At 59.1% G+C, this 227630-nt stretch carries 207 protein-coding genes, 1 tRNA gene, 1 other RNA gene and 3 pseudogenes (1 of these 212 only partly in view); 81 read left to right on the forward strand and 131 right to left on the reverse strand.

The window, feature by feature from the left end; all coding sequences use genetic code 11:
• Positions 1-143 precede the first annotated feature (143 nt).
• Both MWU38_RS09520 and MWU38_RS09525 read left to right on the forward strand, forming a co-directional pair.
• Complete coding sequence (locus MWU38_RS09520) at positions 144-1613, forward strand: adenylate/guanylate cyclase domain-containing protein (RefSeq protein ID WP_247271592.1); 1470 nt, start codon at positions 144-146, stop codon at positions 1611-1613.
• A gap of 736 nt (positions 1614-2349) precedes the next feature.
• Positions 2350-3285 (forward strand): TIR domain-containing protein, encoded by a 936-nt coding sequence (locus MWU38_RS09525; RefSeq protein ID WP_247271593.1) that lies wholly within the window; start codon positions 2350-2352, stop codon positions 3283-3285.
• Positions 3286-3395: 110 nt separating this feature from the next.
• On the opposite strand, the gene mobF is transcribed toward MWU38_RS09525, so the two are convergent.
• The 7 genes from mobF to MWU38_RS09555 form a co-directional block, all read right to left on the reverse strand.
• Complete coding sequence (gene mobF, locus MWU38_RS09530) at positions 3396-6305, reverse strand: MobF family relaxase (RefSeq protein WP_247271594.1); 2910 nt, start codon at positions 6303-6305, stop codon at positions 3396-3398.
• A 46-nt stretch (positions 6306-6351) separates the two neighbouring features.
• On the reverse strand, positions 6352-8676 hold the full coding sequence (locus MWU38_RS09535; RefSeq protein WP_034953466.1) for a type IV secretion system DNA-binding domain-containing protein: 2325 nt from the start codon (positions 8674-8676) through the stop codon (positions 6352-6354).
• Complete coding sequence (locus MWU38_RS09540; protein ID WP_034954649.1) at positions 8666-8995, reverse strand: hypothetical protein; 330 nt, start codon at positions 8993-8995, stop codon at positions 8666-8668. The genes MWU38_RS09535 and MWU38_RS09540 overlap by 11 nt, the downstream gene beginning before the upstream one ends.
• Positions 8996-9724: 729 nt before the next feature.
• A complete protein-coding gene (locus MWU38_RS09545) occupies positions 9725-9946 on the reverse strand; it encodes a hypothetical protein (RefSeq protein ID WP_247271595.1) in 222 nt (73 codons plus the stop codon).
• Positions 9947-10254: 308 nt separating this feature from the next.
• The gene (locus MWU38_RS09550; protein WP_247271596.1) at positions 10255-10653 is read right to left on the reverse strand and encodes a single-stranded DNA-binding protein; all 399 of its coding nucleotides are present in this window, start codon (positions 10651-10653) and stop codon (positions 10255-10257) included.
• 268 nt (positions 10654-10921) lie between these two features.
• A complete protein-coding gene (locus MWU38_RS14935) occupies positions 10922-11044 on the reverse strand; it encodes a hypothetical protein (protein WP_281494666.1) in 123 nt (40 codons plus the stop codon).
• Positions 11045-11145: 101 nt separating this feature from the next.
• On the reverse strand, positions 11146-12060 hold the full coding sequence (locus tag MWU38_RS09555) for a hypothetical protein (RefSeq protein WP_247271597.1): 915 nt from the start codon (positions 12058-12060) through the stop codon (positions 11146-11148).
• A gap of 123 nt (positions 12061-12183) precedes the next feature.
• Here MWU38_RS09555 and MWU38_RS09560 point away from each other — a divergent pair, with 123 nt between their 5' ends.
• A complete protein-coding gene (locus MWU38_RS09560) occupies positions 12184-13341 on the forward strand; it encodes a DNA cytosine methyltransferase (protein WP_247271598.1) in 1158 nt (385 codons plus the stop codon).
• A complete protein-coding gene (locus tag MWU38_RS09565) occupies positions 13338-14198 on the forward strand; it encodes a hypothetical protein (protein WP_247271599.1) in 861 nt (286 codons plus the stop codon). The genes MWU38_RS09560 and MWU38_RS09565 overlap by 4 nt, the downstream gene beginning before the upstream one ends.
• Positions 14199-14578: 380 nt before the next feature.
• Here the strand turns inward: MWU38_RS09565 and MWU38_RS09570 are convergent, their stop codons facing one another.
• On the reverse strand, positions 14579-15052 hold the full coding sequence (locus MWU38_RS09570) for a MarR family transcriptional regulator (protein WP_247271600.1): 474 nt from the start codon (positions 15050-15052) through the stop codon (positions 14579-14581).
• 77 nt (positions 15053-15129) lie between these two features.
• On the opposite strand from MWU38_RS09570, the gene MWU38_RS09575 reads away from it, so the two are divergent.
• The 4 genes from MWU38_RS09575 to MWU38_RS09590 are packed head-to-tail and all read left to right on the forward strand — an operon-like array spanning position 15130 to position 20618.
• Entirely contained in the window at positions 15130-16017 is an 888-nt protein-coding gene (locus MWU38_RS09575; protein ID WP_007163783.1) for an alpha/beta hydrolase, read from the forward strand.
• Positions 16014-16427, forward strand: coding sequence for a hotdog fold thioesterase (locus tag MWU38_RS09580; RefSeq protein WP_173214048.1), 414 nt, complete (start codon positions 16014-16016; stop codon positions 16425-16427). Before MWU38_RS09575 ends, MWU38_RS09580 begins: the two co-directional genes overlap by 4 nt.
• Before the next feature lie 53 nt (positions 16428-16480).
• The gene (locus MWU38_RS09585) at positions 16481-17524 is read left to right on the forward strand and encodes an efflux RND transporter periplasmic adaptor subunit (RefSeq protein WP_247271601.1); all 1044 of its coding nucleotides are present in this window, start codon (positions 16481-16483) and stop codon (positions 17522-17524) included.
• The gene (locus MWU38_RS09590) at positions 17514-20618 is read left to right on the forward strand and encodes an efflux RND transporter permease subunit (protein ID WP_247271602.1); all 3105 of its coding nucleotides are present in this window, start codon (positions 17514-17516) and stop codon (positions 20616-20618) included. Before MWU38_RS09585 ends, MWU38_RS09590 begins: the two co-directional genes overlap by 11 nt.
• A 119-nt stretch (positions 20619-20737) precedes the next feature.
• Here the strand turns inward: MWU38_RS09590 and MWU38_RS09595 are convergent.
• From MWU38_RS09595 to MWU38_RS09610, 4 genes and pseudogenes are all read right to left on the reverse strand, one after another.
• A pseudogene (locus MWU38_RS09595) lies at positions 20738-21370 on the reverse strand (tyrosine-type recombinase/integrase).
• Between the two features lie 104 nt (positions 21371-21474).
• On the reverse strand, positions 21475-22701 hold the full coding sequence (locus tag MWU38_RS09600) for a site-specific integrase (protein ID WP_247271603.1): 1227 nt from the start codon (positions 22699-22701) through the stop codon (positions 21475-21477).
• Complete coding sequence (locus MWU38_RS09605) at positions 22698-23690, reverse strand: site-specific integrase (RefSeq protein ID WP_247271604.1); 993 nt, start codon at positions 23688-23690, stop codon at positions 22698-22700. The genes MWU38_RS09600 and MWU38_RS09605 overlap by 4 nt, the downstream gene beginning before the upstream one ends.
• Before the next feature lie 704 nt (positions 23691-24394).
• Entirely contained in the window at positions 24395-24616 is a 222-nt protein-coding gene (locus MWU38_RS09610; RefSeq protein WP_034953463.1) for a hypothetical protein, read from the reverse strand.
• A gap of 343 nt (positions 24617-24959) precedes the next feature.
• On the opposite strand from MWU38_RS09610, the gene MWU38_RS09615 reads away from it, so the two are divergent.
• Positions 24960-25223 (forward strand): DUF6437 family protein, encoded by a 264-nt coding sequence (locus tag MWU38_RS09615; RefSeq protein WP_034953461.1) that lies wholly within the window; start codon positions 24960-24962, stop codon positions 25221-25223.
• A 65-nt stretch (positions 25224-25288) separates the two neighbouring features.
• Here the strand turns inward: MWU38_RS09615 and MWU38_RS09620 are convergent, their stop codons facing one another.
• The 11 genes from MWU38_RS09620 to MWU38_RS09670 form a co-directional block, all read right to left on the reverse strand.
• Positions 25289-25687 carry a single-stranded DNA-binding protein gene (locus tag MWU38_RS09620; protein WP_152434318.1) on the reverse strand — a complete coding sequence of 133 codons (399 nt, stop codon included), beginning with the start codon at positions 25685-25687 and terminating at the stop codon, positions 25289-25291.
• A 272-nt stretch (positions 25688-25959) separates the two neighbouring features.
• A complete protein-coding gene (locus MWU38_RS09625) occupies positions 25960-26229 on the reverse strand; it encodes a hypothetical protein (RefSeq protein WP_152434317.1) in 270 nt (89 codons plus the stop codon).
• 333 nt (positions 26230-26562) lie between these two features.
• Positions 26563-27495, reverse strand: a complete 933-nt coding sequence (locus tag MWU38_RS09630; RefSeq protein ID WP_247271605.1) for a DUF2493 domain-containing protein — start codon at positions 27493-27495, stop codon at positions 26563-26565.
• 271 nt (positions 27496-27766) lie between these two features.
• Positions 27767-28495 (reverse strand): RES family NAD+ phosphorylase, encoded by a 729-nt coding sequence (locus MWU38_RS09635; protein ID WP_247271606.1) that lies wholly within the window; start codon positions 28493-28495, stop codon positions 27767-27769.
• Entirely contained in the window at positions 28467-28844 is a 378-nt protein-coding gene (locus MWU38_RS09640; protein ID WP_152434314.1) for an MbcA/ParS/Xre antitoxin family protein, read from the reverse strand. Before MWU38_RS09640 ends, MWU38_RS09635 begins: the two co-directional genes overlap by 29 nt.
• 39 nt (positions 28845-28883) lie before the next feature.
• Positions 28884-29312 (reverse strand): hypothetical protein, encoded by a 429-nt coding sequence (locus MWU38_RS09645; RefSeq protein ID WP_152434313.1) that lies wholly within the window; start codon positions 29310-29312, stop codon positions 28884-28886.
• A gap of 11 nt (positions 29313-29323) precedes the next feature.
• The gene (locus tag MWU38_RS09650; protein WP_034953448.1) at positions 29324-30253 is read right to left on the reverse strand and encodes a zincin-like metallopeptidase domain-containing protein; all 930 of its coding nucleotides are present in this window, start codon (positions 30251-30253) and stop codon (positions 29324-29326) included.
• A 227-nt stretch (positions 30254-30480) separates the two neighbouring features.
• The gene (locus MWU38_RS09655; protein WP_247271607.1) at positions 30481-31848 is read right to left on the reverse strand and encodes an efflux transporter outer membrane subunit; all 1368 of its coding nucleotides are present in this window, start codon (positions 31846-31848) and stop codon (positions 30481-30483) included.
• Between the two features lie 2 nt (positions 31849-31850).
• Positions 31851-32966, reverse strand: coding sequence for an HlyD family secretion protein (locus MWU38_RS09660; RefSeq protein WP_247271608.1), 1116 nt, complete (start codon positions 32964-32966; stop codon positions 31851-31853).
• Positions 32963-34648, reverse strand: coding sequence for an MFS transporter (locus tag MWU38_RS09665; RefSeq protein ID WP_247271609.1), 1686 nt, complete (start codon positions 34646-34648; stop codon positions 32963-32965). The genes MWU38_RS09660 and MWU38_RS09665 overlap by 4 nt, the downstream gene beginning before the upstream one ends.
• Positions 34645-35274 (reverse strand): TetR family transcriptional regulator, encoded by a 630-nt coding sequence (locus MWU38_RS09670; protein WP_247271610.1) that lies wholly within the window; start codon positions 35272-35274, stop codon positions 34645-34647. The genes MWU38_RS09665 and MWU38_RS09670 overlap by 4 nt, the downstream gene beginning before the upstream one ends.
• Positions 35275-35523: 249 nt before the next feature.
• Between MWU38_RS09670 and MWU38_RS09675 the strand changes: the two are divergent.
• Positions 35524-36209: pseudogene (locus MWU38_RS09675) on the forward strand (type 1 glutamine amidotransferase domain-containing protein).
• 355 nt (positions 36210-36564) lie between these two features.
• Here the strand turns inward: MWU38_RS09675 and MWU38_RS09680 are convergent.
• From MWU38_RS09680 to MWU38_RS09695, 4 genes and pseudogenes are all read right to left on the reverse strand, one after another.
• Positions 36565-36735 (reverse strand): annotated as a pseudogene (locus MWU38_RS09680) (translation initiation factor IF-1); the annotation flags it as partial.
• A 238-nt stretch (positions 36736-36973) separates the two neighbouring features.
• Positions 36974-37183, reverse strand: coding sequence for a hypothetical protein (locus MWU38_RS09685; protein WP_247271612.1), 210 nt, complete (start codon positions 37181-37183; stop codon positions 36974-36976).
• Positions 37184-37199: 16 nt separating this feature from the next.
• Positions 37200-37382, reverse strand: a complete 183-nt coding sequence (locus MWU38_RS09690; RefSeq protein WP_247271613.1) for a hypothetical protein — start codon at positions 37380-37382, stop codon at positions 37200-37202.
• A 72-nt stretch (positions 37383-37454) separates the two neighbouring features.
• On the reverse strand, positions 37455-37703 hold the full coding sequence (locus tag MWU38_RS09695; RefSeq protein WP_247271614.1) for a cold-shock protein: 249 nt from the start codon (positions 37701-37703) through the stop codon (positions 37455-37457).
• 155 nt (positions 37704-37858) lie between these two features.
• Here MWU38_RS09695 and MWU38_RS09700 point away from each other — a divergent pair, with 155 nt between their 5' ends.
• Both MWU38_RS09700 and MWU38_RS09705 read left to right on the forward strand, forming a co-directional pair.
• The gene (locus MWU38_RS09700) at positions 37859-38026 is read left to right on the forward strand and encodes a hypothetical protein (protein WP_247271615.1); all 168 of its coding nucleotides are present in this window, start codon (positions 37859-37861) and stop codon (positions 38024-38026) included.
• 149 nt (positions 38027-38175) lie between these two features.
• Entirely contained in the window at positions 38176-38442 is a 267-nt protein-coding gene (locus MWU38_RS09705; RefSeq protein WP_247271616.1) for a hypothetical protein, read from the forward strand.
• A gap of 159 nt (positions 38443-38601) precedes the next feature.
• Here the strand turns inward: MWU38_RS09705 and MWU38_RS09710 are convergent, their stop codons facing one another.
• Positions 38602-39513 (reverse strand): LysR family transcriptional regulator, encoded by a 912-nt coding sequence (locus tag MWU38_RS09710; protein ID WP_247271617.1) that lies wholly within the window; start codon positions 39511-39513, stop codon positions 38602-38604.
• A 93-nt stretch (positions 39514-39606) separates the two neighbouring features.
• On the opposite strand from MWU38_RS09710, the gene MWU38_RS09715 reads away from it, so the two are divergent.
• Together MWU38_RS09715 and MWU38_RS09720 are read left to right on the forward strand one after the other, a co-directional pair.
• Positions 39607-40257 (forward strand): NAD(P)H-dependent oxidoreductase, encoded by a 651-nt coding sequence (locus tag MWU38_RS09715; protein ID WP_247271618.1) that lies wholly within the window; start codon positions 39607-39609, stop codon positions 40255-40257.
• Complete coding sequence (locus MWU38_RS09720) at positions 40257-41027, forward strand: SDR family oxidoreductase (RefSeq protein ID WP_247271619.1); 771 nt, start codon at positions 40257-40259, stop codon at positions 41025-41027. Before MWU38_RS09715 ends, MWU38_RS09720 begins: the two co-directional genes overlap by 1 nt.
• A gap of 218 nt (positions 41028-41245) precedes the next feature.
• Here the strand turns inward: MWU38_RS09720 and MWU38_RS09725 are convergent, their stop codons facing one another.
• The 3 genes from MWU38_RS09725 to MWU38_RS09735 all read right to left on the reverse strand — a co-directional run bounded on the left by MWU38_RS09725 (position 41246) and on the right by MWU38_RS09735 (position 48556).
• Positions 41246-43216 carry a ParB/RepB/Spo0J family partition protein gene (locus tag MWU38_RS09725; RefSeq protein ID WP_247271620.1) on the reverse strand — a complete coding sequence of 657 codons (1971 nt, stop codon included), beginning with the start codon at positions 43214-43216 and terminating at the stop codon, positions 41246-41248.
• Between the two features lie 99 nt (positions 43217-43315).
• Complete coding sequence (locus tag MWU38_RS09730; protein WP_247271621.1) at positions 43316-47563, reverse strand: strawberry notch family protein; 4248 nt, start codon at positions 47561-47563, stop codon at positions 43316-43318.
• Between the two features lie 78 nt (positions 47564-47641).
• Positions 47642-48556, reverse strand: coding sequence for a toprim domain-containing protein (locus MWU38_RS09735; RefSeq protein ID WP_152434301.1), 915 nt, complete (start codon positions 48554-48556; stop codon positions 47642-47644).
• 134 nt (positions 48557-48690) lie between these two features.
• Between MWU38_RS09735 and MWU38_RS09740 the strand changes: the two genes are divergently transcribed.
• Both MWU38_RS09740 and MWU38_RS09745 read left to right on the forward strand, forming a co-directional pair.
• On the forward strand, positions 48691-49281 hold the full coding sequence (locus MWU38_RS09740; RefSeq protein ID WP_083776325.1) for a lytic transglycosylase domain-containing protein: 591 nt from the start codon (positions 48691-48693) through the stop codon (positions 49279-49281).
• Positions 49278-49481: a DUF5818 domain-containing protein gene (locus MWU38_RS09745; RefSeq protein ID WP_007163740.1), complete on the forward strand. Its 204-nt coding sequence runs from the start codon at positions 49278-49280 to the stop codon at positions 49479-49481. The genes MWU38_RS09740 and MWU38_RS09745 overlap by 4 nt, the downstream gene beginning before the upstream one ends.
• Before the next feature lie 9 nt (positions 49482-49490).
• On the opposite strand, the gene MWU38_RS09750 is transcribed toward MWU38_RS09745, so the two are convergent.
• The 7 genes from MWU38_RS09750 to MWU38_RS09780 all read right to left on the reverse strand — a co-directional run bounded on the left by MWU38_RS09750 (position 49491) and on the right by MWU38_RS09780 (position 55085).
• Positions 49491-50744: an integrase arm-type DNA-binding domain-containing protein gene (locus tag MWU38_RS09750; protein ID WP_007163739.1), complete on the reverse strand. Its 1254-nt coding sequence runs from the start codon at positions 50742-50744 to the stop codon at positions 49491-49493.
• Between the two features lie 178 nt (positions 50745-50922).
• A tRNA-Met gene (locus MWU38_RS09755) sits at positions 50923-50999 on the reverse strand.
• Positions 51000-51096: 97 nt separating this feature from the next.
• Complete coding sequence (locus MWU38_RS09760; RefSeq protein WP_247271623.1) at positions 51097-51765, reverse strand: cyclic nucleotide-binding domain-containing protein; 669 nt, start codon at positions 51763-51765, stop codon at positions 51097-51099.
• A 48-nt stretch (positions 51766-51813) separates the two neighbouring features.
• Positions 51814-52335 (reverse strand): 2'-5' RNA ligase family protein, encoded by a 522-nt coding sequence (locus MWU38_RS09765; protein WP_247271624.1) that lies wholly within the window; start codon positions 52333-52335, stop codon positions 51814-51816.
• A 101-nt stretch (positions 52336-52436) separates the two neighbouring features.
• Entirely contained in the window at positions 52437-53408 is a 972-nt protein-coding gene (mltG, locus tag MWU38_RS09770) for an endolytic transglycosylase MltG (RefSeq protein ID WP_247271625.1), read from the reverse strand.
• Positions 53409-53412: 4 nt separating this feature from the next.
• Positions 53413-54672, reverse strand: a complete 1260-nt coding sequence (gene fabF, locus MWU38_RS09775; protein WP_247271626.1) for a beta-ketoacyl-ACP synthase II — start codon at positions 54670-54672, stop codon at positions 53413-53415.
• A gap of 176 nt (positions 54673-54848) precedes the next feature.
• Positions 54849-55085 (reverse strand): acyl carrier protein, encoded by a 237-nt coding sequence (locus MWU38_RS09780; protein WP_247271627.1) that lies wholly within the window; start codon positions 55083-55085, stop codon positions 54849-54851.
• A 197-nt stretch (positions 55086-55282) separates the two neighbouring features.
• Here MWU38_RS09780 and MWU38_RS09785 point away from each other — a divergent pair, with 197 nt between their 5' ends.
• Positions 55283-56293 (forward strand): histone deacetylase family protein, encoded by a 1011-nt coding sequence (locus MWU38_RS09785; protein WP_247271628.1) that lies wholly within the window; start codon positions 55283-55285, stop codon positions 56291-56293.
• Between the two features lie 142 nt (positions 56294-56435).
• Entirely contained in the window at positions 56436-56870 is a 435-nt protein-coding gene (locus MWU38_RS09790; RefSeq protein ID WP_247271629.1) for a PA2169 family four-helix-bundle protein, read from the forward strand.
• 264 nt (positions 56871-57134) lie between these two features.
• On the opposite strand, the gene aspS is transcribed toward MWU38_RS09790, so the two are convergent.
• Complete coding sequence (aspS, locus tag MWU38_RS09795; RefSeq protein ID WP_247271630.1) at positions 57135-58919, reverse strand: aspartate--tRNA ligase; 1785 nt, start codon at positions 58917-58919, stop codon at positions 57135-57137.
• Positions 58920-59112: 193 nt separating this feature from the next.
• Here aspS and rnd point away from each other — a divergent pair, with 193 nt between their 5' ends.
• Positions 59113-60327: a ribonuclease D gene (rnd, locus tag MWU38_RS09800; protein ID WP_247271631.1), complete on the forward strand. Its 1215-nt coding sequence runs from the start codon at positions 59113-59115 to the stop codon at positions 60325-60327.
• Positions 60324-61220 carry a hydrogen peroxide-inducible genes activator gene (locus MWU38_RS09805; protein WP_247271632.1) on the forward strand — a complete coding sequence of 299 codons (897 nt, stop codon included), beginning with the start codon at positions 60324-60326 and terminating at the stop codon, positions 61218-61220. The genes rnd and MWU38_RS09805 overlap by 4 nt, the downstream gene beginning before the upstream one ends.
• Here the strand turns inward: MWU38_RS09805 and queF are convergent.
• Positions 61217-61684: a preQ(1) synthase gene (gene queF, locus MWU38_RS09810; RefSeq protein ID WP_247271633.1), complete on the reverse strand. Its 468-nt coding sequence runs from the start codon at positions 61682-61684 to the stop codon at positions 61217-61219. The two genes, MWU38_RS09805 and queF, sit on opposite strands and share 4 nt — an antisense overlap.
• Positions 61685-61832: 148 nt before the next feature.
• Between queF and MWU38_RS09815 the strand changes: the two genes are divergently transcribed.
• The 9 genes from MWU38_RS09815 to MWU38_RS09855 all read left to right on the forward strand — a co-directional run bounded on the left by MWU38_RS09815 (position 61833) and on the right by MWU38_RS09855 (position 70419).
• Entirely contained in the window at positions 61833-63143 is a 1311-nt protein-coding gene (locus MWU38_RS09815; protein ID WP_247271634.1) for a hypothetical protein, read from the forward strand.
• Between the two features lie 79 nt (positions 63144-63222).
• Positions 63223-64077 (forward strand): sulfurtransferase, encoded by an 855-nt coding sequence (locus MWU38_RS09820; RefSeq protein WP_247271635.1) that lies wholly within the window; start codon positions 63223-63225, stop codon positions 64075-64077.
• The gene (metC, locus tag MWU38_RS09825) at positions 64074-65276 is read left to right on the forward strand and encodes a cystathionine beta-lyase (protein WP_247271636.1); all 1203 of its coding nucleotides are present in this window, start codon (positions 64074-64076) and stop codon (positions 65274-65276) included. Before MWU38_RS09820 ends, metC begins: the two co-directional genes overlap by 4 nt.
• Positions 65273-66391, forward strand: a complete 1119-nt coding sequence (locus MWU38_RS09830) for a mechanosensitive ion channel domain-containing protein (RefSeq protein ID WP_247271637.1) — start codon at positions 65273-65275, stop codon at positions 66389-66391. The genes metC and MWU38_RS09830 overlap by 4 nt, the downstream gene beginning before the upstream one ends.
• A 91-nt stretch (positions 66392-66482) precedes the next feature.
• On the forward strand, positions 66483-67238 hold the full coding sequence (gene cobA / locus MWU38_RS09835) for a uroporphyrinogen-III C-methyltransferase (RefSeq protein ID WP_247271638.1): 756 nt from the start codon (positions 66483-66485) through the stop codon (positions 67236-67238).
• Positions 67235-67534, forward strand: a complete 300-nt coding sequence (locus tag MWU38_RS09840) for a DUF2849 domain-containing protein (RefSeq protein ID WP_247271639.1) — start codon at positions 67235-67237, stop codon at positions 67532-67534. Before cobA ends, MWU38_RS09840 begins: the two co-directional genes overlap by 4 nt.
• A complete protein-coding gene (locus MWU38_RS09845) occupies positions 67534-69165 on the forward strand; it encodes a nitrite/sulfite reductase (protein WP_247271640.1) in 1632 nt (543 codons plus the stop codon). The genes MWU38_RS09840 and MWU38_RS09845 overlap by 1 nt, the downstream gene beginning before the upstream one ends.
• Entirely contained in the window at positions 69158-69631 is a 474-nt protein-coding gene (locus MWU38_RS09850) for a DUF934 domain-containing protein (RefSeq protein ID WP_247271641.1), read from the forward strand. The genes MWU38_RS09845 and MWU38_RS09850 overlap by 8 nt, the downstream gene beginning before the upstream one ends.
• A complete protein-coding gene (locus MWU38_RS09855; RefSeq protein WP_247271642.1) occupies positions 69628-70419 on the forward strand; it encodes a phosphoadenylyl-sulfate reductase in 792 nt (263 codons plus the stop codon). Before MWU38_RS09850 ends, MWU38_RS09855 begins: the two co-directional genes overlap by 4 nt.
• Positions 70420-70431: 12 nt before the next feature.
• On the opposite strand, the gene MWU38_RS09860 is transcribed toward MWU38_RS09855, so the two are convergent.
• The 27 genes from MWU38_RS09860 to MWU38_RS09990 all read right to left on the reverse strand — a co-directional run bounded on the left by MWU38_RS09860 (position 70432) and on the right by MWU38_RS09990 (position 100442).
• A complete protein-coding gene (locus tag MWU38_RS09860; protein ID WP_247271643.1) occupies positions 70432-71346 on the reverse strand; it encodes an NAD(P)H-binding protein in 915 nt (304 codons plus the stop codon).
• Positions 71347-72468 carry a glutamate 5-kinase gene (gene proB / locus MWU38_RS09865; RefSeq protein ID WP_247271644.1) on the reverse strand — a complete coding sequence of 374 codons (1122 nt, stop codon included), beginning with the start codon at positions 72466-72468 and terminating at the stop codon, positions 71347-71349.
• Between the two features lie 4 nt (positions 72469-72472).
• Positions 72473-73531 (reverse strand): GTPase ObgE, encoded by a 1059-nt coding sequence (gene obgE / locus MWU38_RS09870; RefSeq protein WP_247271645.1) that lies wholly within the window; start codon positions 73529-73531, stop codon positions 72473-72475.
• 122 nt (positions 73532-73653) lie between these two features.
• Positions 73654-74589, reverse strand: a complete 936-nt coding sequence (locus MWU38_RS09875; protein WP_247271646.1) for a hypothetical protein — start codon at positions 74587-74589, stop codon at positions 73654-73656.
• Between the two features lie 210 nt (positions 74590-74799).
• On the reverse strand, positions 74800-75531 hold the full coding sequence (locus tag MWU38_RS09880; protein ID WP_247271647.1) for a Bax inhibitor-1/YccA family protein: 732 nt from the start codon (positions 75529-75531) through the stop codon (positions 74800-74802).
• Positions 75532-75678: 147 nt separating this feature from the next.
• Positions 75679-76479, reverse strand: a complete 801-nt coding sequence (gene proC / locus MWU38_RS09885) for a pyrroline-5-carboxylate reductase (RefSeq protein WP_247271648.1) — start codon at positions 76477-76479, stop codon at positions 75679-75681.
• A 15-nt stretch (positions 76480-76494) separates the two neighbouring features.
• Complete coding sequence (locus tag MWU38_RS09890) at positions 76495-77001, reverse strand: YbjN domain-containing protein (protein WP_247271649.1); 507 nt, start codon at positions 76999-77001, stop codon at positions 76495-76497.
• 193 nt (positions 77002-77194) lie between these two features.
• Complete coding sequence (locus MWU38_RS09895; protein ID WP_247271967.1) at positions 77195-78673, reverse strand: tetratricopeptide repeat protein; 1479 nt, start codon at positions 78671-78673, stop codon at positions 77195-77197.
• Positions 78674-78793: 120 nt separating this feature from the next.
• On the reverse strand, positions 78794-80521 hold the full coding sequence (ftsZ, locus tag MWU38_RS09900; protein WP_247271650.1) for a cell division protein FtsZ: 1728 nt from the start codon (positions 80519-80521) through the stop codon (positions 78794-78796).
• Positions 80522-80716: 195 nt separating this feature from the next.
• Complete coding sequence (gene ftsA / locus MWU38_RS09905) at positions 80717-82054, reverse strand: cell division protein FtsA (protein ID WP_247271651.1); 1338 nt, start codon at positions 82052-82054, stop codon at positions 80717-80719.
• Positions 82054-82956, reverse strand: coding sequence for an FtsQ-type POTRA domain-containing protein (locus MWU38_RS09910; RefSeq protein ID WP_247271652.1), 903 nt, complete (start codon positions 82954-82956; stop codon positions 82054-82056). Before MWU38_RS09910 ends, ftsA begins: the two co-directional genes overlap by 1 nt.
• Positions 82949-83935, reverse strand: coding sequence for a D-alanine--D-alanine ligase (locus tag MWU38_RS09915; protein ID WP_348646877.1), 987 nt, complete (start codon positions 83933-83935; stop codon positions 82949-82951). Before MWU38_RS09915 ends, MWU38_RS09910 begins: the two co-directional genes overlap by 8 nt.
• Entirely contained in the window at positions 83932-84837 is a 906-nt protein-coding gene (gene murB / locus MWU38_RS09920; RefSeq protein WP_247271653.1) for a UDP-N-acetylmuramate dehydrogenase, read from the reverse strand. The genes MWU38_RS09915 and murB overlap by 4 nt, the downstream gene beginning before the upstream one ends.
• Positions 84834-86261 carry a UDP-N-acetylmuramate--L-alanine ligase gene (murC, locus tag MWU38_RS09925; protein WP_247271654.1) on the reverse strand — a complete coding sequence of 476 codons (1428 nt, stop codon included), beginning with the start codon at positions 86259-86261 and terminating at the stop codon, positions 84834-84836. Before murC ends, murB begins: the two co-directional genes overlap by 4 nt.
• Entirely contained in the window at positions 86258-87481 is a 1224-nt protein-coding gene (gene murG, locus MWU38_RS09930) for an undecaprenyldiphospho-muramoylpentapeptide beta-N-acetylglucosaminyltransferase (protein WP_247271655.1), read from the reverse strand. Before murG ends, murC begins: the two co-directional genes overlap by 4 nt.
• Entirely contained in the window at positions 87478-88719 is a 1242-nt protein-coding gene (locus tag MWU38_RS09935) for a putative peptidoglycan glycosyltransferase FtsW (RefSeq protein WP_247271656.1), read from the reverse strand. The genes murG and MWU38_RS09935 overlap by 4 nt, the downstream gene beginning before the upstream one ends.
• A complete protein-coding gene (gene murD, locus MWU38_RS09940) occupies positions 88716-90152 on the reverse strand; it encodes a UDP-N-acetylmuramoyl-L-alanine--D-glutamate ligase (RefSeq protein WP_247271969.1) in 1437 nt (478 codons plus the stop codon). Before murD ends, MWU38_RS09935 begins: the two co-directional genes overlap by 4 nt.
• A 39-nt stretch (positions 90153-90191) precedes the next feature.
• Entirely contained in the window at positions 90192-91262 is a 1071-nt protein-coding gene (gene mraY / locus MWU38_RS09945) for a phospho-N-acetylmuramoyl-pentapeptide-transferase (RefSeq protein WP_247271657.1), read from the reverse strand.
• Between the two features lie 20 nt (positions 91263-91282).
• Positions 91283-92755: a UDP-N-acetylmuramoyl-tripeptide--D-alanyl-D-alanine ligase gene (gene murF, locus MWU38_RS09950; protein ID WP_247271658.1), complete on the reverse strand. Its 1473-nt coding sequence runs from the start codon at positions 92753-92755 to the stop codon at positions 91283-91285.
• Entirely contained in the window at positions 92752-94239 is a 1488-nt protein-coding gene (locus tag MWU38_RS09955; protein ID WP_247271659.1) for a UDP-N-acetylmuramoyl-L-alanyl-D-glutamate--2,6-diaminopimelate ligase, read from the reverse strand. The genes murF and MWU38_RS09955 overlap by 4 nt, the downstream gene beginning before the upstream one ends.
• Positions 94236-96038 carry a penicillin-binding protein 2 gene (locus MWU38_RS09960; RefSeq protein ID WP_247271660.1) on the reverse strand — a complete coding sequence of 601 codons (1803 nt, stop codon included), beginning with the start codon at positions 96036-96038 and terminating at the stop codon, positions 94236-94238. Before MWU38_RS09960 ends, MWU38_RS09955 begins: the two co-directional genes overlap by 4 nt.
• Positions 96035-96601 (reverse strand): hypothetical protein, encoded by a 567-nt coding sequence (locus MWU38_RS09965; RefSeq protein ID WP_247271661.1) that lies wholly within the window; start codon positions 96599-96601, stop codon positions 96035-96037. Before MWU38_RS09965 ends, MWU38_RS09960 begins: the two co-directional genes overlap by 4 nt.
• Positions 96598-97539, reverse strand: coding sequence for a 16S rRNA (cytosine(1402)-N(4))-methyltransferase RsmH (gene rsmH, locus MWU38_RS09970; RefSeq protein ID WP_247271662.1), 942 nt, complete (start codon positions 97537-97539; stop codon positions 96598-96600). Before rsmH ends, MWU38_RS09965 begins: the two co-directional genes overlap by 4 nt.
• Complete coding sequence (locus MWU38_RS09975) at positions 97536-98051, reverse strand: MraZ N-terminal domain-containing protein (RefSeq protein WP_247271663.1); 516 nt, start codon at positions 98049-98051, stop codon at positions 97536-97538. Before MWU38_RS09975 ends, rsmH begins: the two co-directional genes overlap by 4 nt.
• 520 nt (positions 98052-98571) lie before the next feature.
• Positions 98572-98979, reverse strand: coding sequence for a hypothetical protein (locus MWU38_RS09980; protein ID WP_247271664.1), 408 nt, complete (start codon positions 98977-98979; stop codon positions 98572-98574).
• A gap of 89 nt (positions 98980-99068) precedes the next feature.
• Positions 99069-100091: a cysteine synthase A gene (locus MWU38_RS09985; RefSeq protein WP_247271665.1), complete on the reverse strand. Its 1023-nt coding sequence runs from the start codon at positions 100089-100091 to the stop codon at positions 99069-99071.
• Positions 100092-100133: 42 nt separating this feature from the next.
• The gene (locus tag MWU38_RS09990) at positions 100134-100442 is read right to left on the reverse strand and encodes a 2Fe-2S iron-sulfur cluster-binding protein (RefSeq protein ID WP_247271666.1); all 309 of its coding nucleotides are present in this window, start codon (positions 100440-100442) and stop codon (positions 100134-100136) included.
• Positions 100443-100550: 108 nt separating this feature from the next.
• Here MWU38_RS09990 and MWU38_RS09995 point away from each other — a divergent pair, with 108 nt between their 5' ends.
• The 4 genes from MWU38_RS09995 to MWU38_RS10010 all read left to right on the forward strand — a co-directional run bounded on the left by MWU38_RS09995 (position 100551) and on the right by MWU38_RS10010 (position 104808).
• Positions 100551-101168, forward strand: coding sequence for a DNA-3-methyladenine glycosylase 2 family protein (locus MWU38_RS09995; protein ID WP_247271667.1), 618 nt, complete (start codon positions 100551-100553; stop codon positions 101166-101168).
• 14 nt (positions 101169-101182) lie between these two features.
• A complete protein-coding gene (locus MWU38_RS10000) occupies positions 101183-101650 on the forward strand; it encodes a TonB family protein (protein WP_247271668.1) in 468 nt (155 codons plus the stop codon).
• A 117-nt stretch (positions 101651-101767) separates the two neighbouring features.
• Positions 101768-103852 carry a S9 family peptidase gene (locus MWU38_RS10005; RefSeq protein WP_348646878.1) on the forward strand — a complete coding sequence of 695 codons (2085 nt, stop codon included), beginning with the start codon at positions 101768-101770 and terminating at the stop codon, positions 103850-103852.
• A gap of 98 nt (positions 103853-103950) precedes the next feature.
• Positions 103951-104808 (forward strand): SDR family oxidoreductase, encoded by an 858-nt coding sequence (locus MWU38_RS10010; RefSeq protein WP_247271669.1) that lies wholly within the window; start codon positions 103951-103953, stop codon positions 104806-104808.
• 43 nt (positions 104809-104851) lie between these two features.
• Here the strand turns inward: MWU38_RS10010 and MWU38_RS10015 are convergent, their stop codons facing one another.
• Positions 104852-105157 carry a 4a-hydroxytetrahydrobiopterin dehydratase gene (locus tag MWU38_RS10015; protein WP_247271670.1) on the reverse strand — a complete coding sequence of 102 codons (306 nt, stop codon included), beginning with the start codon at positions 105155-105157 and terminating at the stop codon, positions 104852-104854.
• Between the two features lie 98 nt (positions 105158-105255).
• On the opposite strand from MWU38_RS10015, the gene ccmA reads away from it, so the two are divergent.
• Together ccmA and MWU38_RS10025 are read left to right on the forward strand one after the other, a co-directional pair.
• Positions 105256-105885, forward strand: a complete 630-nt coding sequence (gene ccmA / locus MWU38_RS10020; RefSeq protein ID WP_247271671.1) for a heme ABC exporter ATP-binding protein CcmA — start codon at positions 105256-105258, stop codon at positions 105883-105885.
• A complete protein-coding gene (locus MWU38_RS10025; RefSeq protein WP_247271672.1) occupies positions 105882-106532 on the forward strand; it encodes a heme exporter protein CcmB in 651 nt (216 codons plus the stop codon). Before ccmA ends, MWU38_RS10025 begins: the two co-directional genes overlap by 4 nt.
• Here the strand turns inward: MWU38_RS10025 and map are convergent.
• Together map and MWU38_RS10035 are read right to left on the reverse strand one after the other, a co-directional pair.
• Positions 106529-107353: a type I methionyl aminopeptidase gene (gene map, locus MWU38_RS10030; RefSeq protein ID WP_247271673.1), complete on the reverse strand. Its 825-nt coding sequence runs from the start codon at positions 107351-107353 to the stop codon at positions 106529-106531. The genes MWU38_RS10025 and map overlap by 4 nt on opposite strands.
• 66 nt (positions 107354-107419) lie before the next feature.
• Positions 107420-108193, reverse strand: coding sequence for a DUF4163 domain-containing protein (locus MWU38_RS10035; RefSeq protein ID WP_247271674.1), 774 nt, complete (start codon positions 108191-108193; stop codon positions 107420-107422).
• A gap of 78 nt (positions 108194-108271) precedes the next feature.
• On the opposite strand from MWU38_RS10035, the gene MWU38_RS10040 reads away from it, so the two are divergent.
• The 5 genes from MWU38_RS10040 (at position 108272) to glnA (ending at position 113172) form a co-directional block, all read left to right on the forward strand.
• Entirely contained in the window at positions 108272-109657 is a 1386-nt protein-coding gene (locus MWU38_RS10040; protein ID WP_247271675.1) for a leucyl aminopeptidase family protein, read from the forward strand.
• A gap of 94 nt (positions 109658-109751) precedes the next feature.
• Positions 109752-110108, forward strand: a complete 357-nt coding sequence (locus MWU38_RS10045) for a hypothetical protein (protein ID WP_247271676.1) — start codon at positions 109752-109754, stop codon at positions 110106-110108.
• Between the two features lie 51 nt (positions 110109-110159).
• Entirely contained in the window at positions 110160-111095 is a 936-nt protein-coding gene (gene argC / locus MWU38_RS10050) for an N-acetyl-gamma-glutamyl-phosphate reductase (protein ID WP_247271677.1), read from the forward strand.
• Positions 111096-111338: 243 nt separating this feature from the next.
• Positions 111339-111677 carry a P-II family nitrogen regulator gene (locus MWU38_RS10055; protein WP_247271971.1) on the forward strand — a complete coding sequence of 113 codons (339 nt, stop codon included), beginning with the start codon at positions 111339-111341 and terminating at the stop codon, positions 111675-111677.
• Positions 111678-111762: 85 nt separating this feature from the next.
• Complete coding sequence (gene glnA, locus MWU38_RS10060) at positions 111763-113172, forward strand: type I glutamate--ammonia ligase (protein ID WP_247271678.1); 1410 nt, start codon at positions 111763-111765, stop codon at positions 113170-113172.
• A gap of 77 nt (positions 113173-113249) precedes the next feature.
• Here glnA and MWU38_RS10065 read toward each other — a convergent pair whose 3' ends face one another.
• Positions 113250-115241: an EAL domain-containing protein gene (locus MWU38_RS10065; RefSeq protein WP_247271679.1), complete on the reverse strand. Its 1992-nt coding sequence runs from the start codon at positions 115239-115241 to the stop codon at positions 113250-113252.
• Positions 115242-115465: 224 nt separating this feature from the next.
• Between MWU38_RS10065 and MWU38_RS10070 the strand changes: the two genes are divergently transcribed.
• Entirely contained in the window at positions 115466-116179 is a 714-nt protein-coding gene (locus MWU38_RS10070; protein ID WP_247271680.1) for a lysozyme, read from the forward strand.
• A 6-nt stretch (positions 116180-116185) separates the two neighbouring features.
• Here MWU38_RS10070 and MWU38_RS10075 read toward each other — a convergent pair whose 3' ends face one another.
• The 4 genes from MWU38_RS10075 to MWU38_RS10090 form a co-directional block, all read right to left on the reverse strand.
• Positions 116186-120385: a translocation/assembly module TamB domain-containing protein gene (locus MWU38_RS10075; protein ID WP_247271681.1), complete on the reverse strand. Its 4200-nt coding sequence runs from the start codon at positions 120383-120385 to the stop codon at positions 116186-116188.
• The gene (locus MWU38_RS10080) at positions 120385-122583 is read right to left on the reverse strand and encodes a BamA/TamA family outer membrane protein (protein ID WP_247271682.1); all 2199 of its coding nucleotides are present in this window, start codon (positions 122581-122583) and stop codon (positions 120385-120387) included. Before MWU38_RS10080 ends, MWU38_RS10075 begins: the two co-directional genes overlap by 1 nt.
• Before the next feature lie 6 nt (positions 122584-122589).
• Positions 122590-123435 carry an arginyltransferase gene (locus MWU38_RS10085; protein ID WP_247271683.1) on the reverse strand — a complete coding sequence of 282 codons (846 nt, stop codon included), beginning with the start codon at positions 123433-123435 and terminating at the stop codon, positions 122590-122592.
• 263 nt (positions 123436-123698) lie between these two features.
• The gene (locus MWU38_RS10090) at positions 123699-124952 is read right to left on the reverse strand and encodes a threonine ammonia-lyase (protein ID WP_247271684.1); all 1254 of its coding nucleotides are present in this window, start codon (positions 124950-124952) and stop codon (positions 123699-123701) included.
• Between the two features lie 88 nt (positions 124953-125040).
• On the opposite strand from MWU38_RS10090, the gene MWU38_RS10095 reads away from it, so the two are divergent.
• The gene (locus tag MWU38_RS10095; protein ID WP_247271685.1) at positions 125041-125937 is read left to right on the forward strand and encodes an NAD(P)-dependent oxidoreductase; all 897 of its coding nucleotides are present in this window, start codon (positions 125041-125043) and stop codon (positions 125935-125937) included.
• 3 nt (positions 125938-125940) lie between these two features.
• The gene (locus MWU38_RS10100; RefSeq protein ID WP_247271686.1) at positions 125941-127611 is read left to right on the forward strand and encodes an amidohydrolase; all 1671 of its coding nucleotides are present in this window, start codon (positions 125941-125943) and stop codon (positions 127609-127611) included.
• A 6-nt stretch (positions 127612-127617) separates the two neighbouring features.
• Here the strand turns inward: MWU38_RS10100 and tatC are convergent, their stop codons facing one another.
• From tatC to MWU38_RS10145, 9 genes are all read right to left on the reverse strand, one after another.
• On the reverse strand, positions 127618-128454 hold the full coding sequence (gene tatC, locus MWU38_RS10105) for a twin-arginine translocase subunit TatC (RefSeq protein WP_247271687.1): 837 nt from the start codon (positions 128452-128454) through the stop codon (positions 127618-127620).
• A 9-nt stretch (positions 128455-128463) separates the two neighbouring features.
• Entirely contained in the window at positions 128464-128871 is a 408-nt protein-coding gene (gene tatB / locus MWU38_RS10110) for a Sec-independent protein translocase protein TatB (RefSeq protein ID WP_247271688.1), read from the reverse strand.
• 54 nt (positions 128872-128925) lie between these two features.
• On the reverse strand, positions 128926-129162 hold the full coding sequence (gene tatA / locus MWU38_RS10115; RefSeq protein ID WP_247271689.1) for a twin-arginine translocase TatA/TatE family subunit: 237 nt from the start codon (positions 129160-129162) through the stop codon (positions 128926-128928).
• Between the two features lie 102 nt (positions 129163-129264).
• Positions 129265-129987 (reverse strand): SMC-Scp complex subunit ScpB, encoded by a 723-nt coding sequence (gene scpB / locus MWU38_RS10120; protein WP_247271690.1) that lies wholly within the window; start codon positions 129985-129987, stop codon positions 129265-129267.
• Complete coding sequence (locus MWU38_RS10125) at positions 129987-130772, reverse strand: ScpA family protein (protein WP_247271972.1); 786 nt, start codon at positions 130770-130772, stop codon at positions 129987-129989. Before MWU38_RS10125 ends, scpB begins: the two co-directional genes overlap by 1 nt.
• 68 nt (positions 130773-130840) lie before the next feature.
• The gene (gene nagZ / locus MWU38_RS10130; protein ID WP_247271973.1) at positions 130841-131863 is read right to left on the reverse strand and encodes a beta-N-acetylhexosaminidase; all 1023 of its coding nucleotides are present in this window, start codon (positions 131861-131863) and stop codon (positions 130841-130843) included.
• 127 nt (positions 131864-131990) lie between these two features.
• Positions 131991-132704: an SPOR domain-containing protein gene (locus tag MWU38_RS10135; protein WP_247271691.1), complete on the reverse strand. Its 714-nt coding sequence runs from the start codon at positions 132702-132704 to the stop codon at positions 131991-131993.
• A 45-nt stretch (positions 132705-132749) separates the two neighbouring features.
• On the reverse strand, positions 132750-134501 hold the full coding sequence (gene argS, locus MWU38_RS10140; protein WP_247271692.1) for an arginine--tRNA ligase: 1752 nt from the start codon (positions 134499-134501) through the stop codon (positions 132750-132752).
• A 194-nt stretch (positions 134502-134695) separates the two neighbouring features.
• The gene (locus tag MWU38_RS10145; protein WP_247271693.1) at positions 134696-135361 is read right to left on the reverse strand and encodes a hypothetical protein; all 666 of its coding nucleotides are present in this window, start codon (positions 135359-135361) and stop codon (positions 134696-134698) included.
• 110 nt (positions 135362-135471) lie between these two features.
• Between MWU38_RS10145 and ispH the strand changes: the two genes are divergently transcribed.
• Genes ispH through rnhA form a run of 3 tightly spaced genes read left to right on the forward strand, consistent with a single transcriptional unit; the run spans position 135472 to position 137918 of the window.
• Complete coding sequence (gene ispH / locus MWU38_RS10150; RefSeq protein WP_247271694.1) at positions 135472-136446, forward strand: 4-hydroxy-3-methylbut-2-enyl diphosphate reductase; 975 nt, start codon at positions 135472-135474, stop codon at positions 136444-136446.
• 10 nt (positions 136447-136456) lie between these two features.
• On the forward strand, positions 136457-137425 hold the full coding sequence (locus MWU38_RS10155) for a homoserine kinase (RefSeq protein ID WP_247271695.1): 969 nt from the start codon (positions 136457-136459) through the stop codon (positions 137423-137425).
• Between the two features lie 43 nt (positions 137426-137468).
• Complete coding sequence (gene rnhA, locus MWU38_RS10160; protein ID WP_247271974.1) at positions 137469-137918, forward strand: ribonuclease HI; 450 nt, start codon at positions 137469-137471, stop codon at positions 137916-137918.
• A 135-nt stretch (positions 137919-138053) separates the two neighbouring features.
• On the opposite strand, the gene MWU38_RS10165 is transcribed toward rnhA, so the two are convergent.
• From MWU38_RS10165 to MWU38_RS10175, 3 genes are all read right to left on the reverse strand, one after another.
• Positions 138054-138230, reverse strand: coding sequence for a YegP family protein (locus MWU38_RS10165; RefSeq protein WP_247271696.1), 177 nt, complete (start codon positions 138228-138230; stop codon positions 138054-138056).
• A gap of 64 nt (positions 138231-138294) precedes the next feature.
• Entirely contained in the window at positions 138295-139419 is a 1125-nt protein-coding gene (locus MWU38_RS10170; protein ID WP_247271697.1) for an FAD-dependent oxidoreductase, read from the reverse strand.
• The gene (locus MWU38_RS10175) at positions 139416-140444 is read right to left on the reverse strand and encodes an alpha/beta hydrolase (protein WP_247271698.1); all 1029 of its coding nucleotides are present in this window, start codon (positions 140442-140444) and stop codon (positions 139416-139418) included. The genes MWU38_RS10170 and MWU38_RS10175 overlap by 4 nt, the downstream gene beginning before the upstream one ends.
• Positions 140445-140584: 140 nt before the next feature.
• Here MWU38_RS10175 and MWU38_RS10180 point away from each other — a divergent pair, with 140 nt between their 5' ends.
• From MWU38_RS10180 to MWU38_RS10210, 7 genes are all read left to right on the forward strand, one after another.
• Positions 140585-141061 (forward strand): prepilin peptidase, encoded by a 477-nt coding sequence (locus tag MWU38_RS10180; RefSeq protein ID WP_247271699.1) that lies wholly within the window; start codon positions 140585-140587, stop codon positions 141059-141061.
• A gap of 109 nt (positions 141062-141170) precedes the next feature.
• Entirely contained in the window at positions 141171-142298 is a 1128-nt protein-coding gene (gene cpaB, locus MWU38_RS10185; RefSeq protein WP_247271700.1) for a Flp pilus assembly protein CpaB, read from the forward strand.
• A gap of 105 nt (positions 142299-142403) precedes the next feature.
• Positions 142404-144059 carry a type II and III secretion system protein family protein gene (locus tag MWU38_RS10190; RefSeq protein ID WP_247271701.1) on the forward strand — a complete coding sequence of 552 codons (1656 nt, stop codon included), beginning with the start codon at positions 142404-142406 and terminating at the stop codon, positions 144057-144059.
• Positions 144060-144083: 24 nt separating this feature from the next.
• Positions 144084-144743 (forward strand): CpaD family pilus assembly protein, encoded by a 660-nt coding sequence (locus tag MWU38_RS10195; protein WP_348646880.1) that lies wholly within the window; start codon positions 144084-144086, stop codon positions 144741-144743.
• Positions 144744-144746: 3 nt separating this feature from the next.
• Positions 144747-146033, forward strand: coding sequence for a pilus assembly protein CpaE (locus MWU38_RS10200; RefSeq protein WP_247271702.1), 1287 nt, complete (start codon positions 144747-144749; stop codon positions 146031-146033).
• A 106-nt stretch (positions 146034-146139) separates the two neighbouring features.
• Positions 146140-147111 (forward strand): type II secretion system F family protein, encoded by a 972-nt coding sequence (locus MWU38_RS10205; RefSeq protein WP_247271703.1) that lies wholly within the window; start codon positions 146140-146142, stop codon positions 147109-147111.
• A gap of 18 nt (positions 147112-147129) precedes the next feature.
• Positions 147130-148137: a type II secretion system F family protein gene (locus MWU38_RS10210; RefSeq protein ID WP_247271704.1), complete on the forward strand. Its 1008-nt coding sequence runs from the start codon at positions 147130-147132 to the stop codon at positions 148135-148137.
• Positions 148138-148199: 62 nt separating this feature from the next.
• Here the strand turns inward: MWU38_RS10210 and MWU38_RS10215 are convergent, their stop codons facing one another.
• The 3 genes from MWU38_RS10215 to MWU38_RS10225 form a co-directional block, all read right to left on the reverse strand.
• A complete protein-coding gene (locus MWU38_RS10215; protein WP_247271705.1) occupies positions 148200-148691 on the reverse strand; it encodes a MarR family winged helix-turn-helix transcriptional regulator in 492 nt (163 codons plus the stop codon).
• 75 nt (positions 148692-148766) lie between these two features.
• Positions 148767-149639, reverse strand: coding sequence for a crotonase/enoyl-CoA hydratase family protein (locus MWU38_RS10220; RefSeq protein WP_247271706.1), 873 nt, complete (start codon positions 149637-149639; stop codon positions 148767-148769).
• A 171-nt stretch (positions 149640-149810) separates the two neighbouring features.
• Positions 149811-152156, reverse strand: a complete 2346-nt coding sequence (locus tag MWU38_RS10225; protein ID WP_247271707.1) for a TonB-dependent receptor — start codon at positions 152154-152156, stop codon at positions 149811-149813.
• A gap of 117 nt (positions 152157-152273) precedes the next feature.
• Here MWU38_RS10225 and MWU38_RS10230 point away from each other — a divergent pair, with 117 nt between their 5' ends.
• Positions 152274-152924, forward strand: a complete 651-nt coding sequence (locus tag MWU38_RS10230) for a TetR/AcrR family transcriptional regulator (protein WP_247271708.1) — start codon at positions 152274-152276, stop codon at positions 152922-152924.
• 65 nt (positions 152925-152989) lie between these two features.
• Here MWU38_RS10230 and MWU38_RS10235 read toward each other — a convergent pair whose 3' ends face one another.
• The gene (locus MWU38_RS10235; RefSeq protein WP_247271709.1) at positions 152990-155206 is read right to left on the reverse strand and encodes a M3 family metallopeptidase; all 2217 of its coding nucleotides are present in this window, start codon (positions 155204-155206) and stop codon (positions 152990-152992) included.
• 221 nt (positions 155207-155427) lie between these two features.
• Complete coding sequence (locus MWU38_RS10240; RefSeq protein WP_247271710.1) at positions 155428-155823, reverse strand: hypothetical protein; 396 nt, start codon at positions 155821-155823, stop codon at positions 155428-155430.
• Between the two features lie 200 nt (positions 155824-156023).
• On the opposite strand from MWU38_RS10240, the gene MWU38_RS10245 reads away from it, so the two are divergent.
• Positions 156024-156212, forward strand: a complete 189-nt coding sequence (locus MWU38_RS10245) for a class IIb bacteriocin, lactobin A/cerein 7B family (RefSeq protein WP_247271711.1) — start codon at positions 156024-156026, stop codon at positions 156210-156212.
• Between the two features lie 126 nt (positions 156213-156338).
• A complete protein-coding gene (locus tag MWU38_RS10250; RefSeq protein ID WP_247271712.1) occupies positions 156339-156518 on the forward strand; it encodes a hypothetical protein in 180 nt (59 codons plus the stop codon).
• A gap of 70 nt (positions 156519-156588) precedes the next feature.
• Here the strand turns inward: MWU38_RS10250 and MWU38_RS10255 are convergent, their stop codons facing one another.
• From MWU38_RS10255 to MWU38_RS10270, 4 genes are all read right to left on the reverse strand, one after another.
• Entirely contained in the window at positions 156589-157473 is an 885-nt protein-coding gene (locus MWU38_RS10255; protein WP_247271713.1) for a TonB family protein, read from the reverse strand.
• A gap of 70 nt (positions 157474-157543) precedes the next feature.
• The gene (locus tag MWU38_RS10260; RefSeq protein ID WP_247271714.1) at positions 157544-158089 is read right to left on the reverse strand and encodes a hypothetical protein; all 546 of its coding nucleotides are present in this window, start codon (positions 158087-158089) and stop codon (positions 157544-157546) included.
• Between the two features lie 79 nt (positions 158090-158168).
• The gene (locus MWU38_RS10265) at positions 158169-158954 is read right to left on the reverse strand and encodes an SDR family NAD(P)-dependent oxidoreductase (protein ID WP_247271715.1); all 786 of its coding nucleotides are present in this window, start codon (positions 158952-158954) and stop codon (positions 158169-158171) included.
• A 105-nt stretch (positions 158955-159059) separates the two neighbouring features.
• Entirely contained in the window at positions 159060-160232 is a 1173-nt protein-coding gene (locus MWU38_RS10270; RefSeq protein WP_247271716.1) for an acetyl-CoA C-acetyltransferase, read from the reverse strand.
• Positions 160233-160586: 354 nt separating this feature from the next.
• On the opposite strand from MWU38_RS10270, the gene MWU38_RS10275 reads away from it, so the two are divergent.
• Together MWU38_RS10275 and MWU38_RS10280 are read left to right on the forward strand one after the other, a co-directional pair.
• Positions 160587-163607: a TonB-dependent receptor gene (locus tag MWU38_RS10275; protein WP_247271717.1), complete on the forward strand. Its 3021-nt coding sequence runs from the start codon at positions 160587-160589 to the stop codon at positions 163605-163607.
• A gap of 204 nt (positions 163608-163811) precedes the next feature.
• On the forward strand, positions 163812-164105 hold the full coding sequence (locus MWU38_RS10280; RefSeq protein ID WP_247271718.1) for a hypothetical protein: 294 nt from the start codon (positions 163812-163814) through the stop codon (positions 164103-164105).
• A 100-nt stretch (positions 164106-164205) separates the two neighbouring features.
• Here the strand turns inward: MWU38_RS10280 and MWU38_RS10285 are convergent, their stop codons facing one another.
• The gene (locus tag MWU38_RS10285; RefSeq protein WP_247271719.1) at positions 164206-164733 is read right to left on the reverse strand and encodes a hypothetical protein; all 528 of its coding nucleotides are present in this window, start codon (positions 164731-164733) and stop codon (positions 164206-164208) included.
• A 42-nt stretch (positions 164734-164775) separates the two neighbouring features.
• Positions 164776-167352 carry an ATP-dependent chaperone ClpB gene (clpB, locus tag MWU38_RS10290; RefSeq protein WP_247271720.1) on the reverse strand — a complete coding sequence of 859 codons (2577 nt, stop codon included), beginning with the start codon at positions 167350-167352 and terminating at the stop codon, positions 164776-164778.
• A 214-nt stretch (positions 167353-167566) separates the two neighbouring features.
• On the opposite strand from clpB, the gene MWU38_RS10295 reads away from it, so the two are divergent.
• From MWU38_RS10295 to MWU38_RS10305, 3 genes are all read left to right on the forward strand, one after another.
• Positions 167567-169825, forward strand: a complete 2259-nt coding sequence (locus MWU38_RS10295) for an acylase (protein WP_247271721.1) — start codon at positions 167567-167569, stop codon at positions 169823-169825.
• Positions 169826-169909: 84 nt separating this feature from the next.
• A complete protein-coding gene (locus MWU38_RS10300) occupies positions 169910-172777 on the forward strand; it encodes a pitrilysin family protein (RefSeq protein ID WP_247271722.1) in 2868 nt (955 codons plus the stop codon).
• Between the two features lie 197 nt (positions 172778-172974).
• Entirely contained in the window at positions 172975-173274 is a 300-nt protein-coding gene (locus MWU38_RS10305) for a hypothetical protein (RefSeq protein ID WP_247271723.1), read from the forward strand.
• 113 nt (positions 173275-173387) lie between these two features.
• Here MWU38_RS10305 and MWU38_RS10310 read toward each other — a convergent pair whose 3' ends face one another.
• From MWU38_RS10310 to rpsU, 12 genes are all read right to left on the reverse strand, one after another.
• Positions 173388-173981, reverse strand: a complete 594-nt coding sequence (locus MWU38_RS10310; RefSeq protein ID WP_247271724.1) for a hypothetical protein — start codon at positions 173979-173981, stop codon at positions 173388-173390.
• An 8-nt stretch (positions 173982-173989) separates the two neighbouring features.
• Positions 173990-175186 (reverse strand): M48 family metallopeptidase, encoded by a 1197-nt coding sequence (locus MWU38_RS10315; protein WP_247271725.1) that lies wholly within the window; start codon positions 175184-175186, stop codon positions 173990-173992.
• Positions 175183-175920, reverse strand: coding sequence for a hypothetical protein (locus tag MWU38_RS10320; RefSeq protein WP_247271726.1), 738 nt, complete (start codon positions 175918-175920; stop codon positions 175183-175185). Before MWU38_RS10320 ends, MWU38_RS10315 begins: the two co-directional genes overlap by 4 nt.
• 127 nt (positions 175921-176047) lie before the next feature.
• The gene (locus MWU38_RS10325) at positions 176048-177031 is read right to left on the reverse strand and encodes an esterase-like activity of phytase family protein (protein WP_247271727.1); all 984 of its coding nucleotides are present in this window, start codon (positions 177029-177031) and stop codon (positions 176048-176050) included.
• Positions 177031-178527, reverse strand: coding sequence for an Asp-tRNA(Asn)/Glu-tRNA(Gln) amidotransferase subunit GatB (gatB, locus tag MWU38_RS10330; RefSeq protein ID WP_247271728.1), 1497 nt, complete (start codon positions 178525-178527; stop codon positions 177031-177033). The genes MWU38_RS10325 and gatB overlap by 1 nt, the downstream gene beginning before the upstream one ends.
• A gap of 170 nt (positions 178528-178697) precedes the next feature.
• Positions 178698-178856 carry a hypothetical protein gene (locus MWU38_RS10335; protein ID WP_247271729.1) on the reverse strand — a complete coding sequence of 53 codons (159 nt, stop codon included), beginning with the start codon at positions 178854-178856 and terminating at the stop codon, positions 178698-178700.
• Positions 178853-179227, reverse strand: a complete 375-nt coding sequence (locus tag MWU38_RS10340; RefSeq protein WP_247271730.1) for a hypothetical protein — start codon at positions 179225-179227, stop codon at positions 178853-178855. The genes MWU38_RS10335 and MWU38_RS10340 overlap by 4 nt, the downstream gene beginning before the upstream one ends.
• Positions 179224-180708, reverse strand: coding sequence for an Asp-tRNA(Asn)/Glu-tRNA(Gln) amidotransferase subunit GatA (gene gatA / locus MWU38_RS10345; protein WP_247271731.1), 1485 nt, complete (start codon positions 180706-180708; stop codon positions 179224-179226). The genes MWU38_RS10340 and gatA overlap by 4 nt, the downstream gene beginning before the upstream one ends.
• Before the next feature lie 83 nt (positions 180709-180791).
• Positions 180792-181094, reverse strand: coding sequence for an Asp-tRNA(Asn)/Glu-tRNA(Gln) amidotransferase subunit GatC (gene gatC / locus MWU38_RS10350; RefSeq protein ID WP_247271732.1), 303 nt, complete (start codon positions 181092-181094; stop codon positions 180792-180794).
• 81 nt (positions 181095-181175) lie between these two features.
• Positions 181176-182885, reverse strand: coding sequence for a DUF4153 domain-containing protein (locus MWU38_RS10355; protein ID WP_247271733.1), 1710 nt, complete (start codon positions 182883-182885; stop codon positions 181176-181178).
• 67 nt (positions 182886-182952) lie between these two features.
• A complete protein-coding gene (locus tag MWU38_RS10360) occupies positions 182953-183537 on the reverse strand; it encodes an FKBP-type peptidyl-prolyl cis-trans isomerase (RefSeq protein WP_247271734.1) in 585 nt (194 codons plus the stop codon).
• A 152-nt stretch (positions 183538-183689) separates the two neighbouring features.
• Entirely contained in the window at positions 183690-183896 is a 207-nt protein-coding gene (rpsU, locus tag MWU38_RS10365; RefSeq protein WP_006834591.1) for a 30S ribosomal protein S21, read from the reverse strand.
• Positions 183897-184125: 229 nt separating this feature from the next.
• Here rpsU and crcB point away from each other — a divergent pair, with 229 nt between their 5' ends.
• From crcB to MWU38_RS10390, 5 genes are read left to right on the forward strand one after another with little or no spacing between them, the layout of a single operon-like run.
• Positions 184126-184545 carry a fluoride efflux transporter CrcB gene (crcB, locus tag MWU38_RS10370; RefSeq protein WP_247271735.1) on the forward strand — a complete coding sequence of 140 codons (420 nt, stop codon included), beginning with the start codon at positions 184126-184128 and terminating at the stop codon, positions 184543-184545.
• A complete protein-coding gene (locus tag MWU38_RS10375) occupies positions 184542-185810 on the forward strand; it encodes an RluA family pseudouridine synthase (protein WP_247271736.1) in 1269 nt (422 codons plus the stop codon). Before crcB ends, MWU38_RS10375 begins: the two co-directional genes overlap by 4 nt.
• Complete coding sequence (locus tag MWU38_RS10380) at positions 185810-186466, forward strand: HAD-IA family hydrolase (protein ID WP_247271737.1); 657 nt, start codon at positions 185810-185812, stop codon at positions 186464-186466. Before MWU38_RS10375 ends, MWU38_RS10380 begins: the two co-directional genes overlap by 1 nt.
• Positions 186463-186699, forward strand: a complete 237-nt coding sequence (locus MWU38_RS10385; protein ID WP_247271738.1) for a hypothetical protein — start codon at positions 186463-186465, stop codon at positions 186697-186699. The genes MWU38_RS10380 and MWU38_RS10385 overlap by 4 nt, the downstream gene beginning before the upstream one ends.
• Positions 186696-187391, forward strand: coding sequence for an ATP12 family protein (locus MWU38_RS10390; RefSeq protein WP_247271739.1), 696 nt, complete (start codon positions 186696-186698; stop codon positions 187389-187391). Before MWU38_RS10385 ends, MWU38_RS10390 begins: the two co-directional genes overlap by 4 nt.
• A gap of 24 nt (positions 187392-187415) precedes the next feature.
• Here MWU38_RS10390 and MWU38_RS10395 read toward each other — a convergent pair whose 3' ends face one another.
• Genes MWU38_RS10395 through MWU38_RS10410 form a run of 4 tightly spaced genes read right to left on the reverse strand, consistent with a single transcriptional unit; the run spans position 187416 to position 190973 of the window.
• Positions 187416-188048, reverse strand: coding sequence for an ABC-type transport auxiliary lipoprotein family protein (locus MWU38_RS10395; RefSeq protein WP_247271740.1), 633 nt, complete (start codon positions 188046-188048; stop codon positions 187416-187418).
• Positions 188045-188992 carry an MlaD family protein gene (locus tag MWU38_RS10400; protein WP_247271741.1) on the reverse strand — a complete coding sequence of 316 codons (948 nt, stop codon included), beginning with the start codon at positions 188990-188992 and terminating at the stop codon, positions 188045-188047. The genes MWU38_RS10395 and MWU38_RS10400 overlap by 4 nt, the downstream gene beginning before the upstream one ends.
• A 44-nt stretch (positions 188993-189036) precedes the next feature.
• Positions 189037-189861, reverse strand: coding sequence for an ATP-binding cassette domain-containing protein (locus MWU38_RS10405; RefSeq protein ID WP_247271742.1), 825 nt, complete (start codon positions 189859-189861; stop codon positions 189037-189039).
• The gene (locus tag MWU38_RS10410) at positions 189861-190973 is read right to left on the reverse strand and encodes an ABC transporter permease (RefSeq protein WP_247271743.1); all 1113 of its coding nucleotides are present in this window, start codon (positions 190971-190973) and stop codon (positions 189861-189863) included. Before MWU38_RS10410 ends, MWU38_RS10405 begins: the two co-directional genes overlap by 1 nt.
• Before the next feature lie 236 nt (positions 190974-191209).
• On the opposite strand from MWU38_RS10410, the gene MWU38_RS10415 reads away from it, so the two are divergent.
• From MWU38_RS10415 to MWU38_RS10430, 4 genes are all read left to right on the forward strand, one after another.
• Positions 191210-193942 carry a valine--tRNA ligase gene (locus tag MWU38_RS10415; RefSeq protein ID WP_247271744.1) on the forward strand — a complete coding sequence of 911 codons (2733 nt, stop codon included), beginning with the start codon at positions 191210-191212 and terminating at the stop codon, positions 193940-193942.
• Between the two features lie 48 nt (positions 193943-193990).
• On the forward strand, positions 193991-194806 hold the full coding sequence (locus MWU38_RS10420; protein WP_247271745.1) for a M90 family metallopeptidase: 816 nt from the start codon (positions 193991-193993) through the stop codon (positions 194804-194806).
• Between the two features lie 187 nt (positions 194807-194993).
• Positions 194994-195731 (forward strand): 7-carboxy-7-deazaguanine synthase QueE, encoded by a 738-nt coding sequence (locus tag MWU38_RS10425; protein ID WP_247271746.1) that lies wholly within the window; start codon positions 194994-194996, stop codon positions 195729-195731.
• 25 nt (positions 195732-195756) lie between these two features.
• A complete protein-coding gene (locus tag MWU38_RS10430) occupies positions 195757-197532 on the forward strand; it encodes a toll/interleukin-1 receptor domain-containing protein (protein ID WP_281494649.1) in 1776 nt (591 codons plus the stop codon).
• 24 nt (positions 197533-197556) lie between these two features.
• Here MWU38_RS10430 and MWU38_RS10435 read toward each other — a convergent pair whose 3' ends face one another.
• The 5 genes from MWU38_RS10435 to MWU38_RS10455 all read right to left on the reverse strand — a co-directional run bounded on the left by MWU38_RS10435 (position 197557) and on the right by MWU38_RS10455 (position 203905).
• Positions 197557-199227: an ATP-binding protein gene (locus MWU38_RS10435; protein WP_247271976.1), complete on the reverse strand. Its 1671-nt coding sequence runs from the start codon at positions 199225-199227 to the stop codon at positions 197557-197559.
• Between the two features lie 174 nt (positions 199228-199401).
• On the reverse strand, positions 199402-200115 hold the full coding sequence (locus MWU38_RS10440; RefSeq protein ID WP_247271748.1) for a TIGR02186 family protein: 714 nt from the start codon (positions 200113-200115) through the stop codon (positions 199402-199404).
• A gap of 59 nt (positions 200116-200174) precedes the next feature.
• The gene (locus MWU38_RS10445; RefSeq protein ID WP_247271749.1) at positions 200175-201089 is read right to left on the reverse strand and encodes a sulfite exporter TauE/SafE family protein; all 915 of its coding nucleotides are present in this window, start codon (positions 201087-201089) and stop codon (positions 200175-200177) included.
• 66 nt (positions 201090-201155) lie between these two features.
• Positions 201156-202421 (reverse strand): hypothetical protein, encoded by a 1266-nt coding sequence (locus tag MWU38_RS10450; RefSeq protein ID WP_247271750.1) that lies wholly within the window; start codon positions 202419-202421, stop codon positions 201156-201158.
• Positions 202422-202447: 26 nt separating this feature from the next.
• Positions 202448-203905, reverse strand: a complete 1458-nt coding sequence (locus MWU38_RS10455; RefSeq protein ID WP_247271751.1) for a glycosyl transferase family protein — start codon at positions 203903-203905, stop codon at positions 202448-202450.
• Positions 203906-204005: 100 nt separating this feature from the next.
• Between MWU38_RS10455 and nhaA the strand changes: the two genes are divergently transcribed.
• Positions 204006-205241 (forward strand): Na+/H+ antiporter NhaA, encoded by a 1236-nt coding sequence (gene nhaA / locus MWU38_RS10460; protein WP_247271752.1) that lies wholly within the window; start codon positions 204006-204008, stop codon positions 205239-205241.
• A gap of 46 nt (positions 205242-205287) precedes the next feature.
• Here the strand turns inward: nhaA and MWU38_RS10465 are convergent, their stop codons facing one another.
• Entirely contained in the window at positions 205288-205725 is a 438-nt protein-coding gene (locus MWU38_RS10465; RefSeq protein ID WP_247271753.1) for a VOC family protein, read from the reverse strand.
• Between the two features lie 178 nt (positions 205726-205903).
• Positions 205904-206743, reverse strand: a complete 840-nt coding sequence (locus MWU38_RS10470) for a TorF family putative porin (protein ID WP_247271754.1) — start codon at positions 206741-206743, stop codon at positions 205904-205906.
• Between the two features lie 343 nt (positions 206744-207086).
• Between MWU38_RS10470 and MWU38_RS10475 the strand changes: the two genes are divergently transcribed.
• The 3 genes from MWU38_RS10475 (at position 207087) to MWU38_RS10485 (ending at position 213012) form a co-directional block, all read left to right on the forward strand.
• Positions 207087-207890 (forward strand): metallophosphoesterase family protein, encoded by an 804-nt coding sequence (locus MWU38_RS10475; protein WP_247271755.1) that lies wholly within the window; start codon positions 207087-207089, stop codon positions 207888-207890.
• Between the two features lie 91 nt (positions 207891-207981).
• Complete coding sequence (locus tag MWU38_RS10480) at positions 207982-209292, forward strand: UDP-glucose/GDP-mannose dehydrogenase family protein (protein ID WP_247271756.1); 1311 nt, start codon at positions 207982-207984, stop codon at positions 209290-209292.
• 231 nt (positions 209293-209523) lie between these two features.
• A complete protein-coding gene (locus MWU38_RS10485) occupies positions 209524-213012 on the forward strand; it encodes an autotransporter outer membrane beta-barrel domain-containing protein (RefSeq protein ID WP_247271757.1) in 3489 nt (1162 codons plus the stop codon).
• 143 nt (positions 213013-213155) lie between these two features.
• On the opposite strand, the gene rnpB is transcribed toward MWU38_RS10485, so the two are convergent.
• The 4 genes from rnpB to MWU38_RS10505 form a co-directional block, all read right to left on the reverse strand.
• Positions 213156-213569: RNase P RNA component class A (gene rnpB / locus MWU38_RS10490), an RNA gene on the reverse strand.
• Positions 213570-213670: 101 nt separating this feature from the next.
• Entirely contained in the window at positions 213671-214390 is a 720-nt protein-coding gene (locus MWU38_RS10495; protein ID WP_247271977.1) for an N-acetylmuramoyl-L-alanine amidase, read from the reverse strand.
• A gap of 44 nt (positions 214391-214434) precedes the next feature.
• Positions 214435-215088 carry a histidine phosphotransferase family protein gene (locus MWU38_RS10500; protein WP_247271758.1) on the reverse strand — a complete coding sequence of 218 codons (654 nt, stop codon included), beginning with the start codon at positions 215086-215088 and terminating at the stop codon, positions 214435-214437.
• Between the two features lie 151 nt (positions 215089-215239).
• A complete protein-coding gene (locus MWU38_RS10505) occupies positions 215240-215635 on the reverse strand; it encodes a M67 family metallopeptidase (RefSeq protein WP_247271759.1) in 396 nt (131 codons plus the stop codon).
• A gap of 17 nt (positions 215636-215652) precedes the next feature.
• Here MWU38_RS10505 and MWU38_RS10510 point away from each other — a divergent pair, with 17 nt between their 5' ends.
• Both MWU38_RS10510 and rpoH read left to right on the forward strand, forming a co-directional pair.
• Positions 215653-216606 (forward strand): RluA family pseudouridine synthase, encoded by a 954-nt coding sequence (locus tag MWU38_RS10510; RefSeq protein WP_247271760.1) that lies wholly within the window; start codon positions 215653-215655, stop codon positions 216604-216606.
• A 114-nt stretch (positions 216607-216720) separates the two neighbouring features.
• Complete coding sequence (rpoH, locus tag MWU38_RS10515; RefSeq protein WP_247271761.1) at positions 216721-217620, forward strand: RNA polymerase sigma factor RpoH; 900 nt, start codon at positions 216721-216723, stop codon at positions 217618-217620.
• Positions 217621-217680: 60 nt separating this feature from the next.
• On the opposite strand, the gene MWU38_RS10520 is transcribed toward rpoH, so the two are convergent.
• Entirely contained in the window at positions 217681-218403 is a 723-nt protein-coding gene (locus tag MWU38_RS10520) for a hypothetical protein (protein ID WP_247271762.1), read from the reverse strand.
• Positions 218404-218459: 56 nt separating this feature from the next.
• A complete protein-coding gene (locus tag MWU38_RS10525; RefSeq protein WP_247271763.1) occupies positions 218460-219809 on the reverse strand; it encodes an amidohydrolase in 1350 nt (449 codons plus the stop codon).
• Between the two features lie 108 nt (positions 219810-219917).
• Between MWU38_RS10525 and mtgA the strand changes: the two genes are divergently transcribed.
• The 4 genes from mtgA (at position 219918) to MWU38_RS10545 (ending at position 222879) form a co-directional block, all read left to right on the forward strand.
• On the forward strand, positions 219918-220598 hold the full coding sequence (gene mtgA / locus MWU38_RS10530; protein WP_247271764.1) for a monofunctional biosynthetic peptidoglycan transglycosylase: 681 nt from the start codon (positions 219918-219920) through the stop codon (positions 220596-220598).
• A 181-nt stretch (positions 220599-220779) separates the two neighbouring features.
• Complete coding sequence (locus tag MWU38_RS10535) at positions 220780-221370, forward strand: sigma-70 family RNA polymerase sigma factor (protein ID WP_247271765.1); 591 nt, start codon at positions 220780-220782, stop codon at positions 221368-221370.
• The gene (locus MWU38_RS10540; protein ID WP_247271766.1) at positions 221367-222155 is read left to right on the forward strand and encodes an anti-sigma factor; all 789 of its coding nucleotides are present in this window, start codon (positions 221367-221369) and stop codon (positions 222153-222155) included. The genes MWU38_RS10535 and MWU38_RS10540 overlap by 4 nt, the downstream gene beginning before the upstream one ends.
• A 151-nt stretch (positions 222156-222306) precedes the next feature.
• Complete coding sequence (locus MWU38_RS10545; protein ID WP_247271767.1) at positions 222307-222879, forward strand: fasciclin domain-containing protein; 573 nt, start codon at positions 222307-222309, stop codon at positions 222877-222879.
• Positions 222880-223093: 214 nt separating this feature from the next.
• Here the strand turns inward: MWU38_RS10545 and MWU38_RS10550 are convergent, their stop codons facing one another.
• The 4 genes from MWU38_RS10550 to MWU38_RS10565 form a co-directional block, all read right to left on the reverse strand.
• Positions 223094-223783, reverse strand: a complete 690-nt coding sequence (locus MWU38_RS10550; protein ID WP_247271768.1) for an aspartate/glutamate racemase family protein — start codon at positions 223781-223783, stop codon at positions 223094-223096.
• Positions 223780-224175, reverse strand: coding sequence for a hypothetical protein (locus MWU38_RS10555; protein ID WP_247271769.1), 396 nt, complete (start codon positions 224173-224175; stop codon positions 223780-223782). The genes MWU38_RS10550 and MWU38_RS10555 overlap by 4 nt, the downstream gene beginning before the upstream one ends.
• On the reverse strand, positions 224175-225437 hold the full coding sequence (gene clpX, locus MWU38_RS10560) for an ATP-dependent Clp protease ATP-binding subunit ClpX (protein ID WP_247271770.1): 1263 nt from the start codon (positions 225435-225437) through the stop codon (positions 224175-224177). Before clpX ends, MWU38_RS10555 begins: the two co-directional genes overlap by 1 nt.
• Before the next feature lie 211 nt (positions 225438-225648).
• The gene (locus MWU38_RS10565) at positions 225649-226374 is read right to left on the reverse strand and encodes an ATP-dependent Clp protease proteolytic subunit (protein ID WP_247271771.1); all 726 of its coding nucleotides are present in this window, start codon (positions 226372-226374) and stop codon (positions 225649-225651) included.
• Positions 226375-226501: 127 nt separating this feature from the next.
• Between MWU38_RS10565 and MWU38_RS10570 the strand changes: the two genes are divergently transcribed.
• Positions 226502-227630, forward strand: the 5' portion of a protein-coding gene (locus tag MWU38_RS10570) for an amidase (RefSeq protein WP_247271772.1). It continues 455 nt past the right edge of the window; only the first 1129 of its 1584 coding nucleotides appear in the window; the start codon lies at positions 226502-226504; its stop codon lies beyond the right edge, outside the window.

The following is a 227630-nucleotide window of genomic DNA, read 5'->3' on the forward strand; positions in this document are numbered from 1 at the left end:
GCGGGCGGAGGCGCAAGACACAAGGGGGCGGTATGGCCTGGAACAAAGAGCGCGCTATCAAGCGCATTGAGAATTTCATCAAGGATGTGCCGGAAGGCTCAATCGCCGTCGAGCAATTCAGTCAATACGCGCTGCGGCGTAAGATGGAAAAGGCGGCGGGAATTCTGCAAGAAGAGCGGGCGGGCCAGATCGTCATTCCTCGCAATCGCGCAATCCAAACACATGGGGTGCATGTTTACGCGAACCTAATGGACTTCAACTCGGTGCTCGAAGAGATTGGCATTGAGACGGTCGCTAGCCATCGTCGCGCACTCGAATTCCTGAACGCACACTATAGTGCTTGCGACGTGTTGACCGAGGAGTTCGGGCTTCAGCGCGTAGACTTTCATGGGCCGCGGCTCCACGCAGTGGTTCTAGCCCCAGAAGGGATTGAGAATGAAGCTGAGCGGATTCGCATTGCCATCGCGTTCTCCGCCGCTTTCCGGGAACTTGTAGCTGAGCTGAGTCAGAAACATCCGGAGTTTGAAACCCGCGTGCGGATCGGGATCGATAGCGGGCCCGCGGTCGCGATAAATGATGGCACGAGGTCCGACGCGGAGCCTCTTTTCATAGGAAGTCCGGCCAATAAAGCCGCTAAGCTAGCCGAAGGCGATGATCCGGGTATTTACTTTTCGGATCGTGCGGAAAGCGCGCGAGCTGGCGGTTCTCTCCTCAACGTAGGGCCACTGAGTTCGATCACGGAAGCGGAAGTCTTAGCCAAGCATTACCGACCAAGCGAAGACAAAGAGGGGACCGGCACGCTCCTGCGTGACGCTTATGATCAAGTCGAAGCGCGGCTTATTAAATCGGACAATAAGACTTTCGGTTCTGAGCCCTCATTTTCTTTCCACTACAAAGAACCCCCGCTTTCGACGATCAAGTTCAAGGACCATCCGCCAAGCAATGCGATCCGCATGGAGCTATGCTCGATCTTTGCGGACATCGACGGGTTCACCGCCTATATTGATGCGGCGATCATCTCAGGGACAGTCGCGCAGGCGGTCGCCAACCTGTTCGTTATCCGCCGGGAGCTCGCAGCTGTGCTGCAAGAAGATTTCCGAGGGCGGAAGGTGCGGTACATTGGCGATTGCCTCCATGGCGTTCTAGCTGAAGGTGACGCCCGCCAGACAGACACCAAGAAAACTATAAATCAATCGGTGCTGACCCTTGGTGCGCTGCGCTCGTCATTCGAACTTTGTCAATCCAAGCTGGCAGGGCTGCAGGACCTAGGAATCGCAATCGGAACTGACGTCGGCGAAACACCTATCTGCCGAGTTGGACTTCGCGGCGAGGCGAGTGTGCGGATCGCTGCAAGCCGTGCGACCTGCCACTCCGAAAACGAACAACGACGCTGCGACGGATCGCAATCTGCGATCGGCCAAAAGGCCTATGCCGAAGCATCGGTCGCTGTGCGACGACAATTCGGTGGCAACCGGATCATCGACAATCTCGACTATCCGTCCGCTCAGATGATGCTTGGCTTCGTGCCTGACGCTGAGCAGAACCTGGCTCTTGCTGAACCCAACCGTTCGCATGGAGAATCAAGCTTGCCACAACGTTCATACAGCCGGTGATACTTGAACGCGGCGCTGTGGCTTGCTCGAAGTTGCCCGAGATGGTTTGCAATCTCGGGATCGGGCAACTCGTACGTCAAAGGGACTGCCCACGTCGACTCAGCGCCTTGGGACAATCCTCTTGAGCTAACTGTCATGGGGCGATCGCAACCGATCGTTTCGGAAAGTAAGCCAGGCACCCTCTTTCCGGCGCGCTGTCCAGAACGACATATTGAGACCGGCGGGAGCTTCTGTCTTGGCCTCGACCGACCTGCAGTGGACGACGAGCAAACTGCTACTGAATGGTGGGAAGCACTGCGACACCATCTCATGTGCCAGAGAATGGCTCACAGAACAGGGATATGGCCCGAAGCTTTCGCTCTCGATCATGGTGACGCAGGCATTTGGCACAAGAAGGCTTTAGAACTAGCTGAGTCGCTCGAACTTGAGGAAGAATACGCTGCAGCGCACGCAGAAGAAGCCTCTTGGATTACCGGCGCGCAGTTCAAACTCGTGCACAATGACGGTCGGCCAATAAATGGCCGAGCGCCCTGCCATCTTGGGTGCACATGGAGAAAACGAGGCAGAATGGTTCCACGTCTCAGGGTCGAGTGCGACCGCCGCGAGCAAATTCTAGAGCTCGTCGCCATTGAAAAGAAGCGACGAGAAGAACTGGCTGAGTATTGGCGTTCAGTTCGGCGGGCTGGAACGACGTGTTGCGGAACCATGAGAAATTGCGAATTAGGAAAGGACCGAAATGATGACCCACCCGATTGATCGTTTTGTAGGTGAGGACAATATCTCGCGGCTCCTCAAGACAGTACTGAACCAAGAGATTGCTGGCGGCGACGAGGCTCTGGCCCAACGTCTAATTCAAGACGGGGACCTAAGGAAGATTGATGCGGGTGATGTTCTGATCCGGCAAGACGACTGGGATGCCACAGTATTTCTGATCTTAGCAGGTTCATTCGAAGTAGAGGTGAACGGCAGACATGTCGGAACTCGCGAAGCAGGCGTCCATGTAGGTGAAATAGCTGACCTAGGCACCAGCTTGAAGCGAACGGCCACCATTACTGCCCAAGAGGACGGTGCTGTTCTTGCAATCGGCGACAACGCTATGGACAAGATACGCGATGAGTACCCCCAAATATGGGAAGCGATTGCGAAGGTTCAGACCGAACGCCTCAATGCGCGAAACTCAATGATCGGCTATGTCAACGACATTCCGAAAGTCTTTGTCATTTCGTCAGGCGAGCAGCTGCCTGCAGCGAGACAAGTAGAACAGAAACTGGACTGCGCGGAAGTGGACGTAACGGTGTGGGACCAAGGGGTATTTGCTTTGTCCGATTACCCGATCAGTTCGCTTACCGACGTGATTGGCCGACATGATTTCACGATCGCCATCGTTGGCGCAGACGACCAGCTAGTCAGTCGTGGCGAAGCCAAGCATGTGCCTCGCGACAATGTGCAGCTGGAGTACGGAATTTCGGTGGGGATGTTGGGGCGCGGGCGTTCCATCTTGCTCGTTGATACTGACGAAGACATAAAATTGGCCAGCGATCAGGCCGGCCTAACAACCCTCCGGTTCAAGGGGTCCGACCCCGAGCGAACTATTCATAAAGCCTGTATCGCGGCTCGAAAGCACATCACCGACCTTGGCCCCCTTCAAGATCGGCCGCGGACTGCTCCTTAGGAATTCGACAGACGAAGAGACGAGAAGACTCTCGGAATTAACGGTGACGGCAGCTTTTGGGTGATCGTAGTATTCACGCAGATGACCGATATTGGGGCGCAAAACCGACGTCAAATCCCGATATCGAGGGTCTTGCTCTTCGTTCGAGCAAGTTCCTTCTCGACTTTCGGCTGACCGGGTTTGGCCTCCTCAATGGAATTGCCCTTAGCCGCTGCAATTCGAAGCCTCTCGGTCACTTCAAGGGCCGATGCTTTCTCACCTCTGTTTCGAGACACCGCTGCGCCGAGCTTTCGTGTATTGTCGATCACGAGGGTGAGGTGATCGCGAAGCCTGGTCACCGTTACTAGGAACGTCTTTTGATTCGAGAGATTGCGCTCACGGCTATCCATCACCGCAATCCCGCGGTCGGATGTTAGACCCTGCGCCATATGGGCGTTGAGAGCATAGGCAAGATCGATCCGTTTCAGCATTGGATCGCCCTTGGCCAGCGTCAGTTGCTCCCCGCTCGAGGTTTCGACGGTGACCTTTCCACGATTAATCGCCACCACTTTGGCCCGGTCAGCATTGAAAAGGCCGCGCTTGTGATCGTTTCGTGTCCAGCGGATTTTGTCTCCCTCATGGACCTCGAGCTTCCTCTCTTCGAACAGAGAGAGGCTGTCATTCGCTTGGGCCGCCTTGAGCCGGGAAGGATCAAAGCTGATTCGCCTGCCGCGCTTGTTCACCACGGTCACATTCTTGGTATCGCTTCGGCCATCCAAAATCCGATATTCTCCCGGCATAAGGCCGAGCGACTTTTCTCGCCGCAAGACCTCCAGAACGCGGCCTTCTAGATAGGAGGCCCGATATCGCAGCTCTTCGCGCGTGGTGTTTACGCGGTCGAGAACGCGCAGCGCCATCTTGCCTGGTCCGATTTCGCGATTGGCGAGGAGGCCGGTCTGGACGGCCTCGTTGACGGCAGAACGAATTTTGCGTCCCGATGCATAAATCGCTGTCCGATCACGCTCGGACTCGGGTAGAGAAAGCCACTGTTCGGCAGCTACAATGGCGCCATCACCCTTTGCCTCGATCGTGTAATCCCTCAGCCGCACCAGTGCATTTTTGACATCGCCCTTCTGGGCAGCAGCCTGAGCTTCGCGGACGACAGGATCTCGGGCGCGCAAATTGGTGTTCATGTCTGCCCGAGCAATCCCTGCCTTTTGGAGCAGGGCAAAGGGCTTGCCCGCATCGACCGCACCCAACTGCTTTCGATCACCCATCAGGACGAGCCTATGCACACCGGCAAGGTTAGCCAGTCGGACCAGCTTTTCCTTGTCCTCGTTCGAGACCATCGAAGCCTCGTCGAGCACCAGAACACTATCCTTGAGAGCCGATTGCGCTTCGGAGCGGTGCACGAGGTTTGCGGGCTCATCGAGTAGCTTCTTCCAGCCGCCGAGGAAGCGCGCCAGCGTTTGCGAGCCGATACCGGTGTCGCGCTCGAGCATCTGGACCAGAGTGTTCTGGATCGCGAGCCCGACGACCTGCCGACCCTCCTCGCGCAGGACTTGTGCAACAGGGGCCAAAACGCTGCTCTTGCCCGCTCCGGCAATGCCCTGGATTGCGACAGTTCGGTCCTGTGAAGTCAGGATCAGTCGGGCAGCCGACAGCTGGCCGTCATTGAGACGAAATCCGTGACCAATCTCGGCCGATGCCTGTACCCGATCCTCTGCCTGTTTCGGTGAGAGGGCGACTTCAACTTCCCCTTTTCCAGCCTCGACCTCGGCAATGATGCGCTGCTCAGTTTCAATGGCATCGCGGGATGCAAGCCAACCTTTGTGATTGCCCTTCCCGGCAACAAGGTGGCCTGTGCGCACGAGCGCGCGGGTGCGCTTTTCGACATCTGCAATGGTGGTCGGCAATCCGAAATCCAGCGCCGTCTTGTAGAGCGCTTCGCGTTCGAACGCCGCTTCGCGCTGCGACAGATGGCGCACGGCCGAAGCGACCGCCTGCGCGGCGGCGATGGTCTGCTTGTCCTGCCTAAGCACCGAAACCGGAACAAGCGGGTCTGCGGGGGGACTGCGCACGTGCGCTGCAAATTGCCTGAGAAGCGCACGGCCACGTTCGACCAGGGAGGTAAAGGCGCTTCCCGGCATACCGGCTTGCGTAGCGCGTCCCTGCGCGCGCTCGATGATTGGAGAGAGGTCAAGTCCGATCGACCTTGCGGTCTCATCCCAGACTTTGCCGAGCGTGTCCCGGTCCTCGATTACCTTCTTGGCAGCGCGCGTATCGAGCGCGGCGATCCGGCCTGCTTCAAGCCCCAGACCGCGCCGCGCTTCGAGCACCTCCTTTCGTCTCGAAGAGAACGCCATGACTTGGTCGCGGGAGACCCCTTGCGCTTCGAAATTACCGTGCTTGAGCGTCGGCCCCGGTTCGTAACCAAGCTTCTCGACCGCCACCCGAAAGCGCGCCATCGCGATCGAATTGAGGGTAGTGTTGAGCTGCCAAAGCCGATCGTTCTTAAGGGTTCGCCACTTGCCATCCTTGCCCTGCGTCACATTGGCGATGACCGCGTGAAAGTGGAGGTTGGGCTCCTGGTTGCGGTTGGTGTCGTGCTGGAACAAGCCGATCGCTAGGTTGCTAGTCGGTTGGGTAAGAACATTGCCATCCTTCACAATGCGGGTTTCGGAGGCGTTCTTCTCGGCCCATTGCAACGCTTCGACGACAGCCTCGCGGTAGGCAGTGATAATCCGTTCGTCCTTGCCGACAAGCGCGAGCAGCGACCAGCTCTTGGGCACGGAGAAAGTAAGATCGGTGCCCGGTCGATGCGCTTGTCCGGAATTGCCAACGCTCGTTCCATCGGGCAGCTCACCTCGCAATAGAGCGTCGAAGGCCTTGGCATCGACCCTCCCTTCCAGCCCAAGCCTCTTGGCGCCCTCACCGAGCCATTGCCCCGAACGGTCGGCATCCGCCTTGGCGTAGTAATTGTCGGACGCGAAGTAATTGGCCGCCGCTGAGGAGGAGCGGACATTGGCAACAGAAAGCATAGGTCAGCCTTCGCTCAAGACCCCTCGCTATCCCCGGTGCGAGCGATCAAATCTCCGCGTCGACGTCACCCAAATCGTGATCGTATTTGTCATGGGCCGCTCCGCCGAGAAGCGAACGCTGCTGTTCTTCCTGAAGCTTTCGGTCGACCTTTCCACGCTGATCATCGTCGCGCTGCCAAGCATCAGGATCGGGTAGATCGCTTCGCGGTGATCCTTCGCGTTCTTTTGCAACGTCCTGCGCCGTGTCGTCCCCGCCTGGCTTTTCATGAATCGGAAGCTCGCCTTGGCGTCGATCCTCCGGCGGGCGGTGCCCGACCTTTGGTTGGGTCTCATCGACCGCATTCGTGCGAGCCTGTTCTGCCTGCCTGGTCGAAGGCTTCTCTGTCTGATCCCGAACCTTCGGCTCGCTCTTCGAGTTGATATTGGCTGAGCGCGAGGGATGTCGTTTCGGTTCCTTCCTGTCCTTCATCTTGCGCGGATCACCCTCGTCGCTGTTGCTGGAAGCGCCGTCATCCGCACTCCCATCTATCGTCTCGGCGGTAGCATTCGCCGGACCACCTGTCGGTGTTGTGGTGGCAGCGCGCGCAATGAACCCTTCGGCTCGCCTAGGCCAATCGCGCGGGGACAAGGTGACGGGCGCTGCCGGAAAACCATCGGGAAATTTGATAAAACCTTCGAGGCTCCTGAGGCCCATAAATTCATCGGGCAGAAGCAGCGGCACAACCTGCCGGCGGGGTGTCAGGCTGACCGCATCGCGGGCGTTGTTGTAGCCATAACTGTACCCCTCCTCCATCTCGCGAACTTCCCGGTGACCGATAATGTCCGAGCACCATGTGGCGGTCTCACGATCGGCAGTAGCCAAAATCAACTTGGTCCTTGCAAGCGACGACAAAGTCATCGCCATGTTCTCGCCATAGACCTCCTTGAGCTTGGCAAAGGTGTGGACGCCCGTGACGATCGCGCCCCCGAAGTTGCGCGCAGTCTGCAGACCCTTTTCAAGCGAGGGCAATCGATGGAGCGCGCCCAGTTCGTCGATCAGGAACCACAGCTTCAAGTCGCGCGTACGCCGACCAGTCATGAGCGTGTTTATCGCTGTGTCGAGCCACAGTGTGAGCAACTGCGAGAGAACTGTCATGTCGACATAGCGCGCTGACAGGAACAGCAGCGATCCTTCCTTGCACTCACCTGCGACCCATTGACGGACCGAGAACGGCTCTCCTTTGTCGGGCAGCATCTGCATCGCCTTGGCGTTGACGTTGAACACCGCACGCACCGATTCCGCCATTCTGGCAGCGCTGGGCGTGCTGATCGGGCCGGCCATCGTGTCTCCGACAAGGCGATGCAGATCGGAGAGATCGGCATTCATCAACTCGTTAGCGAGCGCGGCATTGGTTCCGCGTCCTGCCTCCTTCAACTTTATGCATGTCTCGACGAACAAGGTGCGAGCGGCGAGCACCCAGAACTGTTCAGAACCGCCGCCATCATGAGGCACAAGCGACTCTGCAGCCGCATGGAATTCAGCACGCGAAGTGCAGTCGTCGAATACGCTCCACGCAGGACAACGCTGATCGAGAGGGTTGAGGATGATGTCGCGCTCGGGCTCATAGAAGGTCTCGACAAAAGCGCCGGTGAGGTCGAAAATTACCGCGCGCTCTCCCCTCTTCCTGATCTCTGAAACGAGTTCCGTGAGGGCGACCGTCTTGCCTGTACCGGTGGTGCCAACGAGCATGGTGTGGCTTTGTTCGCGGCGCCAAGGCCAGCTTACACCAGCAACATGAGCGGGCGAATAGAGGCCCGCCGATTGCAAAGCACTTGCTCCGGCAAACCGCCATTTCCAGCCGAGAGAATTGCCATATTCGCGGGCGCGTTCGACCCGGTTGTGCTGCCCGATTTCCTTTTCGAGTTCGGGCAGCGTCGAGAGCGACGCGCCGCGGACATGCTTCCTTTGTTTGGATCGTTCCCCGAAATGTTCAGCCACCCACCAGAAGAGGATAAACAGCGGCGCAAGAACAAGGGCTGAGGTGACAAGCGCGTCCTTCACCGATTCCTGAAAAAGGGCCATGGCCTCCCGCATTGGTGGGTACTCGGTGATCACCGAAATGGGGAAAGCGACCATGCTTCCATCGGCCAGTTGCAGGTTCACAAGCTTCTCAGGGTCGAACTCCATGAAGCCGTATCCCGAGGCATAGATGTGCATCCAGAGTAGGTAGGTCTGATGGTCACTCAGCCTTCCTGTCACCTCCCAGTAGATGAGACCCAGAACGACGAGCAATGTGACAATCAATGGTCCTTTCAGGCCTGCTGCAAACATGAAACCGAAGTGCCCGAGAAGCTGGCTTCCGCGGGTAAAATTGACCAGATTATGCTTCATCGCTGCCTCCAGCAGGACGAGGAGCAACGAGCCCGAGACGTTCAAGCCTGCGCTGGTACGCGGCGACGGTTCGATCGCGAAGATCGGTTTCAGGATGGTGCGTAAGCAGGGCGTCGAGTGCGACCGTTATGAAGATATTCTGGCGCACCGGATCAGTCGCGGGTGTCCGCAAATCCGCCTCGGTGGCGCGGTTCCAGGCATCGAAGATACAGTCTCCGATGACTATGCTTGAACTGACATTGCGCTCGCGCGCCTGGTCCCTGATCCAGTCAGCGATCAGGGGTGTGACATAAGCCACAAATCGTTTGTCTCTAGGCATAAACCCAAGCTCCTTGTGTCTCAAAGAACCTGGCTCACCCTTCGAAAGGCAAGTGCCATTCTATGCCAGTAGCCAAGGTGTAGGAAATCGAAAACTTTCTTCTGAAATTCCGCGACTTACATCAATTTGGACCAGTTCGGCACAGTCAGGATTGCAGCTGGACCGAGCCTGGCACAGAAGCGGACACCTCCCGTTTGCGCCGGAATTGCGCCAGTTTTCAGGCGGCATCGCTGCGTCCGGTGTGCCTGTCAAGTTCCCAATTGCGCGAACGTCTCCAGTAGCTCGCCAGTCTCGTTCAATAGATTGAATTTACATCCTTATTTTCGGAGCGAGAGCAAATGGGCCTTTGTGAGACAACGCGAGAATTTTGGCGAAAATTGTCCTGGGCTACAAGCTGGCCTTGGTTTGACGGAAATTGCGGACTTTGAACCGTGACCTGCCGGACTCTTCAACCAGCTCGAAACGCAAGATAAAATGCCATTTCTAGACGCCCAGGCACTTGTAGTCCGATGGCCGCTTCCAAAGCTCAACGGGTACGATTGCTCACGCTGCCGGCATCGCGGTGGGGACCAGATGGCCACCGAGAGACGCGACGCTTTCGGATGCTCGATGCATTCCCAATCGCGCCGCAACTTCAAGACTTCTCTCTGCGAATTAGTCACCCAACTCGCCCCCGCGAACATGAAAAAAGGGCAAGAACCGCCGCCGGTCCCTGCCCCGTCTCCGTGGTCAGAACTCGTCTGACATCGCCCCGTGGATGGTGTGTACCACGCGCGCTGCAAGGTGCGCCGGAAGTGCATTGTAATCACCCTCGTCCAGGGCAAAGTACCCAAGGCGTTTGTCATCGATAATATGCTGATCAAAGAAGCTGTGCAGTGCTCGACGCTCTGCCACAGCCAGCGCGGCAAAGTAGCGATCCGAAGTCGAAGTGCGTTGAAATTGCGTAGCCATAATAACCTCCTGATGACTGCCGTTGACGGCAGGAGCAGGACGGATGGCCGTGCGGCCGGTGGGTCAGGGATCGCCCGCATGGGCGACCGCGAAGCGGCGGTAGGGGTAACGATTTTGTCGGACCGCAGCGGAGCGAAGGGGAGGCAAAATGGTGGGCCCCTGCCGTCCTTGACGCGCCGGTTGCACGCCCATCATAATGGGACAACCGTGAGCCAGGCCCCTCCCCTTTAGGTCTGATAGAGCAACAGAAGAGGGGCGCTGTCCGGTCTGAACAGCGCCCCTCTGATGGGCATCGATGATGGAAGATGTCAGTCGATCTCGGGAGCGTCGGTGTTGTCGTTGTCGTCACCCGAGCCGTTGCCCCGGCTGAGGAAGTCGACCTTGTCGGCGAGGATCTCGGTGCCGTAGCGCGTGACCCCGTCCTTGTCCTCCCACTGGGTGTAGTGGATGCGGCCCTGGACGCTGACCAGCTGGCCCTTGGTGCAGTACTGCCGGACGGTCTTGGCGAGGCCGTTGAAGCAGGTCACCCGGTGGAACTCGCTTTCCTTGGCAGTGTAGCCGTTCTCGTCTTTGTAGGTCTTGCCATCCTTGTCGCGTGCGGGGCGATCGGTGACGACGGTGATCCCGGTGATATTGGTGCCGCCCTTCGTCTCGCGGGATTCCGGATCGCGGGCGATGCGGCCGGTGAGGATTGCGATATTGGTCATGGTTGTATTCCTTCAGTTCCTCAAACCGGAGACCATCTCCGGCTTGAGAACATCCAGAAGAAGCAGGGCATGGGAGGGCTGCACCGCAGGAGCGAAGCTCCAAGGGAAACCTGTTCATGACGGGTGGTGCGGGCAGGCGCGCGAAGCGCGACAACACGGCCGGAAAGGAACGGGTTGCTGTCCTCAGCTGACCTGATTCAGGACTGTTCGCGAAGAAAGCCGGATGAGTATCGGGTGCGGGCCTGAAGGTGCCAAGACCCTGTTGCAATCAGCCTGCTCCATCGCCTTCCGATGCCGCCAGGAGATCCATCAAGTTGCGGGCTGCTTCCCGGTCTTCCTCGTTCTCGAACGCCACGTCGAGGTCGGGGGCAGAATGTGCAGGAACGACCACAGTGCAAAGCGCTTGCCCCGGTCGTTTTCGAGCATTGCGGAAGGTCAGCTACGCGCCCCCAAACGCGCAAACGCGGATGGCGCGACATCTCGCCGTTCACTCTAAGACTCCGGCTTCGGCAATGGTTTGCCATGACCTTTTTCCAGTAGGCTGATATTTATCGCTGTAAGGAGTTGGTCGAAGAACGCCTCTACGAGCATTAGGTGCTCGGTATAGATTACGAGCTGCTCACCGGCCTTCAGATCAAGCCCAAGCTGAGGCTGTTCTGCACAAAGCCGACCTAATTCCTCAGAGACAAGGTCTTCTCCATGGGTAACGTGATGGCGAATAAGACCGACGGTTTCTATAGCTTTCGCCCACGATCCGATGTCACTCTGCGTGTACCAACTGGGCCGCTTCAAACCGGCTTTCTTGAAATATGCAGCGAACACTTTGTGAAGACCGTCGTAAGCGCGTTTCCTGCGCCAGCTGTCTAAGCGCTCGCTCCATGCCTCTTGATGCTTTGTCGCTGCTTCGGGGCTCGTTTCTCGGTCGCGATAGAGTTTGCGAAGGCGCTTGAAATCATCCCCCTTCATCAACTCTTGAGGATGGGCGTCGAGATAGATTTCGTACAATTCGAATACGACCTCTTCCAGCGCACCATACATATCCTGAACGCCATAGCCGCCCATGAGAGGTATGCAGGCCTCGTAATTTCTTGACGCTTCTTGGCCATGCCAAAGTGCCAGTTCGACGCGTTCAGGACCATCGGCGCTCGCTCTCACCGTATCAACGCGAAGACCGAGGTTTGGATGTGATTGATAGCGGTCGCGCGCGACGAAGAGCGAATTGATGGTAATCGCCCAGCGCATATAGACGCTTCGAAAGACCGACCTGAAATCGCCTATCATCTCAGTGGACTTCTCAATCCACTTTTTTTCCTCATCGTCTGTCCGATAGATTATGTTTTGGATCGGAGGCGGTTCGGCGAGCGCAGGATCATCAGCTTCAAAAATGTTCTGCTTAAGGAATTGCACTCGGTTTCTGAAACTTGGTCGCATAAAATGCCCTTAGGTTGTCCAATTAGACGTGCACAGGATAGCGCTGATTGCGATCCCCCCTTGTTCTGCCCTTGTTCTCTATGTAGCGTCCCCAGCGACATGGCCAAGCAATCATCTGATTTCAGCTTCTATGAGTTCTTCGCAGGCGGCGGCATGGCGCGCGCTGGGCTTGGTGCCAATTGGACGTGCTTGTTCGCAAACGACTTCGATAAGAAGAAGGGTGCGACATATGCTCGCAACTGGGGCGTCGGTGATATTGTCGTGGATGACATTCGGAACGTGGATCCGCTGACATTGCCGGAAGAACCAGACATGGTTTGGGGCTCGTTTCCATGCCAAGATCTGTCACTAGCGGGCGGGGGAGCAGGCCTTAAAGGCGACCGGTCCGGAACATTTTGGCCGTTCATCGCAATCATCGATGAGCTTGCCCGCGATGGACGCGCACCAAAAATCATAGCGCTCGAAAATGTCGTCGGTACGCTGACGTCTCACAAAGGCAAAGACTTCGTGGCCATCTGCGATGCGTTACACGGTCTGGGATATCGGTTCGGTGCCGTTGTGATCGATGCGTCGCTTTTCGTGCCACAATCCCGTCCGCGTCTGTTCGTCATCGGTGTACGCCACGATTTGGCTGCGACCAATACGGAGAGCGAGCCTCAAAGCCCATGGCATACTCCCGCTATCAAGCGCGCGTATGATTTATTGCCTCAGCTTCTTAAGGAAAGCTGGCTTTGGTGGAGCATGCCGAAGCCGCCGGAGCGAAAGCAAGATTTCCGGGATTTGATCGAGGACAATCCTAAGAGCGTCAAATGGCACACGGCCCGCGAAACGCGCGATCTTCTGTCAATGATGAGCGATGTGAACCTGGCCAAGGTTGAGACGGCAAAGCTGGCCGGTGTGCGCATGGTTGGCGGCGTCTACAAGCGCACCCGCTTCCACCACGGAATTAAGGTTCAACGCGCGGAGGTTCGGTTCGACAATATCGCCGGGTGCTTGCGAACGCCTGCAGGTGGTTCGTCGCGTCAATTGATCTTAGTCGTGGAGGGCGAGAAAATAAGGTCTCGCCTGATCTCTTCGAGGGAGACAGCCCGACTAATGGGTCTCCCAGACAGCTACAAGCTGCCCGACGGCTACAATGAAGCATATCATCTGACAGGGGATGGAGTGGCAGTTCCTGTGGTTAGACACTTGGCGAAACATCTATTTGAGCCGATAATCGCTCATGCAATGGCCAAAGAGGACGTCAGCGCCGCATGAATGACCCAATTCCGTGCCGAAAAGATCCTGATCTGAAGCGTCAAATCGAAGAGTTTTCAGAAACCCTCAAAACGAGGTCGCATGAGCTGAATACATTCGGCTTAAGCGAGAAGGACTTTTACGAAAGTGGTATCTTCGAAGGCTCTATTCAGCGCGTCAGAGGTCAAATTTCCGCCTCAATGGCAGAAAAGAAAGCGTTCGTTGCTCATATCCTCAATCACATGGAGGATGCAGGCTACATAAAGAATTGGATTGAGGCGGGCAATGCCAATCGCCACGACTATTCCGTCACACTCAATGACGACAAGATCGCAGCTATCGAGCTCAAAGGCTGCCTAGACGGTAATAACACGAATATCTCAGCTCGCCCGCCACATGCTAATGAGTTCATTGTATGGAGTGTATGCCAAAACAAAGGAGCTGATCCACGCCACAATGTTTGGTCTGGTATTCATGTCCGTTTCTCGGCCGATGTGATCTCGGAGAAGAAGCAGGTTGACGGATTAATCGTTTGGGATTGGCTTTGCGGAACGGCCGCTAGAACCTGCCCCAAGATTGACGACGCGCCAGAACGAGTAAACGAGGTCGGCCCCTATCGTCTACCACCACCTTGTATTTATCTTTTTCCAGCCACTATCCCGAGTCCTCGCAACAACCCGAAACCACCTCCACGGCCTTTAGAGGAGGTTGGCTTTCTTAAGGCAATGCAAAGCTGCTTCGGCGGGTTCGATACCGAGTTAAACTCCGTGACCTTTGAAGCTGGGATAGACGGAGTAGATATAGTTCGTGCCACAACGATCGAACGAGATGGCTGTGTGCGTAAGCAATCGAAGGCGACGGCCATCCGCCGAGCTTGATCGATCCATTGGGTCGACAGTTTGCCCGCCGCTGGTTCCACACTGATTGGCTCATAAATGCGGTTTGGAGTGACCAATCGCGACAGACAACTGAACGACTTCGACTGGTTAGCAGTATGACCGCATTTCGATGAACTCTGCCGAAGCCGGACGGACCGGTTTCGGCCCACATTCGGTTTTTCGTTGATCGCAACATGACCGCCCGCAATTGGGCCGTTAGTTGACGGTCGGCTTTCGGCGCTGGTTTCGCAAAAAGCGGACCTTCCGCCTCCGACCCAATTGCGGATATAGATGGGTAATTGGAATTACCGCCATTCTTCGGCGTTGGCGTCGACTACAGCTGGTAAAGTTACCTTCTCTCGCGGCGACCGCTGGGCCCTTTAGGCATCGCCCAAATTGCGCTGCATTGCGGCCAAAGTAGACTTGAATGCCTCCAAGTCCTCGTCCTTTATTCCTGTGAGCAGGCGCGCATAGACCTGATCCGCTTCGACTCGCATTTTCGGAAGCAAGTCGATTGCAGCGGATCGCAGGTGCACCTGCCACACACGGCGGTCGTTTTTGGCGCTGCGCCGTTCGACCAAGCCCAACTCTTCTAGCCGGTCGATCGCTTGCCCGATGCTTGCCCGCTCCAGCTCCAATTGACCGGCCAATTCGGTCTGGGTCATGCCGGGTGTCCGGTAGAGATAGGCTAACGCACGCCACTGGGTGCGGGTGAGTCCAAACTGCTCGAGTGAGGAATCGAAGGAACGGCGCAATCGTCGCGTGAGCTCTTCCAACAGAAAAACCAACCGGTCTTGATCGGTCAGGAATGGTGCCGCTTTTTCATCGGGATCGTGGTCGAGCTTTGTTGCCATGCAAGGCACCTTAACACAGCATCGACTTAGATAAAGTCATTTACTGTAAATCAATTTACAATATAGTGGCTTGCGATATGGAGATTTTGACCACCAAAATTCATGGAGCGGGAGGACTCTCCCTTGCCGCAGAAGTGATTGGTGGCGACAACGCCATGCCCGTCCTGCTCGCACATGGCGGCGGGCAGACGCGCCGTGCGTGGAAGCGCGTAACAGGTGATTTGGCCGAAGCTGGCTACCGCACAATTGCGATTGATATGCGCGGTCATGGCGAGAGCGATTGGGCTGCGAGCGGAGCATACGATATTCGCGACTTCGCTTCCGATCTTGTAGCGATTGCATCAGGCATGGAATGCAAACCAGCACTCGTTGGTGCTTCGCTGGGGGGACTGGCCGGGATCATCGCCGAGGGTTATCTCGCGCCAGACACTTTCGCTTCCCTGACCCTTGTAGACATTGCCCCGCGCATGGAGCCGGGCGGCGTGATGCGTGTGGTCGGTTTCATGGAACAGCATGTCGATACCGGCTTTTCTTCACCTGAAGAAGCGGCGGGAATCATCGCGAGGTACATGCCGCATCGCCGCAAGCGCGGGGCTGGAGAGGGACTGCGGCGCTACCTGCGCAAAAAGGATGATGGCCGCTACTACTGGCACTGGGACCCGGCCTTTATCCGTAACATCATGACCACGAAGCGAAGCGATCCGGCTCATCAGGATCGGCAATTCGATGCGCTGAGCGATGCGGCCAGTCGGCTTTCGTTACCAGTGCATCTCATTCGCGGCGGATCGAGCGATCTGGTTTCCGAAGAGGCGGTGGCGCATTTGCGCGACCTGGTCCCGAACACCGAATATTCCGACATCGCAGATGCCACGCATATGGTGGTGGGAGACGCCAACGACGCCTTTTCGGAAGCGATCCTCGATTTTCTGACCCGCCATCACTCTCCCCAAGGAACTACAGCATGAGCAAGGAGCACGGTCCAATCGATTGCGAACGTCTTGATGAGCTGTTGCGGATTGCTCCGTTTCATCAATGGCTCGGTCTGACGGTAAAATCGTATTCTAGCGAGCAGATTGAGCTCGAAATGCCGTGGCGCGAAGAGATTATCTCGAACCCGATGATCGGTTCAGCTCATGGCGGCGTGCTGGCATCGCTGATTGACCTCACAGGGCTCTACACATTGCTGTCGCAAGGTGTGACAGCGAAGGTGACAGCCGACCTGCGCGTTGATTATCATCGCCCGGCGACTTCTGGGCCCCTCATTGTGACGGGTCAGGTGGTCAAGGTCGGAAGGCAAATCTCGGTTGCCGAAAGCCGGATAGTTGGACCGGACGGCAAACTGATCGCCAGCGGCAGGGGCGCCTACATATGTTAGCGCGCGCCACCCTAACGGCTTTCTGTTTGGCTCTTGCTGCATGCTCAGGTGGCGTGGACGGAAGCGAGGCGGGGCAAGACGCGCAGTCAGGTCCGCGCAAAGTTCAGACAATGGTCGTCGAACCCGAATTGCTCGCAGAACCAGTAAAAGCATTCGGCACCATTGCAGCCAAGCAAAGCAGTTCGATCGGAGCGCTCGCAGAGGGGCCGGTTGAGCGCATTTTCGTAAAGGTCGGCGACAGGGTATCGCGGGGCCAACCACTCTTTCGTATCCGTCAGGCTGATTACCAGCGGCGCGTCGCCGAAGCGCAGGCCGCCGTCGATCTAGCTAGCGCCCGAGCGATCGAGGCAGAACGGCGCTACGAGCGCGTTATTGCGCTTGCACCTAAGGGTTTTGTATCAAACGCGCAGGTCGATGCGGTCGAAACGGAACTTGCCGTTGCACGAGCGCAAAAAACGCAGGCTCAGGCAGTGTTCGGCACCGCGCAGCAAGCGTTATCTGATACCATCACGCGAGCGCCTTACGATGGCGTTGTTACCGCTCGGTTGGTCGATGAAGGGGTCTACCTCAACAACCGCTTTTCGATGGGCGGTCAATCAGCAGCGCTCCAATTGCAGGAGCTCGGAACGGTCGCCGCCATCGTGAACGCGCCACAGGAATATGTTGACGCCTTTCGGCGAAATATGCCCGCTCGCGTCTACATCGAAGGGTTCGACGAGCCGATTGATAGCATAGTCTATATTATCAACGACCGGGTCGACCCTGAGAGCCGGATGGTCGAATTGCGGCTGCCGATTGCCAATCCAAATTATCGCATCAGCTCAGGTTTGGGGGCTCGCGCTGAAATCAACGTCCCACCCGTTTCGGCGATAATCCTCCCTCGAACCGCAATCCGTGGCGATAGTGCTGCCGCGCACGTTTTCATTGTTGAAAACGGGAAGGCACATGGGCGCGAAGTTACTTTCGAGAGCATCGATCTTGATCGGGTGCGCATTCTTTCAGGCTTGGCCGCAGGGGATGAATTGGTCCTCGATCCGCCTTCGACTTTGCGTGACGGTGAAACAGTAGAGTCCCGCCAAATGAGCGATGCAGACTGATATGTGGCTCGCTGACGTATCGATCCGGCGCCCCGTCTTCGCTACGATGCTGATCGCCTCGCTCGTGGTGCTGGGACTTGTTTCGTTCAATCGGCTCGGCGTCGACCTTTTCCCAAAGGTGGAGTTTCCATACGTTTCAGTAACGACGGCGCTTCCTGGCGCCTCGCCCGCATCCGTGGAGACCGAAGTTACCGACATTGTCGAGGAACAGCTCAATACCATTGCGGGATTGCGTCAGATGCGGTCGACCAGTGCGGAGGGTGTGAGCATCGTCAATCTCGAATTCGAACTCGAGGAAGATGCCGATGTGAAAGCGCAGGAGGTGCGCGACAAAATGTCGCGGCTTGGAGCCGATCTGCCTGCCGATTCCGAATCACCGGTCATCGAAAAGGTCGATCCCGATGCCGCGCCTATTCTCTCGGTTCTCATGTCGGGGGACATGCCCGCTCGTGACTTGACCGCTTTCGCAGACGAGGAGGTCAAGGAGCGTTTACAGCGCGTCCCCGGCGTCGGTTCAGTCGAGCTGGTCGGCGGACGCAAGCGGGAAATGCGTATCTGGCTCGATGCAGCCGCGATGCGCGCTCGCGGAGTGACTGCGGACGACGTACTCGGCGCAATTCAGCGCGAGAACTCCGAACTGCCGGGTGGTCGGTTGGTCACCGAGGGGCGCGCGCGCCAATTCGGTGTCCGCATACTCGCCGAAGCGGAGAGCGCGGCAGAATTCGCGGCCATACCCATCGCCTATCGACCCAATGGCCAAACCGTTCGGATCGGCGACGTCGGGCGGGTAGAAGACTCGATTGAAGACGAGGCCAGTTATGCTCAGCTCGACGGTGAACCAGGCGTTGTTCTTGAAGTCCGCAAGCAAAGCGGTGAGAACACAGTCGCCGTCGCCGAACACATCCGCGCCGACATTGAGGAGCTGCGAGCTTCGGCACCAGAAGGCGTCACCTTCGTCATCGCGCGCGACACTTCTCGCTTCATCGAACAGGCCATCGGAGACGTGCTGTTCGACCTGTTAATTGCCGTGGTTCTGGTGGTCGCGGTGACATTCCTTTTCCTTCTCAGTTGGCGCGCTACGATCATAGTATTGCTGGCGATCCCCACTTCGATAGTCGCAAGCTTCATTGCCTTTGCGGCGTTCGATTTCACGATCAACATGGTCACTTTGTTAGCGCTGACGGTCGCTATCGGCCTGCTGGTCGATGACGCGATCGTCGTCGTCGAAGCAGTTCAAAATGATGTCGATGAAGGTGCTGACGCAACTGGAGCGGCTCACGCAGCCACTAAGCGGGTTGCGTTGGCTGTTCTGGCTGGAACTTTTGCGACTTTGGCAGTGTTCGTGCCAATCGCGTTTATGGAAGGAATAGTTGGCCGCTTTTTCTTTCAATACGGTCTTGCAATCGTCTTCTCCGTCAGCGTCTCGATGCTGGTTGCCTTCACGCTCACACCCGCGCTTTCGGCCCGGTTGCTGCGTCCCGAAGGAAAGGAGAGCGGCTGGTTCGCACGCATAGAGCGATTCCATGTCGGGATGCGACAACGCTACGAAAGGCTCGTATCTTGGGCGATCCGCCGCCGCTACGTCGTACTAGGCGGCGCCCTTGCCAGCGTATTCGTGGGGGGGGTTTTTGCGGCGCTCGTGCCCAGCACATTCATGTCCACTACGGACCGCTCGGAATTTCTCGTCACGATCAAGCTACCGCTCGGCACAGGGATAGCCGGGGCAAAGGATGCAGCGCAGCAGGTGGATGCCGCTCTGCGCGAAAATCCCGAAGTCGAACTCGTTTTTGTCAGTGCGGGCAGCGGGACCAATCCAAAGATCAACGAGCTCGATATCTATGTCGGCCTTTCGCACAAACGGTCACGCGACGTGACGCAAGACGATATAATGACCTTCGCACGCCAGGCAGCACTCGACGGAGTCCCGAAGGCACGCCAAGTCACGGTGGAGGAAGTCCCGTGGGTTTCCGGTGCCGGGGTCGGACAGACCGCGATAGAGCTGATCATCACAGGGCCGGATACCGCCACAATCAATCGCTACGCGCAATGGCTCGAAAGCGAGCTGTCCGCGCGATCTGATTTCGTAGACGTGCGCTCCACATACGAGGGTGGCAGACCTGAGTTGCAGATCGCGCTCGACCGTGATCGGGCGGCGGATCTCGGTATTTCTGCGCGCGACCTTGCGGCAGCTTCGCGGACACTCGTAGGCGGGAGCGATGCCGGGACGTTCGAGACGGGTGGACGCCGCTACGACGTTCGGGTCCGGTTGGAGGAAAGCGAGCGACAGCGATTGAGCGACATAGAGGCGCTGCCCCTCAGGACAGCGCAGGGCAGTCTGGTCGATTTGGCAGCAATTGCCGACATTGATGTCACGCTGAACGCCGCAGAAATCGAACGCATTGATCGATCGCGCCAGATTTCGGTGCTCGCCAATACCGCGCCGGGTGTTCCGTTGAGCGTGGCCGTCTCGGATTTAGAGGGCTTGCTTGCCGCCAACCCGCCGCCAGCTGGACTGTCTACCCAAATGGAAGGCACAGCGCGCCGCCTCGCTGAAACGAGCGAGGCCATTATCTTTGCCTTCATCTTAGCGATTGTCGCACTCTACATTGTCCTCGCAAGCCAGTTTAACAGCTTCGGGCAACCGATCATCATCATGCTCACCGCGCCGCTGTCCTTCTCGGGCGCGTATTTTCTCATGTGGGCAGCAGGTCAGGAAATGAGCTTGTTTGCGCAAATCGGCATGATTGCGCTTATGGGTATCGTGATGAAAAACGGCATCCTGCTTGTCGATCGCGCCAACCAGTTCCGCGATGCTGGCAAAGATGCTGCTGCGGCCATGCGCGATGCCGCGCCGGAACGGCTGCGACCAGTCCTCATGACCGCGCTGGCTGCCGTTTTCGGAATGATGCCCGTCGCATTGGCACAGTCAGACGCTGCGGAATGGAGAAACCCCATGGGATTCATCATTATCGGCGGTCTCACGACATCTACCTTCCTGACATTGTTGGTGATACCCGCAGCTTATGCGGCAGCCTCGGATTTGCGGAAGCTCGTGAGCAACTTTCGATCCTCGCTCTTGCATGGACCGTCCTAGGTCGAAGCGTTGGCTCAACCGTTACCGGTTTTGTGATCGGCGCAGGGTAGAACAAGCATTGTCCGCATTCACCTCCAGAAGCGGACGCTGGGCCATTTGAGATCAACGCCCAACTCCAGTCAGATCTCAGTTTTCTCAGCGAGAGTAAGAGCATCTTCAATGTCGACACCAAGATACCGCACGGTGTTCTCGATCTTGGAATGACCGAGCAGTATCTGGATTGCACGTATGTTGCCTGTGGCTTTGTAGATGATTGAAGCTTTGGTCCGGCGCAGTGAGTGGGTGCCGTATTCCTCAGGACGCAAGCCAATAGCCGTCACCCACTCATCAACAAGCCGCGCGTACTGTCGCGTGCTCAAGTGGCGTGTTTGATCAACTCTGCTCGGGAAGACGAAGTCCTCCACGTCACCACATCTGAGCTCGAGTCACGCAAACAGGCTTGCACGCGCATCTGATGCGATCTCAAACTGAACAGGTCGACCTGTTTTGCGCTGCGTGATTGTTGCTCGCGTCCGGATTTCCGGGCCGCTGACTAGGTCGCCGATTTTGAGCTCGACGAGATCACAGCCTCGCAGTTTGCTATCGATCGCCAAGTCAAACAGAGCGCGGTCTCTTATGCGCTCCTCGCGATCAAGAAAGAAACGGATCGCCCAAATCTGCTTTTGATTGAATGGACGCTTGGGACCGATCTTAGCACCGAAGTTCCAAGGCACTCGGTTTTGAGAAGCAGGATCAAATTGTGAATAGGTCATTGTCATTCTCCTTGGCCGGAATGGCCGCAGAGAATGTCCGCTTTCGGGAGCTAAGATCTCGGATGGCTACGTCCGACATGAGGGCGCCTCGCAGCCATAAGACCCTATGGCGCGATCGAGGAAGAACAAGCCGAATCTGTCTTTCCGGACCGTTCCGACTTGCATTGCCAGCTCATTGGCAGATGACGCGAAATGCTCTCGCCGATCAAAGCTGCAGCCTCGAACAAAACGCCGTCGTCCAAGTGAGCGTACCGAGCAGTTGTTGAGACGTGTCGGTGCCCCAAGAGATTGCCGATCATCGGCAGCGTTTCGGAGGAACGCGCCGCCAGGCTGGCGTAGTTGTGCCTGAGGTCATGCAGCCTGACATCGTCAAGTCCGGCTTCGGTCCGCAATTTCCGCCAAAACCAATCCAAAGCCGATCTCGGCAGAACGTCGAATTTGAAAACGCGCTGATCCTTCTTTCCGCGCGTGAATGCGTCGAGCAATGCCCTCGCCTCCTGACCAAGCCAGACAATGCGCGGACCAGTCTTGGAATCAGTAAGTTTCAGCTTTCGGCCCTGAACCTCGCCCCAAGTGAGATTCAGGATCTCGCCTCGCCGACAGCCAGTAAGCGCGAGCAGCGAGATCACCGCGACCTCGAGAGGATTCTCGGCGCGGTGGGTAGCCAACGCGCGGCCGAGCCGGGCCATCTCGTGTCCACTCAGGAAACGCTCGATCTTGCGTCCCCTGTTGCGCTTCACACCGCGAAATGGATTTGAATGCTCAGGCAAGTAGCCCCAGGCCTCGGCCTTGCCGAACATGGCTCTCAGGATTTCCATTGCACGATTGGCTGCACCGGGACCTGCTGAGCGTGTGAGCTCGGCATGCCACCGAACCGCATTGGCATGGCTGATTTCGTCGATGAACTTTCCCGAAAACGCATGATCGAGATGGGTCCGCCGGTAGATGTTCTGGATCTCGCGGGTGGATGGCTTCCAAGTCGGCGCGGCGACTTCCCAGTATGATTGCAGAAACGCTGCATAGGTCGGCGTCTTGCGCCCCCGCTGCTTCTTGTCGGCAGGGTTCTCACCAAGCTCGATGCGCAGGATAAGACGTCGTGCGACGTCCTTGGCAATACGCTCTGTCAGGATTGCCGCATCGCCAATAGTGATCAGACGTTGCTTGCCGCCCATGGTGCGCTGCAGCACATAGCTCTTGCGGCCCGATGGATGGATCCGCTCACCAAAGCCGGGGAGCACATAGTCAAATCTCGAGCGACGCTTGCCTGCCTCGCCAGGTATGACGCGTGCCAGTTCCTCTGCAATGATCTGCCTGAGATCGTACTGGGTCATGCAGCGATCCCCATTGCACTGGCGAGGTTGGAACAGATGCGATCGGCGCTTTCGGCAATCACTTCGTCCGCCAGATGAGCGTACCGCGCAGTTGTCTCAGGAAGCGCGTGGCCGAGAAGCTTGCCGATTGTTGCCAGTGGAATGTGTTGAGCGATGGCAACCGAGGCAAAGCTGTGGCGCAGATCGTGGAGCCGCACGTCGGGGAGCGCAGCCTTGCGCCTGATGCGATCCCAGTACTGACCGAGATTGATTGGAGCCTCGCGACGCATGGTAGGAAAGACCAGCAACTCTTCGCCGCGACGTTCCAGTCCATCAAGCACAGCGATGGCCTGCGGGTTGAGATAGATCGTCTTCGGGCCGGTCTTGCTGTCTGGCAATTGCAGCCGTGGAGGCTGGACATATCGCCAGCGCAAGGTCGCGATCTCGGATACCCGAGCACCAGTGTAGATGAGCATGAGCAGCGCCGGAATGACAAATGGATTGACCCCATCGTGTTCGGCCAAAACGCGCCCCAGTCTGCGGTATTCATCGGCGGAAAGGTAGCGCTCGGGAAGGTCGCGTTTGAAACGCGAGACACCGCGACACGGGTTGGTATTCTTCGCTCGGTAGCCGAGCTTTTCGGCATACTGCATCATCACCGACATGATGGGGATGGCCCGGTTGAAGGTACCTCCCCGCTCAGCCATGCTGTCTCGCCAGCGGTTGATATCTCCGCGTTCAATCATGTCGACCGGCAGGTCACCGAACCTAGGGACGAGCAACTGATCGATGCGCGAACGCGACGATCGCTGGGTCGCTGGCTTCCAATGCGGCGAATAATCCTGCCAGAACTCTTCGGCATAATCAGCGAACAGTGGCACTCGCCTCTTCGCGGGCGCGGTCGGAAGGTCGGCAAGCGTAGCCTTAATGAGCAAACTGCGCGCGGCAGCGCGCGCGGCGGGCGCGCTCAGCGCACCTGCCGCCACACCCGCGCATCCAAGCGTCACCATGCGCTGCACACCCCGCGGGCTATGCTTGACTATCCAAGTAAGGTGTCCCGACTTCCGTTTGCGAAGTCCGAAGCCGGGAAGTTCTGAGTCCCACGTGATACCGATGGCAAGCGACTTGCGACGAGCGATGTGGCCAGTCAGTTTCAGCCTGAAAGACGGCCTGCGAGGGGCTATGACTGAGCCTTGGTTACTAACAGACTGCTCGATTGCGGCTGAAATACAACTATTTGTTTTACCGTACTTTTCTTCCATTCATGCAGCATACGCTGCGTCCGGTGTGCCATCCCTCTACAATTGCGCGGGCCGACCCAGAAATGATTGCGGCTCTCTGATCGTGGGGCTTGGCAATCCTTGCCAAAGGAGCGTGAGCAACCTTTCGCACGAACCGGTGCCTGCGAGCGGTCATGTCGAAGCTACACCCTCAACAAGAGGCAGCACCTGCGCAAGAGGGACCGGCAAAGGACCAAGTGTGAAGCGGCGGGAACGGGACCTGTCGGTCCTGCCGCGCGCGCTGGTCCGACCCGGTCGCGGTGCGCAAGTGCGTGCGGGGCCCGGAACAAAGACACCGCGCCCGCAGGAGCACCGCCGCAGGTGGTGCGGGACCGAGCGCGTCACCAGCCCCGCTCCACATCCCGCCCTCCTCTTCCACCAGCGAACACGAAAAAAGGGCAGGAACCGTCACCGGCTCCCGCCCTATTGGACGCTCAGAACTCGTCGAGCATTGCGCCATGCACCGTGTGCACCACACGGCTGGCCAGATGTGCTGGCAAGGCGTTGTAGTCACCTTCGTCGAGAGCGAAGTATCCAAGGTCGTCATCCTCGACGACGTGCTGGTCGAAGAAACTGTGCAAGGCCCGCTGTTCGGCAGTGGCGAGTGCTTCAAAGTAGCTGTTCGAATTCGATTCAATATTGCCAAGTGTAGTCATGATTTCCTCCTGATGTCTGTCGGTGAGACGACAGGAGGAAGGCGGATGGGCACGGTGCCGGCGGGTCAGGGATCGCCCATAGGGGCGACCGCGAAGCGGCGGTGGGGGCAACGATTTTGTTGGACCGCAGCGCAAGCGAAGGGAAGTCAAAATGGTGGGGCCCCGCCGTCCTTGACGCGTCGGTGCCAGGCCCGTCATCCTTGAAAGTCCGTGAGCCAGGCCCCTCCCCCGCCCGATAAAAGCGCCCGTGCCAGTCATCTGCAAAAGGACTTTCCTACAGGGTCTGGCCTGTTCCATTGGAGCCCGTGGGAGGAACGCGAAAGGGGAGTAAGGACGGACTCCAATGCCATCGAAACGAAGCGCTGTAGCCGCACTCCAGAAGCTGGAGGCTGACCGGCTGGCACTCGACCAGCGTCAGAAAGAACTCGAACAACAGGCGGCTCTTGAACTGGGCCATGTGATCCTCGGAACGGGCCTCGAAACGTTCTCGAAGAAAGGCCTGGCTAAAGCGGCCGTGGAGCTCGCAAAGCTGGGGGAGGATGAGGCGTTGAAGCGGCTGGGTGCTTCTATATCTTCTCCTCGCTCTCAACAAACGCCTGTGAAGTAGAACGATGAAAGGGGTCCTGTCCGGCTTGGACAGGACCCCTTCGGGAGAGAGATCGACGAGAGAGTTCAGTCGATCTCGGGAGCATCCTTGTTGTCGTCGTTCTCGCCGGAGCCGTTGCCGCGCGAGAGGAAGTCGACCTTGTCGGCGAGGATCTCGGTGCCGTAGCGCGTGACCCCGTCCTTGTCTTCCCACTGGGTGTAGTGGATGCGGCCCTGGACGCTGACCAGCTGGCCCTTGGTGCAGTACTGCCCGACGGTCTTGGCGAGGCCGTTGAAGCAGGTCACCCGGTGGAACTCGCTTTCCTTGGCGGTGTAGCCATTCTCGTCCTTGTAGGTCTTGCCGTCTTTGTCCCGTGCAGGGCGATCGGTGACGACGGTGATCCCGGTGACATTGGTGCCGCCCTTGGTCTCGCGAGTTTCCGGATCGCGGGCGATGCGGCCGGTGAGGATTGCGATATTGGTCATGGTTGTATTCCTTCAGTTCCTCAAACCGGAGACCATCTCCGGCTTGCGAACATCTGAAAGAAGCAGGGCATGGGAGGACTGCACCGCAGGCCTGAAAGGCCGAAGGGAAACCTGTTCATGACGGGTGGTGCGGGCAGGCGCGCGAAGCGCGACAACACGGCCGTCAAAGGAACGGGTTGCGGCTCCTCAGCTGACTTGGTTCAGGACTGTTCGCGAAGAAAGCCGGATGGGTATCGGGTGCGGGTCTGAAGGGTCATATGATCCCGCTGCAATCAGCTTTCGCCGTCCCTTTCCGATGCCGCCAGGATATCCATGAAGTTGCGGGCTGCTTCCCGGTCTTCCTCGTTCTCGAACGCCACATCGAGGTCGGGGGCGGACCCGAACATGTGCAGGAACGACCACAGTGCAAAGCGCTTGCCCCTGTCCTCTTCGAGGCCGAGGTCGACCCGGCAATGCTCAATCCCGGCTGCTAAAGTGTCGGGTGATATCTCAGCTATATTGGTCGAGGCAAAGTAGCGAAGGAGAAGATCATCGAGTTGCATTGGCATTCTTGTAGCTTGGTAAATCAGATGCGGGAACGATAAGTGCCGCACCGCTGCAATAAACAAGCGTATCCATCCACAAGGGGGTGGCTTCAGAGACGCTCAGCTATCCCGCGATGAGCAACGAAGTTGTTCCAAAGCGTACCTATGCGGGCCTGTCGTAACCCTACAATCGACTCAGAGACATCAAGTGCTTTGAAAGCTTCGCGACCCGAAGGGCTCGGAGCAGCAATGCAATGAGTTCTCTCCTTGTGGGCGGCCTCGAGATGGGCCGCCCTTTTTTCTGTTGAACGGGAGTTCATTGGCGAGAACGGCCAGAGAACTCCCGCGCGTTCACCCAGGACAGCTACCCAACGGCCCGCGACGATCAACAACCGTGATGCGCTGCTTCTTGGCCTCGATCACCAAGCGTTCGGTCACGCCATTGCCCGGAAATGCCACCACGTAGCGAGGGTTAAGACCGAGCATTTGCTCGTTGCGCTTGAATCCTGCGCAAGCCCCGAGACGGCGTTCAAGCCCGAATGTCAGCTGCTGCACTTCGTTACGCTCGGCCCAGGATGCAGCCAGTCTGTCGGCTCCCTTACCGTCGCCTCCGTGTACGAGAAAGAGATCTGGAACGACCTCGCGCACCTTGTCTAGCGTAGCCCAGATGTTGGCCGCGTAAGTCTTGGCGTCGGCCTCGCTTTCGAAGCGGTTGCGACCACCGGCAAACACGACCGGAGTACCCTCGGGTGCAAGTGCAGCCTGACGACGTTCCTTGCGCACGCGCAGGAAATCGCGGGCATCGATCACAGCCGAAGTCATGTTCTTCAAATGGCGCGCACGCGATCCCGATACGGGCTTCCACGAGGAACCGGTTTCGTCGCGATAGAGACCAGCTGCAACCTCACGCATCTGCTCGAACGCAAACATGCTGGCTTCAGCCGACTGGGCGCGCAGGGTCTGCTCTTCGAGGTTCGACGAATGCACTTCGGAGCCGTCGGCGGATGCCAGAAGGGCGCGGATTTCATCCGAGGCCCGGTCCACCTGGGCCAACTTGCGGCTGGCGGCGCGGTGGAAGAGATTGACAAAGCCCCAGGCGAGATCCTCAGCGTCAGCTTCGAGCGCGGTGTCGGCAAACAATGCGAAGAGATCGGACCAAACCGCTCCGAGCGTGTGAGACATGGCGTCCTCGCAAGGGAAGTCGGCCTCGTTGAAAGGGGCAGGCGTGATCGAGAAGCCGGATAGATCGAGACCGGCAAGCTGGCTGGCGAAACTGTCATACATCTGAGTAGTCCTCCTGAGACCGGCGAATGCCGGCAGAGGAATTTCCGCGCGGGCCTGTTCGCCGTGCCCGACAAGGACCGGGACAAGGGAACGCCGCACCGCGGCAGCGGGAAACCCCGCAAGGCAAGGCTGGCGCGGGCCACACGGGCCGCAGCCTTGCGCGGGTTGCGGTGGGACCTGACCGGTCCAGGGCACAAGGACCAGCGAACAGGCTCGCGCGGGATAGTGTCGGAGTGGCGCTGGAGTTGTTTGGGAGGAATCCCGGATCGGTTCAGGAGCGCTCCAGAAGACCGAATTGTCCCGGCGTAAACGCAAGCACTTCTGCATGGGGGAACGCTGCGATCACGGTCAGCCGATCACCTTCGTGGCGCAAGTGCCAGCCCCGCCCGTGATCGGGTTCCGATTTCGCGAAACCGGCCGGATCGAGCAGTGCGAGATTAATACCGTCCGGGTCCCGCGCGGAGCGCGCGCGGATGGCCTGACCGTCCGCCTCGCGCACCGACGCAGCAAGGTCCTGGCAATGCGAGTAATCGTCCGGGTCAAGCCATCGCTTGGCATTGGCCTCGAGCGGCGGTCTGGTCGTATCGGTCAACCGCGTGACCGATACGGCTACGCAAAAGCTCAGATGCTCGATGGTCCGATTGCCGGGAACGAACCCCGGCGAGCGGCTGTAGAACTTGAGCCGCCAGTAGGCGGTCTCGGTGATAGCGGTGCCTTCGGCTTCGCTTGCGTAGAAGATCCCGGGTCGCTCGTTTGCGCGGCGAAAACGGCTGGCAACCGTGTGGCCATAGCGAAAGGGTGAAGCAAGGAGATAGTGCAACCCGTGCGCGGACTTCGGCAAGTCCGGCTTGGCGCTATCTGCCAGTTCTTCAAGCCGCTGTTGCTCGCCAAGGTCGGAGGTCAATCGATTGGTCGAGATGCGATGCTGTGCTTCGACTACCCGCCATACCGTCCGGCGGTAGCGGCGGAACTCAGACGCGAGCGCGGTGGGCGTCCACATAGTCGCAAACGGTGATGAGACCCTTGAAGCTGTCGACGAGATCGATCGGACGCGCATCGAGATCGAGATTGGCGGTCGTCAGCCACGCGCGCGCAGACATGTCGTCGCTCCCGAGCAGAGCGTCGAGCGAGCGGAACAGTCGCAGGAGGAACTGAGCAGCTTCGAAAGACTTCGATTGAGGGTCGAGCTGGGCCTTGCCCGAGCGCAGGCGTGAGGCGGTCGATTCCGATACACCGAGGATTGCACCAAGCTTGGGATTGGTGAGGCCCCAGAACTCGGCGATGCGCGCGATAGCAGAGGTGAGGACCTTGCCATCGTCGGGCTGCAATTCGAGTGGCTTCGTCGCCATAGCCTGTCCTTTCATGTGCAAGATATACACAATTGTCCCTCAAATGCAAGATTTCTGGCGTTCGAAGATCGCCTCTCCGTTCGAGAAACGCCCGACCATTTTGAGTTCGCCGAACATTCGTTCGAAACGCGGCGCCACTTGGGCGATCCAGTGGCGCGCACGGGCCGCGCGCGGGTGAGAGAAGTCAGCTTCCCAAAAGCGAGCATCATCGCGAGGGGCGAGCCAGATCGCGGCAAGCCCGCAATAGGTCGATATCCCGCAATCGGCGAAGGCGTTGCGCAGAAGGATACGGTCCTCGCGACCGCGCCATCCATCGAAGGTCTCGAAGGATGGAAAGGCTGCCTTTGTGGTATCGATGATCTCGTCGACGAGGCACTCATAGACCCAGTCCGCATCGTCGTCTTCGCCGTCATCGAGCAGGCGAAAGGCTACCAATGAGCCGGTCGGATAGCTGACGGAACGTCCCATCTCACCGCTCCTTAGGCTGCACTAGCCAAATCGACGTCGGTCTCGCCTTCAGTTGATTGGAATTCACCCAGTTCGAGCAGCAAGGTGGCTGCCTCCTCGGCCTTTGCTGCCGCGGTCAGGATCGCGCGCTCGTCCGATTTGAGGATCTTGAGCCAAGACGCGATATAGCTCGCATGATGGTCGAGGTGGGTGACCGGAAGGCCCAGTTCAGCGCCAAGAATGGCAGACGATAGCTCGGCGATCAGTTCTTCAGCGGCATAGGCATCGCTACCGAAGCGGTTCTTGAGATCGCGATCGAGCCGCGAGGAATGCCCCGTCCAGTGCGACAGCTCATGCGCGAGTGTCGCATAGTAGTGGTCATAGGCTTCGAAGAGTTCAACAGGCGGCATGGTGACGCGGTCGCGCAGCGGCTCGTAGTATGCTTGCGCGCCGTGATGCCGCAGGTTTGCCTCGATCCGGGCGAAGAAGGCATCGAGCCGCTCTTCGCGGCCTTCGGGCTCAAGCGCGGCAACCAGAGGCTTGGGATGGTAGAATTCGGAAAGGCCATCGCACTGGTCGGCGTTGAATACCGAATAGGCCTTCAGCACGCGACGGTTCTCCGTGTCCTGCCCGCCGTCAGCGGTTTCAACTTCCTTTGTGTAGCTCTTGTAGAAGATCGCGATGGTCGACTTCTCGCCTTTGCGGACCTGACCACCGAGCTTCTGACTCTGGCGGTATGTCATCCAGTAGGGAGAGGTGTATCCGCAGGCATCGGCCACCATACACAACCAAAAGGTGTTCATGCCGCGATAGGGCGTCCCGCAGCAACGCAAGGGGCGCGAAACCGGCAAGCCACGCCACGGCTTGACCCAGGGCTTGGTGCCCTCTTCGAGCTTTTCAATGATGGCGGCAGTGATGCGTCCGGCTGGAGAAACTGAAGCGGTGCGGCGGGACTTGGTCATCGATCGTCTCCTGATCACCGGAACGGACGTGTCCGGGTTCAGGAATCAGGAAGCTCACTCTCCTCTTAGCTTCGATGTCGGCTTTGCGCCCCAAATTCGGACATTGGGACTTTCCTCGAGTTCGCGTGAAAGCGGACCTTCAGCAGCGCTCCGGCAATGAGTTCCTCTGACCGATCATGGCAGGAAAGCAGCTTATCTCAGTCGCAAGCCCGAAGGTCATGGTTCATTTATTCTGGCGCCCCGCCCACAGCCTGATAGAGCCCGACCAGCGCGGTCAGTTCATCGGCCCTGGTCTGCACTAGCGACAGCTCAACGCCCAGCAAAGCACGCTGTGCATCGACCTGCTCGATGTAGGGTGTGTAGCCGGCACGATAGCGGTTGCGCGCATGGCGCAATGCATCGGCCACGGCCACCTGCTGGGCCTCGAGTGCAGTTTCCTGCTCTTTCAGATTTGCCAGCACCGCCATGCGATCCTCTACTTCGCGAAAAGCGTTGAGGACGGCTGAGCGGTAGGCCCAGGCCGCCTGGTCCCGTTGCGCTGTCGCACCATCGAGCTGTGCCTGGAGCTTCCCGCCCTGGAAGATCGGAGCAAGGATGCTGCCGCCCAGCGACCAGACGCTGACGGGATCGGCAAGCAGGTCGGAAAGCGCCACACCAGCCGCTGCCCCGAGGTCGATGGAGGGCATGAAATCGGCGCGGGCCACGCGCATTTGCGCATCTGCCGCCGCAATGCGGTACTCCGCTGCAGCGACATCCGGACGGCGGCGCAGCAGCTCTGATGGAAGGATCGCAGGTGCGGGCGGCTGGCGCAGGTCCGCCAGCGTCCCGCCCCGCTCGATGGTGCCCGGCAACTCGCCGGTCAGTACTGAGAGAGCGTTTTCCTGCCGCGCGATCTGCGCTTTGAGTTGCGGGACGAGCTGTGCGGTGGCCTGATACTCGGCTTCGGCCTGCCTGAGGGGTAGCTGGGAGGTGTAGCCGACTTCGGCCCGGTCGCGGGCGAACTTCACCGCCTCCCGCCGTGCAGCCAGCGTTTCCTCGAGCACGGAGAGCCGCTTGTCTAGCGCCAGCAGGGTGATGTAGCCGCTGGCGGTTGCCGCGCTTACCGATAGCCGCGCCGCTTCCGCGCCTGCAGCGCTTGCGGCAACGCCAGCCTCGGCCGCATCGACGCGGGCGGCATTCTTGCCGAAGAGATCGAGTTCGTAGGAAGCACGGAATGCAGGCTGTGCGGCAACGGAGGTCTGCGGCTGGCCGAAAGGCGAAACCTCGCGCCGGACGCCGCCCTCGACGCCTGCGCCAACTGCGGGAAGCAGGAAGCCGCGCGAGGCCAGCTCGGTCGCGCGCGCCTCTTCGACCCGAGCCGCGGCAATCTGCACGTCGGGATTGTTGGCTCGTGCCTGTTCGACGAGGCGCGAAAGCTGCGGGTCGCCGAAAGCGTCCCACCAGTCCCTTTCGACCGGAGCGGTGACATCAAGACTGGTTCGCCATTCGGTCGGTGGAGCAACCGCGGCGCCAAGCGGAGCCTCCTGCAAAGCAGGAGCACAGGCGGAGAGAGCAAGGGCGCTAGTAGCCAGAACGGCCAGTGGTCTGCTCATCATGATCATTCTTCCGTATGTACAGTGGCGACGACCGACATGCCCGGACCGAGCCGCTTTGCCGCCTCCTGTCCCTTGTCGAGCACGATGCGCACGGCGATACGTTGCGGCACCTTCACGAAATTTCCTGCGCCCGTGTCCGGCTTGACGAGGCTGAACTCGCTGCTGGCCGCAGGCGCTATGCTCTGCACCCGGCCTGTGAGTTCGATGCCGCCCAAAGCATCGATCTCCAGCGTGGCGCGCTGGCCAACGGCCATGTTCGCGGTCTGCGTTTCCTTGAAGTTGGCGACGACCCACAAGTCGTCGGGGACGATGTACATGAGCTGGGTCCCGGCACTGACCAGCTGGCCGACGCGCGCGCTGACCTCGCTAAGCCGTCCTGCCCGCGGTGCGCGGATCTCGGTGCGCGACAGCTCGAACTCGGCAAGGCCTTTTGCAGCATCGGCGCCAGCCACCTGCGCTTCGAGCGCACGGCGACCCACGGACACCGAGCGCACGTTTTCCGCCGCAATGGCGCGTTGCGCTTGCGCCTGCCTGACGCCCGCCTGAGCCTGCTGCAAAGCTGCGCGGGCCTGATCGCGTTCGCGCAGGGATACCGAACCTTCGTCGACCAGCTCGGCGATGCGGTTCATGTCGGCCTGCGCTTTTTGCAGACCGGCGCGTGCAGCAGCGACGGCGGCATCCTGTAATTCGAGCTGAGCCTGTGCCGAGCGCAGGCTTTGCGCGCTGTTGGCCAGCGTCGCTTGCTGTGCTGCGGTGTTGGCCGCGCCTTGCTGCAGCTTTTGCTGATAGGGTGCATCGTCGATCCGGGCGAGCAGCTCGCCTTTTTCAACCCGCTGGAAGTCATCCACCGGCACTTCGACAAGGTAGCCGGCAACCTGCGGACTGACGACCGTGGTGCGCCCGCGGACATAGGCGTTGTTGGTCGTTTCGTCGCCGCCTTCGAAAGGCGGCAGTTCCCAGGCGAATAGCGCCACGAGCACGCCGATCAGGATCGCCCCGACGGCCACCACGATCCGTCGGCGGGAAGGATTGGGCGACCACCCCTTTTCCTGCTCGGGAGCGGGCGCGTCCGCGGTCATGGTTTCGGCATCGGTTTCGGCCGGAGTCGAATCGGTCATTGTCTGGTCCTTGCGAGTATGGCCTCCATGAAGGCCAATTCTTTAGCGAGCGGGTTACGCCCGCGGATCTTGTTGAGGAGCCACGGCACGAAGACGAGGGTGAAGGTCACCGCCGAGAGCGTGCCGATGAGGAAGAAAACATCGTTGAAGGCGAGCACTGCGGCTTCGCGGCCCACCTCTGCCGAAATACTCGACGCCGCCGCCTGTTGTTGCAGCGCGGGATCGCTCTGCGTCGGCGCTGCGCGCTGTGCGGCACTGCCGAGCGCCTGCGCCAATCGCTGGTTTGCGAGCGTAAGCGTGCTGCCAGCGTCGATGAGGTGCGTCTTCAAACGCACAGTGTGGAAGGCGGACAGCAGCGAGATACCCGCCAGGCCGCCGATCGATTGCGACAGCGAAAATATCGCGATGAAGCTGATGACGTAGCTCTGGCCCGCCGCAAGCGCGCGCAGCATGCCCTCCATCATGATCGGTCCCATGGCGAAGACCGCCGCGAAGGCGATCGCGGCCTGCGTGAGGTAGAGGTCCTGCGGCCGCGTCATCACCCCGGTGCGCGTATCGGCGAAGGCAGCGATGCAGATCACGAGGATCGCGAAGAGCACGGGCCGGGTGAGGTCCTTGGGGTCGAGCCGCACCACCGACAGCGCCATGCCCCCGAAGGTCGCCCCGGCAAGCACCCAGAAATAGCTGGTCAGCTGCTCGTTGCCGTAGCCCAGCGCGGTGAACATCCCGCTCGCCCCGAACCCCTGTTCGGCAACGAGGATGCGCACGGTCGCCCCGATCAGCGCGAGCGCGAGGATCGAGCGGCTCGACAGCCAACTGAGATCGAGCATGGGGCTCTTGCGGTTGGCCTCGATCAGGAAGCACCCGCCCAGCGCGAGGATGCTGGCGGCCAGCGCGTAACCGAGCCATGGCGTGTCCCACCACTGGATGCGGCCCTGGATCAGGAAAGCGCAAAATGCTGCAATCCCGATGATGAAGAGCGCAATGCTTGGGATGTCGAGCTTCTCGAAGGTCTGCTTGCGGATACCCGGCGGGAGCCGCAGCAGGATCACCATGCCTAGGCCCAGTAGCGACAGGGCGAACTGGAACTGGAAGACATTTGTCATGTCGCCATCGACTAGCAGAGCCGGCGACACTGCCCGAGCAAGCGGGAATGACACCTGTATCAGACCCAGCGAGATAACCAGTCCGCCCACGCGCATCGCGGCCGGAAGACCCTGCATAAGGTAGTAGATCGCCAGCGCCGACAGCCCGCTGGCGGTGATGCCCGCAACCGCGCGCGCGGCAAGTTCGGGATAGTATCCGGGGCCGATCATCTGGACGAAATTGGCGGCGACCAGCCCAGCCATGGCCCAGCGCACGAACGGCTGAATGCCGAATTCCTGCCGCACGCGGAACAGCAGCATGCTCATCGTGGCGTAGGTCGAATAGAACGCCACCGTCAGCCAACCTGCCTCGACCGGCGTCAGGGCGAATTCGGCCTGGAGGAACGGTGCGTTGGCGAGCAGGAAACCGTTCTGCGCGCCGCCCACCAGCGCCATGAAGACACCGATGGCGAGATAGGCCGCGCGGCGCGCCGGAGGGTGGTCGGGATTGGCGGGAGAGCCGGGGAGGATCGGCATCTCGTGCTGCTTGAACCGATAGCCGTCCACAGTGTCGATGAGGGTACCGCGTTCGGTCACGGCATCAGCGCTCCCGCGACGAGCACCTCTTCGAGCGCGGCTGCAAACTGCGCATCGTCTTCCATGTCGCCGACAAGTTTGGCAAGGCGTTCGCGCCGGGCGACGGTGCTGGCGGCGGAATAGATGAAATTCGCTACCCGGAACTCGAGGTGCGCCGGAGTCTTATCACGCTCCTCCGCTGCGGCTTGCGCCAATTCGATGAAATGGCGGTGCAGCGGCAGCGAGAGCGTCTCGAGCAGCCATTTCGAGCGATCGCTATCGATCGTTATGTCACGCAGCAGCAGGCGCGGGACCTCTGGTCGATCGAGAAGATAAGTGAGGAAGGCATGTGCCGAATGCTCCAGCCGTTTTTGCGCGCCCGTTGCCTCGCTATCGCCCAGGGCTCGTTCGAGCGCCTCGCGCAAGGCCGCACCCGCCTGCCAAACGATATCCTTCCACAAGCCCTGCTTGCCGCCGAATCGATAGGAAATCAGCGCGACGTCGACCCCGGCATCGCCGGCGATCTCCCGCAGCGAGGTGGCGTCGAAACCCTGCGCGGCAAAACGCTGCAGCGCGGCGCGCGAAATTGCCGCACTGGTGTCGCTATCGTTTTCTCTGGGGCGTCCACGCCCGCGTCGTTCGGTCATTCACCGCTCCTTGTGCGCTGCAACATAAAGCACCGTGTTTCGGTATTCAATGGCCGTTGAATAAATCGACTGGACTGGCTGGCGACCGCGTGGAGCGACCCGTTATCGATGGCTAAGCCCTGTCTCGCGAACGGTTTTGTCGGAGCGCGAAAATTGCAGTTTTAAATCGAACCGCTGCTGGCGTCTTCCTATCACAAAGTCCGGGCAGATTGCGACGGGCGCTATTCTCTCGGCAGAAGGACTAGGCACATGAACGTCCTCATGGTTCTCATCAGCCACGACGAACTGGGAGATATCGGTAAGAAAACAGGCTTCCAGCTAGAGGAATGCAGCGCCCTGTAATGTGCTTAAGGATGCCGGCCACGACATTGCGCCGGCGAGCCAGGCTGGCGGGCAGCCCCCGCTGGACCCCAAGTCCGACGACCCCGATGCGAAGACCGATAAGACCAAGCGGTTCAAGGGCGACGAAGGGGCACAGGCGCACCTCGCCTCGACCCACAAATCGGTCGATGGTGACATTTCGAAATTCGGCAGCGTGCCCTATCCCGGAGGCCACGGCCCGTTGTGGGACCTGGCGCAAGGTGCGGATTCTAGGGCGGCCAGCGAAGGTGCGCTCTCTGCGGGAAAGCCGGTAGCGCTCATCAGCCATGCGCCTGCCGTGCTTGTGAACGCGATGTCGCCGACAGGCGCTCCGATCGTGAAGGGCCGCAAGGTCACCAGCTTCACGAACGAGGAAGAGAAAGCGGTCGGCCTGACCGATGTCGTGCCATTCCTGCTCGAAGACGTACTGAAGGAACAGGGCGGCGACTTTTCCGAGGGCGGCGTGTTCGAACCGCATGTAGTGCAGGACGGATTACTGATCACCGGCCAGCCCCCCCCCGTCGAGCGAAGCGGCCGCCGAAAAGCTGCTCGAAGCTCTCGCCGGCGCGGAATGATCTACCCGGCTATGGGCGGCTGTGAATTCGACGTTTGCCAAACGTCTGTTTCGACGGCCCACAGCCTCAGAAGCGGACGGTCCGCTACCGGCCCAGTTCCAGACGTATCCGCACGCTTACTTTGAATGACCGATTATGGGCCGAAGGCGGTCTGACTGCTCTTTATGAGTGGGACCACGAAAGCGGCCGTTCCGTTATATGGAGTTGTGGCCGTCCTAAAGGGATCAGCTGAATTCCCACAGATGCAAGTGCGAGCCGACGATCAAGGATCCGTTCAGACATGTTGGACCCAGCACGTCGACCAGAAGCGCCTGTCTACCGTCTGCGATAAAGATAGACCACGATGTCGTCGCCCCAATTCGACATGTACGCGGTCTCCAACGACCGATTTGATACGGTAGCGACGCATCTTGCCTGCAGTGTAGCAGATCAGACGATGCTCATTATCGAGTGTGACGCCAAAGCGACCATCGGGCAGAATCTCGTTGATCTCGCCCTCCATCGTAATGAGCTCTTCCTTCGCCAAAAACCAACCTTGCGTACGAAAAATCATCCGCGCGGACGAATTCCACTACGGAGCCAGGTAGGATGAAATGGAAGTGGTGCCGATCTCGCGCTTGAGCGCTCATTGCGGCAATCAAAATCCGTCGCAAACGACGTTAGGCAACATCTATTTAGCAGCGTGCAAAAAAATTACAATGGGTGCGGTCGAAAACTATAGAACTTTCTTCATGCAGAGAGGTCGTGCCGCAACCTTTGTTCGATCAGTGGTTCTTGTTCTGACGTCTGTGCTCGGCGAGCGCATCATCCAGGCTCGTGTATGTGTAAGAGCCGACCCGGTATTGCGTAATGGTTGAGGCAGTGACGCCGTCAGGCAATGCCGATGGTGCAGCGGGTTTCATTGAGCCACGTTCACTTTCCCATTGACGGGTTGCGGGTGTTTCAGGGTTGGGCTCTGCACGGCTATGGTCCATGGTCTTGGTTCTTTCCTTAAGAGGGCTCATCAGGCGACCAATCGGCCACATGCCTGCCATCCCCGTTCTTCGCCTCTCTGATCCGTTTCGCGTAATAGCCGACAAGATCGAAATAGGTTTCGCGCTCTTCCGCCGAGGTGGAGCGTGCAGCATTGGCCTTCGCCAGCTCGTGGTTTCGGATTAACTGCTCGAGGGTCATGACAGGGCGGCTCCTCTGGGTCTGGAGAGCGAGAGGGTCGGCGTCAATCGAACGCCGACCATCGTTAAGGCTCTAACCCTGCTGGGCGCGTGCCTGTTCACGCTGCGGGTCACCCTGCTGTTGCTGGAGGTTCACAGCGCGCATGTCCTGGCCATCGACCTGGTTGGTCTCGTAGCCATAGCGATCTCCGACCTTGGGAACCTGAGATTCTTGTTGCAGATCCGACTTGCCGAATGGGAGCACGTTGCCACCCTTTTCCGGACTGATCGTGCCCGCACCCCTGCCACTGTCGTAGCTCTTGATCTTGCCAAAATGTGTCATGTCATGTCCTTCAGTGTGAATGCAGCGCGCCAGAATTTGCCGGCTGCGACTAAGAGGCGGAACTGAAGGAGATGGCTTCTCGAAGCTGGAAACCTAAGACCGTCGATTGCGACTGGTAGCTGGCTGTAACATAGGGACGATAACGCCTGAAACAAGTGGCCGCTATCAACGGTCGACGCTGGCAGATTGAAAAGGAGTTATGGGAAGCGCCGATGAGCATTGCCATGATCATTCGCCATGCGGCCGGCCCTATTCGTATCGTCGGCAAGCCGTACCTGGTGGATTTCATCGCGAGAGGACGGCGAGAATTTCATCCCGGGTGAACCGTGCATGATCCGAGCGCTTGCTAATCCAGGGCCTCTCGTAATTCTGACCATTCAGTCCCACTTAAAAGAAATCGCATCTAAACACCGGTAGGCTTTTGCGACTGAGAGACCTTGTTCTCCCGCTTACGAGACGAGGACAAGAGATCATGCCGCAAGATACATTTCTTCCGCGCTGCCATCCACATATGCTTGGCGAAGACGGGCACGTTGATCTCGCCAGATGCGAGGAACTGGCCGCAGATATGGCCGACCTCAAAGAGCTCGGCATCATACTCACACTGGTTGGAAGTTATGCGGTCGGAGCCAACCGCTATTCCAATCTTAGTGATGCGCTGGCTCAGGCTCGGGCCAAGCGTTCAGAGGGAAGTGACGCGGACACGAGAGCCAGAGGCCGCCTGCTAAATGGTCATTAATCGTCACTCGCTTCATAAAATCGTCCATCTGTTTACGGCTCGAAAAGTAAAGGCAGCCCGCTTTGTTGCATTGGTCAAAAGCCGACAGTCGGCAATCGGCCCAGCTTAAGCCTTCTGCTCATTACTGAAACTGAGTGGCGAGACCGGACTCAATAGATCTTACCGCGCGCCAGCCTTGTCCTTGAGGTAGTCGATTAAGACCCGCAGTTTGAGCGGCACATAATCACGTGAAGGAAAGAGCAACCAAGCCGCAGTGTCGAATTCTGCCGCGCTTGCCTCCCACTCCGGGTACAAATCGACAAGGGTCCCGTCTTCGAGCTCGTTCTCCAACATCCATGAAGCGAGAAGCCCGGGGCCTAAGCCGGAAAGCACCGCGGCCTTTACGCCGGTAGGGCTGCTGAGCGTAAGGCGGCCGTGTACGGGAATCTCAACCAAGCTGCCGGGACAGCGAAAGGTCCAGCTCGAACGATAGGCGGGCAACGACAAGAGCACGCATTGCCGTAAACCGAGATCTCCAGGTTCAGGTGGCACTCCATTTTGCGCCAGATAGTCGGGGGTCGCCACGACATAATAGCGTGTGTCCATCAGCTTTGTACCGACGAATGAGCCGCTGGGCCGCGGACCCAACCGGATGGCTAGATCGATCCGCTCTTCAGCAATGTCTACGTGGCTGTCGCTGAGTACGGCCTCGACAGAGATTTCAGGATAAAGCTCCATGAAGCCGCGCAACCTTGGGACCAGCCATTGAGAACCAAATGCGGTGGATGAGGTCACGCGCAACGTCCCACTGGGCTTGGATATGAGGTCAAGCGCCTGGTCTCTTGCATCGGCGAGTTCATCAACGAGAGCGCTCACGCGGGACAAGTAGGCCGCTCCGGCCTCGGTGAGGTTGAGCCGCCGCGTGGTGCGCTCGAAAAGAGTGAAGCCTAGCGCTGCCTCGAGGTTCGCTATGCTGCGCGAGACAAGCGAGGGATCGATACCTTGATCCCGAGCCGCGGCAGCAAAGGACCCGCGATGGGCCACCTCGCGAAAGGTTCGCAGGGCCTGTATCTGGATCGCATCGGCACTCATTCATGCAAACATAGCATTACATATGTGCTTGAACAGATATTTCCGACAGAATTAACATGAGTATCTGGAGTGGGTCACTAAAGGAGATGACCCATGACCCACATGCTACGCATCGATGCATCATCGCGTCCCGGACCGGATGCTGCCACTTCGGAAGCCTCGTTCAGCAGGGGACTTGCCGATCAAGTCCAGAGGCATCTTGAAAGAACTCTTGGGCAGGTAACGCTCACAGAGCGTGATCTCGTCGAGGCCCCGATCCCGCACATCGACAATCAGACGATCGCGGGGTTTTACACTCCGGCCGATCAAATGACCACCGAGCTGCAGTCCGCAACGGCCCTGTCAGATGCGCTTATCGATGAAGTCGAGCAGGCTGACATCCTGCTAATCTCGTGCCCGATCTACAATTTCGGCGTGCCTTCCGCGATGAAGGCATGGATCGATCACGTCGTGAGAATTGGCCGCACTTTCGCTTACGAAAATGGCGAGTTTCGCGGCCTGTTGGAGAACAAGCGCGCAATCGTCGCCTACTCCTATGGAGCGCCCGGCTACAGCGATGACGGCCCGCTGAGTTCCTACGATTTCATGCGCCCCTACCTCACGATGATCCTGAACTTCATCGGGATTTCGGACGTTCAAGGCTTCGTGCTCGAAGGCACTACTGGCGATCCCCAGGATGTCGCCGCCGCACAGGCAGGCGCCAAGAAACAGATCGAAGAGTACTTTGCTGGGGGGGCATCGTGATGTTGAACGAACACATCGATCTCACCGGAAAGATCGCCATCATCACCGGCGCGAGCCGGGGGATTGGCGAAGCCGCTGCTCGACGTCTCGCCAAAGCCAATGCCACTGTGGTCTTGCTCGCTCGTTCGAGCGCCGACATCGAACACATCGCAAGCGAGCTGGGGGACAATGCCCGAGCCATCGCCTGCGACGTTGCCGATTGGCACGCAGTGGCCGCGGCCGTTGATCGGGTCTTCACCGAGTTTGGCAAGGTCGACATTCTGGTCAACAATGCCGGTGTCATTGACCCAATTCACCGCATTGAAGACGCCGATGTCGAGGGGTGGTCGCGCACGGTTGATATCAACCTCAAAGGTGCCTTTCACTGCATCCGAGCGGTGCTTCCGATCATGAAAGCCAATGGGGCTGGTACGATCATCAACATCTCGTCCGGAGCCGCAACAAGCGCGCTCGAGGGCTGGTCGCATTACTGCTCAACCAAGGCGGCGGTCCTGATGCTCACTCGCTGCGTGGCCAAGGAAGAAGCCGGGAACGGCATCCGTTGTGTGGGCTTGTCGCCTGGCACGGTTGCTACCGAGTTTCAGCGACGGATCAAGGCTGCGGGCATCAATCCCGTCTCCAAACTGGGGTGGGAGCAGCACATCCCTCCCGAATGGGCGGCGGAGGCGATCGCTTGGCTAACGACGGAGCAGAGCCGCATCCACGATGGCGGTGACTTTTCGATCAAGACTAACGAGGGTCGAGAGTTCGTCGGGCTACCCGCTTTGTGAGGAACTATACTCCCCAGCACACCTATGCGCTGGGGAGTATTGAAAGCAGATCGATTCATAACTCTTCGCACTTGTGTCGGGAGCCCAAGGTCCGCTTGGTCATAGCCTGTAGCTGCAAGCCGACAGTCCGTTAACGGCCCAGACCTGGACATGAAAAAGGCGGCCCGTCCCGAGAGGGACGGACCGCCCGCCGAGTAACCTGGACCTGTCAGGAGGGGTCAGGCAGCCGGCTCGGCAATTTCGTTCGCGGTCTCGTCCTCGGCCGGGTCCACTGTTTCATCCTCGACCGGCTCCTCAGGCGGACCGAAGCGCATGATCTCGGGCACCCACGCTCCCGCTCGCGTTTTCACATCCGCCTCGCCGATGAAATTGCCGGAGAAGATGCGCTCGGCTGCGCTCGCCAACTCTGCTTTCTTCGAACCTGCATAGCGACCGACGAGTTCGGGGCCGCCTGCTGCATCGAGCGCTTCGAGTGTACGCGCCTTGGCCACACGATCGAATAAGTTCGCCGCCGTCGGCCGCCACCAGTGCGCGGTCTCGATCTCGAGCAGCGACCCGAGGATTTCATGCAGCGGCGCCGAGCGATCGCCTTCACACGCAAGGCTCGCGACCAGCGTGCGGGATACGACATGACCGAGCCAGGCCGAACGTGCTTCATCGCTCAATGCGCGGAAGCGTTCGAACCGTTCGACATCGGTCTCGCCGGCGCGCCAGCTTTCGTCGAGCGAAGCGACAAATTCGGCGAGCGCAGCGCTTGCTGGGGCGTCCTTCGCCTCGAAGCCGACCACCGGTCCCGATGCTACCGAGCCGACCAGCGTCGATGCCTTCTTCGCGCGCCAGTCATGCCCATCGGCATCGGCGAGCGTGAAGACCATGAAGTCGAGCGCAAGCGCAGGATCATTGGCCAAGTGGATCGCCAGGATATCGCGGCGCTGCATCGCGAGCTCGTCGAGCAGTCGCTGCGAAAGCGCACCGCTCTTGCGCTTGGTATCAGCGCCAGCATCCACCGGTTCGACTGCTCCGTCGTCAGCGTTGACGACTTCAACTTCGGTGTAGAATTGCGGCACCAATGCCGGTTCGCCATTGCGAGAGAGCACGAGGAACGCTCCAGCCTCCGACTTCAGCTCGTCGGCAAGCACCGGCGGACGATCGTTGAGATCGCGCATCGCGCGGTCGATCGAGACCAGTTCCTCTTCCGCCTTGGCGATCTCGCTTTCGTCGCTGTCCTCATCCTCAAGGATGGCGGCCGTCCGATCGTAGTCGGCTTCAAGGTCGCTGAGCTCACGAGCCTCGTCTTCGGTTAGCGGAGCCGGTTCGCATGGGAGCCGATTGAGGCCCTCGATGAGATCGTGGCTGACATAGTTGCCAAGCGTGGGTCGCACCCAGGCAAGACCGTGTTCTTCCGCGACCTTCTTCGCAGCATCATCCATCGCTTTCTGGGCAAGGTCTTCGAGAAGCGCGACATCGATCCAGCTCTCGCTGGCTTCGTCGTCGAACAGTTCGCGTTCGATCCGGCCGCCTGCAGCAAGGTAGGCATCGCGCCCGACCAGAACCGCGCGCGGATCGGAGCCACGAACAGTGGCATCAAGCACCATGCGCCGGATTGTGTCTGGCGTGACCTGGTACCAGGCATCCTTCAGTTCGGCAAAGACGTGCGCCTGACGATCGATGTCTGAGATTGCCCCATAGGCCTTGGCCATGTCGAGCGTGATTGCGCCTTCGGCGAGCGCTTCAAAGACACAAGGTGCGAGGCCTGCCAGACGCAGACGACCCTCGACAAAGCGGGCCGTGAGACCGAACCGGCGGGCAACGTCTTCGGTACTGGCTCCCGCCTCGATGATCGCAGCAAAAGCCTGTGCCTCGTCGGCCGGGTTCATTGCGAGGCGCTGGAAGTTCTCGGCGAGGCTTGCTTCGCGTACTTCGCTTTCCTCGCCTTCGATGACGAGACAAGTGACTTCGTGATTCTTGGGAAGAGAGCCCTCCTCGGCCAGCGCCTGGAGCTGAGCCAGACGGCGACCACCGGCCTCGACTTCGAACTTGCCGCGCTTTGCTTTTCGCACGACGAGGTTCTGCAAGAGTCCGCGGGCGGCAATGTCCGCCCGCAGCTGCAGGTCGGCAAGTACGTCGCTCGACTTGCGAACATTCCGCGGGCTTGGGACGAGCTTTTTCAAAGGAATAGACTGGATCATGGATTGTCTCCTGATGGATTGAAAAGCCACGCGACGGTGCATGGCCCGACAAGCCACCGGCTCCCTCCCCTCTCTCACGCTTGGTCATGGATTTGCCCTTCAGGCCGCAATGGCTGGGAGAACAGAGGATGCCTTCGACACGGGGACGAAAAGGCGCGTGCGGTAGCGGATGATCTCGGTGAAACAGCCCTTGGTCTTATACCAGTCGAGGCGCTCAGGCGCATACCCAGTGAGCTCAAGTCGTTGCTCGCCGCCGACCAAAGAGCGCTTAACGGTCAGTGCATCATGACTGGCAAGCGGCTGGGGCGTTCCGCTCGAGAGGACAAGTTTCCCGAGTTCGGCTGGAGCCGGGCCGGACACACCCTTCAAGCCGAACGTCTCGGCAATCTTGGCCAAGTCGATATCGAGGACTTCGCGCCCGATGATCGATCTGCCATCCTCGGCGACAAGTCGCGTCACCCGGACATGCTCGCCAGGCAGCCGCTTCCAGACCGGGAGTAATAGCCCCGTCGCCAGATGCGCTCGTTCGGTCACCGGCGAGGCCGCTGCGGCGCTTTCTTCTTGTGTCCAGAGCTTGGAGAACTCGGTTACGCCGACCTCTTCCCACAGGCTTTCACCGAGCGCGTCGAGCGTCCAGTTGGCGGATTTAAGCGGTCGGAGAAGGCGACGGCGTTCGATCACCGCGCCGTCATCGGCAATGAGGCGCCGCGCCGGAACTGACAGGGCCACCTTGCCCGAGCGCGCATTGCGCAGGGGAATGGCCTGGGGGGATCCGATCTCGTGCATCCTGACGAGACGTTTGAAGCGCAGCGGGCGCAATTGGCGTTTCACTTCGAGCGAAACCAGGCGGGTTTCGGCGCCCGAAACAGGATCTGTGCGGAGAACTTCATCAGACAGCACCATAAAGCTGTCGGCGCGGACCGTCTCCAAACCCAGATCGAGCGTGCCAGCCTCGCGTGCGGCCTCGATGCGCGCTTCCACAAGTCCGAGATATTCCTCGAAGATGGCGTTCTGCAGTGCGATCGGGAGCGCAAGTATGCGATTGAGCCAGCGTTGGATCGTGGGAAGGTTATCGCTCAGGCCGCCATCGGGGTTCTCGAGCTTGAGGCCTGTTAGCTCGACGAAGTCCCCGAAACCAACCGCCTCGAGTTTTCCATCGTAAAGCAGGTGAAACCAGCGCGAGAGCGCGTCCTTCGCATAATCGCTTTCGAGATTGTCGGCAGGGTCGAACAGGTTCTGTCCCCCTGTCTGACGCTGGCCGCGTGTGAGAGCGCCCAATGCGTCGAGCCTTCGCGCGATTGTCGAGATGAAGCGGCGTTCGCCCTTCACATCGGTCGTGACCGGGCGGAACAGCGGCGCAGAAGCCTGGTTAGTACGGTTTGTCCGGCCAAGACCCTGGATTGCATTGTCCGCGCGCCAGCCCGGTTCGAGGAGAAAATGGACGCGGCGCTGCTGGTTCTGCGCATCGAGATCGGCGTGATAGGATCGGCCCGTACCCCCCGCGTCCGAGAAAATCAGAATACGCTTCGTCCCGTCCATGAAGCACTGTGCTTCAGCGACGTTGGCGCTTGCGCTTCGACGTTCAAGCCGCTGCTGACCGTCGCGTCCCAAGACCAACCTGCGCGTGCGGCCTGTGACCTCGGCCACAGCCTCGGTCCCGAAGTGCTCGATGATGGCATCGAGTGCAGTGGCGATTGGCGGAAGGGCGCAAAGCTGTTCGATCAGCGCGTCGCGCGCAGCGATGGCACGCGAGCAGAGAACGGGATTGCCGTGATCGTCGCTCATCGCTTCGGATCGCAAATTGCCTTCCTCGTCAGTGAAGACCTGCATCAGGCGCACCGGGAAGCTCTTCGCGAGATAGTCGATGACATATTCGCGCGGAGAGAGATCGATATCGAGCGCTTCTCGCTCCTCGTCCGAGAGATCGGCCAGGCGTCGGTCAAGCATGGCCTCAGCGGTCGAGACCAGCTGCACCACCACCGAATGATCATCGCCGAGCGCCTCTTCCATTGCCGGGATCAGGCTCGGCAGTTTCATCGAGAGCAGAAGCTGCCCAAAGAAGCGCTGCTTGGTGCCTTCGAATATCGAGAGCGCCGCTGCCTTGGCGTTGCGATTGAGCGTATCGCCGCTGTCCTCATCGACCACCCTTGTGGCTTCGAGTGCTTGGTCGAGATTGCGGTGGATGATCGCCCAGGCATCGGCGTAGGCATCGTAGATCCGCACCTGCGCCTGCGTGAGCTGATGTTCGAGGATCTCGTATTCGACCCCGGCAAAGGACAACGCACGGGCAAGGTAGAGCCCCTGTGCCTTGAGATCGCGGGCGACGAGTTCCATCGCCGCGACGCCGCCGGCGCGGATCTCGGTCATGAATGCCTGATGCGTTGGGAACGCGGTTTCTGGCCCCCACAGTCCAAGGCGGGCTGTGTAGCCGAGGTTGGCAATGTCAGACGCGCCGGTAGCGGAAGCGTACAGAACACGTGCTCGCGGCAGATGGTTCTGAAGCCTGAGACCTGCCATCCCTTGCTCCGATCCTTTGACATTGCCGCGGGTCGAGGAAGAGCCGAGCGCATTAGCCATGGAATGCGCTTCGTCGAAGGCAATCACGCCCTCGAATTGCTCGGCGGCCCAGTCGAGGATCTGATCGAGCCTTGTGTCCTCGGCGCGTCCCGAGCGAAGCGTTGGATAGGTTACAAACAGGATACCCTCCGCCATTGTCACAGGACTTCCGAGATTCCATCGGGAGAGCGGCTGGATGTCGAGCGGGAGCCCGCCAAGCGCCTCCCAGTCGCGGCGCGCGTCTTCGAGCAGTGCCTCGTTCTTGGTGATCCAGATGTGACGGCGTTGGCCCGAGAGCCAGCGATCCATCATGACGCCCGCGATTTGGCGACCCTTGCCTGCGCCCGTACCATCACCGAGGAAAAAGCCTTGCCGGTAGGAGTGACCGTCCTCCGCGAGTTCGACCGTCGTTCCTTTTTGGCTTGGACGGAATTGCCCGGGAAGGTCGCGGGTGAATGCCTCGCAAGCGTAGATCAGTGTTTCGCACTGTGCGGCCGAGAGCAGTTTGCCCTCCTGCCAGTTCACGGGAAGCAAAGGGCGCGCTTTCGCTACCGGTGCCGCGACCGAGCCCATCGCGACCGATTCTACGAGCGGCGTCGGGTGAACAGGTGCATCGTCCATGATGACGCGGCTCGGTCGGTAAGGCAGGTAGATGCCCGCCTGCTCGGGAACGGGTGCAGGCTCTGCCAGGGCTTCATAGTTGAGCGCGACTGCCGCGCTTTTCTGGGCGGCTGCAGTCAGGAAAGGAGCAACCGGCTTGCGCGAAGCAGCGCCGCTTACCGAGGTCGCAACCGAGCGTACCGGAAGGCGATGAACGTTGGCCTGCAAAGGCGCACGATCAGGCAAATGCGCTAGGCAGGAATTCAGTTCGGTGAGGTCGGCGAACTCCCCCGTGATCGTGGAAGCGTCCTGAAGAGGCTCCTTGTCGATGACGACCATTCTGACCGCGATCCCGGTTCCGCTTCGCGAGAATGCGCCCGACAGCCGGACGTCGAGCAGCAGCGACGCCTGTTCCTGGTCTTCGACAAAGGTCGCGGCGTCAAAGCTGTCCGGGAGAATGGCCACGAGGCGACCTCCTACCGCGCAAATCCGAAGCGCGCTGCGCAAGTGGCGCATTGCCGTGCGGCCATCGACGCCCCGCTCGCGGCTTCGAGCAAAGGGAGGATTCATCAGGATGACGCTGGGGTTGAGGCTGGAACTATGGCCATCGGTCAGTTCTGCAACCAACTCGCCATCATGTGCGGATAGCCGGGCATCTGGGAAGATATGCGCCAGCGCATCGCCGCGCGCGCGATCGATCTCGTTCAGCGTCAGCGAGCACCCTCGAACGTCGCCCCAAAGCGCAAGAGCGCCATTCCCGGCTGACGGTTCGAGAACGCGATCGCGCGGGGCGAGGCAAGCGGCTTTGGCCATCAGCCATCCAAGGATCGGCGGCGTCGAAAACTGCTGTAGCTCGACTTGGCAGTCGCTGCGCACGTGGCGAGGCGGTAAGGCTGCATCGAGCCAATCGAACCGTGCTGCAGCCTCGTGGAAACCTGTATCGAGGTCGATGCGTGAGAACTCGCGGAGCCAGAGCAAGGCGCCAATCTCGACCGCGTTGTTGTAGTCGTCGATGGTCCACGCACTGCCCCAGTCCTGCACGTCGGTTTGAGCGGCGAAAAACTCGGAAATGTCAGGTCGGGTGAGATGGCATCCATCCGCAAGTCGCCGGGAAATTCGTTCACCGATTGCGAAAGCGAGCGGAATTGTGCTCGATGTCTCGCGGTCTGGAAAAAAGTCTGACTGAAACATGGCTTGTCGTCCTCCTGGTTGAGGCATCGGGACATGCGCCCTCTGCCGGGTCAGGAATTCGAGAAGCTCTCTCTCCTCTTAGCGACACGCCTTTCGGCGCAGCCATGACTGGAGCTCGTCGTTCCAGTCGGTACCGCGCAACTTAGGCCGTCGAACTTGGATTTGCCGCCCTTCACGGAGATAGGCACCTAGCCCGCGCTCGGCTGCAAGGTCGCCGCCAGAATCGTGATCCACGAAGAGATGAAGGTCGCTCACGCTCTCCGGAATGGCAACCAGCCCGAAGCGTCCATTGCCCAGCGTTGCCCACGTCGGGATACCAGTGAGCGCATAGGCCGACATCGCGCTTTCAATGCCTTCGGCGAGACCGAGCCTTCCCTCGGCAGGTTCGAACAGACGTACCGCCGCCTCGCCGAGAGACCCCAGTGCGCGTTTCGGCTTCGCAAACAATGCCTGCGTATTGCCGCATTGCGACAGGAAAGTCCGGTGAACGGCAATCGGCCCCTCGTCGAGGCTGACCGCAGCGATCATCGCTGGCAGGAAGCGTGCGCGACCCTTCGGTCCAAGCGGCGTGCGCGGATGAAATTTCAGCGCATGGGACGTGGCGAGGATGCCGCGCCCTTCGAGGTAGGCCTTGGCAGGACTTCGGTGCAACGGTCGAGCATCGCGCCAGATGCGGAGTGCTGCAGCCGATGGCTGGCTGGAATAGCGCGGCTGGATCGGAAACTCGTCGGAGGAGCCTGAGAATAGCGCAGAGGTCTCGATCCCTTCTCGAGCGAGGGCAGCGAGCACGCTCGCCTGATCGCATCCGGCGAAACAATGCAGTAGGATAGCCCTCCGGCCAAGCGTAACGCCGAGCGAAGGGTTGCGGTCACCATGCGCGGGACAACGGGCCATGCCCTTGGTGCCTGACCACTTGCCGCCGCGGCTCTCGCAGAGCTTGCGAGCGGTGTCCTCTAGCGAGGGGCGGGATAGGGTTGAGTTCGAAACGGACATACTGGCTCCATCGCCGCACAATTGCCCCTGCAGACTGCCCCCTTTCCTCTTACCGGACGCGTATGGCGCTTTCCTACACCCTTATGTTCCATTTATGTTCTGCCACCTGTCCAGGCAAGACAAGAGAGAACGCAATGAGACGAAAATGGGTAACTGGCGTGTGTTGCGGGCTCGCAATTGCGATCCCCGCCATCGCTCAGGCGCAGGAGTTCCGGGTCTTTGATCATCGACTGAGCAGGGTCGAAAAGCCGGTAGACAATGAAGTTATGTACGATCCTTCTCTGGCGGTCATTGGGACCGAAGGAGGGTACCCATCGGCCGCCAACCGAAGTTTCAAGGAGACGCTCTACGAACCCCTCATCCGCCAAGCTGAAGCAAGGTATCGATTGCCGCCTCGCTTGCTCCAAGCATTGGTCTGGCAAGAATCCCGGTTTAATCCAATGGCGATCAGTCCGGCTGGTGCTGCCGGACTTGCGCAACTTATGCCTGCAACCGCACGAGAACTCGGCGTAACCAATCGGCACGACCCAGCTCAGAATATCGACGGTGGCGCGCGATATCTAAGGCAGATGCTCGACCGGTTTGGTGCGATCCATCTCGCATTGGCGGCCTACAATGCGGGACCCGGCGCGGTATCCCGTGCTGGTGGAATTCCAAGAAATCGGGAAACGCCGGGATATGTGAGGAGCGTTATCCAAAGATGGATGGCATACGGAGCACTATGAACACGAATCGGAAAAGGATCAGCGGACGGCTCGAGCATCTCCCGCGTGGGGCAGCTATCGTGACAGATGCAGGCGACCACTGGGTTCTGGAAGGCTACGAACCATCGAACGATGACTTCGGTTTCGAGGTCACCGCCGAGGGTGTCGTTGTGGGCTTTGACCGCCTTCGAGTTGAGTGGCTGGGCCAAGTCCCGGCATAGCACGCTAAATCACGCAGCTCTCAAGATCGCAACATTGCCTGTTTTTCCGCGCATCGCATCGAGGAAGTTCGCCCAATCTTGAAGCATCGCGCGACGGGGCGCCAGATACTCTGCGGCATTATAGGCCCCGCGAACTTCGTTCTCCTCGCTATGAGCCAGTTGAAGCTCGACCCAGTCTTCATGGTACTTTCGGATCCACATTGGCGGTTGGCCGACTTCGACAAGCTGTTCATTGGCCCATGTGCTCGCAAGACCTCTGAAGCCATGAACAGTCTGCCGACCGTGATAGCCCAGACGATACAAACCATAGATCATGGTGTTTTCGGATAGCGGCACTCCACGCTTCTGGCCGGGAAAGACATAGTCACTTTGAGAACATGCGATCATGTCCTTGGCGAGCGAAGCGGCTTGCATTGACAATGGTACGATATGCTCACGGTGCATCTTCATTCGATCAGGCCCGATGCGCCAAAGCGGAGAGTTTCCTTCTAGATCCTCGAACTCGTGCTTCTTGGCAAAACGAAGTTCCTTCGTTCTGACCCATGTCAGAAGCGCGAAGGTGAGCGCTGCGCGAGTAATCTCGGAGCGTCGCTCCCCTTCTTCATTGTATTGATCCAGCTTGTTTATGAGCTCTGGCAACAGAGCGAGCGGCAGTTTGGCCATATGCTTTACGCGAGGTCGCGGCTTCAGAGCGCCGCGAAGATGAGCCGTGGGGTCCGCATCGCAAAGCCCACTCGCGATGGCGAACTGGAAAACTTGGCCAATGCTCTGCTTCGCACGCCGACTGATATCCAGAGCCCCCCGTTCTTCAATATTGCGGATCACGCCTAAAACTTCAGGGGGGGTGATCTCGTGCATCATCCTTTCGCCCAATACCGGAAACACGTCCCGTTCCATCCGAGACCAGACACGCTTCGCATGAGCTGGATCAAGGCTGCTCTTTCGATTCTTGTGCCACATCTCAGCAACAGCCTTGAAGGTTTTCTCTGGCTCGAAATCTCGACCAGGCTTGTGGACCATCGGATCCTTGCCTTCGGCCAAGGCAGCCCTTGCAAGCGTCTTCAACTCACGCGCAGCCGCTATTCCGACGTCAGGATAAGCACCAAAGGAAAGCAGCTTCTCCTTTCCGCGATAGCGGTATTTCATGCGCCAGAGCTTCGAACCGTTCGCTTTTACGAGGAGGAATAGCCCTTCACCGTCGGCAAGCTTGTAGGGTCGTTCTGCCGCCTTCGCATTCTTGATCTGAATCTCACTCAAAGCCATTGGGGGTATCGCTCCTTTTCGGTACCCCCCGAAAGTACCCCCAAAATACCCCCACTCCAAATCCGGCTTCAAGCGCATGCAAGCGAACGCAAGCGGACGCGAATCAGCGACATGGTTTTGATTTCATTGTTTTTTTCGGATTTATACGGAAGAATGCGAACCCATGCGGATTCGAGAATGGTAGCGGAGGAGGGACTTGAACCCCCGACACGCGGATTATGATTCCGCTGCTCTAACCACCTGAGCTACTCCGCCCCAAGGGCAACTGACAATGAAAACGCATCATCAGATTCGCGAGGCTTAATGCCTCAAGCGAGGGCGCGCTTTAGGGCGCTGCTGAGGGCTGGTCAACCTAGTTTTGCGCTTCTTCGATCGCCTCGTTCATTCGCACCACTTTGACAGCCAATGAACGGTTGAATGCGTTGTCCACCGCGCGGCCAATTTCGGGCAGGCTCTGCGACAATTGCGCAAGCGCATCCCGGTCAATTCTGGCATAGCGTAGAGGGTGCACCACCGTCACCGTCGCGGTTGCCCCGTCGCCTGAAATGTGGCTGATCTCCCCGACAAATTCACCGTGTCCACACTCGCTGACCAACTGGCCATCGCGCTTGATCGAAACACGGCCCGTGGCGATGTAGATCAGGGGTGGGTCGATCTGATGCTGCTCCATCAAGACCTCGCCCAGCTTGCCATCGCGCCATTGCATGAGGTCGCGCAGACGGTTTTGCTTGGACGGGTCCTCAATCTGCATCACATGATCGAACAATTCGCGCTCTTCGCTGGTCATGGAGCCCGATCTGGCGCGATGCCAAAGCTGGTACAGTCTGGCCGCATTCACCACTGTGAACAGAGCCGCAAGTGCAAGCTCAAGCCCGATATTGCCCGCAAAGGCGAAATACAAAACGGCGAAAACCCCGCCGACAAGCAGCAGCAGACGCATCAGTCGCACTTGATGCGGCGCCATTGCTGCCAAAAGGGCGATCCCTGCTATCCACCCAGAAGCCGTGCTTAAATCGGACATGTTTCCCCTTGCACCTAACCCCGATCAAGGTGTCTCCTTGATAGCCCCTTATACTAGCTCTTCTTTCCCGCGAAAGGCACTAGTCTTGATCTTCTCCCATGGACCATCCTTGTAAAGGTGCAAATCGAGGGCCGGAAAGGCAAAGTTTCGCGGTTCGATTGTGGGAATGAGCTCAGCCTGAAGCGCGCGGGCTTCGCTTTTGGTCACCTTGTTCTGGATGGTGATGTGTGGGCGCGGCTCATGAAGGTCCTGCGCGGTCAGGCTGCCGTGAAAATGCTCTGCGATCAGCGCGCGAAGCGCAAGGAGAGGTTCGCTTTGAAGCGCGATGGCCGTTCCTTTGCCAAGATCCATAACGCCAGTGACCAGGGCCTTCGGGGGCGCAAATTCGCGCGTCACTTGCGGTAGAAAGTCCTTGAGCTCCTCGAACAGTGATGGCGCAAAGGAGTGAAACATGGTCACATGGGCATGAAGATGGTTGCGCTCCGGCGGGTAATGCTCACGGCGAAGCCGGTCTGCCCAACCTTGTATGTCGGGCGGGAGGACGGCAGTAACAATGAACGGACGCGACATTACGATTTGCGCGCCGAGGACCGTTGGACAGCATGACGGCGGCGGACCTTATTCACTCCCGGCGCGCCATTAGGCAAAGGGAACTCTCCTGGCGCGGGCCATTACTCCATTTCCCCGCGCTCGCGGCGCAGTTGGAACCAGCGTCCAACCGCCTCATTATGCGCATCGAGTGTCTCGTTGAACTCATGACCGCCAGTGCCATCGGCGACCATGAAAAGGTAATCGTGGTCCTCCGGGTTAAGCACAGCGGCGATGCTCTCGCGCCCCGGATTGGTGATCGGCCCATCGGGAAGGCCCAGCATTGTGTAGGTATTGTAGCCATTGACCGCCGCAATTTCGGATTGACGAATGCGGCGCCCCAGAGGCTTGCCCTTGGTGATCGGATAGATAATCGTCGGATCGGCTTGCAGCATCATGCCTGTGCGAAGACGATTGGAATACAGCCCCGCGACAGTCCTGCGCTCGCTCGGAGTACCGGTTTCCTTCTCCACGATACTGGCAAGGGTCACAGCCTCGCGCATGGTAGAGACAACGGTCCTGTCACTGCGCTCTGCCCAGGCTTCGGAAACGTAAAGGTCCATCGCCTCCTGCATCTGGTCGATAAGGCTCTGGCGAGATTGTCCGCGTTCGTAGGAATAGGTGTCAGGCATGACCGAGCCTTCGAGCGGCACGTCCGCTTCGCCGGTCAGCAATTCTTCAGCCATGAGCCGCTCCCACACCAGCACACTCGGCATGCCTTCCGGTATGGTGATGAAGCGGCGGATGACGTCGCCCGACTGGAACATCGTGAGGATGTCGCCCTGGCTCATCCCGGGCTCAAGCTCAAACTCGCCCGCCTGGATCGGATCGGATGATCCGAACACGCGCGCGTACAGGAGAAAGCCGTCCGCTGACGAGATATGACCAGCTGTCTCGAGGTCGCGCGCCACCGTGGTGAGCGACGATCCGGCAGGGATCAGGAAAGGCGTTTGCGCATCGACCGTCGCTTCGCCCATCACTCTCGTGCCGAGCAGGAGAAGCCCTGCGACAAAGATCGCAAGGCCAAGCCCGACGGTCCAGCCGAGCTTTTTCATTTCCCTAGTCTACTTTCTGCATAACGAGCGAGGCATTGGTGCCGCCAAAGCCGAAGCTGTTGTTGAGCACAGCGCGCACTTCGCGCTTCTTCGCTGTGTGAGGCACAAGGTCGATGCCCTCGGTGCCCTCGTCGGGGGTATCGAGGTTCAGCGTTGGCGGCACGATCTGATCGCGCAATGCCAGAACGCAGAACACCGCTTCCACAGCGCCTGCACCGCCCAGAAGGTGGCCGATGGCGCTCTTGGTCGAACTCATCGAAGCACCCGAAAGCCCTTCGCCCAGCACGCGCTTCACCGCGGCAAGCTCGATCGTGTCGGCCATGGTCGATGTGCCATGCGCATTCACATAGTCGATGTCGCCTGCACCAAGACCCGCCTTCTTGAGTGCCATTTTCATCGCAAGCTCAGCGCCCTTGCCCTCTGGATGCGGGGCGGTCACGTGATAGGCATCGCCCGAAAGGCCATAGCCGGTGACTTCGGCGTAAATCTTTGCGCCGCGTGCTTTGGCGTGTTCGTATTCTTCGAGCACGAGCATGCCTGCGCCCTCGCCCATGACGAAACCTTCGCGGTCCTTGTCGTAGGGACGGCTAGCCTCTTTGGGACGGTCGTTGAAGCTGGTGTTGAGAGCACGTGCCTGCGCGAACCCAGCGATCCCCAGCGGGTTCACCGTGCTTTCCGCGCCGCCAGCGACCATGATATCGGCATCATCCATCGCGATCATGCGCGCCGCGTCCCCGATGGAGTGCGCGCCGGTGGAGCACGCCGTCACCACAGAGTGGTTTGGCCCCATGAAGCCGTATTTGATTTGCACCTGCCCCGTAATGAGGTTGATGAGGCGCCCGTGCACAAAGTGCGGGGAAACCCGTCCGGGTCCACGCTCGTGCAGGTTGATGCTTTCTTTCTCAATCCCGGGAAGCCCGCCGATGCCAGAACCGATAGAGCAGCCAACGCGCTCTTTTTCTTCGTCGGAAAGGTCGGTGAGACCTGCATCTTCCAGAGCTTGTCCCGCCGCATCAATGCCAAGGACGATGAACGGATCGACCTGACGCTGGATTTTGCTGTCGACGCGCTTGTCGGGGTCAAAGCCCCACGGGTGGTCCTTGCCCTTCACTTCGCAGGCGATGGTGCATTTCTGCCCCTCGGTATCGAAGCGGGTGATCGGCCCGGCGCCACTTTCGCCGGCAATGAGGTTTTTCCACGAGGTCTCCACGTCCCCGCCAAGCGGAGTGACAAGACCAAGTCCGGTTACAACAACGCGGCGCATGCAATTCTCCCACGGCCATTGATCAAATCAGATCGCGAGGCCCAACTTTGAATAATCCCAAATACACTACAGGCCCGGCAGCCCCATGATAAGGGCCCGGGCCTGTCGGTCAGATGCCCGTTTGCAACGGGCAAGCTGAAGGCGTTTGAGCCCCTAGGGCTTAACCCCAAAGAAACTCAGCTTTGTGTTTCTTCGATGAACTTGGTCGCATCGCCGACGGTTGCGATCTTTTCAGCCGCATCATCGGGGATTTCCACGCCAAACTCTTCTTCAAAAGCCATCACCAGCTCGACGATGTCGAGGCTGTCAGCGCCCAGATCATCGATGAAGCTTGCTTCTTGCGTAACTTTGTCTGCTTCGACGCCGAGATGTTCGACGACAATTTTCTGCACGCGGGTTGCAGTATCGCTCATGTTTATCCCTCTTGAACTTCGGGTTTTAAAACTTGGACCCTCGCCCTAGAGGTGGGTTCGATGGAGTGCAAGTCAAGATGCACGAAAGCGAGGGAAATCGCGAAAAGAGCTGAAGCCCCCTTCGCGGGCTTGGTTGGCCATTGAAAAGGTGTGGTCCCTTTTTGGGGATCAGGACCATTGTTGGTAACAGGGCGCCTATGAAACGTTTTTTCTCCGAATTTCAGACGCTCCACGCCCCGTTGCGCGAGCTAAACAATGGCGAATGGATGGAATTTGCCGAAAGCCCTGCGCGTGTCGCTTCCATGCTGGATGCCCTTGGTCCAGTCGAAACACCAACCGATCACGGGTTGGAATCGATCCATGCTGTTCACGATACCGATTACGTGGAATTTCTTGAAAGCGCCCATGCCGATTGGCTTGAAGCCGGTCGCGAGGGTGACGCGATTGGCTACGCCTTCCCGGCTGTTCACCGCCGTAAACTCGACCTTGCGCGAATCGATGGGAGGCTGGGCGCCTACGGGTTTGACGCAGCGACACCCATTGCAAGCGGCACGTGGAAAGCCGCCTATTGGGGCGCACAGACCGCGCTAAGCGCCTTTGATGAGGTTGCGAACGGTGACACCATGGCCTTTGCCCTGTGCCGTCCGCCCGGGCACCACTCAGGCCGCGATTACTTCGGCGGATACTGCTTTTTGAACAATGCAGCGATCGTCGCTCAGGCTGCGGCGACGCGCGGCCTTGGCCCCGTCGCAATCCTTGATGTCGATTATCACCACGGGAACGGCACACAGGACATTTTCTACGAGCGAGGCGATGTGTTCTTCGCCTCTATCCACGCCGATCCAGCGATGGATTATCCCTATTTCTGGGGCCATGCCGATGAGGTGGGGGCAGTCGAGGGAGAAGGCGCAACCTTCAACCAGCCCTTGCCGCGGGGCACCACATGGGAAGGTTATGCACCGGCCCTCGACCGCGCTCTGGACCGCATCGCCAGATTTGGCGCAAAATTCCTCGTGATAAGCTACGGCGCGGACACGTTCGAAGCAGACCCGATCTCGCACCTGAAGCTCACGACACAGGATATGGGCCGTATCGGCGAACGTATTGCGACGCTCGCATTGCCAAGCGTTACCGTGATGGAGGGCGGCTACAATATAGAGGCGCTTGGCCGGAATGTGGATGCCTTCATAAACGGCCTGACGCGCTGACCTGCGATATCACGGGCTATCGCGGCTCACCCACGGTCCAGCGGCAATATGGAACGATCGCCCGCCCCAACCCGTAGAAGGAGTGGAAGCACGGCACATGAGGTGCCTAAGCGAGACCAATACAACCCCATCAAGGAGACCCATGAACAATATTAACACAATTCAATCGCTTACACAGACAACATTTGATTCGGTCGAAGGCTATAAGGTAGCCATGCAAAAGGCCGAAAGTCCGGCACTAACAAGTGCACTGGATCGCCACCTGAATTCGCGTCAGGAAACCCTCGCAAGGTTGAATACCGCGCTTGAGCGTCAGGGCGAAAACCGGATTACCTCGAAAAGCATGAGCGCAGATGCGCACCAGATGTTCACCAGCATCAGTGACGCGTTTTCAGACGGCGACGAAGCCGCAGCCAAGCGTGTCGAGGAAGGCGAAGACTATATCGCCGGCAAGTTCAAGGATGCGCTGGAAGACAAAGAGCTCGACATGGAGTCGCGTAACCTGCTCCAAGGCGCCTATCAGGAAATTGCCCAGGGCGAACGCTTCAGCGACATGCTCGAGAAGCAATACTCATAACGCCTGAAAAACACTGGCCTGAAAACACTGGCCTGAAAAAGCTGGGACGATATCGCAAGCGGGTACTTGCGGACCGGGCGTTGAGCGTGCTCCCCGATGGGGCACAGTCACTTCGGGTTGAGCGACGCTCCGCTCCTTCTCAGAAAAACTATAAATTGCCCGATCAAACTGCCGCCCGGCCCCTGCTATTGAGGGTCCGGGCGTTTTTTTGTGCCAGCGAGGCCGCCTTGCGCGCTCCAGAAGGGCGCGCGTGGCGAGCTTTTGTCAGCCTTCCTTCTTGGGCTGCTCGACAAGGCGCAGCGCCAGTTCGCGAAGCTGCGCAGGGGTTGCCTTTGATGGCGCGCCCATCATCAGGTCTTCGCCTTTCTGGTTCATCGGGAAAGCGATAACCTCACGGATCGCTTCTTCGCCAGCGAGAAGCATCACGATGCGGTCAATGCCGGGGGCCGAACCACCGTGCGGAGGCGCGCCCAGCTTGAACGCTTCGATCATGCCGCCGAACTCCTTGTCGACAGTGGAGTTGTCATAGCCTGCAATTTCGAAGGCCTTGTACATGATCTCCGGCTTGTGGTTCCGGATTGCGCCCGAGGAAAGCTCATAGCCGTTGCACACGATGTCGTATTGCCACGCCTTGATGTCGAGCGGGTCCATCGTTTCCAAGGCTTCCATCTCGCCCTGCGGCATGGAGAACGGATTGTGCGAAAAGTCGATTTTCTTCGCTTCTTCGTCGTACTCGAACATCGGGAAGTCGACGATCCAGCAGAACTTGAAGCAGCCTTGCTCGATAAGCTCCAATTGCTCACCCACTTGGGTGCGGGCAGCGCCTGCAAGTTTGGCAGCGTCTTTCTCCTTGCCCGCAGCAAAGAAGAGGCCATCGTCCGGACCAAGGCCGAGCTCGTTGTAAAGCTCTTCCATGCGCTCTGGCCCGTGGTTCTTGGCGATTGGACCGCCGAACTCACCGCCCTTGCGGGTAACATAGCCAAGGCCAGCAAACCCTTCAGAACGCGCCCAATTGTTCATGTCGTCGAAGAACTTGCGGCTCTTGTCGGCTGTGTTTGGCGCAGGCACAACGCGCACAACGCCGCCGCCACCGACGATCTTTTCAAACAGGCCGAAACCCGACTGTTCAAAGTGGCTGGTGACGTCAGAGATGATCAGCGGGTTGCGAAGGTCAGGCTTGTCGGTGCCGTATTTCATTATCGCTTCGGCATATGGAATGCGGGGGAACTCGCCTGAAGGCGTCACGTCAAAGCCGCCTGAAAATTCCTCGAACGTGCCAGCAAGCACAGGCTCGAGAGCCTGGAACACGTCTTCCTGCGTGACGAAGCTCATTTCAAAGTCGAGCTGATAGAATTCAAGGCTGCGGTCAGCGCGCAGGTCTTCGTCGCGGAAACATGGTGCGATCTGGAAATAGCGGTCAAAGCCCGACACCATCAGCATCTGCTTGAACATCTGCGGCGCTTGCGGAAGCGCGTAGAAATTATTGGGGTGCATCCGTGATGGCACGAGGAAGTCGCGAGCGCCTTCTGGCGAGGACGCGGTCAGGATTGGCGTCTGGAATTCGGTAAAGCCTTGCTCCGTCATGCGCTTGCGAAGCGATGTGATCACCTGGCTGCGCAGCATGATGTTGCGGTGCATCGTTTCACGGCGAAGGTCGAGGAAGCGGTATTTGAGGCGAATATGCTCTGGATATTCCAATTCGTCGGCCACCGGCAAGGGCAGCTCTTCAGCAGCCGATTGCACAGTGATTGCGCGGGCGAAAACCTCGATCTCCCCGGTGGCAAGCTTGGGGTTAACCGTTTCCGCACTGCGCGCTTTCACCTCCCCATCAATCGTTACCACCGATTCAGCGCGAAGCTTGTCGAGGACCGCGAGCGCTGGCGAATCTTCGTCGGCCACGATTTGAGTGATGCCAAAGTGATCGCGCAAATCGACGAACAAAACGCCGCCAAAGTCGCGTTTGCGGTGGACCCAGCCCGACAGACGGACGGTTTCGCCGACATTTTGAGCAGAAAGCTGTGCGCAATTGTGGGAACGATAGGCGTGCATCTAAATTCTTGTCCTGTTTGTATGTATGGCGCTAAGGGCGCATCCAGATAATTCAGCGCATCATAGCAGCTGGGATATTGGCGCGCTAACAGGGCAAGGCATACACTTTGTCAAGTCGCGTGGCTCTAATGAATTTTGGCTCGACAAGGAGCCGAGGGCGGCACTCCGCTCAAAAGACGAGAAAAGACGTTATATGAAGATACACGATCTTATCACCACATCGGACGCTCTGGCGGACCTGTGTGAACGCCTCTCCCAATCAGAATTCGTCGCGGTCGACACCGAATTCATGCGGGAAAACACCTATTGGCCCGAGCTTTGCCTCGTGCAAATCGCCAACACCGAAGAAGCCGCGGCGATTGATCCGCTTGCCAATGGCATCGACCTCAAACCGCTGCTCGACCTTCTGACCGACAATGACGAAGTGCTCAAAGTCTTCCATGCCGGTGGTCAGGATGTCGAGATCATCGTCAATATGACCGGGAAAACGCCGCAGCCGGTGTTTGACACGCAAATCGCCATGATGGCGATCAGCCAGTCGGAACAGATCGGCTATGCCAACCTTGTCGACCATTGGCTGGGCATCCAGATCGACAAGGGCGCGCGCTTCACCGACTGGAGCCGTCGCCCGCTGACCGATCGCCAGATCGAATATGCGATTGGCGATGTGACCCATTTGTCGAAGATCTTTCCCAAGATTCTGAAAAAGCTTATCAAAACGGATCGCGGAAATTGGCTTGATGCCGAAATGGAGAAGCTTGCCGACGCTTCGAACTACATCACCGATCCCAGCCAATCGTGGAAGAAAATCCGCCAACCGGGCCGCAATCCGCAGATTCTCGGGCGGCTCAAGGACCTGGCAGCGTGGCGCGAGGGCGAGGCGCAGCACAAAGATATTCCGCGCGGGCGCATCATGCGCGATGAAACCCTTGCTGACATCGCATCGCATCCTCCCAAGAAGCAGCAGGACCTCGCCAAGGTGCGCGGGCTTTCCGGGGCATGGCGCGACAATGATATCGGCAAGCGTTTGATGAAGGTAATCGCAGATGCAGAGCCTTTGCCCATGTCAGAAATGCCAGAGAAGATGAAGCGTGGCGCTCCGCTTGGCAAAGAAGGCGCACTGGTTGCTGACCTTTTGAAATTGCTCCTGAAAATTCGTGCACGCGAAATTGATGTGGCCGCCCGCCTGCTCACCCGCGCCGACGAAATGGAAGCGCTCGCAGCCGGTGTGCGCGACCTCAAGGTGCTTCAAGGCTGGCGCTATGACATCTTTGGCAAGGACGCGCTCGAACTGGTCGAAGGACGGCTGGCGTTCGCGGTCAAGAGCGGCAAGCTGGTCATGACCCATATCGACGACATGCAGGCGAGCATGGAGGAAGCACAAGAGGTGGATGAGGCGGCTTCATGAGCACCTACCTTCCCACCATCAAGCAGCTGCAATATCTCGTCGCACTGCATGAGCATGGTCACTTTGGCCGCGCGGCAGATGCAAGCTTCGTGTCGCAATCGACCCTTTCTGCAGGCATTCGCGAACTTGAATCGCTCCTGGGCGTTACGCTGGTAGAGCGTTCGCGCCGGGTGGTGCGGTTTACCTCCCTGGGTGAGCAGGTGGTGGAGAAAGCGGGCAAACTTCTGCGCCAGGCCGAGGAACTCTCCGACCTCGTTCAGGCGGCAGGCAAACCGCTTTCAGGGCAGCTGCGCATGGCGGTGATCCCGACAATCGCGCCGTTCATGATCCCGCGCATCCTGCCGCGCCTTAGAAAAGAGCGCCCTGATCTTCGGCTTATGTTGCGCGAAGAAGTGAGCCAGGATGCGATTGAATCGCTCCAGCATGGCCGCGTCGATTGTGTTCTGCTCGCCCTGCCGTTTGACACGGGCGAGGTCGAGACAGCGAAAATCTCCGATGATCGCCTGTTCGTTGCCTTTCCCAAGGACGATCCGCGTATGCCACCTGAAAGCGTGGACCCGGACCTGCTCGATTATGGCAGCCTGCTCCTGCTCGAAGACGGGCATTGCCTTCGCGATCATGCGCTCGCTGCGTGCAACCGCTCAGAGCTTCGCGCGAGCGCAGGGATGATCGGCACGAGCCTGCACACGCTGGTTCAGATGGTGGATAATGATCTGGGGCTGACGCTGCTGCCGGAAATGGCTCTGGACGCAGGGATCTTGTCGGGCACCGATGTTGTCGCGCGGCCCATGGAAAGCGGAACGGCGAAGCGGGAAATTGCGCTTGTCTGGCGCAAGAACTCTCCGCGAGAGGCCGATTTCAAGCTGCTCGCCGAAGAACTTAAGGCTGGTTAGCCGCGCCCGCGATAGGGCGCGACGCCTTGATCGGGAAGCCAAAGCCCTTCTGGCGGGGTTCCTGTCTGCCAGAACACATCAATCGGGATGCCGCCGCGCGGATACCAATATCCGCCAATGCGCAGCCATTTGGGCTTCATCTCTTCGGCCAGCCGCTGTCCGATACCGACGGTCACATCCTCGTGAAAACCGTTGTGATTGCGAAAAGAGCCAAGGAACAGCTTGAGGCTTTTGGATTCAACGATCGTTTCGCCCGGGGCATAGTCGATGACGAGATGCGCAAAGTCGGGCTGATCTGTCACTGGACACAATGACGTAAATTCAGGTGATACGAACCGGATGCAATAGAGCGTGTCCTTGCGCGGATTGGGCACGTAATCGAGCACCGCCTCATCGGGCGATTGCGGCAGGCTGGTCTGCTTTCCCAGAAATGCGGGGGCTTGTCGGTCGTTTTCGCGTTCCATGCCGCGCCCTTGCCGCGATTGGCCCTGCGTTGCAAGCGTCAAGCTGAAGCTTGCGATTTTCGAACCAATGTTACAATTGAGTCGGGTCTTGCCGTGTTTAGACGCTCAAGATCAGCAAGTTTTAAGGCGGCGAAGCGGGGGTTTTTAGGTGACGCGCAGCCAATTTATACAAATTGGTTCGTCCTTTCCCGGCAGGGGCGGCTTCGACGCAGCCGTGCCAGTCATATTGCGTATCGCCCTTGCGTTTTTTCTTGCCCTGCTCGCTTGGACATACGCTTCACCTGCCTATTCTCAGCAAGAGCGATCCGATCCGGCCACTTCATCCGCCGGTGCCGAAGAAGCAAGGCCGGGTTTTGAAGCGCTTCTAGAGGAAACCGAGAACCTTCCGGAGCGGTCTGAAGATGGCTGGTATAATCTGGAAGACTCTGAAACCGGAGCCGATCGGGGCCCTGCGCCGAACACCGAGGTTGAGGCCACGCCTGCCCGGTCTGAATGGGCGATCCTTGAAAGGCTGCAAGATCAAAGAGGCGCAGTGATCGCGCTGTTGGTGCTTCTCACGCTGCTGATCGCCCTCGTCCTTTGGCGATTGCTTCGCAAAAGGCGCGCGGAACGCGAAATCTTCGAGCAGACCACCCCGGTTCTCACCACCGCTGTCCGCGCATCAATGGGCGATGGCGCAGAGCCTCATGCTGATCCTATATCGGATGAGGGGCTGCTCGCAGACGATGACGATGATCACAACGATCACGACGATCACGAGGATGACCGCGAAGCCGAGATAGAGCTCTCCGAACACACTGAGCCTGAACCTGAACCTGAGCCTGAGTCTGAGCCCGAGCCTGAGCCCGAGCCTGAGCCTGAGCCTGAGCCTGAGCCTGAGCCTAAGCCTGAGCAAGCAACCTCACTGGCGGCTGCGTCAAGTCAAGCCATCGCAGCAAGCACAGAAACCAGACATAGCCCTGTCAGGAGGCCGCTCAATGTCGACCTGTCTCTCGACATCATCGGTGCCTCACGCAGCGTTATGCAATTGATGGTCGAATTCAGCCTCGAAATCTTCAACCGATCAGATACGCCAATCCTTGGTCTGAACATTGCAGCTGAACTCGCCTGCGTCAGTCAGGGAGCCGCCGCCCCCGCGCCGGTCGACAAGACCCAGCCTGTCGGAACGATTGACCGCATCGCATCCAAGCAAAGCCGCAGGATCAAGGGCTATCTCGAACTTGGTACAAACGAATTGAGCGCAATCATCCATAGCGCCGCTCCCGAAGGTGAGCGTCACGTTTACATCCCGCTTGTTCATTTCCGTATCGCAGAACACAATCAGCCCGCGATCAAGCGCACTTTCGTTCTCGGCGTGCCAAGCGCATCGAGTATCACCCGCGTCCACCCGCTACCTCTTGATGCACCGCCCGGGCGCCTGCCGCTGCTTCGCGCGCAATTGATCAAGCAGCCCGATTGAAGAGCCAAGGCCGGGTTGATCGCAGCGAGGCAATAGCACGGTCTTGATCGCTTGGCCTGCGCGGCCTAGCACCTCGGCTATGAACGAACCTTTCCAAAGCCTTGTTTCAACGCAATGGTTGGCCGGTCACCTCGGGCAGGCGGACCTGGTCATCCTTGATGCCTCGCGCCATTTGCCAGCGGCCAACCGCGACGCGAGGGCAGAATTTGAGGGCGGCCATATTCCGGGCGCGCGCTTCCTCGACTTGGCCGCGCTTACCGACACACGGTCCGACGTTCCCGCAGCATTGCCAAGGCCGGATCAGATCTCCGAAGCGCTTGCGAAGTTGGGCGTTCAAAAAGGCGCTCGCATTGTCATTTACGACGACAGCGCGGTGAAGACTTGCGCGAGGGCGTGGTTCTCGCTCGTGCGGTGCGGGATCACGAATGTCGCCGTGCTGGACGGAGGCCTTGGCAAATGGCGCGCAGAAAATCGTCCTTTGGAAACTGGCGCGGTGATCGCCGAGCCTGCCGAGCCATTTGCGCTTAGCGCCGGCACACGCGCCGCGACCAAGGCACAAATGCTCGAAAATCTTGAAAACCGCGAAAGTCAGGTGCTCGATGCACGGGCCCGCGACCGTGTTTTCGGCAGCGGCATCGACCCGGTGCACGGCGGGCAAAACGGGCGCATTCCCGGCTCGCTCAACCTGCCCTTCGGAGAGGTCTTGAATGCCGACGGCACCTTCAAGTCACCCGAAGAATTGCGCGAGGTTTTCGAGGCGGCCGGCGTTGACTTCTCTCGCCCGGTGATCACAACCTGCGGCAGCGGCGTGACCGCAAGCGTGCTCCTGTTTGCAGCGCATCTGGCTGGCAAAAACGACGTGTGCCTTTACGACGGCAGTTGGCAGGAATGGGAGGCTGATCCCGCAACACCCAAGGAGCAAGGGCCACAATGAGCGGATCGGACGATCAAATCGGAAAAGCCACACGCATCGCCCATGCCGGGCGGCGACGCGAATGGACCGGCCGCGTGGTCAACACGCCTGTATGGCGTGCCTCCACCCACCTTTACGAAAGCGAAGCCGAACGAAAGGCCGCTGGCGGCGCGCAAAAGGACGGCGAGTTTTTCTACGGCAGGCGCGGGGCGCCGACGCAGTGGTCGCTTGCCGAAGCACTGACCGAAATCGAGCCGGGCGCTGCTGGCACCGTTCTTTACCCCAGCGGCGTTGCCGCGATTGCGGGGTGTATGTTGGCGGTGCTGCGACCCGGCGACCATTTGTTCGTGACCGACAATGCCTACGATCCCTCGCGCAGCATGGCGACAGGGCTGCTCAAGCGGCTTGGCGTCACGCACAGCTTTTTCGATCCGCTCAATATTTCGGCCTTTGAGGCTTTGGTGACAGAGAAAAGCCCACGCGCGGTCTGGTTGGAAAGCCCGGGGAGCCTCACCATGGAGGTGTGCGACGTGCCCGCCCTTGCGAAAATCGCGAAGGACGCGGGCGCTGTCACCATGATCGACAACACCTGGGCCAGCGCGCTTGGCTTTGCCGCTCTTGAGCATGGCTGTGACATCACGATGCAAAGCCTTTCAAAGCATGTGGGCGGGCACTCGGACCTGATGATGGGTTCGGCGAGTGCAGGCGAACGTTGGTACAAAGCACTGCGCCGCACCAGTCACGAGCTTGGCCAAGTGGTGTCTCCCGATGACGCGGCGCTCGCCTCGCGCGGGCTTCGCACCATGAAGGTTCGGCTCGAACAATCGAGTGCAAGCGCCCTTAAGATCGCGCAGTGGCTTTCCCAGCAATCACACGTCGAAAGCGTCCTTTGCCCCATGCTTCCCGGCAGCCCCGGACATGAGCTTTGGAAGCGCGATTTTTCGGGCGGATGCGGTCTGTTCAGTTTCGTTCTGGCGAGCAACGACCCGCAGGCAAGCGGCAAAGTGGTCGACGCGCTTCAACACTTCGGCATCGGCTATAGCTGGGGCGGGTTTGAAAGCCTCGCTCTCCCGACCTATCCCGATACCCACAGGTCGGTAATGCACGCGGCTGGCAAGGCTGGTGAAAAGCCTGCCATTCGCCTATCCATTGGACTTGAAGACGCCGAGGACTTGATAGCGGACCTCGCGAGTGCTCTTTCCCGATTGGATGACAAATGACTGCGACCGCGCCTGATATTGCTGATGTAACCGACGCCGTTCAGGATGGGACCGCTGGAGACGAGCCAGCGAACGCCGATGCACAAGGCGGCGATGCTTCAGGCGAGGAAGGCGCGTCATCTGGCGCCGAGGCAGCGGATGCAGCGCAAGAAGAAGTCGTTAAGGTCGCCGAGGGAGCCAAGGAAGAACTGGCCGCGACGAGCGACACCTTGGGATCGGTGATCGACACTCTCGACAGCTGGGCCATCGTCCTTGGCGATGTTCGCATATCGGTTTTTGACGTTGTATTTCTGCTTGCAACAATCGGGCTTGTTATCACCGCTGCGTGGTTCATCACCAAGCTTGCGCGCAATCTTATCGGGCGGGTCACAGCCTTTGACGGAAGCCAGCAATTGCTTGCTGAAAAGCTTGCGACCATTGCAATCTGGACGGTAGCCTTCTTCGTTGCGATTGATCTGGTCGGGATCGACCTGACCGCGCTTGCGATTTTCGGCGGTGCGTTTGGTCTGGCAATCGGTTTTGGCCTGCAAAAGACGTTTGGTAACCTTATCTCGGGGATTCTCCTGCTGCTCGACAAGTCGATCAAGCCGGGCGATGTTATCTCCGTGACGGACCAGGCAGGTCAGGAGGCGGTTGGTCAAATCCGCAAGATCGGCATTCGCGCGATCTCCGTCATCACCCGCGATCAGACAGAATATCTCATTCCCAACGAGCTTTTGATGACTAACCAGGTGGTCAATTGGTCCTACTCTTCCAAAGACGTCAGGGTAAAAGCGCCCGTCGGTGTTTCCTATGACAGCGACCTCGATCTGGTGACCAAGCTGCTCTATCAGGCGGTGGACGAGACGGATCGCATTATGGCCTACCCGAAGCCTCGAGTGAACCTTATGGGCTTCGGCGATAGCTCGGTGGATTTTGAAATCCGTTTCTGGATACAGGATCCCGAAGGCGGCCTTGCCAACATTCGCAGCGATGTTTTCATGCGCATCTGGCAATTGTTCAAAGAGAACGACATCGAAATCCCCTTCCCGCAGCGCGATCTGCACCTTCGGCCTTCAAAGCAGTTGGATCACCTTATCGCTCTTTCAGGGCGCGAGGATGCCGGGGACGCTTGAAGCCTGGCTAAAGGCGCGCAATAGCTTTCCTTCGCTTGCCCCAATCCATTCTCACTGGAACCTTTGGCCTCTCGCGGCCATTTGGGCGGACATGGATTATGGCACAATTTTTCTGGTGGGCGCTGGCCCCGGTGATCCCGACCTTCTGACGCTGCGCGCTGCACGTTTGATCGAAAGCGCAAAGGTCATTGTTCACGATGGTCTGGTGAGCCCTGAAATCATGGCGATGGCGCGTCATGATGCCTGCCTCGTTTCAGTCGCGAAAAAGCGCGCTCGCCACACCTTGCCCCAAGACGACATCAACCTTCTGCTCGTGCGCGAAGCCAAGAAGGGCCACGATGTTGTGCGCCTGAAGGGCGGCGATCCGCTGATCTTTGGACGCGGCGGCGAAGAAGCCGAACTTGCCAAGGCGCACGGCGTCAAGGTCGAGATTGTGCCGGGCATTTCGGCTGCCAATGGCATGGCGGCCGCCACGCAAATTCCCCTCACCCACCGCGACGCGGCCAGCATCGTCAGCTTCGTCGCTGGCCAGTGCAAGGGCCTTTCGGATCAGGACTGGTCCGGTCTTGCCGGCAAGGGTCGCACTCTGGTGATCTACATGGGCGTCAAAACCGCGCCCCAGATTGCTGAAAAGCTTATGGCTGACGGACTCACCCCCGATGTCCCCGTCGCCGTGGTCGAGAACGCTGCGCGTGCTGATATGCGCATCGTGCGCGGGCCCTTGGCGGGGCTTCCTGACCTCGTCACCAGTCACAAAATCAAATCCCCTGCCCTCATCGTCATCGGCGATGTGACAGCGCGCGAAGACGCGCATTTGGCACAAATTGCTGTGGAGGCACACCAGTGAGAGTTCTTACCGGAAATGACCTGAAAACGGGCGATGTTATCTGGTGGACCGGCGAAGGCTGGTCGCGCCATGTCGATGATGCCGTCGATGCAGGTGAGCAGGCAGAACAGACCCTCGCCGCCGAGGAAGCTGCGCTGCGCGTCAATGTGCCCTACGTGATCGACGCAAGCCGCGAAGAGGATGGAAGCGTGCGCCCTGCACATATCAAGGACCGCATCCGCGCCCTTGGGCCGACGGTGCGTCCTGACCTTACCCTCAAACCCAAAGACCCCGAAGCGATTGACTGGGTAATCTGATGTATAAATACGACCAATATGACCAAGCGATGGTGGACGCGCGCGTCGCAGAATTTCGCGACCAGGCTCGCCGCCGGCTCGAAGGCTCGCTCTCGGAGGACGAGTTCAAGCCGCTGCGCTTGATGAATGGGCTCTACCTGCAACTGCACGCCTACATGCTGCGCGTTGCCATTCCCTATGGCACACTCAACAGCGAGCAGATGCACGCGCTGGGCGATATCGCGGACAAATATGACCGCGGGTATGGCCACTTCACCACGCGCCAGAACCTGCAATACAACTGGATCAAGCTGGAAGATGCAGCCGACATCCTTGCCGACCTTTCCAAGGTCGAGATGCACGCGATCCAGACCAGCGGGAATTGCATCCGCAATATCTCGAGCGATCACTTTGCTGGCGCGAGCGCTGACGAGCTTGTCGATCCGCGTCCCTATGCCGAACTGATGCGCCAATGGTCGAGCTTCCACCCGGAGTTCACCTACCTTCCGCGCAAGTTCAAGATCTGCGTCATCGCGTCCGAAAAAGACCGCGCAGCGATGCGTCTCCACGATATCGGCGTGCAGATCGTAAAGAACGATGAAGGCGAGATTGGCGCGCGCTTTTACGCAGGTGGCGGTATGGGCCGCACCCCGATGATCGCGCCGATGATCCGCGACTTTGTGCCGCTGGACCAGCTGATCACCTATGCCGAAGCGTGTTTGCGCGTGTACAACCGCTATGGCCGCCGCGACAACAAGTACAAGGCGCGCATCAAGATCCTCGTTCACGAACTTGGCCGCGACGAATACGTGCGTCAGGTCGAGGAAGAATTTGCGCATATGCTCGATCAAGGCGTCGAACCGCCACGCGAAGAGCTTGAGCGGATCAAGCCGTTTTTTGCCGATCCAGACTTCGAGGACGGGCCAAAGCACGTTGATCGCTCCGACCCTGACTTTGCCCTTTGGGTCGACCGCAACACCAACCGCCACAAGCACGATGCTTATGTCAGCGCCGTCATTTCGCTAAAGCCCGTTGGCGGCATTCCCGGCGATGCGACGGGCGACCAGATGCGTCTGATGGCGAAGCTTGCAAAGCAATACAGCTTTGACGAACTGCGCATCATGCACACGCAGAACGTGGTTCTGCCGCACGTTAAAATCGCCGATCTCCACGCCTTGTGGACGCAGCTTGAGGCTGCTGGCCTTGGCGCGCCCAACATGGACTCTATCGAGGACATGATCGCCTGCCCCGGCCTTGACTATTGCTCTCTTGCCAACGCTCGCTCGATCCCTCTGGCACAGCGCATTTCCGAGCGTTTCGATGCTTCCGGCAAGACCGAGAAACTGGGCGAATTGAAGCTGAAGATTTCTGGCTGCATCAACGCTTGCGGCCACCACCACGCAGGACACATCGGGATCCTTGGCGTCGATAAGAAGGGACTGGAGAACTACCAGCTTTCCCTCGGCGGCTCGGAAGCCGAAGACACGTCGCTCGCCAAGATCACCGGTCCCGGCTTTACCGAAGACGGCGTTATCGAGGCGATCGATACCGTCACTGACGTCTATCTTCAAAGCCGCGAGGATGGCGAGCGTTTCCTCGATACCTACCGCCGCATCGGCATGACCCCGTTCAAGGAGGCGCTTTATGGATAATGTGCTCGGAACGTCCCCTGACGACGTGCAATTCCGCTTTCGCGACGACGAAGTGGTCGACCACGCGGCCGTAACTGTTGATTCCTGCTGTGATCAGACGAATGCGACCGCCGTACGGATCGAACCGGGCGATGATGCGCGCGTGCTTCTCCCCTTTCTCGACCGCCTCGCTTTGATCGAAGTGAACTTCCCCAGCTTTGGCGACGGGCGCGGCTATTCATCGGCCCGTATCCTGCGCGAAGCAGGTTTCACGGGCGAACTGCGCGCAGTAGGCGATGTTGGCATTGACCAGCTTTCGCACATGCGCCGCTGCGGTTTCGATGCCTTTGCGCCCGACAAACCCCTTAATGAAGAGGACGCGACCCGCGCGTTCGCAACGTGGGAAAACGTTTATCAGGCGAGCGTCGATAACAGGCGCACAATCCCGCAAATCCGGCATGGCGTGAACCCGAAAGCCCGCTCATGAACAAGCCCCAAGCCCCCTTCACCACCGAAGAAGCCCGCGAGCGCGCGGTTGACCGGCTCGATGTGTCCCCTCGCTTTACCGAGCATGAGGCGCTGCGCCTCAACAATATGTTCCGCGGGTCCTCGACGCACGAAATGCTCAAGGCGGTGTTTGAAGGCTCGCTTGCGGGTGATGTTGCGACCGTCTCCAGCTTTGGCGCGGAAAGCGTGGTGCTTTTGCACCTGCTGGCCGAGGTCAATCCCGATGTGCCCGTCCTCTTCCTCGACACGGGCAAACATTTTGCCGAAACGATTGCTTACCGTGATGAAGTGGTGGAGCGTTTGGGCCTCACAAACCTGCAAATTCTCAACCCCGATGAGGCGGAAGTCATCGCCAAGGACGAAAGCGGCCTTCGCTGGTCATATGACCCGGATGGCTGCTGCGAAATCCGCAAGGTGAAGCCACTTGAAGAGGCGCTTGATCGCTTTGATGCGAGCTTCACCGGCCGCAAGGCGTTTCAGTCATCGACGCGCGCGAACCTTCCGCGCTTTGAAATTGATACATCCGACGCGGCGGGCCGCCTGAAGATCAACCCGCTGATCGATTGGAGCGCCGAGGATATCGCGGCTTACATGGAAGAACATGACCTGCCGCGTCACCCGCTGGTTGCGCGAGGGTTTCCCAGCATCGGATGCGAACCTTGCACGCACAAGGTTGCGCCGGGCGAAGACCCGCGTTCGGGCCGCTGGAAAGGCTGGGACAAAACCGAATGCGGCATCCACAAGCCGGGCGAGGAACCGTTCCTTTAAAGCGCGCGGGCGTTAGAGCCAGCCCTGTTCCTTGTACCACTGCGCGGTCATTTTCATGCCGGCCTCGCCGTCCCAGACCGCCTGCCAGATCGAGATCGGCGGCGCTTTGCGCAAGTCGCAGACCCAGTCCTTGTGGAGCATATAGCCCACGCGGTCTTCGGTCAGCTTCGCCTTGCCGCCGCGCAGGAACCCATCAAGCTTTGCACCCAATTGCATGACAGCAGGCGGCAGCGGGGCGGCCACGACATTGTCGTTACCGACCGCCTCACCAATGAGCTTGGCCAAATCCTTATGCGTGTAGCCATAGGCATTGTCGTCCCATGGCTCGTAAGTTTGGCCCTTTGTCTTGGAATTGACGGGCACTAAAGCCACCAGAAGACGCGCAAGATCTTCTACATGGATAAGCGAGCTTGCCCCTTCCGGGGGAACAGGGACCACGCCCAATTTCGCCGCTTTGAAAAGGTCGAGGTAATCCTTGTCGCCAGGGCCATAAACGCCCGGTGGCCGCACGATGGTCCAGTTAAGGCCGCTGTCTTGAACCAGCGCCTCTGCCCGCGCTTTGGATGCGCCATATTCGGAAAGGCTCGGTTCACGCGCGGCGAGCGAGGAGACAAAGACAAAGCGCGGCACCCCCGCCTGTTTTGCCGCAGCGATCAAATTGGCCGTGCCGGTTACATTGGCCGCCTCGAACCGCCCGACATTGGGTGTATTGGTAAGACCGGCGATGTGGATCACCGCCTCGCATCCCTGAAGGAGTTCTTCCAAAGAGCCCTTGTTATCGAGCGCGCCAGAAATCCATTCGACCCGGTCGCGAGGGGCGGCAGGGCGGCGGGTGAGCGCACGCACTTTCATCGCTTTGTGCAAAGCCACATCGAGCGTCGCCTGACCGACAAAGCCCGTGGCACCGGTGATCGCAATTTTGCTCATCTATTCATACACCATATGATCGCGATGGACGACGGCTGCGCGCGGGGCATAGCCCAGCTTTGCTTCCTGTTCCGTGCCCTGAAGCCCGAGGATCGCGCGGCATTCCTCGCTCGAATACTCGACGAGGCCCTGTCCTAACCGTTCCCCCTTGGGGCCATGCAGGCTGACAAGAGCACCGCGAGTAAATTCGCCCTCCACCTCGGTCAGGCCAGCGGCGAGAAGACTTGCACCGCCCTGAAGCGCGGTAACACAGCCTGCATCCACCGTCAGCACGCCTTCGGGTGCCAGCCGACCGCCAAGCCACCCTTTGCGGGCGCTATCGCTACGCACCGGCAGGAACACCGTGGCCCGGCTCTCTTCGGCGGCGGTCTTGATCGGGTGCGGTTTCGTCCCGTTGATGATCGCAAGCGCGATCCCTGCGCGTTCCGCAATGCGCGCGGCCTGAAGCTTTGACAGCATCCCGCCAGAACCCATTCCAGAGGAACTTTCTGCGCTGGCCATTGCTATGACCTCGGGGCTGACGCCTTCGACCCGTTCGATCAGCGTCGCACCTTCCTGTGATGGCGGGCGGTCATAAAGGCCGTCGACATCCGACAAAAGCAGCACCGCATCGGCATTGCCCGCCTGCGCCACGCGGGCAGCGAGGCGGTCATTGTCGCCGAAACGGATTTCCTCGGTTGCGACACTGTCGTTCTCGTTGACCACTGGCACCGCGCCATTTGCAAGCAAGCAGTCAAGGGTCGCAGAAGCGTTGAGATAACGCCTGCGATCTTCAAGATCGCCCAATGTCACAAGCATTTGCGCGGCAACCATGTCGTGTTTGCCCAGCGCCTTCGCCCAAAGCTGCGCCAACGCTACTTGCCCAACGCTCGCGGAGGCTTGCGCATCGGCAAGACTTGCACGGCCGCCCTTGCCAAGGCCAAGCCGAGCCGCGCCAAGGGCAATCGCGCCCGAGCTGACCACGATGATTTCAGCGCCATTGGCCCGCAGGTCAGCCAAATCCTGCGCTAGCGATTGGATCAACGGCGCGTTCGGCTCACCATCGCAGACCAGCAGGGCGCTGCCGACCTTGACGACGATACGCTTGGACCGGATTAAATCTGCAATAGAAGTGATTGCCATAACGTCAGATAGGCGACCATTCGTCGTCGTCTTCGTCTGCGACTTCCACCTCAACCGTCTTGCTTTCGGTCGCAGTGCGATCGGGAAGATAACTCAACACCGCATCAAGCAACTCGTCAATGCCTTCGCCAGTGGCGCCTGAAACAGTGAAAACCTTGTCTGCGCCCGCTTCGATCAATTCTTGTGAGAAAGCCTCGCCCAGTTCCGCGTCAGCAAGGTCAAGCTTGTTGAGCGCCACCAGCTGCGGCTTGTCCTCCAAGCCAGCACCATAGGCCGCAAGCTCCTCGCGCACGATGCGCATCGCCTCGGTGGGGTCATCACCCGCAATGTCGATAAGGTGGATGAGCACGCGGCACCGTTCGATGTGGCCAAGGAACCGGTCGCCGATGCCGGCGCCATCCGCCGCGCCTTCGATAAGACCGGGGATATCCGCCAGCACAAATTCGCGCTGCCTGTGACGCACCACGCCAAGCTTTGGGATCAGCGTGGTGAAAGCGTAATGTCCAACCTTCGCACCTGCATTGGAAACCGCGTTAATAAAGGTCGATTTCCCCGCATTGGGAAGCCCCAAAAGACCTACATCGGCAAGCAGCTTCAATCGCAGCCACACCCACATTTCTTCCGATGGCTGGCCCGGTTGATGCTGGCGCGGTGCGCGGTTTGTCGAGCTTTTATAAGAAGCATTGCCGCGACCGCCCATGCCCCCTTCAAGGAACACCTCGCGCTGACCCACTTCGGTAAAGTCGGCCAGAACCTCTTCCTTGTCCTCTGAAAGAACCTGCGTCCCCACGGGCACTTTAATCACCAGATCAGGCGCGCTTGCCCCTGTCTTGTCCTTGCCCTGGCCATGGTTGCCGCGCTTGGCCTTGAAATGCTGCGAATAGCGAAAGTCGATGAGCGTGTTTAACCCCGCGACCGCTTCGAACACAACGTCGCCGCCCTTGCCGCCATTGCCGCCGTCGGGGCCACCATACTCAATGTATTTCTCGCGCCGAAAGGAAACCGCGCCCGGTCCGCCCGCGCCCGATTGCAAATAGATTTTCGCCTGATCAAGAAAGTGCATTGGTATTATAGCCTCGGAAGCTGCGCCGAAATGAGGCGACGCAGCACAATTGCCCGAGCCCTAAAGCGCGAAGAGCCTTGCGGCAAGCACTGTCACTATTCCCGGCGATACGGTCACAGCGCCTAATTGGAGCCAGCGCCGGTCTCTTCACTGGCCACAGGCTGCGTCACGGGCTGTGAGATCACATTTTCCTGCACCGGGATCACAGGCACTTCTGCCCCCGTCTCGGCATCGGGCATTTCAGCAGCAATATAGCTTGGCTGAGCCAGAGTGGTCGCAGGGCTGGCCTCCGCACTCGGCACAATCACCCCGTTGCGCCGCGCCTCCTGAACGGCGACCCAACCAGGCTGCGATGGACCATAAAGTTCGCCATACTGGCTGTCCCACTGCGCAGAGACGCGCTGATATTGTTCATAGTCGGTGAAAAACACCTCAAACGGCGCTTCAAGCAGGGGGAAGTTGACCATGGCAAAATCGACCGGACCATCAGGCGGGGTCGCCAGATAGCGGTTCGATATATCCAGGGCGGCCCGACAGAACCCTGCGCGCACGGGCGGCAGCGCAAAGAAGTTGTAGACCCCAGTCATGTGCTCTTCACGCGCCAATATGCCAGCGCGCCGCCCGCCGTTTTCACGGCGATAATCGGCCTCGATCCGGTCATTGACCCGCTTGAGGCTTCTTGCATGATCGCTGATGTAGCCGGAGTAAGCGGTGAGGATCGGCTGATATTGCGCGGCCGTGCAATTCAAGGCCGCGACGTTCCAGGCTGAACGGAAATGCCAAACGCTCTCATCGTCCGAAATTCCGGTATTGATGGTGCGTCGTACGCCGCTGGTGTCCCGGGCTGGAATTTGCATCACATAAGAAGCGCCGCCGGGGGGAAGCGGACGATAAGGAGTACGCTCAGCCGCAGGTGGTGGCGGAGGAGGCGGCGGCGGTGGAGGAGGTGGAGGGGGCGTGCAAGCACCGATCAGCGCCGCAGCGAGCACCACGCCGGTGATCTTTAGCGGAGCGCCTTTTTGCTGCGCGTTGGCGGCAGTGGACGATTGATCTTTCATACTTTCTTCCCCGAGCCCTCTCATAGGCAACAGCGCGCACCATGCCGATTGAAAGCTTGCTGCGCAATGAAGGTTACAACCGGTTAGCTGACTATGTGCCCCGGTTTGTCGCGAGGCTATGCCAAAGAAAATGCCCGGAGCCTATGGCAGGCATCCGGGCATTCACTTGTTTCAACACTTTCGTTGAGGCGCCTGGCCTCGAAAGGGCACCTATTCGCGGCTGCCGAGGAAGTTCAGCAGGAACATGAACATGTTCACGAAGTCGAGATAGAGGCTCGTTGCGCCCATGATCACGGCTTTGCCCATGAACTCGGTCCCGCGAAGGTACTGGTAGTCGTTCTTGAGACGCTGCGTATCGTAGGCGGTGAGGCCAGCGAAAATCAGAACACCGAGGCCGCTGATCACGAAGGCCATGGTTTCAGACTGGAGGAACCAGTTGACGACCATCGCCACGATCAGGCCGATCACGCCCATGATGAGGAACGAACCAAAGCCCGACAGGTCTTTCTTCGTGGTGTAACCCCACAGCGAAAGCCCGGCAAAAGCGGCGGCTGTTGCGAAGAAGGTCACGGCGATGGATTCGCCTGTAAACACGAGGAAGATCGTCGACAGCGACAGACCCATTACGGTCGCAAATGCCCAAAATACGACTTGCAGCGTGCCATAGCTCATCTTGTGCAGGCCAAAGCTCATCGCGAGAATGAAGCCGAGCGGTGCGAGCGAAACGATCCACATCAGTGGGCCGCTGGCAAAAGCATATGCAAGACCGGTTGCCGCAGCGCCCGCTGCAACGATGCCGGTCAGCAGCACAGCCGAAGCCATGTAGTTGTAAATCGAAAGCATATAGGAGCGCAGACCTTCATCATAGGTCTCGCGTCCTGCAACATCCCCGCCTGCGCGAGGCACAGAACCGAATTGTTGCGTTTCTTTCCAATCAGACATTTTGGATCCCTTTGTCTCCAAGTTGAGCGCGAGGATACGCGCTTTATGCAAGCGATATTGGCATTTCCCCCGCGATTTTCAAGCAAAACCGGATGAGGTTCGACGAATGTCGTTCATATTTGGGTTGAATATGATTAACGAATTCTATCAATCGACGCCGGCGGAAAGCTCCGATCCGCGCTTTGCGGTCGCTTCAAGCGTATCGGTGAGCAAGTGCACCAATGCCTTGTCGGCATCGAGCACGTTCATGCCCTCGCGCGTCATCCCGCCCGGGCTCGCCACCTGATCTGCAAGTTTGCCCGGTGAGACCTCGGCCCCGGACGCGAGGGAGGAGGCGCCATCGACGGTCGCGATAGCGAGGCGGGTCGCCTGATCCTGGTCGATACCAAGGTCAACGGCTGCCTCAGCAAGCGCGTCAATAAAGCGATAGACAAAACCCGGACCCGAGCCAGCAAGCGCAGTAACAATGTCGAATTTCGCTTCATCCTCCAGCCATGTCGCCATGCCGAGATGGTCGAAGAAGGCGAATACGCTCTCGCGCGCGTCTTCATTCAGGCCGGATTGCGCCAGGATAATCGGCGATTTGCCGATCCGCGCGGCCAAATTGGGCATCACCCGCACATGCGCATCAGCGCCCGGAAACGCGTTCTTCAACTGAGCCAGTGTGATCCCGGCGAGCAGCGATGTCAGCACCACGCCTTTACCGGTAAGCTGTTGAAGTCCCGGACCAAGCGCGCCCAGTTGTTGCGGTTTGAACCCGAGCATCACCGCATCGTGTCCGGCGTCCTTTGCCGCCTCCACATCTCGGTAAATCGTCACGCCATCAGGCGCGCTTTCCAACGCCGGGTCAAGAATGGAGAAACGCGAAGGTTCCAAGCCCGCTGCGAGCCAACCGGCCAGCATCGCGCCGCCCATATTGCCGCAACCAATAATCAAAAGATGTTTCATAATCTAAGGCAGCTATTAAGCCTCACCCGCCGCGTCAACCATAGCCGCATCAAGCGCGGCGCGTGGCGATTTGTCGCCCCACAGCACAAATTGGAACGCGGGGTAGAAACGGTCGCATTCATCAATCGCATTCTCGACCAGCGCCTGCGCCTGAGTGATGGAGAGCATGCCATCATCACCAAGCAGCGCACCGTGACGATAGATCAGCACATCGCCTTGTGACCAGATGTCGAAATGGCCCAGCCACACCTGCTCGTTCACGAGACTGAGAAGCTCGTATGCGCTGTGCTTTTTCTCTGTCGTTACGCGAATGTCGGGCAAGCACAGGAACTGCAGGACATTATCCGCCGCCCGCCAGATTGCGCGCAGTTGATATTTGGTCCAGCTGCCTTGAACCTCGCCGACTATCTCATCGTCTGAGACAACTTCACTATCCCAACCGCGCGCGTCGAAGAGCGCGGCCAGCATGTCAATCGGTGCAGCATCATCGTCTGACGAGAATTCAATTTCGCGCGGTCTCATCGGACACCTCGCAGGTGAGGAAGAGAGCTTGAGGCGGGATAGGAGGGTTTGCTTTGCATCGACCAAACAAATGCAGGCGCATGCCCCTACTTGGCAATCCGCCGACCATCCAACACTTGGGGAGAAGTCGCCTCGCTTGTTCAAACCCTGTGCACAGAAAGCCGGGGAAGAATGTAAAATTGACGCAAAAACGCTATTTTAACTCTGTGATTTCAGTGCCTTCGGGGCTTGTATAGGTAAAGGCATCAAGGCCTTTCTCAGCCAGGTCATTGACCAGGCGGCGCGCTGCATCGGCATTTTCAAGCGGTCCTGCGAGCAATCGGTTGGCCTGACCCCATGGCGTCACGTGAGGTTCAAATTTGCCAAGAAGGTCTGGCGCGCTCCGACTGAACCGCCGCCAGTCAAATCCAAGCGCCTCCACATCGCGCCCGGTCGCAAGCTGGACCCAGATACGGCGTGGATGTTCGGGCGTTACCGGTTCAGGTTCGGGAGGCGCTTCGCGCGGGACGTCGATCGCAGTAATATCAACCGCGTCGGCCGATCTCCTGCCCGCCGGCAGACCGGCTTCACCCAAATCGGCAAAGGCATCCGCAACGCTTGCAGGCGGCGTGACCGGCTGGGGTTGAGGCGCGGTTTGAGGCTGGGGTTGAGGCACGGGGACTGGCGCGCGCGGCTGCGGCTGCACAGGCGGAGCAGGAGGACCGATCTCGCGCGTCGCTACCTGTGGAAGGCTGCTTCTGCCCTGCGCTTCGCGACTCACGGCGGTAGGTTCGCCCTCTGGTGCAGGTGTGGTGGTCGGCGCGCCGAGAGGCTCGCCAGCAGGCTCGAGTTTCGCATCTGACGTTGCTGCTTGCGCAAAGCGAGCGATGCGCGGGTCCTCGCGACCTATATCCGCTGCGCGCGGAAAAATACCCAAATTGGCCGCCGCTGCCTGCTGAGCAGGGGTAAGGCGCGGCATGAAGGCGAGGTATGGGTTGATGCGCGCGGCAATGTCGGGAGGCATCACGCTGTTCACGATGCCTTCGGCGCGCTCTTGCTCACCCAATATGGCAAGACCGAAAGCGCGTGCACGGAATGCGGCAATATCGCGCCCTTCGATCAGCGGGCTCAAAGTTGCCTGAAAGCTGTCCTTGTCTCCCGAAATCGCCTGGCTGATGCCCAGCCGTCGCCGCGCTTCGTCGTTTTGCGGGGTGAGCGCGATCGCTTTGGCGTAGGTATCTTGTGCCGCCGCCTGATCTCCGAGCAAATCGTAGGCCAAAGCCTGCTCGCCCAGAACATCGCGTGCAGGCGCACCCGCGCGCTCGGCCTCTTGCAGAAGCGGCATTGCTTCCACCGGCCTGCCCGATTTCAGATACACCCGCGCAAGGCCAAGCTTGATGCGCGCATCCGACGGATCGACCTCGGCTGCCCTCTGGTAAAAACCGATAGCTGCATCAAGATCGCCAACGTCGAGCGACGCATCGCCTGCCTCAAGCATGGCGGGAACACTTGTGGGCTGGCGCGCAAGTTCAAGGAGCGCGCGGTTAAGGCGCTGGACCTGTGTCGAAGGCAAAGGCTGGACCACCTCGCGCGAGGTCGCCTGCTGCGCGTGAGCGCCAGATGCCGCAAAAACGGTCAGCGTGAATACGAAGGCAACACCAAGAGCGGCGCGCGAGGCTGTCGAAAAGCGCATGGTCACGGACCAATCGTTAACAGGGAAAAGAGCGCTTCGAAAAGCCCTCTGATCCCGATCAAGACCAACGGCACTCCTCAACCGACAGGCTGAGTGGGAAAGCCGTCAAGACAAGCGTGCTTACTGGTTGTTCTGACGCCCGAGGAAGCGCGGGATCGAGAGCGCAGGTGCATCATCATCGCCGTCTTCATCGTCATCGTCTTCATCCGAAGATCCGGAGGAGCGCGAGAGATTGGCCATCCGCTCGAACAGGGTTCCGCCACCAACGCCCGCGCCGCCAGCGCCTGAACCACCGGCACTGCTGCCGCTGGAGCTCTTGCCGCCGGATGCGGCGCCATCGCCGGCATCATCGCCCGAACCGCCACTAGGGGCGACAGGTTCGTTGCGCTCTACGAGACGGTCGGCATCACCCAGAAGATCATCACCGCCTTCTTGCGACGCGGCCCAATCGACCGATGTGCCCTCATCTGTTGCCGCCTCCTGATAACCGACATCAAGATCGAGAGTCTCGTCATCAGAACCTGCGATGAGATCATCATCTTCGGCGCCGCGAAGACCGGCGAGCGGATCAATGATTTCATCGACGTCATCGCCTGAATCGCCCATGTCATCGCCCGCCTGCATACCCGAAAGGTCGAACGGCTCTTTTGTATCTTCGCCCTCGCCCTCTTCGCTCGACTCATCCAAAGTCAGCTCATCATCGACGGGAGAGCTTGGGACCGACGGAATATTTGGTTCCTTGACGGGTTCCGGGGCTTCACTACCGAAGGATGTAGCCTCCCCGCTCGCTTCGCTTTCGCCGGAAAGGTCGAGCACAGGGCGCTTTGGAGGCCGCGCCGTGGTAAAGGCGGCCGGCGCAGCGCGCGGCGCATCGGCACTCGCCAGCGCCTCTATGCCGGTAGCGACAACCGAAATGCGGATCTTGTTATCAAGGTCAGGATTGAACGCGCTGCCCCAGATGATGTTGGCATCTTCGTCCACAAGATCGCGGATGTAATTTGCCGCTTCGTCCAGTTCCATCAGCGTCATGTCTTCGCCGCCGATGATCGAGATGATCACGCCGCGCGCGCCTTGCATGGAAACCCCGTCGAGCAGAGGGTTTGCTATCGCCTGTTCCGCAGCGTTAAGAGCGCGGTTTTCACCCTCGCCCTCGCCCGTGCCCATCATCGCCTTGCCCATTTCGCTCATCACGGCGCGAATGTCGGCAAAGTCGAGATTGATAAGGCCCGGATTGACGATCAGATCGGTGATCGAACGAACGCCTTGCTGAAGCACTTCGTCGGCAAGCTGGAACGCCTGTTTGAAGGTCGTTTCAGGCTTCGCCACCAGGAACAGGTTCTGGTTCGGAATCACGATCAGCGTATCGACGTGCTCCTGAAGCTCGGCGATGCCAGCTTCGGCCGCGCGCATGCGGCGCGTGCCTTCGAACAGGAACGGTTTGGTCACAACGCCAACGGTCAAAACGCCCTTGCGGCGCGCCGCTTCTGCGATGACAGGAGCAGCACCGGTGCCGGTGCCACCGCCCATACCAGCGGCGATGAAGACCATGTTGACGCCTTCGAGCGCCTCTTCGATCTGCGAGACAGTTTCTTCAGCCGCAGCTTTGCCAACTTCTGGCCGCGCGCCAGCGCCAAGGCCGCCGGTGATGTCCGGGCCAAGTTGTATGCGCGTTTCAGCGGGCGAAGAGGCAAGCGCCTGCGCGTCCGTGTTTGCAACGATGAAATCGACGCCTTCGATCTCGGACTCGATCATATTGGTGATCGCGTTACCGCCAGCGCCGCCAATTCCGACCACTGTGATGCGTGGGCGAAGATCGTCTGTTGCGGCTGGTCCGATATTGATGCTCATGGCCTTAATCCTCCAGACCTTGCAGCCCCAAATGTGCACTTCTGGCGCAAGGTTAGACTTCTGTGACACATTCGTGATGTGTAGGTTATACTTAACGCTTCCTTATCCACAGTGGGCATTGCGGAAGTCTACTTATTCAAGTCGTTCATTTGGCGATCGGCGCTCTGAAAGCAAACGCCAATGGCCAAAACTCTCTTAAAAATTCTCTTTCAACGCCCGCCATAGCCGCGAAAGACCTGCGAACAGGTTTACCGAACCGCCGAAATCATGAACCTCGCCATAGCGGGCTCCGACGGCTCTGATGTCGACCGGATCGGCGGCTGCGTAGAGACATAGTCCCGCAAGTCCGGAAAATCCGGGTGTGGCGTGCGCCTCGGGTAAACCCGTAAGCGCGGAAGCGCGTCCGATGCGAACGGGCATCGCAAGCGCGCTTTGCGCGAATTCTGCGAGCCCTGCAAGCTCTGCCCCGCCACCGGTGAGGACCACTTGCCCACCGCGAACGCCTGCAAAGCCAAGCTCTTTGAGCGCCTTGCCGATCTCGCCCATCAGCTGTGACTGGCTCCCGGTGATAACCGAAATCAATTCAGCGCGCGCAATCCGGTTCTTGTCATCGGCACCGCGCGCATTCGATGTGCTGGGCGCGCCGGGCTCGGCTTCATTGGGGCCGTGCACCGGGATCATTTCGCGGTGATCGCTTGGCGAAGCGATGGCCGAACCCGAAACGCACTTCAGACGCTCGGCCTGAAAACGACGGATACCAAATGCGCTCGCCACCGCGTCGGTGATATCGCCAGAGCCGAGCGCAATGGCGCGAAGGCCGACCAGCATGCCCCCTGCGAAAACGGAAACATTGGTGACGTCCGAACCGATCTCTACCAATGCAACGCCCAGATCGCGCTCCTCTTCGGTGAGGCAGGCATAACCCGATGCGAGCGGTGCGGCCACGACGGCTTCGACATCAAGGTGCGCGCTCTGCACCGCCTCCATCAGGTTTCTGACGGGCGCACCATCAGCGAGCATGACGTGAATATCGACGCCCAATTGCTCTGCGTGAAGCCCAAGCGGGTTCGCCACCCCGTGCGCGCCGTCAAGAGTGTAGTGCGCCGGAATTGCGTGAAGGACGCTGTGCCCGTTGGGGTCAATCATCCCTTGCGCATCGAACAGTAGTTGTTCGATATCTTCTTCTTCGATGCGGCGACCGCCGATGTCGATTTCGACCTTGGTGATGTCGCTTTTGAGCCCGGCGCCCGCACATGCGATCCACACACTCTGGATGCTGGTCCCTGCGTTCTTTTCCGCGCGCTCAACCGCATCACGGATGGCATAGGTCGCCGCCTTCATATCGGTGATATAGCCGCGCTTGACCCCGTTGCTGGCCCGGTGGCCGGAGCCCAGCACCACAAGCTCGCCCGTTTCGGTTTCACCCATGATCATGGCCGAGATGCGGAATGAGCCGACGTTGACCGCGCCAAAAACCTTAGTCAGGCGCGCCTTATTGGCGGTGAATTTGGGAGTGGATTTGGTTTTAGTCATTATGGACTCCCCATTTCAACAGCATCGGCACGGCCCGGCACTCGCATGTATACGCGTGGAGGGCTGCGCATGTCGAAGGTTGCAACCTGACCGCCAATCAAACGGTTCTGACCATCCATGCGCGCAAATTTGACGAGCGCGGTGGCCGATGGCTCTGCGCCTTCTGGCAAGGCAAGCTTCTGCCCGCTCTTGAATTCAAGGTTCCAGCGGCGATTGCCAACCCATTCGGCTGACTCGATTTGCGGCCCAAGCGCAGGAGCCACCGCAAGCAGGGTTTCAAGCGGCGCGACCTGCTTGGCAGCGCCCGGCCCCTTGATGCGCATTTTACCCGCTGCCTTATCCTCGGCCACCGGTCCAAGCTCGACCCCCTCTGCATCAATCAGCATCAGGCGATCAGGCTTCTCAAGCACAGCGTGAGATTCACGCTCGACAATGTCGATCGCAAGCGTCGAGGGTAGCTGGATCGAGACGCGCGCGTCTTTCACCCAGGGCAACGAGCGCAGGTCCTCGCGCAGGGCCTCAAGCTCGACGGTGGGCATCGGGCGGTTCTGCTGCGCCAGCGCACGGGCATACACTTCGCGTTCGTCCATGCGGCTGGTGCCGGTGACACGCACGTGCTTGACCTCGAAGCCTGCATCCGATGCGATCAATGCCACTTGCGTTTTTGCCATCGCCGGAACGCCAGCCAGGTTGGCAATCACAAACGCAAGGCCGACAGCGCCGCCGATGATCAGGGTGAGCCAGATTGTGCTCCACTGCTCCTCGGTGAAGGGGAGCCAGCCCATAACGGTATCAAGGATGCCGCCGGTCTTCGCCTTTGCGCGGCGCGCGGTGGCCGCGCGGCTTTGTGACTTCGCAGCGCGGCGCACGCCTTTGCTTGATGAACGCGTAATCTTAGCCACGCGCGTCCTCCAATCGCTTGAATTTGCCTTTGTGCACGCGGAGCGCTTCCATCACGATAAGTTCGACGAGTTCGGCATATCCGATATCGGCATGGCGCGCCTGCTCTGGCACCAGGCTTAGCGGGGTCATGCCGGGCTGCGTGTTGGTTTCGAGGACGAATAGGCCCTCTTCGCCTTGCTCCTCGTCCCAGCGATAATCGGTTCGGCTGGTCCCGTGGCAGCCGAGCACCGTGTGCGCTTTCACCGCATATTCTTCGCACAGCGCGGCGATCTCTTGCGGGATCTTTGCCGGACATACATGCTGGGTGCGCCCCTCGGTGTATTTGTTCTCGTAATCGTAGAAGCCGTTTTCGACGATGAGTTCTGTAACACCCAGAGCCCTGGGACCTGATGCCCCGTCAATCACGGCGGTCGTCAGCTCGCGCCCCTTGATGAAGGGCTCGGCGAGAAGCTCGTCAAATTCCTGCCACGGCCCTTTGGCATCGCGGGCAATCGGATTGCCGACATTGGAATCTTCAGTGACAATCGCGACGCCCACCGAAGAGCCTTCGTTGACGGGCTTGAGCACGTAAGGGCGCGGCAGCGGATCACGTTCGTAAAGTTCTTCACAACGCACAATCCGGCCACCGGGCATCGGGATACCATGCGGGGTGAGCGCCTGTTTGGTGAGCTGTTTGTCGATGGCGATGACCGAGGTCGCAAGACCAGAGTGCGTGTAGGCGATACCCATCAGGTCGAGCATGCCTTGAACGCTGCCATCCTCGCCCGGAACACCGTGGAGCGCATTGAAGACGACATCGGGCTTGGCCGCTGCAATCTTGGCCGCCACATCGCGATCCAAGTCTATTTGCGTGACGCGGTGGCCATTCATTTCAAGCGCATCGGCAACGCCTGCTCCCGACATGAGCGACACCTCACGCTCATTGGCCCAGCCGCCCATCAGGACGACGACGTGCAGAGGATCCTTTGGCGGGTTCACGACCGCCCTACCCGGCGGATTTCCCACTCCAGTTGAATGCCTGAATTCCCTTTTACCTTCTCGCGCACCAGCTCGCCCAATTCCTCGATCTCGGTTGAGGTCGCATTGCCTGTGTTGATCAGAAAGTTGCAGTGCTTGTCGCTGACCTGTGCCCCGCCGTGGGTGAAACCGCGTAAGCCGGCATCGTCGATCAGCTTCCAGCTCGAATGGCCTTCAGGGTTCTTGAAAGTCGAGCCACCCGTCATCGAACCGATGGGCTGGCTTTCCTTGCGCTGGCTGGAGATGCGCGCCATGTCTGCCTTGATCTCTTCCGGATCGCCGGGGAAGCCTTCAAAACGCACGGCAACCACCACCGCGCCTTCGGGCAAAGCCGAATGGCGGTAGGAATATTCAAGGTCGGCATTGGTGAGCGTTTTGAACTCGCCGCCAGGCAGAATAACGTCGCAATCGACCAGCACATCGCAGGTTTCGCGGCCATAGCATCCGCCATTCATTTTGGTCACACCGCCGACCGAGCCGGGAATGCCGATGAAGAAACGCAGTCCATCAATCCCGGCCTTCGCTGCACGCCTTGCCAGAACACTGACAGGGGCAAAAGCGCCCGCCTGGATCGTGGTGTCGCCGGTGACTTTGACCTCGGCGAAGGGTGCGCCCAGCTTGATCACCACACCCGGCACGCCGCCATCGCGGATAATCATGTTCGAGCCGACGCCCAGTGGCATGACCGGCACGCTGGGATCGAGTGCTTCAAGGAAGGTCTTGAGGTCGTCGAGATCGGCCGGTTCAAACAACCAATCCGCCTTGCCGCCGCTTTTGAACCAAACGTGTTTGGCAAGCGGTGCATCGGCGGTGAGTTTGCCGCGCACGGTATTGGCGAGCTCAGCGGGGGATGAATGTGTCATTGCGCCCCCTTCTGCACACTAATTGCCTCGCCAAGAGTAGCTGCCCATTTGGTGATATCCCCAGCCCCAAGGCATACGATGATATCTCCGGGTAAAATTTCGTCAGCAAGCGTCGCTGCAAGTTCGCTATGGCTGGCTGTGGTGTGGGCAGAACGGTGTCCGCGCGATTTCAGGCCCGCTGCAAGCGCCTGCGCGTCGATGCCCTCGATCGGATCTTCGCCCGCTTCATAGACCGGAGTGACAAAGACGATATCTGCCTCGTTGAAGCAACTTTGGAAGTCATCCATCAGATCGCGAAGGCGCGTATAGCGGTGGGGCTGTGCAACCGCGATCACGCGGCCATCAGGGACAGCTTCGCGTGCCGCGCCGAGCACCGCGCGGATTTCCACCGGGTGGTGGGCATAGTCGTCGATCACAGCAACCGAGCCGCCTTCAAGCTCCACTTCGCCGACCTTGGTGAAGCGGCGGCGCACCCCGCTAAAACTGCCAAAGCCATCGCGAATAACGTCATCGGGACAGCCCATTTCCACCGCAACAGCAATCGCAGCGAGCGCGTTCTGGACATTGTGGCGACCGGGCATCGGCAGGTGGACGCCTTCGATCCGGCGATCTTCTTCACCGCGCTGGCGCACAATGACATCGAACGTGTTGCCACCTTCATTCGGGCGCACGTTTACGCCGCAGATGTCCGCCTGAAGCGAGAAGCCATAGGTCACAACCTTGCGGTCGCGCACTTCTCCGATGACGGCCTGAACCTCCGGGTGGTCCACACACAAGATCGCTGCGCCATAGAAGGGCACGTTGTGAATGAACTCCACGAACGCGCGCTTAACCCCGTCGAAATCGCCGTAGTGGTCGAGGTGTTCGGGGTCGATATTGGTGACGACTGCGATCGTCCCATCGAGGCGCAGGAAGCTTCCGTCGCTTTCGTCCGCTTCGACCACCATCCAATCGCTATCACCCAGACGCGCGTTCGAGCCATATTGCTCGATGATGCCGCCATTGATGACCGTGGGGTCGATCTTGCCCTGATCGAGAAGGCTCGCGATCATGCTGGTCGTTGTCGTCTTGCCGTGCGTCCCCGCCACTGCAACGGTGGATTTGAGCCGCATGAGTTCGGCAAGCATTTCGGCGCGGCGCACAACGGGTATGCGCTGTTCAAGAGCGCAGGCGACTTCGGGATTTGTCCGGCGAACGGCGGTCGATGTAACCACAACCGCCGAACCTTCGACATTTTCCCTGGCGTGCCCGATGTGGACAGTGATCCCGCGATTTCTAAGTCGCTCTACGCTCGGCCCCTCGGCAAGGTCGCTACCTTGGACGGAATATCCCAGATTGTGCATCACCTCTGCGATGCCGGACATACCAATCCCGCCGATACCGACGAAATGGATGGTTCCTATGTCTGTGCCAACGCCCTTCATGCTGCGGCGTCCTCATTGCTTTCGCAGTTGGCAGGCTGCGCCTTGGTTGCAACCGCGGCAGCTTTAGGGGCGCCCTCGCCCACGCGGATAACATCCATCAAATCGATACCACCCATGCTCTCGACAAGGTCCGCCAGGTCTTTTGCGGCCTTGGGACGGCCACAGTTCCACGCGCCATGCGCTGCATTGGCAAGGCTGCCGGGATTTTGCGCAAGAGCCTGTATCTGTTTGGCCAGTTCCTTGGGCGTGAACTTCTCCTGCCGGATCATCCGCGCCCCGCCTGCCTTCACGATTTCAGCGGTGTTCGCTGCCTGATGGTCGTCTGTCGCTATCGGCAGCGGGATGAGGATCGCCGGGCGACCAACAGCGGTCAGCTCGGCAATGGTCGAAGCGCCCGCCCGCCCGATGAACAGGTGCGTATCCGCCAGCCGCTCGTGCATATCCTCAAAATACGTGCCCAGTTCAGCGGGAATATCGTGATTGGCGTATCGTTCGCGCACCTTGTCGAGGTCTTCGGGACGGCATTGCTGCGTCACCTGAAGCCGGGAGCGCAGCACCGGTGGAAGCATGGCAAGGCCGTCGGGAACCACTTCGGAAAGAACGCTCGCCCCTTGTGAGCCGCCGGTTATGAGGACGCGCAAGAGCCCTTCTTCGGTGAGCACGGGGAAATCTTCGTCGCGCAGCGCGAGCACTTCTTCGCGCACCGGATTGCCGACCAGATGGACCTTGTTGGCATATTTGGGCTTCAATCGCTGAACATCGGGATAGGAAGTAGCGATGGCTTCAACCCCGCCGGCAAGCAGGCGATTGACCCGCCCCAGAACCGCGTTCTGTTCATGCACAACGCTCAGCAGATTGGCAGAGCGCGCCGCGAGCAAGGCCGGAAATGCGGGATAGCCGCCAAAACCGATGATTGCAGTAGGGTCGACTGCATCGAACAGACGAAGCGCCATATTGCGCCCTTCGCGCACCGCCTTGAAACCTGCAAACCACTTCAGCGGGTTCTTGCCAAAGCGCCCGGCGGGCAGAACGTGCGTGGTCAGAAACTCGGGCTTGCCCGGAATATTCGCGCCGCGTTCATCGGTGATCAACGCCACATGATGCCCGCGCGCGTGCAGTTCCTCAGCGAGCGCGAAGGCCGGGATCAAGTGTCCTCCGGTTCCTCCTGCGGCGAGGACAAAATGGCGGCTAGCTCCTGCGGGTGTTGACTGGGTGCTCATAGGAAAGCTTTGGGCCTTGCTCTTTTCCCTGAGCGCCCGAGCAGATCCTTAAGGCCCGGCCGGTCACGCTCGAGGAATGGGTTACGACGGGTAATCGCTAAAAGCAGCCCGCAGGTAAGGCAAATCGCGAGCGTCGATGATCCCCCATAACTTACCAGCGGCAAGGTCATGCCCTTGGACGGGAACAGTTGCAGGTTCACCGCCATATTGATGAATGCCTGTCCACCGAGAAGCGCCGCAAGCCCTGCGCCAGCGAGCAGCGCAAAGAGATTTTCCTCGTTCACCAGCCGCACCAATGCGCGCCCGATGATGGCGACATAGAGAATGAGGATCGCGGCGCATGCAAGAAGACCGAACTCCTCCCCGATGACCGAGAAGATGTAGTCGGTGTGCGCTTCGGGCAGGTTCATCTTGCGCGTGCCGAGCCACAGCCCGCTACCTGTCCAGCCCCCAGCGGTTAGCGTGCGTTCAGCGAGATAAACCTGGTCATAGGCCGTGCCCCCGCCAAGGAAGCTGTCGATGCGATAGCGCGCATTGTCATAGAGAAAATAGGCAGCAGTCATCATAGCCACGCCGCCTGCCACCAGAGCGCCCATGCGCAACAGCGACACGCCCGACAACAGCACGAGCACAAACCAGACCCCTGCAAAAAGGATAGTCGCGCCAAGATTGGGTTGCAGCATCAAGAGCGCTGCGACGAGCACCATGGCAAGCGTCGCATAGCCCAGCACGGGCAAGCTCTCATCGCGCATCCGCCACGAAAGCATCCACGCAAGCAGGATCGCAAAGCCGGGTTTCAAAAATTCGGACGGCTGCAATGACATGCCGACATTGAGCCAGCGTTTCGCCCCGTTCCTTTCAAACCCGAAGATCGGCACCAGCAGAAGCAGGAACAACATTACCACGGCGAGCACAATACCCAGTCTTCGCGCGTCCTCGCGGCTGACGAAGGAGACGCCAAGCATGATCGCCAGGCCCATAAGCTGAAAGGCGATGTGGCGCTGGAAAAAGGCGAAATCGTCGATCCCGTATTGCTTCCCACCCGCAGGAGATGCCGAGGCCACAGCAATCGTGCCGATCACCATCAGGAATAGCACCATGCCAAGCAGCCATTTGTCGATTTCTCGCCACCAAATAAGAACGCGGTCACCAAAGCCGCGGCGCACCGCTACAGGAGCATGAAAGCGCGCATCGCCCCGCACGGAATTCAGACCCGGAGGCCGTCCTGAAATGCTCATGCGATATCCCCCTTGATGTAATCGTCGTCGGTGTTGGGGCACGCGGCAGGTTCGCAGTCGCCTGCTTCCGCGATCACGCCCACCAGCTTGCGGAAATGGTCACCCCGGTTTTCGTAGTCGCGAAACTGGTCGAAACTCGCGCAGGCCGGTGAGAACAGGATCACATCACCCGGCTGTGCCGCCTCGCGCGCGCGGCGCACCGCTTCGCACACCAGTTCGCAATCGTGGACCTGTGCAACTTTACCCCGCAGCAATTCGCCAAAGCGTGGGCCGGCCTCACCAATCGTGTAAGCCGCCGCGACATTCGAGAGTTGCGCCTCGCATTCGCCAAGGCCGTCTTCTTTGGCGAGCCCGCCCACGATCCAGTGGACACGCGGTGCGGCATAGCGGATCTGCATCTGGGGCGGATAGGCGGCGAGCGCCGGAGCGGTTGAGGCGGTGTTGGTCGCCTTGCTGTCATTGATAAAGACGACGCCATGCTCCTCGCACACCAGTTCCATCCGGTGCGGCAGGCTGCGAAAACGCGGGAGCGCGTGTTGCCATTGGGCGCTGGTCACCCCGAGTTCTTCGACGATAGCGACAGCAACCGCGACATTTTCAAGATTGTGCGGGCCTTGCAGCGATGGCCATTGAGACTGGAGAGCTTTCAATGCTTCCCAATCGACTGCAAGCGCGCGGCCCTGTTTGCGGCCCTGATCGCGGCTGGCGACTTGGCGTTCGTAGATTGCGCGCGCGGGCTCTTCGAGCGAACCGAAAACGGCGAGGTGTTCAGCCGATTGCATCGCGAACAACCGCTCTTTCGACGCGGCATAGGCGGCAAAGCCATCATAGCGGTCAAGGTGATCGGGCGTGATATTGGTAAGCGCCGCCGCCTCGCAATCGAGGCTTGCGGTGAGGTCAATCTGATAGCTTGAAAGCTCAAGCACATAGACGCCCCTATTATCTTTGAGGGCAGCCGCTTCATTGGGGTGAAGCGGCTCTTGCGCCATGATCGGTTCGCCAATGTTGCCGCCGAGCACTGAGGGAAGCCCCGCCATCGTCAGGATATGGTGGATGAGCGCCACTGTGGTCGATTTGCCATTCGTGCCCGTCACGCCAACAACGCGATGGGGAGGAAGGTCGGGCCGGGCAAGTGCGAACAGTTCGATATCGCCGATGATCGGCACGCCGAATTTGGCCGCGTGCTGCGTGATCGGATGGGTGTTGAGCGGCACTCCGGGCGAAACCACGAGGCCATCGAAGCCGGTCAAATCCATTTGAAGCGGATCGGCAATGTCGCAGCGCCCCTCGAACGGTGCGCGGGCCACGTCCTGGCGATCCCAAACAGTGACTTTCGCGCCGCTTTCCAACAGGGCTTCAGCCGCAGCCGCGCCCGAGCGCGCGAGGCCGAGCACGCTGTAGGATTTGTTGGAAAAGGCGTTTTTCGAAATGATCACTTACGCAGGTGTTTCATCAACTAAAGGGTTGCAGGGTTATCTCAATTTGAGGGTCGAAAGTCCGATCAGAGCAAGCACGATGGCGATGATCCAGAAACGGATCACGACCTTGCTTTCTGACCAGCCGAGTTGCTCGAAATGGTGGTGGATCGGCGCCATGCGGAATACCCGCTTACCCGTGCGCTTGAACCAGAAGACTTGAACGATGACTGAAACCGCCTCGAGGACGAAGAGACCGCCGACGATGGCGAGCACGACTTCGTGGTGGGATGCGACCGCAATCGCGCCCAAAGCGCCGCCAAGCGCGAGGCTTCCCGTGTCGCCCATGAATACCGCTGCAGGCGGCGCGTTGAACCACAGGAAGGCGAGACCCCCGCCCATAATCGCTGCACAAAAGACGACCAGTTCCCCGGCCCCTGCGACATGGGGGATACCGAGATATTCCGAGAAGTCGGGACGCCCGACGAGATAGGCGATGATGGCAAAGGTGCCGCTTGCGATGATGACAGGCATGATGGCAAGCCCATCGAGGCCGTCGGTAAGGTTCACAGCGTTCCCTGCGCCCACCATCACGAAAGCAGCAAAAACGTAATAGAACGGCCCCAGCGGGATCTCGACGAAGGAGAAGAAGGGGATGTAGAGATTGGTGTTGATCTGACCGACGATAATGTAGCTCGCAAGGCCCGCAACGGCGAATTCCAGCAAAAGCCGGACACGCCCGGAAAGGCCTGCGTGGCTGTTCTTGGTGACCTTGTCGTAATCATCGATGAAGCCAATGATCCCAAAGCCCAAAGTGACCGCAAGACATGCCCACACGAAGGGGTTGGTCAAATCCATCCAGATCAGGAGCGATACCACCAGGCTCACGAGAATCAGCAAACCACCCATTGTCGGTGTACCGCGCTTGGCAAGGTGGCTTTGCGGCCCGTCTTCGCGAATTGGCTGCCCCTTACCTTGGCGCACACGCAGCATGTTGATCATGCGAGGTCCGATAATCAGGCCAAGGAAGAGCGCCGTCATCAACGCCGCGCCAAAGCGAAACGTTTGATAACGCACCAAATTGAGTGCGCCCTCAAATCCCAAAATGTCTGCGATCCAATAGAGCATCCAGATCCCTCTTGCGGCCCCTAACCGGGCGACCTCGTATAGTGTGAGACAAGCCTGCCGAGCCCAACGGAGTTGGAGCCTTTGACCAGCACAGTGTCGCCATGCGTCAGGCCAAATGCTTCCAGCGCCTCAATCGCTTCGGCGGGGGTGTCGCATTGGTCGAAAGTGGGCTTGAAGCCAAGCGAATTTGCAGCAGAGCGGGCGAGTTCTCCAGCGAGCGCCCGCATCTCCTCACCTACGAGGATCGCATGGTCGATACCCTCTTGGGCCAGCGGCTGCGCCAGTTGGCGATGGAAATCGGGCCCGAAATCACCCAACTCCTTCATCGAACCAAGCACTGCGACGCGCCTGAGCGCAGGGGTCGCGCCAAGCGCCTTCAAGGTCGCGCGCATCGAAGCGGGATTGGCGTTGTAGCTTTCATCAATGAGCAGAGCCGTGCCTCCGGGGACATCGATGTTGTGTCTTGCGCCGCGCCCCTTGAGCCCGCCCATCTCGGCGAGGGCCAAGCCTGCTGCGCCAAGATCACCGCCCGCCGCGCGCACCGCTGCGATCACGCCTAGTGAGTTGGCGATCCAGTGTTCGCCGGGTTCTGCGACGGTGAAGCACACCCTTGCGCTACCCTCACCTGAGCCAAGCTGCGCTGTGACCATTGAGCCGCCATTGTCGCTTGGTATTGCGTCGAGCAGTCGTACATCGGCATCTTCGCGGCGACCGAAGGTTACAATCTTAACGCCCATGGCTTGCGCGTTGGCAATCATGCGCGGGGCTAGATCACTGTCCGCCGGAATGATTGCCGTGCCACCGGGCATCAGCCCTGTAAAAATCTGGCTCTTTTCATCGGCAATGGCTTCCAACGAACCCAAATTCTCGATGTGAGCGGGCGCAATCGTGGTGATTAGCGCGACGTGCGGCCGCACATGAGCCGACAGAGGCGCGATTTCGCCCTCATGGTTCATGCCCATCTCGAACACGCCATACTTTGCACGTGCAGGCAGCCGGGCGAGGCTCAAAGGCACGCCGACATGATTGTTGTAGCTGCGCACTGAACGGTGCGCCGCGCCGCGGCTGGAACGGTCAAGCGAGGCAAAGATAGCCTCTTTAACACCGGTTTTGCCAACCGACCCCGTCACACCGATACGCACGGCATTGCCGCGATCACGCGCAGCGCGGGCCAGCGCGTGTAGCGCGTTGGTGGTGTCTTCAACGAGCACATGCGGGAAATCCACCGGCCGATCGACAATCGCCGCGACAGCGCCTTTAGCAAAGGCTGCGGGCAAGAATTTGTGCCCGTCCATAGCCTCGCCCTTGAGCGCCACGAACACATCGCCCGGGCGACAATCGCGGCTGTCCATTTCGATGCCCGACGCCTGGAACTGGTGCGTGGCTTTGCCGCCTGTCGCCGCCTCGATTGCGGCTGCGTCCCAAAGCGCAAGTGGCAGAGCATCGCGCGGTTCAGCGGGCCATTGGCGTAAAAGTGCATGGGGTGTGCTCATTGGGCAACCTCGTGCGCCGCGCACTCGCGCGCCACTTCCACGTCGTCAAACGGCAGTATCTGCATTTTGTCTCCAGACCCGATTATCTGTCCTTGCTCATGACCTTTTCCGGCGATGAGAATGATGTCGTTTGCCCCTGCTTCGCGGATGGCGGCGAGGATGGCTTCGCGCCGACCTGCTACCTCACGCACATGGGCCTGTTGGCCAGCGCCCTCAAGCACCGCGCGGCGGATATCCGCAGGCTCTTCGCCGCGTGGGTTGTCATCAGTGACAATCACCACATCGGCAGATTTTGCCGCCACCTCGCCCATAGGGCCGCGCTTGCCCGTATCCCGGTCCCCACCAGCGCCGAATACCACGATCAGGCGCCCGTCTGCCCCCACATGAGGGCGCAAAGCCGCAATGGCTGCTTCAAGTGCGTCGGGCGTATGCGCGTAGTCGATGTAAGCTGGCGCACCGGTTGCGGTGATGCACGCGCGCTCCAAGCGGCCGCGCACCGGTTGAAGGCGTGATACCGCGTCAAAAACCTGCGAAACCTTCGCCCCGCTCACGATGGCGAGGCCGGCCGAAACAAGCGCATTGGCGACCTGATACGCGCCGATCAGCGGGAGTTTGAATGTGCGGACTTCGCCACTGTGCTCGACCTTGAGAACTTGGCCAAGCTGGGTCGCCTCGCGCGATAGAAGGCGGGTGTGCTCGCCCTTATCGCCTACCGTAAAGACTTTCAGACCACGTTTTTTCGCGATCTGCGTTGCGTTTTGGGTCCACTCGCTGTCGTCCGCACCGTGCCAGATTACCGCATGGCCGTCCTCTTCGACGACTTCGGTGAAAAGCCGCATCTTGGCGGCAAAATACTCTTCCATCGTGCCGTGATAGTCGAGATGATCGCGGCTGAGATTGGTGAAGGCCCCTGCTTTTACGCGCAATCCTTCATTACGAAACTGCCAGAGGCCATGGCTGGATGCTTCGTAAGCGACATGCGTCACGCCTTCGCGTGCGAGGCCGCTCATATTGCTCAGAAAAGTGACGATATCGGGCGTGGTGAGCCCGGTGGAGACGCTGCCATCGGGCGTCGTCACGCCAAGCGTTCCGATGCTTGCCGCGCGCTCGCCGCACATGCGCCAGATCTGGCGCGTCATTTCCGAGACGCTGGTCTTCCCGTTGGTGCCGGTGACCGCGACCACCGTTTCAGGGATAGGCGTGAAGAATGTCGCGGCGGCGTGGGCGAAGGTTTGGCGCGGCTCATCGCTGACAATATGAATTGCGCCTTCCACCGCTGCTTCGCCCGATGCGATCACCGCGATGGCACCCGCCTCGATTGCAGCAGGGATAAAGTCCTCGGCATTGAACTTCGCGCCGCGAAACGCGCCGAACACAGTGCCAGGAGCCACTTTGCGATGGTCAATTGCAAAACCAGTGACGGCGGCATCTTCGATGCCGCCAGTCTCGCGTCCCAATTGTTCCAGGAGTTGCTTGAGCTTCACCGGCGGCCCTCCACCAGATAGCGCAGGTCTGAAATATCGACGTCGCGGTTGGCATCGGGTCTGACGCCCAGCATCGGGCCGATCCGCGGCACCAGCTCCTTGACGATAGGGGCTGCGTTAAACGCAGCGGTACGCTGTGCACTCGCAGCCATTGTGCCGCGTGGTTCATCAAGAAGCGTCACCACCACAAAGCGCGGGCGGTCCATCGGAAAAGCGGCCGCGAAGGTCGTGATGAGCGACGTCTGGCGATAGCCTCCGCGCCCTGCTTTTTCCGCAGATCCTGTCTTCCCGCCTACTCGGTAACCCGGTGCATCGGCACTGCGGCCTGTCCCGTAGAGCGCGATCATCCGCAAAAGCTGACGCATACGCGATGACGTGGAGGCCTTGAACACACGCTTACCCTTGGGGGCAGCGCCCGGCTCAATCTTGCGCAAGGTGGCAGGGCGCCAGATTCCGCCATTGACCATCGCAGCATAGGCGTTGGCAAGGTGCAACGGCGTCACCGCGATCCCGTGGCCATAACTCACCGTCATATTGGTGATGCGTGACCATTTGCCATTCGGCAATTCCTCGGGCCAAAGCGGCATGGAACGCTCTTGCAGATCAATTGTCGGGCGCCCGTCCATCTGGAGGTCCTTCATAACCTGCCGCAACTTTTCTTCGCCCAACTCATCCGCAACCCGCGCCGTCACGGTATTTGACGAGACCACGAGGCTTTTCGGCACATTGAGCGACGTGCCATACGGCTTCAGATCACGGATCTTGCGCCCGGCAATCTCGACATCAGTGGCATTCCACTGCTTGCCCATATTGCGCACAACGCCAGCATCAATGGCAGCAGCGACGGTGATTGGCTTGAAGGTGGAGCCGAGTTCATAAACGCGGTTGCTCACACGGTTCGCAATATTGGCCGAGGCGTGGGCATCGGAAAGATTGGGGTCAAACGCTGGCAACGATGCCATCGCCAGGACTTCGCCCGTATCAACGTCAAGCACGATGCCCGCTGCGCCCTTCGCATCGGTTGCGAGCATGCCCTTGCCAAGCTCATCCTCGAGCGCGCCCTGAACGCGCAGGTCAATCGAAAGCGGGACCGGCTCACCGCGTAGTTCGCGGCTGGCAAGCTGTTCGTCGAGGACCTGCTCCATGCCGAAGGCGCCCTCGTTTCGACCTTCTTCGTTTTCGCGAACATAGCCGAGCACGTGCGCCCCCAGCGCGCCTTGCGGATAGTGGCGGTCAAATTCGCGCGGCACTTCCAAGGCGATTTCGCCAAGCCCAAGCACCTTGTTGGCATCTTCTGGCAGGATGCGGCGAAGGAGATATCCGCCGCGCTCTGATTTGAGAATGCGCATGGTGCGAGCAGCATCCATGTCAGGGAAGATCGTCTTCAATTGCGCAGTGACCGATGCAGGGTCCTGCACCAGCGGCGCTCCATCATCGCCCATTGCCTTGGGATTGAACCAGAGCGCGTAGGCAGGAAAATTGCGCGCGAGCGGCGTGCCGTTGCGGTCGGTGATTTCACCGCGCGGAGGCAAAAGCGCTTCGCTCAGGCTCGGCTGGCTGGGGGCGGACCCGACAAATCCGAGATAGCCAACCCGCACGAGCGCGATCACCGCGACAAGCGCAAAGCAGCCCAGCAAAAGGAGGAGGCGCGAACGGGCGGTAACCAGATATTCTGCGCGTTGACGAGCCGACTGAACGCGGCCCGCAGGCTTTGCAGTTTGCGGCTCGACGAGCGGCTGCGTTTCAACGCCTGTTCCCGTGAGGCTGCCGAGCCCTCCTTGAAGGGCCAGCGTGTTCATTGTCCAGCCCCGGCAAATGCGACGGCCGGCGCGGACGAAGCGGAGCCTTCGGGATTTTGCGCGTTGGCAGGCCGAATGGGCGATGCGTCGGTCAGGAACTCACCAAAGGCATCGGCAAACAAGGCGCCTGCATCCTCGCTCGCTCCAACTGAGGCCAGCGTGACCGGCGCGCCGGTGATGGGCGAGACCATATCGTTGGCACTCATATCTGCCGCCGACAATTCGGCGCGTGCGACGCGAATGGGGCTTGGCGCGTTGGGCCCTTCTGACTGGCCGAGCGAGGCAAGCTGGCGATTGCTATCGAGGTACTGGTCAGCGCGCGGCGCTTTATAGCCGAGCTCAATCGTATTCCATTCCGCCAACTGGCGTTGGCTCGCGCGTGTCTGGAACTCGGTCTCAAGCATCAGAACCTGCCGCTCGAGCGAGACGATCTCGCGCTCTGCAAGCAGCACTTCGCTCTTCACGGTCTGAACCTGGAAGCTCAGGATCGCGAACAGCGCAACACACGCGAGAAGCACCGCCACCCAGCCGATCTGGCGAACTCGTGAACCATTAGGGATCATAGGGCTGCTCCTTCGTGTGAGGGGGCTGAGGTGCGGATGGCGTGTCGGAGTGTGGAGGAGCGGGCGCGGGGGTTGCGCTCTATCTCGGCTGCGCTGGGGCGGATGGCTTTGGACACCCCTGCGAAAGTAGGCGGGGGTCCGGGGATTTCGCCGGGGAGATGGCGCGAGACGGCCTTGCCTGCGCCGCTCGCCTCCTTGAAGAAACGTTTGACCACGCGATCCTCAAGGCTGTGAAAGCTCACCACCGCGAGCACTCCACCCTCTTTAAGAAGCATTTCGGCGGCTTTGAGCCCCGCGCGAAGCTCGCCAAGTTCATCGTTCACATGAATGCGCACCGCCTGGAAGGAGCGGGTGGCGGGATCTTTCTTGTCGTGCGGCTTGTGGCCCAGAGCGCGGCGCACCACGCGGGCAAAATCGCCTGTCGTCTCAAGCGGACGCGCCGCCACGATCGCGCGCGCGACCCGGCGCGACTGGCGCTCTTCGCCGTAATGGTAAAGCACATCGGCAATCGCGCCTTCGTCGGCGGTGTTCAGGAAGTCGGCAGCGCTTTCGCCGGTCTGGCTCATGCGCATGTCGAGCGGGCCGTCCGACTGGAATGAGAAGCCACGCCCCTCCTGATCGAGTTGCATCGAGGAAACGCCGATATCCATGACGACCGCGTCCACTTGCGGCACACCGATACGCTCCATCTCCTCACGCATTTGTGAAAAGCGTTGCTGATGCAGCGAAAGCTCGCCCGCAAATTCGGCCACCATCGCCTGTCCGTCACGGATGGCGTTGGGATCGCGATCAAAGCCGAAGACGCGCGCTCCCTTTTTCAGGAGCGCCCGCGAATAGCCGCCCGCACCGAAGGTTGCGTCGATGATGGTCATGCCAGGCACAGGGTTCAGACCGGCGACCACCTCATCAAGGAGGACGGGGATATGCGGCGCGTTCATTTCTTGGACGCCTTCGCTTCAGCCTTAGCCATCTGCGATTTGCACGAGGCCTTGGCTGCGCGGAAATCATTGCCCATCTGCTCGAGCTCTTCCGGCTTCCACACCATGAAAAACTTACCGCTTCCGTGGAAATAGAGGCCATCGCCCGCCAGATCGAGATCGCGGAAGGTTTCGGGCATCACAAAGCGGCCACTGTCGTCAAAAGGCACCTGCTCGAAACCATAAAGCTGGGCTGCGCGCGCGTCGGGATCAAAATCCTCGCCACGGCGGATTGCGCGCTCTTCCTCTTTCTCGATCTGATCGTCGAAACCGTCAGTGTGAGAAAGGCCAAATCCGATGAGACAGTTGTAGCGGTCGTGGACGGCAAGACACAGGGTCTTCGATCCGCCCGAGCTTTCTTTCACGACCTTGCGGAAAGCAGGCGGCAGGACATAGCGGCCCTTATCGCCCGAAAGCGAATAGGCTTGACCATTATATCTGTGTGCCCCTGACACGCCCAATACCCACTCCATAAAACGTGAAGAGGACCACCCAGCCTCCTTCACGCATCCCGTCACGCCTGCTGTCACGCAGCGCCACACAAACGAGCCAATCAGTCACGACTTGTCCGTCACCACCCTCGCAGCCAAGCGGGGGCAGCGTGTCGACTGAGATCAGCGACACGGGACAATTCGGCTTGTTTGATGGAACCTAGACATATCGGGGATGCCCCGAAGTTTCTAGGGTTTTGTAGGGATTTCACGGGATTATATGGTAAACTACTGTTTAATAGCTATTTTTATCGCTCCAAAACCGTTCAATATCAAACCCAAGTAGGGGTGTTTCCCGTGGTTTCCCCGGAAAAAGGCGGGAGATTCGGCGCGACTCCCGCCAATTCCCCAATGGATTCCCGATGGGAGGGTCAACCAGCGCCGCATTTCCCGTAATATCCCCACAAAGCGGATCGAGCCAGCCAGCTTGTAAAATTTCAGAAGGTTCAAGAGGCTAGCGACACTGCTTGGCCCGCTTTCGAAGGTGCCGCGAAGGTCCGGCTTAAGGGTTGGGTGTGTTCTCAGGCGCGGATGCCCCTGCCCCATCCATCGCACTATCCGGCAAATCTTCAACCACGCTGGCCCCTTGCGCCTCATCCGGAGCTTCGACCGGCAGGGGAACGATCCCTGCATCGGCCAACGGGTCGCGCTGTGTGGCGGCCTCGGTCGGCTCGGTAGTAGGCGCGGCTTGGGGAACGGAGCTTTCCTGCGTCAGATCGGCCTGATTGCCGATGATCGTCGCAAGCCCAATGAGCAACACCATCGAGCCAAGCCCGAACAGACCGATTTGCAGGCGCTGGTTGCTTTCGGCCTTGGTTCCGCCAGCAAGCGGCTGCCCGATGCGCAGCGCACTTCTGCCCACGGCACGAGATGCCTCATCGACCTTTTTCTGAAATCGTCCGCTAGCCATGAGGCAAGAGTAGCGTGCGGGCCACCGTGTGTCGATTGCCCTTATGAGCGATCAGACGCGACCATGGCACACACGGACCAATCTTTTCTTCAGGCCGCAGTGGATTGTTCAAGCCAATCAAACACCGGCAAGCCTTTTTGCTTGAGCCAATCTGCGTTGTAGAGCGTCGAAAGATAGCGAAAGCCCGTGTCGCACAAGATGGTGGCCACCTGCGGATTTGCCTGCCCCTCGGCCACCAATTGCTTGCCCAGCGCTATGGCGCCCGCAACATTGATGCCCGACGAAAGCCCGAGGCACAGCCCCTCTTCGCGAAGGAGTTGCTCGACCCACTTCAGCCCCTCTTCGTCAGAGATGCGAAACTGCGTGTCGATCGGCGCGCCTTCAAGGTTGGCGGTGATCCGCCCTTGCCCGATCCCCTCGGCAACGCTTGACCCTTCCGACTTGAGCTCTCCCGTCGCGAAATAGCTGTAAAGCGCCGCGCCATGCGGATCGGTCAGCGCGATGCGGATGTCCGGATTTCTTTCTTTCAGCCCCATGCCGACGCCCGCAATCGTCCCGCCTGTGCCCGCTGCGCAGGTGAAGCCCGTGATTGCGCCGCCCGTCTGCTCCCACAGCTCAGGCGCAGTGCCTTCGATATGGGCGCGGCGGTTGGCGACATTATCGAACTGCCCCGCCCAGATCGCGCCGTCAGTTTCTTCTGCCATGCGGCGCGATACGTGCTGGAAATGGTTCGGGTCAGCGTACTTGGTCGGTGGGACAAGGACAAGTTGCGCGCCCAAGGCCCGCAGCGTGTCCATTTTTTCCTTCGACTGATTATCCGGCATGACGATAACCGTCTTGTAGCCCAGCGCATTGGCAACAAGCGCAATGCCGATCCCAGTATTGCCAGCCGTCCCTTCGATCACCGTGCCGCCGGGTTTCAAATCTCCGCGCGCCTCGGCATCGCGGATCATGAAAAGCGCGGCGCGATCTTTGACCGATGAGCCAGGGTTGGCAAATTCGCACTTGCCCCAAATATCGCAGCCCGCCTCCTTGCTGGCGCCTTCAAGGCGAACGAGAGGCGTGTTGCCAATCAGGGCGAGCGTGTCGCCGAAAGGTTTGGTTATGTTCATGGCGCCTGAAATAGTCGCTTGGCCCCTCGGCCTCAACCAACCTTAATCTTCAGGCGCAATAGTAACTTTAAGCCCGTCAAGCTCGCCGGTGACCGGGATCTGACACGAAAGACGCGAATTTTCCTTCCGGTGATCCGAGCTTTCCAGAAGGTCGTCTTCGTCTTCACTCATCTCGGGCAGGTCGCCGCCTTCGATATAGCAGTGGCAGGTCGCACACGAACAACAACCACCGCACAGCGCCAGAAGTTCATCAAAACCGTTGTCACGCACCGCTTCCATTACGGTGATGCCTTCGTCGACAGTGATTTCGCTGGTTTCGCCGTCGCGGCTGGTGACGATAAGCTTGGGCATGGGCTGGTTGTCCTCGTTATGACTTTGAGCGCAAGAGAGCACTCTTGGGTTTTGCGCGCAATCAGCTAGGTGTTTCGGCCAAGGTTGGCAAGACGGAGGTGGCCTCGCGTGGGTTTAACGGCGGAAATTTTGCAGATGGATCTGGATGCCGTGGCGCAGCGTGACGCGCGCGTTGGCGAAGAATTGGCACGCATCGGCTATCCCGAACCACGTATCCGCGACCGCGGCTATAAAACCATGCTGCGCACCATCGTTGGCCAGCAAGTGTCCGTCGCGGCAGCGGCATCGATGTGGAGCAAGCTTGAGGCGGAACTCGGAGACGACTTCACCACCTCCTGTTTGTTGAAGCGCGATTTCGATACCCTGCGCGCCTGCGGATTGTCGCGCCAGAAACAGGGATATGCGCGCAGCCTTTGCGAGTTGGTCGAAGCGGGCGAAGTGGACTTCGACGCACTTCCGGAAGGCGATGAAGAGGCGATTGCCGAGCTTACTCAGATCAAAGGGATCGGGCGCTGGTCGGCAGAGATCTATCTGATGTTCGCAGAAGGGCGGCGTGATATCTGGCCTGCGGGCGATCTGGCCGTGCAAGAGGGCGTGAAGCGGCTTTTGGACCTCAACGAGCGGCCCAAGGAAAAGGAATGCCGGGAGTTAGGCGACCAATGGTCTCCTCAACGTTCGAGCCTCGCGCTCTTTACATGGCACTATTATGCCAACCCGGCGCTTTGATCTTGGATGCAGTTATGAACGTGAAATACAAAACCGTCCTCACCGCGGCGGCGGCACTCGCCCTTATAGGCGCGGCACCACCACCCTCGTACGATCCTTCACCTGGGCCGGACACACCGTCCGTTCCTGAGCTTTCCTTCTTCGAGCGCGCAGAACTGCCTCAAGCCGAGATGCTGAATGAGGACGAGTATGGCGAGAAGCTTATTGATAGTTATCCGATGGAAACCATTCATCTGGACGTTGAGTGTGAGATCACAATCAGCGTGCTGGTCACGCCCGAAGGCCGCGCAACGGCGTGCCAGATAAGGCGCTCCAGCGGCAATTTTGTGCTGGATCAATGGGCCTGTCGCGGCGCCGAACGCTATGCCCGGTTTGCTCATGCTCAAGACAAACGCGGTAAGCCGGTATGGCGCCAATGGACCGACAAAGTCGCTGTCTCGACAAGCAGCGCAGACGCTGCTCCGGTCAAAGAAGACAATTGACGCCGACAAACCGCGTTCGCGCCCCGATCAATCACCCTTGCGGCCTGCTGTCACAAGTGTAGTAATAGCACAATACACCTATTGCCTATGCGCTTGAAACAGAGAGGAGTGCCAACCATGTCTGCATTCACAAACAACGCCTCAAAAGCCTTAGGGCTGCTCGCCACAACGGCGGCGGCTGCCCTGCTCACTATTCCGGCGCTTGCAACCGCCGATAATCACGCCTCACACGGAGCCCACATGACGACAACCGCTGAAGCTTTTCCTCTGATCCCGCGCGATGCCCTGTTTGGCAATCCAACCCGCGCCGGCGGCCAGATCAGCCCCGATGGCTCGATGCTCAGCTGGCTTGCTCCCAAAGATGGCGTGCTGAACGTTTGGGTGGCGCCACGTGACAATCCGGACGCGGGCAAGGTCATCACAAGTTCAACCGACCGCCCGATCCGCCAGTATTTCTGGGCGCCCGACGGCAAAAGCATCATGTACGTGCAGGACAAGGGCGGGGACGAGAATTTCCTGCTCTACCAAATCGATCTGGACACCCTCGAAGAGAAGACCCTCACCCCGTTTGAAAACACCCGTATTCAGGTCGTAGGCACATCTGAAACGATCAAGGACAAGGTCCTCGTCGGCGTCAACAACCGCAACCCTCAATTCCATGATGTCCATTTGCTCGATTTCACTACGGGCGAACTGACACTGGTTTATGAAAACAACGGCTATGCGGGCTTCATGGCCGATGACACGCTGACGCTGCGAATGGCGATGCGCCAGAATGCGGAAGGCGGCACCGACTATTTCAGCATTACAGACAATGTGGTCGCCGATGAGCCGTTCGAGACGACGGCAATGGAAGATTCGCTGACCACCAATCCGGCCGGCTACACGACCGATGGCTCGATCCTTTACTGGCTCGACAGTCGTGGCCGCAACACCGCCGCGCTTTATGCCCAAGATACCGCGACCGGTGAAAAAACCCTGATTGCCCAAGACGACAAAGCCGACCTTGGCGGCACAATCCGCGATCCCAAGACCGGCGTGGTTGAGGCTTATTCGGTGAACTATCTGCGCAATGAATGGACCGCGCTTGACGAAGAATTGGGTGCATCGCTCGAATGGCTCGATGAAAAGCTCGAAGGCGACTTTGGCATCTCCAGCCGCACCGATGATGATCGCACCTGGATCGTGTGGAACGATCCCATGACCGCATCGACCGCGACATACATCTATGACCGCGATGCTGAGACGCTCACCCCGTTCTACACCACAAGGCCAGAGCTTGAAGGGATGCCCTTGCAACCGATGCACCCGGTTGAAATCACCAGCCGCGACGGGCTCACCCTGCCTTCTTACCTGACGCTCCCGGCAGGTTCGGACAGCGATAACGATGGACGGCCCGATGAAGCTGTGCCGATGGTCCTCCTCGTTCATGGCGGCCCTTGGGCGCGCGATACTTACGGGTTCAACCCCTACCACCAAATGCTCGCCAACCGCGGCTATGCGGTGCTGTCTGTGAACTTCCGCGGTTCAACCGGCTTTGGCAAAGACTTCCTCAACGCAGGCAATCTTGAGTGGGGTCTGAAGATGCACGATGACCTGATCGACGCGGTTGATTGGGCCATCGGCGAAGGTATCGCGCTTGAAGACAAGACGGCGATCATGGGCGGTTCATATGGCGGCTATGCGACGCTGGCTGGCCTGACCTTTACGCCCGACAAATTTGCATGCGGTGTCGATATTGTTGGCCCGTCGAACCTCGAAACGCTGCTTGAAACCATCCCTCCTTACTGGGCGCCGGTGGTCAAATTGTTCCACTCCCGTATGGGCGACCCGAACACCGAAGAGGGTCTCGCGCTGCTCAAGGCGGCAAGCCCGCTGTACAAAGCCGACAGCATCATCAAGCCGCTGCTCATCGCACAGGGTGCAAACGATCCGCGCGTTAAGCAAGCCGAAAGCGACCAGATCGTCGGAGCGATGAAAGAGGCGGGAATTCCTGTCACCTATGTTCTTTACCCCGATGAAGGCCACGGCTTTGCCAAGCCTACAAATTCGATTTCATTTGTCGGCATTACCGAGAATTTCCTCTCCGAATGTATCGGCGGACGCTCTGAGGAACTGGGCGATGTGCTCGCCCCATCGACCGCCGAAATCGTCGAAGGCGCAAGCCACGTAAACGGCCTTGAAGAGGCAATTGGCGAGTAAGCTTGCGCCGCAAAGAACCTCACCCATCAACAATGGGCTGACAAACCAATCGCCCGGGGCTACGTCTCGGGCGATTTTCGTTGGGAGAGAGAAACACAATGACTTCGGGATCAACAGCGGGATCAGCAGCGGGATCAACAGCGGGATCACACCAGCGCCGCCACATCTTCATTACCGGCGGCGCATCCGGGATTGGCCGCGCCGTGGCGCAATATTTCGGTGATCGCGGATGGTTCGTCAGCATCGCCGACGTAAACGATCAGGGTATGGAAGACACGCTCGGTCTGATCGAAGGGGGCTTTAAATACAGCCACAAGCTCGACGTGCGCGACCGCGATGCGTGGGACGTCGCCCTCCAATCCGCTGCGACCGCTGCCGGGGGCCGGATTGACGTCATGTTCAACAATGCCGGAATTGGCACCGGCGGCGCTCTGGCTGATCTTGAGAAGGAAGAGATTGACGCCTGCCTCGACATCAATTTGCGCGGCGTACTCTACGGGGCACAGGCTGCCTATCCCTATCTGAAAGCGTCTGCCCCCGGCTCTGCTCTCGTCAATACGGCGAGCGCTGCTGGCATCACCGGTGGCTCTGGGATGAGCGTTTATTCCGCGACCAAATTCGCCGTGCGCAGCATTGCGGAAAGTCTGGACGCAGAATGGGCCGCTGACGGGATCAAGGTTTCCTCAATCTGCCCCAGCTTTATCGAAACACCGCTTTTGGATGGCACCGGTCACAGGGGTGAGAACGAGCAAATCCGTGCCCGCGTGGTTGAAGCGGGTCTTGAGATTACGCCCGTTGCCGAAGTCGCAAAGACCGTGTGGGACGCGGTGCACGGCGATGAGGTGCATTATCTGGTCGGCAAGACCGCCAAGCGGATCAATTTCGTCAAGCGCTGGATGCCTGGTCTGGTGCGCAAGCAACAGCGCAAGGCTGGCGGCCTGATGGGTCGGAATTAAGGCGCGATTTCAGAACAAAACCGCTTGGAGCCGCCTGAAGCTCTTAAATAAGCGCATCAATGGCTCGAGCCATTTTAACATCGCGGATGGAAAGTCCACCGCCGTTCGTGCCCGCATCGTGGGTGGTCAGCGTAATTTCGACCTTGGCATAGACGTTGAACCATTCGGGATGATGGTCGTGGCCGTCGGCAAGCAGCGCCACGCGGCTCATGAAACCCCACGCCTCGCTGAAGTCGGCATGCTGGAAAGTGCGCGTGATCGCTTTGCCCTCGCGCGCCAACTCCCATTCCGGATGGTCGGCCAAAAGCTGTTTGGTTTCTTCTTCGGTGAGTTCGGGGACTTGCGCCATGGTGAGGAGACCCTTTTGTGATAAGCGGTAGGTAGTAGTGCGCGTGATCGTGTCACGGAAGTTGTGAGTGGCAACGCTTTTGCCTAACGAGTGTTCCGATGCAAGCGCAACAACCCTCGTCCACGGCCCGTTCCTTGGCAGCCTCCTCGCTAGCCTGCCGCCGCGGCGACAGGCTCCTGTTCCGCAAGCTGAGTTTCACTGTCAAAGCGGGCGAGGCACTGCATATCACTGGCGCGAATGGGACCGGAAAGACGACCTTGATGCGCACGCTGGCTGGCCTGACGACGCCCTACGCAGGCGAGGTTCAGCGGGAGGGCGAGCTAGGCCTTCTGGATGAGCGCCCTGCCCTCGACCTCGACCAACCGCTTGGCAAGGCGCTCGGATTCTGGGCGAGGATTGACGCTTGTGCTGACCCGTCTGGGGCATTCAGTGCACTAGGTCTGCGAGGGCTCCTGGAAGTGCCTGTGCGCTATCTCTCAACCGGGCAGAGAAAGCGCGCTGGCCTTGCTGCCCTGCTCTCCCGCAACGTGCCCATCTGGCTTTTGGATGAGCCGTTGTCGGGCCTCGATGTGGCAGCGATCGAAACGGTGACGCGGTTGATTGAATTGCACGTGCAGGAGGGCGGCATTGCCCTCATCGCCTCGCACCAGCGGCTCGATATCGAAGGCTTGCAGACTTTGGAACTGGGCGACTTCGCCCCTGCGGCTCAAGAGGAAGAGGCGTTTTGATCACCGCACTCCTGAAGCGCGACTTGGCGAAATTCTTTCCCTTCGCAGGCGGAGGAGCGAGCCTGCCTGTCATGTTCTTTATCGCGGTCGCCATGCTCTACCCATTCGCGGTGGGGCCGGACGTCAATATCCTGTCGCGCACCGGCGGCGGTGTTGTGTGGATTGCGGCGCTGCTCGCCGCGATCTTGCCGCTGGAGAAACTCGTCGCGCAGGACATTGAGCTTGGCTTCTTCGACCAACTGCGCCTTCGCGGGCTGACCGAAGAGGTGATGATGGCGGTGCGTTTGGTGGCGCACTGGCTGAGTTTTGGCCCGCCTTTGATTTTGGCGACTTTCCCTGCGGCGGCTCTGCTCTCCATCGACGGGCCAACGCTACACCTGCTGCTGCTCGGACTCCTAGCAGGCACACCGGGATTGGCAGCCATAGGCCTAATGATAGCTGCCCTCACCGCCAGTTTGCGCGCAGGCGCGGCACTTTCCGGGTTGCTGTTGGTGCCTCTCGCCCTGCCGATCCTAATCTTCGGCGCAGGCGCACTGGCAAGGCAGGATGGAGCGAGCCTCGGCTTTGTTGCGGCAATTAGTCTGGGACTGGTTGCAATGGCCCCATTCGCCGCAGGTGCTGCAATCAAGGCCTCGCGGGAGGTTTAGTAAGGCGGCTTGTCGCGACCCGTCGGGCTCTTCGTGAAGATCTCGTTCCCGTCTTCGGTAATCGCAATCGAGTGCTCGAACTGCGCTGACAAAGAACGGTCGCGGGTAACGGCTGTCCAGCCATCGCCTAGCACCTTCGCCCAAGGCTTACCGAGGTTGATCATCGGCTCAATGGTAAAGAACATACCCGGCTTCAACTCAGGCCCAGTACCCGCTTTTGCCGCGTGGATGACCTCTGGCGCATCATGGAACAGGCGGCCAAGTCCGTGGCCGCAGAACTCGCGCACCACGCCGTAGCGGAACTGTTTCGCGTGCGCCTCAATCGCTGCGCCAATATCGCCAAGGCGCGCGCCGGGCTGTGCCGCTTCGATGCCGAGCATCAGGCATTCATAGGTCACATCGACCAGCCGCTTGGCCTTCACATTGGGCTCGCCAGCAAAGAACATGCGGCTCGTGTCGCCGTGCCAGCCATCGAGAAGCGGGGTCACATCGACGTTGAGAATATCGCCGTCTTTAAGAACCTTGTCCCCTGGAATACCGTGACAGATCACATGGTTGATCGAAATGCAGCATGAGTGCGCATAGCCGCGATAGCCCAGCGTTGCGGGAACCGCGCCTGCATCCAAAGTCATCTCGCGCACGCGGTCATCGATGCTCGCGGTCGTAATGCCCGGCTCGACCATTGTGGCCACTTCGTCGAGGATGGTGGCAGCAAGGCGCCCTGCCTTGCGCATGCCCTCAAAGCCTTCCTCGGTATGGAGCTTGATCGTGCCGTCACGCGTGACGCTCTCGCGCCCGTCGATGATTTGATATTCAGTCATGGCCCGCAACATAGCGACGGGTCATTCAAATTGCGAGAGGCTTGCGAGGCCGATATGCCGCTTGGCCTAATCGGCGGGCTGATTTCCCAAAGCGAAATGGTCCGCAAATTCCTGCCTCACCACGTCAAGCACCGCCTCGGTTACCGGGATTTCAAAGGAATAAGAGCCTTCGGCATAAGAGCCCGCCACATAGGGCGCGGCCAAGAATCGCAGTCGGTCGAACTGCTCGCCATCGCTCGACAGCGGGATCACCACCAGTTCGGTTACACTGGGGCAGCCGTCGAACGGGTTCATATCGGCAGTGTCGAGCTCCAATCGTTCGACCTTTTGTTCGAGCAGCGCCGCGCAATAGTCGCCAAATGCCGTGTTTTCGAGTGCCGTTTCATTTACGAACATATCGACCGGACGAAATGCAGCGCCCTCCCCTGCCTCACCGCCTTCATGATCCCAGCCAAGCGCCGAGAAAAATGAATTGCCGTGCGCCCCGCCCGTGTAAGTCCACCGCTCGGATTGGAGAATAAGAAAGCGCTTGGTTGTCGCCGCCACTTCCCAGGTGTTGGTGTAGAGCTGCGCAACGCAGGTGATGCAGCCGATATCGCCAAATTCTTCCACCGCTTCATTCCATTGCGCTTTCTGCTTGGCGAGCGCGGCTTCTTCCTGGGCGCGGATGACCGCAGCAAGGATCGGGTGAGCCGCCACTTGTGGGCCATAGGAATAGCTAAAGCTGCGCTCTGCGACCCCGTTCGTCTCGTTATCTTCGAATGTATGCCCCTCTGCTTCGTGGGCGAAAACAGGGACAGAAAGGCACGCAAATGCCAGTCCGAATTGCAGAAATTTCATGGTGGCTTCCCCCTCAAAACAACCCGTCGGGTCCAATTTGCACGTGACAAGGTCTAACGGAGCACTAATTACCCTTGCATGACTGATATCAAAGATCTGATCCAGCCCGACCGCGGGCAGGACGCAATTGCCATCCGCCTTACAACAACGGCAGAATTTGAAAGCCTCGCAAAATCGCTTAGCTCTGGACAGCGCGCGAGCCTCAAAGGCCAGCGATTTGAGGGAACACCGGGCACCGTCGGCATTGTGCCAGAGGGCGATGGTTTCTTTGCTGTTGGCGGCGTGGCCGACCCTGAAAACCTTGGCGCCTATTGCTTGGCGGCGTTGGCGGAAAAACTGCCCGAGGGAACATACCGTCTCGCCGATAGGGAGCCGGGGGCGGCCGTTTTCGGATGGCTCACCGCGCATTACCGCTTCACCCGATACAAAGACGACGAGGCCGCGCAGGGACCGCGCGTTTTGCTGACAAGCCAGGTAGGCCGTCTGCCGGGTTACATCGCAGAGGCCGAGGCCGAAATGCTGGTGCGCGATCTCGTCAATACGCCGGCCGAAGACATGGGGCCAGCCGCACTTGAGGCACAATTTGAACGGCTTGTAAAAGAGCATGGCGGCGAGCTTAAAGTGACCCGCGGGGACGAACTTGAGCAAGGCTATCCCATGGTTCACGCCGTGGGCCGCGCGGCTGATCGCAAACATGCCCCTCGCATCATGCATCTTGAATGGGGCGAGAAGGACGCACCTGTGCTGGCAATTGTCGGCAAGGGCGTATGCTTCGATTCAGGCGGACTCGACGTCAAGCCGGGCGCTGGCATGCGGTTGATGAAAAAGGACATGGGCGGCGCGGCGCACGCAATTGCGCTTGCTGGCCTTGTGATGGGCGCAGGGCTGAAAGTGCGGCTGCATCTGTTGGTTCCAGCGGTTGAGAATGCGATTTCCGGCGACGCATTTCGTCCCGGCGATGTGCTGTCGAGCCGCAAAGGGCTCTCTGTGGAAATCCACAATACCGATGCTGAAGGACGACTCATTCTGGGCGACGCCTTGACCCGCGCCTCGGAAGAGAAGCCGGAGCTTATTATCGACTTTGCAACGCTCACCGGCGCTGCTCGGGTGGCGCTTGGCCCCGATTATGCTGCGATGATGGCGCGCCGCGATGGAACGGCATATGCTTTGATCGAAGCTGGCCGAAAGGTGGAAGACGAACCGTGGCGATTGCCGCTGCCTGACGCGTACCGCGAATATCTGAAATCGGACATCGCCGATCTCGTCAACGCGCATTCCAACCCCTATGCGGGCGCAAGCGTTGCAGGGCTTTTCCTTGATCGCTTTGTCGAGGAGGGCGTCGATTGGGTTCACTTCGACACCTTTGCCTGGCGCCCGTTCCCCAAGCCGGGGCGCACAAAAGGGGGCACGGCCTATGGCCTAAGAGCCTCATGGCAGATGCTTAAGGAACGCTTTGGTAGTTAGTTGATTGGGGGCTGAGCCTCCCGCCAACTTGCCCCATCGCTCCAGTGTGTCTAAGCGCGAAGAGAAACAGGGTTTCGAGAAAGAACGATTTGGAATGAGCGGCCAAACCCGCCAAGACCGCAGCTATACAGTGCCTTCGGGTGATCTGGGCCTTAAAGGTCCGGTGGCAAAGCCTGCGCCCGGCACCTTGCCCTTGCGCGGTGATTTGGCGCACATCGCGCTCGCTGGCATACATCTGGCCGCGCATTACGTTATCCCTCAGGTCTGGACCGTCGGTTCAAATGGCGTTGATGTGATGGAAACCATCCGCGACGACAGCCCGGTTGTGACCCGCTTCGATGCCGGCACCAAGGTTGAGGTCATCGACGTCTCCGGCGATTGGATCTGGGGCTGCCTTGGACCAGAGGGGCCCAGCGGCTACATGAAGGCGAGCGCGCTCAGCGCCGGCTAACCGAACTGCCCATTGCCTCCTGCGGCCAAGAGGCCTAGGCGCGCTTTCGCTATGACACACCGCATCTTTATCGATGGAGCCGCCGGCACCACCGGCCTTGAAATTCGCGACCGGCTTGCAGGCCGCGATGAGTTTGAGCTGATCGTTCTGGACGATGAGCGCCGCAAGGATATGTCGGCGCGCCGCGATGCCCTGCACGAGGCGGATGTGGCGATCCTGTGCCTGCCCGATGAGGCGGCTCGCGAGGCGGTGACGCTGGCGGATGGATCGGACACACGGATCATTGATGCGTCGAGCGCGCACCGGGTGGCGGATGGCTGGACCTATGGCTTCCCCGAATTGATCGGTCGCGACAAGATCGCTGAAGCTCAATTCGTCAGCAATCCGGGTTGTTACCCGACAGGTTTTCTGGCCCTCGTCGCGCCGCTGGTGAAGGCCGAGATTATCGAGCCGGACTGGCCTTATACCGTCAACGCCGTGAGCGGCTATTCGGGCGGCGGAAACGCGCTGATCGACAGGTTTGCTGACGATCAGTCCATCGCCTTTCGCGCATACGGGTTGGGGCTTAATCACAAGCACCTGCCGGAGATGCAGGCCTATGCCCAGCTTGGGCTGGCGCCGGTGTTCTCTCCCGCTGTTGTCCCGGCCCACCGCGGGATGATTGTGGACGTTCCCCTTTCGCTCGACGTCATGATGGATGAGAAATTCGAAGAGCCTGCTCTGCCAATCCTGCTGAACGCATTGCAAAAGCACTATGGCGAAAGCGAAGTTGTCAAAGTCAAAACCGACACAGCCGACATATCCGAGTTGTTGCTGCGCGCCGATGCTGAACCTTGGGACGGGATGGAACTGTTCGTGTTCGAAGGGGATTATCAGGCGCGCCTGATCGCCCGCTTGGACAACCTTGGCAAAGGTGCATCAGGCGCCGCGATCCAGAATCTCAACATCATGTGCGGACTTCCTGAAACCACTGGCCTGCGCCTCTGAGCCTTGGGCGGCTCGGGTGCGCCTGCTTAGTTTTTAAGCAGTATCGCTTATCCCTTAAGCACGCCGCCGCATTGTTGATAAGATGCTGCGCTCAATGAGCCTCTACGGAATGATCCTTGCGCTAAGAGCCAGATCAGCTACCCAAGTGTAACCAAGCCTTGGCACGATTCTTGATACGTACGTGATCAACAATAAGCGCCAAGATCAATGAGTAGCCACGGCGCATGCGGGAACACAGATAAAGTGAAAAAGATCGAAGCGATCATCAAACCTTTCAAACTCGATGAAGTGAAGGAGTCGCTGCATGAGATCGGCGTCTCGGGAATCACAGTTACCGAGGCACGCGGTTTTGGGCGCCAGAAAGGTCACACGGAGCTTTATCGCGGCGCTGAATATGTCGTCGATTTCCTGCCCAAGGTGAAGCTTGAAGTTGTCATTCCCGATGACCAGGCCGAACGAGTGGTCGAAGCAATCGCTGCCGCTGCACAGACAGGCCGGATCGGAGATGGCAAAATCTTTGTATCTGCCATCGAAAGCGCTCTGCGGATTCGCACCGGCGAAACCAATGATGACGCGATCTAGGGCACATTAATCACCCGCGCGTCGCTCGCGGATTGCGGCGGAGCGCACCTTTCCGAATAACGAAACCAAGCTGGAGTATACGACAATGGCGAGCGCAAAAGATATCGTGCAACGTATCAAGGACGAAGAGATCGAGTGGGTCGACCTTCGCTTCACCGATCCGAAGGGCAAGTGGCAACACCTTTCCATGTCGGCGGTCGTCATGGACGAAGATGCGCTTGAAGATGGCCTCATGTTCGATGGCTCTTCCATCGCTGGCTGGAAAGACATCAACGAAAGCGACATGATCCTGAAGCCGGATCTCGACGCGGTGTATATCGATCCGTTTAGCGCAACTCCGATGGTCAGCATCTTCTGCAACATCATCGAGCCTTCCGATGGTCAGCTCTACGGCCGCGATCCGCGCTCGACCGCGACCCGCGCCGAAGCTTACCTGAAATCGACAGGCATCGGCGACACCATCTACGTGGGTCCAGAGCCTGAATTCTTCATGTTCGACGATGTGCGTTTCGAAGACGGTTATGCAGGGTCAGGCTTTGCCATCGACGATATCGAACTGCCAACCAACACCGGCAAAGAATACGAAATGGGCAACATGGGCCACCGCCCGCGCGCAACCGGCGGTTACTTCCCGGTGGCTCCCGTCGACAGCGCTATGGACATCCGTGCTGAAATGGTTTCGACCATGCAGGAAATTGGCCTCTCCATGGACAAGCACCACCACGAAGTGGCCGCCGCGCAGCACGAGCTTGGTATTACATACCAGACCCTGACTGAATCCGCTGACCACGTGCAGATCTACAAGTATGTGGTGCAGCAAGTCGCACACGCTTACGGCAAAACCGCGACCTTCATGCCAAAACCGATCAAGGACGATAACGGTTCAGGCATGCACAGCCACATGTCGATCTGGAAAGACGGCAAGCCAACTTTCGCTGGCGATGAATATGCGGGTCTTTCGGAAAACTGCCTTTATTACATCGGCGGTGTGATCAAGCACGCGAAGGCTCTCAACGCTTTCACCAACCCCACCACCAACAGCTACAAGCGTCTGGTCCCGGGTTTTGAGGCTCCTGTGCTCCTCGCCTACTCGGCGCGCAACCGTTCTGCTTCGTGCCGTATTCCTTATGGTGCAGGCGAGAAAGCCAAGCGTGTCGAGTTCCGCTTCCCTGATGCCCTCGCCAACCCATACCTTGCCTTCTCGGCACTGCTGATGGCTGGCCTCGACGGGATCGAGAACAAGATCCACCCGGGCGATGCGATGGACAAGAACCTCTACGACTTGCCGCCAGCCGAGCTTGCACAAGTGCCAACCGTTTGCGGTTCGCTTCGTGAGGCGCTTGAGGCTTTGGAAGCCGACCATGACTTCCTTCTCAAAGGCGACGTCTTCTCGAAAGACCAGATCGAAGCTTACACCGAGCTCAAGTGGGAAGAAGTTATGCGCATGGAAACCACACCATGCCCGGTCGAGTTCGACATGTACTACAGCTCGTAAGGCCAAGAACGTCTTACAAGAAAAAGGCCGCCCGGACGTCACGTCCGGGCGGCCTATTCTTTTGTAACAATCACCATCTACGCGGGAGGGCTAACGCTAGTCTTGTCCAACGCGACCGGACGAAGTTCTGGCCTGAAAGGCGCTAAGGTTGATATGTTTTCAATCAGCGGTGTTCCCATTTCGAGTGCTTTGCGAAGCTCGCCCGCGTCCATCGGTTGTGAAAAGAGATAACCCTGCACATGCTCGGCGCCTGCGCGCTTTGCCATGAGCAGTGACAACTCGTCCTCCACCCCTTCAACGAGGCAATTCACACCCAGCACGCGGGCCATCCCGACGAGCGATGACAACACCTTTTCTGCGGTCGGATCGCTTGGGTCATCGACAAACGAGCGGTCCACCTTAAGCCGGGTGATCGGAAGCGAGCGCAGATAGCTGAAGTTTGAATAACCGGAACCAAAATCATCAAGCGCAATCGAGAACCCGGCCTCAGACAGGCGCATGAGGTTCGCCGTCGCCTTCTGGATATCGCCCATCATGGCGGTTTCGGTCACTTCGAATTCAATCATCGAGGGCGAGGCATTGGATTGCGCGATCAGGGCGATGACCTGCTCGATCACGGGGTCTGAAACAAGGTCATGCGCGGACAGATTGATCGAAATCGGCAGCTTCGCATTCCATCCACGCAGCTCTGCCAGAGCTTTCTCGACCACCACCAGAGTGATGTTGGTCACAAGGCCGCTTTCCTCGGCAATCTTGATGAAGCGATCAGGCGGGATGGTACCGACGGCCGGACTGGTCCAGCGGGCGAGCACTTCCGCGCCAACCACTTCATTATCGCCAAGCCTTACTTGCGGCTGAAACACGATAGAAAGCTCATCTGCGAGATTGGCCCCGCGAAGCGCAGTTTCGATTTCGAGCCGTATCTTCGCCTCGGCTTCATGCTCGCGGTCGAAAATAACGGTCTGGTTCTTGCCCTGCTTCTTCGCAACCATGAGCGCATAGTCAGCGTTGCTGATCTGCGCCTCGGACGGTTTTGACGGGTCAAAGTGCACACATCCGGCAGAACACGATACGCGCACCTGGCGACCTTCGATGAAGTAGGGCGCGGCCAATTGGGCGAGAAGCGCGCTGCACCGGTCATACAACTCTCGCTCACCTGAAACGCCGGTGACGATCATGTTGAACTCATCACCGCCCATCCGGCTTATATGCACGCCCACCTTGGCAAATTCTCGCAATCGCTCTGCAATAGCTTGCAAAAGCAAATCGCCTGCCTTGTGTCCGTGTACGTCATTCACTGCCTTGAACCCATCAAGGTCAAGCAGGACCAGCCAAGTCTGACCCGCCTCGTTCGCCTGGGGTTGCTCATTGACTACGGTCCCGAGCGCTTCGAAAAAGGCGCGCCGGTTCGGCAGTTTGGTGAGGCTGTCGGACAGGGATTGCTCGCGCATTTCGGCGCTCAGTTCCATTGCGTCCGACAATTCGGAACGCGCCTGATTATTGGCGTATGAGATGCGCTTGATCGCCTTTCGCAGGTAGTAGGCGATCGCAAGCGAAGACATGGCCGCCGCCAGGCTGAGAAACCCAAACGCGGATAAGGTCGCAATGTCGAGCTTGACGGCAAAGCTCAGCAACGCGCCTAGCGCGAGAGTTATGGCAACAAGGGATTGCCTGAAACTCGGGCTTGCCAGCGCGAACAGCATCGACATGATGATGAAATATGTGAGCTTTTGCGGGAGGAACTCGATCGACAATGCGATCCACACATTGCCAATCACCAAGAGGTTCATCACCAAAATCAATGCTTCGGTGGTCAGGTCAGGCTGCAGCTTTCGCATCTGCCAAGCCCCGGCAATCCCGAACAGTGTTGCCAGAAGCGTGGCGGATTGCAGCATCAGGAAATCGCGACCGATCTCCATGGTGAGCCCGTTCAGCACGAGCATGACGCCATAATAAACGGCATAGACGACAAAGTAAGCGCGCAAGATCGGACGATAAATTTCGCCCAAGGTCGACTGAGCCAGATCGGCTCCCACACCCGGGCCGGACGATGATTGCAGCGGTGCCATAAGTAGGCGCGGTAAGTGCTAGCTGTTAATTAAAAGTATCCCCCCGCCTTTCCCAATCATCGTGCACGCAGATATCGGGGAAGCGAACAATTTTTTACAGGTGTATGGAGCAGAAAAAGCGGGATCGGATCCGCCGCTATGCTGTGTCGGTTTTCCTACATCGCTCTTCTATGCCTAATCCGTTGGCCTCGTTTTTTCATCGAATCGCTTACGAGGTTGCCCGAATGTCAGATTACTCCCCCCTCACCGGCGCGAAAGCGCGCACCCGCAAACCCATCTTTGACCTTGTCCGAAAGTTCATGGGACGCCGTTTCCGTCAATCGGAGGTGGATGCACTCGATGACGCGCTCGATGGTTCTCAAAAGGTGCGAAACGGTTCTTCACCCTTGGACAGTGTCTCAAGTGTCTCAAACTCCATTCTCCGCGCTGACAGTCAGCGCGCAAAGAGCGGCGCCCCCAACGAAATCGGTCCTGATGGGACCGCGCTTATCAAACGCTTTGAAGGCTGCGCGCGGCTCAGGCGCGATGGCTTGATTGAAGCTTATCCCGATCCGGCAACCGGCGGTGAGCCGTGGACCATCGGTTGGGGTGCGACCGGCAAAGGCCTTGCACAAGGCGAGCGAATTGGACCCGACTCTGTGTGGACGCAAAAAGATTGCGATTTGCGATTTGCCAGCGATCTCAAGACCTATGCCGCAGAGGTTGCTCACGCCATTGGGGATACGCCCACCACGCAAAGCCAGTTTGATGCTCTGGTCAGCTTTCACTACAACACCGGCGCAATTGCCCGCGCTACACTCACGCGCAAACATAATGCGGGCGATTATAAAGGCGCAGCAGCCGAGTTTAAACGCTGGAACAAGGCAGGCGGGCGCGTGCTCAAGGGGCTCGTCAATCGCAGGCGTGAGGAAGCCGCGCTTTACGCACGCGATGCGTGAGCGCGGCTAATAATCGCGGCTGATTTCGGCCAGAACACTGTCGCGGCCAACGGTGGTCACGCTCGCGAGGAGTGCAAGCCAACTGGTGATGCGATATTCAACCTGAGTGGCTGAATACCCTTGTCCGTCGGTGACAAGCTCAACATAGGCGCGCCTCCCGAGGTTCTTGCCAAGCGCAACCCCGGTCCCGCGCCCGAGCGCAGGGTCTGCGCTGACGATACGAAGCTGGTCGAGCCCGATTGAGCGCCGCAATGCGCCAATCGGGTCAAGCCCGCCTCCTCCGCCCTGTAGCGACGCGAGCGCAGCCCCCAGCTGGAGCGCATCGGTCGCTGAAAGCGAGGTGACAGACCCGCCATAAAGGAGGCGTGCGAGGATTTCTTCCTCCGGCAATGCAGGCGTTGAGGAGAACGCAATCTGAGGCCTTTGCGCATTGCCGGTGATGTCGATGGTAACGTCGGTGCCATCCGCGCTCGCCCGCGCCTCGATGTCGAGCCGCGGATCGATCGGCAGATTTGCGTCGAACTCGATCACACCGTCGGTCAGCTCGAACCGCGTGTTGGCAAAACGGTAGTCTCCGCGCACCAACCTTGCCTCACCGCCAATGCGAGGGTCGGAGACGGTGCCGCGCAGGCTAATGTCGATGCCCCATTCGCTATCGAGCCCGAGCCCATCGACCGCGATGCGCGACGGAGCTTTCGCATCAATGAGATAGCGCCAGTCGCTGCTTGAAGAGGTGCTGGTGAAAGAGCGCGCTGTATCGCCGCCAACCTGCCGTGTGGGAATGTTGGGCAGGCTCATATCGTCCGCCGCCGTGCCGAGCGCCCACGAAGCGCGATCAACCTGAACCCGGCCCGCAATGGTGCCGCCGACGCCAGAGGAAACCATTCGCAATGGCCCTGAGATGGTCGCAGAAAGGCCGCTTGCATTGAGGATACGCGCATCCTTTGCCGCGAGGCGAATGTCGATACCCGGACCCCGCGCGCCGCTGATATTAGCGAGGTCGATGGTGCCGCTGCCGCTGACCGATCCGCCGCCTGGCGTAGTGCCCGAAAGCCGCGTGAGGAAAAGCTTCGAGTCCTCAAATCGTCCCCGCGCCGAAACGTCGCGGACATCGGTGCCCGAAGCCGCGCTCTGAAGACGCAAGGCATCGCTTGCAATGTCGCCCGTGATACGCGGATTGCCGAGCGTGCCTACAGCTCTTGCATCAACCTGTAAGGGGCCGGTGAGGTCGAAAGCTTCTAGTGCGAGCAGACGCCAGACCGCTTCGGCCGCCCCATCATAGCCGAGCCTTGCATCGAGGCGGCCTTGCATGATCCGGCGCATGAGGGACGTGCCGGAGCCGGAACGCGCAATGCCGCTCACCCTTGCATCCACCCGGCCCAGCGACTCGCCGTCTTCGGCAAGTCTTGCACCAAACGCCAGTTCACTTGGCGAAAGGTTGGCGACGGCAAAGACATCAATGGGCTGGGAAGAAAGGACGAGGCCAGAGCGGGTGAAACCGTCAATCTTCAACCGCGCGTTGCCCGTTGGGGCGCCCCCACCGCTTTGTTCATAACGGGCTGTGCCGGAAAGAAGTCCGCCAAGGCCAAGGTCTGCGCCGGCCAGATCGGCAAGCCGCAATGGCATGCGGGCGAATTTGGCGTCGAGGACATTTGTCTCACCGCCAATTCGCCCCTCAAGGAGGGTAAAACCGCGGGCGAACCCGATTTGCGTTGGCGCCAAGGCGTAGCCGCCTGCATCCAACGCGGTGAGCACGGCGCGACGAGGCATAGTGATAGGCCGCCCGCCATATTCGCCGCTGGCGATGAGAGCGATGCGGCTTGGCGCGAAGTCACCGTCGAGTTTCAGCTGAAAACGGTCAGCACGGCGCCCGGCAATCGAGGCTTGAAGGCTGCCCCTGCCGTCGACAATCCGAGAACGAGCATCGAAAGCGTGAAGCCTGAGAGCCCCATACTCCAGCCCCCGTCCGGCGATGGTGGCATCGATCTGGCTCGCATCGCTGCCAAAAGTGCCCTCGGCTTCGATATCAGCGAATGCGACCGCCGCTATTACATCGCCGCCAAACTGCAAAGAGCGTGCTTTAAGGTCGAGATCGAATTGCTGGGCCCCACTACTGGTTGGCGCGAGCGACACTGTGCCATCGAGACCGCCTCCTGCCAAGGCGAGGTTCCCGCGTAGCGCGTCGTCTCCAAGAACCACAGCGCCAGTCACATTGGTGCGGAAAATTCGCAAGGTCTCGATGTCGACCCTTGCCGCCCCGCCCTCTGGCAGCTGCAAGGCCAACGCACCATCAAATGGGCCAAGCATGGATTCGCCTTCAAGGTCGATGGCGAAACCCTCGCTCTGCGGCGCTATACCAAGCTGAACATCCTTGAGCCCGGCGGGCGGATAGGGATTGGCAAGCACAAGGTTTGCGCGCGGCCCCTCTTCGGAAAGCTCGGCGTCGAAAGCAAAGTCGCCATATTGCGCCTGCGATCCGGCGCCCGATAAAATGGTGCGGCCGTTCGCCGTGCGGGTGTCGAGCTGCGCGTCGAGCTTGTCACTTGTCAGCACCACGTCGCGCAGCACGAGCGGGCTGGCTGCCCCCACACCAAGCGCGCCTTTAAACCGGAGCTGCTCGCCGGCAATGGTCGTGATCGTATTGTTCGTAAATTGTCCGGCCACGCCGGCAAGATTGGCGCGCACCGACCAAGGAACGCCATTGCCAAACTTGGCAAGAAGCTTGGCATCTGCGGTCACTTGACCAACCCCGTCCACCGGTAGGCCGCGCGCCCTGATCGGTCCGGCAAGCGCATAGGCGCCATTTGTAAGGTCCCCTCTCAAGGACAGTTCGCCGGTCAGATCGGGGAAGGTAAGGCGGGTGTTGTCGGCAGCAAGGCTGCTGCCGGAAAGGGTCAGAAGACCATCGAGCGAGCCGTCCACAAGACGCGCGTCAATCGCTGCGTTCCCCGTATTGACCGCTTCCACGCGCACGTTGATTGGCACACGCAAGGTTCCGCTCTCGACGCTTGCTTGGCCGGAATTGGCAAGTTGCAATGCGGTCACACTGCCTGCGACGAGCCGATCAAGGGTCAGCTCGTGGTCGATGGTAAGGTCCCTGAACAATCCATCGAAGTTCGCTGTGAACCGCGCGCCTTCGAGCCGGGCAGTTGGAGCGAGCAAATCCGGATCGCGCAGAAATGCAGTAAGATCAAAGTCGTCAGCGCGGTTGCGTGCAAGGTCAACCTCTCCCCGCCCGCGAATATCCAGAGCGTCGCTGACCCCGATGATAGCGCCATCAAACAGGCTGTTCTCGAGCGTGCCGGATAAGTTGAGCGCAAGACCGCCTGCAAAGCTGCGATCGAGAATGGACCCGTTTTCCAAGCTTGGCGTGATCTTCCCAAGAAGACCATAACGCCCGCTCCTGTTCGTGAGCCTGAAGGCCGCCACACGCGCAGTCGTTTCTTCACCCTTCTGCCGCGTGACAAGGCCATGCCCTGTCCAACTCGTCCAGGTTCCATCTCCCGAAACGCGCGCTTCATAGGCAGCGTTAAGGCCCGTCAATTGCGCAATCGGCCCGTCTGCCGCCGCGTTGTAATCAAGCTCGAGATCAAATCGGTCACCATCGGGCTCCGCATCGACAAGCAGCGCCAAAGTGTCGCTTGCCCCGAACGTACCATCCGCCTCTATCAGCGCGCGGCCCTCGCGAATATCGACGGCAGAGAGCAAATCGACCCGTTGTTCAGCATCACCCGCAAGCCCTTCGGCAAGCTTCAGATTGTCGATCTCAAACCTGTCGATGCGAATGTCGAAATCGGGCAGGATCGGCGCATCAGGATCGCCCGGGAGCAATTCCGGCATACGCTGTAAACGTCCACGCCGCGCGGTCAGCTCGCGGATGTCGATGCCCGACCATATCCACGCAAGCGGCCGCCAATTGAGCTCGACTTCGGGAATGGTCAGAAATTCGCCTTTGGGGTCTTTGAGCACCACATCATGCAAGACGGCATCGGAATAGATATCGCCTTCAATCCGGCCCACTTCGAACCGCAGACCCGACGCCGGGGAAACGCTCGCAATCTGATCTGCGATGAAACGCTTTCCGATAGGCGTTGACAAGAACAGTGCAGCAAGCGCCAAAGGCGTGAGCACAATTGCCAAGGCCCAGCCCAATCGCTTGGCCCAGATGCGTCGCGTCGAAGGGGGGACGGTATCAGCGTCGGCCATCAGAATGCTTGCCCCAAGCTGACATAAACCACCACCGGCGCGTCAAATTCACCCGGATTGACCGGAACACCAACATCGACGCGAATTGGGCCAAAGCTTGTCTTGTACCTTGCCCCAATCCCTGCACCGACGCGGAAAACCTCAAAGTCAGGGCGCGCTCTTCGCGAGATCGTACCAGCATCGACGAATGGGACGACTTCCACCGCGCCGTCCAACAGGCCTGTCTGGATGCGGGCTTCGATCGCTCCTTCGACCAAGGAACCGCCACCAAGTGCTTCGCCGAATTCGTTGCGCGGGCCGATGGCCTGAAAACCGTATCCCCGCACCGAACCGCCGCCGCCTGAATAAAGCCTGCGAGAAGGAGCAATCTCAAATGCGTCTGCACCAAGAATGCTCGCAGCTGCGACGCGCCCGGCAATCACGGTGCTGCCGACAGACTTGTAGAAGCTGCCATCGACCCTTGCGCGAAGGTAATACGCTTCTTGTCCAAGGGATCTTGAAACCTCCGGCGCTGCAAACCCCGTGACGCGAAAACCTTCTGTCGGATCGAGCAAGTCATCACTTGCATCGATTGTTGCGCTGCCAAAGATCGAGCCGATAAGATACTCCTGACGCGGCGAGAAAACGTCGCGATTGCCCGTCCTAGTGCGTTCATCGGAATAAAGGACCTCGGCCCCGATTTGCCAGCTCAACGGCTTTTGGAACAGCAGGTTGGAAACACGCTCGAAAGCGCCGCGCAAGGCCACCGTGCGGGCATCGACGGCCTCGGTCTCGATGTCGCTGGCAAAGGCGTCCACGGTCAGGACCTGGTCCCTCCCGCGAAAGTTGTTGCGCCGGAAAGTGACACTCGCAAGCTGTTCGCGCGTCCCCACGATCCCGCGCAGGCGCAAGGCGCCTTCTGGCGGGAACAGATTGCGATGTTCCCACGCCGCTTCGACCTTGAAGCCATCCTCTGTGCCGTAGCCAAGAGCGCCGGAGATAGTGCGCAAAGGCGCCCGCTCAATGCCCACATCAAGCGCGACACGGCCCGGCTCGCCGTTTTCGGGAGCGGTCACTTCGCGCGGTGTGATCACGACCGAGGACACCAGTCCCGTTGCCAGAATAGCGCGCCGCAGGTCTGCCTGGAGGCTGGTCTGGTAACGATCACCGGGATCGAATCTGGCGATCCGGCTCAAGTGACGCCCCGACAGGAAATTCGGGTCGTCGCTGATGACCTCACCAAAGGCAAACTTGCCGCCTGGTTGAACCCCAAGGGTAAGATCACCCTCTTGGCGTGTGTGATCAATCAATAGCCGTGGCTCGCCAACCTCGGCAAACGGGTATCCATTCTCGCCCAAAGCCAGGCGAAGGGCGCCTTCCCCGTCAACAATCTCATCGGCGTAAAGCGGGTCGCCAGAGCTGATGCCGAACGCATCGAGCAGCGGCGCCTGCTCATCGCCGGGTAGACTTTGCAGCTCTCCTAAATCGAGCGCACCAAAGCGGTATTGGTCACCGGGCAGAACATCAAAGCGCACTGTGGGCGTAGGGTCGTCCTGTTCCCCTGCCTCTTGCCCCCCTTCGTCGGCAAAACCACGGCGACCACCAGCAAGCTGGCGGATCACTTCGCCATCGTAGTAACCGTAATTGCGCAAGACATCACCAAGCAGCTCCTCGTCCGAGCGAGCTCTCGCGGCAAGCTGTGGCACTGTCGTCTCGCCGCTATCGAGCGTTTCAATCGCCGAGAGCGCGCGGAAACGCTCGATGAATTCAGATTGTTCGGGGAAAATGTCGGGGTCGGCAGGAAATGCAAGGGTTAGCTGATCGCTGACTTCGACTTCGGTAAGGTCAGGCAGATCGACCAGTGTGGGCGCATCAATCTCTGCAAAAGAGGGTCGGTCGGGATCCTCGGCAAGCTGCTCTGGCTCAGGCAAATCGCTGTCTTCAAGAGCCTGCGAAATGTCGAAGCCGCCTTCCGGTTCCAGCGGTTGAAAAGCTTCAGGCGCGATCGGGTCTGTGACCTCATCTTCGGGCACAGATGCGCCATCATCAGTCGCCCAGTCTTCCGGATTATCGAGCGCGCTTTGAGGTATCAATTCCTCAAGAGAACTGGGAGGCTGCGTCTCAGGCATGGTTTGCTGACCCACAGCAAGAGAGCTGTTGGCGATCAGCGCCGCCAGAACCAGTGGTCTGGTGGCCAGTTTCAGTTTTGCATTAGACAAAAAACGTCAGCTCGCAGCGAATTTAACAGGCTGTCCGTCTTTACCCCTAGCGCCGGTCATTTCACCAGCTTTTTCGCTGCGCGGTGCCGTGGCGGCGGCAATCAGCTTGCTTTGTTCCTCGTCGCTCATCTGACGCCACCCATCGCGCGTCAGCTGTTCAAGTGGGCGATAGCGCACCTTGTATTGCATACGCGGGGAGCCATCGACCCAATATCCAAGGTATACGTAAGGAAGCCCGCTTTCGGCCGCGCGCTTGATGTGATCGAGGATTATGTAATTGCCAAGACCTGCGCGGCCCTCGTGCTCGGGATCGTAAAACGAGTAGATCATCGAAAGACCATCGCCCTGGCGATCAGTCAGACACGCACCGACAAGTTTGCCTGGCTCACCGGTTTCGGTGGGCTCGCGGTATTCGACCAGATAGCTCGTGACGGGGGTATGCTCGACCATGTCGGCATAATCCATCTCGTCCATCGTCGACATGCCGCCATCGGGGTGACGCACGCTCAGATATTTGGTGAGCAGCTCGAACTGTTCTTCGGTCGCCCAAGGGCGGCACTCGGTCACGATCAAATCGCGGTTGCGCTTGATATCGCGCTTTTGCGTGGAAGAAGGCTTAAACGCCTGCGCCACGACACGGACCGAAACACACGCCTGACAATCAAGACAGCTGGGGCGATAGGCCACCGTCTGGCTGCGCCTGAACCCGATCCGGCCAAGCGCCTCGTTGAGTTGATCCGAGTGCGCTCCCTTCAGTTCGGTGAACACCTTGCGCTCGCTTCGGCCCGGAAGATAGGGGCAAGGCGCAGGGCTGGTCACGAAAAAGCGAGGGAAGCGAATAGGGGCCGTCACGGGTCTTGCGTCGTCCTCTTGGCGAGAGAGTGGAATCAGCGGTTGCTGCGTTAAGACAATCTTATGCCTTTTTGCGCCCCTCGGTAAAAGACCCTTAACCACAAATCGTGGTTAAATTTGTCTGAGTTTGCACACCAATCGGCTCAGAAATACACCGCTTTGGAGCAATGCTTCATTGTCTCAGAGGCAATCGTCGCTTTGTGGGACACTGGGCCCAAGGCTCGTTTCAAACCCCCGCGAAACGAAAGCCGCAGGCCCTTCGATCAGTTCAATTCGACCACATCGACGTGATAGCGCGCCTCGCGCAGTGCCCGCACCAATTGCTCCACCTGATCAGCGTCGCGCGCCTCGCATTCGATATCGGTGATAAGCCCCTTGGCGGGCAGCGTTGTGAAAATGCGCTGGTGGTAGATTTCGATGATGTTGACATTGTGCGCATCGAACAGGCGCATCACCTTGAACAGCGCGCCGGGCCGATCCTGAAGCGTGACACGCAGGCGGGCCAGCCGTCCCTGACGTGCCAGATCGCGCAAAAGCACATTGGCAAGCAGGCGCGTATCAATGTTGCCGCCGCACAGAACAAGGCCGACTTTCTTTCCCTTGAACCGCTCCGGATTGGCGAGCACCGCAGCAAGCCCCGCAGCGCCAGCGCCTTCGACAACGGTCTTCTCGATCTGGAGCAGAAGCGCCACCGCCTTTTCAAGCGCGGGCTCATCGACCAGCATGATATCATCCACCCGCTCTTCGATCACCTGGCTGGTAAAGACGCCGGGGTGCTTGACCGCGATCCCTTCGGCAAGCGTATCGCCGCCGCAATCGCGCTCCTCGCCCTTGATCTTGGAAAACATGCTGGGAAACAGGCCTGCTTGCACGCCGACCACTTCCAGATCGGGCGACAATTCGCGCGAAACTGTCGCCATGCCGGAGATCAGGCCACCGCCCCCGATCGGCACCACGAGACAGTCGAGGTCGGGCGTGACCTCCAGCATCTCCAGCGCAACCGTCCCCTGCCCTGCGGCCACGTGTGGATGATCGAAGGGGTGCACGAATGTAAGCCCGCGCTCTACTTCAAGCTCGCGCGCATGGGCGTTGGCATCGTCAAAAGTCTCACCGTGGAGAACCACATTGCCGCCCACACTCTCGGTCTGCATGACCTTCACCGTGGGCGTGGTCTTGGGCATGACGATGGTGACAGGCACGCCAAGGCGCGTTCCGTGATAGGACAGCCCCTGGCTGTGATTGCCTGCCGATGCTGCAATCACACCGCGGCTTCTTTGCTCTTCGCTAAGCTGCAAAAGCGCATTCAGAGCGCCGCGTTCCTTATAAGCAGCGGTGAACTGAAGGTTTTCAAACTTCAGCCAAACCTCAGCGCCGATAATCTCTGAAAGCGTAATCGAATGCATCATCGGCGTCTTGACGACGGAGCCTTCGATACGGGTCGCTGCGGCCCGCACGTCGTCGATGGTCAGGTCGGCGGGTGTGTGCGCCGGGGTTAGACTTGGCGTTGGTGCATTCATAATGGCTGGGGCGATAAGCCTTCACTTGTCCAAGAGCAACCGCGAACGGCTTGGCAAATGGGTAGCAAAGCTATTAGGCAGCAAGCCCATGAGCACTAACACCAAGATCGCCTTCATCGGGCTTGGCGTAATGGGCGGTCCGATGACCGGCCATCTCGCCCGCGCCGGGTTTGATGTATCCGCTTACAACCGCTCGCCCGGGCGCGCCGCGAAGTGGCGCAAAGCCTGGGATGACGAAGGGTTGAGCGTTCGATTTGCAGAGACGCCCGCTCGGGCTGCTGAAGGCGCAGATGTGGTGTGCACCTGCGTTGGCAATGACGAAGATCTATCGAGCGTCACAACGGCGGAAAATGGCGTTCTCGAAGCGATGGGTGAAGGCGCGCTACTGATCGACCACACCACCACATCCGCCGATATGGCGCGCAGCCTTGCCGAGGCGTGCGAAGCGAAGGGTGTCATTTTCGTCGATGCACCCGTGAGCGGCGGTCAGGCGGGTGCCGAGAACGGGCAGCTTGCGATCATGTGCGGCGGTTCGGACACAGCGATGGAGCGTGCGAGGCCCGTGATGGAGCCTTACGCCAAGGCTATCGTCCATGTGGGACCAGTGGGAGCTGGTCAGACGGCCAAGATGGCAAACCAGATGTGCATTGCCGGTATCCTTGGCGGCCTTTCCGAAGCGATCCGGCTGGCACAGGGCGCGGGGCTCGATCTCGACAAGACATACGAAGCAATCTCGGGCGGCGCTGCACAAAGCTGGCAGATGGATAACCGCTGGCAGACGATGACCACGGACGAGTTCGACTTCGGCTTTGCCATCGACTGGATGCGCAAGGATCTGGGCTACGCGCTCGACGAGGCAAAGCGTCTGGGCCTCTCATCTCCGATCACCGCAATGGTCGATCAATTCTACGCCGAGGTGCAAGCCAAAGGCGGCAATCGCTATGACACAAGCGGGCTGATCACCCGCCTTCCAAAGGCAGTTTAGTTCATGAAACACCTCCCAGCAGCCCGGTTGTCAACTTTGGCCGTTCTGGCCGCAAGTGTGGCCTTCAGCGCCACCCCAGCATTAGCTAACACATTGATATATAACGTGAATGGTATCACCATTGACGAAGAGGGCGAAGCCAGACGCTTCACGCAGCTGGTTTACGATGATGAGGGCATCATCACCCACGTTCTGGAACGCGGACAGGATCGCCCCGAAGGCATCGACTTTGCCATGGATGGAGAGGGTCAGGTCCTTCTTCCCGGCATGATTGATGGCCATGTCCATGTGATGGATATCGGCTTTGCCGCGCTCACACTCGACCTTTCCGACACCAACAGCCTCGACGAAGCGCTCGCCAAGATCGCAACCTTTGCGCAAGAGAACCCGGGCCGCCCATGGATCCTGGGACGCGGCTGGAACCAGGAGAAATGGGGCCTTGGCCGTTTCCCGACCGCAGCGGAACTGGACGCGGTGGTGTCGGACCGCCCCGTATGGCTGGAGCGCGCAGACAACCACGCAAACTGGGCCAATTCGCTCGCGATGGAACGCGCAGGGGTCAATGCGGACAGCAAGAGCCCCGAGGGCGGGCGTATCATCCGCGATGAAAGCGGCAATCCAAGCGGCATCTTCATCGATGCGGCAAGCAGCCTTGTCGGTGACAGCGTCCCTCCCCCGCGCGCAGAAGACCGCGACCTTGCCTTCGCGCTTGCCCAATCGCGCCTCCTTGAAAACGGGATTACCGCGGTTGCCGATATGGGAACGCCGGTGGTCGACTGGATGACCTTCCGGCGCGCGGCCGACCGGGGTGCGCTTAACATTCGCATCATGTCTTATGCCGACAGCCCCGAGGCGATGGAGCTTATCGGAGGGCCCGGCCCCACCCCCTGGCTCTATGACGACAAATTGCGGCTCAACGGCCTCAAACTTTACGTCGATGGCGCTTTGGGCTCGCGCGGCGCGACGCTTAAGGAACCCTATCACGACGAACCGACAACGCGCGGCATCGCGATCACCAGCCCAGCGCAACTCCGCAACCGGATGAGCCGCGCTGCGATGGACGGTTTCCAGACGGCTGTTCACGCGATTGGCGATGCGGCCAATGAAGATGTGCTGATGGCCATTGCCGAGCTTTCGACAAGCTACGATGGCGACCGGCGTTGGCGCATCGAGCACGCGCAGATCGTCGATCCGGCTGACCTTCCGCTGTTCGGTGAATATGGCACCATCGCCTCGATGCAGCCGCTCCACCAGACAAGCGATATGTTCATGGCCGAAGCGCGCCTTGGCGAAGACCGACTGGGCGGCGCCTATGCGTGGCGCTCAATCATAGAAATTGGCGGGCGCATCGCTTTTGGATCGGACGCGCCGGTGGAGCCTGCCGACGCCTTTGCCGGGATCGCCGTTGCCATCAGCCGCACGGACGAAAATGGCCGCCCCTTTGGCGGGTGGCGCGCGCATGAGGCGGTGAGCCGCGAACAGGCGCTGGCCGCCTTCACCGCCGATGCAGCTTTCGCCGGCTTTGCCGATGGCAAGTTCGGGCGATTGATCCCCGGAGAGCGCGCCGATTTCATCCTTGTCGACCGCGATCCCCTGCTCGCCTCGCCCGGAGAAATCCGTGAAACGAAGGTGAACGGCGTGTGGATTGGCGGCGTGCAGGTTTTCGCACGCTAATGCGCGCTATTCGGCGGGCTGATCGCTCGCCTCTATCTTTTTGGGCGGCTCGTCCGAAGTATCGTCTTCAATCTCGGCATTATTCTTCTTCATCGCGCGTTCCTGAATGCGCATGATGATGAGCGAGCCTTCGAACAAGATCAGAAGCGGCACTGCGAGGATAACCTGCGTGCCGGGATCAGGCGGCGTCACAATCGCAGCGATTGCCACAATGCCAACGATCACATAGCGGCGCGCCGCCACCAGTTGATCGCGGGTGACAATGCCAGCGCGGTGCAGCAGCAGGAGCAGCACAGGCAAAAGGAAGGTGAGGCCGAACGCCATGATGAACTGCATCACAAGGCCAAGGTAATCGCCCGCCGAAGGAAGCGCCTGTATCTGAAGTCCGCCGGTTTCGCCGCCGAACCCCAGGAAAAACAGGAAGGCGAGCGGCATCACCACATAGTATGCCAGCGCCGCGCCCCCGATGAACAATACCGGGGTCATGATCAGAAACGGCAGGAATGCGCGCTTTTCATTGGCGTACAGGCCGGGTGCGACAAAGGCCCACAACTGGTTGGCAATGATCGGAAAGCTCACCATGAACCCGCCGAACAGGCCGACCTTGAGCTCGACGAAGAAAATTTCGGGAAGCTTGGTGAAGATCAGTTGCCCCTCCCCTTCGGGAAAGGCGTCTTTCAAAGGCTGGACCAGAAAGCCAAGGATAAAGTCGGCGAAATAAAAGCAGATGCCAAAGCCGATAAGCAATGCAAAGATCGAGCGCATCAACCGGCTGCGAAGCTCGATCAGATGGTCGAGCAGCGGAGCGCGCGTTTCGTCGATGTCCTTGATTTCAAAAGCCATGTGCGCCGCCTATCCTTGCGGCTTGGCCGGGCTTTCCGGCTCTGACGGTTTGGAGGGCGACGGCGCTGGCTCGGCGGGCTTTGCCTTTTGAGCTGCGCTTTCCGCATTCGCAGCCTTGGGCGTTTCCGAAACCGGAGGGGGGCCAGTCATCACCGGCTCGCCCTTTTCCTCTTCCACGGCCTTGGCGGACTGCTTCATGATGGCCTCGTTCTGGGCCTTCCACTTCTTTTCCATGTCCTCAAGCTCGGCCTCGCGCACCATGGCATCAAGGCCGGTGCGAAAGTGCGAGGACACGCGCCGAACCTTGCCGATCCAGCGGCCCGCATGGCGCATCGCCAAGGGCATATCATTCGGCCCGATCACAAGGACCGCGACGATGATAATGACCAGTATTTCTGCGGCGCCAAGATCAAACATGGGGCTTGGGGTCTCTTAATCGAGGGTAAGGCGAAAGCTTTGCAAAACAGCCGGTTAGCTTGATGTTTCGCTCTTTTCAGCCGTTTTGGCGTCGCCGGTTTCCTTGGCAGGCGCTTCGATCTCGCCCTTGGGCTTGTCCTCGCTGCCAGCCTCTTCGTTCATGCCTTTTTTGAAACTGTTGATGCCTTTGCCAAAGTCACCCATCATCTCTGAAATTTTGCCGCGACCGAAGAGCACGAGAATGACAATCGCAAGGATGAGGACTTGCCAGATACCGATTTGGCCGAACATAGGATTTCTCTCTTAATTGCCCTTGGAAGGGGGGTGTTACGCACCCGATATAGGCGCTTCGCCGCGATCATGCCAGTGAGACTAGCGTTTGTTCGCGCGAATTCACTCAGGTGAGGGGGCTGGCTCACACGATTGGGGCTCGCCCGATTGGGGCTCGCCCGATCGCGAAGCTTCGGCCTCATCCTCTTCGCTCTCTTCGCCGTCGCTCTCTTCGTCGTCGCTCTCTTCGCCGTCGTGCTCTTCGTTGTCGGGGGACATCGCCTCTTCGAAGGCTTCGTCGACCGGATCGAGCAGGCCCGAGGCACGCAGTTCGTCGATGCCGGGAAGATCGCGGCGCGAAGACAGGCCAAAGTGGTCGAGAAAATCAGGCGTCGTCGCGTAAATCACCGGACGTCCGGGCACTTCGCGCCTACCGGCAAGCTTGATCCAGCCTGCCTCCATCAGCACATCGAGCGTGCCCGAACTGGTTTGCACACCCCTGATCGATTCGATTTCGGCGCGGCTGACCGGCTCGTGATAGGCGATAATGGCAAGCACTTCGGTGGCCGCGCGGCTGAGGCGGCGGACCTGCTCTTTTTCGCGGCGTAGAAGGTGCGCCATGTCGGGCGCTGTCTCGAAATGCCAGCGTTTGCCGCGCTCGACCAAGTGCACGCCGCGGTTCGCATAATGCGCTTCGAGGGACTTGAGCGCGTCTCGGATGATGCTCTTTTCGCAGTCGCCAAGGTGCGCACAAAGCTGGTCCACGCTCAAGGGTTCTTCGGCGGCAAAGAGAGTGGCTTCGAGGCCTCGGGTGATTTCATCGGGCGCCGGGTCGTGGTCCGACATCAGCTCAGCGCCTTTTCTTTCAGGCGCCGGATGCGCAGCGGCTCGAACGCGCCGTCCTGCTCGATTTCGGCCTTGCCCAAACGCGCGAGTTCAAGCGCTGCGACAAAGCTTGAAGCGAGCGCCGAACGGCGCAGCGCGGGCTCTGCGTGTTTGGGAAGGAAGTCGCGCAAATCCATCCAGTCGAGCGTCACGCCAATCATCGCAGACACCCGGTCAAGCGCGCTGTCCAAAGTCATCACCGGGCGGTCTGACACGTGATAGATGCGCGGCGCGGTGCGTGCTTTGACCTGACCATAGGCCTGGATCAGCGAATAGGCATCGCACTTCCAAAGCGTCTTGCGATCGGTGCGTAATCCCTCTGGTCGCCCGCGCAGGAATATGTCGCGCCCGATCCGGTCGCGCGCCATGAGCCGCGCGCCCGCCTCGCGCATCGCGCCGAGGCGTTGGAGGCGGAGTTGCAGACGCAGAGCGAGCTCTTCGGGACTTGGATCTTCCTGTTCGTCCTTGGGCAGGAGCATGGCGGATTTGAGGAAGGCAAGCCAGGCGGCCATCACCAGATAATCCGCCGCCAGTTCCAGCCGCAAATCCTGTGCCTGCTCGATATAGTCGAGGTATTGGTCAACCAGCGCGAGGATGGAAATCTGTTTGAGATCAACCTTTTGCCGCCGCGCCAGATCGAGGAGAAGGTCAAGCGGCCCCTCCCAGCCATCAAGCTCGAGATAGAGCGCCTCTTCGCCGGCCTTCGCGCCCTGTTTTGCGGGATCATCGTCCCACCCATCGGGCATGATCGCGCCGGGTTCGGGCGCGTTCATCGCACCGCCCGTCAGCATGAAGCCCTCTTCCTGGCTTGCGCTCATGCAGCTTCCCCCGCAATCGCCAGAAGCGCGTCGCGTTTCGCCAGAAGTTCGCCCGCATCATCGGACAATCCGTCTGCAACCTGCGTCCCTTCAAGGGCTTTGGCAAGCCGCTCAGCCGTGCGCGACGACATCGTGGGCACGGCCTCGCAAATGCCGACCATATCATCCATCCTGGCCCAGCAATTGAGCACGATGTCGCATCCTGCCGCAATCGCTTTGCCGGAGCGTTCCGGCACACTGCCGTCGAGTGCTTCCATGTCGATATCATCGGTCAAAAGCAGGCCGTCAAAGCCGATTTCGCCGCGGATGATCTCTTTGATGATCGTTTCAGAAAGCGTCGCGGGAAGCGCCTCGTCCCATACGGGAAACTTGAGATGGCCGGTCATGCCGATAAGCGCGCCGTTGAGCTTGCGGAACGGCTCCAGATCCGCAGCCAGTTCCCCGGCGCTCGCATGGACCGTGGGCATTTCCTTGTGGCTGTCGCACAGGGCGCGGCCATGCCCCGGCATATGCTTGATGCAGCCTGTCACCCCGCCTGCGGCCAATCCATCCAGTATCGCTCGGCCAATCGCGGCCACTTGCATCGGGTCATGGCCCAAAGAGCGGTCACCGATTACATCGTGCGCCCCCTCCTGCCGAAGGTCGAGCGGCGGATGGTAGTCCACCGTAATGCCCATTGCCGACAGCTCCAGCCCCATCGCCTTTGCGCCCACGCGCGCGGCTTCGATCGCGCTTGCCGGAGCCAATTGGTAAAGCCGGTCGAATGCCTCGCCCGAAGGGTATGCAGCCCAATGCGGCGGGCGCAGACGCGCGACACGCCCGCCCTCCTGATCAATCGAGATCAACAGGTGATCGCGACCGTGAAGCTCGCGCAGTTCATCGGTGAGAGCGCGCAGCTGCCTTGCGTCTTCGCAATTGCGGCCAAACAGGATGTAGCCCGCCGGATCAGCGTCACGAAAAAACGCGCGCTCGTCCGCTGTCAGCTTTGTGCCAGAACATCCGAATATCGCAGGAACCATCGTCATATGACAGCACCCAAGCCGCAAACACGCAAGCGCAGTAACCATCCATTGCAGCTATTTTACGGGGAAAATGCGCCCGTAAGCGGCGCAATCTTGCGAAAACGCCGCCGGATCACCCTTTCGCTCAGCCTTTGACCTGGCAATCAATGCCATCCGACTTGAGTTCGGCGCAAAGGCGATCAGCCGCCGCGCGGTCGCCTGCGACGGCCTGCAGGCGGTAAACCGTGCCGATATCGACCACGCCTTCCTCGATGCGATAGCGCAGGCCCGAGAGCGCATCGGTGCGGCGGGAAAGTTCGCGCCAGCCCTGTTCTGCGCGTGAGCGGCTCGAATAGGCGGCAAGCTGGACGCCCACGCCCGATGCCGATGCCCCCGTTGCAGCGCCGGTATCTCCGCTGCCGGACGAACCGTCGCCCGAAGCGCCAGCCGCGCCCTCATCAGCGTTATCGCCGCCAGCATTGGCGTTGCCATCGGTGTTCATGACACCTTCGGGCGTGCCGCCTTCGGCCACCACGGGGGCAACTGCGCCGGTCCCTGCAAATTCCTTGCCACCGGGGTCTTCGGGGCGTTCCTTGATCGGGCCATCGGGCGCTTCGATTACGCTGCCATCGGCGGCAGCCATCGCATCGTCTGCCTTGCTTCCGAAGAACCAGACCGTGCCGACACCGGCGACCAGAACGCCGAAAAGGATAAGGCCAAGGATTATGAGATGGGTGTTGTCATTGCCGCCATCATCGTCTTCCTCTTCGGCCTCAAGCCACGGAAGACTGTCCTCCGCTGACAGGTCCAGTTCGGCATCGCCGCCTTCGACCTCTTCATATTCAGCATCGATAATCAAGGCACTTCACCCTTCCCTTGCACCGCGTTTTCGAAACGCTCGCGGCTACATCCTGTCGACGGCCTCCACGCCAAGCACGCCAAGACCATTGCGGATAACTTGCCCGATTGCTTCCCCGAGGAAAAGCCGCGCCTGCGATATTCCGCGTGCCTGTTTCACAATGAAGCGTTTTTGGGTGTCAGTGTTACCCAAGGAATAGAAGGCGTTAAGGTCGGTTGCCAGATCATAGAGATAGAACGCGATGCGGTGCGCCTCGCGCGCTTTGGCGGCGGCTTCGACCTCGCGCGGGAATTGCGCGGCGCGTTTGATAAGCGCGCGCTCCTCTTTGCCAAGCTCTGCGATAGCGTCGGCGGAAGGCGTAAACCCTTCATCTTCCAATGCTTTACGCAAAGTCGACTGGATGCGTGCGTGGGCATATTGGACATACCACACGGGGTTGTCCTTGCTGGCCTCGACGACCTTGGCAAAGTCGAATTCCATCTGCGCTTCGGGTTTGCGTGTCAGCATGGTGAAACGCACGACGTCGCGGCCGACCTCTTCGATCATGTCCGCAATCGTGATGAAATTGCCCGAACGCTTCGACATTTTCACAGGTTCGCCGCCGCGCATAAGCTGAACCATCTGGACGAGTTTCACGTCAAATGGCGTGGGCTCGCCTTTCCCTTCGGAAAGCGCGGCAACAGCCGCCTTGATCCGTTTGACGGTCCCGGCATGGTCCGCGCCCCAGATGTCGATCAGCTCATCGGCTTCTTCCGCCTTCTGCATGTGATAGGCAAGGTCGGCGCCGAAATAGGTCCATTTGCCGTCCGATTTCTTGATCGGGCGGTCCTGATCATCGCCAAATTTGGTTGAACGGAACAGCGGAAGCTCCACTGGCTCCCAATCCTCTGGCGGGGCCTTGCCCTTGGGCGCTTCGAGGACGCCGTCATAGACCAGATCGTGCTCGCGCAGCCAAGCTTCGGCAGCATCGGGCTTGCCCGCCGCATGAAGCGCCGCTTCGGAGGCAAAGACGTCATGATGGATACCAAGGAGCGCAAGATCGCCCTTGATGAGGTCCATCATCTTCTCGACCGCTTCGGCGCGGAAATAGGCAAGCCATTCCTCTTCCGGAGCGTCCTTGTACTTGTCGCCCAATTCTTGTGCGAGATATTCGCCGATGGGTTTCAGATACTCGCCGGGGTAATAGCCTTCGGGGATTTCCCCGATATCCTCGCCCAGCGCCTCGCGGTAGCGCAGGTGCGCAGAGCGGGCGAGCGTATCGACCTGACCGCCGGCATCGTTGATGTAATATTCGCGCGTGACGTCATGGCCGGCGAATTCGAGCAGGCTGGAGAGCGCATCGCCCACAACCGCGCCGCGGCAGTGGCCCATGTGCATCGGGCCGGTGGGATTGGCGCTGACATATTCGACGTTCACACGCGTCCCTGCGCCCATTTTCGAACGGCCATATTCACGACCGAGCGTGGCGATCGCCTGCAGTTCATCGAGCCAAACCTGCGGGTCAAGGCGCAGGTTGATGAAGCCCGGCCCTGCGATCTCGGCGCTGGCGATACCGGGAGCGGCTTCGAGTTTGCTCGCGAGGATTTCCGCCAAAGCGCGCGGGTTCGTCTTGGCAGGCTTTGCCAGAACCATCGCGGCGTTGGTTGCAAGGTCGCCATGCGAAGGATCGCGCGGCGGTTCGAGCGTCACGTTTTTGAACGAGGTTCCTTCCGGCAGAGCGCCGTCAATCACCATCGCATTGAGCGCGGTTTCGATCGTGCCGCCAAAGGCGGTGTAGAGGGTTTGCATATCAGTCATCTCACTTGCGCCGTTAGCGCAAAGGGCAAAAAGGGAAAAGCGAAAGGGCGCGCCATACAACAAGACCCCAGACGACGCGCCAAGCGTCGCAAGGCCGCCTGAGACTCTGGGCGCCCACCCGCAGCGGGTCCGCAAAGAGCGTAGCGAACGAAGGGCGTCTAGCGAAGGGTTCGCCCGGATGGGCGAACACAAACCTACCGCGTCGCGTTATACGCCAGTTGCGATTCGCTCAGTTGGAAGCCCACCAGCATTTCGAAACGGGTGCGCTGGATCGCGGCTTTCACTTCGGGATCGGCAAGCGGGTCAAGCGCCGCATCAGGATCGCCGGCACGCCGTTTGCGGGTGATTCGCTCGCGGATGTCTTCGGGCAGGGTTGCCGCCGAACGCTCGACATAAGAGCCCGCTTTGGCGCTTGCGGTGGCGCGCTCCTCGCCATCGGCGAAGGACAAGGTGACCTCGCCCACACGCTTGGTCACGACCGCGCTTGATCCGCGCAGCACGGTCACGAAGTATGGCAAGGTAACGGTGCGTGCGCCGCGAACGTCGGTGCGGCGTGCGCGAACGTCAAAGCTTGCTTCGGAATACACCTGATCGCCGGTGTCGTTGCAGGTAGAACGAAGGTTAGTGATCGCGGCGCTCACATCGAGATTGCCCTGCGTCTGGTCGCCAGCGGTGCGGAACGTCGTCACATCGCCGGTGTAGTCGGGAATGCCGACATCAGGGCAGGTGGAAAGCACGGCTGTGATCCCGACGCCCTGATTGACCACAAGGTCCCCCTCGCCTGCACAACCGGCGAGCGCTCCCGCCAGAACAAGCGCGGTCAGAGCGGATTTGCCCCGTGTCATGCGAAAATGCGTCATGAGAATGCGTGGTCCCTCGTAAGTCTGGTTGCCGTCAGATGCGGCGTAATATGTCCAATGCGTGGCTTACGCCCTAGCGAGCCGCGCAGCAAAGCGCTAGAGGGCGATGTATGAACGCGCCTATAACTGAAAAGACCGCTCCGGCTTCGGCTGAGCCTTTGAACCTTTTGATCGCCGCCCCGCGCGGTTTTTGCGCAGGCGTCGATCGCGCGATCGAGATCGTTGAAAAGGCGCTCGAGCGGTATGGCGCGCCGGTTTATGTCCGCCACGAAATCGTCCACAACAGATACGTTGTCGAAGGATTGAAGGCCAAGGGCGCGATTTTCGTCAAGGAACTGGACGAAGTGCCCACCGATGCGCCGGTCGTGTTTTCCGCGCATGGCGTGCCCAAATCGGTCCCCGCCGAGGCGGAACGGCGCAATATGATCTACGTCGATGCGACATGCCCGCTGGTGTCGAAAGTCCACCGTCAGGCAGAGCGCCAGCTTGAAAAAGGGCGGCATATCATTTTCGTGGGCCACGAAGGCCATCCCGAGGTGATCGGCACCATGGGTCAGGTCGAACCCGGCCAAATGACCTTGGTCGAGAATATCGAGGACGTCGACAAGCTCCCGTTCGAGACGGATGAACCGCTTGCCTACCTCACGCAAACGACCCTTTCGGTCGATGACACGCGCGAAGTGATCGAGGCGCTCGAATGGCGTTACCCCAATATCAAGGGGCCCAAGGCCGAGGACATCTGCTACGCCACCTCCAACCGCCAGGCAGCGGTGAAGGAACTGGCACAGGATTGCGATCTGGTGCTGGTTGTGGGTGCGCCCAATTCTTCCAATTCGCTGCGCCTTGTCGAAGTGGCCGAGCGTTTGGGCACGCCGGGCAAATTGATCCAGCGCGCCGACGAGATTGATCCTGCATGGCTCGATGGTGTCGAGACAATCGGCCTCACCGCTGGCGCCTCTGCTCCCGAAGTGCTGGTGCGCGAAGTGGTTGATGCGCTTGGCCAGCTGCGCCCTCTCAACGAACGTGTGATCAAGCACACCGAAGAAAAGATGGTGTTCAAGCTCCCGCGTCAACTCACCGAATAGGGCGAGGCAAATGGCGGTTTACACCCATCTTGGCGCCGAAGAGCTGGCCGCGCTTATCGCGCATTATCCGGTGGGCGAACTCGTTTCTGCCAAGGGGATTGCCGAAGGGGTTTCCAATTCCAACTGGCTGATCGAAACCGCCGGGTCTGATGGTGCAGGAACGCGCTTTATTCTTACCATGTATGAACGGCGCATCGAGCTTGAGGATTTGCCGTATTTCTTAGGGCTTCTCGACCACCTTTCGGCCAAAGGCTGCCCGGTGCCGCGCACCATTCACGACAATGATGGCGCGAGCTTCCGGATGCTTGACGGAAAAGCGGTCGCGCTGATCGAATTTCTGCCCGGTGTCTCACCCGCCCAGCCAGACGCCGCGCAAGCGTTCGCAGTGGGAGAGACGCTGGCACGCATTCATGCAGCAAGCGCGGATTTCCCGTTGTCGCGCGCCAATACGATGGGTTTTGCCGACAATCTGGCCTGTCTGGAAAAATGCGGGAGCGATGCGCTTGCGTCCATCAACGCTGACCTTCCGGCAATGCTTGGCCCTGCCCGCGAGGCGGCGGCGATTGACTTGGCCGCCCTCCCCCAAGCGCAAATTCACGCCGATCTGTTTTGCGACAATGTGCTTATGCTGGGCAGCGAAGTCACCGGGCTTATTGATTTCTACTTCGCGTGCTCGGGCGCGATGGCGCTTGATCTTGCGGTGACCCATGCGGCGTGGTGTTTCGATGATGCGGGGAATTATCGTGCGCCTCTCGGCGGTGCGCTTGTCGAAGGGTATGAAAGCGTGCGCAAGCTGACATCGCGCGAACGCGAACTGCTCCCGCAAATCGCCAAGGGGGCGTGCATCCGCTTTATCGCAAGCCGCGCGGAAGACTGGCTCGACACGCCCGATGATGCGCTGGTCACGCGCAAGGACCCCATGCAATTCGTCGCACGCTGGCGTTTTTACGACGCGCAAGGGGCCGATGTGTTTGCGTGATTTGCGCGAATAGGGCACAAGCTGCGTGATGGTGGGCAAGCCTATGAAACAAGTGCAGATCTTTACCGATGGTGCGTGCAAGGGAAATCCGGGTCCTGGCGGCTGGGGCGTCTTGCTGCGCATGGGGCCTCATGAAAAAGAGCTTTCGGGCGGCGACGCGGACACCACCAACAACCGCATGGAAATGACCGCTGTGATCGAGGGGCTCAATGCCCTGATCGAGCCGTGCGCGGTCGAGGTTTATTCCGACAGCAAATATGTGATCGACGGGATCACCAAATGGGTCCACGGCTGGAAAAAGCGCGGCTGGGTCAATGCCAGCAAGAAACCGGTGCGCAACGCCGATCTTTGGCACGATCTGATCGAGGCGGTCGATCGCCACGACGTGTCGTGGAACTGGGTCAAGGGCCATTCGGGCCACGCCGAAAACGAACGTGTGGATCAACTCGCCAGCGATGCCGCAGAGGCGATCGCGGCGGGCGAAGACGCCTAGGCTGTGCCTGCGCCCACTGCTTTCGACCACACCGCGCCAATAACCGACACCGCGCCAATAACCGATACCGCAACGCAAAACGGGCGCGCCGTCATCCGGCACGCCCGTTTTTAAACCTCGCTTGGACCAAAGCGTTCAGGTGTTGTCTTCGGTTGGCGCGTCCGGGCCGTTTTTCTTGATCGAAGCAATCGCGTTTTCAGCCGAAGACTTGCTCGAATAGCCCTGGGTCGAGAACATCACTTCGCTGTTGTAGCTGAAGCGCACGCGAAATTCGCCGGCTTTATCTTTGTAGATTTCGAACTTGTGAGCCATCTTTCTGGTCCCTCTCGTAAGCGTTGAACTTGGGGCCGCAGCATACAGATATGACCGGCTCTGACTACCCCGCAGCCGCCGCTTTCTCGGAATAAAAACGCTGCGGATTGTAAACATTTGCATCAATCGCACCGGTCAGCTCATCCCGCTCCAGCCCGAGCATGATCTGCGATGCCAGACGCGCAGCGGCGGGCGCTGTCTGGATCCCGAAACCACCCTGCCCTGCGAACCACAGGAAACCGGCCCGCTCGGGGTCGGGGCCGTAAATCGGCGTGCGATCCGGGGCAAAGCTGCGCAAGCCTGCCCAGCGCCGCTCCACCGCCTCGATCTGCCAATCGGTTGCGTTTTCAAACGCGTCGATGGCGCGCGCGACGTCCAGTTCCTCGGGCGCTGCATCGCAAGGGGCCGTGGGCGTTTCGTCATGCGGGCTGAGCCAGATGCGCCCATTGTCCGATTTGAAATAGAAATTGCCCGAAATATCGAGCACCAGCGGCAAATCGGCGCGAACGCCGGGTTCAACGCGCAATTGGGCAACCGTGCGGCGATAGGGTTGAATGCCGAGGGGCCGCGCTCCGGCAAGCTGCGCCAGCGGATCGGCCCATGCGCCCGCCGCATTGACCACGCGTTCTGCCCGAAATGTCTCGCCGCCTTGGGTTCTGATGTCCCATCCGCCTGCGCCTTGCGAAAGCCCCACGACACGCGCGCGGCACACCAGTTTCACTCCGGCCACTTTCAGAGCCTTGAGATAGTGTTGGTGAAGGCCGGCCACATCGATATCGGCGCACGCCTCTTCATAAAGGCCATCACACCAGTCATCGCGCAGCATCGGGGCATGGCGGCGCAAGGTTTCGTTGGCAACGCGCTCTATCGTGACGCCTGTTCCGGCAAAGCGCCGCTCGAAATCATCGAGCGCGCCGCCATCTTGGCTGCGCCCGATATAAAGCGCACCGCGTTGCCGCAAAAATCCATTCTCGCGAAGATAGTGACCCGAAGGAAGCGTGAGCGGGACGATCTGCGGGCCGCCATAACATTCTTCCCAGAAAGCAGCCGAGCGCCCGGTCGAATGGTACCCCGGTGTATCCTCCGCCTCGAGGACAAGAACCTTTGCGTGAGGGCCAAGTTCCGCGGCAAGGCTTGCGCCGGCCATCCCTGCGCCGACGATCGCAAAATCGTAGAGTGTATCGCTCATTGAGCCACGGTTGCCCGAGGCGGTGCGACCTCGTCAAGGAAAGCGGCAATCGCGTCCATCACGCGCCCACGCACCGCATCGGTTTCGCGCAGGACCTCGTGGTGGGCTTCTTCGCCCAGTTCAAACAACCGGCCATTGGGCAAACGCCTGGCCGCACGCACATTGGCCTCGTGACTGACAAGCTTGTCGTTGCTGGTCGATACGATCAGTACAGGGCACGTCACCCGTTCGAGCGCGCCGGCACTTTCGAGCACCCGCGAGGAGGCAAACCCCTGCTCGACCCAGCGCCAGCTTGCCGGGCCCATCACAAGTTCGGGCCTTGTGTCGCGCCAATATTGCTCATCGGCGTAGCGTTCGGCATCATGGGTCAAAAGGTTCACACGCCCCGCCGGAAGCTCGCCGGGCTTCTCGCTCCATTTCCATGCCTGGCGCGTGGGATCCCCTATCCATGTCATAAGCTTTGCCACAAAGTGCTGCACGATAAGCGGTACAGGCGGGCCTTGCATGCCGAGCATCGGCGCGCTCAGAAAACAGGCGGTGGGGGGCGTCTCGCCGTCGAGCTTTCCATCGACAAGCGCGCGCATGATCAAATGCCCGCCCATTGAATGCCCTGCGATAATATGCGGACCCGGCACCTCGCGCGTCCAACGCTTCCACAGGTGCGAAAGGTCATCGGTCCATGTCGAAAAATCGTCGATATGTCCGGTGTAAGCGTCCTTGCCCAGCCGTCCTGACCCTGCCTGTCCGCGCCAGTCGGAGGCGGTGACACGCCATCCGTCGCGGTGCCATTCGTCGAGGCTTTCCAGATATTTTTCGTAAGCATCGCCGCGACCGGGCAGAAACAGGATCGATCCGCGCGGTGCGGCGCTTTCGCCCGTGATCCCGGGCCAATCGATCCGGCGCACGGCATGGCCATCAGCAAGGTTCCACCTGCTCTCAACCGCGAGCGGCGGGATCGAGCGGCGATCAATCGAACCTGCATCCGGCACGGCCTGCGCGGCGCTTTTCATCGTCTCGTTGTTCATACTGAGCCTTGTTGGCAGCCGATCTTCAGCCTTCGAAAGTTTGGTTACTATTTGGTAAGCATACGCCTGTAGCACCCTCGAAATGAGACGGAACGCGATAGCCGATTGGAGCTCGCGAGACACCTTTCAGGGGCACTACAATGATGATGACCATCCAATACGGACTGCTGATTGCCTTGGCAATTGCGCTCCTTTACGCCGCGTTCACAGACATTCGCTCGCGCACGATATCCAACGGGCTGAACATCGCGATTGCGGCAGGGGCGCCGGTTTTCTGGTGGGCAAGCGGTCTTGCCTTCTGGCCCGATATTATCATCCAGTTCGGTGTCGCAATTGCCGCCTTTGCCGTTTTCGCAGGGCTTTTCGCAGTCGGCATGATGGGCGGCGGGGACGTGAAACTCCTTACCGTTCTTGCGCTGTGGATCGAGCCGTCGGGTTTTCTCCAACTGCTGATCGTCATGTCGATCGCGGGCGGCATCCTGACCCTGCTTATGGCGATGGTTCACCTCATGCGCAGGCGCAAGGACAAGCTCGCCATTCCTTATGGCGTTGCCATTGCCATCGGCGCTTTCTCCATCCTGGGGCCGCGTCTGATCGAAATGCCCCCGCTTGCATAAAATCATCAATCAAAAAGCGGCGTGAACCCGATTTTAACTACTTCGGTCATACTCATCTCAAGCATACCTGCCCGTAATGTCACGGGCCCACGAAGGGGGCTAATTAGCCATGGATAGGAAGAAACTGGTTCTTTTGCTTGGTGCACTCGTTGTCGCGATCGGCAGCGCATTTCTTGCACGCAGCATGTTTTCGAGCGAGCCAGCGCCGGTTGCGGCGGCTCAGGAGGCGCCAACCGGACCAAAGGTTCTGGTTGCCAACCGCGCATTGCCAGTAGGCACGATCATTACAGCCGATGCAATGGGTTATCAGCAATGGCCCGAAGAGCTCGTGCAGGATGCCTACTTCATCGAAGGCAATTCCGACATGAGCCAGCTTCTTGGCACGGTTGTTCGCTTCCCTATCACGGCTGGTGAGCCTGTGACCCATGGTTCGCTTGTCAGCCCTGGCGACCGCGGCTTTCTCGCTGCGGCGCTTGGCCCGGGCATGCGCGCCGTAACGGTCGCCGTCTCCTCGGCTCAAAGCGCTGTTGCCGGCTTTATCTTCCCGGGCGACCGCGTTGACATGGTGCTCACCCAGCAAGTTCAGGGCGAAGGTCGTCCATTGAGCACCGCCGAAACCGTTCTTCGCAATCTGCGTGTGCTGGCAACCGACCAGGCAACCGAAAGCGTGACCGATGAAAGCGGTCAGACGGTTGTTCGCGCCTATCGCACGGTTACGATCGAAGTGACCCCGCAAATCGCGGAGAAGGTGGCGGTTGCGCAAACCATCGGCGACCTCACCCTCGTGCTGCGCTCCATCTCGGACAATCAGGCAGAGCTTGAGCGTGCGATTGCCTCTGGCGATATCAAAGTGCCCGACAATGCGACCCCTGAAGAGGAGGAGCGCATCCTTCGCGCAGCGATGAGCAAGCCAACCCAAGGCAAGTCCACTTACCAGACCGGCGGCGATGTCTCGCGCTTCCAGCGCCGGTCCATCCCACCACAAAACGACGGTCGTCCTGGCGCAGCCGCTGCTCCCAAGCGCGGCGATACCTTCCAGGCCACATCAGGCAGAACAGGCGCCATGCCACCTGTGCGCCGTGGCCCGACGGTTCGTGTGATCCGCGGCAAGGTCGAATCCGAAGTGCCAGTGAGCGGCGGGATCGCTTCTGCCACCGGTCAACTCAACAACAACCTTGCAAACGGTGTCGGCCAAGCTGGCAAAACCGCTCCGGTTGGCCTGAGCACACTGCGGTAAGGAACACAGAAGATGTCAGCCGTCACAAACATCAATGCCCAAATGGCCACGCAGACTTTGTCTGTGGCCAAAGGGAAATCAGGGAAATCCAAAGGGGGCCCTAAGATGAAAGCCAAGTTTCTGAGCCGAGCCTTGCTCGCCGGGATTGCAGCTCTGCCGATGGCAGCGATGCCAACCACGACTGCAACAGCGCAACAGGTGGTAAGCCCCAACAAGGAGATCGTTCTGTCGATCGGACGCGGCGAGCTTATCGCTGTGCCGGGCGCAATGGCCGATGTCTTTATCGCGAACGACCAGGTTGCCGATGTGCAAATCAAGTCGCAGCGCCAGCTTTATGTCTTTGGCAAAGCCGGCGGTGAGACAACGATCTACGCCAGCAACGCTCGCGGTGACGTAATCTTCTCTGCGAACATCCGCGTGGGCAACAATATCGGCAGCATCGACCAGATGCTCGCTCTCGCGATGCCGGAATCCAAGGTTAATGTCGCTACAATGGGGACCAACACTGTGCTGCTTACCGGCACGGTTAAAGCGCCCGAAGATGCCGCCGAAGCGCAGCGTCTTGTTCAAGCATTCCTTGGTACAGATGCAAATGTCATCACCCGCCTGAAAACGGCAACCCCGCTTCAGGTCAATCTTCAGGTCAAGTTTGCCGAAGTCAGCCGCAGCCTCGTTCGCGAGATCGGCGGCAACGTGCAGACAATCGACGGCGCACAAGGCGGTTTCCGCGGCGGTGTCGGCACGGGCCGCGCCCTGCCCGGTTCGGGCGGGTTCAACACCGGCGGCCCCTTGAGCGTGGGTCCGGGCGCTGACGCAGTCAACGGCGCGCGATTTGTCCGCGATATCAACGGCAACATCGTGGTCGATGAGAACAATATCCCTCAGCTCGAGGAGGTGCTGGGCACCGGCATCGGCACCAATGCAGGGACCGGCACGACCATTGGCGGCCTTACCCAGCTGTTTGGCCTCAACGTGCTTGGCGCACTCGACCTGTCCGAGCGCCTCGGCCTTGTCACCACCATTTCACAGCCAAACCTGACCGCTTTGTCGGGCGAAACTGCAACGTTCCTTGCAGGCGGCGAATTCCCGATCCCTGTGTCTCAGGGTCTGGGCAATGTCGCGATCGAATATCGCGATTTCGGGGTAAGCTTGTCTTACACGCCGACCGTGCTGGCCAATGGCCGGATTTCGATCCGTGTTCGCCCCGAGGTGTCCGAGCTTTCAACGCAAGGCGCGGTGACGCTGAACGGTTTCCAGGTCCCTGCCCTCACCATCCGCCGCACTGAAACGACGGTTGAGCTTGGCTCTGGCGAAAGCTTCATGATTGCGGGGCTCCTGAGCAACAACGCCCAAAACTCGCTCGATAAGGCGCCGGGTCTTGGCGATGTGCCGATCCTTGGCAACCTGTTCCGTTCGCGCTCTTTCCGTCGCGGCGAAACCGAGCTGGTGATCGTTGTGACGCCGTATCTGGTCAACCCGGTGAACGAGCGTGACATCGTCTATCCAACCGACGGTTTCCGCGCAGCCAGCGAGCTTGAACAGCTGCTGCTCTACAAGGAGACATCGAGCAAGCCGGGCGAAACGCGTCCGATGCCTTCGGCAGCCGAGCCTGATGCGCCAGAGCCATCAGTGGGCAACATCGATCCCAACGCCATCGTGCCAGCACGCCCGAGCAAGAAGGATCGCCGCGCCGACAGCAATCGTGGCAACCGCAAACGGGATGGCAATGGTGATGCACCTGCCCCCGGTTTCAGCCTCTAAGCCCCCTCAGCGAAAAGGATTATCATGATGAAAATTCTCAACAAAAACAAGCTGACGGGTGTGATTGCTCTCGCGTTGAGCGTTGGCCTTGCAGGCTGCGCAGGCAGCTCGCTTTCCGATGTTAACCCGTCGCTCAATTCGGTTCATCAACCCGTGGTCGAGCGCAGCAATTTTGCGCTTGATGTGGACACGAGCCGCTCCGGCCTCTCGATCACCGAACAGCAGCGCCTCAATGGTTGGTTTGAAACAATGGACCTTCGGTATGGCGATCGCATCACCATCGAAGACCCTTCTGCCAATCCAGCGGTAGCGGAGGCAGTGAACGATCTGGCTGGCCGTTATGGCTTGATCGTTGACGGTGTCGCGCCGGCAACGCCGGGTCTTTTGAACCCGGGTCAGGCCCGCGTTGTCATCACCCGTTCGACCGCATCGGTTCCGGGTTGCCCGAACTGGTCCGGACAGTCGGACAGCAACTTCAAAAACGAAACCAGCAAGAACTATGGCTGTGCTGTAAACAGCAATCTGGCAGCCATGGTCGCCAACCCTGAAGACCTTCTCGAAGGTCAATCCGGTTCAGGCGAAACCACTATCCTAACCAGCACGAAGGCCATCGAGACCTTCCGCGAGGCGACACCGACAGGTGCACAAGGCCTCATGGAAGCGACCCAAGGCGGAGGGAACTGATCAATGAACGCTCCATGGAAATCAGGACTGCCTGGCAATCGCGATCCGTTTGCCGCCTATATCTGCGACGATGCAGCGCTTGATGTGCTGCGCCCCGTGGTCATCGAAATGGGCTGGCCACCGGAAAAGTGCAACAAAGGCGGTCTTCGCAACGCTGTTCAATCGCTTTCGGTAAGCGCAAGCCCCGCGATCCTCGTGGTGGATCTGTCGGAAAGCGGCGATCCGCTTAACGACATCAACGCTTTGGCCGAAGTTTGCGAGCCGGGCACGGTTGTGATCGCCATTGGCCAAGTCAATGACGTGCGCCTTTACCGCGATCTTCTCGCAAGCGGCATTCACGACTATCTGCTCAAGCCCTTGAGCGCACAGGCAGTGCACGATGCGCTGAACGGGGCTCTGGCGGTGTTCACCGCTCCCAAGGGCGGCGAGAGCGAAGGCGTCAAGCGCCACATCTCGACCGCGGTTGTGGGCACACGTGGCGGTGTAGGCGCGTCGACCATCGCGACGTCGCTCGCTTGGTTGTTCAGCGACGAGCACAAGTCGCCAACCGCCCTGCTCGACCTCGACGTGCACTTTGGAACGGGCGCACTTGCGCTTGATCTGGAGCCGGGCCGTGGCCTGACCGATGCAATCGACAACCCCAGCCGGATCGACGGCCTGTTCATTGAACGCGCAATGATCCGCGCCAATGACAACCTCTCGATCCTGTCTGCCGAAGCTCCGATCAGCCAGCCGCTGATGACCGATGGCGCCGCCTTCGTTCAGCTTGAGGAAGAATTCCGTCAGGCTTTCGAAATGACGGTCATCGATCTGCCGCGCAATATGCTGATCAACTTCCCGCATCTGCTGGCCGATGTGAACCTGGTGCTGCTCACCTGTGAGCTGACGCTGGCATCGGCACGCGACACGATCCGGGTGCTCTCCTGGCTCAAGACCCATGCAGCGCACGCTCACCCGATGATCGTGGTCAACAAGTTCCAGCCCGGTGTTGCAGAGATCAGCAAGTCCGATTTCGAAGCCTCGATCGAGCGCAAAATCGACTTTGCCATTCCTTACGACATCAAGGCGGCATCCAATGCTGCCAAGCTTGGTCAGGTGTTCACCGAGGCCAACAAGAACGCAAAATCCTCTGCCACGATCAAGCAAATCGCCGAGCGCATCATGGGCGCAAGCGAGGAAGATCTGGCCGCGATCACCGAAGAGAAAAAGTCGCTTCTGGGCGGGTTCGATCTCAAATCGCTGCTCGCGAAGAAGGATAAGAACAAGGCGCCTGCAGAGGCCGCCGAGTAATGTCTCAACCAGCTTGCCCGGCACATTTCCTTAATGGTCCGGGCGTAGCTGGTCGAGAGAAACGCCGCGAAAGCAGCGCAAGACAAACGGGCAGGACGAGACCGAGATGGATATAGTGCAAACCCTGCTGATCACGACGGTGATCTTCCTGGTGATTGTTGGCGCCTATGTGCTGCTTACCGGGCCAAACATGGGCAAGTCGCAGAAACGGCGGCTCGAAGCGGTGCGGTTCCGGTATTCGGACAGCGCCGATGCGAAGATGGAATCGCAGCTCAAGAAAGCGATTGCAGCGCGCAAACCCAAAACCCACAAGGTCGCCGGTTCCGCCTCGCGCGTCGAAGCGCTCGAGATGCGGCTAGATCGCACCGGCAAGGGCTGGTCGGTCTCGGGCTATGTTTACGCATCGCTCGGCCTTTTTCTTGCCATCGGGGTGCTGGTATTCCTGCAAAGCCGTTCGCTGCCCATGTCGCTTGGCGTTGGCCTCGTGATCGGGCTTGGCCTGCCGCACATGGTCGTTGGCTATTTCATCAAAAAGCGCACCAACGAATTTGTCTCCAAATTCCCCGACGGCATCGAGCTGCTCGTGCGCGGTCTTCGCTCCGGTCTTCCGGTGGCTGAAACGCTGCAGGTGGTGGCCGAGGAAATTCCGGGGCCCGTTGGCCTTGAATTCAAAGGCATCGTTGAACGCATCAAGATCGGTAAGACGATGGAAGATTCGCTTCAGGAGGCCGGCGACAAGCTTGGTATTCCGGAGTTCAACTTCTTCACCATCACCCTTGCCATCCAGCGCGAGACCGGTGGTAACCTTGCCGAGACTTTGTCGAACCTTGCCGACGTGCTTCGCAAGCGTTCGCAGATGAAGCTCAAGATCAAGGCGATGAGTTCTGAATCGAAGGCATCGGCCTACATCGTGGGTTCGCTTCCCTTCATCGTCTTCGGCCTCATCTACTGGATCAGCCCCGATTATCTGGGTCAGTTCTTTGTCGATGACCGCCTGATTGTAGCCGGCCTTGGCGGCCTTGTTTGGATGAGCATCGGGGCCTTTATCATGGCCAAGATGGTCAGCTTCGAAATCTGATCCGGGGGAGCCAAGACTATGCTTGATCAACAAACCGGACCAACGCTTCTGGGCTTTGACGTCATCCTCGTCGGGAGCATTCTCGCAGGATTGGCAGCCTTTGCGGTCATCATGGCAATCTATGCCGCGGTGACCATCAAGGACCCGATGGCAAAACGCGTTAAATCGCTCGAAGATCGCCGCGACGAGCTTAAAGCCGGCATCGTCACAGGCGGCTCTCGCAAGCGCGCCAGCCTTGTTCGCAGGTCCGACACCACCGACAAGGTGAAAGACAGCCTGGGCAAGATGAACGTGCTCGAGCAGAGCCAGATCGAAATGGTGCAGCAAAAGCTCGCCCACGCTGGCATCCGCAACAAAGAGCTTGCTGTTATCATCATCGGTCTGCGTGCCGTCCTGCCGATCGTGTTCGGTGCGCTGGGCTTCGTCCTGTTCTACTGGGTCGATGCGCTTAATCTTGGCGATGCGCCGTTCAAGAAGCTGTTCGGTTTCTCGGCGCTTGTCGGCCTTGGTTACAAGGGGCCTGAGCTGTACCTTTCAAACCTTGCGAGCAAGCGCACGCTCGAAATCCAGAAAGGTCTGCCTGACGCGCTCGATCTCCTCGTGATCTGCGCCGAAGCCGGTCTTACCGTTGACGCTGCGTTCAACCGCGTCGCAAAAGAGCTGGGCCGCGCTTATCCGGAACTGGGCGACGAGTTTGCGCTGACCGCGATTGAATTGTCGTTCCTGACCGAGCGGAAGATGGCGTTTAACAATCTTGCCTACCGCGTCGATCTGGAGGCGGTGAAAGGCGTTGTGACCACCATGGTTCAAACAGAACGCTACGGTACGCCGCTTGCCTCTGCCCTGCGCGTGCTCTCTGCCGAATTCCGTAACGAACGTATGATGCGCGCCGAAGAGAAAGCAGCGCGTCTGCCGGCGATCATGACCATCCCGCTGATCATGTTCATTCTGCCCGTGCTCTTCATCGTGATCCTTGGCCCGGCGGCCTGTTCGATCTCCGATGCTCTGGTGTCACCGCAAGAGTAAAAAGCGGCACAATCACACGAAAAGGGGCCGGTGCGTTCAAAAGCGCGCCGGCCCTTTTTGCATCAGCCGTTGAGCGAACCCGCCAAGTCCCCCGCCCGCGCGCGCAATTTGGCAAGCATGGAGCGAAGCGTTGCTTCCTCCGCATCATCAAGGCCTTCGAGAATGTCGCGCTCGGTCGCCTTGGCAAGCGGCATGACCTCGCGGTGGATGCCCTCGCCTTCCTCGGTCAGGGCAAGCAAATGCGAGCGGCCATCGTTTTCATTGTCCACCCGCGTCAAAAGACCGCGCTCTTCGAGCACTTTACACGCCCGGTTGACCGCAACCTTGTCCATCAAAGTCGCCTCGGTAAGATTGCGTTGCGTCAGCCGCGCGCCCCTCTCCTGCGCATCCCCCAGAACAGCAATCACCCGCCATTCGGTGACCTTCAGGCCAAAGCGCGAGCGATACCGCTGCGCGATGAGATCGCTCACCGCGTTGGATGTAATCGAAAGCTGATAGGGAAGAAATCCTGCGAGCTGATAGTCGCCGTTTCCGGAAGAAGTGTCCTTTGTCATCGGATATTGTTTCCCATGAAACCACTCCCGAGACAAGACGACCCGGTTTTGCGAAGCGCGCTATTCGTATGCGCGCTATTCGTAAGTGCGTGTCTCCCACCACGGGTAGAAATCAGGCATATCCTCGCTCACCTTGCCCGGATATTGGGGGTCGCGCTTTTCAAGGAAGCTTGCAATGCCCTCTTTCGCGTCGGCCCCGCGCGACAGGCGATAGATCGCGCGGCTGTCGATCTTGTGCGCTTCCATCGGGTGATCGGTGTTCATCAAGCGCCACATCATCGCCCGCGTCATCGAAACGGAAACAGCAGACGTGTTGGCCGCAATTTCGCGCGCGATACTGCGCGCTTCAAGCATGAGATCTTCGGGCGCGTGGACGGATCGCACAAGACCGCCCGCTTTCGCTTCTTCCGCATCGAAAACGCGGCCCGAATAACACCATTCCAATGCCTGGGAGATGCCGACAAGGCGCGGCAGGAACCAGCTCGACGCGGCTTCAGGCACAATCCCGCGGCGCGCAAAAACAAAACCATAACGCGCGTGGCTGGCGGCAAGCCGGATGTCCATTGCCAGTTGCATGGTCGAGCCAACGCCCACCGCCACGCCGTTGCAGGCCGAGATCAGCGGCTTCTTGCTTTCAAACAGGCGCAGCGTGAGAAGTCCCCCGCCATCGCGCACGCGTTCATCGGAAAGATCATCGACTTGCGTGGGGTCAGAAAAAACGTGCCCCCCGCCTTCCGGCGTCAGGTCGGCGCCTGCGCAAAACGCACGTTCGCCCGCGCCTGTAAAGATAACCGCACGCACATCGTCATCTGCGTCGATATCGTCCATCGCCGCCATGATCTCCTCACCCATCGTGCGGGTGTAGGCGTTCATTTTCTCCGGGCGATTGAGTGTGATCGTTGCGATGCCGTCGGTCTTGTCGACCAGGATCTGCGTGTAATCGGTCATTTGGTGTCCTCTCTCGTTTCTCGCACCGCGCGCCATTGCCAATGGCGACAAAAAACCCGCCTTGTGCGCCCCGGTGCCCCAAGTGATAATCTCAGGGCCCAATTGAACGCAAAAGGCGGGTTTTGGCTATCCCCTTTCGCTCTTTGATCAGGGGATTAGCGGGAAGAAAGCTTAGAAGTTAAATTCACCCGTGATGTAGAAACGGCGTGGATCGCCGTAAAATCCGGTAAGCGTCCCTTCGAGGCCGAGCGTCGGCACAAACGGCGTGCCCGGAGGCGTACCGCCAGCAACGAAGTTGTAGCCTGCGACGATGTATTCCTTGTCAAAGATGTTCTTCACATGCGCGCCGATGGAAAAACGGTCATCGTCGTCGGAATAGACGATGCTCGCATCGGCCAGCACAAAGCCATCCTGGTCAAGGAACGGGTTGGGCGTTTCAAACTGGCTCGCATCGGAACGCAGCGACAGAACGCCGAAGAAATCGACCATGCCGCTGGCTGCCGGAATACCAAGGTTAAAGCCCATGTGACCGGTGATGTCGGGCGTGTTCTGGAACACGCGTTGATCAGCCACATCAACGCCGAACGCATCGATGAACTCGTTGAAGCTGGCATCGATTACACCCAGCGACCAATTGACGCTGAAGCGTGAACCGTCGCCTGCGAAGTCCTCACCGACAAGCGCATTACCCTCGAACTCGATGCCGTTGATGTCAGCGGACGCCGCGTTCGATGTGATGCCGATAAAGCTGTCGTTGATGCCGTCATTGTTGCTGTCAACGCCAACGGAGCCGGGAATTTGCACATCGTCATACTGGCTTACAAAACCGGCGATGGAGAAGTTCAAACGGTTGTCGAGAAGCGAGGCTTTATAGCCGAGTTCGAAGCTGTCCACCGTCTCTGGCGCAAAGCGCAGGAACTGGAACTGATCGTCGAAATCAATGTCGCCGTCGCCATCAAGGTCGGGCGCAGCGGTGGTTTGCCCGCGCGGGTCAAAACCGCCGCCCTTGAAGCCTTGGGAATAGGTGAAATAGAGGTTGTGATCTGCGTTCGGCTGCCAGCTGATCGAGGCGCGCGGGTTGAAATCGGTGAAAGTTTCGCTGCCCAGAAAATCACTGGTCGTGGCAATCGCAATCGCCGGACTGTCCGGAATGAACAGATCGGAGAAACCGCCGATAAAGGTCGTGCGCAGCACGCGGCTGGTCCGTTTGTCATTGGTGTAACGGCCACCCACGCTGACGCTGATGGTGTCGGTCAGGTCATAGGTGAAGTCGCCAAAAACGCTCCACGTTTCGGTGTCGACATCGCCCAAAGTCTGGGCATTGAGACCCGGCAGGCTGATAAGCGCGCCTGTGTTTTCAAGCAGAACGTCGAACGCGGTGAAGGCGCTTGCATCGAGGTAATATGCGCCGATCACACCGGAGAGCCGGTCGCCTTCATAAAGGATCTGAAGCTCCTGGCTGAATTGATCGTTTTCGTAGATCGCGGGCACATCAAGGTCGCCCGATGGGAGCGAGTCAAAGTCGATGGGAGTGGTGGATTTATCCTCACGGTAGCCCGTGATCGATTTGAGCGTGATCGTATCGGACAGCTCGATCGCGACATTAAGCGCGCCGCCGTAAGCCTCTACCTCCTGGTCCACGACATTAAGCCCCGCGCGCGTGTCGAATACATCGTCGAGCACCGGTGCGCCTGTCAAAAGGCCCGGGATAAGACGCGAGCCCTGACGCGCTTCGCTGTTGTCTTTGACATAGTCACCCGAGAGGCGAACGAAGACAGGGCCGCTGTCATATTCGATCGTGCCGCGCCCTGCCCAGACGTCCTTGTTGTAGTTTTCCGTGCCCAGAGTGAGATTGTCGCCAAATCCGCCACGCGACAGACGCGCACCGCTGGCGCCAATTTTCAGACTATCGGAAATCGGCGTGGAGGCTGTGACGATAAGGTCCGCCTGATCGTAATTGCCAAGAGCGCCGCGCACGCTGACGCTTGTTTCATCGGGCAGACGCGCGGTCACATATTTGATCGCGCCGCCGATGGTATTGCGGCCGTAAAGCGTGCCTTGCGGACCACGCAGCACCTCGATGCGTTCAACGTCATAGACATCAAGAACGGCGGCCTGCGGGCGGTTCAGGTAAACATCGTCCACGTAAACGCCAACGCCTGCCTCGAACCCTGCGACCGGGTCTTGTTGACCAACGCCGCGGATAAAGGCGGTAAGGGTCGTATTGGTGCCGCGGCTTACCTCAAGAGTGATGTTGGGAACCTGCTGTGCGACTTGCGTAAGTTCAAGCACGCCTTGCTGTTCAAGCTGTTCGCCCGTCACCGCAGAAATCGAAATCGGCACATCGATCAGACGCTCTTCGCGGCGGCGTGCGGTGACGATGATGGTGTTGCTACCCTCATCCTCGCCCGCTTGTTCAGCGGCCGAATTTTGCGCCATCGCAGGACTGGCCAGCCCCACGACAAACGCGCCGCTCACCATAAGCAATGCACGGCTCGAAAGCACAGATTTCAACATAGACTCTCTCCCAATTGTCTCTTTTTTGATGCCGTATTGAAAGTTGAACCAACTTTCAAGTTAGAACTTGTGCAGCGGATTTTTTGTCCCTAGGCGTGTGGCTGAGGAGAGACGCGGATGAGCGATAATGCGGCTGCGCCAGCTGATGCGGCACCCATCCCGAATGAGGCAAAGACACCGCGCACGGAACGCGGTCGAAAGACGCTGCGCAAGCTGCTGGATGCCTCGGCGACCGAGTTTGGCGAGAAGGGTTTTCACGAAGCATCGGTAAGCTCGATCACCCGGCGCGCTGGTGTCGCCCTGGGCACGTTCTACACCTATTTCGACAGCAAGGATGAGCTGTTCCGCGCGCTCGTCAACGATATGAGCGCGAACGTCATGTCGAGCGCGCGCGGCGCGATTGATGACGGGATGAGCGCGCTGGAAACCGAGGCTGCGGCCCTTGCCGCCTTCCTTGGCTTCGCGCGCGAGCACAAGGAAGTCTACCGCATCATCGACGAGGCCGAGTTCGTCGATCCGGCCAGCTATCGCCAGCACTATGAAACCATCGCCAAGCGCATCGAAGGGCGGCTTGCGGCGGGCGTGAAAGATGGCGAATTTCGCGACGATCTGGGCGAGCTGGAGGCATGGGCGGTCATGGGGATGAACGTCTTCATCGGCCTTCGCTATGCCATATGGGACAATGTCGGCCCGCGCCCCTCCCCCGAAGATACTGCCGCACGGGTCAATCGCATACTGAGCGGCGGGATTACCAAACCCGCCGACTGATTGGCACAAAAAACCCCGCCGGGCACGAAGCGCGGCGGGGCTTTTGTTTGCCAGGCGTTGAAGGCTTATTCAGCCCCACCCTCTTGTTCAGAAGTCAGGCCAAGATAGGCCAGCATATACTTCACATCAGGCTCACGACCGGCAAAATTCCGATACATTTCGAAATAGTCCATCGTGCCACCACGGCTCAAAACGGTTTCGCGATAATGCTGACCCGCTTCGCGTGAAAGACCGCCGTTTTCGACAAACCAGTTGCGGCTGTCATGGTCGAGCATTTGCGTCCACAGATAGCTGTAATAGCCCGCTGAATACCCCGATGGTGAAGAGAATACGTGGTTGAAATAGGTGCTGCGATAACGCGGCGGCACCAGGTCAATTTCAAGGCCAAGCTCTTCCAGGGAATTGCGTTCGAACGCGGACACTTTCTCAGGCGTATCGAGGGCCGCTGCCTCTTCCTTGGTGAGAGCCGACCATTTCATATCGAGCAGCGCGGCCTCAACCACTTCACCAAAGTCATAACCCTGGTTGAATTTCGAGGCCGCTTCGATCTTCTCGATCATTTCAGCGGGGATGGGTTCACCCGTCTCATAGTGGAAAGCGTAATTCTCGAGCACTTCGGGCCATGTCATCCACATCTCGTGGACCTGGCTTGGATACTCCACAAAATCGCGCGCGGTCGCCGTGCCCGACAGGCTTTCATACTTCTGATCCGCGAAAAAGCCGTGCAGCGCGTGGCCGAATTCGTGGAACGTCGTGTTCACCCAATCGAAGCTGACCAGTTGCGGTTCACCCTCGGGCGCTTTGGGAATGTTGAGCACGTTGTAAATGACCGGCTTGTTATCCCACATATAGCTTTGATCGACGAAATTGCTCATCCATGCACCGCCGCGCTTTGACGGGCGCTGGAACGGGTCGAAATAGAACAGGCCGAGTTCAGAGCCGTCTTCTTCGAACACGGTATAGACCCACACATCCTCGTGATAGACAGGCAGATCGGTGCGGCGTTCAAAGGTCAAACCGTAAAGCTTTTCAGCCATGAAGAACACGCCGTCCTCGAGCACCTTGTCGAGCACGAAATATTCCATCACCGCGTCTTCATCGAGGTCGTATTTATCCGCCTTGATTGCATTGGCATAACGATACCAATCCCACGGCTTCACCTCGTAATCACCGCCGTTTTCGGCGATGGCCTCGTTGAGCATTTCCGCCTCGCGCCGCTGCGTTGCGGCGAGCGCTGGAACCATTTGCTCCATGAAACCAAGCGCGGTTTCAGGCTTTTCGGCCATGCGGTCCCACATGGTGTAGCTGGCCCAGTCGGGCTTTCCGAAAATTGCCGCTTTTTCTGCGCGCAATTCAGCGATGCGCGCGATCAGCAGGCGGGTGTCGATTTCGGTCGTGCCATCGGCACGGTGATAGCTTGCCTCGAACAGCTTTTGACGGCTGTCGCGGTTTGTCATCGCCGGGATGAGCGGTTGCTGCGTCGTGTTTTGCAGGGCGATCGCATATTTGCCCTCGTGCCCAAGGCTTGCGGCGAAATCGGCGGCGGCGCGGATGTCGCCATCCGATAGGCCATCGAGCTCTTCGACGGTGTCAAAGATAACGGGTTGATCGGCCATGGCATTGCGCGCCAGCTGGCCAAATTCGGTCGTCAGCTTGGAAAGTTGCGAATTGATCGTCTTGACCTGCTCAACCTCGGCCTCGCTCAACAGCGCGCCAGCCTGAACCATGCTGTCATATGTGCCTTCGAGCAGCTTTGCATCTTCGCGCGTCATCGCCATCGCAGCGCGATTGTCATAAACCGCTTTTACCCGCGCAAACAGTTCGGGGCTCAAGGTGATGCTGTCGCCATGCGCGGTAAGCTTGGGGCTGACCTCCTTGCGGATTGCATCGAGATTGTCATTCGTGTGCGTGCCGGTCAGCTGGAAGAAAACGCGGCTGACCCGGCCCAGCATCCGGCCCGATTTTTCAAGCGCAACGATGGTGTTATCAAAGGTCGGTGCTTCTGGATTATTCAGGATCGCCTGAACTTCGGCCTGCTGGATTGCCATGCCTTGCTCAAACGCTGGCAGGTAATCGTCTTCGCTGATTTTGGTGAAATCAGGCGCGTGGAATGGCAGCGTGCTCTCGCTTGCGAAATAGCCTGTGCCTTCGGGGATCGCGGGTGCAGCGGTGTCAGATGCGATCGCTGATTGCGGTTCAGCGGATGGCGACATGGTCGTGCAAGCCGTGGTTAGCGCAAGGGCGGATACGGAAAAGGCCAATGGAGCCAGTTTGAAAGTCATGGATTGTGCAAACCCTCTGTTATGTGTGTTGCCCGGCGGCAAGCGCGCGAGGCCTTTCGGCGCGCGCGGCGAGCGCAGGCGTAATGGATTGTGTGGTAAGCCGATTGCTTAGCACGCGCAACTTGAATGGCAGATGGACGACGTGTGGGCTCGACGAACGACGATGATCCTGGCGAACAGGAGGCCGGTGTCAGAGCCAGCAGTCCATTCAGCGCCCTTGCCTAACGGGCTGCGCCGCCAAAGACGCTAAAAGTGTTGGTTTCGCGCCAACCCTCCTGCGCGGGCCAGATCCCTCGCCCCGACCACCGTGCCTCATACCGTTTGTGCGGCAAAACCGCCTCTCCATCCAGTTCGAGGCGGCATTGAACCGCCATCATCGTGGCGATCAATTGCACTGTGAGCTCGGTGTCTCCTGCGCTGGTCAGCCACGGCTCACTCAGCGATCGGCGAAAGCCAAACCATTGCTGTGTTGAGAGAACGACCTCGTCATTGATGGTGACACGCTCCTGCGACCACCCGAGCCAAGTGAACGCATTATCGACGTCAATCTGCGTGTTTTCGAGCTGAAACCGCCACCTCTGCCCGTGCACTGCCATCGCGTATCCTACCCTCGCCATTCCACGCAAACATATCTTCTACGAAACGATTTTCGATAGGCCGCCTGCACTATTACCCGGCGACAATAAGGGGGTCGATACGCCCATAAGTATTAGTCGTCATGCATTATAATTCATGCGTACTATTTGAAATGAAACGAGAATTTCTATCCATTTAAGGAGGCAGCAATCGTTCTGCCTTTTACATCTGGAGAAGAAAAATGATCCACACGCATGATTTCGACAATGGCACTTCGGCTATTGTTGACCTCAACCTTGCCGAGCTTGAGCAGATTGATGGCGGCGTCGCGCCCCTCATCGCCGTTGCTTACATCGGCATCGGGATGAGCTCAGCCGTTCTTGCAGGCGGAATCGGTTTCCGCCTCGGGCTGCGGTTGTCTCAACACTGATACCCCCCCCATGACAATCGCTCGCACGATCCTGGCACTGGCGGCCATGCTCTTGCCGATCTTTGCGATCGGGCTGTGGCTTGGCCTGGCTTACGGTCAGGCAATCTCTCAATAAGGACACTAATCATGAAACTTCACGACCAAACGAACACTTCGGCCATTCAAACCCTGAATATCGATGAAATCGACGAAATCGCAGGCGGCGTGCCGCTCGTTTTCATCGGGATCGGGATCGGCCTTGTCGGTGCGTTCGGAGGCGGTATGGCCTTTGGATACTCCGTGGGCCGCAATTTGCAGGCACACTGATTTCGACGGTGGCGCGCGCATGTTCCTCGACGCGAAGAACATGCGCGCGCCCCATCAATCAATCGCGAAACTAATTGACGCGGTAGGTAATCGAAGTCGTGAAGAATGAACGCACGGGTTGGCCAACGACATTGACCGCGGGTTCAAACTCGGCCCCTTGCATTTGCTCACAAGCGGGCGATTCTAACGTTTCGGTCTGCGTCACCTCGTTGATAACGCAGTCTTCGACGCCGCCTTGTTCATCAATCGTCACACGCATCCGCAACACTGCGCTTTCGCCCCTGCGCAGCGCCCTTCGCGGGTAGCTGTCAACGATACGCCGCGTAATCGCATCGCGATTGGTCCACACCGGTCCCTTTTCCACCAACCGCTGGGTTTCGACGTCGAATCCCCACTCGCGCAGCATATCGCTGGTGCAGGTGTTGAGCACCTCGAAAGCCTCGCCCAAGGGTCCTGTTTCGAGGCGCACCTCGCGGCTGCCCTGTGTGAAGGATAGATATTCGATGTCTGCGCCAAATTCGGCATCGAGCTGCGCTGATATCCGCACTGGCGCATCATCGCCTGTTTCGTTGGCAGCATCTGCCGCCTCGCGCGCTTCAATCAGGACGGCGGGCTGATCCTTGAGGAAATAGATATTTGAAAACACCAGACCATGACTGATGCGGCCAAGCTCCGCTTTCATCGCCGGCGCTTCAAAAGGCTGGGATGCGTCACCCAGCGCGACGAGCGTTTCCTTGCGGTTGGTAAAGCGCTTGAACGATGATCCGGCCACGGTCACGCTCGCGCCGCTGCTTGGGTAATGCTGATCGACGAGAAGGACGTGCATATCCTCGCCCTCGCCAAAGGTTCGGGCAAGGCGGCATTTCGTTTCCCCGAAATCCACATTCCACGGAGTGCGCGCCTTTAGCACCACCGGTTCTTTTGCAGCTTGGACCGGCGACGAAAATCCAGCCATAACAATGCCCAAAGCCAGGGCGCTTGCAAACACACGCATATTCAGTCCCGAAATCCTGAGTTCTAAAATCTTATCCGCGAGCCAGGTTCTTGGTGCAATCGTTGAGCACGTCGAACGCCTCACCCATAGGCCCGGTCTGGAGGCGCACCGCGCGCCTTTTCTGGGTGAATGTCAGATAACTGATGGAGTTGCCAACACCCACATCAAGTTCCCCCGCACCCGGTGCCTGTGCCCCTTGCGCAGGTGTGCCAAAATCAATGTCGGGAAAGACAATGCCATACCGCATCGTGCCAAGCTGCGCTCTTTGTGGTTCTGCCTCGATAGACATGGCATCGCCAAAAGCGATCGATGCCTCCCGATTGACGCGGAACCGTTCAAACGAAGGCCCCGCCACAGTGACCGCAGCGGCGCTGCCTGCGCGATCCTGATCCAGCAGGAGAACGTGCGTATTGGGTCCAGAGCCAAAGGTACGCGAAAGACGGCATTTGCCCTGGCCATAATCGACATTCCATTTCGACACAGCGGGCAGAACATACGGGTCGATTTCAGCCATCGCGGCAGAAGGCAACCCCGCGAAAAGACTGGCGGCGGCAAAAGACAAAACAGCAAGGCGCATTGATACCTCCCCTTTCAAAGAAAAAGGCCCGGCGACATGGTGTCACCGGGCCCGTTATTTTGCAACTAGCTTAGGTGTATTAACGCGGCGCCATGCGAATACCGCCGTCAAGACGCACGTCTTCGCCGTTGAAGTAGCCGGTCTCGATCATGGTCATAGCGAGTTTTGCATACTCATTGGGCATGCCAAGCCGCTTGGGGAACGGCACCGATGCCGCCAGAGCATCGCGCACGTTTTGCGGAGCGGCTGCCAGCAGAGGCGTGTCGAAAATGCCGGGAAGGATCGTGTTCACACGCACGCCTTCGTTCATCAGGTCGCGCGCGATAGGCAGCGTCATGCCGATCACACCCGCTTTGGATGCCGAATAGGCCGCCTGACCGATCTGGCCGTCTTCGCCAGCAACCGAAGCGGTGTTGACGATCGCGCCGCGGTCGCCGTCTTCGCCAAGCGGATCAAGCGTGAGCATACCGGCAGCCGATTTGGCGATGCAACGGAACGTGCCGACAAGGTTTACCTGGATGACGAAATCGAACGCGCTGACCGGAAACTCCTTGATCGAACCGTCTTCGCGCGAACGCTTGGCGGTCTTGATCGCATTGCCGATCCCTGCGCAGTTGACGAGGATACGCTCCTGGCCGTGGGCTTCGCGAGCCTTGGCAAAACCGGCTTCAACGTCTTCGTCGCTGGTCACGTTGACCTTGCAGAACACGCCGCCGATTTCGGCAGCCATGGCCTCGCCCTTTTCTTCGTTCATGTCGAAGATCGCGACCTTGGCGCCTTTCGCTGCCAGAGCGCGCGCGGTGGCAGCACCGAGGCCGGACGCACCACCGGTGACGACGGCGGGAGTGTTGGCTGAAACTTCCATTGGTTTTCCTCTCTAGGGTATGAGTTGTTTCTTAGACAGATTTGATCTTCTGGGTGTTTGAATACGCTTTAAAGCGATTCAACGTTCTGGGTGTTTGAATACGCTTTAAAGCGATTCAATGATGGTCACGTTGGCAACGCCGCCGCCTTCGCACATCGTTTGAAGGCCGTATTTCTTGCCGTGGCGCTTGAGCGCATGGACAAGCGTCGCCATCAGTTTGGTGCCCGATGCGCCAAGCGGGTGGCCGAGCGCAATCGCGCCGCCATGCACGTTCAGCTTCTCGGGATCGGCGCCCGTGTGCTTGAGCCACGCCATCGGAACAGGCGCGAACGCCTCGTTCACCTCATAAAGGTCGATGTCGTCGATCTTCATGCCCGCGCGCTCGAGCGCCTTGTCGGTCGCGAACAGCGGCTCTTCGAGCATGATCACCGGATCGCCGGCGGTAACGGTGAGGTTGTGGATGCGTGCAATCGGGGTGAGGTTATGCGCCTTGAGCGCCTTTTCCGACACCACGAGCACGGCCGAGGAACCATCGCAGATCTGGCTCGCGGATGCGGCTGTCACCATGCCGTTAGGGTCGATCAGCTTGACGCCTGCGATCCCTTCGAGCGTTGCATCAAAGCGGATGCCTTCATCCACGGTGTGCATCTCGGTGCCTTCGGGCGTTTCGATTTCGACCGGCACGATCTCGGCATCAAACGCGCCCGCTTCAACGGCCGCCTTGGCCTTGAGGTGGCTGTTAAAAGCGAAACGATCAAGCTCGTCCTTGGTCATGCCGTGCTTCTTGGCGATCATTTCTGCGCCCATGAACTGGCTGAACTGGACGCCGGGATACTTCTCCTTGACGCCGTCCGACATGTAATTGCCCAGACCCTCTTTCATGTGAAGCGTCATGTTCGAACCCATCGGCACGCGGGTCATGCTCTCGACACCGCTGGCGATCACGATATCTTGCGTGCCCGACATGACGGCTTGCGCTGCGAACTGGATGGCTTGCTGTGAGGAGCCGCACTGGCGGTCGATCGAAACCGCAGGAGTGGATTCGGGGAGCAGCTTGGACGCGAGCACGCCCATGCGGCCAATCTGGCCTGCCTGTTCGCCCGCCTGGCTGACACAGCCGGTCACAACATCGTCAATCGCCTTGGGGTCAACGCCGCTGCGCCCTACAACCGCGTCGAGTGACTTTGCCAACAAATCAACAGGGTGAACCCCGGCAAGACGGCCGCCGCGGCGGCCTCCAGCGGTGCGAACGGCATCGACGATATAAGCAGTGGCCATGGTGACAGTTTCCCTTCCCGTTTACGTAAACGTTGCAATTTGCCACTCGCCTATTGCAGCCGCTTGAAGGAATCAAGCAGGCATAAATGTGAGTTTTTAATGCTGCATTGCAGCAAGATTGCCTCACCCAGCGGCTGCAAACGGCTTCAAAGTTGCAACTGGCAAGCGTGGCGTAACAATGTTGCAATAATGATACATGGGCAGAGCAAGTTCGGGAACGCGCGCCATTTCGTTTGCGGTGTATGGCCACCTTGTTGCAATCCCCACTCAGCAAACGGGGCGTTCTTGCGTGCCGTTTTGTGAACCTAGTACGTTTTGCCGGCCCCGGTCGGCAGCTAAGGGGACTTAGACACCATGAAGAAATCTTTTACTCTGAAAGCTAGCGCTGCGCCGTTGGCTTTGGGTCTTGCGCTGGTTTCATCGCCAGCTCTCGCCCAAGACGGGGAAGAAGCCGCAGAAGTCGAAGGCGATGCAATCGTCGTCACGGGTTCGCGGATTCAAAACCCTAACCTGGAGCTTTCCAGCCCAGTGACTTTCGTTGGTTCGGAAGAGCTTGAGCTGCGTCAAACCAACACTGCTGAACAGTTCCTTCGTGAACTGCCCGCCTCGGTTCCGAGCACGGGTTCTGCGGTGAACAACGGTAACGGCGGTTCGTCCTTCGTTAACCTTCGCGGCATCGGCTCGCAGCGTAACCTCGTCCTTCTGGACGGTCGTCGCTTCGTTCCAGCTGACACCACTGGCCGTGTTGACCTTAACTCCATCCCACTTGCGGTTATCGAGCGCACCGACGTTCTGACCGGCGGTGCTACCACCACTTACGGTGCTGACGCTGTTTCGGGTGTTGTTAACTTCATCACCAAGAAAGACTTCGCTGGTCTTGAAGCCAACGCAAGTTCGCAAGTCACCGAGCAAGGCGACGGCGAAACCTACCGCGTTGACCTTACCCTTGGTGCAAACTTCGACGATGGCCGCGGTAACGCGGTTCTGAGCATCGGTTACCAAGACACCGCCGCCGTATTCCAGGGCGACCGTGACTTCTCCGAGTTCAACATCGGTTCGTTCAACGGCAACCCATCGGGTTCGTCGAACGCGGTTCCAGCTGTGATCGTTGGCCCAATCCCAGGCGGTTTTGGTCAGCTCAACGAGCAAGGCACCGAAGTTCTTGAAGGCGTTTTCGATCGTCCTTTCAACTTCAACCCGTTCAACATCTTCCAAACGCCGTTTGAGCGTTACAACATCTACGGTGCGGCAAACTACGAAGTTTCCGACGCTGTCGAAGTGTACACGCAAGCTGCGTTCTCGAAGCAAACGGTTTCGACGATCATCGCTCCTGGCGGTTCGTTCTTCAACACCTACCAGCTGAACCTCAACAACCCGAACATTCCTGACGCGGTTGCGCTTCAGTTCTGTGAAGGCCTTGGTCTTGATGACGCTGCCTGTGCTGCTGGTCGTAACACCCAATTCGGTGCAACGCTCGAAGACGGCACTGCGAACCCTGACTACGTTCAGTTCGCTTCTCAGGTTCGTCGTCGTTCGGTCGAAGCTGGTACACGTAACTCTGACTTCACCTCGACGCTGTTCAACATCGTCGCCGGTGCTCGCGGTGGCATCACCGACAACATCTTCTGGGATGTTTCGGCTACCTACGGCGAATCAGAGCGTATCCAGCGTCAGTCGGGCTTCGCTCGTTTTGACCGCCTGCAGCAGTCGCTGCTCGCGCTTCCAGACGGCACCTGCTCCGATCCTTCGGGCGGCTGTGTTCCGATCAACCTGTTCGGCACGCTCGGCAACCTTGGTTCACAAGAAGCCATCGACTATGTCTTCAGCCTGACCCAACAAGTGATCACTGCAACTTCGATCAAAACCGTCAACGGTAGCATCACCGGTGACTTTGGTTGGGGCATTGCCGACACGCCGATCAGCTTCGCGACCGGTGTTGAGTATCGTGAATTCACCGCAACCCGTCTCTCGGACGAAGCTTCGCAAACTCCGGGCGCAGTTGTTGGTGGTGGCGGTGCCGCTCCTGACATTAACGGTTCGTACGACGTTTATGACGTCTTCGGCGAGGTCATCATTCCTGTTCTCGAAGGCGTCCCTGGCGCAGAGAACCTGACTCTTGAACTTGGCGGCCGTTACTCGGACTACTCGACTGCAGGCACCGAGTTCACTTGGAAAGCAGGCGGTACCTGGGAACCAATCCCCGGCTTCAGCATCCGTGGTAACTACCAGCGCGCAGCTCGTGCACCGAACATCGGTGAGCTGTTTGCTCCTGTGACCACTGGCCTCGACAACCTCGCGGTTGATCCTTGCCAAGGCCCAACCGCACCAACCGGCAACCTTCTGGCTGCTTGTTTGGCTCAGGTTCCAGCCGGAAGCCCAGGCGCGGATGCCATCCAAAACGGTAACGTTCTTGCCCCAGCGGCAGGTCAGATCAACGTAACCGGTGGTGGTAACCCGAACCTTGGTACGGAAGAAGCAACCACCTGGACGGTCGGCGCGATCTTCCAACCGGATGCGATCCCAGGTCTCTCGCTGTCGGTCGACTACTTCAACATTGAAGTTGAAAGCGCGATTTCGTCACCAGCTGTTGGCGACGTCATTTCGGCTTGTTTCGACAATCCTTCGGCAACGAACCCAGACTGTCAGATCACTTCGATCTCGCGTAACCCGTTCACGGGTGGCCTCGACGGCTCTCCGGACGAGACCCCAGGTCTCTTCCTGAACGCTTCGAACCTTGGCCTGATCCAAACCGATGGTGTTGACATCTCGCTGCGTTACAGCACCGATCTGTCGGACACGATTGGTCTGAGCTTCTCGTCAAACACCACTTGGACGAACGAAAACACGTTCCAAGCGGCACCAGGTGCGATCAACCGTGACTGTGTCAGCTTCTACAGCGTGAACTGCGGTTCGATCCAACCTGAGTGGGTTGTTGACAGCCGTCTGACACTTTCGTTCGACGACATCGTCAGCGTATCGCTCCGTCACCGCTACATGAGCGCGACAGAGTATGAGCCACTTCAGTTCGCTACTGACGTTGCTAACGCTGAAGCGTCTAACCGTGATGAAAACGGCGTTCTTCTCCCAGAAGCGGATCAAGACTGCCCAGACTTCAACGGCGCTGACGCTGGTGGCTGTCTGGTCGAGCCTGACTTCCGCAACATCCCTGCGGAGCACTACTTCGACCTTTCAGCTCAGTTCGATGCAACCGAGAACATCCTGTTCACGATCACGGTTCAAAACCTGTTCGACAACCAGCCACACGTGGTTGGTTCGGACATCGGTTCGACCGCGTTCAACAGCGGTAACATCTACCCATCGTCTTACGACGCCCTGGGCCGTCGTTACGGTGCGAGCGTGAAACTGCGCTTCTGATCTGAACGGATCACAAAACATCAAAGCAGGGCGGTCAGAAATGGCCGCCCTGTTTTTTTATGCGCGCGCGATTTCAACGGTCCTGCTCGCGCAAAGGCTTGCGCCCGCCCCCCATACCGGCCCGATTTGACTTCACGGCACAGACGGTTCCGTTTGCACCCCGAACATGATAGAAGCGGGTCACGTTCCAATTTGGAGGAAACAATGACATCCTTTTTTAGCGCGCTCACAGCTCTTTTGATGATGGCGTCTCCGGCACAGGACGCAGCAGCCGCTCCAGCAGCTGAAGCCTCACAAGAAGCCGCCGAGCCCAAGAAAATCACTGACCGCAACCACCCCGATTACGTGCGTTGCCGCCGGGAGCCGGTGATCGGCTCACGCGCCCGCTTTACCAAGCGCTGCCACACCAACCGCGAGTGGGAAATGATTGCCCAACGCGGAAATGAAGGCACACGCGAGATCGTCGAAGCCGGTCAATCAGGCATGGTCGGCAACTGATCGCCGCGACGTTTTAAGATACGCAAAGCAAAAGCGCCCCCTTGCTAGTCTTGCAAGGGGGCGCTTTTGTTTGTGCTCTGAGAGGCTTTGCGCGAGGTGATCAGCGCATCCGGCTTACATCGACCACTCCGCGACGGCCATCGACCCGCATGTGGTAACGGCCAAGGCTCGCCTTTTCGATCGTCACGCTTTGCCCTTCGCGCGGATTGCGTTTCATCCGGCTAACCTGCGCCTCAGCCCAGATCTGTCCATTGTCGAGAGTGAAGATCCGCTTGCCGCTGCGATCATTGGCAAAGACACCGACAACAGTGGCGGCAATCTGCCCCTCTTCGTCAAGCTCGGTGACGGCGTCCGGGCCACGCTCGGACTCTTCACGCTCGCGAATCTGCAAGTCGGACAGGCCGAAGTTCTCGACGCTCTCCTGGCGTGCAGCCTCTGCGCGCTGGGCGAGCAGTTCGCCCTCGCGCGCATAGGTCGCATCGAAACAGGCAAGCCGTTCGCTATCGTCGGCGATCCCGGCACAAGGGGCGTAGGGGCTTGGCCCCTCATCCTTGGCCGAAACAGAAGTGGCGGTGAGGCAGGCGAGTAGCGCCGTACCAGCGAGCAGATATGCGTTGTGTTGCGTCATGCGATAATCATGCTGCAAATGGCTTTCACGCGCAAGACAGCACTACTCCACTTCTATCCTGAGTTCGCCATCGCCCTCGTCGATCTTGAGCGTTGCACCGTCGAGGATTTTGCCCTCGATCAGCATTTCCGCGAGCGGATCCTGCAGATATTTCTGCACCGCGCGCTTTAATGGCCTTGCGCCGTAAACGGGGTCATACCCCACCCGGCCCAGCCACCGCAGCGCCGCATCGGTCAGATCGAGCGTGATCTTGCGATCGTTGAGCAGTTTCTGCACGCGCTTCACCTGAATTTCGACGATCGGCGCCATGTGCTCCATCGCGAGGCGGTGGAACAGGATGATTTCATCCAGCCGGTTGATGAATTCGGGGCGGAAGTGCCCGCGCACGACATCCATCACCTTTTCTTCGACATCGGCAACTTTCCCGTCATCGGGCAGGTTCGCAAGATGCTGAGAACCAAGGTTCGAGGTAAGGATGATGAGCGTGTTCGAGAAATCGACCTTGCGCCCCTGTCCATCCGTCAGTTGCCCGTCGTCGAGCACTTGAAGAAGGACGTTGAACACATCGGTGTGCGCTTTCTCGACCTCGTCGAACAATACCACCTGGTAAGGCCTGCGCCGCACCGCTTCGGTGAGCACACCGCCCTCGTCATAGCCAACATAGCCCGGAGGCGCACCGATCAGGCGGGCGACCGAATGTTTTTCCATGAATTCGGACATATCGATGCGCACCATCGCCTGATCGTCATCGAACAGGAATTCGGCGAGCGCCTTGGTCAGTTCGGTTTTACCCACGCCCGTTGGCCCCAGGAACAGGAAGGATCCGAGCGGCCGGTTCGGGTCCTGCAAGCCAGCGCGCGCGCGGCGCACGGCTTTGGACACCGCTTCAATCGCCTGCACCTGTCCGATCACGCGTTTGCCAAGGATACCCTCCATTTCGAGGAGCTTCTCGCGCTCGCCCTCCATCATCTTGTCGATGGGAATTCCAGTCCAGCGGCTGACAACAGAGGCGATATCTTCCTCGGTCACTTCTTCGCGAAGGAGTGCGTTTTCGGTGAGGTCCTCGGCCTCGGCCAGCTTTTTCTCGAGCGTCGGGATCGTGCCATAGGAAAGCTCACCCGCCTTGGCGAGGTCGCCTGAACGCTGGGCCTGTTCAAGTTCCAGACGCGCTGCGTCCAGTTCTTCCTTGATCTTGCCCTCGGCCTCGATCTTGTCGCGCTCGTTCTGCCAGCGCGTGGTCAGCTCCGCCGACTCCTGTTCAAGCTCGGCAAGCTCCTTGCGCAAGTTTTCAAGCCGCTCCTTCGAGGCAGTGTCATCCTCCTTGGCGAGCGCGCTTTCCTCGATCTTCAACTGGATGATCCGGCGGTCGAGAGCCTCGATCTCCTCGGGCTTCGATTCCACTTCCATCCGGATGCGCGAGGCGGCCTCGTCCATCAGGTCGATTGCCTTGTCGGGCAGGAAGCGATTCTGGATATAGCGGTCAGAAAGCTTCGCCGCCGCCACAATGGCCGTGTCGGTGATGCGCACCCCGTGGTGAAGCTCGTATTTGTCCTTGATCCCGCGCAGGATCGAAACCGTGTCTTCGACCGTGGGCTCTTCGATAAACACGGGCTGGAACCGGCGTTGGAGCGCCGGGTCTTTCTCGACATACTTCTGATATTCATCGAGCGTGGTCGCGCCGATGCAGTGCAGCTCACCGCGCGACAAAGCGGGCTTCAAAAGGTTGGACGCATCCATCGACCCTTCCGAGGCACCGGCCCCGATAAGAGTGTGCATCTCGTCGATGAACAGGATGATCTGGCCATCGGCGTTCTTCACCTCATCAAGCACCGATTTGAGGCGCTCTTCAAATTCGCCGCGATATTTCGCGCCCGCAATCAGCGCGCCCATATCAAGGCTCATCAAGGTGCGCCCTTTCAGGCTGTCCGGCACATCGCCATTGGCAATGCGCAGCGCCAGCCCTTCGGCAATCGCGGTTTTACCCGTGCCCGGTTCCCCGATCAGCGCGGGGTTGTTCTTGGTCCGGCGTGCAAGGATCTGCACGGTGCGGCGGATTTCCTCATCGCGCCCGATAACCGGGTCAAGCTTGCCGTCGCGCGCGGCTTGCGTGAGGTCGCGCGCGAATTTCTCCATTGCGTCATAATTCGCCTCGGCATTGGCGCTGTCGGCCTTTTTGCCGCCGCGAAGATCCTCAATCGCGGCATTCAGGCTTTGCGGAGTAACGCTGGCCGCTTTCATTGCATCGCGCGTTGCGTCGGGGGAAAGCGCCAGTGCGGTGAGCAAACGCTCGACCGTCACATAGCTGTCGCCTGCCTTATCGGCGAGCTGTTCTGCGCTATCGAGGACGCGGACAAGATCGTTGTCCATACCCGGCGTTGACTGCGCGCCGGAGCCCGTCACCGCCGGGATTTTGGAAAGCCCGATATCCACCGCGCTCACCGCAAGGGCGGCCTCGCCGCCAGCGCGCTGGATCAGGCCGGCGGCCATGCCTTCGCCATCTTCGAGGAGCGCCTTCAAAAGGTGCAGCGGAGTAATCCGCTGGTGGTTCATACGGATCGCAACCGTCTGCGCGCTTTGCAAAAAGCCTTTGGCGCGGTCTGTAAACTTGTCGAGATTCATGCCTGTTCCCTCATATGAATTGCCTCCCTTATATGGTGTTGCATTTTTGCAACACAAGGCCTTGAGGGCGACAATTTTCGTCTCGCAGGTGTGTTACCTGAGTAGGTGGGTCACATTTCGGCGCATTGCAAGCCCCCAGACCGCGTCACTGCGCTTGACCAGAACGTATGGGCAAGCGATTGTCCCGCAACGGGGAAGAGAGAAAGTTTATCTGATGAAATGGATCAAGCTCGGTGCGCTTGGGGTTGCCGGCCTATTGCTGGTAACTTTTGTATTTCTGGCCACTTGGGAGCCATTTGCCGCGCGCACAAGCGAGGCGCCTGAATACCGCGAATATTCCGCCGAGATCGTGCGCAGCGAATACGGCGTTCCCATGGTCTATGGCGACACCGATGCCGATGTCGCCTTTGGCGTGGCGATTGCACATGCCGAGGATGATTTCTTCACCCTGCAGGATGTCGTCGCGATGTCGAAAGGGCGCTATGGTGCGATTGCGGGTCAGGACGGTGCGCAGATTGATTTCGCCTATCACCTTATCGGTGCGCGCGAGACGGCAATTCGCGAATACCCCAAACTTCCCGCTGACACGCGCGCGCTGCTCGACGCCTATGCAAGCGGGCTCAACCAATATGCCGAAACCCATCCCGAAGAGATCAAGCTTGCCAATCTTTTCCCCGTCAACGGAGAGGATATTGCCGCCGGTTTCGTTCTACGCCAGCCGTTCTTCTATGGCCTTGGCAATGTGATCGGGCCGCTTGTTGCAGGCGAGCCCTTGCGCAAGGAATTTGGCCCCGACATTCCCGGTTTCCCGCGCGAGAAATCGCCCGCCGAACAATTGCGCGAGGAATTGACCGGCGAAAATATGGCCAAGAGCGAACACCCCAATCTTGTGCTTCCCATCGGCAGCGCGGGCGATCATCTGGGCTCGAATGCCTGGGCTGTTACGCCGGAAAAATCGGGTGGTCCGACGACACTGATCTCAAACTCTCACCAGCCCCTTCGCGGAGGTGTCGCCTGGTATGAATTTGGCGTGCAGTCGGGTGAGGGGTGGCACTTTGCGGGTGCAAACTTCCCTGGCTCGCCCTTCCCTTTCCTGGGCCATAACGAGCATCTGGGATGGACCAACACGGTCAATCGTCCCGATATGACCGACATCTACAAGCTCGAAATGAACGAGGCCGGTGACAGCTATCGCCTTGATGACAAATGGTATTATCTCGAAGAAAAGGAAGTGATCCTGCCTGTGAAGATGGGCCCGGTCACGCTTCCGATCACTCAGACCATCTATCGCAGCCAGCATCACGGCCCGGTGATCAAGAACGATAACGGCTTCTTTGCAATCCGCTATGGCGGCATGGACAAGGCCGATCAACTGGACGCCTATTACCGCCTCAACAAGACCACCAACCTTGAAGAGTGGGAAGCGCAAATCGCGCGCATGGCAATCCCTTCGACCAACTTCATCTACGCCGACAAACAAGGCAACATTGCCTATGTCTACAACGCAAGCATCCCCGACCGGCCAGAGGATGTGGAGGCAAACTGGCGCGGCATTCTCGATGGGTCACGCTCCGACCTCATCTGGGAGGGCAGCGTTGGCTATGACCGCATCCCCAAGCTTATCAATCCGGCCTCGGGCTGGCTCTACAACTCGAACAACGAACCTTATACCGCCGCAGGTGAAGGCAGCGATCTTGACCCGCAAGACTTCTCACCCGTGCTCGGCATTGAGAGGAAACAGACCAACCGCTCCTATCGCGCCTACAGGTTGATGAGCGAAGCGGACCTGCTCGACCGCGAGGCGCTGGAGCGGATCAAGTATGACACTGCCTATGAACGGCTCGATTACGTCGACACATTGTTGAGCGCACTTGAGGCAATGGAGAATAGCCCGCGTTTGCAAAAGGCGTCGGCATCAGGCGTTTCGCTGGCCGAGGCGCGCGATCTGCTTCTGGGATGGGATCTGACCGCCGACAATAAAGGCGATGCCGATGCGCTCGCGCTCCTGATGATCCGGTCGTACATGGGCGCTGAATACAACAATACGCCCGTCCCCGATGTCGAAGAGCATCTGAAGGAAGCGGTCGATCATCTGATGGAGCACTTCGGGCGGCTCAACCCGCCGATGTCAGAGCTGCTGCGGCTTCGTCAGGGCAACGTAGACCTGCCGCTTGATGGCGGCTCTGATACTCTGCGCGCCTCGACCACATGGCGCGAGGATGATGACGGGCGGCTGAGCCTCGTTCACGGCGACAGCTATATCCAATGGGTCGAATGGCCAGCCGGTGGCGGCAAAGTCGTCTCACGCTCGATCCAGCCCTTTGGCGCTGCCACCACGCGGTCCGAAAGCCCGCATTACACCGATCAGATGCAGCTGTATGTCGATCACAAATTGAAACCCGTGCGCTTTTTCGAAGAGGATGTGCGGGAACATGCAACGAGTTCGAAAGTCGTAACCAACAAACGCGATTGAGGCGGGCCTTGCCCTATCCGGACATGACCCAGCCAGATTTTGCCAACTCACCAGACACGTTGTCCTGGAAAAGGATTTGAAGATATGAACCTGCGCCATGCAGCCACCAGCCTAGCCGCCCTTGCCGTCGCCATTGCGGCCCCTTCAAGCCCCGCCATCGCGGACGACCACGTCGACGTTGCGGCTCAAGACGCTGGCAGCCCCGGCGACCTCGAAGCATTGGTGGCTCAGGTTCAGATCCCTTACGAAGAGTTTCAGCTCGACAACGGCCTAACCGTGATCGTGCATGAAGATCGCAAGGCGCCGATTGTGGGCGTTGCTGTATGGTACAATGTCGGCTCCAAGGACGAACCCGAAGGCCTCACCGGTTTTGCCCACCTGTTCGAACACCTCATGTTCAACGGTTCGGAAAACGCACCCAATGACTATTTCCAGTATCTTCAGGAAATGGGCGCGACCGATTACAACGGCACGACCAATTTCGACCGCACCAATTACTTCCAGACGGTCCCCCGCCCTGCTTTGGAGCGCGCGCTGTGGCTGGAAAGCGACCGGATGGGCTATCTTCTGGGAGCGGTCACGCAAGGCAAGCTCGACAACCAGATCGGCGTTGTCCAGAACGAAAAACGACAGGGCGATAACAGTCCTGGCGGCCTCGTCTTCTACGAAATTCTCGAAACCATCTTTCCCGATGGCCACCCCTACCAACACTCTGTCATTGGCTCGATGGAAGACATCGAAGCGGCAACGCTCGACGACGTGAAAGAATGGTTCCGCGACAAATACGGCCCGAACAATGCAACGCTGGTCCTTGCCGGCGACATCTCGGCTGACGAAGCGCGGCCATTGGTGGAGGAATACTTTGGCCCGATAGCGCGCGGCCCCGTGAACACACCAGCCGCCGCACAAATTCCCACGCTTGACGAACCCGTGCGCACCGTCATGCGCGATGCTGTCGCAGCGACATCGATCAGCATGTACTGGCCAGCGCCCGGCATCACTTCGGAAGACCTCGCCGCCCTCAATATGGGCACGCAGATCCTTGGCGGCCTCCTTTCGAGCCGGCTGGACCAGATCCTCGTACGCGACGAAGAACTTGCGGTGAGCGTTTCGGCTGGCAATTACGACTTCCAGCGCGTGGGCCTCATTAATGTGAGCGCGACGCTTAAAGACGGGGTGGACCCGCTCGCTCTCGAAGCGCGTCTCAAACAACTGGTCGACTGGTATGTGGAAACCGGCCCAACCCAAGCCGAGGTCCAACGCGCCGCGACCAGCGAACTGGCCGAAACCATCCGCGGGCTTGAGCAAGTCGGCGGCTTTGGCGGCAAGGCCGTGGCTCTTGCGCGCGGCGAAGTGCTTGCAGGCGATCCCGGTTTTGCGGTCAACCAACTGGAAGTGCTGGCATCTATCACTCCTGAGACGATCACAGCTGCGATGCAGGAGTGGATGACCAAACCTGCCTTCACGCTCGTCCTTGAACCGGGCGAACGCGATGCAGATTATCAGGAGGCATCGAGCGTGACCGGCGGCGGCGCGTCGACCGAGCGCGACCGGACCAGCGAGGAAATCACCGTATCGCTTCAACGCCCTGCGCCCGAAATCACCTCCGTGCCGACACTCGAATTCCCTGACTTTGAACGCGCCACGCTCGCCAATGGTATGGAGCTGACTTATGCCAAACGCGATGCGGTCCCCGCGACCTATGTGACGCTCTCGTTCAACGCTGGCAGCGCGTCCGATGCGGCGGATATGCGCGGGCTTGAGGGCCTTGCCCTGAACCTGTTCGACCAAGGCACGCAAACGCTCACCGCGCAACAAATCGCAGAAGAGAGCGAGCGCCTCGGCCTGTCGATCTCGGTTGGCGGCGGATCGGACCGCTCAAGTTTCACTCTTTCGGCCCTGTCTGACAATCTCGCGCCTTCGCTCGATCTGTTGGCTGACATTATCCAGAACCCTGCGTTCAACGACGGCGATATTGCCCGCGTAAAGGCGCAGACCACCACCAGCATCCGCCAGCAGATGCGCTCCCCCGGAGGCATCGCACAGCGCGCGGCAGGGATCGAGTTGTTTGGCGATGCCTCGCCCTATGGCGGGGTTGAAACCATCGAAAGCGTCGAGGCGATCACACGCGCGGACCTGACCGGGTTCAAGGACCGCTGGATCAGGCCGGACAATGGCGAGGTGTTCGTCGTCTCCAGCCTGCCTGTGGAAACCATCGTGGCCGAGCTCAACGCAGCCCTTGGCGATTGGCAAGCACCAGACAGCCCCAAAGGCGTCAAGGATTTCAGCACCTTGCCAACCGAAAGCGATGGCGGACGCATTGTCCTCATCAACCGCCCCAATTCGCCACAGAGCTTCATCTATGGCGCGCAAGTTACCCCGCTTGATGCAAGCGATCCGGCTTTTGTCGATTTTGAAAACGCCAACAATTCGCTCGGCGGCAACTTCCTCGCGCGCCTCAATATGAACCTGCGCGAGACAAAGGGCTGGAGCTATGGCGTGCGCGGCGGTCCGTCAGCGCGCGAGAATGCGGTGGTGTATGCCATCGGCGGCGGGGTGCAGGCTGACAAGACCGGCCCCGCGGTCGCCGAGATGATCCGCGAGACGTCCGAATTCCTCACCACCAACGGCGTGACCCAGGACGAATTGGAGCGCAACGTCGCCAATGAAATCGGGCTCCTGCCCGGCCAGTTCGAAACCTCTCGCTCTGTGCTGGGCGCGATGCAGAGTCTGGCGCTGTTTGACCGGCCCGACAGCTATTACGAAGAGCTGGTGAGCAAATACGAAGCCCAAACCACCGACAGCCTCGATGCCGCCGCACGCGCCGCGCTCAAGGTAGATGATTTTGTCTGGGTCGTCGTAGGCGATGCCGAGGCCGTGAAACCACAACTGGACGAGCTTGGTATGCCGATAGAAGTGCGCGAAATGGAAGGGGCGCAGACAAGCGAATAATCGCCATGTTCGGGTGACGCTACGTCGCCGTAGCGGCGCGCAAATAAGGCGTCGATTTGCTCCGCTTTGCCAAAACGATAGCAGTTGAAAGCGGTGAATTGACGTGTACAAACTACCTTTCAAGCCAAGTGACCGAGAGGGTCCTGGCCACAATTATGCAAGGCGCTTGTTTTATGCGCTGACAAGGAGACGATAACATGTCTGTATCAGGTACTTTCGACACCACAGTAAAAAGCCCGATGGGCGACCAGTCCGGCAAGCTCACCATCGAAGACAACGGTGACGGCACTTTCAAAGGCAACATGTCTGGCGGCCTTGGTTCGATGGACATCGAAGAAGGCACGGTTGAGGGCAACACGGTCAAGTGGAAGATGAACATGACCGTTCCAATGCCAATGACGCTCGACTGCGAAGCAACCGTGGACGGCGACGCGATCACCGGCACCGTCAACGCCGGCGCATTCGGCGCAATGCCACTTTCAGGCGTGCGCGCGTAAGCGACCCTCGCCACAAGGCGATAAAAAGCCCGCCGGAGCGCCAACGCTCCGGCGGGCTTTTTTGTTTTGGGTGTGGCGGCCGGCGACGCGATAAAGAATGGAACAGCTAAATCTTACCCAATGCGTGCCGAATCCAGAAGCTTCTGAAAATCTGAAAGATAAGTCTCGAAATAAAAAAGCCGGGGTGCTTCATATGTTATCATGAACAACTCACCGTCAAGTATCACTGCTCGGGCCTCGCCCCGCAGGGTGGCTCCGTTGCTCGCTATCATCTGATAACTGAAACCGACGCCTTCAGCTCCAAGAAACGGCTGAGGCTCGATGTCCAAAATGTCGAAGCTGCGCATCCCGCGCGTCACACGATATGTACTGTCCAAAAGCGTGGGGATGTCGATGAGGAGCATTGAGCGTTCAAACTTGGGCAAAGCATCCTTTTGCTGGCCACGCCCTTTGAAAAGGCTAGTGCCACCCTCTACCCCCCCGAAGAAAGTCACATCGTTGAGCTGAGGGCCGTCAAGCGTCCAGCGCTCCGTGCGCTTTCCCCTCCGCCCATTCAGTCGATTCCAATCACGCGTAGGCGTGACTGTTAAGGACGATTTCGCGACACTGAAATCCACGCCTTGTTCGCGCAGCTTATGGGCTTGTGCGGGCGGCGTCACGAACAACGCAAGCGCCAGGCTGAGGAAGAATTTTGCGTAGTTTGTCATTACTCGTGTCACCCAATCATCATGAGAATCATCGCCGAATCTTCAGCTTCAGGAGCTAGCTCAAGATAAGACTTCAACGCTTCTCGGCCCCTACTCCGATCCCCTGCGCGGATTAGGCAAAGACCTAAGCCGCGGTATGCAGCAGCCATCGTTGAATCGAGTTCAAGAGCCGCTTCAAAGCTCTCGATTGCATTTGCGAAATCGCGTTGATTGCCTCGCGAACGATACATTTCCCCTTGGGCAAAGTACAAGTCGGCATTCCAACCGAGGTCTCCAAGGCTGTTGAGAATATATTGGGTCGCGCCAAAGTCGTTGTGTCGCACTTGATCTTCGAGAAACAGCGACAAGAAAGGAGCGAGCATCTCTCGGTAACGTAAGGCCCCATCATCCCGATTATATCCTTGCGGATCGGCTAGTGCCTTGAGATAGGCTGCCCTTTCGCCCTGCGGGGGGTGAGAAGCAGTGAAGGCGACTCGTTTGAAATTCGGTTTACGCTTGCCCCGCACACGAGCCGATGCCTCAATCTCGCCCATCAGATTGGTCCACACCTCACTGGCACTTTGTGGACGATATTCGCTAGCATTGAGATAACCAAGACCGAGCAAATCGGCCTCACGCTCCTGATTGCGTTTGTAGCTGAACAATTCCCCGTAAACCGAAAGCTCAAGATTCTGGTGGTTACGGAAACCTTGCTGTGATGGTGCGGCGCTGACAAGCAAGGCGCTCCACGCAAGAATGTCGGTGCCGCGACGCCTGCTACGAAATCCGTTTAGACTGTGTCTTTTCTCAAAATGACCGAATTCATGGCCGAGGATAGCAGCAAGTTCGGCCTCACTTCGCATTCGCAAAAGGAGCCCCGAAAAAACGCGCATCGTACCGTTCGGCGACATCGTGGCATTAAAGGTGGGCTCGCGAATAATATACGTTCGGATCGAGCCACAGCGATCATCGCCAACAGTTCGGCATAGGATTTCGTGCACATAGTCAGTCAATGCCTCATCGCGGATCAGGATAGGCGCATTTGCCAGGCGACGCTCGTTTTCATCATCGAGTTGCCACAAACCAACCTCATCGCGTCCTTCAGGTTGGTAGTGGCCAGCATATGGGGGAGGAAGAGGCGCAACATCATTATGTCCTTGGGCCGAGGTTATTCCGACGGCACACAAAATGATTCCTGCGAAAGCTTTAAGCAGTTTCGCGCTCATTTTTCGAGCTCACTTCCCGGGAACTCTTCAAGCAATTGGCGCACGCGCTTTTGCGCACCATCAGCTTCGCGCACATCCCCGCCCATCTGTCCATCCACATTGATCCAAAGCAGATTTCCTGTTTTTAGGTCGACTAGGCCTGCATAACCAACATGTACACCCGACTGCACCCCAATCCCTCCGAAGAGGGCTAGACCGACTTGAAGTATCTTTCGGCCTGTCGAACCATACTCGTCGCGATTGTATATAAACAGTGCATAGTCAGCATCTGCTGCACCAGGCAGATCCGCTACCCCTGGCCCGAGCGACCAATCAAAAATGTCGTCCTTATTGTCCCGCTTCTTGGTTGGGAGACGGTTTCCAACAAAGAACTGATACTCCCTGACTGCTTCAGCAACCGCGCCAAAAAGCATTTGATACTCGTACAAAAGCTCAGCATCTTCGCCATAGGCTTCGGGCGCTTCCAAAATGGTGTTACCAAGCTTCGATTGTTGCTCTTTGAGGGCTGCAGCGATGTGATCGCGAGCTTTCAGCGTCCAGTCTGCATCGGGTTCGAACATCCCGCCCATGGATTGCGAACCAACTTGGACTGCAGGTCGAAAAACAAGGATCGTTTGCCCACTTTGAGCCTGCAAATCGAAGCCTTGTCGGGTTGCAGAACGCTCTTGCGATAACGCGACGTTAGGCCAAAGCAGGAAGCATGATAGCAATATTGAAAGAAAGACAGCGCGCATTATCCTGCTCCGAATGATTCGGCCTTCGCATTATCAAGTTTTCTTGATGACCATAACTGTTCAAGAAAATTAAGACGTTGAAACCTAATTACCAAAGTCTTCCCTGACGCGCCTTCACCTTGGACGTTTAGCCCACAAGCTCAAACTTCATCAAAAGCGTAGCTTGAGAGCCTGAGAAATTGTCGTCGCTGACGATGTATATAAAGGTTCGGTCACCCTCCTCGCGCACTGCGAGCCCTTCGAAATTGTCGACTGTGAGCGGGGGCAGGAAGGTCGCGATCTCGCGCCTCGAGCCGTCGGGCGCGTAAGCGACGATGGCTGCGGTGTTGCCTTCGGCTGGGGAGTAGCTGCGGAAGAGGATGAGGAACGTCCCATCGGACAGCGCGTCGGCGTCGGTAGGTACTGCGCCTTTCTCAGCGACTGCGGCGGGCAGGAGAGCGGCGAAGGGCACAAATTGACCATCACCTGTTCGATCAAGCGCGCAGTTCGCCAGGCTGCCGTGCACAGGCCTTTGAGCGCAAAGAAGCATGGCACCATCGCCCGTCGTCGCCATTGCTTCGACGCCGGCGTTATCCTCAAGCGCGCCCAAAACCGCTACCGGGTCAATCTGGTTGGGGACAGGCCTGTTCGGGAAATGACTTGGATAGGCCCATATCCGGTGATCGCGCTCAAAACTGACCAGCCAACTGCCATCGGCTTTGCGTGTCAGGCTTTCGCTGTCGCCGTGCTCTTTACCCGTCAGCCACTCGCCATCGCGATCAAAAAGCATCCCGCTGGCCACTTTGCCAAGGCCAACAAGAACTTCGTTCTCTTCATCTGGCGTGATTTTAATCCTGCGTGCGTCGTCGGTGAGCGCGATCAACCGCCCGTTTTCCGCATCCCAGCGAAGCCCGGAAAGCCCGCCGATGTTTTGCTCCATGCGCGGAATATCGAGACCGCCGAGGTATTTAAGGTCCCCAACGCGATCCAGCGCGGGATCCTCCTCGGACAACGGCACTTGCAGCAAGTCAGTCCCATCACGCGCGAAGGGATCGTGGATGTAGATATAGGCGCCCACCAAGAGCGCTGCGACGAAGAGCGGACCCCACAAGGCGATCCGCATCATCGTCATCAGGCAAGTTTATCTTTAAGTATCTGATTCACGACCGCTGGGTTTGCCTTGCCCTGCATGGCCTTCATGGTCTGACCCACGAAGAAACCGAAGAGCTTGTCCTTTCCGCCCTTATATTGCTCAACCTTGTCCTGATTGTTGGCAAGAATGTCGTCGATCGCCGCCTCGATTGCGCCGGTGTCGGAAACTTGCTTCAAGCCTTCGGTATCGGCAATTTCATCGGGTTCGCGGCCTTCCTTAAGGACAATCTCGAAGATTTCCTTGGCCTGTGAACCGCTGATTTCCGACTTGTCCTGCATCGCGAGGATGCTTGCCTGACGCTCCGCAGTGGCATTGGCGACATTGGCCTCGTCACCGATCGACTTGATCACACCCGGAGCCACCGAAAGCGCCCAGTTGGCAACCTGGGTCGCGACCTGTGCGTCGGTCTTACCGGTTGCTTTCGTCGTGGCTTCAAGAAGGCTCTCAAAGCGCGCGAAAGTCTCCACCTCGTGAGTCAACTCGCGTGCATTGTAGGGCGTGAGGCCCAGCTCGCTCTCATAGCGCACACGTTTGGCATCGGGCAGCTCGGGCAGGGATGCACGGCATTCCTCAAGGAAATCATCCTCAAGCACCAGCGGCAAGAGATCGGGGTCGGGGAAGTAGCGGTAATCGTGCGCATCTTCCTTGGAGCGCATGGTGCGCGTGGTGCCGGTCGCGACATCGAACAGGCGCGTTTCCTGATCGACCGTGCCGCCGCTTTCGAGCACATCAACCTGACGGTTCGCTTCATATTCGATCACTTGCATGACGAAGCGGACCGAGTTCACGTTCTTCGTTTCCGTGCGCGTACCAAACTCTTCGCCCGCTTTGCGCACCGAGACATTGACGTCGGCGCGCATTGAGCCTTCTTCCATATTGCCGTCGCAAGAGCCGACATAGCGCAGGATCGAGCGCAGTTTGCGCACATAAGCGCCAGCCTCGGCGGGTGAGCGCATATCGGGCCGCGAGACGATCTCCATTAGCGCGACGCCAGAACGGTTCAAATCGACATAGGACATGGTCGGGTGCTGATCGTGCATCAGCTTGCCTGCATCCTGCTCGACGTGGATACGTTCGATCCCGATGACCTTGTCTTCGGGAATGCCGTGCTTTTCATCCGCTTCGATAAGAAGCTGCCCCTCGCCCACGATGGGGTGGTAGAGCTGGCTGATCTGATAACCTTGCGGCAAGTCGGCGTAGAAGTAGTTCTTGCGGTCAAAGCGCGAATATTTGTTGATCTGCGCCTCAATCGCCATGCCGGTGCGCACCGCCTGACGGATGCACTCAGCGTTTGGCACAGGCAGCATACCGGGCATCGCCGCATCGACAAGGCTGACCTGGGAATTGGGCTCCGCGCCAAAGGCGGTGGAGGCGCCGGAAAAGAGCTTGGCATTGGAGGTCACCTGCGCGTGGACCTCAAGGCCGATCACGACCTCCCATTCGCCGGTTGCGCCCTGAATACGGTAATCACTCATTTAAACGTCTCTTTCAGCTTCTTCTTTTTGGCCTTCTGGGCCGCCCGCTTCTTTGAATAGTGTCTCCAGCCCAGCCCCATTGCCAACCCGCAGACATCAGCGACGAAAAGGATGATAGGCTCTGCCAGAGCAACTATCAGTAAGATTGGAAGGAGTATGAGCTCTTCCAACTATTCGCCTTCTCTCTCGTTTTTGTCGTCCAAAACTTTCCCATCCGGCCCAAACCGCGCTTCGCCGTGGTCGATGGTCTTGGAAAGGTACATGACCACCCCGCCCAAAATCACAAATGCGATCAGGAAGACCATAACGAAGATCGCGGTAAAGCTCATGCGGGCTCTTTCGCCTCCAGAAGCTTCGCCTCCACGGCTTTCAGCTCTGCGCGCACGACATTGTCGAATTTGCGCGTGCCGGTGATGGTGATCTCTTCGAGGAACAGCACGCTGAAGCTGCGGTATTCGGGATAGTTTGCAAGCTCGCGCACGGTGGCAGCGAACAGCGGGCCGTTGCGCACGGCTTGCGACTTGGGATCAAGCTGGTTGTGCAGCCCCTGAAGGAGCGCCGCGTAAGCGAAGAAACGCTTGTTCGGCTCTTCGACAGATACGCTCTTTGCCCGCTCGCGAAATGCGAAGGCCAGGACCCATGCAGGGATCACAAAGCCGAGCGCGAGGATCGCTACGATGGCAATCTCGAATGGGGTCACCACCAACGCTCCGGCGCGTGGGTAAAGCCTGCGCGCTCTTGGATGGCGAGGCCTGCGTTGAGGACCATTTGCTCGTCAAACGCCTTGCCCACGAGTTGCAGACCCAGTGGGAGCCCATCGGGGTTGAGGCCCGCAGGAACGCTCATCGCTGGGAGGCCAGCAAGAGAGGCGGGCACGGCGAAGACATCGTTCAGATACATCGTCAGCGGGTCTTCATTGAGCGAGCCCAAGGGGAAGCTGGCGGTTGGCGTTGTCGGCGCGAGGATCAGGTCGCACTTGGCGAAAGCCTCTTCGTAATCGCGCGCAACCAGAGCGCGCACCTTTTGCGCTTGGTTGTAATAGGCATCGTAGAAGCCAGCCGAAAGCACATAGGTGCCGATCAGGATGCGGCGTTTGACCTCATCACCAAAGCCAGCGGCGCGTGTCTCGGCATACATGTCTTGCAGGCCGGCGCCCTCGGGCAGATCGCGAAGGCCGTAGCGCACGCCGTCATAGCGCGCGAGGTTTGACGATGCCTCGGCAGGCGCGATGATGTAGTAGGCGGGAAGCGCGTATTTCGTATGCGGCAGCGAGATATCGACGATCTCGGCGCCTGCGTCCTTGAGCCAAGCCTTGCCTTGTTCCCAGCTGTCGAGGATCGCCTGATCGGTGCCGTCCATGCGGTATTCGGTCGGGATGCCAACCTTCTTGCCGGTGAGGTCGCTCGACAAGGCCGCTTCCCAATCGGGAACGTCCATTTTGAGGCTAGTCGCATCCTTGGGATCAAACCCTGCCATCGCGCCGAGCATAATCGCGCAGTCCTCAACAGAACGCGCCATTGGCCCTGCCTGATCGAGCGAACTCGCAAAGGCCACCACGCCCCAGCGCGAGCAGCGGCCATAAGTGGGCTTTATCCCGCAAATGCCGGTGAAGGCGGCTGGCTGACGGATCGACCCGCCGGTGTCGGTGCCGGTCGCCGCTGGCGCAATGCGCGCGGCGACGGCTGACGAAGAGCCACCAGATGAGCCACCCGGCGACATGGCAGCATTGCTGCCTTCTTTACGCCAAGGCGAGCTTACGTTGCCGAAGTATGACGTCTCGTTGGACGACCCCATCGCAAACTGGTCGAGGTTGAGTTTGCCCAGCATCCCCGCGCCCGCGTTCCACAGGTTCCGCGAAACGGTGCTTTCGTACTCGGGCTTGAACCCTTCGAGGATGTGGCTGGCCGCAGTGGTCTGAACACCGTGGGTTGCAAACAGGTCCTTCATGCCAATCGGCACGCCGCCCATTGCGCCAAGGTCCTCACCGGCTGCGCGCTTGGCATCGGTCTTGTCCGCGGCTTCCAGAGCGGCGTCGGGAGTGGTCACGATAAAGGCGTTCAATTCCGCCGCCTCTGCGACAGCCGCGTTGAAGGCCTCGGCCACTTCGCGCGCGGTGAATTCGCCCGCTTTCACGCCGTCGCGGATTTCTTTTACGCCGAGATTTGTAAGTTCGTTGCTCACTTGAATTCCGTTCGTCCTGAGCTTGCCCCTGCCCGATCATTTCAAGGCAGCGAGCGAAATAGGGTTATTCAGGCGCAAGGCGCCTATTCAATCACCTTGGGCACGCCGAAAAAGCCGTGTTCGGCAGCCGGCGCATTGGCCAGCACATCGTTGCGCTTACCACCGCCCGTCAGCGGGTCGGCATCCACCACGTCATCGCGCAGGCGCAGCGTATTGGGGATGACCGCCGTCATCGGCTCGACGCCTTCAACATCGACTTCGCCCAGCTGCTCAACCCAATCGAGGATATTGTTAAGCTCCGGCACCATTCGCTCAAGCTCTTCATCGCCCATCTTGATGCGCGCAAGGCCGGCGATTTTCGCCACGGTTTGTTTATCTACAGACATGAATTTCGCTTAGCGCCCACCGGGGGGCGCTTCAAGCACGAGTTGACCGCATGCGGCGGGTTTTTGCGCCCGGTTGACGCCTCACTCAAACGCAGCGCTTGCAGGCTTGCCATCGATGAAGAGTTGCTGACCTTCAAAGGCGCGCAGTTCTATGACCGATTCTTGGCTTATCTCCGGCACTTCATAGCGCCGCTCCTCGACCAATTCTGCGTGCCTGATGAAGGCGATGGAGACAACATCCGTCGCCGCGTCATAGACCAGCAGTTCGGCATCGCGCCCTTTGCTCAGGAGAGCCAAAATAGGGCGCTCGTCCTGAAATCCGACCTGCACCACGCGGCAATCGGCTGCGCAGCGATAGGGCTGGGAGTGGAGGAAGCTTCGGGCAGCGATGCGCACCGCCTCGTTTTCCACCTCGATGGGCGCTGAATTGATGGCGGCGACTTCGGGCCGGTTGCGCTGGCGATAGGTATAACGGTCCTCGGCATTCTTTGCCGCCAAGGCCAGTTCAGCGATTTGCGCATCCTTGCTCCGGCTCAACGTAGCGAGAGCTTCACGCCCCGCCTCGCCAAAGTCCCAGCGCAGCGCGGCATAGTCGAAATCCTCTGCGCTCACCGCGCCAGAGGCAAGGCGCGCCAGCTGGTTCGAGGCTGAAACCGCGCCGAAATTGAAAACCGGCATGGCAAGAAGCAGCGCGAGCCCCGCGACCAACACCGCCAGATGCAGGTTCGACAGGCGCAAAAACCTGCGCCACCCCTCGCGCCGGCCACGAATGGCGGCGGTGAAATAGGCAACGCCGTAAGCCACCGCGACTGCAATCGCGATCAACGCCCAGATACGCTCAGGGCTAAGTCCGTGTTGCGCAATGCGGGTACCCATGGAAATGGCTGCCATCACCGACAGGGGCAAGATGCCGAGCGTCAGTGCAAACCCCGCAATGCGAAGCACGCGCGATTGGCCCATGTCACCGTCATCATCGCGCACCACCGCGTTGGCAAGGACGAAGCACCCCACCGCCACCGACAACAGCAGCGGCGTCGCGCTCTTGGTCGCTTCCCACAAAACGTCGATCCCTGATACCAAGACTGCCAGCAGAAACAGCACAAGCGCCACCGCAAGCGGCACGGCAAGGATCGAAAGCACCAACAAGACCACGTTTTGCAGTGTGCCGATGATCTTCAACTGATTGCGCAACACGCCAAGCGCTGCGCCGAATGTGACGCCCGAAAACATCCAGCCGAACGCCTCTTCATCAATGAGGTCTTTCAAAAGGTCGATCTGGATCGCCGAAAAAAGCTCGGCCAGAATTGCGATGAGAGCCCATGAAAGCCCCACGAAAGCAAGCGCCCCTGCCCCGGTGATCGCATCGGTCCACACGTGGAAGTGCGTTTCCTTGTAGCTCGTGCGCCAACGCAGTTTGTGGAAGCCGGACTGGAACAGGGGCACTGACAAAAGGGTCGCCAGAACACCTGCGGCAACCCAGAATTGTTCGTCGGAATGGTGATCACCCGCAGCCGTCGCACGCCAGGCAATTCCCGCCATGACGAGAGCAACCATCACAGAGAAGATGATCGAGGGCCGCCATTCATCCCTGCCAAGGGTCAACGCAGCGGCAAGCGGCCCAAAGGAAAAAGCGGCGGCAATCGCTGCGCGCCATGGTTCAAGATCCGGGTCGTCGGTGGCAAAATGGACTATGAGCCCGGCAAAACCCAGAATAACGGCAAGCACCCAAGGCCGCTCGCGCCATTCCTCGATTGCCGCGCCGCGGTGCTCCACGCTCTCACCAATTGCCATCGCATCCCTCCCGTTGAGGAGAGATGCGCTAGCTCAGTTGAACCGGTGATGAAAGTTTGCAGGCCCGTTAGGGCTGCGGCGCATCCTGTGGTGGACCTTGCGGTGCACCCTGGCCTGCGCCCATTTGCGACTGCATCGCCTGCTGAAGGATCGACAGATTGCGATCAAACGTCTCGCGGTCCATGAAATCGATCACTTCGATCTCGAACATGAGATCAGCGTTCGCAGGGATCGGAGAGCCGGGAGGCGGCTCTGCGCCGTATGCTTTGTCAGCCGGGATAAACAGCTCGTATTTGCCGCCCTTCTGCATCTGCTGAAGGCCTTCGTAAAAACCGTCGATGGTCGCGCCCGGCTCAATCGGGAACGGGCTGCCTTCGGGGAAGATGCCTTCGACGGGAAGCGGGATGTCCTGCGATTCGTCGAACACCTCGCCCGTGCTTGCAAGCGAGCCTTTGTATTTCACGAAGACCATATCGCCCTCTTGCGGGGTCGGCCCTTCGCCAGCGACAAGCGTGTCGATGCTAAAGCCCTTGGGCACCGCGGCCCACGCAAGGCCAGCGCCGAGCAGAACAGCGACAATAACGCCGAGCCAGATTTTGGTGAGCGAGCCCTTGGCGATCGGGCGGATTGGTACGCGGGTGACTTCGGTCATGTGTGATCCCAATTGTTATGCGCAGCCCGCCAAGCTGCCAGACGGGCAGCAAAAAGGGCGCGGAAAATTCCCGCGCCCTGATGGCGTATTGCGTGAACGGTTTCAAGCGATTCGAGCAAGGTTAGCCCCGCCCGAATACAGCCCGAGCCCGCTTACTTGATACCGTCGCGCTCCATGCGCTTACGCTCAAGCTTGCGTGCACGGCGAACCGCGGCAGCCTTTTCACGGGCGCGCTTTTCGCTTGGCTTTTCGTAGTGCCGACGCAGTTTCATTTCGCGATACACACCTTCACGCTGCAGCTTTTTCTTAAGCGCACGAAGGGCTTGATCGACATTGTTATCGCGAACCATGATTTGCATAAACGGCAACTACCTCATTTCAAAATACGCCTGAGCCCGCGGTTCGAAAGTGCGGGAGTACGCTTATAAACTGACGCTAAAAGCGGCGCGAATCCCAATGGATCGCGCTTCAACAAGAGGCCACATAGCGCCGCGTCGTCAAATTGGCAACCCTGCAACGGGCCCTATACAGGGGCGCACGGCTTTAACAGTGGCGCATCGGGATGGTGGCGGCTAAGGAGCCTGCGAAATGTCATCTCAAATACTCACATCCCTTATGCCGACACTTGCCGTTGCGCTTGGCGGCGCAATCGGTGCAGGTGCGCGCTATCAGGTCGGCAATCTGGTGTCGCGCCTTGCCGGGCCACATTCGACCTTCCCCTGGGGCACGCTCAGCGTCAACATTCTGGGCAGCTTTATCATGGGGTTGCTGCTTGGCTGGTTCGCCAAAGGCGGCGCCGACGGTGACAACCTGCGCCTATTCCTCATCGCGGGACTGATGGGCGGGTTCACCACCTTCAGCGCCTTCAGCGCGGAGATGGTGACCATGCTCCACCGCGGGGAAATGTCGTCTGCGCTCATCTATGTGACCGTTTCGGTGTTTGCCGGAATGGCGGCATTTCTGGTGGGGCTTGTGGGAGTGCAGATGGGAGTTAACACCGCGCCATGACCCTTCCTTCCGATCAGATGAAACAACAGGTGCGCCAGTTCACGATTGGCGATGACGATGACGGCATCCGTCTTGACCGCTGGTTCAAGCGCAATTTGCCTGCCATCGGCTTTGCCACCATTTCGCGCTGGGCGCGCACCGGACAGATCCGTGTGGACGGCGGCAGAGCCAAGCCCGAAGACCGCCTGGCCGCTGGCCAGGTCCTGCGCGTTCCACCGGGAGGCGAAGCGAAGAACAAGGCCAATAAGGCGCGCCGGCCACTTACCGAAGACGAGGTGCAAACCGCGCGCGATATGGTCATCCGCGAAACGCCAAGCGCCATCGTCCTCAACAAGCCTCCGGGCCTTGCCACGCAAGGGGGGAGCAAAACCACCAAGCACGTCGATGGCCTGCTCGATGCGTTTGTCACCGAGGACGATCAGCCGCGCCCGCGCCTTGTCCACCGGCTCGACAAGGACACATCGGGCGTGCTCCTCATCGCCCGCACACCGGGAAGCGCGGCTTCCTATTCCAAACGGTTTTCCGGCCGCAGCGCGCGCAAGGTTTACTGGGCACTGGTCGTGGGCGTTCCCGAAGTGCGCGAGGGCACGATTGACGCCCCGCTCGCCAAGCAGCCGGGAACCGGCGGCGAGAAAATGCACGTGGATGAGGAAAACGGGCAAACTGCGAAAACCCGTTACCGCGTGGTTGAACGCGCGGGCACACGCGCCGCTTGGGTCGAGTTGGAGCCGCTGACAGGTCGCACCCACCAATTGCGCGTTCATATGGCGGCCATTGGCCACCCTATCGTTGGCGATGGCAAATATGGTGGGCAGGACGCATTCCTGACAGGCGCAATCAGCCGCAAGATGCACCTTCACGCGCGCCGCCTCATCATCGGGACACCGGAACGCAAGAGCACCGATACGCAAACGGGCGGCGGCAAGCTTGATGTGACCGCCGACCTGCCAGAGCATTTCGCCGCGAGCATGGAAGCACTGGGCTTTGAAGAGAGCCTGTCTGATGCATCGCCCGTGCGTGACGAAGCGCCAGAGCGCACGCCCGCGGAAAAGAAGCAGGCCGCACGTCGTCATGCCAAGCAATACCGCAAGGACCGGCGGGGCGAGCGCCGTGGGCGGACAACATCGGCGCACACGGCGAAGAAAGTCGCCAGGAAAAATCCCAAAGGGCCCGGGGTCAAGTCCAAGGGCAAGGCGCCTAAACGTAGCGGCAGCCCGGCGGGTGGAAGGCCGGCAGGTGGCAGGCCGAAGGGGCCGCGCCAATAATGAGACTTGCGGTATTCGATTGCGACGGGACGCTGGTCGATGGGCAGGCGGACATTATCTGGGCGATGGCACGCGCTTTCGAGCTTGCGGGCCTCCCCTCGCCCGATGCCAATCAGGTGCGCCGGGTCGTGGGCCTCAGCCTGCCTGTCGCGCTTCGCGAACTCGCGCCTGGCGCGGAATTGCGCCAGCAGCAAGAAATTGTCGAGAATTACAAAACAGCCTTCCGTTCACGCCGCGAAGAGGGGCTTTTGCAAGAACCGCTTTATGACGGAATGGCCGAGCTTTTGCGCGGCCTCCATGCCGACGGGTGGAGCCTTGCGGTGGCGACGGGCAAATCGGACCGGGGGCTTAACGCTTGCCTTGAAACGCATGGGCTGACCGACCTATTCGACTCCTTGCAGACCGCCGACCGCCACCCTTCCAAGCCGCATCCCGCCATGCTGGAAGCGGCATTGTTCGAGGCGGGCGCACAGCCAAACCAGGCCGTCGTGATCGGCGACACAAGCTTTGATATGCAGATGGCTGTCGCGGCGCGGGTGCGCGCTGTTGGCGTTGCCTGGGGCTATCACACCGCGCAAGACCTGATCGCAACCGGTGCTCACACCGTGGCACGCACGATGGACGAGCTTCGCAGCGCGTTGGAGGAGGCGCTATGAGCGATCAACCCACCCGCGAAGAAGCCATCGCTGCCAAACGCTATACGGTCATGAACCTCGTGCGGCTCGCCGCAGTCCCGGCGGTGGTCGCGGGCCTCGCAATTGCGCAAGGCGTGCTCGACCTGCCTTACGCGCTCGGCATCGTGCTGGCGGCGGGTGGGCTCTTTACCTTTTTCTTTGTGCCTGCGCTTTTGGCAAAGCGTTGGAAAGCAGGCGATCGGGACGAGCGATGAAGCGGTTTTATGAGCAAGTGTCCGTCAACGAAGTGGATGGCGGATGGCAGGTCATGCTGGATACGCGCGCTCTCAAGACTGTGAAGGGCAGCCCCCAAGTGGTGCCGACCAAGGCTCTGGCAGAGGCGCTCGCCAGCGAATGGGACGCGCAAGGTGACAAGATTGATCCTGCGACCCTACCCATGCGCGATATGGCCGATTACGCGGTTGATATCGTCGCCCCTGATGCCGGTGCGCTGATCGAGAAATCGCTGCAGTATGGCGACACGGACACGCTGCTTTACCGCGCCGACCCCGAAGAACCGCTCTACGTCAGACAGCAAGAGGTCTGGGAGCCGATCGTGACCGGTTTTGAAGATCGGCTGGGCGCGAACTTCACACGCATTTCCGGCATTATTCACCGCCCGCAAAGCGAGGAAGTGCTCTCCCGCCTTCGCGACGAGATGGCCGGCCAATCGCCATTTTCGCTGGCTGCAATCGAGATGATGACCCACCTCGCCGCCTCACTCATCACCGGACTAAGCGCCGCCCAGCCAGACGCCGATGCGCTGGCCTTGTGGAACGCGGCAAGCCTTGAAGAAGAGTGGCAGGCCGAGGAATGGGGCCGCGATGAGGAAGCCGAGGAACGCCGGGAAAAACGCACCGCCGATTTCTTGAAAGCCCGCGAATTCTGGGCGCTGGCGAACAGCTGAAACGCGAGGCCAGGCGGGCGAAGCTTACTCCGCGCCAAGAACCCAGGCAGCGACCTCTTTCGCAACCGTATTGGCCGCCGAATTAAGAGCAGGCGCAACGCTTGCAGCAACAGGGGCAATGCCCTCTTCGCGCGCTTCGAAACGGCGCGACATTACCCGACCGTCATCAAGCGTGTGCACCGCTTCGTAGCGCACCACGACCGACGAGGTCGAAGGTTCATAGCCCATGTCGATCAATGTTCCGCGCAAGGACTGGTTCGGCCTTAGCGGTGTATCGTCGGTGTCGAGCACCAGCACCGTCTGCGCATCGCCAGAGGCCGTGCGCAGCGTCTCACCCAGCAGACGACGGAACAGGCGGGCGGGCTTTTCGATCCAGACCGCATCCTGAAGATAGGCAATCTCTGTTGGCGACACGGTCACCGGCACGCGAATGACGTCGAGCTTTGCGGGGACCTCGGGCGTAAGGACCGCAATCGTGCCCTTGCTCCCTTCGGTGCCGGCCATTGTGCCAGAGCCCACCGGCGCGCTCGCGCTTGAGGTCAGGGTCAGCAGACTTTCAGGCGGTTCGCCCGCGCCGCCGATGCTCACACATCCGGTAAGCGCAAGGCTTGCGAGCGCGAGGGCAAGCGGCCCGTTCCAACTGCGGCAAGTCTTCATGGTTCATACTCCGGTAGCGGGCGGCCGCCGACGATCGAGCCTGCCCCTTCGGCCTCAAGCCGGTCGGTGACCGCGCGCAAAGATCGGCTGGTGGTGCGCAAATCCTTCAAGGTCGCCTCGACCATCGGCAAGGTTGTTTCCGAAAGCGCGCGCGTCGCGGGCCGCGCATCTTCGAGCATGGCCGACAGCGAGGTTGCCGCTTCATTCGCCGAGGCAAGCGTCTTGCTAAGCTCGTCGGCCATACGCGGCCCTTCCTGATTAAGCAGTTCGTCGGTCGTAAGCGTCACTTTCTCAAACGCGTTCAGTGCTTCGCCCGCCTCTTTCACCGCGACTTCAAGCTCAGCCAGAGTGCCCTGCAAAGCGGGCGCGGTATCCGCAAGTTCGCGGGTCAGGCGGTTGGAATTTTCAAGGATACCAGCGAGTTGTTCCTGATTTTCAGGACCAAGAATGACGTTCAATTGCTCGGTCAATGTCGCCAGGCGTTCAAGCAGAAGCGGAGCGTTTGCGACGATCTCGCCAAAGCCGCCGCGCCCTGGCGGAATGACCGGGCGACCTTCGGGACAGGCGGTGGTTTCGCACGTGATCGGGGGCGCAGCCTTGCGGGCACCGTCCAGAAGAATGGTCGAAACGCCGGTAAAGCTTGCCTGAATGGTCGCTTCTGTTCCGATGAGAATAGGCACTTCATCCCGGATGCGGACCCGCACGCGGACAAATTCGGGGTCTTCTTCGGACAGCGCAATCTCGCGAACCTGTCCCACGGGAACGCCCGCGTAGGACACCTGCGACCCATTGGCGAGGCCCGCAACCGATTGCTTGTAGAAGATGTCGTATTCGTTCGACGCGCCCTGATTGAGGCGCGCGATCCACACGATAAAAGCAGCAAGCGCGATCAAAAGCCCCAATGTGACGAAGCCGACCCAGAGATGATTTGCTCTTGTTTCCATGTGCCTGTTCCTATGGGCGCTTTCGCCCGCGCCTGTCCATAGCTCTAATCCGATTGCTCACGGGTCTGCGCTGCCTGAGCGGAGCGCCCGCGCGGTCCGTTGAAATACTCTTCGATCCAGGGATGCCCTGTTTCCAGAAGCTCGGGGATCGTGCCCACCGCAATCACCTTTTTATCCGCCAGCACGGCGACCCGGTCGCAAATTTCATACAACGTATCGAGATCGTGGGTGATAAGGAAAACGGTAAGGCCAAGGGTCTCTTTCAGATCCTTGGTCTGTTGATCGAAAGCAGCCGCGCCGATCGGGTCGAGCCCTGCGGTTGGCTCATCGAGGAAAAGCAATTCCGGATCGAGCGCAAGCGCCCTTGCCAGCCCTGCGCGTTTCTTCATCCCGCCGGACAATTCGCTCGGGTATTTGAGTGCAGCCTCTTCGGGAAGGCCGGACAACAGCACCTTGAAACGGGCGATCTCGCGGCGCAATTGGGGGCTGATATCGGGATAGAACTCCTTCAATGGCACCTCGACATTTTCGCCCACTGTCAGCGTCGAGAACAGCGCACCGCCCTGAAACAACACGCCCCAGCGCCGCCGCACACCGATGCGTTTATCAAGGTCAACGCCGGTGATCCGCCGTCCCAGCACATCAATATCGCCAGCGGTCGGCTTTTGCAGCCCGATGATCGAGCGCATCATCACCGATTTGCCGGTGCCCGATCCCCCGACCACGCCAAGGATTTCGCCGCGATTGACCGTCAGATCAAGCCCGTCGTGCACGGTGAAATCGCCAAAGCGATTGACGAGGCCTTTCACCACAATGGGCGGTTCTTTGCTAAAGCGGCCGTGGGGCGCTTCTGGTTCTTCGTAAGCCATCAGCCCCAGCCCACCTCGGTAAAGAAGACCGCAAAGAACGCATCCAGCACGATCACCGCGAAAATGGCCGAGACCACCGCCATGGTGGTGCGAAGGCCGACTTCTTCCGAATTCCCCTTCACCTGCATACCGTGATAACAGCCCGCCAACGCCACGATGAGGCCAAAGACGGGCGCTTTCACCAGCCCGACCCACACATCATGCAGCGGCACGACCTCCTGAATACGTTCGAGGAAGTTGAAGAACGGAATGCCAAGCGCAAACTGTCCGATCACCGCCCCGCCGATGATGCCAACGACGCTGGAATAGAAACCCAGAATGATCATCATGAAGGTGCAGGCGATGATGCGCGGGATCACCAGCCGTTCAATCGGAGAGATGCCGATGGTGCGCATCGCGTCCACTTCCTCGGTCAGTTTCATCGTCCCGATCTGCGCAGCAAAGGCGCTGCCCGAACGGCCAGCCACCATGATCGCGGTCATGAGTACCCCAAGCTCGCGCAGGGTTATCCGGCCCACGAGGTTCACCGTCAGCGTCTCTGCGCCGAATTGCGAAAGCTGCACCGCGCCCTGCTGCGCGATGACGATGCCGATGAGAAAGCTCATCAGGCCGATGATCGGAAGGGCCGAGACGCCCACCATCTCCATCTGGCGCACGACAGCGCGAATGGGCACGCGCGATGGATGGCGCGCGAGATTGGCAAAGCCCAGAATGATTGCGCCCAAAAAGCTGACCACCCCGAAAAAGCCGCTGCGCGCCTGATACACCTTGCCGCCGAGCAAAAGCGGCACGCGTTCCCACACGGGCACATGTTCAGGGGTCAGATCGCCGTCCGAGACTGTATCCGCAACCGCGTCGAGCAAATGCTTTGCCGTGTCGCTTGCCCCTGTAATCGGGCAGTCGCTGCGTTTCGCGAGGCGTGAGACGACCCACGCCCCAACCGTGTCGATCTCGTCAACCGCGGCGATGTCGATTTCGGAAAACTTGGGGTCGAGCGCGTCTAGTTCTGCTTCGACCGGGCCGACAGATGAGACGAGCAATTGCCCTTCCAATACGAGCCTGGAAGCGCCCGCGCCATCATCATCGAGTGTATAGGTGAGGGCCCCTTGCATCGTGTCTGAGGATATGCGGCGAAATGCGCTGCTTCACAAGCCCTCGCCTCGCAAACTCTTGCAAGGATGCACAGATCAGGCACACATAAGCGGCGGATGCGGCTCGGATGGTGAAGCAGATTGAGAGCTCTGTGCGTCGATTGGGTGAGAGTTGTTGCGCTGCACCCAATGGATTGGCATGGGAAGAAAAACGCGGGGGCCGTCTGACCCGCGAGCCATAGTGAAGCGAATAAACAATGAGCCTACCAACAACCTTTAATCCTGCTGACATCGAGCAGCGCTGGTATCAGCACTGGGAAACGACAGGCGGTTTTCGCCCTGAGCGTGCCGATGCCGAACCCTTCACCATCGTGAACCCGCCGCCAAACGTCACAGGTTCGCTGCACATCGGTCACGCGCTCGACAACACGCTTCAGGATATTGTGATCCGTTATGAGCGGCTGCGCGGGAAAGACGCGCTTTGGGTGGTGGGCACTGATCACGCCGGGATCGCCACACAGATGGTGGTCGAGCGGCAAATGGAGGCGAAACAGGACAAACGCACCAATTACAGTCGCGAGGAATTCGTCGACAAGGTGTGGGAATGGAAAGCGACAAGCGGCGGGACCATCACCACGCAATTACGCCGCCTAGGTTGCTCGATGGACTGGTCCAGAGAGCAGTTCACCATGGACGAGCATTTCACCAAGGCCGTGCTCAAGACCTTTGTGAACCTCTACAACGATGGCCTGATTTATCGCGACAAGCGGCTCGTGAACTGGGACCCCAAATTGAAGACCGCGATCTCAGATCTCGAGGTCGAGACGCAGACGATTGCGGGCGGTTTCTGGCACTTCAAATACCCGCTCGCCGATGGTGAAACCTTGGCAGATGGCCGCGATTACATCGAAGTTGCGACCACCCGCCCTGAGACGATGCTCGCGGATATGGCGGTGGCGGTTCACCCTTCCGATGATCGGTATAAAAGCGTCGTTGGCAAGCACGTGGTGCTCCCCATCACGGGCCGCCGTATTCCGATTGTAGCTGACGAACATGCTGATCCCGAGCTGGGTTCGGGCGCGGTGAAGATCACGCCGGGGCACGACTTCAACGACTTTGACGTGGGCAAACGCGCAGGCATCGAAGCGGGCGAAATGCTCAATATGCTCGATGCCGAGGGCAATGTTTGCCAGACGAGCGATGGCCGCGTGCCGGACGAATTTATCGGCCTCCACCGGTTCCGCCGAGACAAGCAGGACGGCGCGCGTGAACTCGTGGTCGAGCGCCTTAAGGAACAAGGCTTTCTTATCCCGCACGTTTCCAGGAACAAGAAGGGCGAGGAAGTCGTCTCCGACGCCGAACCGCGCCAGATCGCAACGCCATTCGGTGATCGTGGCGGCGTGGTAATCGAGCCATGGCTCACCGATCAATGGTATGTCGATGCGGCAAAACTGGCGGAAAAACCGCTCCAGCAAGTGCGCGACGGCACGGTCGAAATCGTGCCCAAATCCTGGGAAAAAACCTTCTTCAACTGGATGGAGAACATCCAGCCATGGTGTGTCTCGCGGCAGCTTTGGTGGGGGCACCGTATCCCGGCCTGGTTTGATGCCGATGGCGGCGTCTATGTCGCGATGTCCGAGGAAGAGGCGCAAGCAAAGGCAGGCGAAGGCGTTGCCCTTACCCGCGATGAAGACGTGCTCGACACATGGTTTTCTTCCGCCCTCTGGCCCTTCGCCACGCTGGGTTGGCCCGAGGAAGGCCAGCCGCTGCTCGACAAGCACTTCCCGAACTCGTTGCTCATCTCCGGCTTCGATATCCTGTTCTTCTGGGATGCGCGGATGATGATGATGGGCAATTATAATATGGGCGGCGCCCCGTGGCCGCGCCTGTATCTCCACGGCCTCGTGCGCGCTGCCGACGGCGCGAAGATGTCAAAGTCCAAGGGCAATGTCGTCGATCCGCTTGGTCTGATCGACCAATATGGCGCCGATGCGCTGCGCTTCTTCATGGCGGCGATGGAAAGCCAGGGCCGCGACATCAAGATGGATGAAAAGCGGGTCGAAGGATACCGCAACTTCGCCACGAAGCTGTGGAACGCCACGCGTTTTTGCCAGTCCAACGGCATCGGCAAATCGACCACGGTAAAGGCCCCGCAAGCGCGTCTTGCCGCCAACCAGTGGATCATCGGCGAGGTCCAAGCCGTCTGCAAAGAAATCGAGAGCGCGATGGAAGACCTGCGCTTCGATGCGGCTGCAAATGCGATCTACCAGTTCACTTGGTCCAAATTCTGCGACTGGTATCTTGAACTGATCAAGCCGGTGTTCGCTGATGATGCCGACCCCGATGGGCTTCCCACAAAGGAAACCCGCGAAGTCGCCGGATGGGCGCTCGATCAGATCCTCGTCATGCTCCACCCCTTCATGCCCTTCATCACCGAAGAGCTTTGGCATGCGCAAGGGACACGCTCCTACGACCTCATCACCGCAAAGTGGCCTTCCCCACGCGCCGAGGTCACGAAAGAAGCGACCGATGCGATTGACTGGGTGATCGACCTCACCACCAATGTCCGTTCGGCAAAGAACGAGCTTGGCATCTCACCGGGTGCGAAACTCGCCGCCTATGTGCCCGAACCCTCGGCCGTGGCATCAAGCACTATCGACCGCTCCAGCGCCGCGATTGAACGGCTCGCGCGCCTGACACCGGTGGTCCAGGGCGAGGCGCCCGAGGGTCCCGCGATGCAGGTCACCGCGCTTGGCGATGTGTTCGTGATCCCGCTGGAAGGCATCATCGACATCGCAGAAGAAAAAGCACGCCTCGAAAAGGCCCTTGCCGCCTCGCAAAAGGAGGCGAAATCGCTCGAAGGCAGGCTTTCAAATGCCAACTTCGTCGAGCGCGCCAAGCCCGAGGCAGTTGAAAAAGCCAAGGCCGATTTTGCCCACCACCAGGGCGAGGTCGAACGGCTGACAGCCGCGCTTGAACGCCTAGGCTAAAGGCGACCCCCTAACAATGCCGGGGCGGCGATCCTAAATTCACCGGATATGTCGCCTTGGCTCCTCTTGCTCGTCCCGCTGCTGATCGCCGCGTTTTTCGTTTATCGCTCGCGTGCGAGGCGCAAAAAACGCGAACGGCTCCTCGCTACCCCGCTCACCGCCGAGCAGCGCCGCATCGTTGAGCAGTTGGTGCCGCTGGTGACGCGTCTGCCCAAATCCTTGCGCGCGGCCCACGAAGGCAAGATCAACCTCTTCCTCGATCAAGTGACCTTCCGAGGCAAAAACGGGGTCGAAGTCACCGAGGCGATGGAGCTTTCCATTGCGGCGCAGGCCTGTCTTCTCATCGTGAACAGCCCCCTTTGGTATGACACAATCCGCAATGTTCTGCTCTATCCGGCGGTCTTTGACACCGGGCGCGCGCGGCACGACGGGAACCTCGTTCACGAACACCGTCACGGAACGCTTGGCGAGAGCTGGCAACGCGGGCCGGTGGTGCTTTCATGGAACGATGCGCTTCATGGCGGGCTTCGTGCAGATGACGGCGAAAACGTCGTCATTCACGAATTCGCGCACCAATTGGACAGCCTCACCGGCGACACCAACGGCATCCCCATCCTTCGCAAAGGTCAAACCTATGCAGGGTGGGAAAAGGCGATGCTCGATGCTTTCCACGCCCATGTCGCCAAGGTCGAGACGGGCGAGCCCACCTTGATCGACCCTTATGGCGCGACCAATCACGAAGAGTTTTTCGCCGAAGGGATCGTCACCTTCTTCGAACGCCCGCAAGCTCTGCAATCTCACGAACCCGCGCTCTACGCACAGTTTGCAGAGCTTCTGGCGGTCGATCCTGCGAAATGGAACTGAGCCAGACAATTTCCTACCGGCGCAAGGCATGGCATAGGGGGGCCATGACATGCGCCAACGCCCACACCCTTCAAACGAACCAGTGGTTCGACAGTCCGGTTTTTGACGAATTTTATTTCAACTCCTGGACAGTGTCTCAAGTGTCTCAAATCTCCTACAACCCCGGCAGATCAGGAGATGCGCGCTGATGGCTGATCTTGTCCTTGCAACCGACGACAATGGCGCGCCCGAGATCTTCGCCTCGCTTCAGGGCGAAGGGCCGAGCATGGGGGTTCCCGTGGCCTTCATCCGCCTGTCGCGCTGCAACCTTGCCTGCACATGGTGCGACACGGCTTACACTTGGCGGTTCGAGGGCGATGCACGGCCACATCGAGACGGTATTGCCTATGACCGGGCTGCCAATCAGATAAAGGTCTCGCCAGAGAAGGCGGCAGCAAAGATCGCGGCACTGGGGCAAAAGCGGCTCGTCATCACCGGGGGCGAACCCTTGATGCAGTGCGGGCCCCTTGCCGATATGCTCGCAATCCTGCCCGATATCGAAATCGAGATCGAAACGAACGGGACCACGAAGCCTTCTGCCCACATCGACATCCGTGTCGACCAATACAATGTCAGCCCCAAGCTGGCCCACTCGGGCAATTCGCGCGAGCTCGCCATTCTCCCCGAGCGGATGGATTTCTACGCCAGCGACCCGCGCGCCTTCTTCAAATTCGTGGTCGCGAAGCCCGAAGATGTGGACGAAGTTGACGCGCTGCAACGCGAATATCGCATCGCGCAAGATCGCCTGTTCCTGATGGCGGAAGGCACGGATTCCGATAGCCTGAGAGAGCGCCAGAAATGGCTCTCCCCGCTGTGTCTCGAAAAGGGATATCGCATGTCGGATCGGATGCACATCCACCTTTACGGCGACACGCGAGCGACCTAAGCTGGCGACTCAGGGGGCACATTCATTGGATATCTTCATTTCCTATTCGCGGCGGGACCGCGACCGCGTAAATTTCATGGCCAAAGCTCTGGAAGCTCAAGGCTATTCGGTCTGGTGGGACCGCGATCTTCGTGCAGGCGAAGAATTCGACAACGTCATCGACAAACACATCAAGCAATCGAGGGTGATTGTGGTGGTGTGGTCAGACACGTCAATCAAAAGCAATTGGGTCAAGGAAGAGGCCGAAGACGGCGTCATCGACAACAAGCTTGTCCCCGTTTTGATCGACGAGGTGGTTATTCCGCGCGGTTTCCGCCGGATACAGGCAGCGGAATTGCAGGACTCAAGCGCTGACCCGACCAAAAGCAAGAATTGGCCGGTATTTCTGGAAAGCGTGCGCACAATCGCGGGCGAAGGACAGGGGACAGAGGCAGGGGCAGCTGAAATGGCCGAGTTCGGCCTTTCGCCTGCCGACCAGGGGGCAGATTTGCCCGAAACCGCGAACACTGCCGACACCCCCTTGTGGAAACGCCCCATCGGTATGGTGGCAGCCGCACTGGCGCTCGTGATTGTCGGTGTACTTGCGCTGCAATTGACCGGCTTTGGTGGGGGCAGCAGCAATAGCAGGCTCGCCGGCGTCCCCGAAGACAAGGCGATCGTCCTTGGCATCTATCCCAACGAAAGCTTCGGCATTCAGCAAAGCAATGGGCTCAAGGCATCGCTTGAAGGCTTTCCCCAATTGATGGTGCAGGACCTAGACGCGCCGCTCGACGCGATGAAAACGCGCAATGCACCCGACGTGATCGCAAACCTGCGCGCGTTTCTGGATGAGCGTAACGTGGTGGCTGTTATTGGTCCGTCCATCACCGAATTTACTCCGCAGGTTCTCGACGTGATCGAGGAAAGCGGCAAACGCCCGGCGATTGTGCTCACCACCGCTGGCAGCCGTGCCGACCTTGGTTGGCAGGACAGCGACCTGCCGATTTTCCGCGTGGGTTCAGGCGTTGATGAACGCGCAAGCAAGTTCAAGACATTGGCCGAACGCGCCATCGCACAAGGGATCGGCATCACCTTCATGCTCGAAACGGTCGAGGGCGCAGGCGACGATGCAAAAACCTATGGCGAACTTTTCTTCAACCGCGTCACCAATGAACTGGGCGAGGAAAGACTGGCGAGCTGGCAGGAAGATGGCCGGGTTGAAATCCGCGAATATGTGCGCGGTTCGATCAACGACGCCTTCGCGACACCGGAACAGCAGGCAGTGCTTGGTGAGACGCGATTGATCGTGATCATGGGCCTTAGCAATGATTTCAAGGACTTGGCCCGGGGGCAATTCGGCGCCGATAAACCGGAACGCAAGGCCATGCTGGCAAGCTGGAACAACAGCCACCACACGCTGGCTCTGAATGAATTGGCACCGCTTCAGGCAGACCGCCTGATCGACATCACCGATGTGTTCGAGGCGGCCAGCTACAATGGTGAGCAACCCGAAGAGATTGCCCAGTTCGAAAGCTTGTTCGGACCGATTTCCCCGCGCTGGCGGCTTGAGGCGGTTGCGTTCGATTCGGGCGTGATCGTCAAACAGGCCGCGAGTGAAATCGAAGGCGAGATCACCGCGGACGCGCTGGTCGCAACGCTTCGTTCGCGCAGTTTCAACGGAGTGACGGGGCGTATCTTCTTCAACTCGACCGGCCAGAACACTGGCGATGCGGGCGGGCTGCAGAAGTTCTACAGCGTAAGCTATGATCCGGCGAACAGGGGATGGCGTGAGGTGACCAATCTGGCCACGCTCAAGCGGTAATCCGGTATGTTCGTGTGATGGGCGTTAGCCCTGACTGCGCCAGCGCAGAACCACGCGATCGACGATTTCTTCTTCGCCGCCACCCTGGTTCCATAGCTCCGAGAAGCTCGGATCTTCGGATGCAGGGCGCTTGTGCTCTTCGAGATTGTCGAAGTTGACGCGGATCGGGATCGCTACACCTTCGCCGCAGATGATGCACTCACGGTTGCGCAGCGCCGGGATCGAATCGAGAAACCCGCGCGAGCCTTCTGGCATGGCAGAACGCACGAACGCCTGGTCGCGGTCGTTGTTGAGACGCATCGAAATGATCGTGCCGCATTGTGAAAGCACGCCTTCGGCAAGGTCGGAAGGTCTCTGGGTAATGAGCCCCAGGCTGATACCGTATTTCCGGCCCTCCTTGGCAATCCGGCTGAGGATTGAGCCAACCGAGGATCCGTCGGAATTCTTCTCGCTCGGGACGTAGCGGTGGGCCTCTTCGCAAACGAGGAGGATTGGCCGAGTGTTTTCTTCGCGGCCCCAGATCGCAAAATCGAACACCAGCCGCGAAAGAACCGCGACAACAGTGGAGGTGATATCGGAAGGGACGCCCGAGACATCGATAATCGAAATCGGCTTACCTTCGCCCGGCATGCGGAACACCTTGGAGATGAAATCCGTCATCGTGTCGCCCACGAGCATGCCCGAGAACATGAATTGATAGCGCGGGTCGGCCTTCAATTCCTCAAGCTTGCCCTTGATCCGCATATAAGGCGCAGACGAGGTGGCTTTATCGAGCTTGCCCATCTCGTCCTGAATCTTGTTCGAGAGGTCGGAGAGAAGGTAGGGAATGGGCGAATCGACGGTGATCTTGCCCATCGTTTCAGCCAGCCGGTTCTTGGACCGTGCGTGCAGCAGACACTTGGCAAGAATGTCCATATCAACCTGACGTTCGTTGCCATCGCTGGTGAGGAGCACTTCGCAATGCTCTTCGAAATTCATCAGCCAATACGGCATTTGCAGGTTTGATACGTCGAGGATTTTGCCGGTTTGACGGAAGGCGGCGGAGTATTCGCCGTGAGGGTCGATCATCACGATATGCCCATCTGGCGCGTGTTCGCATATCCGGTGGAGGATCAATGCAGCGCTCGTCGATTTACCCGTGCCGGTTGAGCCCAAAAGCGCAAAGTGCTTGCCCAGCATCGCGTCGATATAAAGGCCAGCGCGGATGTCCTTGGTCGGGAACACCGTGCCAATCGTTATGTTGGCACGCCCGTCGCTGGCGTAGATTTGTTCGAGGTCCTTCGTGGTCGCGGGATAGACCATCGCGCCCGGAATGGGATAGCGTGTGACACCGCGCTTGAACCCGTGGATGCGGCCTGTGAGTTTTTCTTCAGAGCCCTCGCCCAGAAAGTCGATGTGGGCGACAATTCCGTTTTCCGCGCGGCGGTCCTTGCGCTGGTCGCGAACGTTCGCAAGCAGCCACGAATCGCCGACGCGGATCTTGATCTGGCTGCCGACTTGCCCTGCCAAAGCGATAGAGCGGTCGTCATCTTCCATGCACTCGTTCAAACGCTGAAGGTCGAGCGCGATTTGCGAGCCGGCACCGGAAATCTCAAGCACGATGCCGATTGGCAGCCTCGCGTTGTCCTGCGTTGCAGCAGCTGCGCCAACTGGTTGAGCCGCCTGACCGTTTGCCTCGAAACCCTGATTTCCCATCGCATTCATGCGCATTATCCTGTCGCTTCACGAGCAACGCCAATGACCCCGGACGCGCTCTTCTGTGCGGGCCTAGCCGCAACACGCAGCAATCGCTGATTTGGGTTAAGATCGCGTCAACGATGCGCGCGGAGAGGGATCAATCGCCGGGGTCAGCTTCGGGAAATCGAGCGGCTAAAGCTTGGCAAAAGCCTGTCCGGCGATCCAGCCCATGCCCAGCGACAGGGCAATGGCCCCAAGGCCATAGAAAAGCGACCATTCCTGCGAGGCGTAAACCACCGTTCCCTCAAGCCCCACTTTCACCACTTCGATTTCGGCGGTGGCACTCGCCAGAACCCGGCCGTCTGCAATCGCGAAGGTTTCGGCGGTGTACTGACCGGTGGTGACGTTGGAGGGAAGCGCGATGCGGGCCTGATAAAGGACGCCTTCGGAAATGCGCACGCCTTGCGGATCCTCTTGATAGAGCCCCAGCCGCTCTCGCATGTCGACGAGCCCGCGTGAAAAACGCGCCTGCTCCTCCGGCTCGATCTGACCGGTGGGGCTCAACTGGATGAACTCGGTCCCCAGCTCGTAGATCGCGGCCGTCAGAGGATCGACGACCTCCTCGATGGGGCTGGAAGAGGCGATGGCGAAAAAGGATGGCGCTGAACGAAAATCGTTCGAACCTGCATTCATCCAGACACCGGCAATCCGTTCTTTTTCACGCAGCCGGATAGGTTCAGCAGGGCCTTTCAGGACCACCGCAATGTCAAAATCGCGCGCGCCGTTCGGCCCTCTGGGATCAATCACGGCTCCGTACAAAAGCAGGTCAGCCCCGGTAAAACCCTGGCGCACTTCGATGCGCGATTGGCTGACCTCGGGCACCAGGACAGGCTCGGATTGCCCCATCAGGAATGGAGCTGCCAGGACAAGTGCAAACGCAGCGAGCAGGGATCGCAACCGGTGCGTCACAGGGGGCTCACCGTGTAAATCTCGTCGGGTTGCACCCCGAGGCCATAGAGCATCCGCAATGCGACAAGGATGACGATCGCGGCAAGCACGAAGCGCAGGATTTCAGGGCGCGCCTTCATCGCTAGCTGCGTCCCGAATTGCGCCCCCATGACCGAACCGAGCAGCAAGAGACCCGCAAGGATAATGTCGACCGCCTTGGTCGTCAGCGCGTGCGTCATGGTCGTCACCATCGTCACGAACAGGATCTGAAACAGCGATGTGCCCACAACCACATTGCCGCTCATCCCCAGGATATAGAGCATGGCAGGCACGAGAATAAATCCACCCCCTACCCCCATGAGCATCGTCAGCACGCCAACGATCACCCCAAGCAGAAGCGGCGCGATGGGGGAGATGTAAAGGCCCGAGGCATAAAAGCGCGTGCGGAACGGCAAACCTGCGACCAGCGGGTGGTGCCGACGTTTGCGCGGGCTTGCGTCCTTCTGTCCCTTCGAGGCGGAGATCGCTTCGAACGCCTCCCGCATCATGAGCGTGCCGATTGAGCCCAGCATGATCACATAGAGAATGTTGATGACCACATCGATCTGGCCAAGAGCCTGAAGCAGGCGGAACAGCGCTGCTCCGAAAAGCGCGCCGATCACCCCGCCGCCGACCATGACGGTCCCCATTCGATAATCGACCCCCTTGCGCCTGCCATGCGCGATCACGCCGGACACGCTTGCGCCTGTCACCTGCGTTGCAGCCGAGGCAGCGGCGACCGTGGGCGGGATACCGTAGAAGATGAGCAACGGGGTAGTCAGAAATCCCCCGCCGACGCCGAACAAACCCGAAAGGATGCCCGTCCCCACGCCGAGAAGCACAATGAACAGGCCGTTCACTGAAAGATTCGCGATGGGGAGGTAGACGTCCATAATCTTCGACTACCCTAGCACGGCGGGTCTTGGAAGAAGGCTTTGCCTCCAACCCCCTATGTTGTCTCAGAAACGTGTAGAAACTGTCGCAGCTACACCTGAATCGGGCTCTGCATCGCCTGCAACCTGCTCGCGATAATCAACCGAAACGCGCGCGGGCATTTTTCCGATATCGACATCAAATCGCAAGGTTGGCCCCACATCGAGGCGCTTTGCATCTCTTTGCGCTCCGCCCCAGACGCCTGCGCCAACACTGACGGCGCCGCCAGCGCCTGGCTTTCCGAGCCGCAAAAGCTCGCGCGTTGCCACTGCCTGGCCATCGAGGAAATAGGTGCTTGGGGCTCCCGCGACATATCCCGCCGCCCCATAGGTTTCGAGCGCAAAGCCCATCGGAAGCTTGATCGGGGCAAGTTCCGTCGCGGCATAGGCAGCGGGGCGAAACTTTGTCTGTACTCCGACGCCGAAATCCGAAACCGCCGGACTTTGCGTTGCGCGGACTTCGCCGAAAAGGCGAACGGGCACTTTGCCCAATGGGCGCGCGGAAACGCCTGCTGCGATTTCGCTCTCCCCGCCTTCGACCTGCGCCTGATAGGCGCGAAGGAATATGCGAGGATCATGGCTTGATGAGGGTTTTGCGCGCCACTGGAGATTGGCGGACAACTGGCTTGCGCCGTAGATGGGGGAACGCCCTTGAGGTATCGAGAGCGCGCTGGACCCTTGGCGATAGAAGCCGAACATATCGAGCATCCACCGGTCGGTTTTGGGCGGGTCGCCAACTGGCAGCCCTACGCCATTGCCCGCACGCGATACCTGGCCCGTCCGCCGCAAATTCTGGCCGGCAAAGCCGGAAATGTCGTCCGGGAAATAGGAGTATGCGAGGTATCTCCCCGCCCCCGGTGCAAGCTCAGACGCGCGTGCAAAACCGCCGCCTTGGAGCTGCGCTTCCCTGCGCGCACAGGCGGTGCGGGCTTGGGGGGCATCCGCATAGACAGGATAATAGACCACCCTTGTCGGTATGCCCGCCACGCTTGCCGGCGGCGCCCAACCTCCGGGAAGCCCTTGCGCGGCCATATCTGGCGCATAACCATAGGGCACATAGCCTTGGGGCACATAGCCATAAGGATGCGGCGCGCCATAGGAGCGGGAAAAGGCGAGGGATTGCGGCGCGGGAAACGATCTGCCGGAGGTTGATGCGGGCGTTAATCCAGCATCGCCAGAGCCGGGTGCCGCCTCGTTCACTGCCAAGGCGGGGGGCGAATTGACGATCGGATTGTCCCACATGACCGTTCGCGCGCCCACCCATGCCGAAAGCATGAATGCGAGCAAAGCCAATGGCAAACCCCTCTTTTGTGTGGCCATTATCCCGTGTTCTGGACCCTTCTCCTAACACCGTGTTGAACCGAGGCCGGAGCCTGCACCGTGATTGTCGCGTGATGGGAAACGGGCTTGGCAGGATGGGACGAATGTCTGGTTTTATCCCATTCGGCCGCGCTGCCGTTAAGCGTGCGCCAGTAAGCCTGCACCGCGCGCCGCCCTGCCATAATTGCAATGATATTCGTCAACGGCAGCCTGATGATCGCAAAAACCCCCTCGGCCAAACCATAATTGCGCGTGGTAAAGGCAAACCGCAAAGCCACGCGCCATGCAAAGAAGGCAAGGTTCGCGGCGAGCAAGCCGATCACAAATGGCGAAAGCTCAATCGGGCGAAGCTCGCCAAACTGGCCCGCGACCGAAATGATCAGCGTCAGCACCAAAAGCAGATATCCAAGCGCCATCACCAGCGCGGTGAGAGGCCCGCGGCGATCGCGCGCGCGCATCCATGTGTCTGCAACACCCCCGGTCCAGCCGGTGCGATCCCAACCCTGAAGCGCAATGCCGTGAACCCAGCGGGTTTTTTGCCGGACAATCTCGCTCAGCCTCGATGGGAAGTAGGCGCGCGTTGCGATGAGTTGATCGTCCTCGCCCCGTGCGCGCACAAAGCGGCACGTTCCGCCCTGCCCCGAAATCGCAAGGCCAAGCTCATAATCTTCAGTCAGGGAATCAGGCTCAAACGGCAATCCGTCGGGTTTGGCATCGGCCAGTTGCAACAAAGCCGCGCGCGAAACACCGCAGCCGACGCCCGCAGAAGGCAAAGCTGCGCCGACTGCATCTCTTACGACCATTGCCTTGCCGTGTGCCTCGGCAAACTCTTCGCAGTAATGGCTGCCCAGCCAATCGCGTGAGGCCTGCGGCAAAGGTTCAACCGGAAGCTGCGCAAAATCTGCGCCTTGCGCAATCGCCCAATCCAACAGGCCCAGCCCGGCAGGGTCAACCATATCCTCTGCATCATGGAAGACCACGCATTGAAACCGCATACGGGAACGGTTTTCATCGTCGCTCATTGCTTCGTAAAGGCGGTTCAAACAGTCCGCTTTTGTGCTGGGGCCATCGCGATCATGGATAACCAGCCGCAGGCGAGCATCGCCCCAGGCCGCGGCAGACGCTGCCTCCAGTGTTGCCGGGTCGTTGCGATAGATGCCGACATACAAACGAATGTTGCCTTGTGGCCAAACGCCAAGCAAATGACGGATGGTTTCAGATATGACCTCAGACTCTTGCCAGGCGGGCACGAACACCGCCACCGGTCCGGAAAGTTCACTGTGCTGGAGTTGTGTGCGATTGACCTTCGCAGTCCTTGCCCGTCCGGTCAGTTTGAGCCATAGCCAAGCTAAATCCACGGCAAAATCATCAAGGGCACCGATAAGGAAGAAAATCCCCGCAAACAAAAGCAGTTCATACTGTAATATTGCAAGAATTTGCCAAAAATCAGAACCCATATGAGCCAAGGCCTCCGACTTCCCTGAACTAAGAAACGAGTAACATTGGCCGTAAGGCTTGGCAACTAAATCCATCATATCCGAAACGGACCGAAAATTCATGCCTGACAACAAAAGCATAACCTTGAGCCCATTACGTCGACTTTTTGCTCCTGTTCGCGCTTTATTTGTTGGCGATGCCTCGGCAGGCGTTCTGCTTATATTGGTGGCCGCTGCGGCAATGCTTGCGGCGAACTCTGCCTTTGCAAATGAATACGATGCGCTGATCAACGGCCAGTTTGCCTGGTATCCGCACGAAAAGCTCAAGTCCTTGCATTACGTCGTCAATGACGGGCTGATGGCTGTGTTTTTCTTTGTTGTCGGCCTCGAAGTGAAGCGCGAGATGATACAGGGGCAACTCGCCAGTGCACAGGCGCGGCGCTTGCCGATGATCGCAGCGGCTGCGGGCATGATCGCCCCGGCCATCGTCTTCATACTGGTGTCAGGCGGCGGCGACTATTCGCGCGGCTGGGCCATCCCTGCTGCGACCGATATCGCCTTTGCGATGGGCGTGCTGGGCTTGCTCGGCAACCGCGTGCCGGGCTCCTTGCGCATTTTCCTGCTTACCGTCGCGATCGTTGATGACATCGGCGCGGTTCTGGTGATCGCGTTCTTCTACACCGAGGTTGATAACCTTGCGTCCTTCCTCATGTGGATGGCCGCCTCTGCGGGCGTGCTTGCATTGATGGTCGGGTTGAACATGCGCAAGGTTTCGGTGTTCTGGCCCTATATTCTGCTCGCCATTGTGCTGTGGTTCTGCGTGCTCAATACGGGCATCCACGCAACCATCGCAGGCGTGCTCGCCGCGCTCACCATTCCGCTTCACCGCCGTGACGGTAACTCGATGCTCGAAAAGCTCGAGCATGGTCTTGCCCCGTGGAGCGCCTATCTGGTTGTCCCTGTCTTCGGTTTTGCCAATGCGGGCGTGTCGCTTGATGGTATCGGGGTTGAAAACCTGCTCGACCCGCTTCCCGTCGCAATCGCTGCCGGCCTTGTTGTGGGCAAGCAGGTCGGCATCTTCTCAGCCATCTTTATCTGCGACAAAACCGGCTTTGCGCCGCGTCCCGATCACGCAAGCTGGCAGGAGATTTGGGGTATTACGATCCTTTGCGGCATCGGCTTTACGATGAGCCTGTTCATCGGCCTTCTCGCCTTCCCCGGCAACCAGCTGCTGATTGACGAGGCCAAGATCGGCATCCTGACAGGCTCGGCGATTTCAGCCATTCTCGGCTTCATCGTGCTGCGACTTTCGACCGAGCATCCGGACACGGTCGCCAATCTTGAAAGCAAGGGATAAGCGGCGCGCGGGCTGGGCTATCTGCTCAGCCCGCCGCCGCCTTGCTCTACCAGCTGCCGGTGTTTTCCATGCTGGCCCATGGTTCCTTGGGTTCAAGATTGCCTTCTTGCAGAAGTTCAACCGAAATCCCGTCGGGTGATTTGACGAAAGCCATATGTCCATCGCGCGGTGGGCGGTGGATTATGTGGCCAGCATCCGCAAGACGCTGGCAGGTTTCGTAAATATCATCGACGCGGTAGGCGAGATGGCCAAAGTTGCGCCCGCCGTCATATTCTTCCGGCGCGCTCCCGTCTTCGGACGGCCAGTTGTAAGTGAGTTCAACCTCGGCAACGCCTTCTTGTCCCGGAGCGGCTAGAAAGATCAGCGTAAAACGCCCGGCCTCCACATCGAAACGGCGGACCTCCTCCAGTCCGATGAGTTTGAAGAAGTCGATTGTGGCGTCAGGGTCGCTGACGCGGATCATGGAGTGAAGATATTTGACCATTGAGGCTGTCCTTTCCAGGTGCACGGGGCGGGTGCAGGAAATAGTTGCAGCCTGCCCGCGCCGCAAGCCCGCCAGCAAATGACCGCAGACAAACGGCCTCAAGCAAAAGGGCGCAGGACCCATCGGTCCCGCGCCCCGTTCCTCCCGCTTTTGCGCGGGTAGTGCCTGCAGCTAGAGCTTAGAAGCTAGCTGAAAGGGTCAATACGAAAGCATCGTCGGTAAAGGTGCCCAGCGGATCGATAGCCGCATCCCCTTCAACGCCGACATAAGCAGCGGTGAGAGTTGCCGGACCAACCGCAAAGTCAGCGCCGATCGAGTAGTCCCAAGCCTTGCTGTTGTTAGTGAAGGTCAGGAAGCCGTCAGTGTAACCCACGTGGCCGTTGATGGTGATCGGCGTGTCCGGGATGGCGACACCCACGTCTGTGTAGAAGTAGAGGTTGTCAGTGCTGCCAAGCGAATCCTGATCAGGCGCATAGGCAAAACCGCCCGTGACCGATGCCGGACCAATCGAGGCCGAAAGCGAGCCATAAAATTCGTAATAGTCGAAATCACCAGGACCAGCGTCCGGGTAGATGTAGACGATGGCGCCCACGTCTGCGGACAGTCCGTCGGTGAGGTCCCCGCTCCAGCCGGCGTAGAGGTCAAGCTCGGTCGAGCCATAGCCAACGGTTTGCTCATCAAGGCTCGAAGCCCAGGTGCCAACGTAGAGGCCAGAAGAGTGGCCAAGGTCGAAACCACCCTGGATTGCAATTTCGCCACCAGACAGGTCGACACCGCGGAAACGGTATTCCGATGTCAGCGCGACGTTGGCGGAGAATGAAATTTCGCTGTCTTCCGCCATATTGCTTGAGCGCGCCTCATCAACCGGCTGCGCGGCGCGCAGCGATGCGGTGTCGAGCACAACAGCTTCTTCAGCGGTCGATTCGGTTTTTGCTTCTTCAGCAAAAGCGGGAGCGGCTGCAAAAAGCAGACCGGCGGAGAGAGTAGCGGCCGAAAGACCGCGAATGGACGTGAGCATTACAACTTCCTTGTTTTTTGTTGTCGCTTCGTCCCACCTGCACATCCGGCGGCTGCTTATTTATGAGGCAGTCTCGTCCGAACGCGACATAATCGTGCACACAATTGGTGCGTTGCACAAGGGAAATTGCTCAAGAAAATGGCAAATGAGGCTCTATTGGCAAAAAACTGTTGAGTTTGTGCATCACTTGATGGTGGTAGCCGGGCATCTGCGTGGAGCGGTCTTCTTGCTTTGGTTGCCGTTGCGCGCACGCAAGACTAAATAGGCATCCCGCCCCTATCGAAAGCTTTCATCAGCTAAGCTCTCATTTACACAATCGGCACTCCGCGACGTTACAACACCCATGCTTGACGCAATCCGCTCCCTCTTTCGGTCTCGCCCGCAATTGCCGCCCCCTGCCGTTCCGCAAGGCGAGCGGTATTATCTGATCGGCGACATCCACGGACGTCTCGATCTGTTCGAAGCGATGGTTGCAGCGATCGAGGACGATGATGCGTCACGCCCGTCCATGAATACTCAGGTCGTGCTTCTGGGTGATCTGGTCGACCGCGGGCCGGACAGCGCAGGGGTGGTTGCGCTTGCGCGAAGCTGGCAAAAGGAACGCACCGTGCGCATCCTTGCCGGCAATCACGAGCAGATGATGCTCGATGCTTTCAAAAAGCCTGAAATCCTGCGCCATTTCCTGAAACACGGAGGGCGCGAGACGGTGATATCCTACGGCCTTTCGAAAAAACAGTTCAGTGCGATGTCGCTCGAAGAATTGTTCGAGGCGCTCCCGCAGTTCATTTCCAAGACGGAGCGCGATTATATCGCCTCGTTTGAAGAATATGTGGTCGCGGGCGATTACATGTTCGTTCACGCAGGGATCGATCCGAACGTGCCCATCGAGGATCAGAAACGCAGCGATCTATTGTGGATCAGGGACCGGTTCTTGAGCCATGAAGGACCGCTCGACAAGGTCGTGGTCCATGGCCACACGATCTTCAACAAGGTCAACGACCGCGGCAACCGGATCGGCATTGACACTGGCGCTTTTCGCTCAGGTGTGCTTAGCGCGCTCGTGCTCGAAGGCGATCAACGCCGGATTATCCAGACGATCAAGGACGGCGATGGACCGGTCGAGATTTTTCACGGCGAAAGAGGGTAACAGCGCTTTCTTAAACGTGCTTTAGGGCTCGCTCGCCTAATGGCACGGCGTCAGACAATGCAGCAGGCATTTGCCGCAAGGGACTTATACGATGAAAATTGCAATGGTGGGATCGGGCTATGTGGGGCTCGTTTCAGGAGCATGCTTTGCCGACTTTGGCCATGATGTCGTGTGCATCGACAAGGACCAGGGCAAGATCGACCGCCTGCATGATGGCGTTATGCCGATCTACGAACCTGGCCTTGATGCCTTGGTTGAAAGCAACGTTAAAGCAGGCCGCCTTTCGTTCACCACTTCGCTTGCCGAAGGGATCAAGGACGCGTCGGCCATCTTCATCGCCGTCGGCACGCCAAGCCGCCGCGGAGACGGGCACGCCGATCTGTCATTTGTTTACGCCGTTGCAAAAGAAGTGGGCGAGAGCCTTTCCAACGAAGCGGTGATCGTCACCAAATCAACCGTTCCGGTGGGCACGGGTGATGAGGTCGAACGCATCCTCGAAGACAGCGGCACCACCCACCGGTTTGCTGTGGTCTCCAACCCTGAATTCCTGCGCGAAGGTGCAGCAATCGGTGATTTCAAACGGCCGGACCGGATTGTGATTGGCGCCGAAGATGACTTTGGGCGCGAAGTGATGAGCGAGGTCTATCGCCCGCTCTTCCTCAATGAATCGCCCATTCTTTTCACGTCGCGCCGGACCAGCGAACTTATCAAATACGCAGCCAATGCGTTCCTTGCGACGAAAATTACTTTCATCAATGAGATGGCCGATCTGTGCGAGAAGGTTGGAGCAAACGTGCAGGATGTGAGCCGCGGTATCGGTATGGACAACCGCATCGGTTCCAAATTCCTGCACGCGGGGCCCGGCTATGGCGGCTCGTGCTTCCCGAAAGACACACTGGCCCTTCTCAAAACGGCTGAAGATTACGACAGCCCCACCCGCATTGTCGAGGCCGTGGTGGCTGTCAACGACAGCCGCAAACGCGCAATGGGTCGCAAAGTGCTCGATGCCCTTGGCGGCGCGGACGCAGCGCGCGGCAAGAAGGCGGCGCTTCTTGGCCTCACCTTCAAACCCAACACCGATGACATGCGCGACTCTCCTGCAATCGCGGTTGCACAAACGCTCACCGATGCAGGTGTCAAGGTGTCGGCATACGACCCCGAAGGCATGGAGCAGGCCCAGCCTCTGATGCCCGAGGTGGTGATGTGCGATGATCCATACGCCGCCATCGAAGGAGCAGATGCAACTGTGATCGTGACCGAATGGGATGCCTTCAGGGCTCTGGATCTGGACCGGGTCAAGTTGCTCGCCAATGCGCCCGTTCTGGTGGACCTGCGCAATATTTATTCGCCCGAAGACGTGCGCGCTCGCGGTTTCGCTTACGAAAGTATTGGCCGCGCGTAATTACCGGCTGCGAGTCGTTCCGAGTCGCTCGCAAATTGCGGTCAAAATCACACCTGTCTGTTGCAAGTTTTGCTATTAACCCTGTGCGTTAATGCACATCAGAGGTCGTTTTTGCCGCCGTTTCCCGCGGAAGTCATGGATTCTTAACAAAGTGTAAAAAATTCTCTTTGGAATCCGCCCCTGCCTATGTAGCCTCCATCGCAGGGGAAACTTCAAAATAGGGGCATTTTCATGAATAATCGTATTCTAATGTCTGGCGTGGGCAGTCTTGCTCTCGCCGGAGCTCTTGCTGCGTCTCCCGCGTATGCAAACGACGGGGTCGATGCCGATCTCGTGGGCCCAGTGGCCGAAGACACCGAAACCGCAGATGGTAATGATGCGCGCGCCGCAGTGGCACCGCTCAACACCTTCTCCGGTATCGATACCGGCGCATTGTCTGTCACTTTCGATGGCACCACCGACTTTCGCATTTCGCGCACTGACCGTGATTACATCGGTTCGATCACGGGCCCGGCCTCCGAGCTGATCGTGCGCGACGATGTGGGCGTCGATTTCGGCGATCCTGATGATACAGCGCCTTATGCGGTGCATATCTTTATTCAGGACAACATCAGTGGCGGCGTGTTTTTCAACTGCTCGGGCAGTGTGATCAACCCACGCACGGTTTTGACAGCTGCACACTGTGTCAACCAAAGTGATGCGGGCCTCGCGACGTTCTCGTCCGAGGAATACGGCCTTCCGGGCTCGGGCGCATCGACCACCTTGCTGCTCGCCACCGGCCAAAGCAGCGCGGATCGTATCTTCACCTATATCGGTGACGGTTCTGGCTATGCCGATGGCGGCGTTGCATTGAGCACCGACGTCGTCATCCACCCGACCGGCAACCTCGACAATACAGGTCTTGGTTTCCCGTGGGCTGACGTGGCCCTGGTCGCTGTCGATACGCCGATCCTTGACGTGCCTTCACTGCCGATCCTTCTTACTCCGCTGACCGAGCTTACGCACGTTCTGCAAGTGGGTTATGGCACCAACGGCACCGGTCTTACCGGGGGCAGCAACACGGGCGATCGTTTCCTTCGCCGCGTGGGTGAAAATATGCTCGGCATGGTCGGAAGCCTTGGCGATTATATTGACCCGATCTTCCCGGACTTTGCACCATCGACGCAGGTTCTCGGATTTGAAAGCCAGGCTTACTACTGGACCGATTTCGACAATCCCGATCGCACGCCTGAAGAACAAGCAGGCTGTGTGTTCCCAGGCGACACGATTTCGTGTGAAAGCCTCGAAGCTGTCTATGCCATCGACTATTTTGACGGCGATGCGCTTCCCGGTGAAGTGGGAACGGCTCCCGGCGACTCCGGTTCGCCGTTGGTTGCCGACCAACTTGCAGACTTCCCGCTCGCAATCGGTGTTCTGTCAGGCGGCTTTGACTTCTTTGGTCTTGGCTCTGCCTATTCGGATGTAAGTTTCTACAACCCGCTTTATCCTTTCTTCGAGTTCATCACCGAGAACACTCCTTACAAGTATGTCTCGGCGAACGCTGGCGATGGCAATTGGTCGGATCCAACACATTGGACCCAAGACCTTGATCCGGGCTTCTTCATTCAGGATGAAACTGGCGCAGTTGTGAACGGTATTCCAACCGGCAACGAGCCAGGCATCTTCGAAAGCGGTCCAAAACTCGGCACCGTTCTTGGCGTCGATATTTCGGGCAATGACGGGACTATCACCCCCGGCTTTGAAGGCATCGATACCACCTTGCCGGAAAGCTCGGCGCTGCTCGGCCCGGGTTCGACCGGCTTTGTGCCACAAAACACCGACGGTACGCCCGGCGTCGCATTCGCGAATCCAGCACAATATTTCGAAGTCCATCTCAACAACTCCGGTCGCACCACGGTCGATCTGGATGTCGAGATCGACAAGCTGGTAGTGAACGATTCCGGTGCACAGCTGGCTATCGGCGCTCCATGGAGCTTCGATGTTGTTCAGGATATCGAGCAATTCGGCGGTCTCGTTGAAAATGACGGCACCATCAACACCCCGTTCTACTTCCTCGTTGGAGGTGAGCTTGGCGGTGACAGCGGTACGATCAACACGACGGCATTGCTGAACATCAACGGCCTGCTGAACGCTGGCGGTGTTGGCGGCTTTGGTTCGATGACGATCAACGGCGACTTCCTGAACACTTCGGGTGGCGGCGTCTGGTCTGACTTCAGCCGTGGCCGTCGCGGCACTGTTGCAGCAGACGTTTATGACGTCAGCGGCACAGCTCTGCTTGGCGGCACGCTGATCGTTTCAACCAACGATCGTCGTCCACGCTTTGGCACCGAATACACCGCTCTGACCGCTGGTGCGATCGACGGTACTTTCGACGAGACGGTCCTGTTCAGCAACTCGGCAACTCTGGCCGCTGAATCGCGGGTTGAAGGTAACGAAGTCATTGTGAACATCGTTGCTCGCAGCCTTCGTACGCTCCTTGGTCGGGGCAGCCGGATGGAATCGCTGGGCACCTCGCTCGACACAATGCGTGCAACGCGCTTTGCCGAGTTTGCTGGTCTGTTCGACTACATCGATGCAGCAAGCGTTGACACCCTTGGCGCGACCCTGTCGTCGATCACTCCGATGAACGCCTTCAACCAGACGTTTGCAGCCAATGCGATGTCGCATCGCTTCACCGGCCAGATCGCTCAGCGTAATCTCACGCTGCGTGACGGTTCGCGTGCATCGGGTGCGTTCAGCGCTGCTGGCAACGCAAGCTTCGCCATCGCTGGCGGCGCTCCTGCTGAAGTTGGCAAGATCGGCGTGTTCGGCACCGCATCGGGCGTCTACCGCAATGGGGGCCAGATCCAGCAAGGTGTGACCGGCAACGGTTTTGGCGGCTTTGGTGCCTTTGGCGTCAACGGCGTGAGCACTGGCAACATGGGCGCGAATGCGTTCGAACAAGCCGCTCTCACCCAAGCCGGTGAAATCACCGTCGGTGCGGATATGCGTTTGTCGGAAGGCTTCAGCTTCGGTGTGGCCGTCTCCAACATCCGCAACAGCCAGGATGTGCTGACCGGTGGTCAAACCCAGGGCGATCTTGCCCAGTCGGTTGCGATCTATGCCAGCTATAACGACGGCGGTCTGTTCGCTGATGGTTATGCAGGCTCTGCTGATCTTCGCCTTGGTGCCAACCGCGAAGCGCAAGGTGAGTTCGCTCTTGCCTACGACAACGCTCTTGGCCAATCCGACAGCAGCCAGGTATTTGGCGGGGTCCGCATGGGCTATGCCTTCGACCTTGCTGACGGTATCGAAATGGGTCCGGTGGCCAGCGTCGATTATCTCAACAATCAGCTCGGCGGCTATGATGAGACTGGCGCAGGCGCATTCGGCCTCAGCATTGATGATCGCACCTTCACTTCGGTGGGCGCGAAACTCGGTGCGATGGCAAGTTTCGACATCAAAACCAGCGAGAAGAGCGCGCTTCGTGCGTTCGGTTCGGTGGCTTATGCTCGTGAACTTGGCGACACGCAAGACGTTGTATCCGCTCACTTCTTCGGTGCAGCTGATACGTCATTCAGCATCGCCAACTCGCTCGATCCAGAGTGGGTGAGCGTTAACGCCGGCGCGGAAATGCTGCTTGGCAACAACTTCTCGGCATCGGTGTCTGTCACCTCGGACATGGGCCGCGGCGTTCTTTCGAACGACCAGGCTCAGGCATCGCTGAGCTGGCGCTTCTAAGCCTCGAAATAGAACTCCGGTTCTGAACAAGCGCCGGGCCTTGCCAATTCAGGTAAGGCCCGGCGTTTTGTATGTGGGTTTGCTATACGCCGGGACCCTTGGCGCTGCGGCGGCTTTGCAGCCTCACGTTGAGTAGGAAAACGAGGATCAGGGGGCATCATAAGCCGGGTTCTGTCTCCTCCGAAGAGGCGGCAGCCATTCATCTGGGCGGCCTGTTGCCAGGCGCGCTCTAGCAGCCAACCCGGGTCTTCAAAGGGCGAAACACCCTCGCCTGCGTGAGCAGGCACGAGACCCCTATTTGGCCTTGCTCCGGGTGGGGTTTGCCGTGCGAGGCCTGTTGCCAGACCCCCGGTGCGCTTTTACCGCACCCTTTCACCCTTGCCTGTAGCCGCAACTGAAATCAGCGGGGCTCATCGGCGGTTTGCTCTCTGTGGCACTTTCCCTGAATGCTGGCGCAAACGCCAACACCCGGCGGGCGTTACCCGCCACCCTTGTTTCGTGGAGCCCGGACTTTCCTCGCATGCCCGAAAGCATACGCGGCTGCCTCAGCCCCCTGATGCGAGCCGCTTTAGACCAGTTGTGTCGGGTAGGAAAGCTCGAAGCCGCCCCATTTGAAACGACCCGGTGAAAGCGCCCCGGTTAAAGCCATCCAGTTCGCTTAGCGCACTCGTCCCTGATCGCGCTCAAGCAAAAGCTGCCACAATATCGCGCCCAATTGCGCGTCTGGCCTGCCTTCGATCCGTTCTGGCCGCCAGCGCCGTTCGAACGCCTCGATCGCCTTGATCCCTTCGGTAATGTCATAGCCAAACCGCTCAAGCGCGAGCAGGAATGCGCCGTCATTGTCGAACGGATCGGCGTGATCGAATTTCGCCGGTGTCGGTAGGCACAGCCCGTATTCAGAAAGGCGCTCCCACGGGAAAAGTTCACCGGGATCGATCTTGCGCAATGGTGCCACATCGGAATGTCCCACGACATTGCTTCGCGCGATGTCATAATCCTTCACAATGCGTGCCAGAAGCGGGATTAGCGCTTCGAACTGTGCCTCTTCAAATCCGCGATATCCGCCATTCGCCGGATCGTGCCCCGGATGATCGAGCTCGATACCAATGCTGGCCGAATTCACATCCTTGACCCCGCGCCAGTAGGATGCGCCCGCGTGCCAGGCGCGCTTTTCCTCGCTCACAAGCTGGATGACTTCGCCTTCCTCGGTGATGAGGTAATGCGCGCTCACGCCGGCTTCGGGATCGGTCAGACGGTCAAGAGCGCTCTTAACCGGCTTCATTTCGGTGTAGTGGATCACCGCCATGCTGACCGGGAGTTGGCGGTCATTGCAATTGGGCGATGGCACCACGCGGTGGACGAGCTCACCCGTCTCCATATCGCGCCAACTGCCTGATCGAGCGCCGCCTGTCGGATGTGGGCTCACCCAATCATGCCTTCGGGTTCCGGCATGACCGCACCCAGAACAAGCGCGCCATCGTTCAAGGCCCACTGCAGGCCGCCGCCCGCCTCTTTTGCGAGAAGCGCGATCATATGCGCGGCCGCCGTGCGGCTGGAGATCTCAGATTCTGGCAGATTGCCCTGCAATGCCTGTCCGATGGTTTCGTCAAAGGCGAGCCTTTCCGCCGTTGCCCGCGCGACGATTTCGACATTGCCGCCGGTGCGCTCTGCCCCGATATCAAGCGTGCCGCCGCGCACCAATGCGTCCAATGCGATCTGCGCGAGGTTGAGCATGACCTTGACCGCCGCCTTGGGCAGCTTTGCATCGGGCACTTGCCAGTTAAGCTCCACCCGCTTTGCATCGCCAGCAAGCGAGGCGATTACCTCGTGCGCTTCCTCGACTGGCACATATTCGCCGAACCCGCCCGCTGCACCAAAGGCGAGGCGGAAGAATTTGAGCTTGTCGGTGCTGGTCTTGGCGCTTTGTTCGAGCAGTTCGACGCAGCGTTTCTGCATTTCCGGATCGTTTTCATCTGCAAGAAGCTCGATCCCGTTGGAAAGAGCGCCCACAGGGGACAAGAGATCATGGCACAGGCGCGAGCAAAGAAGAGCAGCAAGATCGGTTTGGGAGGTCATTTATGCCTTTATCCGTGAAAGTTGGCCGAGAAGGTTTGAGACACTTGAGACACTGTCTAAGACCAAAACTCTTTTGGGGCCACAGGCAGCGTTCAAACTTCCACCAAATGGGAGGCAAACGGAGGCATATTTGCGCTGCATCAAGCGCGGCTTAGCTGTCGGTGCAAAAGTAGGAAACTTCGCGAAAAGCAGGCGGCTCGTCACGCCAGAATGTAAGCGCCCCCTCACCCCATATTGCCCACAGCATCCCGTCGCCCGCCGCGCTTTTTTGGTCGGTTTGCGATGGCGCGGCTGGCCCTTTGGGGTGAGAGTGGAAATAGCCCAGGATCTGAAGGCCGCCATCGCGCGCCTTGCGGTGGGTATCGATAAGCGTTTGCGGGTCAATTTCGAAGTGGGTTTGCGGTGACGGGTGAACGTTGCGCGCCTCATCAAAGCGGGTGATCGCGCACCCTTCTCCGAGCAATATCCCGCAGGCCTCTTGCGGTAAGGCACGCCGTGCAGCCTCTTCCAGCGACCTTATCACCTCACTTGTCACCCGTGTTTCCATCGCCCATGGGTCTAGCCATGTCTGACCCTCAAGTCATCACAGGCACGATTGCGGCCCCGGCAAGGCTCGACAAGGCTTTGGCCGATGCAACCGAGCTTTCGCGGGCGCGGGTGCAGGCTCTGATCGCTGATGGCCGGGTGGAAATGGACGGCAAACCCGCCACCTCGCCAAGCGCAAAGATTACAGGTGGCGCTGCGTTTCGCATCAACGTGCCCGCCGCTGCCGAGGCAGAGGCGCAGCCGCAGGACATCCCGCTCGATGTGGCGTTCGAGGATGAGCATCTGATCGTCGTCAACAAACCCGCAGGCATGGTGGTGCATCCCGCCGCCGGAAATCCCGATGGGACGCTGGTGAATGCGCTCCTCCACCATTGCGGCGGCTCGCTTTCCGGCATTGGAGGCGTTGCGCGCCCCGGCATCGTCCACCGGATCGACAAGGACACCTCCGGCCTCCTTGTCGTAGCCAAGTGTGACGCCGCGCATGAGGGGCTCGCCGCGCAATTCGCCGAGCACTCGGTCCATCGCCGCTATCTTGCGGTGTGTGGCGGGCATCCCAGCCCCAAGGAAGGCACGATCGACGAGAAACTGGGCCGCTCGGACCACAACCGAAAGAAAATGGCTGTCCTGCCCAAGAATTCCTCACGCGGGAAACACGCGGTAACCCATTACAAGGTTCTCGAGCGGCTGGATTCGAGTGCGCTGATCGAATGCAGGCTGGAAACGGGCCGCACCCACCAGGTGCGCGTTCACTGTGCGTCAATCGGTCATGCGCTATTAGGAGATCAACTCTACGGCAAAGCACCAAAGTCCCTCAAACCGCTGCTTGGACAGCTGAACTTTGCCCGCCAGGCCTTGCACGCAGCCGAGTTGGGTTTCCTACACCCGATACTTGGGAAAGAGGTAAGGTTTCACGCGGATTTACCGGGGGATATGATGGAACTAATCGACGAACTTGGCCGTTCTTATCGATGAAATGCGCTGCAAAACGCAAAAGAATCGAATATATGTAACCACGTGGCCCGTACCTTCGGATGCCCATATGGGGTCCGACAAGACGGGGTCGACGAAAGAAAGGTTGGAAAAAACGTGAGTAAAGTAGCCTCTGTTCCGGCTCTGAGTGGTGAGCAAAGCCTCAATCGCTACCTGTCGGAAATCAAGAAATATCCCGTGCTGACCGCCGAGCAGGAATATATGCTCGCCAAGCGGTATGAAGAGCACGAAGACCCGGAAGCAGCCTCGCAGCTGGTGTCCTCGCACCTTCGCCTCGTTGCCAAGATCGCAATGGGTTACCGCGGCTATGGCCTACCCGTCTCTGACCTGATTTCAGAGGGTAATGTCGGCCTGATGCAGGGCGTCAAGAAATTCGAAGCCGACCGCGGTTTCCGCCTCGCGACCTACGCGATGTGGTGGATCAAGGCGAGCATTCAGGAATATATTCTGCGCTCGTGGAGCCTGGTCAAAATGGGCACCACCGCGGCCCAGAAGAAGCTGTTCTTCAACCTTCGCCGGATGAAGAAGCAACTCGAAGCCTATGACGATTCCGACCTGCACCCAGAAGACGTCGCGAAAATCGCGACCGATCTTGGCGTGCCGGAGCAGGAAGTCGTCAACATGAACCGCCGGATGATGATGGGCGGCGATGGCTCGCTCAACACACCCATGCGCAATGGCGAAGAGGGTGCTGGCGAATGGCAGGACTGGCTGACTGACGAACGCCCGCTTCAGGACGAAACGGTTGCCGACGCTGAAGAAGCGAGCGTGCGCCATGAAATGCTGACCGAAGCAATGGACAGCCTTAACGAGCGCGAGCAGCACATACTCACCGAACGCCGCCTGACGGAAAATCCGCAGACGTTGGAAGAACTCTCACAGGTGTACGATGTAAGCCGTGAGCGCATCCGCCAGATCGAAGTGCGCGCCTTTGAAAAGCTGCAAAAAGCGATGCAGCGGATCGCAGGCGACCGACTGCTGCCCGGAATGGCGTAAGCGCTAGCTAAAGTTTGAGAATTTCAAGAAGCCCTCTCCGGTCTGAACCGGGGAGGGTTTTTAATTTAAGGAAGTGTTTGCGAAAATCTCCAGCGCCAGCCCTTCGATCTCCTTCCAATCGTCAAGCCGTTCAATTCTAAATGTTGCATTGACCCGAACAGCCCGTCTACGCCCACGAACCTCAGTGGGGTTCAGCATGATCCGCATAGTGCACCATTCCTGAGGGAGAATCGCAAATCCGTCAGCTTCGGGAGGGCACCATATATGGAACTCTCTTCCAGAGACATCGGGCTTGAAGAATCCTATTCTCCAACGGTTTTCTGGTCGGCTTGGAACAATCTGCGGCGCATACAATAGACCATGCCGCTCTTCGCCATTTGGTTCGTATGCTTGCCAATGCTGAAAAAGTATCTGTTCCTCTGGGTACGCCCAATCACGGACAGTAAACCAAACGAAGTCTCGATCACCCTCGCTCAGAAGAGCGTCACTCACTTTCCCAGTCTTATAATTTACTGCTCTAAAGGACCTCGAATATCGGTACTGATCGCGAATATACCGGCATGGAAGAGTGATGGTAAGTTGCACATCACTCTCATACTCTTTCATTTCGGGAAGCCTCAGATCGATCAGGGCATGTGGCTGACTACGATCGCAATAGCTATCAGCGACCTCATCAGGAACTGCTTCTTTTGACAACAAAAGGATAGTGCCAACCACGACTGCAGCGCTGACGCAAATCAGCGCGAGATACTTCCGCTTTGGATTATTTGGTTCGACCGGCATCTCTCACTTCCTCAACCGGCAAAAATCATCGTCCATCGCGGTAATAAGCACGCAATCTAATCCGCCGGTGCCAGATCCAAGACCGCTGCCACCATCGCCCGCGTACCCAAGGTCACACTCGGCCTCGGCTCTACCTTGAACAAGGGCGAGTGGTGGCTGGGCACAGCAGGCCCGCCATTTTCGGCTGCGTCGAAGGCTTCTTGCGGAGTGCCGCCGACCGCAAAGTAATAGCCCGGCACGCCCATATCCTCAGCCACGAAATAGCTGAAATCTTCCGCACCCATTCCCTGTTGGCGAAACTCAAGAAAAGCGTCTTCGCCAAGGTCGCGTTTCATGACGCCGTTAAGCCGCTTGGCAAGCGCGACATCGTTATAGGTAACTGGCGTGCCCTCGCTAACAACCACCTCGACCGGCATATCGTCGGGCAGCCCATGTGCTTTGCCCGTATTCACCGCGATCCGCTCGATGCTTTGAAGCAATTGGGCGCGCACACTCTCGTCATTGGCACGAACGGTCAGCTGCAATTCGGCCAAGTCAGAGATGATATTGTGCTTCGAACCTGAGTGGAACGAACCCACGGTAATCACCGCGGGTTGAAGCGGTTGGACCTCGCGCGAAATGATGGATTGGAGCGCGGTGACGATCTGGCTCGCGATATAGACCGGGTCGCGCCCAGAGTGGGGGCTTGCCCCGTGTGCGCCGATGCCGGGCACCTTGATATCGACGCTGTCCGCGCTTGAGTATTGGATGCCTTCTGCTGCCGATACCTTGCCGGTGGGCAGGACCGAGGCGACGTGGAACGCGAGCGCATAGTCAGGCTTGCCGAAACGCTCATACAAGCCATCCTCCAGCATCGCTTTTGCCCCGCCCACTCGCTCTTCAGCGGGCTGGACAATGAACATGACCGTGCCTTTCCAATGGTCTTTCATGGCGACAAGCTGGCGCGCCGTGCCGACAAGCGAAGTGATATGCACATCGTGTCCGCACGCGTGCATCACCGGGTATTCCTTGCCATCCTGGCCCACTTGGGTTGCGGAGGAGGCATAATCGAGCCCCGACTTCTCCTGCACCGGCAGGCCATCCATGTCCGCGCGCACGAGGATCAACGGACCATCGCCATTTTCCAGCATCCCGACAACGCCCGTGCCGCCAACGCCTTCGGTCACGTCAACGCCTGCATCGCGCAGTTCCTGGGCCATGCGCGCGGCGGTTTCATGTTCCAGGAAGGAAAGTTCGGGATTCTCGTGAAAATGCACGAAAAGTGGGGCGAGATAGCTGTCATATTCTGCCTCGACCGCTGCCTTGATAGCCGCATGATCAACACTGTGATCATCGGCCGAGGCAAGCACCGGAGTGCTGGCGAATGCCAGGGCGATGGCGGCGGTTGCAGTGCGAATAAATGTCATGATCTTGTTCCCCGAAGTCTCTTGCCAGCAATCAAGCACGGCGCGAAGGCTTGCGCAAGATACGCATTGCAATTGCGCGCTGCCCCCGTCTTTCCTAAATGACGTTCCATGAACGCCGTCCCCCGCTTTCTGGCCCGAACAATCGCCAAGATCATCCTGTGGTTCGTCGGGATCAGCTTGGCATTGGTGATCCTCTTCAAATTTGTGCCTGTGCCCATAACCGCGACGATGGTGATGGACGAAAACCCGGTCACGAAAGATTGGGAAGCGATCGAAAACATTGACCCCAATCTCGTTTATGCCGCGATTGCGGCGGAGGATGCGAAATTCTGCGAACACTGGGGGTTCGACACCGAAGCCATCGAACAAGCCGCCCGCGAGAACGCGCAAGGTGGCCGCATCCGGGGCGGCTCTACGATCAGCCAGCAGACAGCCAAGAACGTCTTTTTATGGCAGGGCGGCGGCTATGTCCGCAAAGCGTTCGAGGCCTGGTTCACATTCTGGATCGAAGCGGTCTGGGGTAAGGAGCGCATCATGGAGGTGTACCTCAACGTCGCGGAAACCGGGATAGGAACCTATGGCGCAGAAGCGGGTGCGCAGCGCTATTTCGGGCATTCGGCTGCGCGTCTTTCCCCCGATGAAGCTTCACGCATGGCCGTCGCCCTCCCCTCGCCCAAGACACGCTCGGTCAAGAATCCGGGCGGCTGGCTGGCGCGCCACGGCAACCGGATCGAGCGTGCAATCGGCGATGTGAAGCTCGGCGGGCGCGCATCGTGTGTTTACGAATAGGAACCTTTTGCCCGTCCGCTCGTCCCAATTGCAATAGATGCAAGGATTGACCTTGAGGTGGCTCTTGCGCACATCGCAAAGCCAAGCGGAAGGATGACGAAACCCGTGCAAAGGCACACACGCTCTATCTTAACCTGCATTTGGCGCCGCATAAGCGGGCCAAGCGTGCGCGTGTAAGCAGATGGTTGAGGGGCAAAACAAGCAAGCAGCGGATATCGCGCGCGAAAAGCTTCGCGGCGCTATGGTGCGCCTTGCCGATGGCGATAGCGCGGCTCTTGAAGAAATTTACGAGTCAACCCGGGTGAAGCTTTTTGGAATCTGTCTGCGTATCTTGGGCGACAGGAAAGAAGCAGAAGACGCCTTGCAAGACGTATATATCAATCTTTGGCAGAAAGCCGACCGGTACGATCCGGAACGAGCGAGCCCGATTTCGTGGCTCGCCACTTTTGCGCGCAACCGTGCGATTGACCGCCTGCGCACAGGCAAAGTGCGTCAGGGCGCTGTGCCCGTGGAAGAGGCCCTGCCGCTGCCTGACAACACGCCATTAGCGGACGACCTGATGGTTGATGCCGAAAACGCTGCACAAATTCACAAGTGCATTCAAGGCCTTGATGAGCGCACGCGAACACACATCCGCAGCGCGTTCTTCGATGGCTTTACCTATGCCGAGCTTGCGACCCGCGCGGACGTGCCGCTAGGCACGATGAAAAGCTGGATCCGTCGTGGCCTTCAAAAGCTGCGCGCGTGTCTTGAGGCGAGCGAGGCGGCATGAGCAACGACAAGACGCCGTTTGACGATGCCGAACGCGACAATCCAATGCTTGCCGCAGAGCATGCCCTTGGGCTGCTCGAAGGCGAGGAGCTGGCACAATCGCGTGCGAAGCTTGAAAACGATCCCGAATATCGCTGGCGCAAGGACTGGTGGAACAATTGGTTTGCTCCGTGGACCGATGAGGTTGCAGGCGCAGAGCCGAGCGATGTCGTTTGGGTGCGGATTTCCGAGGCGGTGGCCGCTTCGCAGCGTGCCAATGCAGCTGATACGGCAGTCGGTGCGATGCAAAAGGTGGTATCGCTCGAAGATCGCCTTAAACGCTGGCAGTGGGCCGCTGGCATTACGTCGGCGGCCGCCGCAATCATGCTGGCTGTCATGGTTTTCGCGCCGGGCAGCGAGCCGGGGGCCATTGCGCCTTCGGGCGATGAAACAACATTGGCCGCGAGCGATCCCCTCGTGGCTCAGGTGCCAATCGGTGACACCGGCCTGCGTCTTGACGTGACCTACATCCCGCAAAGCGAACAGCTTCTGGTTGGCGCTATCGGCCTTACCGCGGACGGTGTGCATGACCATGAACTCTGGCTTGTCCCGGACGATGGCAGCGCCTTGCAATCGCTTGGCGTGGTTAAACCGGGCGAAGTGCTGGGCAAACAACTTCCTGCAGATATCATCGCCAATATGGGCGACGGGGCCGAACTTGTGCTCACCCGTGAGCCGATCGGCGGCAAGCCAGTGGGTCAGGATGCAGGGCCTGTGGTTGCGCAAGGGGCTTTTTCGAAGGTCTGACCCCCATGGCCGCGGCGCGGAATTTCGGGCGCGATTTCAAGCTTTTCCGATTTAACTGCAAAAACCTCACGGGGTCATGCATCCAGCCCCGAAATCGTCCCGTAATTCTTCATGCAAGACTGGGAGGGCTTGCACAAACTGGAGAATTTTTATGCACCCCCGCAAATCCTTCCGCACCGCTATTCTTGGCATTGCTGCCGCGACTACCGGCATTGCCGCTATCGCCACCGCGCCGCTTTCCGCTCATGACCACAAGTCGAGCGCCTCACAGCAACAAGCCCCCAACATCGTCGAAACCGCGCAAAGCACCGGCGTTCACAACACGCTCGTCGCAGCCGTGACCGCAGCCGATCTGGCCGGCACGCTCTCCAACCCCGGCCCCTTCACCGTGTTCGCCCCAACCGACACCGCATTTGCAAAGCTTCCCGAAGGCACCGTTTCGACGCTGCTGCGGCCGGAGAACAAGGGCATGCTGACCAATGTGCTTGTCTATCACGCAGTATCGGGCTCAGTGACCTCGGATGACCTCGTTGGTCTTATTAACAAACACGGCGGCGAAGCGACCATTGAAACGCTTGCCGGCACAAAGCTCACCGCGCGCCTGTCGGGTGACACTATCGTCATCACCGATGCCAAGGGCCGCGCGACCGCTGTCACCACGGCGAATGTCGAAACCTCGAACGGCATCATTCACGTGACCGATGGAGTGTTCCTGCCTGCGTAAACTGTATTACCCAGCCAACCCGGGCGCCTTCTCCTCCGTTCCCCTCCCTTGCGAGAAGGCGCCTATCCTTGCCCCGCCCAGCTTTTCGTTCGTGAAGCTGGGCGGGGTTTTGAGTCTTGGTGGTTACGCTCCATCCTCGCTAGGCGCGCAGCCAAGCTGCGCCCGCGGCGGGTGGCCAGTAGGCCTTTCGGCTGCCGTGCAGCCGTTTCGGGGCTCAAGACATTGAGAAGTCGACCGCGGCTTTGCAATGCAGTGCGGTCGTATCAAACAGCGGCAGCGGGCTGTGGCATTGTTCGATCAGAAGCATGATTTCCGTGCAGGCCAGAGCCACACCTTGCGCGCCGCGAGACTGAAGATCGTCGATCACATCGCAGTAAAATTCCCGCGATTTGGCGCGAACCTCGCCCGCACACAATTCGTCGAAAATGACCCGATGGATCTCTGCGCGGTGGCTTTCATCAGGGACCACCACTTTAAGACCATGCTGCGCCAGGCGCTCTGCGTAGAATGGCTGCTCCATCGTAAAGCGGGTTGCCAACAGGCCGACCGTATCGTGCCCGGCCGCTTTGAAGGCTTCGGCCAGAGGATCGGCAATGTGGAGGAGCGGGCATGAAATACGCGTCTCAACCTGCGGCGCGACGAGGTGCATGGTGTTGGTCGCAATCAGGATGCAATCGGCCCCTGCCTTTTCCAGCCCTGCTGCTGCTTGCCCAAGGATATCGCCCAATTGCTCCCATTCTCCAGCGCGCTGAAGCGCGGCGATATGGTCGAAATCGAAAGAGTGCATCACCAGCGGCGCAGAAACGATCCCGCCTTTACGCGCCCGCACTTCGCGATTGATCAGCGCATAATACTGGGCCGAACTCTCCCAGCTCATCCCGCCAAGGATGCCGATTGTTTTCATGGGTTGGGTTTCGCGGAGGAACCCATCGCGAGCGCTTCGCTGTGCAGCGCCATGTATTCTTCAGAGCGCATATTACTGATCGCATCATAGGCGGGCTGGGTGAGGGCGCGGTCGCCATTGCCTTCGCCGTAAACCTTATACTTCTCCCCATCGTGAAACACTATGAAGTAGAAACCTAGGTCATCAGGCGATTCTGGCCCAGTGAAGAAGGCAACCGTCTGTCCATCTGAACTGCCGAACACGTACCACTGAATTGCATCATAAAACCGCTCGATCGGCCCGAGCGAACATTCGAGCGACGGTTTCTCGGGCTCGGCGTTTTTTGCCGGCGCTTGGGCAGCGATGGGTTGAGCGGAGAGAATAGCCCCGCCCAACATCAGCCGTAGCAGCATTAAGCCGCCTCTTCCTTAGCCTCACCGCCGTGGACACGAACCGGATCTTTCTTGCCCGCGACCACGTCTTCGTCGATCACGATCTCGGTCACGCCTTCCATGTCGGGAAGGTCGAACATCGTATCGAGCAAGATGCCTTCCACGATTGAACGAAGGCCACGTGCGCCGGTTTTGCGCTTGATCGCGCGTTCAGCGATGGCTTTCAGAGCCTCATCGGTGAAGCTGAGTTCAACATCTTCGAGCTCAAAGAGCTTCTTGTACTGCTTCACCAGAGCATTCTTCGGCTCCTGAAGGATCGTCACAAGCGCATCGACATCAAGGTCGTGCAGCGTTGCGATCACCGGCAGACGACCAACGAATTCCGGGATGAGGCCGAACTTGAGAAGATCCTCAGGCTCACTCTTTTCCAGAAGTTCGCCAATGCGGCGTTTTTCAGGGTCGGCGACGTGCGCGCCAAAACCGATGGAGCGTTTCTGCAAACGGTCGGCGATAATCTTGTCGAGGCCTGCAAAGGCACCGCCGCAGATGAACAGGATGTTGGTCGTATCGACTTGCAGGAATTCCTGCTGCGGGTGCTTACGACCGCCTTGTGGAGGCACAGAAGCGGTGGTGCCTTCCATCAGCTTAAGCAAAGCCTGTTGCACGCCCTCACCCGACACGTCGCGCGTGATCGAGGGGTTTTCTGCCTTGCGGGTAATCTTGTCGATCTCGTCGATGTAAACGATGCCGTGCTGCGCTTTTTCGACGTTGTAGTCGGACGCTTGCAGCAGCTTCAAGATGATGTTCTCGACATCCTCGCCCACATAGCCCGCTTCGGTAAGCGTGGTCGCATCGGCCATCGTGAACGGCACATCGAAAGTGCGCGCTAGCGTCTGGGCAAGCAGCGTCTTGCCCGTACCCGTGGGACCCACGAGAAGGATGTTGGACTTCGCAAGTTCAACCTCGCCCGCCTTGCCCGAATGCTTGAGGCGCTTGTAGTGGTTGTGGACCGCAACCGACAGATTGCGTTTTGCGCTCTTCTGGCCGATCACATAATCATTAAGCGTTGCGAAGATTTCAGACGGGGTTGGGACCTCGCCTTCTTTCTTGCCGGCGATGCCAGCTTTGGTTTCTTCGCGAATGATATCGTTGCAAAGCTCAACACATTCATCACAGATGAAAACAGTCGGGCCCGCAATCAGCTTGCGCACCTCATGCTGAGACTTGCCACAGAAGCTGCAATATAGGGTGCTTTTGCTGTCAGTACCGCTCAATTTGGTCATTCCTAATAGTCCTCGAATCCGGGCCAGACTTAACGATAGAAAGCCGGCCGGATTCGGTGAGTGTATCTAGCTGCCCATATGAATCAACACATGACAGCAGCATTTTTGATCCGCAGTGCCGATAATAGCGGTCAAAAAGTGCACAGGGCATTAAACATCCTGCCCCTGCGTCCTGCATAACGCGGAAGGTGAACGGCAGGATTGCGCAAGGTTACTCTGGCGCGCCGCCTGAACCCTTGTCATCGGTCCCGACCGACCCTTCGCCGGTTTCGTCGCCGGGCTCTGGACGGGTTTCGAAAACCTTGTCGACAAGGCCAAATTGCTTGGCTTCTGCCGCCTCAAGGAAGGTGTCGCGGTCCATTTTGGCTTCAACCTCATCGAGGCTTTGGCCGGTATATTTGACATAGAGGTCGTTCAAACGGGTGCGAATACGCAGGATTTCGCGGGCCTGGATTTCGATATCCGAGGCCATACCACGCGCGCCGCCAGAAGGCTGGTGCACCATGATGCGAGCGTTCGGGAGAGCCACGCGCATGCCGGGTTCACCCGCTGCCAGAAGGAAGCTGCCCATTGATGCAGCCTGACCGATACATACGGTCGAAACCTTCGGCTTGATGTATTGCATCGTGTCGTGGATCGCCATGCCGGCGGTCACAACGCCGCCGGGCGAGTTAATGTACATGCTGATCGGCTTCGACGGGTTTTCGCTTTCAAGGAACAGCAACTGCGCGACGATGAGCGAGGCCATGTTGTCCTCGACCTGCCCTGTTACAAAGACGATGCGCTCGCGCAGAAGGCGGGAGAAAATGTCAAAAGCGCGCTCACCCCGGCTGGATTGCTCGACGACCGTGGGCACCAACGCACCAGTTACCGGGTCTTGCCCGAACTGGCCTTGAGCGCCGAAAGTTTCGCCAGAATTGCCAAGCAGGTCGATCATCGAGTCTAGTCCTCATCCAAAGTGTTGCCGTCAGGCTTGATCGCCTATGTCGGGCGCGCAGCCGCAATCTTCAAGGGCGTTAACTTTCCTGTTGGGAAAAACAGGCAAAAGTGCGAACCATTGAGCCATGAAATCACGCGCTTCCCTACTCTTTGCTGCTACCATTGCCGCCATCGCCCTATCGCCTGCGCCTCTGGCCGCGCAATTAGAATCAATTCGCGGCGCACCGCCAACGATAGACATCACGCCGCAGCGCATTGAGCTACCGCCTGGGGTGGAACCTGCGACGACAATGGCCGAAGGGCGCGCGGTTGGACAAGTATATCGGATTGTGACGCTTGACGGCGGGCCGGACGGCATCAACTCGGTCATCGCGCTTGCGCCCGACATTACCAAGCAGGTCCGTAACCTGCAGCGACGCGGCTTGCCGCTTGATGGGCGCGCGGTTCTGGTAAAGGACAATATCGAGACGCGCGAATTGCCCACCACCGCAGGCAGCCTCGCGTTGAAGGACAATATGACCGGGCGCGATGCGCCTCTTATTGCCAATCTGCGCGCGGCAGGCGGTGTGGTGATGGGCAAGACGAACCTCAGCGAATGGGCCAATATCCGTTCGAACGATTCAACCAGCGGGTGGAGCGCGGTCGGGGGGCTGACGCGCAACCCGCACGCCATTGACCGCAATTCCTGCGGCTCGTCTTCGGGAAGCGGGGCGGCGGTGGCTGCTGGTTTTGCCTGGGGCGCGATCGGGACAGAGACAAATGGCTCGATCACCTGCCCCGCAAGCATTAATGGCGTCGTCGGCTTTAAGCCCAGCGTCGGGATCGTCAGCCGCACCCATGTGGTTCCGATCTCCTCGACGCAGGACACCGCCGGGCCGATGACACGCACCGTCTATGACGCCGCTCTCCTGCTCACCGCGATTGCGGGTGAGGACGAAGCAGACGCCGCCACTTTGGATGCAGTTCGGGTGAGCGATTACACGGCGGGCCTCGGCGATTTCTCACTCGAAGGCGTGCGGATCGGGGTAATGCGTGATCAAATCGGCAATGATGCCCGGGTGGCGGGGGTCTATGAAAAGGCGCTTGCCGATCTTGAGGCGGCGGGCGCTGAGCTTGTCGATATCGAGTTCGAGATGAACGAGGAAATCTGGGATGCAAGCTTCACCGTCCTCATGTTCGAGCTTCGCGAGGAAATGGGCAAATATCTTGCCTCTATCCCGCAAATAGACGGCGCGGACACCCCGCGCAGCCTCG

Origin of the sequence: Qipengyuania sp. S6317L1 (assembly GCF_023015615.1) — a bacterium.
GTDB lineage: Bacteria > Pseudomonadota > Alphaproteobacteria > Sphingomonadales > Sphingomonadaceae > Erythrobacter.

Excerpts from the sequence above, each read along its gene's own strand:
- MWU38_RS09520 (WP_247271592.1), top strand. The coding sequence starts at position 144 with ATGGAAAAGGCGGCGGGAATTCTGCAAGAAGAGCGGGCGGGCCAGATC.
- MWU38_RS09525 (WP_247271593.1), top strand. The coding sequence starts at position 2,350 with ATGATGACCCACCCGATTGATCGTTTTGTAGGTGAGGACAATATCTCG.
- mobF (WP_247271594.1), bottom strand. The coding sequence starts at position 6,305 with ATGCTTTCTGTTGCCAATGTCCGCTCCTCCTCAGCGGCGGCCAATTAC.
- MWU38_RS09535 (WP_034953466.1), bottom strand. The coding sequence starts at position 8,676 with ATGAAGCATAATCTGGTCAATTTTACCCGCGGAAGCCAGCTTCTCGGG.
- MWU38_RS09540 (WP_034954649.1), bottom strand. The coding sequence starts at position 8,995 with ATGCCTAGAGACAAACGATTTGTGGCTTATGTCACACCCCTGATCGCT.
- MWU38_RS09545 (WP_247271595.1), bottom strand. The coding sequence starts at position 9,946 with ATGGCTACGCAATTTCAACGCACTTCGACTTCGGATCGCTACTTTGCC.
- MWU38_RS09550 (WP_247271596.1), bottom strand. The coding sequence starts at position 10,653 with ATGACCAATATCGCAATCCTCACCGGCCGCATCGCCCGCGATCCGGAA.
- MWU38_RS09560 (WP_247271598.1), top strand. The coding sequence starts at position 12,184 with ATGGCCAAGCAATCATCTGATTTCAGCTTCTATGAGTTCTTCGCAGGC.
- MWU38_RS09565 (WP_247271599.1), top strand. The coding sequence starts at position 13,338 with ATGAATGACCCAATTCCGTGCCGAAAAGATCCTGATCTGAAGCGTCAA.
- MWU38_RS09570 (WP_247271600.1), bottom strand. The coding sequence starts at position 15,052 with ATGGCAACAAAGCTCGACCACGATCCCGATGAAAAAGCGGCACCATTC.
- MWU38_RS09575 (WP_007163783.1), top strand. The coding sequence starts at position 15,130 with ATGGAGATTTTGACCACCAAAATTCATGGAGCGGGAGGACTCTCCCTT.
- MWU38_RS09580 (WP_173214048.1), top strand. The coding sequence starts at position 16,014 with ATGAGCAAGGAGCACGGTCCAATCGATTGCGAACGTCTTGATGAGCTG.
- MWU38_RS09590 (WP_247271602.1), top strand. The coding sequence starts at position 17,514 with ATGCAGACTGATATGTGGCTCGCTGACGTATCGATCCGGCGCCCCGTC.
- MWU38_RS09600 (WP_247271603.1), bottom strand. The coding sequence starts at position 22,701 with ATGACCCAGTACGATCTCAGGCAGATCATTGCAGAGGAACTGGCACGC.
- MWU38_RS09605 (WP_247271604.1), bottom strand. The coding sequence starts at position 23,690 with ATGGTGACGCTTGGATGCGCGGGTGTGGCGGCAGGTGCGCTGAGCGCG.
- MWU38_RS09610 (WP_034953463.1), bottom strand. The coding sequence starts at position 24,616 with ATGACTACACTTGGCAATATTGAATCGAATTCGAACAGCTACTTTGAA.
- MWU38_RS09615 (WP_034953461.1), top strand. The coding sequence starts at position 24,960 with ATGCCATCGAAACGAAGCGCTGTAGCCGCACTCCAGAAGCTGGAGGCT.
- MWU38_RS09620 (WP_152434318.1), bottom strand. The coding sequence starts at position 25,687 with ATGACCAATATCGCAATCCTCACCGGCCGCATCGCCCGCGATCCGGAA.
- MWU38_RS09625 (WP_152434317.1), bottom strand. The coding sequence starts at position 26,229 with ATGCAACTCGATGATCTTCTCCTTCGCTACTTTGCCTCGACCAATATA.
- MWU38_RS09630 (WP_247271605.1), bottom strand. The coding sequence starts at position 27,495 with ATGTATGACAGTTTCGCCAGCCAGCTTGCCGGTCTCGATCTATCCGGC.
- MWU38_RS09635 (WP_247271606.1), bottom strand. The coding sequence starts at position 28,495 with ATGTGGACGCCCACCGCGCTCGCGTCTGAGTTCCGCCGCTACCGCCGG.
- MWU38_RS09640 (WP_152434314.1), bottom strand. The coding sequence starts at position 28,844 with ATGGCGACGAAGCCACTCGAATTGCAGCCCGACGATGGCAAGGTCCTC.
- MWU38_RS09645 (WP_152434313.1), bottom strand. The coding sequence starts at position 29,312 with ATGGGACGTTCCGTCAGCTATCCGACCGGCTCATTGGTAGCCTTTCGC.
- MWU38_RS09650 (WP_034953448.1), bottom strand. The coding sequence starts at position 30,253 with ATGACCAAGTCCCGCCGCACCGCTTCAGTTTCTCCAGCCGGACGCATC.
- MWU38_RS09655 (WP_247271607.1), bottom strand. The coding sequence starts at position 31,848 with ATGATGAGCAGACCACTGGCCGTTCTGGCTACTAGCGCCCTTGCTCTC.
- MWU38_RS09660 (WP_247271608.1), bottom strand. The coding sequence starts at position 32,966 with ATGACCGATTCGACTCCGGCCGAAACCGATGCCGAAACCATGACCGCG.
- MWU38_RS09670 (WP_247271610.1), bottom strand. The coding sequence starts at position 35,274 with ATGACCGAACGACGCGGGCGTGGACGCCCCAGAGAAAACGATAGCGAC.
- MWU38_RS09685 (WP_247271612.1), bottom strand. The coding sequence starts at position 37,183 with ATGGACCATAGCCGTGCAGAGCCCAACCCTGAAACACCCGCAACCCGT.
- MWU38_RS09690 (WP_247271613.1), bottom strand. The coding sequence starts at position 37,382 with ATGACCCTCGAGCAGTTAATCCGAAACCACGAGCTGGCGAAGGCCAAT.
- MWU38_RS09695 (WP_247271614.1), bottom strand. The coding sequence starts at position 37,703 with ATGACACATTTTGGCAAGATCAAGAGCTACGACAGTGGCAGGGGTGCG.
- MWU38_RS09705 (WP_247271616.1), top strand. The coding sequence starts at position 38,176 with ATGCCGCAAGATACATTTCTTCCGCGCTGCCATCCACATATGCTTGGC.
- MWU38_RS09710 (WP_247271617.1), bottom strand. The coding sequence starts at position 39,513 with ATGAGTGCCGATGCGATCCAGATACAGGCCCTGCGAACCTTTCGCGAG.
- MWU38_RS09715 (WP_247271618.1), top strand. The coding sequence starts at position 39,607 with ATGACCCACATGCTACGCATCGATGCATCATCGCGTCCCGGACCGGAT.
- MWU38_RS09720 (WP_247271619.1), top strand. The coding sequence starts at position 40,257 with ATGTTGAACGAACACATCGATCTCACCGGAAAGATCGCCATCATCACC.
- MWU38_RS09725 (WP_247271620.1), bottom strand. The coding sequence starts at position 43,216 with ATGATCCAGTCTATTCCTTTGAAAAAGCTCGTCCCAAGCCCGCGGAAT.
- MWU38_RS09730 (WP_247271621.1), bottom strand. The coding sequence starts at position 47,563 with ATGTTTCAGTCAGACTTTTTTCCAGACCGCGAGACATCGAGCACAATT.
- MWU38_RS09735 (WP_152434301.1), bottom strand. The coding sequence starts at position 48,556 with ATGTCCGTTTCGAACTCAACCCTATCCCGCCCCTCGCTAGAGGACACC.
- MWU38_RS09740 (WP_083776325.1), top strand. The coding sequence starts at position 48,691 with ATGAGACGAAAATGGGTAACTGGCGTGTGTTGCGGGCTCGCAATTGCG.
- MWU38_RS09745 (WP_007163740.1), top strand. The coding sequence starts at position 49,278 with ATGAACACGAATCGGAAAAGGATCAGCGGACGGCTCGAGCATCTCCCG.
- MWU38_RS09750 (WP_007163739.1), bottom strand. The coding sequence starts at position 50,744 with ATGGCTTTGAGTGAGATTCAGATCAAGAATGCGAAGGCGGCAGAACGA.
- MWU38_RS09760 (WP_247271623.1), bottom strand. The coding sequence starts at position 51,765 with ATGTCCGATTTAAGCACGGCTTCTGGGTGGATAGCAGGGATCGCCCTT.
- MWU38_RS09765 (WP_247271624.1), bottom strand. The coding sequence starts at position 52,335 with ATGTCGCGTCCGTTCATTGTTACTGCCGTCCTCCCGCCCGACATACAA.
- mltG (WP_247271625.1), bottom strand. The coding sequence starts at position 53,408 with ATGAAAAAGCTCGGCTGGACCGTCGGGCTTGGCCTTGCGATCTTTGTC.
- fabF (WP_247271626.1), bottom strand. The coding sequence starts at position 54,672 with ATGCGCCGCGTTGTTGTAACCGGACTTGGTCTTGTCACTCCGCTTGGC.
- MWU38_RS09780 (WP_247271627.1), bottom strand. The coding sequence starts at position 55,085 with ATGAGCGATACTGCAACCCGCGTGCAGAAAATTGTCGTCGAACATCTC.
- MWU38_RS09785 (WP_247271628.1), top strand. The coding sequence starts at position 55,283 with ATGAAACGTTTTTTCTCCGAATTTCAGACGCTCCACGCCCCGTTGCGC.
- MWU38_RS09790 (WP_247271629.1), top strand. The coding sequence starts at position 56,436 with ATGAACAATATTAACACAATTCAATCGCTTACACAGACAACATTTGAT.
- aspS (WP_247271630.1), bottom strand. The coding sequence starts at position 58,919 with ATGCACGCCTATCGTTCCCACAATTGCGCACAGCTTTCTGCTCAAAAT.
- rnd (WP_247271631.1), top strand. The coding sequence starts at position 59,113 with ATGAAGATACACGATCTTATCACCACATCGGACGCTCTGGCGGACCTG.
- MWU38_RS09805 (WP_247271632.1), top strand. The coding sequence starts at position 60,324 with ATGAGCACCTACCTTCCCACCATCAAGCAGCTGCAATATCTCGTCGCA.
- queF (WP_247271633.1), bottom strand. The coding sequence starts at position 61,684 with ATGGAACGCGAAAACGACCGACAAGCCCCCGCATTTCTGGGAAAGCAG.
- MWU38_RS09820 (WP_247271635.1), top strand. The coding sequence starts at position 63,223 with ATGAACGAACCTTTCCAAAGCCTTGTTTCAACGCAATGGTTGGCCGGT.
- metC (WP_247271636.1), top strand. The coding sequence starts at position 64,074 with ATGAGCGGATCGGACGATCAAATCGGAAAAGCCACACGCATCGCCCAT.
- MWU38_RS09830 (WP_247271637.1), top strand. The coding sequence starts at position 65,273 with ATGACTGCGACCGCGCCTGATATTGCTGATGTAACCGACGCCGTTCAG.
- cobA (WP_247271638.1), top strand. The coding sequence starts at position 66,483 with ATGGATTATGGCACAATTTTTCTGGTGGGCGCTGGCCCCGGTGATCCC.
- MWU38_RS09845 (WP_247271640.1), top strand. The coding sequence starts at position 67,534 with ATGTATAAATACGACCAATATGACCAAGCGATGGTGGACGCGCGCGTC.
- MWU38_RS09850 (WP_247271641.1), top strand. The coding sequence starts at position 69,158 with ATGGATAATGTGCTCGGAACGTCCCCTGACGACGTGCAATTCCGCTTT.
- MWU38_RS09855 (WP_247271642.1), top strand. The coding sequence starts at position 69,628 with ATGAACAAGCCCCAAGCCCCCTTCACCACCGAAGAAGCCCGCGAGCGC.
- MWU38_RS09860 (WP_247271643.1), bottom strand. The coding sequence starts at position 71,346 with ATGAGCAAAATTGCGATCACCGGTGCCACGGGCTTTGTCGGTCAGGCG.
- proB (WP_247271644.1), bottom strand. The coding sequence starts at position 72,468 with ATGGCAATCACTTCTATTGCAGATTTAATCCGGTCCAAGCGTATCGTC.
- obgE (WP_247271645.1), bottom strand. The coding sequence starts at position 73,531 with ATGCACTTTCTTGATCAGGCGAAAATCTATTTGCAATCGGGCGCGGGC.
- MWU38_RS09875 (WP_247271646.1), bottom strand. The coding sequence starts at position 74,589 with ATGAAAGATCAATCGTCCACTGCCGCCAACGCGCAGCAAAAAGGCGCT.
- MWU38_RS09880 (WP_247271647.1), bottom strand. The coding sequence starts at position 75,531 with ATGTCTGATTGGAAAGAAACGCAACAATTCGGTTCTGTGCCTCGCGCA.
- proC (WP_247271648.1), bottom strand. The coding sequence starts at position 76,479 with ATGAAACATCTTTTGATTATTGGTTGCGGCAATATGGGCGGCGCGATG.
- MWU38_RS09890 (WP_247271649.1), bottom strand. The coding sequence starts at position 77,001 with ATGAGACCGCGCGAAATTGAATTCTCGTCAGACGATGATGCTGCACCG.
- MWU38_RS09895 (WP_247271967.1), bottom strand. The coding sequence starts at position 78,673 with ATGCGCTTTTCGACAGCCTCGCGCGCCGCTCTTGGTGTTGCCTTCGTA.
- ftsZ (WP_247271650.1), bottom strand. The coding sequence starts at position 80,521 with ATGAGCATCAATATCGGACCAGCCGCAACAGACGATCTTCGCCCACGC.
- ftsA (WP_247271651.1), bottom strand. The coding sequence starts at position 82,054 with ATGACTAAAACCAAATCCACTCCCAAATTCACCGCCAATAAGGCGCGC.
- murB (WP_247271653.1), bottom strand. The coding sequence starts at position 84,837 with ATGACACATTCATCCCCCGCTGAGCTCGCCAATACCGTGCGCGGCAAA.
- murC (WP_247271654.1), bottom strand. The coding sequence starts at position 86,261 with ATGAAGGGCGTTGGCACAGACATAGGAACCATCCATTTCGTCGGTATC.
- murG (WP_247271655.1), bottom strand. The coding sequence starts at position 87,481 with ATGAGCACCCAGTCAACACCCGCAGGAGCTAGCCGCCATTTTGTCCTC.
- MWU38_RS09935 (WP_247271656.1), bottom strand. The coding sequence starts at position 88,719 with ATGAGCATTTCAGGACGGCCTCCGGGTCTGAATTCCGTGCGGGGCGAT.
- mraY (WP_247271657.1), bottom strand. The coding sequence starts at position 91,262 with ATGCTCTATTGGATCGCAGACATTTTGGGATTTGAGGGCGCACTCAAT.
- murF (WP_247271658.1), bottom strand. The coding sequence starts at position 92,755 with ATGAGCACACCCCATGCACTTTTACGCCAATGGCCCGCTGAACCGCGC.
- MWU38_RS09960 (WP_247271660.1), bottom strand. The coding sequence starts at position 96,038 with ATGAACACGCTGGCCCTTCAAGGAGGGCTCGGCAGCCTCACGGGAACA.
- MWU38_RS09965 (WP_247271661.1), bottom strand. The coding sequence starts at position 96,601 with ATGATCCCTAATGGTTCACGAGTTCGCCAGATCGGCTGGGTGGCGGTG.
- rsmH (WP_247271662.1), bottom strand. The coding sequence starts at position 97,539 with ATGAACGCGCCGCATATCCCCGTCCTCCTTGATGAGGTGGTCGCCGGT.
- MWU38_RS09975 (WP_247271663.1), bottom strand. The coding sequence starts at position 98,051 with ATGGAGTGGGTATTGGGCGTGTCAGGGGCACACAGATATAATGGTCAA.
- MWU38_RS09980 (WP_247271664.1), bottom strand. The coding sequence starts at position 98,979 with ATGGCTAGCGGACGATTTCAGAAAAAGGTCGATGAGGCATCTCGTGCC.
- MWU38_RS09985 (WP_247271665.1), bottom strand. The coding sequence starts at position 100,091 with ATGAACATAACCAAACCTTTCGGCGACACGCTCGCCCTGATTGGCAAC.
- MWU38_RS09990 (WP_247271666.1), bottom strand. The coding sequence starts at position 100,442 with ATGCCCAAGCTTATCGTCACCAGCCGCGACGGCGAAACCAGCGAAATC.
- MWU38_RS10000 (WP_247271668.1), top strand. The coding sequence starts at position 101,183 with ATGAACGTGAAATACAAAACCGTCCTCACCGCGGCGGCGGCACTCGCC.
- MWU38_RS10005 (WP_348646878.1), top strand. The coding sequence starts at position 101,768 with ATGTCTGCATTCACAAACAACGCCTCAAAAGCCTTAGGGCTGCTCGCC.
- MWU38_RS10010 (WP_247271669.1), top strand. The coding sequence starts at position 103,951 with ATGACTTCGGGATCAACAGCGGGATCAGCAGCGGGATCAACAGCGGGA.
- MWU38_RS10015 (WP_247271670.1), bottom strand. The coding sequence starts at position 105,157 with ATGGCGCAAGTCCCCGAACTCACCGAAGAAGAAACCAAACAGCTTTTG.
- ccmA (WP_247271671.1), top strand. The coding sequence starts at position 105,256 with ATGCAAGCGCAACAACCCTCGTCCACGGCCCGTTCCTTGGCAGCCTCC.
- map (WP_247271673.1), bottom strand. The coding sequence starts at position 107,353 with ATGACTGAATATCAAATCATCGACGGGCGCGAGAGCGTCACGCGTGAC.
- MWU38_RS10035 (WP_247271674.1), bottom strand. The coding sequence starts at position 108,193 with ATGAAATTTCTGCAATTCGGACTGGCATTTGCGTGCCTTTCTGTCCCT.
- MWU38_RS10040 (WP_247271675.1), top strand. The coding sequence starts at position 108,272 with ATGACTGATATCAAAGATCTGATCCAGCCCGACCGCGGGCAGGACGCA.
- MWU38_RS10045 (WP_247271676.1), top strand. The coding sequence starts at position 109,752 with ATGAGCGGCCAAACCCGCCAAGACCGCAGCTATACAGTGCCTTCGGGT.
- argC (WP_247271677.1), top strand. The coding sequence starts at position 110,160 with ATGACACACCGCATCTTTATCGATGGAGCCGCCGGCACCACCGGCCTT.
- glnA (WP_247271678.1), top strand. The coding sequence starts at position 111,763 with ATGGCGAGCGCAAAAGATATCGTGCAACGTATCAAGGACGAAGAGATC.
- MWU38_RS10065 (WP_247271679.1), bottom strand. The coding sequence starts at position 115,241 with ATGGCACCGCTGCAATCATCGTCCGGCCCGGGTGTGGGAGCCGATCTG.
- MWU38_RS10070 (WP_247271680.1), top strand. The coding sequence starts at position 115,466 with ATGTCAGATTACTCCCCCCTCACCGGCGCGAAAGCGCGCACCCGCAAA.
- MWU38_RS10075 (WP_247271681.1), bottom strand. The coding sequence starts at position 120,385 with ATGGCCGACGCTGATACCGTCCCCCCTTCGACGCGACGCATCTGGGCC.
- MWU38_RS10090 (WP_247271684.1), bottom strand. The coding sequence starts at position 124,952 with ATGAATGCACCAACGCCAAGTCTAACCCCGGCGCACACACCCGCCGAC.
- MWU38_RS10095 (WP_247271685.1), top strand. The coding sequence starts at position 125,041 with ATGAGCACTAACACCAAGATCGCCTTCATCGGGCTTGGCGTAATGGGC.
- MWU38_RS10100 (WP_247271686.1), top strand. The coding sequence starts at position 125,941 with ATGAAACACCTCCCAGCAGCCCGGTTGTCAACTTTGGCCGTTCTGGCC.
- tatC (WP_247271687.1), bottom strand. The coding sequence starts at position 128,454 with ATGGCTTTTGAAATCAAGGACATCGACGAAACGCGCGCTCCGCTGCTC.
- tatB (WP_247271688.1), bottom strand. The coding sequence starts at position 128,871 with ATGTTTGATCTTGGCGCCGCAGAAATACTGGTCATTATCATCGTCGCG.
- tatA (WP_247271689.1), bottom strand. The coding sequence starts at position 129,162 with ATGTTCGGCCAAATCGGTATCTGGCAAGTCCTCATCCTTGCGATTGTC.
- scpB (WP_247271690.1), bottom strand. The coding sequence starts at position 129,987 with ATGTCGGACCACGACCCGGCGCCCGATGAAATCACCCGAGGCCTCGAA.
- MWU38_RS10125 (WP_247271972.1), bottom strand. The coding sequence starts at position 130,772 with ATGCCCGATGGGTGGGACGATGATCCCGCAAAACAGGGCGCGAAGGCC.
- nagZ (WP_247271973.1), bottom strand. The coding sequence starts at position 131,863 with ATGGTTCCTGCGATATTCGGATGTTCTGGCACAAAGCTGACAGCGGAC.
- argS (WP_247271692.1), bottom strand. The coding sequence starts at position 134,501 with ATGACTGATATGCAAACCCTCTACACCGCCTTTGGCGGCACGATCGAA.
- MWU38_RS10145 (WP_247271693.1), bottom strand. The coding sequence starts at position 135,361 with ATGACGCATTTTCGCATGACACGGGGCAAATCCGCTCTGACCGCGCTT.
- ispH (WP_247271694.1), top strand. The coding sequence starts at position 135,472 with ATGAACGCGCCTATAACTGAAAAGACCGCTCCGGCTTCGGCTGAGCCT.
- MWU38_RS10155 (WP_247271695.1), top strand. The coding sequence starts at position 136,457 with ATGGCGGTTTACACCCATCTTGGCGCCGAAGAGCTGGCCGCGCTTATC.
- rnhA (WP_247271974.1), top strand. The coding sequence starts at position 137,469 with ATGAAACAAGTGCAGATCTTTACCGATGGTGCGTGCAAGGGAAATCCG.
- MWU38_RS10165 (WP_247271696.1), bottom strand. The coding sequence starts at position 138,230 with ATGGCTCACAAGTTCGAAATCTACAAAGATAAAGCCGGCGAATTTCGC.
- MWU38_RS10170 (WP_247271697.1), bottom strand. The coding sequence starts at position 139,419 with ATGAGCGATACACTCTACGATTTTGCGATCGTCGGCGCAGGGATGGCC.
- MWU38_RS10175 (WP_247271698.1), bottom strand. The coding sequence starts at position 140,444 with ATGAACAACGAGACGATGAAAAGCGCCGCGCAGGCCGTGCCGGATGCA.
- MWU38_RS10180 (WP_247271699.1), top strand. The coding sequence starts at position 140,585 with ATGATGATGACCATCCAATACGGACTGCTGATTGCCTTGGCAATTGCG.
- cpaB (WP_247271700.1), top strand. The coding sequence starts at position 141,171 with ATGGATAGGAAGAAACTGGTTCTTTTGCTTGGTGCACTCGTTGTCGCG.
- MWU38_RS10190 (WP_247271701.1), top strand. The coding sequence starts at position 142,404 with ATGAAAGCCAAGTTTCTGAGCCGAGCCTTGCTCGCCGGGATTGCAGCT.
- MWU38_RS10195 (WP_348646880.1), top strand. The coding sequence starts at position 144,084 with ATGATGAAAATTCTCAACAAAAACAAGCTGACGGGTGTGATTGCTCTC.
- MWU38_RS10200 (WP_247271702.1), top strand. The coding sequence starts at position 144,747 with ATGAACGCTCCATGGAAATCAGGACTGCCTGGCAATCGCGATCCGTTT.
- MWU38_RS10205 (WP_247271703.1), top strand. The coding sequence starts at position 146,140 with ATGGATATAGTGCAAACCCTGCTGATCACGACGGTGATCTTCCTGGTG.
- MWU38_RS10210 (WP_247271704.1), top strand. The coding sequence starts at position 147,130 with ATGCTTGATCAACAAACCGGACCAACGCTTCTGGGCTTTGACGTCATC.
- MWU38_RS10215 (WP_247271705.1), bottom strand. The coding sequence starts at position 148,691 with ATGACAAAGGACACTTCTTCCGGAAACGGCGACTATCAGCTCGCAGGA.
- MWU38_RS10220 (WP_247271706.1), bottom strand. The coding sequence starts at position 149,639 with ATGACCGATTACACGCAGATCCTGGTCGACAAGACCGACGGCATCGCA.
- MWU38_RS10225 (WP_247271707.1), bottom strand. The coding sequence starts at position 152,156 with ATGTTGAAATCTGTGCTTTCGAGCCGTGCATTGCTTATGGTGAGCGGC.
- MWU38_RS10230 (WP_247271708.1), top strand. The coding sequence starts at position 152,274 with ATGAGCGATAATGCGGCTGCGCCAGCTGATGCGGCACCCATCCCGAAT.
- MWU38_RS10235 (WP_247271709.1), bottom strand. The coding sequence starts at position 155,206 with ATGACTTTCAAACTGGCTCCATTGGCCTTTTCCGTATCCGCCCTTGCG.
- MWU38_RS10240 (WP_247271710.1), bottom strand. The coding sequence starts at position 155,823 with ATGGCGAGGGTAGGATACGCGATGGCAGTGCACGGGCAGAGGTGGCGG.
- MWU38_RS10245 (WP_247271711.1), top strand. The coding sequence starts at position 156,024 with ATGATCCACACGCATGATTTCGACAATGGCACTTCGGCTATTGTTGAC.
- MWU38_RS10250 (WP_247271712.1), top strand. The coding sequence starts at position 156,339 with ATGAAACTTCACGACCAAACGAACACTTCGGCCATTCAAACCCTGAAT.
- MWU38_RS10255 (WP_247271713.1), bottom strand. The coding sequence starts at position 157,473 with ATGGCTGGATTTTCGTCGCCGGTCCAAGCTGCAAAAGAACCGGTGGTG.
- MWU38_RS10260 (WP_247271714.1), bottom strand. The coding sequence starts at position 158,089 with ATGCGCCTTGCTGTTTTGTCTTTTGCCGCCGCCAGTCTTTTCGCGGGG.
- MWU38_RS10265 (WP_247271715.1), bottom strand. The coding sequence starts at position 158,954 with ATGGAAGTTTCAGCCAACACTCCCGCCGTCGTCACCGGTGGTGCGTCC.
- MWU38_RS10270 (WP_247271716.1), bottom strand. The coding sequence starts at position 160,232 with ATGGCCACTGCTTATATCGTCGATGCCGTTCGCACCGCTGGAGGCCGC.
- MWU38_RS10275 (WP_247271717.1), top strand. The coding sequence starts at position 160,587 with ATGAAGAAATCTTTTACTCTGAAAGCTAGCGCTGCGCCGTTGGCTTTG.
- MWU38_RS10280 (WP_247271718.1), top strand. The coding sequence starts at position 163,812 with ATGACATCCTTTTTTAGCGCGCTCACAGCTCTTTTGATGATGGCGTCT.
- MWU38_RS10285 (WP_247271719.1), bottom strand. The coding sequence starts at position 164,733 with ATGACGCAACACAACGCATATCTGCTCGCTGGTACGGCGCTACTCGCC.
- clpB (WP_247271720.1), bottom strand. The coding sequence starts at position 167,352 with ATGAATCTCGACAAGTTTACAGACCGCGCCAAAGGCTTTTTGCAAAGC.
- MWU38_RS10295 (WP_247271721.1), top strand. The coding sequence starts at position 167,567 with ATGAAATGGATCAAGCTCGGTGCGCTTGGGGTTGCCGGCCTATTGCTG.
- MWU38_RS10300 (WP_247271722.1), top strand. The coding sequence starts at position 169,910 with ATGAACCTGCGCCATGCAGCCACCAGCCTAGCCGCCCTTGCCGTCGCC.
- MWU38_RS10305 (WP_247271723.1), top strand. The coding sequence starts at position 172,975 with ATGTCTGTATCAGGTACTTTCGACACCACAGTAAAAAGCCCGATGGGC.
- MWU38_RS10310 (WP_247271724.1), bottom strand. The coding sequence starts at position 173,981 with ATGACAAACTACGCAAAATTCTTCCTCAGCCTGGCGCTTGCGTTGTTC.
- MWU38_RS10315 (WP_247271725.1), bottom strand. The coding sequence starts at position 175,186 with ATGAGCGCGAAACTGCTTAAAGCTTTCGCAGGAATCATTTTGTGTGCC.
- MWU38_RS10320 (WP_247271726.1), bottom strand. The coding sequence starts at position 175,920 with ATGCGCGCTGTCTTTCTTTCAATATTGCTATCATGCTTCCTGCTTTGG.
- MWU38_RS10325 (WP_247271727.1), bottom strand. The coding sequence starts at position 177,031 with ATGACGATGATGCGGATCGCCTTGTGGGGTCCGCTCTTCGTCGCAGCG.
- gatB (WP_247271728.1), bottom strand. The coding sequence starts at position 178,527 with ATGAGTGATTACCGTATTCAGGGCGCAACCGGCGAATGGGAGGTCGTG.
- MWU38_RS10335 (WP_247271729.1), bottom strand. The coding sequence starts at position 178,856 with ATGAGCTTTACCGCGATCTTCGTTATGGTCTTCCTGATCGCATTTGTG.
- gatC (WP_247271732.1), bottom strand. The coding sequence starts at position 181,094 with ATGTCTGTAGATAAACAAACCGTGGCGAAAATCGCCGGCCTTGCGCGC.
- MWU38_RS10355 (WP_247271733.1), bottom strand. The coding sequence starts at position 182,885 with ATGGCAATTGGTGAGAGCGTGGAGCACCGCGGCGCGGCAATCGAGGAA.
- MWU38_RS10360 (WP_247271734.1), bottom strand. The coding sequence starts at position 183,537 with ATGACCGAAGTCACCCGCGTACCAATCCGCCCGATCGCCAAGGGCTCG.
- rpsU (WP_006834591.1), bottom strand. The coding sequence starts at position 183,896 with ATGCAAATCATGGTTCGCGATAACAATGTCGATCAAGCCCTTCGTGCG.
- crcB (WP_247271735.1), top strand. The coding sequence starts at position 184,126 with ATGTCATCTCAAATACTCACATCCCTTATGCCGACACTTGCCGTTGCG.
- MWU38_RS10375 (WP_247271736.1), top strand. The coding sequence starts at position 184,542 with ATGACCCTTCCTTCCGATCAGATGAAACAACAGGTGCGCCAGTTCACG.
- MWU38_RS10380 (WP_247271737.1), top strand. The coding sequence starts at position 185,810 with ATGAGACTTGCGGTATTCGATTGCGACGGGACGCTGGTCGATGGGCAG.
- MWU38_RS10385 (WP_247271738.1), top strand. The coding sequence starts at position 186,463 with ATGAGCGATCAACCCACCCGCGAAGAAGCCATCGCTGCCAAACGCTAT.
- MWU38_RS10390 (WP_247271739.1), top strand. The coding sequence starts at position 186,696 with ATGAAGCGGTTTTATGAGCAAGTGTCCGTCAACGAAGTGGATGGCGGA.
- MWU38_RS10395 (WP_247271740.1), bottom strand. The coding sequence starts at position 188,048 with ATGAAGACTTGCCGCAGTTGGAACGGGCCGCTTGCCCTCGCGCTCGCA.
- MWU38_RS10400 (WP_247271741.1), bottom strand. The coding sequence starts at position 188,992 with ATGGAAACAAGAGCAAATCATCTCTGGGTCGGCTTCGTCACATTGGGG.
- MWU38_RS10405 (WP_247271742.1), bottom strand. The coding sequence starts at position 189,861 with ATGGCTTACGAAGAACCAGAAGCGCCCCACGGCCGCTTTAGCAAAGAA.
- MWU38_RS10410 (WP_247271743.1), bottom strand. The coding sequence starts at position 190,973 with ATGCAAGGGGCCCTCACCTATACACTCGATGATGATGGCGCGGGCGCT.
- MWU38_RS10415 (WP_247271744.1), top strand. The coding sequence starts at position 191,210 with ATGAGCCTACCAACAACCTTTAATCCTGCTGACATCGAGCAGCGCTGG.
- MWU38_RS10420 (WP_247271745.1), top strand. The coding sequence starts at position 193,991 with ATGTCGCCTTGGCTCCTCTTGCTCGTCCCGCTGCTGATCGCCGCGTTT.
- MWU38_RS10425 (WP_247271746.1), top strand. The coding sequence starts at position 194,994 with ATGGCTGATCTTGTCCTTGCAACCGACGACAATGGCGCGCCCGAGATC.
- MWU38_RS10435 (WP_247271976.1), bottom strand. The coding sequence starts at position 199,227 with ATGGGAAATCAGGGTTTCGAGGCAAACGGTCAGGCGGCTCAACCAGTT.
- MWU38_RS10440 (WP_247271748.1), bottom strand. The coding sequence starts at position 200,115 with ATGGGGCAATCCGAGCCTGTCCTGGTGCCCGAGGTCAGCCAATCGCGC.
- MWU38_RS10445 (WP_247271749.1), bottom strand. The coding sequence starts at position 201,089 with ATGGACGTCTACCTCCCCATCGCGAATCTTTCAGTGAACGGCCTGTTC.
- MWU38_RS10455 (WP_247271751.1), bottom strand. The coding sequence starts at position 203,905 with ATGGGTTCTGATTTTTGGCAAATTCTTGCAATATTACAGTATGAACTG.
- nhaA (WP_247271752.1), top strand. The coding sequence starts at position 204,006 with ATGCCTGACAACAAAAGCATAACCTTGAGCCCATTACGTCGACTTTTT.
- MWU38_RS10465 (WP_247271753.1), bottom strand. The coding sequence starts at position 205,725 with ATGGTCAAATATCTTCACTCCATGATCCGCGTCAGCGACCCTGACGCC.
- MWU38_RS10470 (WP_247271754.1), bottom strand. The coding sequence starts at position 206,743 with ATGCTCACGTCCATTCGCGGTCTTTCGGCCGCTACTCTCTCCGCCGGT.
- MWU38_RS10475 (WP_247271755.1), top strand. The coding sequence starts at position 207,087 with ATGCTTGACGCAATCCGCTCCCTCTTTCGGTCTCGCCCGCAATTGCCG.
- MWU38_RS10480 (WP_247271756.1), top strand. The coding sequence starts at position 207,982 with ATGAAAATTGCAATGGTGGGATCGGGCTATGTGGGGCTCGTTTCAGGA.
- MWU38_RS10485 (WP_247271757.1), top strand. The coding sequence starts at position 209,524 with ATGAATAATCGTATTCTAATGTCTGGCGTGGGCAGTCTTGCTCTCGCC.
- MWU38_RS10495 (WP_247271977.1), bottom strand. The coding sequence starts at position 214,390 with ATGGAGACGGGTGAGCTCGTCCACCGCGTGGTGCCATCGCCCAATTGC.
- MWU38_RS10500 (WP_247271758.1), bottom strand. The coding sequence starts at position 215,088 with ATGACCTCCCAAACCGATCTTGCTGCTCTTCTTTGCTCGCGCCTGTGC.
- MWU38_RS10505 (WP_247271759.1), bottom strand. The coding sequence starts at position 215,635 with ATGGAAACACGGGTGACAAGTGAGGTGATAAGGTCGCTGGAAGAGGCT.
- MWU38_RS10510 (WP_247271760.1), top strand. The coding sequence starts at position 215,653 with ATGTCTGACCCTCAAGTCATCACAGGCACGATTGCGGCCCCGGCAAGG.
- MWU38_RS10520 (WP_247271762.1), bottom strand. The coding sequence starts at position 218,403 with ATGCCGGTCGAACCAAATAATCCAAAGCGGAAGTATCTCGCGCTGATT.
- MWU38_RS10525 (WP_247271763.1), bottom strand. The coding sequence starts at position 219,809 with ATGACATTTATTCGCACTGCAACCGCCGCCATCGCCCTGGCATTCGCC.
- mtgA (WP_247271764.1), top strand. The coding sequence starts at position 219,918 with ATGAACGCCGTCCCCCGCTTTCTGGCCCGAACAATCGCCAAGATCATC.
- MWU38_RS10535 (WP_247271765.1), top strand. The coding sequence starts at position 220,780 with ATGGTTGAGGGGCAAAACAAGCAAGCAGCGGATATCGCGCGCGAAAAG.
- MWU38_RS10540 (WP_247271766.1), top strand. The coding sequence starts at position 221,367 with ATGAGCAACGACAAGACGCCGTTTGACGATGCCGAACGCGACAATCCA.
- MWU38_RS10545 (WP_247271767.1), top strand. The coding sequence starts at position 222,307 with ATGCACCCCCGCAAATCCTTCCGCACCGCTATTCTTGGCATTGCTGCC.
- MWU38_RS10550 (WP_247271768.1), bottom strand. The coding sequence starts at position 223,783 with ATGAAAACAATCGGCATCCTTGGCGGGATGAGCTGGGAGAGTTCGGCC.
- MWU38_RS10555 (WP_247271769.1), bottom strand. The coding sequence starts at position 224,175 with ATGCTGCTACGGCTGATGTTGGGCGGGGCTATTCTCTCCGCTCAACCC.
- clpX (WP_247271770.1), bottom strand. The coding sequence starts at position 225,437 with ATGACCAAATTGAGCGGTACTGACAGCAAAAGCACCCTATATTGCAGC.
- MWU38_RS10565 (WP_247271771.1), bottom strand. The coding sequence starts at position 226,374 with ATGATCGACCTGCTTGGCAATTCTGGCGAAACTTTCGGCGCTCAAGGC.